Source organism: Mesorhizobium erdmanii, assembly GCF_013170725.1.
In the GTDB taxonomy this organism is placed as follows: domain Bacteria; phylum Pseudomonadota; class Alphaproteobacteria; order Rhizobiales; family Rhizobiaceae; genus Mesorhizobium; species Mesorhizobium erdmanii.
In genome coordinates this window covers 803783-1029090 of record NZ_CP033361.1, presented here as the reverse complement: position 1 = coordinate 1029090, position 225308 = coordinate 803783, and the positions used below count along the sequence as shown (strand labels likewise).

Genomic DNA, 225308 nt, shown 5'->3' with positions numbered 1-225308 from the left:
TGATAGTGCAGCGACAGCTCGCCGCGCTCGATCGCCAGGCGAAGGTCGGTGGCCAGCGCCCGGCGCGCTCGTGCCGTCTCGTCCATGGCCGATTCGTAGAAGCAGACGGCCCGCGTCACGTCGTTTTTGGCCCGGTACATGGCCAGATCCGCATTGCTGACCAGCCTTTCCCGGTCGGCCCCGTCTCGCGGATGGACGGCGACGCCGATGCTGGCGCCGGTGACGGTTTCGAAATCGTCGATGCGCAACGGCTCGAACAATGATTTCTCCAGCCGCGACACCAGGCCGAGCAGGTCGTTCTGGTCCTTGAAGCGCTTGATGGCGGCGAATTCGTCGCCGCCGAGCCGGGCGACGAACTCGCCGTCGCCGGTAAGCTTCGCCAGCCTGCGCGCAATGATCTTGAGCGCCTGGTCGCCGGCGGCGTGGCCCCTGAGGTCGTTGATCTCCTTGAAGCGGTCGAGATCGATGACGATGACGGCCGTCATCGTGTCCTGATCCTCGCCAGCCTGCGCGATTTCGTGGTCGAGGCGGTCGTTGAAGGAGACCCGGTTGGCAAGGCCGGTGAGCGCGTCGTTGAGGGCAAGGTGCTGCAGCCGCTCGAAGCTCTCGAGCCGCCCGCGCTCGTCGATCAGGTAGCTGGCGAAACCGGTGGCCGCGACGATCAGGCCGACCACGGCGACCGCGACGGCCATTGCCTCGAGGATATCGGGATTGGTGCCGGTGGTGATGAAGGAGAGCGGCGTCACGGCCACCGCCGCCATCGCCGTGAAATGCAGGCCGACGATCGCCAGCACCAGAAGCCCGATGCCGAGATAGTGCGACCAGCGCTGCGGCCGGCGCACCGCCTGGCCGATCGCCACGGCGGCAAAGACCATCGAGATCAGTACCGAGGCGGCGACATAGTGGCCGTCCCACTCGACGATGCCGGCCACATGATAGGCCATCATGCCGGTATAGTGCATGGCCGAGATCGCCAGCCCGACGGCGCACCCGCCCCATTCCGGCGCCAGGCCGCGGCCTTTGTCCAGGGCAAGGCCGAAGCCCGCGCCTGTTCCGACCATGGCGATGACCAGGGATATCATGGTGAGCGCCGGATCGAAGGTGATCGGCGCGCCGGGCTGATAGGCCAGCATGGCGATGAAATGGGTGCACCAGATCGAGGAACCGGCCGCGACCGCGGTCAGGAACAGCCATCCCCGCATCTGCACGCCGACGGTTTTCCTGGCGCGGTCGAGGAGACCGATCGTCACCCAGCAGCCGGTGACGCACATCAGTGCCGCCAGCAGAACGAGCCACAGATTATGCTCCGTGACGATGCATGATATGACGCGCATCAACAAATGCCCAAGCCCGAGGATGCCCGCAACGGGCGGCAAAAGCCGCTTCGGCCCGATTGCGCGGCCAATGCAGCTCAGGGCTGTTTGTTTAGCGGCAGAGCATGAAAACTTGCTTAAATCCTGGGCGTAAATGCAGCCCATGATTGTAGCGGGTTGTTTCCCCAGTGGCATGATCTCCGGACAACGGGCTTCCATTTGCCCGGAGGTCATGCCGCGATAAGCCGGTTGCAAAGGCCCGACGCGCGCTGGATCAGCGGTCTGGCGCCGCGCATGCTTGCTCGCTTTGCCGTTCCTGCTAAAAGGCGCTCCGACAATCCGTGACGCCCGGCTTCCAAGCGTCCGCCATCGACGGAGCAGAAATGTCCAAGACCAAAGACGTCAAGAAAGTCGTGCTCGCCTATTCCGGCGGTCTCGACACATCCATCATCCTGAAATGGCTGCAGACCGAACTCGGCGCCGAAGTCGTCACCTTCACCGCCGATCTCGGCCAGGGCGGCGAATTGGAGCCGGCGCGCCAGAAAGCCGAGATGATGGGCATCAAGGACATACGCATCGTCGACGTGCGCGAGGAATTCGTCGCCGACTTCGTCTTCCCGATGTTCCGCGCCAACACCGTCTATGAGGGCACCTACCTCTTGGGGACCTCGATCGCGCGGCCGCTGATCTCCAAGCACCTCGTCGAGATCGCCAGGGAGACCGGCGCCGACGCGATCGCGCATGGCGCCACCGGCAAGGGCAACGACCAGGTCCGCTTCGAGCTTTCGGCTTACGCCCTCAACCCCGACATCAAGGTCATCGCGCCCTGGCGCGACTGGTCGTTCAAGTCGCGCACCGACCTGATCAATTTCGCCGAGCAGCACCAGATCCCGGTCGCGAAGGACAAAAGGGGCGAGGCGCCGTTCTCGGTCGACGCCAACCTTCTGCACTCCTCTTCCGAGGGCAAGGTGCTGGAGGATCCGTGGGTGGAGCCGCCGGAATTCGTCCACCAGCGCACGGTCTCGCCGATGGATGCGCCGGACGCGGTCACCGAGATCGAGATCGAATTCCTGAAGGGCGATCCGATCGCGCTCAACGGCAAGAAGCTGTCGCCGGCGACGATGCTGGCCGCGCTCAACGATCTCGGCCGCGACAACGGCATCGGCCGGCTCGATCTGGTCGAGAACCGCTTCGTCGGCATGAAATCGCGCGGCGTCTACGAGACACCTGGCGGCGCCATCCTGATCGTGGCCCACCGCGCCATCGAATCGATCACGCTCGACCGCGGTGCGGCGCATCTCAAGGACGAGTTCATGCCGCGCTACGCCGAACTCATCTACAACGGCTTCTGGTTCGCGCCCGAGCGTCTGATGCTGCAGGCGATGATCGACAAGAGCCAGGAAGACGTCGAAGGCACGGTGCGCCTCAAGCTCTACAAGGGCAACGTCATGGTCACCGGCCGCAAGTCGAAGAAGACGCTCTATTCCGACGCGCTGGTCACCTTCGAGGACGACCGCGGCGCCTACGACCAGAAGGACGCCGCCGGCTTCATCCGCCTGAACGCGCTAAGGCTGCGCACGCTCGCCGCGCGCAGCCGCAAGGGCTGATACTCAACGGCAGCAAAGCACTACCAATCATGCCTAACAAACCCGGCGGAGACGTCGGGTTTTATTTTGTCCCGCTAATATAAACAGAATGAAGCCGACTGCGGTCGGTTCTTGTTTGACCTTCTGGCAGCTTCATTTAAGTTCATTTGTGGGTTCAGGGGTTTTGACAGTGAAAAATAGCATTTCCTTTCTGCTTGCAGCGGTTGTCGTCTTGTCGATGTGCCAGTCTTCACAAGCAGGCGCCAAGCGCGATCCCAAGACAGATATGAACGAGTGCATCGCTTTTGCCCGCACGGCGAACCTTACGTTCAAGCATGACATCGCTTCGTTCATGGGCGTCTCTGAGGAACGCATGCCGGCCTTGTTCTGCCAGCGCCTCGCCGATGGGATACGCAGCGGCCGCATCAGTTATTCCGACATAAACAGGCTGCAGCTCGATCAGTCGACCGAAATCTGGATGGTTCTCAAGGGGAAGTCAAAGCCCGCCAAGGTTACGCAAGCGCCGGCGCCGCGGTCGCCCAACTTCCGTAACTGCAGCGGTATTGACGGCGCCTTCCAGGTTCCCGTTTCCCAGAAATGCCCGGCGAGCGGCTGGGCGCATTCCGACCAGCCGACAGAGATGGACATCAAGGGCAGGCCAAAGGCGGCTCCTACAGAACGGCGAAATGCCAAATTCCGTACCTGCTCAAATGTTTACGCCGGCACCTTCGAGGTTCCCGCTTCCAAGACATGCCCCTCGGGCGGCGGCGGCTAATAGCAGGCTACCGGAGTTCCGACGGTGGTCGAGGGCACGCCAAAGGCGGCGGCTCCAACGCCGAGGAACTCAGCACTCCCGGTTCCCGGAAATGCCCGTTGAGCGGTTACGCGCATTGTTGAGGGAGATTTGACGGGATCGAACTTGGTCATTCGAGCGATTGGGTTTTAATCCTGGTCCATGACCAAGAGCCCGGCGCATGGCCGGGCTCTTGCCGTCGAACAGAGGGTCAATCAGTTGGCGTCGATCGCGTCGGCGATGCGGGCGATGGCCTGCTGGTAGACGCTCGCGGAATTCCAGCCGGCAATCGCGCCCATGTTCGCGCTCGCGCTCGCGCCGGCCCGCCAGCCATGCCCCTTGAGGTAGTTGGCGGTGGATGCCAAAGCCGTCGCCTTGTCGCGCAAATTGCCGTTGCCGACCGCATACTTCAAGACATTGCCCGGCAGGAACTGCGTGTGGCCAACCTCGCCATGCATGGCGCCGACCGACGAGGCGGTCAACGCTCCGCGATCGACCAGCTTCAAGGCCGCGATGGCATGCGGATGGAAATAGGCCGGACGGCGGCAATCATAGGTCAGCGTCAGGATGGCGGAGACCGTATTCTGGTTGCCCATGGAGGCACCGAAGCCGGTCTCCATGCCCCAGATGGCGAGCAGCACACCCGGCGACACGCCGTAGTTGCTCTCGATCTGGCTGAACAGCGCCGCGTTCGACTTCTTCAGCGCACGGCCCTTGGAAATGATCGCGGCCCCGCCACGGCGCTTCATGAAATCGTCCACCGAGCCGCTGAAAGCCTTGTGGATGGCGCGGTCGGCCGAGATCGTCCTTGTTGCATAAGTCGCGCCAGCCAGGGCGGCCAGACCCTTCGAGCCGACGCCTTCGGACTTGGCGTCCGCGGCAAAATCCTGTTTCCAGGCATCGAAGCCGGCGCCCGTCTTGCCACAGCTGGGCGCCGCCTGCGCGCCTGCCGCCAGCCCAAGCACCGCCACCGCCGCGGCCGCTAAAATCCTACCCTTGGCAAGAAATGCCATGTTGTTCTCCTGGTTGCCTGATTCACGTCCCGGCGCGAATTTGCCAGCGAAACCCGCATTTGTCACCGTCTGTGGCACGATGCTGGCGCATGCCGGGGAATTTACCTACGATCAAGTGAATATTGTGACAGGCGCGGCCGAAGCCTCGCTTATCCTCCACGATGTTGCTGAATGGTGTCACGGCCAGGGAACGGCGCTCGACGATCGGCGTTTGAACGATGCCCTTCCCCAAACGGTTTGAGATCAAGATGAAACTCTTCGACTGCCCGCATTGCGGCCATCGTCTCTACTTCGAGAACGCGCAATGCCTGAACTGTGGGAGCCTCGTGCTCTACGATGCCGAGCATGCCCGTTTTGCCCTGTCGGGTACGGACGGCGTCTTCCAGTGCACGAACGCCGATGAGTGCGCCTGCAACTGGATGGCCGAACCAGGGCAGGTCTTTTGCCGCGCCTGCGTGCTCAACCAGATGATCCCCGATCTCTCCGTCGACGGCAACCGCCGCCGCTGGATCCGGGTCGAGGCCGCGAAGAAGCGCGCCATCTATTCGCTGCTTGCCTTCGGCCTGCCTGTCGCGCCCAAGCAGAACCCCACGGACGAGGTGGGCCTCGCCTTCGACTTCCTTGCCGATCCGATCGGTGGCGGCCCCGGCGGCGAGCGCATCCTGACCGGCCATGACAATGGGCTGATCACGCTCAACGTCGCCGAGGCCGATTCAGCCGAACGCGAGAAGCGCCGCGTCGAGATGGGGGAGAACTATCGAACCCTGCTCGGCCATTTCCGCCACGAACTCGGCCATTATTACTGGGACCGCCTGATCCGCGACGATCGGCAAAGGCTGGACGCTTTCCGCGCTCTGTTCGGGGACGACCGCGCCGATTACGAAGAGGCGCTGAAGATCTACTACGCAAACGGTGCCGCGCCCGACTGGCAGCAAAACCACATCACGGCCTATGCCACCTCGCATCCCTGGGAGGACTGGGCCGAAACCTGGGCCCACCATCTGCACATCACCGACACGCTGGAGATGGTCCACGCGCTGAACTTCCCACTTGGCCAGCTGGAGACGGTGGAAGCCAATGACCTGCCGCGAGGCGACACTGGCGGCGAACCGCAGGCCGCGGCTTCGGAGCCCGCCAACACGCCCGAGCCGTTCGAAAAAATCCTGGCCCGCTGGCTGGTGCTGTCGGAAGCCTCCAACTCGATCAACCGTTGCATGGGTCTACCCGACCTCTATCCCTTCGTCATTTCGGATGTGACGGGGCGGAAACTGGCCTTCGTTCACGACCTCTTGACCGGTCTGCCGAAAGAAGCGGGAACAAATCGTGAGGTCGCGCGGGCGCTTTAGCCGGAACGCATGCGCCATTGCCCCGTTTTCACCGCCGAGGGACCATGAAAACGGAGAGAAGCCATGAAATCCGTCTTGTTTCCCGCAATCGCCGGGATGATGACCGTGATGTCGGGTGTCGCGTTTGCCGACACCGCCGTATCAGCGGTCACCGATCTCAACGTGCGCGCCGGCCCCGGCCCGCAATATCCGGTCATCGGCGTGCTCGCCGCCGGCCAGTCGGCGACGCTCAATGGCTGCATCGAAAACAGCAAATGGTGCACCATCGCCGAAGCCGGCGGCCAGGGCTGGGTCTATTCCGACTATGTGACGGCCGATTTCAGCGGCAGCCGGGTGATCCTGACGCAACGCCCGCACGGCTCCAGCATCGCTGTCGTCTCGCCGCCAAAAGACATCGGCAATTACTCGACCGACTATACCGGAGCCATCATCGCCAGTGATCCGGTCGAGGGTGACTTTCCCCCGCCGCCCGCTGAAGTCCGTACCTATGTCGACACGCATCGCCTCGACCCGGTCTATCTCGACGGCGAAGTGGTGACCGGCGCGACCTTGCCCGACACTGTCGAGCTGCGCGAAATTCCCGACTACAACTACCGCTACGTCTATGTGAACGGTCAGCCGGCGCTGATCGATCCGCAGACGCGGCGCATCATGTACGTGGTGCGTTGACGAAAACTTGCTCAAGCGACGGTCGCTACGGCGCCGCCGCTTGAGCGTGCAAGCCAGTCGATGCTCTGGCGCCGCGTTTCGGTCGGAAGCGCGGCCAGCGTTATCCTTTGCGAAATCGATTCCGATTTTCGGGACCATCAGCTAGAGCAATTCCAGGAAAAGTGTGAAACGGTTTTCCCGGGAGAAGCGCATAGCGCGTCCCCCTTGGGAATTGCGTCGCAACAAAGAGCAGATCCGCAGCTGATGGATTCGTCAAAAGGACCCCGCGTGACGATCGACCCGGCCGCGTTTGAGACCTACCGGCATTCGCCAAACCACAAGACGACCTTGTGGCGGCTGTTTTCCGGCACGGCAATCGTCGTCCTGTTCTGGGCCATATCCACCGCGATCGTGCTGTTCGGCGGTACCTATGCCTACTTCGCCTGGCAGGCTTCAATCGGTGGGACGGCACCCGTCGGCGGGATGCAGGGTTTCCTTGCATCGCCCATCGGCATCCTCAGCGCGCTTGGCTCCTTTGCCGGCATCTGGATCGGCCTGTGGATCGCCATGCGCTGGGTACATGGCGAACCGCTGTCGGCGCTGCTTGGCGCCAGTCGCCGTGTATCGTGGCCGGACTTCTTCAAGGGGCTGGTCGCGGTGCTGATCACCTCGGCTCTGTCAGAAATCCTGCTCTATCTACTGCAGCCGGGGATAGCGCGCGGCACGATCAGCCTGTCATCCTGGCTGCTGTTCGCGATCCCGATCGTCGCGCTCACCTTTCTGCAGACGTCGTCGGAAGAAGTGCTGTTTCGCGGTTACCTGCTGCGTGGCTTGGCCAACCGGTTCAGAAGTCCGCTGATCTGGGCGTTGCTGCCCGGCCTGCTGTTCACCGCGCTGCACTGGAGCAGCGCCTCGTCGGCCGCCATCAACGCCTGCGTGCTCGTCTCGATCGCGGCTTTCGCGCTGCTTTTGACACTGGTGGTCTACGCCACTGGCAATCTCGGTGCGGCGCTGGGCGCCCATCTCGGCAACAACCTGACCGGTTTCCTGCTGATCTCGCACCAGGAGAGCTACAATTCCTTCGCCTTGTTCACCGCCAAGCCGCTCGAAGGGCCGGACTGGACGACGGCGGATGCAATTGTCATCGCCGTCATCGGCATCGTCTGCAGCCTGTTGACGATCGTGCTGCTGCTGCATTCGCGCTCGCCGCTCAGGGTTGGCGCTGGGCTTTCGGGCGCAATGATGGCAGCCTGATTGCTGCTCGAAGAGCCGCACCGATTGGTCCCTGCCTTGACTCCGCAGCCGTTTTCCTGTCTACACGCCCCGAATTCCGCGACGAGTATCCCTCCGAGCAAGCCGACCAGGACGCCGAAGCCTCTTTGAGGCCGAGTGCTGTAAACAGATCCTGGAGGCCAACACCCGGCAGCGCTGTGCGCCCCCGGGTGCTTTTTGGTTTTGGGCTTTTGCTTGGCGACTTGGCGCGAACGCATTACTTCTCGGATCGAACCCCGAACCGAGATCGAAGGACGATAGATGTTTGAATCGCTGCAGGAGCGCACAAGAGGCGTGGAGGGCCACCGGCCCGACAGGGATCCCTATGACTCCAAGGCGCTCTCGCGCGGCGGGTTGACCAATGTTTGAGTCCCTACAAGAGCGCCTTGGCTCCATCCTGAACGGCCTGACCGGCCGTGGCGCGCTGTCGGAGGCTGATGTCTCGGCGGCGCTGCGCGAGGTGCGCCGTGCGCTGCTCGAGGCCGACGTGGCGCTGGAAGTGGTGCGGTCGTTCACCGACAAGGTCCGTGAAAAGGCCGTCGGCGCCGCGGTCCTGAAGTCGATCAAGCCCGGCCAGATGGTCGTCAAGATCGTTCATGACGAGCTGGTCGACATGCTGGGCGCCGAGGGTGTCGCCATCGACCTCAATGCGCCGGCGCCCGTCGTCGTCATGATGGTCGGCCTGCAGGGCTCCGGCAAGACGACGACCTCGGCCAAGATCGCCAAGCGGCTGACCGATCGCCAGAACAAGAAGGTCCTGATGGCCTCGCTCGACACGCGGCGTCCCGCTGCGCAGGAGCAGTTGCGCCAGCTCGGCGAGCAGGTCAAGGTCGCCACGCTGCCGATCATTGCCGGCCAGAACCCGGTCGACATCGCCAAGCGCGCCGTGCAGGCGGCCAAGCTCGGCGGCCATGACGTCGTCATCCTCGATACCGCCGGCCGCACTCATATCGACGAGCCGCTGATGGTCGAGATGGCCGACATCAAGAAGGTGTCGAGCCCGCATGAGATCCTGCTGGTCGCGGATTCGCTGACCGGCCAGGACGCCGTGAACCTTGCCAAGAGCTTCGACGAGCGCGTCGGCATCACCGGCCTGGTGCTGACCCGCATGGACGGCGATGGCCGTGGTGGTGCTGCTCTTTCCATGCGCGCCGTCACCGGCAAGCCGATCAAGCTGATCGGCACTGGCGAAAAGATGGACGGGCTGGAGGAATTCCACCCCAAGCGCATCGCCGACCGCATCCTCGGCATGGGCGACATCGTCAGCCTGGTCGAGAAGGCCGCCGAGAACATCGACGCCGAGCAGGCGGCGGCGATGGCCAAGAAGATGCAGTCGGGCAAGTTCGACCTGAACGACCTCGCCCAGCAGCTTCAGCAGATGTCGAAAATGGGCGGCATGGGCGGCATCATGGGCATGATGCCCGGCATGGGCAAGATGAAGGACCAGATGGCCGCCGCCGGTCTCGACGACAAGATGTTCGGCCGCCAGCTCGCCATCATCTCCTCGATGACCAAGGCCGAGCGCGCCAACCCCGACATGCTGAAGCACTCGCGCAAGAAGCGCATCGCCGCCGGCTCCGGCACCGACGCGGCCGAGATCAACAAGCTGTTGAAGATGCATCGCGGCATGGCCGACATGATGAAGGCGATGGGCGGCAAGGGCAAAGGCGGCGGTCTCATGCGCGGCATGATGGGCGGCCTTGCTTCCAAGATGGGGCTTGGTGGTTTGGGGGGCGGCATGATGCCCGGCATGGGCGGCATGCCTGACCTCTCCAAGATGGATCCCAAGCAGCTCGAGGCCTTGCAGAAACAGGCACAGGCCGCCGGCCTCGGTGGCATGAAGGGCCTCCCTGGTGGTCTTCCCGGCGGCGGCGGTTTGCCCGGCCTGCCCGGCGGCATGAAACTTCCGGGCCTTCCCGGCCTCGGCGGTGGTGGGCTGCCCGGCCTCGGCAAGAAGAAGTGAGGACGCTATGAACGAGGAAAAAGACATGGCCGACGCACGCATCATCCTGGCCGGCTACCGCGCCTCGATCGACAACATCGATGCCGCCCTCATTCACATGCTGGCCGAGCGCTTCCGCTGCACCAAGGCGGTCGGCGTGCTCAAGGCCGAGCATGGCCTGCCGCCGGCCGACCCGGCGCGCGAGCAGCAGCAGATCGCCCGTCTCCGCCAGCTGGCGCATGACGCGCATCTCGACCCCGATTTCGCGGAGAAATTCCTCAACTTCGTCGTCCGCGAAGTGATCCGCCACCACGAACAGATCGCCGCTGCCAACGGCGTGACGAAAACGGGTTGAGGTCGACCCAACTCATCAACGAAATCAGAGCTTTTAGGAGATAAAGAAATGGCACTGAAGATCAGACTGGCCCGTGCGGGCTCGAAGAAGCGTCCTTACTACCACGTCGTCGTTGCCGACGCCCGTTCGCCGCGCGACGGCCGGTTCATCGAGTCGCTCGGCTCGTGGAACCCGCTGCTGCCGAAGGACGGCGAGCGCGTCAAGGTCGACGCCGACCGCGTCAAGCACTGGCTGTCGCACGGCGCCCAGCCGACCGACCGCGTGCTGCGCTTCCTCGACGAGGCCGGCCTTGCCAAGCGCGACGCCCGCTCCAACCCGAAGAAGGCCGAACCGGGCAAGAAGGCGCAGGAACGCGCCGCCCTGCTGAAGAAGGCGCAGGAAGATGCCGCGGCCGCCGTTGCGGCCGCTGCCGCCGCGCCGGCCGAGGAAGCCGCCACGGCGGAGTAATCGCTTCCCATTCCTTGCGGAAACAAAACGGCGGGCCTGTGCCCGCCGTTTTGCTATTGTCGAGCAATGCCATGGCGGCATTCGAGCCGAGCGGATGAGCGAACGGGAAATTACCCAAGAAATCCTGTCCGGTGGCGTTGCCGGAGCGCTGTTGCGATGCGCCGAGGCCACGACGGGCGTCGTGGTGTTGAGCGGATCGAGCGGCCGCGTCGACGTCGCCCGCGCCCGGCTGTTTGCCAACCAGGGTGTGTCCGCGCTCGCTCTTCAGTGGTTTGGCGGCGAGGGGCAGGTTCCCGGCATATGCGAAATCCCGCTGGAAACATTTTTCGCCGCGACCGACTGCCTCGTCGGGTTGGGATGCCGGCGCATCGTTTATGTCGGCACGTCCAAAGGCGCCGAGGCGGCCTTGCTCGCGGCGGTTCATGACCCGCGCATCGATGGCGTGGCGGCGATCAGCCCGACATCGGTGGTTTGGGGCAATATCGGCCCCGGCCGCGACGGCATCAGCTGGCCTGAACGATCGTCATGGACACTGAAGGGCGTTCCGCTGCCATTCGTTCCGACCGACCCGAACTGGAAGGTAAGCCATGTCGATGGCCTTGTGTCTTACAGAGGACTTTTCGAGCACTGCCTGGCGAGCTTCAAGCAGGATGCGGACCGAGCCGCCATTCCCGTCGAAGTAATTTCAGCGAAGATCGTGTTGGTCGCGGGTGGCGACGACGCGCTGTGGCCATCGCTGGATTTTGCCCGCTCGATTGTCCGGCGTCGAGAAGATGTCGGCAAGCTCACACGACTTGTCTCAGATCCCGACGCCGGCCACCGCCTTCTCCTGCCCGGAGAAACCACGCCACGTTCGGCATCGCACGCCCATGGCGGCAATGATGATGCCGATGCGCGTCTCGGCCGCGAGGCTTGGGAAGCCATCAAGGAGCTGCTGTAGGGTGTTCAGACGCGAAACGGCGGGCGATCGCCCGCCGTTTGCTGCTTTTCAGTGCTGAGCGCCGATCAATAGCCGTCGGGGCAGCGGTCGACATAGACCCGCCCGTGGCGGTCGCGGTACCGGCATCGGCCGCTTTCGCTGGCATGGCCGATCAGCGCGCCGGCCACCGCACCGACGGCGCCGCCTACCACGGCGCCTTGAACCGGATCACCGGCAACGGCCGCGCCGACCGCCGCACCGCCAAGGCCGCCGATCGCCGCGCCTTTTTCTGTTTGCGAACATGCGCCGAGCGCCGTCGTCAGTACCAAGATAGTCAGGATTTTCTTCATTTTCGTTCCTCTCTCACGCGGATCGCCGTCTCGCCGCCAAGCCCTTAACTCTCAGACGGCTAATTTGATCCCGAGGATAATGAAGATCGCTATGTCCTTCGCTCGAACACGCAGTGGCGTCCCCAGAGCAATCCCGTCAGACGCTGAACCGCTCTAACCGGTCATGCCTCGGTGTTGCGCTTCAGATTGGCGAGGCCGACTTCGAAATCCCGGCCGATCAGCGTGTCGAAATTCATGAACAGGCCCATCAGCTTGGCGATGAACGGCCGGCTGCCGCGCATAGCCCAGGAGACGGCGGTGGTGTCGCCCGACGTCGTCAAGGTGAAATCGACACTGTTGTTGGCACGGAACGGTTTTTCGAAATCGAGCTCGAGAGCGACCAGCGAGGACGGCATCGAATTGACGATCTCCATGCGTCCCTTGCCGGCCTTGCCATTGCCTTCCCAGGCATAGACGGCGCCCTTGCCGCTTTGCGCGCCGGAGAGCGTGCGCTTCATGTCGGGGTCGAGCTTTTCGTAGGGCGACCACTCTGGCCAGCGGCTGAAATCGTTGATCAGTGGGAAGATCGCTTCCGGCGCCGCCTTGATGGTAGCCGTGCGTGTGGTGACGAAGTCATTGGGCCGTGTGGCGGCATAGATGAGGACGGCGGCGATGACGACGACCAGGACAATGAGGATGGTGCTGAACATTTTTCTCTCCCCCTTACAGCAATTCCAGGAAAAGCGCGTGGCGCTTTCCCTTAGCAATTGCGTCAGAAACTACCGGCTGAATGGGATCAGCGCGCGCACCCGGGGGTCGCGCAGATACAGGCCGCCCCACAGCATGATGCCGAGATAGACACCGAACAGCTCGTGCGAGAACAGCGGGCTGTCGACGCGCACCTTGGTGGCGATGGCGCCGCCCATATAGGCGGTGAGCAGTATGGCGCCGAGAACCGAGGTGCGCGGCAGTGCATAGAGCGCCGTCGAGACGAGGCCGATGACGCCGAGCATGCGCGCCACATTCGGATCCGCCGGCCAGCCCAGCGGCACCATCGTCTGGGTGACGATGTCGAGCGGCGGCAGTTTGATGACGCCGTCGAAGATCATGAACAGGATGATGAGGCCGCTCAACGCGCGGCCGGTCCACAGGGCGCCGGACGGAACGGGCGCGGTTTGAGAAATGCTCATTGGTGCTCCTTCGGATGTTTCGGGTTCAAGCGCCGGCCTTCTTGTTGAAGGTCGATCCAAGGACGCGCAGCGGGACGACGACCCGACACGCCACGGGATTCTTTTTGCACTCCGGTACTGCGACCTTCGCAGAACACCGGGCCGTGATTGGTTCAAAGCGTCTTGAGATAGGCCTCCAGGCGCGCATAGCTCGCCATGACCATCTGGCCGAAGCCCATCTTTACCGCCATGTCCCGGGCGGCGATCGAATTGGCGCGGACGGTCGCCACGATCCGCGTCTTGCCGCCGGCATCCTCGAACAGGATGGTCGTCACCATCTGCGCCGGCGGCAAGCTGTCCTGCCACTGGCTGCGGTCGAGAGGCGCATCGCGATAGATGATCCGCTCCGGCGGCGTGATCTCCAGATAGACGCTGTTGGTCGGATATTCGCTGCCGTCGGCAAAACGCATGGTCAGCCGCCATTCGCCACCCGGCCGCACATCCATCTCGCAGACCGGGTAGGTCGAGCCCTCCGGTCCCCAGAAGCGAACCAGATGGTATGGATCGGTGAACAGCCTGAACATAAGCGCGCGCGGTGCATCGAAAGTCCTGGCGATGATGATGACCGGGTCATCGGATGGAAGTTCTATCGATTGATCCGCCACTTTCCTGCCTCTCCTTGATTGACCATGCCGGCTTCAATTGTGGCTGCCGTCGGGATCTCCCTTCTGCAGGGCCTGCAGATAGGTTTCGATCCGATCGAACCGCGCGTTCCACAGCACACGATAGGATTCCAGCCACGCGTCGACCTCGCGCAACGGCTCCGGCTGCAGGCGGCGCGGCCGGAATTGCGCGTCGCGGCCGCGCGCCACCAGGCCGGCGCGCTCCAGCACCTTGAGATGCTTGGACACGGCGGGACCGCTCATGGCGAAGGGCTCGGCCAGCTCCGTCACCGAGGCCTCGCCGAGCGACAGCCGCGCCAGGATGGCACGCCGCGTCGGATCGGCCAGTGCGGCCAGTGTCAGGCTGAGTGCGTCGGTTGCCATATATAGAAAACCAATTAGTTATCTAACCGATTGGTTATATACTGCACAATAACCCGGCGGTCAAGTGGCATGGCAGGAGGATTGTGTCTCAATGCGGAGTTGGTGTCCGGCGAGACTTCGGATCGAGCCTCAGCCCTTCGGCCAGCCAGGAAACAGACTTCTGCGCCGCGGTATACACGAGCTCAGCCGTGTCGTAATGCACGCCGGAATAGCATTCCGTTGGCGTCCAGGCGCCCGACGGCCGTTGTCAGGAAAAATAGAACTTCTCGGCCGGCAGCATTTTCGGCGGCGTTTCGCCCAACGCCTCGAACACTGAAATCTCGCAGACGCGGCAGAGACCGTCCAGGGCGAGGTCGTTGGCTTCGGTGCCGAACGGATCCTCGAGTTCCTCCGAAAGCGCGTCGAGGCCGAAGAAGGTGTAGGCGATGAGCGCCGTGAACAATGGCGTCGCCCAGCCGGTGGTCGAGATCAGGCCGATGGGCAGCAGCAGGCAGACGATATAGGCGGTGCGATGCACCAGCAGCGTGTAGGCGAAGGGCAAGGGCGTGCCGGCAATGCGCTCGCAGCCGGCCTGGATGGCTGTGATCGAGGCCAGCCTTTCATCCAGGATGCGGAAGCCGATCGTGTCGACCTCGCCGGCCTGGCGCTGCGCATTGGCGCGCCGGCCCATACGCCTGACCATCTCGTCGGCCGGGTTGGCGAAGCGTACTGCCGCATCCGCTTCGGCGTCTATGAAGGCGCGGGCGTCCTTGACGCTGTCGGTCTTGCGCAACTGTCCGCGCAGGAAATGGCAGAAGGCCAGCGCCTCCATGAGCAGGCCGCGCTGCTCGGCAGGGTCGGCGATCAGGCTTGTCGTGGCGCGAGACAGGTTGCGGATTTCGAAGACCAGCGCGCCCCACAGTTTGCGGGCCTCCCACCAGCGGTCGTAGGCGGCGTTGTTGCGGAACGAGAGGTAGATCGACAAGGTTACGCCGACCAGCCCGAACGGCGTGATGTTGAAGACGCCGAGGTCCAGCACGAACCAGCGCGCCAGGGCGACGATGACCGCCGAGTAGATGGCGAAACCAAAAATCTGCGGCAGGATGCGCGGCACGACGGAGCCGCGCATGATGAAGAACAGCTGCAGGAAGGTCGGGCGCGGGCGAACGATCATTCGGGCAAGCCTTTTTCGCGGACCGGAGGGGGCCGACGACCTCTCTATTGTGCGACGCGGCAAGCAGGCAAGCCCGGCCGCCAGCGACATCGCCATGTCGTGAGTGCGCGCATGGACTATCGGCTTGCGGCGGTGGCGGATATTGAGGAGCGGACGGCCCGTTTCATCAGGCGAGAGAACGAAGAAAATGACCGGCGAGACCGATCTTAAGACCCTGTTGGCATCCATGAGACCGGAGTTGCTCGACAGTATCTACGTCTTCGCCACGCTGGCGCCTGGGGTTGCCCAACCGGACGGCCTCGAACCGGTGATGGTTTTTCGCGAGCGCGAGGGCACCACGCTGATCGTGACCGAGGCGGCGGCAAGGGCAGCAGGACTGACCGCCTCGTTCCGTTGCCGGATGATCACCCTTGATATCCATTCATCGCTGGAGGCGGTCGGCTTCCTCGCCGCCATCACCACGCGCCTCACCACCGCCGGCATGGGCGTCAACCCGGTCTCGGCCTTCTATCACGACCATCTGTTCGTGCCGGCGGAGCGGGCGCAGGAGGCGTTGAGGTTGCTGAAAAAGCTGGCCACCGACAGCGCCGGCTGAAATCAACGCCGGCGGACATACAAAATATCCGGCAGGCCTTCCTCATTTGTGTTGCCGTCGCCGAAGGCCTCGGCACGAAAGCCGTGGCGCTCGTAGAAGCGTCGGGCGCCGGTGTTGGCCTGGAAACAATGCAGTTTCACCACCGGCAGCGCCGCTGTCATTTTCATCAGCAATCGGCTGCCGAGACCTTGGCCCGTCCAGGCCGGGTCGAGATAGAGCTGTTCCACCCAATCGCCGTTCACGGCGATGAAGCCGACAATCTCTTCGCCAGCCTCGGCGACCGTCACCTGCTGCCGTGGCAGCACGATGTCGCGGATGAATAAAAGATCTTCCTCTGGCGTATGCAGCACCGGCATCCAGTCGAAAGCGTTGAGCGACGCGCGCATCATGGTCGCGATGGCGACGGCATCCGAACCGATGGCCGGACGCACGGTGATTTTGGTGCGATCGCTCATAGGTCGGCGCTGCCCCTCATCCGCCTGCCGGCACCTTCTCCCCGTAGAACGGGGAGAAGGAAGAGTGCCTTCGGCCGAAGGCCGAGCCCGCGACAGCGGGCCGCCGGTCGTCCGGCGCCCCCGCGGAGGGCCAGCCGCGGCAGCGGCGGTGCGGCCCGTGAGCGCTAATCAAACAGCCGTCAGGCCGCCTTCTTCTTTGGCTGGATCAGGCCGCGCTCGACCAGAAGCTCGGCGATCTGCACGGCGTTGAGCGCCGCGCCCTTGCGCAGATTGTCGGAAACGATCCACATCGACAGGCCGTTGTCGATGGTCGAATCCTCGCGGATGCGCGAGATGAAGGTGGCGTCCTCGCCGGCTGACTCCAGCGGCGTGATGTAGCCGCCGTCCTCGCGCTTGTCCAAAACCTGGCAGCCGGGAGCATCGCGCAGGATATCGCGCGCCTCGTCGGCGGTGATCGGCTTCTCGAACTCGATGTTGACCGCTTCCGAATGGCCGATGAACACCGGCACGCGCACGCAGGTTGCCGTCAGCTTGATCTTGGGGTCGAGCATCTTCTTGGTTTCGGCGACCATCTTCCACTCTTCCTTGGTGGAGCCGTCGTCGAGGAAGACGTCGATATGCGGGATGACGTTGAAGGCGATGCGCTTGGTGAACTTCTTGACGTCGACCTGGTCGGCGACGAAGACCGCACGGGTCTGGGTAAAGAGCTCGTCCATGCCTTCCTTGCCGGCGCCCGACACCGACTGGTAGGTGGCGACAACGACGCGCTTGATGGTGGCGGCATCGTGCAGCGGCTTCAGCGCCACCACCAGCTGCGCGGTCGAGCAGTTCGGGTTGGCGATGATGTTCTTGCGGGTGAACAGCGAGATCGCGTCCGGGTTCACTTCCGGCACGATCAGCGGCACGTCCTGGTCGTAGCGGAAGGCCGACGAATTATCGATGACGACGCAGCCCTGCTTGCCGATCTTCGGCGACCATTCCTTGGAGACATTGCCGCCGGCCGACATGATGCAGATGTCGGTGTCGGAAAAATCATACTGGTCGAGCGGCCTGACCTTCAGCGTGCGATCGCCGAACGACACTTCCGTGCCCATGCTGCGCCGCGAGGCCAGCGCCACCACTTCGCTCACTGGAAAGCCGCGCTCTTCCAGTATGTTGAGCATTTCCCGGCCCACATTGCCCGTGGCGCCGACGACTGCAACCTTGAAACTCATCTGAGATCTCCTGTCCCTCTCCGCTTGGTTTTTGGAGAAAACCCGCTGGCCGAAGCGGGTTCCGTCCCCCGGGCCGGACCCGGGAGAGGGTGGTTAGGCCAAGGGAATCACACCGTTTTGGCGGTGGTTTTTTTGGCCATGGTTTTGCTGGAACGGACGGACGCGTCCAAGCGCCCGGCCCAATGCTTTACATTGTGGCTGGGGGCGTCGAATGCAAGAAGAGCCATCAAAAGGCCGCGCATCGAAGACAATCCCGTTCGAAGCGGGCTTTTACGCGGTTTGCGGCAGGAGTCAATTGCGGCGCCTGTTCTTCCTTTTCCCCTTGTGGGAGAAGGCAAGGCGGGCGGCGTGCTTTGACTGTACAATCGCCACTGCAGGAAGTACGAACGGCCAAGATTGTTGGCTGGCGTTGCGCCAGCCCCGGCCTGCGCTCCATGATCGGCGCAGAACCCTGAATTCCGAAAGAGTAAGATGTCCAACTTCGAAGCACTTGTTCCCGCGCTGGCAAAGGCGCTGGAAAAACGCGGCTATGCCGAGCTGACGCCGGTGCAGAAGGCCGTGCTGGAGCTCGGGCAGGCCGACGCATTGGTGTCGGCGCAGACCGGGTCCGGCAAGACCGTGGCCTTCGGCCTCGCTCTGGCGCCGACGCTTCTCGAAGGCGCCGAGCGCTTTGGCCAAGCCGCCGCACCGCTGGCATTGGCGGTGGCGCCGACGCGGGAGCTGGCGCTGCAGGTGACGCGCGAGCTGGAATGGCTTTACGAAATGACCGGCGCCACGGTGGCCTCCTGCGTCGGCGGCATGGACATGCGCACCGAGCGGCGCGCGCTGGAGCGCGGCGCCCACATCGTCGTCGGCACGCCCGGGCGGTTGCGCGATCACATCACCCGAAACTCGCTCGACATGTCGGCGCTGAAAGCCGTGGTGCTCGACGAGGCCGACGAGATGCTCGATCTCGGTTTTCGCGAGGATCTCGAATTCATCCTCGATGCAGCACCCAACGAACGCCGCACGCTGATGTTCTCGGCCACCGTGCCGCGCTCGATCGCAACGCTGGCGCAGGGCTATCAGCGCGATGCCGTGCGCATTTCGGCCGCCGGTGAGGAGAAGCAGCATCTCGACATCGAGTATCGCGCGCTGAATGTCGCCCAGGCCGACCGCGAGAACGCCATCATCAACGTGCTGCGTTTCTACGAGGCGAAGAACGCACTGGTGTTCTGCAACACCCGCGCCGCCGTCAACCATCTGACCGCGCGTTTCAACAACCGCAATTTCTCCGTTGTCGCGCTCTCGGGCGAACTCAGCCAGAACGAGCGCAGCCATGCATTACAGGCAATGCGCGACGGACGCGCCAAGGTCTGTATCGCCACCGACGTCGCCGCGCGCGGCATCGACCTGCCCAATCTCGAACTGGTCATCCACGCCGACCTGCCGACCAATCCGGAAACGCTGCTGCACCGCAGCGGTCGCACCGGGCGTGCCGGCCGCAAGGGCGTCAGCGCACTGATCGTGCCGGGCAGCGCCCGCAGGCGCACCGAGCGGCTGCTGCAGAACGCCGGGCTGAAGGCGACATGGGCAAGCCCGCCTTCCGCCGACGACGTGATCCGGCGTGACGACGAGCGCATCCTTGCCGATCCGGCCTTCGACGAGCCGGTGAAGCATGACGAGCGCGCTTTCATCGACGCGCTGCTCGCCAAACATGGTGCCGAACAGGTGGCGGCAGCCTTCGTGCGCCAATGCCGCGCCAGCCGCTCGGCGCCCGAGGATCTCATGGACGTCGCACCGTTCGCACCTTCGGGCACGCCTTCACGGGAAAGACCGGGGGGCGAGAAATTCGCGCACCGCGACGAGGCGCCCAGCCGCCGCGAGGATTTCGGCGCCAGCGTCTGGTTCTCGCTGTCGGTCGGCCGCCGGCAGAATGCCGAGCCGCGCTGGCTGATCCCGATGCTGTGCCGCACCGGCAGCATCTCGAAGCGCGAGATCGGCGCCATCAAGATGCAGCCGGAGGAAACCTTCGTGCAGATCGCCGCGGACTGGGCCGACCGTTTTCTGGCCGCCATCGGTCCCGATCGCAAATTGCAGGGCAACATCGTGGTCAAGCGGCTGGAGGGCACGCCGGATTTGTCGCGGGCCGGCTACCAGCCGCCGAGCCCGGACAAGAAACCGCATCGCGGCAAGGCGCCGTTCGACCCGAACGCGCCGAAGCGCAAGTTCGAGAAGCGCGCACCCGCATCCGCCGACCAGCGCCCGGCCGCCGCGCATGAGGCAAAGCCGTGGGCGAAGAAGGCGGGCAAGCCGAAATTCGACAATGCCGGCCCGCCAAAACACAAGAAGGCCAAGAAGCGGCCTTCGTAAGATCTACCAGGATCGGAGGCCTCGTGACCTGCCCATCCTGGCTCGCGGCGCTGGCATCGGAATGCTCGACGGTCAATGTCTGCTTGGGCAAAGAGGCTGCACGTGAAGCCTTATGCTTGATTTGCCGCTAATGGTAGCCGCGCCGCTTGGCCTTGCCGGCGGGGTCGGGCCTGTGCCACACCTTGGCAGGGACGCGGCGACAGGGGGTGTCAAATGCGCGGCGAGGTGCTTCACTATGATGCGGACCAGGGCTTCGGTTTCATCACCGGAGCCGATGGCAACCGCTACACTTTCACGCGAGAGAACCTTCGCCGGCAAACCGCGATGCCCAAAGGCGCGGCGGTCGAGTTCCAGCCGGGCGGCGGCCAGGCGCGTGACGTTTTCTTGATAGAGGCCGCAAGCCCGGCCGCCGGTGCAAGCCCCGCACCGACTCAAGCCAATCCCGCGCCCACGGCCGTCGTATCACCGGCGCAGCATTTCGGTCGGACGGCAGAGCCGGCAGAGCCCACCGATCTCTGGTCCTATTTCTGGGGAGGCCTGACCCGGAACTACTTCAATTTTGCCGGCCGCGCCCGCCGCAAGGAATATTGGGGCTATTGCCTGTTCTGGACGATCGCGTTGCTGGTGATCGTCGGCATCGGCGTTTTCACCGATGCCGAGATAGGCAATTTCGACAACGCCGAGGTGCCGGCGATGACGGTGGGGCTTTTCGGCCTTTTCCTGCTGGCCACCTTCCTGCCCAGCCTCGGCATGATCGTGCGCCGCCTACACGACCTCGGCCTGACCGGCTGGCTCTGCCTGCTCATCCTGGTCCCGACCTTCGGCGGCCTGATCATCCTCGTCTTCGCGCTGATCCCGACACAGGGACGCGAAAACCAGTGGGGGCCGGTGCCGGCGGGGGTCCGCGTCTAACCTAAACGTGCACATTGCAATCAACTTTTAGTAGTATTGGCGCATCGCAGCACGGTGAGGGGCAAGGTATGCGGGGCGCGGTCTATCACTACGACCAGGATCAGGATTTCGGTTACATCAATGGGGTCGACGGCAAGCGCTATATGTTTGCTCGTAATGATCTGAACGATGGTGTGGCCCTCGTGAGGGGCACTCTCGTCGAGTTCGAGCCGGATGACGGCGCGGCCCACAATGTAGTCGCCGTCGCCTCGGCCACGCCGTCGTCAGTTACCGGTCAACCACTTAAGCCTGGCCAAAACCAGCCAGCCGGTTCAACAGGGCTGTGGAGCTATTTCGGGCGCGCGGTGAGCGTGGACTATTTCAATTTCAGCGGACGCGCCCGCCGCAAGGAATTCTGGGCCTTTTGGCTAGGCTATACCCTTGCGATGGTTGCGCTTCTTGGCTTCGGGATACTCGTCAATCTGGCCATTAACGGCTTCGGCATCAACGCGGGCAGGAGCTCGATAGGCTTCGTACCTGCCCTTATCTTCGCCTTGGCAGCTACCCTGCCGTGGATCGCACTTGTCGTGCGGCGTCTTCACGACATCGGCCTGAGTGGCTGGTTTATTTTGTCCTGCTTCGTCCCGGCCATTGGCGGCGTGGCATTGCTGGTTTTCGGGCTGATGCCATCCCAGGTGGGCGAAAACCCCTGGGGGCAGGTGCCGGCAGGGGTCAAGGTTTAGAGATCAGTCCCAAGAATGTTCTTTTAGCTATATAAAACAACTGGTTAAGTGTTCGGAACATACCTCCCTCAGTCGAATTTCGCCACGGCTAAAGATTCTTCTTGCAATTTACTCCGCGCACAGATAATCTGTGTGCAGATCAAATCATCGATCGAACGGGATGGACGGAGCAAGACGATGTGGACCAACGAATACACCGCGATTTCCCCGCTGCCGGCGCAAGCCATCTGGAACGCATTGAAGGCGTTGCATGAAGGCCGCCTGACCTATGAAGGGTCAGACACCTTCGTGCTGCACGGGCCTTTCGCCAGGGGCACACGTGTCTCGGTGACCCCGGTCGGACAGGATACGTTCGAATCGACGATTGTCGATCTCGTCGACAACGTCACCTATGCCGACGAAACTTCTTTCGGCGACACCAGGCTCTTGTTCAGGCATACGCTGAAGCCGGTCGAAGGCGGCACGCAGGTGACGCACCGGCTTGAAATATCAGGCCCTTCGGCCGCCGAGGTCGGACCGGAGCTTGGACCGCAGATCAGCGGCGATTTCGACACCTCGATGGCTAAATTGTTCGAGCAGGCGGCGGAGTTGGCGAGCCATGGGTGATGGGCAGGATTTGAAGACGCGCTTCGGCGGACCTGCGGAGAGCCCCGGCTTGTTGCTCTGGCGAACCACCATGCGCTGGCAGCGCGTCATGACGGCGGCGCTAGCGCCACTGGACCTGACTCATGTTCAGTTCGTGTTGCTGGCCTCGGCCATGTGGCTCGGCCGCAATGGCGAGCCGCCCAACCAGGTGCAGCTCGCCGCCCAGGCCGGCACCGAAGTGAAGATGACGTCTGATGTCGTTGCCCGGCTCGAGGCAAAAGGATTGATCGCACGCGAGGCCGACCCCAGGGATTCCCGTGCCAAGGTGATCCGCATCACCCCAGCCGGGGCGGCATCCGCGCAGCAAGCCATCGTTGCCGTCGAGGCCGCCGACGCGGCCTTTTTCGAGCCGGTGGACGAAGCGCAACTCGTCGGCATGCTGCGTCAGCTTGCCGGCGAGATACGCTGAGACTGGTTAAGCCAGGAACCTGGCGATGATGGCGTCGCCCATCTGGACCGTGCCGACCTCGGTCATGCCTTCGGACATGATGTCCTTCGTCCGCAGGCCCTGGTCGAGCACGGCGGCGATCGCAGCCTCCACACGGTCGGCTTCCTCGACCATGCCGAAGGAATAGCGCAGGCACATGGCGAAGGAAGCGATCATGGCGATCGGATTGGCGATGCCCTTGCCAGCGATGTCGGGCGCCGAGCCGTGCACCGGCTCGTAGAGCGCCTTGCGCTTCTTGGTTTTCGCGTCAGGCGCGCCGAGCGAGGCCGACGGCAGCATGCCGATCGAGCCGGTCAGCATGGCGGCGATGTCGGACAGCATGTCGCCGAACAGATTGTCGGTGACGATGACGTCGAACTGTTTCGGCCAGCGCACCAGTTGCATGCCGCCGGCATCGGCCAGCATGTGGTCGAGCTTGACGTCGGAATAGCGTGCCTTGTGGGTCTGGGTGACGACCTCGTTCCACAGCACGCCCGACTTCATGACGTTGCGCTTTTCCATCGAGGTGACGTGGTTCTTGCGGGTCCGCGCCAGTTCGAAGGCGACGCCCGAAATGCGCTCGATCTCGAACGTATCGTAGACCTGCGTGTCGATGCCGCGCTTCTGGCCGTTGCCGAGATCGATGATCTGCTTGGGCTCGCCGAAATAGACGCCGCCGGTCAGTTCGCGCACGATGAGGATGTCGAGGCCTTCGACCACCTCCTGCTTGAGCGAGGAGGATGCGGCCAGCGCCGGGTAACAGATGGCGGGGCGCAGATTGGCGAACAGCTCCATGTCCTTGCGCAGCCGCAGCAGGCCGGCTTCGGGACGCACTTCGTAAGGCACCGCATCCCATTTCGGCCCGCCGACGGCGCCGAACAGCACTGCGTCCGCCGCCATCGCCTTTGCCATGTCGGCATCGGAAATGGCCGCGCCATGCGCGTCGTAGGCGCAGCCGCCCACCAAGCCTTCATCGGTAACGAAGCCGCTACCGAGCTTTTCGTTCATGGCCGCGATCAGTTTCTTGACCTCGGCCATGGCCTCAGGGCCGATGCCGTCGCCGGGGAGCAGGAAAAGATGTTTCGTTGCCATGGAGAAAACCGTCCCAGAAAAAGAATGCGTTTTGACTTTGCACAGCGTCCTTTACGCGCCAAGAGGCGCGCGGCGCTGTGCTACCGCGGCCTTGCTAAACGCCAAGCGCTTGCGGCGCAAGCCTGCGCTTGAGAAGCGCATTCACCGATGCGAGAGAATGTTAACCAGCCGGCCCAGCGGATCGCGCACATAGAAGCGCCGTACGCCCCAGGGCTCGTCGGCCGGTCCGTATTCGATGGCGAAGCCGGCGGCCTTCATGGCGGCCAGCGCCTCGTCGACATCATCGACCTCGATCGACAAATCGGGCACTGGCGTGCCGGAGCCGCCCTGTTCGGCGAAGCTGATCTGTACCGCCATCGTTCCGGACGAACCGTAGGTGGCGATCCAGCCATGATCCATCAGCAGTTCGAGGCCGAGAACGTCCTGGTAAAAACGCCTGGCCGCCGCGACATCGGGCGTGGCGATGTTGGCGATGATGCGTAGGACCGTCATGCGGACCGCCGCAGCGCCGTGACCTCGATCTCGATCTTCATTTCCGGCTTGTTGAGCTGGCAGACGATCATCGTCGCCGCCGGCCGGATGTCGCCGAACGTCTCGCCGAGGATCGGGAAGACCAGATCCACGAAGGCCTGGTCGGTGATGTAGTAATGCGCCCGCACCACGTCGGCCATGTCAAAGCCGCCGTCGGCAAGCGCTTTGGAAATCGTCGCCAGGCAGTTGCGCGTCTGCGCCTCGACGCCGTCCGGCATCGTCATGGTGGCATAGTCATAGCCGGTGGTCCCGGAGACGAAGCACCAGTCGCCCTGCACCACCGCGCGCGAATAGCCGGCGGTCTTTTCGAACGGCGAGCCGGTGGAGATGAGTTTGCGCATGGGAGGCCTCGCGGTTGGTTTGGTCATTCTGAACCGCGCGAGCGATCCAGTCGTGAGCCAGGGAGCGTAGACTGGCGGTGCAAAACTTTGATGGCGGCGGGACAGCGCCCCCCTCTGGCCTGCCGGCCATCTCCCCCACTTGGGGGAGATCAGACATCACGCCGGCTTTCGCCAATCTCATATGTTGAGGAATGGGCGGAGCGCCCGAAATAGCCGATCTCCCCCCTTGTGGGGGAGATGTCCGGCAGGAAAGAGGGGGGCGCGAAGGATCGCGGCATCACAGAAGGGCTTCGGCTAATTCGCCGACCCCTGCGCGTCGTCGAGCGCCTTCTTGATGTCGGCCGGCCAGGTCGTGACCGCCGGCCATGCCTGAGGCTCGCCATTGTCGCCACGGCGGGCGAAGTAGAGCGTGTGCTTGGCCGGATCGACCGCCATGAATCCGTCATTGCCGCCGCAGTCGTGCGGCACGCAGCCGGTGGCGTAGAAAGCGCCGGAGGCCGTCTTTTCCGTGCCGCCGCCGACCAGCAGGCTGGTCGCCATGTCGGGCATGTCCTTGCCGAGTAGTTTCACGGCCTCCTTGTAGACGGCCTCGTTGTGGAAGGCGTCGATGATGTTGTCGTATTTCGACGGATCGATGTCCTTCCAGTCGGTGCCGGGTTCCGGCGTGTAGGTGAGATTGCCCGAGATCGTCAGCCCCTCCGTGGGTGACCACTGCAGCGCCGGCTTGGTATCGCCGGGTAACAAATAAGGCACGAAATAGATGGCGCTGTCGGAGATCGCGGCCGGTGGCGCGCCGCATTCGTCCTGCTCGACCGTCGTCGTCCTTATCTCACCGTCCTTCGGCTTCCAGACGATGACCTTGGCCGGTCCGCACTGATTGCCGCCGTCGCCGACATCGACCAGCGCTACGTTGACGTCGCCGATCTTCACGACCTTGTCGAAGAAGACATCGTAGTTGCTGGCCAGCTGCTTGCCGTCATAGGCCAGCACCTTGTCGCCGTCCTGCTCCGGCTGCGTGATGGTCAACTGGCCGCCCTCGAACGGTATCGGCGCTTGCTTGTCATCGTCGGCGGGCGCCGCATCGCTGGTGCTCGACCCGCTTTGGTCGGTCGCCGGCTGGTCGGCCGGCTTCTGGGCTGTCGAGGGCGCCAGTTGCGCGGCGGGTGTCTGTGTCTGCGCAACCGCGCTCGTGGCGGGCACCACCAAAATGGCCAGCCCGCAAACGCCGGCAAGAAGTGAACGTGCCATGACTGTCCCTCCCTTCAGTCGCCAAGACCCCGGCCTCGAAAGGCCGGGCCTGTCGTCGGACGGCGCCGCTCAGGCCCAGGGGCGCTGTTCGGCGTTCTTCTTCTCGAACGAGGCGATGGCGCCGGCCTTCTCCATGGTCAGCCCGATGTCGTCGAGCCCGTTGAGCAGGCAGTGCCGCTTGAAGTCGTCGAGGTCGAAGGTGACCACGCCGCCATCGGGGCCACGGATTTCCTTGGCTTCGAGGTCGATCGACAAAGTGGCGTTGGAGCCGCGCGAGGCGTCGTCCATCAGCTTCTCCAGATCCTCGGGGCTGACGGTGATCGGCAGCACGCCGTTCTTGAAGCAGTTGTTGTAGAAGATGTCGGCGAACGAGGTCGAGATGACGCAACGTATGCCGAAATCGAGCAGCGCCCACGGCGCGTGCTCACGGCTCGAACCACAGCCGAAATTGTCGCCGGCGACCAGGATCTGCGCCTTGCGGTAGGCTGGCTTGTTGAGCACGAAATCCGGATTTTCCGAACCGTCGTCGTTGTAGCGCATTTCTGCGAACAGCCCGGTGCCAAGCCCGGTGCGCTTGATCGTCTTGAGATAATCCTTCGGGATGATCATGTCGGTGTCGACATTGACGATGGGCATCGGAGCGGCGACGCCGGTGAGTTTGGTGAATTTTTCCATTGCCTTTGGCCCGTGTTTTCGTTGCGGGGATTTGCCGAGGCACGGTTTACACAAAGCCGCGGGCAAATAAAAGGCAACTGTTCGTGCTGCCCAAGCCAGACCGCATATCGCCCGAAAGTGGCCTCGGCGCGAAACTAGCTTCGAATTCGCCGACCTATGGTGCAGTCTGGCGGTCATGGCCGAGAACTCCCGGATTCTCTACGCACATGAACCCGCGCTCGACGTCGCCGAATTCCGCCGCGTGCTGGTGGAATCCGGCCTCGGCGAGACGCGCCCCGTCGATGACGAAGCGCGACTGCGAGCGATGCTGTCAGGCGCCAATCTGGTGCTGACGGCACGTCTCGATGTGGCGGGCAAGCCGGTGGTCGGCGTTATCAGGGCAATGACCGACTTTTCCTGGGTCTGCTACATCTCCGAACTCGCCGTTTCCCAGTCGGCGCAGGGGCTTGGCATCGGCAAGGGCCTGATGGCCGAGGCCCGGCGCCGGCTCGGGCCGTCCGTCGCCATCAGCCTGATCTCCATGCCCGACGCCGTCGGCTTCTACGAGCGCATCGGCATGAAGCGCATGGCCGACGCATTCTGGTTCTCCCGCAAGCGCTGACGCTTTCCACTCACGATCGCCTTGCCTGATGGGCAGGCAAACTTTTCGTGATTCGCCAGCCACTTGACATGCAACCAAATGGTTGCATATTAAAGCCATGAGCATGGATGCCGTCTTTCGCGCACTGGCCGACCCGACACGCCGGCAATTGCTGGACAGCCTCCATGCCAGGAACGGGCAGACGCTGAATGCGCTGTGCGCGGAAATGGACATGACGCGCCAGGCGGTGACCAAGCACCTGGCGATCCTGGAGGAAGCCAACCTCGTCACCACGCTTCGGCGGGGCCGGGAGAAGGAGCACTACCTCAACCCCGTTCCCATCAACGAGATCGCCGAGCGCTGGATCGGCAAATTCGAACGGGGGCGTCTCGACGCCCTCAGCAATTTGAAGAAACGCCTCGAAAGGGAAGAGCCGTGAGCAACAACACCTTCGTCTACGTGACCTACATCCGCACCACGCCCGAAGAACTTTGGGAGGCGCTGACCGACGCGGAATTCAACCGGCAGTTCTTCCTCTGCTCCTATCAGGAGAGCGAGTGGAAGGTCGGCTCCAGCTGGAAGCTCATCTTCCCTGACGGCAGCATTGCCGACTCGGGCGAAATCCTCGAGATCGACCCGCCGCGACGCCTGGTCATCAAATGGCGCAATGAATGGATGCCGGAGATCAAGGAAGACGGCTACACGCGCTGCACCTTCGCCATCGAGCAGGACGGCGATCTGATGAAGCTTGCCGTCACCCACGAAGCGGACGGGCCGCACAGGCTGATCGGCAACGTCGCCAAGGGTTGGCCGCTGGTGCTCGCCAGCCTCAAGAGCCTGCTCGAGACCGGCAAGGGCTTCGAACGTCCGCCGTCAAAGGGATGAAAGCCTCGTTCGATAGCGGAACAATTTCTGAGGAGAGAGTCATGATGCATTTCTCCAGTGTGCGGAGCATGACCAATGGCGAGACGATCATGGCTTCGGCCACCATCGAGGCGCCTCCCGAGCGGATCTTCCCTGCGCTGGTCGGCAAGGACGTGGAGCAGTGGTGGGGGTCCACAGACACCTGCCGGATGGTCGACTGGTCGACCGACCTTCGTGTCGGCGGCCGCTGGAGCATTATCGTCCAGACGGCCGATGGCAGGGAGCTGCCGGCCGCCGGCGAATTCCTGGAGATCGAAGCGTCGCGCCGGATCGTGCAGACGCGGGCCTATCATTGGGACCATCCGACACTCGGCCGGCGGCAAACCACGGTCGCCTGGTTGCTGCAGCCGATCGCCGAGGGCACACGCCTCACCATCTGCCATGGCGGTTTTGCCGGGCTGAGCGACGCAGCGGCCGAGCATGCCGAGGGTTGGGGGCGGGTTCTGATCTGGCTGCAGGCTGATGCCGCGGCCGGGAGACTGGCGGCGGCCTGAGCAGCGGTCGCAGCTTGTCTTGACCGGCGCCTCATCTGGTCCACATCCCATGCATGGAAAAGCAGGTATGTTTCATAGGCACGGCCGGCTGGGGAATTCCAAGCCGATACAAGGAAGAATTCCCGCAGCCCGGCTCACATCTGGAACGCTATTCCAGGCACTTTCCGATCGTCGAGATCGACACCTCCTTCTACAAGCCGCATCGCCGCGAGACCTATGAACGTTGGGCGGGTTCCGTGCCGGCGCACTTCCGCTTTGCCGTCAAGATGCCGAAAGCCATGACCCATGAGCATCGTCTCGCGGATTGCGAAGCTCTTGCCGACGCGTTTCTCCGGCAGGTCGAGGGCCTCGGCGGCAAGCTGAGCGTGCTTCTGGTGCAGTTGCCGCCGAGCTTGCCCTACGAGCCGGACATCGCAGGCGGCTTCTTCGATATGCTCAGCAAGCGAACAAAGGCAAGACTGGCATGCGAGCCGCGCCACGCGAGCTGGTTCGAAGCGGAGGCGGAAGCCCTTCTGGCCGGCCGGCGGATCGCGCGCGTTGCCGCCGATCCCGCTCCGGTCCCTGCGGCAGCGGTGCCGGGCGGTTGGGCCGGCCTCGCCTATTTCCGCTGGCATGGCATGCCGCGCGTCTATTATTCGGACTACGACGCCGAAAGCCTCGCCCGGATCAGGCAACAGGTGCAAACAGCGGCCGCGTCGGGCGCCGAGGTCTGGGGCATTTTCGACAACACGGCTGCCGGACATGCGCTTGGCAACGCTCTTGCTGTCGATGCCGTGGTTGCCCAGACTCCTCTTCCTTCTCCCCTTGTGGGAGAAGGGAAGAAACCCGCCTCTAGATCACATTCAGTTCCCGGAACGCCCTGCCCTCCGCTACCCGCTCATACCCGAACGCCGAGCAGTCGATCGTCCGATACCCGCCATGCACCAGAAACTCCGCCAGCGCCTTGCCCACCGCCGGCGCCTGCTGCAGGCCGTGGCCGGAAAATCCGTTGGCGAAGATGAAATTGCCGACCTCTGGATGCGGCCCGATCACCGCATTCTGGTCGAGCGTGTTGTAGTCATAGTGCCCGGCCCAGGCGCGCGTCGCCTTGATCGCCTCGAAGGCGGGAATGCGGGTCGCCAGCACCGGCCAGATAGCCTCTTCGAACAGCGGCCAGTCGACCTCAAAATCGGCAGGGTCGGCGGGGCCGTCGCCCTCTTCCGGTTCGGCGCCGCCAGTAAGGTAGACCGAGCCTTCCGGGCGCACATAAATGCCGGAGGGATCGACCAACAGCGGCATGTCGGCATATTTCTCGCGCGCCTCGAAAACGAAAACGTTGCGCTTGCGCGGCTCGACCGGCAGCGCCAGCCCGGCAAGAGCCGCGACCTTGCCGGCATTCGGCCCGGCGGCGTTGACGACGATGCCGGCCTCAAGCGTCTGGCCATTGTCGAGGGAGACGCTGGTGACGCGGTTGCCGTCGCGCACGATGCCGGTGACCGAAGCGGTGATGAAATCGATCTGCTTGTCGCGCAGCGCCTTGCGGAACAGCGTTAGCATGGCGTGCGCGTCGAACCAGCCTTCGCCGCTGCGGCCATAGGCGCCGGCGGAAATGCCTTCGCTCGACAGCCAGGGGAAGCGCCGCGTCAACTGGCCGGCGTCCTCGAGCACGATGTCGGCGCCCTCGGCCACCTGCGCGTCGTGATTGGCCTTTAGGATCGGCAGGCCGGTCTCGCCGGCCAGAATGAGATAGCCGCCTTCGCGAAAACCGATATCGGCATCGGTGCCGAAGGTCTCCTTCAGCCGCCGGAACAGTTTCAGCGTGAACTGCGACAGCCGGATGTTTTCAGGGATCGAGAATTGCTGCCGGATCGAGGCCATGGACAGTGTCGTCGCCGCATGGGCGAATTGCGGATCGCGTTCGATCAGCGCGATGGAGCCGGAAAACCCTTCCTCGCGCAGATAATAGGCAATGGAGGACCCGACGATGGCTCCGCCGATGATGACGATGTCGTAGCGCATTTTTTCTCCGATCCGGCCGCCGGCCTCTCTACGCCGCCGGCAGAATGATCTCGAAGCGCGTGCCGCGTTCGGAGTCAACCAGCCCGATCGAGCCATCATGCGCTTTCAGGAGGGCCAGCACGATGCCGAGGCCCATGCCGGTGCCGCCCGAATCGCGCCGGGTGGTGAAGAACGGTTCGAAAATACGCGCCCGGTTGCTTGGCGAAATGCCGTCGCCATCGTCGCTCACCAGCACCGTTGCCTTGCCACCATCGCTTGTCGTGGCGATCGAAACCAGCGTCGCGCCGTGCCTAGCGGAATTGTCGATGAGATTGGCGAGCACGATAGCCGCGTTCTCGGCCGAGATGCGCAAGGCTCGATCACCGCCCGCCTCGACGCGAACCGTCAGCCTGGTGTCCACGGGCAGCAGCGCCAGCGCGGCATTGATCGAGGTGCTTTCGCCGCTGGGCGCAAGATTTTCGGCCTTCGCCAGATCGAGCAGGCGCCGGACCAGCAGGTTGAGCCGCCCGGCGTCGGTGACGATATTATTGGAGAAACGCCGCCGGTCGTCATCGTCCATGGCGCTGCCGGAATCGCGCAGCAATTCCGCCGCCCCCTGGATCGCCGTCAGCGGCGATTTGAGTTCGTGCGAGACATGGGTGGCAAACGTCTGGATCGAGTCCGATCGCGCCTGCAGTTTTTCCGCCATGTCGAGGAAGGCGGCCGAAAGCTCCGCCATTTCATAGGTGCCGTGATGGTCGAGCGGGCGGATTGCGTCGCGCTCGCCGGCGGCGATGCGTTGCGTGCGGTCGATCAGCGCATAGATCGGCCGGCTGACGGTGCGCAGGAAGACGAGGCCGATGAGCAGCGTGCCGCCGAGGATGGCGATCGCCGCCAGGGTCACCTTGCCGCGTTCGCCATAGAGATGCTTTATGATGTTGTTGGGCGTGCGCGAGACATAGACCACGCCGGCGACCCGGCCGTCGACGGCCACCGGCAAGGCGACGAAGACCCGCACCTTGGTACCGCGGCTGACCGAATAAAGCGGTGGCGCGGGCTGGTCGGGAATGCGCAGCCGCAGCGCGCTGGCATAGCGGCCGGCCAGCGCGTCGCGCACCTCCTCGACCTCGCCAAGCGACTGCCCGACCTCGCCACGCCCAGCGATGACGACACCTCTTGGATCGAGCAGGCGAAAGCCGGCCAGCGTGGTCTTCTGCGTCGCGTCGAGAATGCCCGACAGGCGCACGCCGATCGCGGCGAAGGCGGGATCGGCGGTGGCGGGCTCTGCGGCCGGCCGGATCGGCAGCACATAATCCGAAGCGAGATCGAGGCGTGGCTCGACCGGCCGGTACGGGCCGTCCGGATCGGCACTTCGGCCAGCGCTGCCATCGGCCTGCGGCATCGGCGCGCCGAGCTTTTCCGGTGGAATGCCGGCGTCGCGGACATCCCGCGCATAGATGGCGGCGATGGCCGCCCCTTGCGCGATCAGCTCCGCTTCGGTCTGGCGGATCAGTTGGTTCTCGTAGAGGCGGAAGAAGAACAGGCCGACCAGCGGCAAGGCCATGACAAGGATCAGGATGGCGACGACGACCGTGGCAAGCCGTGGCCGCCATTTGCGGCCGATCCATTTGCGCGAGGCCCTCAGCCGCATCGGCCGAGCCGGAAGCCGACGCCATGCACGGTTTCGATGGCATCGAGGCACCCCACCACCGCCAGCTTGGCGCGGATGTTGCGGATGTGGCTGTCGACCGTGCGGTCGGCGACATGGATCTTGCCGGCATAGGCATTGGCCATTACCGCCTCGCGGTCGAGCACATGCGCCGGCCGCGCCAGAAACCCCTTCAGGATCGCGAACTCGATGCCCGTCAGGGCAAGCGGCTTGCCGTCGAAGGCGGCCGCGTGGCTGGCCGGCGCCAGCGTCAGCTTGCCATGCGCGAACTGCCTGTCGTCTACCGGTTCGGGCGCCGGCGGGCGGGCACGGCGCAGGATGACGTTGACGCGGGCGACCAGCTCGCGCGGGGAAAACGGTTTCGTCACATAGTCGTCGCCGCCCATTTCCAGCCCGAGGATGCGGTCGATCTCCTCGTCGCGCGCCGACAGGAACAGCACCGGCACATCGGATGTGTTCCTGAGCCGCCGGCAGACCTCGAGCCCGTCCATCTCCGGCATGCCGATGTCGAGCACGACGAGATCCGGCGCCCGGCGTGCGATTTCCTGCAAGGCGGCGGCGCCGTCGGCCACGCCAAGCGTTGTCATGCCGGCCTTTTCCAGCGCGAAGCAGATCACTTCGCGGATATGCGGATCATCGTCGGCGACGAGAATGTGATGCGGCATCGGTCAGCGGCCCGGCAAGGAAGGTTGCGCAGGCTGAGGAAGCACGGGCGACCCCTTGCTGTCGAGATATCGAAGCAGCCGCCAGTCGCGAAAGCTCCAGGCGCGCCAGTCCCGCTGGACGCCGCGATACCAGTCTTCGTCGCTGTCCCGCAATCCCTCGAGTTCGCGCACAGTGCCGGCGGCAGCCGTCTTGTCCTGGTGATCGAAGAAACGGTCGAGCGCCGGAAACGCGCCCGGCCCGAGCGAGCGCAGATACCAGGCGTCGAGGGGAATGCCCTGGCCGGTCATCTCGAGGGAATGGTCGACATTGTAATTGGCGATCATGGCGGCAAAATTGATGAAGCAGCAGCCATAAAGCGTCAGCGATAACGTCAGAAGATTGGCGGAGGATAGCCATTCGTTGGATTTTCCGAGCGCGATGCGGGCGATGATCAGCGCCAGCCCCGCCGCCACCAGCCCCATCCAGACGAAGGCGGCGATACGCCAGTAGGTCAGCGCATAGATGCCGATATAGAGGTCGAGCCGCAGGATCGACGAGACGACCAGCATGATGTTTTGCGCCACCCAGGCATAGACCAGCCGGCGGATGAGCGGATCGGCCGAAGTCTCGCTTCCAGGCCTGAGCGCCGCCAGCACGAAACCGGCGGCAAGCAGGGCGGTGACGATCAGGGGATAGGCGCCGCGATGCGCATAGGCGGCGTAGCTCAACCCGTCGGGAAGGGCTGCCCCGCCCCACAGATAGGTGGCGTCGAGCCCGGTCTGCAACGCGAACAGAATGTTGAAGACGAGCAAGGCACGCAGGATGGCTGCCTTGCCGAACAGGATGTCTTCGATGACATGCCTTTGCGGATTGATCGCCGGTTGAGCGGCAAGGGCGGGATTTTGCCGGGAGACGCGCTTCGAGAAACGCGGCAGGCGCGGCCGCAGAAAAGCCCAGACGACGGCAAGCACGAACAGCCAGAAGGCAATCCGCGCCAGCTGGATGAGATCGAGCAGTTTCATCAGGTCGATTAGCGACAGCCAGTAGTCGATGACCGGGTTGGCGGCGCCGAACAGCGCCAGGAACACAGCGCCGAGCGTCAGCGGCATCACCCACACCGCGACCGCCGCCAGCCGGACGCGGCGCCGGCCGAACCGGCGCGCCGTCCTGCGCCAGCGAATGAAGTCCCTGATGAAGCGGAACGGCACCGCCAGCCAGAACAGCGCGACCTGGCCGGCAATGCGCGCCATGCCGTGGCGCAGGCGTCCGCTCGACGAAAGCGCGAAGACGACCAGCGCCGCAAGCGCGATCGACACCGACAAGGCGCTGACATTCTCAGTGAGCGGCAGCAGCGCGACGAGCAAGGCGGCGGGCTTGAGCCAGACCCTGCCGTCGCTGAAGGCCGCTGGATGCACGGCCACCACAGCAGCCGCAATGAGGGTGGCGAAAAGGAAGACGGTGATACCGGCGGGCTGGCCGTAGAAGAGGAAATCCGCCAGCACGACCAGCAGCGCGGCAACACCGAAGCGGCGGCAATAGCTTGGTGCTGCTGAGAGAAATAATGTCATGAGCTGACCTTCCTGATGGTGTCCAATCGCCGCCTTGGCGGCGGGCTCTTGCGGGCGAAAGGGATGAGGGTCGCCATGGGAACCGCGCGTGGCGGATCGACCAGCCACCAGCCTTCGCTGCGCAGGCGCTGTGGCAGGGACCAACGGGGTTTTGCTCGTTTGTGCATGCCGCCGGTCTCGCAGGCGGGCGGGGAATTGGCAGGGCGGATCCGAGGAGCTTTTCCGCAGGCCTGTGCAGTTTTCGTGCAGGGACCGCGCTTCCACCGTTGGAGTGCTGCCCGCTATCCCTTGCCAGACCCTGGCGCTGCCAACTTCGACGACTGGCTCATCTCAGGCACGGCCCTCTGCGCTTGCCTCACCTGTCCACACGCGGCATAGATCGGCCATGACAGCCGAACCCTACCGCCCGCGCCGCTCGGTGCTCTATGTCCCGGCCTCCAACGACAAGGCGCTGGCCAAGATCGCGCAGCTGTCCTGCGATGCCGTCATCATCGACCTCGAGGATGCCGTCGCGCCGGCCGACAAGGTTGCCGCCCGCGAAAAACTGCCGGCGATCTTCGCCAACCGCCCTGGTGCCAACCACCTTGGCCACCGCTGCGAGATGGTGGTGCGCGTCAATGCGCTGGCCAGCGAATGGGGCGCCGACGACCTGCTGGCCGCGGCAAAATTCGAGCCCGACGGCATCCTCTTGTCCAAGGTCGCGACACCGCGCGATATCCTCGAGGTCGGCGACGTGCTCGATGACAATTCTGCCCCCGACAGCGTGAAGCTGTGGGCGATGATCGAGACGCCCAGGGCGCTGCTCAACATCGGCGCCATTGCCGAACTGGGTCGCGATCCGGCCTCACGGCTCGATTGTTTCGTTGCCGGAACGAATGACCTGGCCAAGGACACCGGTGTGCTGGCGACGCCGGACCGGCGCTACCTCGTGCCATGGCTGCTGCAGATGGTGCTGGCCGCGCGCGCCGGTGGCCTCGACATGCTCGACGGCGTTGCCAATGATTTTCGCGACCTCGACGCCTTTGCCCGCGAATGCGCGGACGCGACGGCCATGGGCTTCGATGGCAAGACCCTCATCCATCCGGCCCAGATCGACGCGGCAAACCGCGCCTTTGCGCCGTCCACGGCAGCGCTGACCGAGGCGCGCCTGATAAAGGACGCGTTTTCACGTGCCGAGAATGCCGGCAAAGGCGTGATCGCGCTGAACGGCAGGATGGTCGAGCGGCTGCACCTGGCGCAGGCCGAAAAACTGCTGGCGAAAGCCGCCGCCATCGGCGCATGATGCCGGCCCTATGCTCGCGGGCTACTCACGACAGGACTGAAAAATGAAACTTTACCGCTTTCTGACCGCCCCCGACGATGCCAGCTTCTGCCACAAGGTGACGGCGGCCCTGAACAAAGGCTGGCACCTGTTCGGCTCGCCGACCTACGCCTACGACAAGAAAACCAAGACCATGCGCTGCGGCCAGGCCGTGGTGAAGGATGTCGACGGCCAGGAATACGGGCCGGACACCAAGCTGAGTGATTGGTAGATTTTACAAGCGCCGACGCAGGCTGTGTCGAGATTCAGGTCAGGCCGAGTCGGAGTCGAAGACGGGCGCGCAGCGACCAAACTGGGTGGTACCCGAGAACCGGCCTTCGCCGGCCGAAGCCCTCATAAGGGTCTCCGCTCTATGAAGGCTACGGCCGGCGTAGGCCGGAGCGGAGCGTACTTTTGGTTACGTGAGCACAGTTCTACTGCGACGCAGTAGAACGGGGAAGCGCAGGGGACCGCCGTTTGCAGACCGGCCTCACCTGAATATCGGCATAGCCTACTCGGCCGCTTCCTCGATCCGCTCCATATCATCATCCGACAGGCCGAAATGATGGCCGATCTCGTGGATAAGCACGTGGGTGACGATGTCGCCCAGCGTCTCCTCGTTCTCGGCCCAGTAGTCGAGCATGGCGCGGCGATAGAGCGTGATGCGGTTCGGGCCTTCGCCGGTCTGCGGGTTCCAGCGTTCGGCGATGCCGCGGCCCTCGAACAGGCCGAGCAGGTCGAAGGGCGTCTCCAGCGACAGATCGTCCATGATCTCGTCGGTCGGGAACTCGGCGATCTGGATGACGATCTCGCCGGTCAGCTTGCGAAAATCCTCCGGCAGATGGGCGTACGCCTCCAGCGCCAGGAACTCCAGCTCCTCCATCGAGGGCGCGAGTTCGCCATGCCAGGTGCGGGTTTTGTAGATGCGAGCCATGCTTTGTCCTTTGATCCCGGCATATAGGCTTTCGAACCGGTCGAGGCAAATGACGGGACCGATGCCGTCGGTGACGGGCAAGCCATGCAGGAATAAATTCCTTGTGACTCTGCTTGACTCTTCCGTCACCCTCTGGAATCTATAGGAACATAACAGGAACAATTGTGAGTGGACACTGACCGTCATGGCGATATCAGCCGTGGCGCGGGAGACTGTTTTTGCCCTGCGCCGCCAGATCGCGAAGATCGAGGGAACGCTGCCCGAACGCCTGCAGGCGCCGGCTGGCGCGCCGCTTGACGCCGGCGCCGATGCCGATGCCACACCCGGCGCCGATCTCACGATCGTCCGGCGCGGTCTTGCCGCGGCCTTGCCGGATGGCTTCCTGCCGATCGGCGTCGAGCGTCTCGATGCCGCCCTGGGCGGCGGCCTGCCGAAAGCGGCGCTCAGTGAGATCCATGGCCTCGAAACCCGCGAGGCCGGAGCCGTCGCCGGCTTTGCCCTGTCGCTCACCAGCCTGATCCTCAAGCAGGCGCATGGCCTGCCGGTGTTGTGGATCGGCACTACGGAAATCTTCCGCGAAGCCGGCTTTCCCTATGCCAGGGGGCTGCAGGCCTCGTTCGGCATCGCGCCCGAGCAATTGCTGTTTTCCGAGGCGCCGAAGCTCGTCGATGCGCTGTGGGTCGCCGAGGAAGCCGCCCGGATGACGGCGCTCGCCGCTGTCATCCTCGAAATCCGCGGCAATCCGCAGCGGCTGGACCTGACCGCGACGCGCCGGCTGCATGCGAGGGCGGCAAGCGCCGGCCGCCCGGTATTCCTGCTGCGGCAGGCGGCCGAACCCGAACCGACGGCGGCACCCGTCCGCCTCATCGTCTCGTCGGCGCCGGCGGTGCCGCGCGTCACCGTCGCCGGACCGCTCGCCGGCTCGATCGGCCGCCCCGCCTTCACCATCGCCATCGGCAAGAGCCGCACGGCCCTGCCTGGACAATTCACACTGGAGTGGAACCCCGATGAACGCGCATTCGACGAAAGAAGGGGCCAACGGACAGAGAATTCTGTCCCTGTGGTTTCCCTACCTCGCGGCCGAAAGGATCCTGCGGCAGCGTCTGGGGCGGTCCTGGCGTTCCCGGCCCCAAGATCATCCGATGTCGGATCATCCGCCACTGGTGGTCAGCCACCGCCAGGGCAACGCGCAGCGCATTTCGGCCCTCGACGAGCGGGCTGAGGCGCTGCATTTGAAGCGCGACATGGGCATCGCCGATGCGCGCGCCATGCATCCCTGTATCGACATTGTCGAGGCCGATCCGGAAGCCGACCGGCGCCTGCTCGAAGGCCTGGCCGACTGGTGCGACCGCTACACACCGCTGGTGGCGCTGGACGGAGTGGACGGCCTGTTTCTCGACGTCACCGGCTGCACCCATCTGTTCGGCGGCGAACGCGCCATGCTGGACGATATCCTGTCGCGCTTCTTCCATCAGGGTTTCGATGTCCGCGCCGGCCTTGCCCCGACGCCGGGCGCGGCCTGGGCGGCGGCACGCTTTTGCGGCGACCGCATCGTTGGGTCAGGCGAGGAGGAGGCGCTGCTCGCCCCCTTGCCGCTGGCCGCATTGCGCATCGCGCCGGAAACCCGCGCCAGCCTGGAAAGTGTGGGTCTGCGCACGGCGGGCGCCGTCATGGCGGCGCCGCGCGCGCCGCTCGCCCGCCGCTTCGGCGCCTCGCTGCTGTTGCGCCTCGACCAGGCGCTTGGCCACCTCGACGAGGCGATTTCGCCCCGCCTTCCCGTGGCGCCGCTCTCGGTCGAGCGGCATCTGGCCGAACCCGTCACCCTGACCGAGGACATCGAACGGCTGGTTGGCCTGCTGGCAACGACCCTGAAGACCGATCTCGAGCGCCGTGGCGAGGGCGCAAGGAGCCTGGCGCTGCTGCTCTTCCGCGTCGACGGCGCCGTCAGCCGCATAGCGCTCGGCACCTCGCGGCCGATGCGCGATCCCCGGCTGATCCAGAAACTGTTCCATGAAAGGCTGGCCGCCCTCGAGCAGGACATCGATGCCGGCTACGGCTTCGATCTTGTCCGGCTCTCGGTGCTGGCGGCGGCCGCCTTCGACATGGCGCAGGCCGATTTGACCGGTGAGGTCGCCGACGACGGCGCCGACATCGCACTGTTCGCCGACCGCATCCGCGCCCGGCTCGGCGAGGGCGCGGTTCTGCGGCCGGTAGCCGTCGAAAGCCATCTGCCGGAACGGGCCGTCGCCAACATCCCGTTCACCGAGGCGCCGCGCCGGACCACGCCGCCGAGAACGCCAGGCAAGGTGCAGGCGCCAAAAACCATCTTCCCGCCGGAACGCCCGATCCGGCTGTTCCGCGCGCCCGAACCGATCGAGGTGCCGGCGACTGAAATGCCCGAGGGGCCGCCGCGCAATTTCCGCTGGCGGCGCGCGCTCTACCGGGTCACCCGTGCCGAGGGGCCGGAACGCATCGCCGCCGAATGGTGGCGTGAGGCGCCGGGCGACCCGGCGGCATCGACCCGCGACTATTTCCGCATCGAGGATGCCGACGGCCGCCGCTACTGGCTCTACCGGCAAGGCCTTTACGGCGGCTCTCAAGCCGCGCCGCGCTGGTTCATGCACGGGGTCTTCGCATGAACGCGCTTACCGTCATTCCCTATGCCGAGTTCGGCATCCAGTCGAATTTCTCCTTCCTGCGCGGCGCCTCCAAGCCGGAGGAGCTGGTGGTCGCGGCCAAGCTCCTGGGTTTTTCGGCGATCGGCCTTGCCGACCGCAACACGGTGGCCGGCGTGGTCCGCGCCTGGCAGCAGGCCAAGGTCGAAAAGCTCTCCTATCACCCCGGCTGCCGCCTGGTTTTCGGTGACGGCACCCCGGATATTCTCGCCTATCCCAGGGACCGTGCGGGCTGGGGGCATCTGTGCCGCATGCTCACCCAAGCCAATCTGCGCGACGAAAACGAAAAGGGCGCCACCCTTCTCCAGCGCGGCGACCTGCTCGAATGGGGAGATCTGATCTCGCTGGCGGTCCTGCCCGATCCGACGGCGGACGCCGAGGACAGTCTTGCCCGGCTTCACCAGCTCAAGCACCGCTTCGGCACGGCCCTGCGGCTCGGCGTCTCGCCCTGTTATGCCGGCAATGACCGTTTTCGCATCGAGCAGGCGGCAGCACTTGCCGAGGTTGCCGGCATTCCGCTGATGGCGACCAACGATGTCCTCTACCACACCGCCGAACGCCGCCCGCTGCAGGACGTGCTGACCGCGATCCGCCTCAATACGCCTGTTGCCGAGGTCGGGCTGGAACTCACCGCCAATGCCGAACGCCATTTGAAGCCGCCGCTGGAAATGGCCCGCCTGTTCCGCAGGCATCCGCAAGCGCTGGCCGAGACTTTGCGGTTTGCGCAAGAGCTGACCTTCTCGCTCAGCGACCTCCAGTACAATTACCCCGACGAGCCGACGGAATCGGGCCTCGGACCGCAGGCCGAGCTGGAAAGACTGGCGCGGGAAGGGGCGGCCAGGCGCTTTCCAGGCGGTGTCCCGGCCAGCGTCATAAAACGCATCGAGGAAGAACTCGCTCTGATCGAGCGCCTGAACTACGCCCGCTACTTCCTGACCGTCCACGACATCATCAAATTCGCCCGCGACCAGAACATCCTCTGCCAGGGTCGCGGCTCCGCCGCCAATTCGATCATCTGCTTCTGCATCGGCATCACCGAGGTCGGGCCCGACAGGATCGATACGCTGTTCGAGCGCTTCATTTCCGAGGAGCGGAACGAGCCGCCCGATATCGACGTCGATTTCGAACATGAGCGGCGCGAAGAGGTGATGCAGTACATCTATTCGAAATACAGCTCCAAGCGTACCGCACTTGCCGCCGCCGTCATCAGCTATCGCGGCCGCTCGGCGCTACGCGAAGTGTCGAAGGCGATGGGCCTTTCAGAGGATGTCCGGGCGTCGCTGTCGGGCTCGATCTGGGGCTGGTCGACCTCGGAGCTCGGCGAGAAGGAAGCCCGCGCCGGCGGTCTTGACCGGAGTGACCCGATATCGCGGCATGTGATGGAACGGGCCAATGAGATCATGGGCTTTCCTCGTCACCTCTCCCAGCATGTCGGCGGCTTTGTCATCACCAGGGACCGGCTCGACGAGATCGTGCCCATCGTCAAGACGGCGATGGACGAACGCAAGATGGTCGAATGGGACAAGGACGATCTCGACTCGGTGAAGATCCTCAAGGTGGACATCCTGGCGCTCGGCATGCTGACCTGCCTGCAACGCGCCTTCACCTTGCTTACCGCCCATTATCCGAAGGCACGGGACCCATATGGGCAACCCTATGTGCTGGCCACGCTGCCGGCGGAAGACCAACGTGTCTATGACATGATCTGCCGCGCCGATACGCTCGGCGTCTTCCAGATCGAGTCTCGCGCGCAAATGTCGATGCTGCCGCGGCTCCAGCCGCGCGATTTTTATGACCTTGTCATCGAGGTGGCGATCGTTCGGCCGGGCCCGATCCAGGGCGACATGGTCCATCCCTATCTGCGCCGCCGGCAAGGCAAGGAGAAGGCCGAATATCAGAAGGCGGAATTGAAGGAGATTCTCGGCAAGACGCTGGGCGTGCCGCTGTTCCAGGAACAGGCTATGAAGATCGCCATCGTCGCCGGCGGCTTCAAGCCGGGCGAGGCCGACGAATTGCGGCGCGCCATGGCCACCTTCAAACGCACCGGCACCATCGGCAATTACCGCCAGCGCATGATCGATGGCATGGTCGGCAAGGGCTACACCAAGGACTTCGCCGAGCGTTGCTTCAAGCAGATCGAGGGGTTTGGCGAATATGGCTTTCCCGAAAGCCATGCCGCCTCCTTCGCCCTGCTCGTCTATGCCTCGTGCTGGTTCAAGACCTTCTATCCCGACGTGTTCTGCGCCGCGATCCTGAATTCGCAGCCGATGGGGTTCTACCAGCCGGCGCAGCTGGTGCGCGACGCGCGCGACCATGGCGTCGACATCCGCGACGTCGACGTCAATTTCTCCGCCTGGGACTGCACCCTGGAAAAAGCGCCTTTCGACCCGGCCCGCATCCTCCCGCGCCATGCCGAAATGCGCGGCGTCATCGAGACGGCCCATGCGCTGCGGCTCGGCTTCCGCCAGATCAAGGGACTTTCCAAGGACCGCATGGAGCAATTCGTCGCGCGCCGCGGCTCCGGCTACTCGACCGTCCGGGATGTCTGGCTGCGTTCCGGCCTCGATGTCGGCGAGATCGAGCGGCTGGCGCAGGCCGATGCCTTCCGTTCGATCGGCCTCGACCGCCGAGCCGCGCTTTGGGACGTGCGTGCGCTGGGCGCCAGGAGTGCCGCCGAAAAGCTGCCGCTGTTCGACCAGCCGGCGCTCGGCCTGCGCGAACTGGAGCCGCAGACGAAGCTGCCTAAAATGCCGCTCGGCGAGCATGTCATCCACGACTACCGCTCGCTCGGCCTGTCACTGAAGGCGCACCCGGTCGCCTTCCTGCGCGAGCGGCTCGACCGGTCCGGCGTCACGCCAAATGCCAACCTGCCTGCCGTGCGAGACGGCAGGCGGGTTTCCGTCGCCGGCCTCGTGCTGGTGCGCCAGCGCCCCGGCAAGGGCAACGCGATCTTTCTCACCCTGGAAGACGACAAGGCCGTCGCCAACGTCATCTTCTGGGAGCGGACCTTTACCCGCTTCCGCCCCATCGTCATGGGCGCGCGGTTCGTCAAGGTCACCGGCAAGTTGCAATCGGAGTCCGGTGTGATCCATATCGTCGCGGAAAAGGTCGAGGATCTGACGCCTTGGCTGACCGTGCTGCTGGAGAAAGTCAGCGGGGCAGGGCTGCCGGGTGCCGGCCCTCAGGAACCCACCTCCAGGAAAGACCCGGATCGCTCTCGCCATCCCGCGCCACGCGACGCGCCGGTCGGCCAGGATCTCGCAACGCTGTCGGAAGAAGCGGAAAGCGTCATGCCCAAGGGCCGCAATTTTCAGTAAGCGCTGCCACGCACGCCTTCGTCATCCACGGCCGGAGCAGGAATGGTTTCGCCAATTACGAAGGCCCGCCCAGCCGCGGCGGTGACAGCACATCCTCCGCCGAGATGGTACGCGCCTCGGAGGGCAGCATGATCGGGATGCCGTCGCGCACCGGATAGGCGAGCTTGGCGACCCGCGAGATCAGCTCGCCGCGCTCGGGATCCCAAGCCAGCGGCCCCTTGGTCAGCGGACAGGCCAGGAGCTCCAGCAGCTTGGGATCTACATTGATCTTCTTTCCGTCCCGTCCGTCCGCCGCCACCGTGTTGTCTCCTGACCAACGATCGCAAGATGTACCGAGATCCAGGTCAGGCCGAGTCGAAATGGTGGCTTCCGAGACCCGGAGCGGAGCGTACTTTTCGTACGTGAGCACCGGAAGCGCAGGAAGCCGCCATTTGCAGGCCGGCCTCACCTGAATATCGGCACATCTTATTGCAAGCTCGAGCCAAAGTCCTCATTCTCGCGCGCCAGCGCCATTTCGGTGATGGCGATCAGCGTTTCGGCCCGCGTCTTCAGGTCGGCGGCTTCGAGCAGCGCCTGTTTCTCGGCCGGCCCATAGGGCGCCATCATCGACAGCGCGTTGACCAGCATGGTATTTTCGGCGCGGCTGACGCTTTCCCAGTCGGCTTCCAGATCGTTGGCCTGCAGATAGGCGCGAAAGGCCCTGAGCAGCGCCGGCCGGTCGACTTCGTTTGCCGCCGGATCGTCATCGAGATCGGCGAGGAAGGGCGCCGGCTTGGCCTGGCGAAACGGCGTCTTGACCGTCAGCTCATGGGCGATGCGGAAGCGGCACACGCCTTGCAACGAAATCAGGTAGCGCCCATCGCCGGTCTCGGAAAAGGCGATGATGCGGCCGGCGCAGCCGACATTGCACAGCTGCGGCTCGCCATCCTCGCGCAGCGCGCCGTCGAGGCTGGGCTGGATGACGCCGATCAGCCGCGAGCCGGCGACCGCCTCGTCCACCATCTGCAGATAGCGCGGCTCGAAGATGTTCAGCGGCATGCGGCCACCCGGCAGCAGCAGCGCCCCTTCGAGCGGAAAGAGCGGGATCGTCGACGGCAAATCCTTGGCCATCCGATAATGCGCGTTTCCCGCTTGCACCTCATTCCTCCGATCGACTTCGCTGCCGCCCGCCGGGATCATCGGCTTGCCGAAGTTCAGCTCCTAATCTGGCGCGGCCACCAGCGACGCCAAGCCCATGCGACGAAACGGCCGCCGGCTCAGGAAAACAGCAACGCCGACAATTTGCGCCGCGCCGCCAGCGTCGCCTCGTCGGTCATGCCCCAGGCCTCGAAGAATTGCAGCAATTGCGTCCTGGCGCCATCCTCGTTCCATGCACGGTCGGCCTTGATGATCGCCAGCAGATTGTCGGCGGCCGCCGTGCGCTCGCCCCTTGCGTTCTGGATCATGGCCAGATCGAAGCGCGCCTGATGGTCCTTGGGGTTTTCAGCCAGCCGGCGCTCGAACTCGGCCGGATTGCCGAGGCTCGCCGCCTGCGCGGCCAGCGCCATCTTGGCGCGCAGCGCCGCAAGCACGGGTGCATCCTTCTTGGCCTCGGGCGCCGTTGCCAGCAACGCCTCGGCGCCTTCCGTGTCGCCGGCCTCGAACAGCAGGTCGCCCAGCCCGGCGATCGCTTCGACCGTTTCCGGCGCCTGCGCCAGGACGGCGTCGAAGATGTCGGCCGCGGTCTGCATGTCGCCGGCCTCGCGCGCTTCGGCCGCCGCCGCCAGCGCATCGGCCACGGCCGGGGCGCCATTCCCCTTGCCGCCGACCTTGGTGATGAATTCGGCGATCTGGCTCTCCGGGATGGCGCCCATGAAGCCGTCGACCGGCTGGCCGTCCTTGAAGGCGATGACGGCGGGAATCGACTGGATCCCGAGCTGGCCGGCGATAGAGGGATGATCGTCGATGTTCATCTTGACCAGCTTGACCTTGCCGGCGGCGGCCTTGACCGCCTTTTCCAGCTGTGGCGTCAGCTGCTTGCAGGGCCCGCACCATGGTGCCCAGAAATCGACCAGCACCGGCTGGCGGCGCGATTCCTGGATGACGTCGGCGGCGAAGGCCGCGGTCGTTGTGTCCTTGATGACATCGCCGGCGGCAGGTGCGGCAGGCGCATCGCCAAGCGAGACCTTTGCTGGCGCGGGTGCCGTTCCGCCATACTGTACGGTGGTGGCATACTGGCCGCCATTGCTGCCGAATGACCCGCCAAACGGCTTGTTGTCGCTCATCTCGTCACCCTTTCGGTCGCGCCGCCGGCCCGCGGGTCGGCGCCATGTCAGTGGAAGTCGGTTTCGCCATGCATGTGGCGATCACGCCGAGACTTTCAAGATAGCAGCATCATGCCCGGTTGCCTCGACGAATCTGAGGAGATCGCCAGCAGCGATCGACGTCGTCGCCTCATTGGTCAGCGGATGGCCGTTGATGACGGCATGCTCCATCAGATCCTTGTCGAGTACCAGCTTGACCCGGTTTTGACTGTCGTTGATGACGCCGAAGACGGTGACGGCGCCCGGCGAAACGCCCAGAAGCTCCATCAGCATTTCCGGCTTGCCGAAAGACACACGGCTGGCGGCGCCGATCAGCTGGTGGATCTGCTTGAGATCGACGACTGCGTCCTCGCCGACGGTGACCAGGAAGAAATTGTCCTTCTTGTCCTTCAGGAACAGGTTCTTCGTGTGCCCACCGGCGATTTCACCGCGCAGCGCCTGCGAATCGGCAACGGTGTAGAGCGGCGGATGGCGTATCGTCGAGACGGCAATGCCGAGCTCGGCAAGAAAGGCCATCAATTCAGCTTCGGTCTTCGGCATCGCTTGTCATCTTCGTCGCTTGTCTTCTTCGTCGTTTTTCCGTCTTGCCGTTTACGGCCAATGCGGTGACCGACACAAGACCATGGCGCAAGCGGGCGACGAAATCCGCCTCGCGCAGGCGGTTTGCCGGCATCGCTCGAAAGGTTGCAAAAGCCTGCGATTTCCCTGTTGCAATCGCCGCGCTCTTCAGCCATATAGGCCCGGCTTGCGGCCGAGACGCCGTGTGAGCGGGTGTAGCTCAGGGGTAGAGCACAACCTTGCCAAGGTTGGGGTCGAGCGTTCGAATCGCTTCACCCGCTCCAATTTCCTCAAGGGAATCAAGCATCGAAAAGCCGCGGTCCGCCGCGGCTTTTTCGCATTTGGGCGGGCGGAACCTCGACCGCCAAAGTGCCGGTCGTCACTTATGGGACTGCTGGAAGCCGGCAACGTCGTACTGAGATACGCTCTTCGGATTCTTTGAGTTCTGCGGCTGGGTGCCTGCGTAATGTGTCCCCGCGTTGCCATCCGGGTTGAAGGCTGAACCCGGGGCGGTGCTGGCATTGCCAGGCGTAACATTTCCTGTCTGGGCGGTGCCAATCGTTTGATTGGGCTGACCTTTCGTCCCCGTTACAGAATGGACGTTGGCGGCCAGGGCCAGGCCGGTGGAAGTCATTATGAGCGAGCCCAGCACTATGGGAATAAGGCGATGTTTCATCGTTGTTCTCCCAAAAGCAGTTTGATCTAGGGCGCTCGCGGTCTTAGGAGCACCCGGCGAACTAGGACTGGAACGTTTTTCGGGCCACCATTCATCCCAAGCATCGCGAATCTGTGATGCCGGGCGACACTGATATGGCCTGTTACATGGGTCAAACCGCGCCTCCGGGCGGGTGCGCGAAACATCCGCAATTCCTGACACGCCTTGAAAACCGCCCTTGCCAACCCCGACGCGCAAACCAGATTTCAGGCTGCGTGGCGTTGTTTTGGCCTGTCGCAAGCGAACCGGATTGGTCGCGCTGACATCTCACCGCCCCGGTTTTCTCCAGGCTTCGAAAGGCGCGGGTTCCGCGGGTTTTTCCTTTTCAGGCGCTCTTCACCCCATCCGCCTTGCGCAGCGACGCCTGGTGCACCAGCGATGTCCAGCTGTTGGTCGAGGCGAGGTGGCAGTAGAGCAGGCCGAGCGCACCGGATTTCCTGAGGTCGAGAAAAGCCGTGTCGCTCAGCTTGTTGAAGGCCGCCTCGTCGATCACCTGAAAATCGGTGAGGTTGAGCACTTCGCCGCCTTCCAGCGTCACCTTGCTCTGGCGCGGTGCGAACAGGCCATGTGCGTCGATCTTGTCGACCATTTCGCGGGTGGCCCTGAAATCGATCTGGAACTGGTCGCAGAAGGCGAGCGCCTGTTTCGTCGCTTCGGTCGGTTCGGCGCCGTTGAAGAACGGCGCGATCTTGTCTTCGCGGAACGGCGCCATGAGCTGGTCGATGACACGGTCGCTTGCCCGGTCGACACACAGCGTCAGCCGGCCGGCCGAGGTCGGGTCCTCGGCCAGGATGAAGGGATAGCGGCGGACATAGGCGGGGATGTAGTGCGGCGCGGTCCACCGACCCTCGGCATCGACGAACAGGTTCTCGTTCTGGCGCACGCCGGTGATGATCACCGGCGCCTTGGCGGGGCCGATGAAGACGATCGGATAAGAACGCATCGCCGCCGGCATTTCCGACGCCACGACCGGGATGGCATGCGCGGCGCGCGCGAAGGAAAAATCGCTGCGCGCCGTCAAGCCAAGCGAGGCGTGCCGGGTCGGGTTGAGCGCTTCGGGCTTCGAGTAGAACAGCGGCATTGCTTCGGCCGCCGGCGCCGCTCCCGTCCTAGCCCCGTTGTCAGCCATGGTCCGTCCCTTTCTCCCGCCAGCGACCGGGCCGGCTGCTTCGCCTCAGACCCAAGACTGGACTCTGCACTTGTTGCGCTGATCTTGGCCGGGCCAAGAATCCGCCGCAGGAACAAAGTACTACAGTGTCCAAGGCACGCATAAAAGGACAGGCGCTGCTGTATTTTGCGGTTTGCCCCGGCGAATTGCCTCACGCACCACCCAGGTACGCCGCCGGCCTATGGACAGCTTGCCGCGAAGCGGCGACAGTGCCGCCGTTGTAAAGAGATCGAGGCGGACAGCATGGTTTCGGTAGCGGAATTCGAGCAGGCGGCGGGGTCGGTTTTCACCATTTCGGCTGGTGGAAGGCAACTCTCCCTCGAGCTGACCCAGGTTCGCCGCATCGAGGCCAGCCCTCGCGATGGCGGTGGCTTCACGCTGCTCTTCAAGGGACCGCGCGACATAAGGCTGCCGCAGGCCATCTATCATTTCGCCGGCGACACGATCGCCGATGACATTTTTATCGTGCCGGTTTCGGTTGATGCGACAGGCTATCATTACGAGGCCGTGTTCAACTGAGCCTGGCCATGGTCGACCATCTCGTTATCCCTGAAGTGCTGGACAAAGCGGCGTGCGACGCGCTGTGCGGCGAAATTCGCGCCGCGGCCGGCCATGACGCAGGGCTGCTCGGCCGCTCCGACCAGAAGCCCGCGTGGCCGCGGGTGCGCCGGACCAGGCGCGCCGAGGTTTCGCCTGCGACCGAGGCGCTGATCGAGCGTCTGCTGGCGCGGCAAAAACCTGATCTGGAACGGCATTTTGGCGTCGCGCTGGGTGCGTTCGAGAAATCGCAGTTCCTGCACTACCGGGAGGGCGATTTCTTCGTGCCGCATCAGGACGGCAACACGCCGCTCATTCACGACGAGTCGCGCTTCCGCAAAATCTCGGCGGTTATCTTCCTCAACGCCCAATCGGACGATCCTTCGCCGCAAAACTACGCCGGCGGCTCGCTGGTCTTGCACGGGCCCTACACTGGCCCGGATCTGCGCATCGCCGTGCCGGCATTGCCGGGCTCGCTCGTCGCCTTCCGGTCGGAAACCACTCACGAAGTCACCCCGGTCACGCGCGGCGAACGGTTCACCATCGTCTCTTGGTATCGCGGCGCGGGACCAGTTTCAGGGGAAGGTGACGCAGCTTCGCAATTTGCATCACAATGAGGATGCGGCCCGCAGCATCAGGTCGTAGACGCCCTTGTCCTCGGCGACGGCGAAGCCCAGCCGCAGATAGAGACGCATGGCCGGGTTGTGCTTTTCGACATGGATCGAGACACCCTTGCCAACAGCGTCTGCTTCGTCGATCAGGTCGCTGAGCAGCACTGAGCCCAGCCCCTTGCGACGAAACGCCGGCAGGAAGGTGATATCGATGATCCGGTGCTCGCGCGGCCAGCGCTCGATATAGAGACGGCCGATGTCGCTGCCTTCATGCGTCATCACCAGCCAATCGGCATTGGGATAGTACTTCTGGTAATGCGCGTGCTGCGCCTGGAATTGCATGTCGAGGAACGCCGTCTTCTGCGCGGCGCTCCAGGACGTCGCGGCCAGCTCCTCAGCACGAGCCGAGGCGTAAACCGCGGACAAGAAGGGCAGATCGGCGTCCGTGGCCATGCGGAATGCGAGCCCGGCACCAGCCGCGCGCACCCAGCCGGCCGCCCGGGGAAAATCGGTCATCGACAAATCAAGGACGCGGCGGGAAGACACCCTGCATCGCGATGCAAAAATTCAAGGTGATATAGGGCATCATGTTGTTGTGCGGCTGGTTGCCGCCGGCCGGAGCAAGGGTCTGGCCCGACAATGCCACCATGTTGGCCGCGGGCGTGTAGGCATTTCCTTGCGCCGACTTCCCGAATGCGGTGTTTGTGGGAACGTTCGAGTTGGCGGAGAAATTGCCGGGCACGCTCTCCACGGTATGTGGATGCAAGGGCATTTCGCTCTGCAGCAGGGTGACGGTCTCGGAACCGCCGGTTTCGCCGAGATCGTGCAGCGAAAGGCCAGGGCCTTGGCCGGGGTGCATGGGCGCGTTGCCCTGCATGTTGGGCAGGGCAAAATTCGACTTGCCATCACCGCCGTAGGTGGTGCCAAGCAACGAAAAAAGAGCGGTGTTCTGCGAGAGCGGCAGGAGTTGCCCGTCGCAGAACGCCCAGCCCTTGGGCGCGAAATTGAAAGGGAAAATCCGGATTTCGGCGACGAACGGATCAGCCATGACGTCCTCTTAAGTCTGTGACGGGAAAATACCGAATAGCGAGATGATGAAGTCCACGCACAGATAAGGTTGGAAATTGGTGTGCGGCTGATTTCCACCGACGCCGTTGATGAATTGCGGGGCCATCGGGATCGAAGGAACCGCGTTGATGAACACTTTGACCTGAGGCGACCTGCCTATAACGCTGTTGCCCGGATTCGGCGAATTCGCGGTATCGTTCGACGCCATGAAAAGGTGGCTGTGCATTGGCATCTGGTTCACGTTCAAAGTGACTTCCTCGACGCCGCCGGTTTCCGCCAGGGTAAAGCCATTGCCTTGATGAATTGGAAGGCGGCCACGCAGATCCGGCAGCGCGAAAGTCTCCTGACCATCGCCGCCATAGGTTGTACCAATCAGATTGAATAGCGTTTCATTTTCGGAAATGGGCAGAAGCTGCCCATCGCAGAACATCCATCCCGCCGGCGGGAAATTGCCGGCAAACATGCGGATCTCACCAACATAGGGCTGTGCCATGGCGCGTCTCCGTCAATTCTGCGATGGGAAGATGCCCTGCAAGGCGATGCAGAAGCTCAATGTCAGGAAGGGCTGCATGTTGAGATGCGCCTGGCTGCCGCCGACATTGCTCACGGTATCCGGCCGCATATTGGTAAGATTCTGCGTCGGGCCATAGAGCAAATTGGGCGCGGAACCGCCCAGGAGATCGCCGGCCGGTATCAGGTCCGATCCCGCATTGCTGGATGCGTTCGCCTGATGCGTGTGGGACGGCATCTCGGCAATGGTAAGCGTATGCGCCTGTTCGCCGCCGCGCTCACCGAGGACATGGCCCATGCCTCCTGTGTGGTTGGGCGTACGACCGCGCATGTCCGGAAGAGCGAAGTTCACACGCCCGTCGCCACCATACGTGGTGCCGAGCAGCGAAAACAGCGCCTGATTCTGGTTAATGGGCAAGAGCTGCCCATCGCAAAGCGCCCACCCCTTCGGCGGGAAGCCGAAAGACATAATTCGGATTTCCGAGAGAAAAGGCTCGGCCATCTGCGCCCCTCCAAAATCAATTTGCGTAGGACAAGAAGTATCCTTCCCCAAGGGAACTGTCCAGCAATTTTCAGATTGTTTCGTTAACAAGAAATAGTGATCTTCCCTTCTCGGGAAGTTTTACACGAATCTGCAACTATACATTGCATTGCTACTGATTGGGGTTGGTGGGCGTTTTCGTGTGGCCGCCATTATGACCAACCGGGATCGCGGATGGCAGAGGCGCGATGTTGTCCAGCTCGATCACGGAACCTACAGGCGTATTGCCGGCATTGTTCCAGGTCGTTGTCGGATCCGTGGTGAATCCTTCCATGTAAAGGTGGGAATTGACGCCACCAGTATTCTCAATGGCAAGCCCCACGTTTCCGGTGGTGCCATTGATCGAAGCAGGTGCAATAACATTGTTTTGCAGATTTACAGTTAGAATGGTTGCGTCATTGTCGGACGCCCCAGAGGAAAGCAGGATGGCATTGTTGAAGCTATTCGCGTTCAGGTTCCTGCCTGCAAGGGTAATGTTGTTGTTCTGGATGGTGAGGTCCAGTGATGCATTGAACTTGGATATTCCGTCGCCTTCTACATTCGCCGAAATCGCCGCATCCTGGCCATTGTTGATGATCGTATTGCCGATCACCTCTACCACGCCGGTGGCATTATCCTGCGGATGGATATAGATCGGGCTGCCTGCAAAATTCGTCCCTGTGGCGTTGTTTTCAATATCGGCGTTGTTGTTGATCCGGCCCTGGATGCTCGCATTGTCCTGGGCATAGATGTTGATGACCGGGCCGCCAAAACCATAGATTTTCTTGTTGCGGTTGATGTTGAAATTGAGCTGCGCGGTATCCTCGGCGTTGAGCCCTATGGCCCGCCCCGTGAAGGCCTCGGTCGTCCCGCCCGTCGTGAAGGTGTTGCCGTTGCCGGCGGTGCCGCCGTCGGTGATGTTGACATTCAGGGTTGACGTATCGCGCGCGAAAGCCTCGACACCCGAGGTTTTGAGATTCGTAAAAGTGCTGTTCGACACGTTGACCGTGGCCACCGCGGATCCGACGGTGGTTATGGCGAAGCCACCGGACCCGCTGGTCGAATCCCTTGTGTTCTGGAATGTGCTGCCGCTGATGTTCAGTGTCAGCGTGCCCGTGTTGTTACGGACCTCTACCAAATTCTCGCCGCCGGTTGTGTCGCCTGGCACAAAGCCGAAGGTGGAATTGGTGATCGCCGAGGTGCCGGAGAGGTTCCAGAGCTTGACATTGCCTTCACCGGCCGCGTCGCCGAAGCCGGTGACGGTGCTGTTGGCGAGCGTTAGGTTCGAGACGTTCTGGCCATTGATGCCGACTTGCGCGCCACCGGCGCCGCCATTTCCGACGACATTGAGGTTCGTGAAGGTCGCGGTCGCAACGCCACTCATATTGATGGCCGCCTGGGCGGCACTGTTGAACGTCGGATCGTCGATGTTGTTCACGGTGCCGTTGCCGCTGTTGGCGTTGGTGAAGTTCATATTCGACAGCGACAGATTCTTGGTCGACGTGAACAGCGCGCCCTGCACCGCGTTCTGAATGGTGCCGCCGGAGCCTGACGTTGTACCCGTGCCGGTGACCGTCAGGCCACCATTGCCGGCGGCGAGACCGGTGTTGTTGAGCACGATGCCGTTGGTCGCGCCATTTGTCGAAATGCTCTGGAAGACCAAATTACCGCTGCCGATGGATGTGTTGGCGACATTGAGCGCTGTCGCGGTGCCGGAGCTGATGACGCTGCCGGTGCCGGTGGCGCTGATCGTGCCGCCGCCCGTAGCGCTGAAGCCAATGGTGTTGCTGCCCGTCAGCGTCAAGGTGTTGCTGAAATTGATCGTCGCGCCGGTGTTGCCCGAAAGCGCTATGCCGCCGCTAGATCCGGTTGCCGAAATGGTGCCACTGAACGCCGTCGTGCCGCCGGTGTGGCTCTGGATACTGACGATATTGCTCGAATTGTTCGACTTCGAGATGGTGCCGGCATAAGTGATGTTTCCCGTGCCGCCGTTCACATTGAAGCCAACGCCGGTCGGATTGGTGATCGAGGTGCCAGCGCCAAAACCGAAGTTGCCGGCCGAGCCGTTGACGATATCGACGCCGGCGTCGCCGCCGTTGAGCGTCGTCGTCCCGTTGAAATTATAGGTACCGTCGGCGTTGTCGAATTGCAGCCCGGTGCCGTTGGTGGCCGACAGGGTGCCGCTGTTGAAGGTCAGTGTTCCGGTGTGGCCGCCAACGACCGACAGCAAAGCCTGGGCGGCGGTCGCCTGGCTGATATTCCCGGCATAGGTCAGGTTGACGCTGCCACCGCTGATGCTGATCGCCGCCGCACTACCGCCAACCAACGTGCCTGTGCCGAGATTGACCGTTCCCGCGCCGGTGACATTGGTGAGCACGACGCCGCTGGTGCCGCCCGCGCCATTGCTGGTGGAGGCGAAATTGACACCGCCGGCCGCGACGGCAACGCCATTCATGTTGACCGGCACGCCGGTGCCGGTCGAGATCGTGTTGGCATTGGCACCTGTGCCGACACTCACCGTGCCGCCGCCGGTGGCGCTGAAGCCGGCGCCCGACGTCGTTGTGATGGCAAGCCCGCCGCCAGTGAAGTTGATAGCGGCGCCGGTGTTGGTCGCCAGATTGACCGCCGTGTTGGCGCCGGTAGTCAGCGTCTTGGTGGCGCCGGTGAAATTGAAGGTGCCGCCGGTATTGCTCTGGACATTGATGCCGTTGTCGAAGCCGCCGGTGGCGCTGAGATTGCCCGACAGCGTGACCGTGCCGCCGGTGGCGCCGGAGATGTCGACGATCTTGCCGGCGCTGGTCTTGGTCACGGAAGCGGCGACATTCAAGGTCGCTGCCCCGCCTGAAACTTCGACGCCGATGCCGGCCGGATCGTCGGTCGCGCCGATCGAGCCGCCATTGATGTTGACGGAGCCCGACGTGTTCAGCAGGCGCACGCCGGACGCGCCGGTGTTGTCGATCGTCACCGTGCCGAAGGTGACCGTGCCGGTCACGCCGGTGTTGATGTCGATGCCGTTGAAGGTGGCGTTGCTGACAACGGCGCTGTTGAAGTTGACGGTCGATGACGTGCCGTTCTGGACGGTGATGGCGTTGTTGCTCGAACCCGCGATGGAAACATCGCCGCCGTTGAAGACGCCGCCGCTGACATTCGAGAGCTGGATGCCCGCGCCGCTGCTTACGGTTCCGGTTGATTTCAGCGTCTGGAAGGTGACGCCGCCCGCGCCGATGGTCGCGGTCTGCATCGAGACGACACGGCCGGTGGCCGTCGTCACGGTGTTGGCAGAACCGGTCACGGTCACTGCGCCGCCAGTGCTGACGAAGAAGCCGTCGCCGCTTGACGTGTCGACCGTCAGGCCACCGGTGAAGGCGGTGGTGCCAGCGGTTTGCGAGAGCCCGGCGCCGCTGGTGGTATCGATATTGGCGAGACCGGAGACATTTAGCGTGCCGCTGGCCCAACCGATACCGCCGCCGGCCGTCGCGGCGTTGTTCACCGTCAGCGTGTTGAAGTTGAAGGTGCCGGTGTTGGTGTTGATCGCGCTGACACCCGCGCCGGACGTACCGGTGATGGTGGTCGTGCCCGTGACGGTAAACGTGCCGGCGACGCCGTCGAAGATGATGCCGCTGGCGCCGCCTGTGGCGGTGACGGTGCCGAAGGTCATGTCGACGGTCAGCGGATCGAGATTGAACGCCGCGCCGTTGGTGGTGTCGACCGTGCCGCCACTGTTGTTCAGCGTGAAAGTGGTGTTCGCGCCCTTGGTATCGACCAGCACGCCGGTGCCGCCATTGTTGGCGAGGTTGAGCGTGCCGAGATCGAGCGTGCCGCTGGTGTTGATGAAGCTGAGGCCGTCGACCTGGACCCGCGCGCCGGGGTTGCCGACGGTGAGCGTGCCGGCGCTGACGGTGCCGCCAACCCCGTCGGCGTCGAAGCGGACATTGGTGAAGTTGATGCCGCCGCCGGTGCCGCCGATCACCGTATTGCCGGCGAAGGAGCGGATCGCGATCGAATTGTCGGTCGCGCTGATGTTCTGGCCGGCAAAGGACGCGGCGAGCGCCGATCCCGTCGACTGCAGCGTGTTGGCGTCGATCGACAGCAGCAGCGTGTTGGCCGGCGCGCCTGTCGTGGAGAAGTCGAGCGCCCTGCCGCCGGCCGCGATGTCGTTGTTGCTGAGGAAGAAGCTGGAGGCGGCGGCCGCGTTGACGGCAACGCCTGTGCCAGTGCCTGTGTTGCGGATGATCAGGTTGGCCATGCCACCGGTGAGCGTGCCAGTACCGGTCGTCGCCAGATCGACCACCGAGCCAGCGGTGTTGCTCTGCAGGATGGGCCGCAGCGTGTCGATACCACCCGGCGCCGAGACGATCGGCGTGTTCTGCACCGTGGTGAAATGGAACGCCGCCGAAGCACCGCTGCTGGAATCGATACCAAGCTGCGAAACATCGACCGCCGCATCGCCGCTCTTGAAGGCGAGCAGCACCTGGCCGTCATCGAGCTGGAACGACGTGCCGCCGAGGTCGATGGTTTCCTGGGCACCGTTGACGTTCTGGTCGATCAGCACCACGACATTCGCGGTGGAAGCCTGGGCGCCGGCATAGCTGCCCGGGTTGGCGAGGCTGCCGTCGCCGGTGCCGCCTGACGTGACATAATAGACACTGATCGAGGACAGGTTCGACGTGTCGCCGGTGAAATTGACGTCGTTGAAATTGTAGTCGCCGTTGGTCGGCAAACTATCAGTGGCGTGGATGACCTGGCCGCCGGTGGTCGCGATCGACGATTCGGCCGGGCCAGCGCCGTCACCGAACACCAGCTTGGCATTGGTGGTGCTGGAGAACTGGACGCCATAGCCGACATTCTTGATGGTCGAGGTCTGGCCGGCCGGATTGTTGTTGACCGCATCGCCGAGCTGGATGGTGCCGGTGCCGGTCGTTCCGGCCATGTCGATGCCGAGCGTGCCGGCGAAGCTGCCGCCATCGACATCGAAATCGCCCGCCGTGATGGTGCTGGCGCCGAGCAGAGCGCCGTTGAGATCGAGGCCGACCGCGTTGGTGGCATTGAGCCCTATGTCGATGCTGGTGGCGCTGATGGAGGAGCCGAGCGTGCCGGAGATATCGATGCCATGCGCAGTGATGCCTTGCAGATCGACCACGCCGAGGCCGATCCCGCCGCCGCTGATGTTATTGAGCGAAACGCCGGTCGCCGCGCCATTGGCCGAGATCGAATCGAAGGTAATGCCGCCGGCGCCGACCGACGCGCCGTCGAGGTTGAGCGCGGTGCCGGTCGTCGTGGTGATTGTGTTGCCGGTGCCGCTGACGCTGACCGAGCCGGCGCCGAAGGTGCTGGCTTTGAAGCCGGTGCCGCTGGCGGTGGTGATCTCGAGGTTGCCGCCGGTGAAATTGAGCGTGCCCGTGCCCTGGGTTGGGCCGATGCTCGGAGCCTTGACGATGGCGTCGTTGGCGCCGCTGCTGGTGTTGAAGATCTTCGACGTGCCGGAGAAGGCGACCGTTCCCTCGGACGATCCGTCAAACAGGACGCCGACCGCCGTGCCGGTATGATCGATCGTGCTCGAAATATTGTACACGCCCTCGGCGTTGCCGCTGAAGATGAAAGCGGCTGCCCCCAGCCCGGATATTGCGGTAGTCGAAACGACCGAACCGCTCAGGTTCAGATGGGTCCAGTCGCCGCCGCCGGCTTGCAGCACCGAGCCCGTATCGACCTTGATCGAGCCGTTGTAGTTCAGCGTGGCGTGGACGAGGTCGTTGCCGCCGGAGAGGGCTATGGCCGAGCCGATGGTGCTTGTCGTCGCGCCGATGCTGGCGATGCCGCCATTGCCGCCGACATTGACGGTCCCGGTCTGCAAGTCGAACTGCGTAATGCCGACCTGGCCGCCATCGATGGTCAGGGTGGATCCAGCGACATTGGCGATGTTTATGGTGCCAACCTGGCCGCTGATCTGGAACCCATTGTTGCTGACGTCGAGATCGGTGGTGCCGGTGAAATTGACAACGCCAGCGCCGGACAGGCCGGACAGTGAGGCGCCGGTGTAGCCTGTGTCCTTCAGGCCGCCAATATTGACGTCGCCCGCGAGGGTCATGGCTGACAGGAGCACGCCAGCTCCGCCGCCCAAGGCGCTTGTGGATACGGCCGAGATGCTGTCGAAGGTGACACCGCCAGCGCCGACAACGGCGCCGACCGCCAGCAGGCCGTCGCCGCCAGAATTGATCTTGTTACCGCTGCCGGTAACGGTAAAGCTCGAGGAGCCTAGGTCCCCGATGGCTATGAAGCCTGCGCCCGACGTTGTGGTTATGTCGAGGCCGCCATTGGTGAAATTGATTGCGGAGTTCGTGCTGGGGGTCGGCGTGCCAGAGGGCCAACCGCCGGGGAGGCCGAGATTGACACCGTCGGCCGCGCCCGAGCTGATTTGCTTGGTCGTGCCCGAGAAGGTGACAGTGGTGAAATCGTTGCCCGCAACGAAAATGTTGCCGCCGGCCGCCGCGAGGCTGTCGGTGAGATTGCCCGACAGCGTCACCGAGCCGCCGATCATGCTTTGGATCGATACGGCAGCGCCGGTGCCGTTGCTGGCGATGGTGCCGCCATAGGAAATGGTCGCGTTGCCGCCGCCGCCCGCGGACGTCGAGCCGACATTGAACGCCATGCCGGAACCGGTGTTGCTCAACATGCCGGTGCCGAATGCGGCCGTGCCGGCCAGATTCTGCAGGTCTATGCCGGTGCCGGCGCTGAATGTCGCGTTCGTCGACGCGAAGTTGATGCCGGCCGTGATGCCGTCGAGCGCCACCGCTTGCCCGTTCGTGTTCGCGATCGTCCCTGTCGTGACATTGACCGTGCCGCCGCCGGTGGCGGTGAAGGCCGTCGCGCCTGATGTGGAAACGTCCAGATCGGCAAAAGTGATCGTTGCGCCTGTATTGTTGGTCAGCGAAACGCCGTTGCCGTTGACCGTCACCTTGTCGGTGAAGTCGACCGTGCCGCCAGTGCGGTTGGCAATCGAGATGCCACCGCCGGTCAGCGTGCCGGCCGGTCCGCTGTTGGGCAGGTTGCCGCGCGTCAGCGTGATGTCGCCAGCGCCGCCATTGGCGTCGAGCAGCGTGCCGGCGACGTTGATGTTGTTATTGGTGATCGACACATTGGTGTCGACGCCGATGATCTTGATCGCCGTCTGGCCGGCGGCGACATTGCTGACCGTCACGCCGTCGATGAAGATGCCGCCGGCATTGTTGAAGCCGCCCGCGCTCTGGTCGACGGTGAAGACAGAGCCGCTGCCGCCGGTGAAATCGAAGGCGGTGTTGCGAACCTGGTTGCTGCCGAGCAGATGGAGCGTGTCGCTGCCCGTGCTCTTGACCACGCCCTCGTCGCCGGTGACGTTACCGCCGGTGGCGCCGAGATTGCCCTGCACGTTGACCGGCTGGACGGTGCCGGAGGTGAGGATGGAGTTGCCGTTGCCGAAGCCGGTGATCGACTGGCCGCTATCCAGCGTGAACGGCGTGCCGCTGAGATCGACGGTGCCGACGAAGGCGAAGGTCTGCGTGCCGAGCAAGGCATCGGCCTGGGCGACCGAAATGGTCGTCACCGCGGCGCTGAGTCCGTCCGTGCCGGCAGCGATGACGCCGCCCGACTGCGAGACCATGATGACGCCGCCGGCTGCACTCGCCAGATGCGCGCTGCCGGTGAAGAACACGTCGTTGAAATTGTAGTTGCCGAGCGTCGGATCGAGGCCGATCGTGTTGACCGTGTAGCCGCCGGCCGCCGCGCTGATGGACGATTGCAGCCCGTCTGCCGACGTGCCGTCGCCGAAGGTGAAATTGGCGTTGGCCGATGTCGCCGTGGTACCGCCGGACGACAGGTCGACGCCGACGCCGACATTGGTGATACTGGAGCCACGCAGGAAGGTGATGGTCTTGTTGCCAGTCGTCGACGACAGGTCGATGCCGCGCGAGGTCAGGTCGCCATTGCCGGTGATGGTGGTCAGCCCGAAAGCCGCCGCCGTCGACGAGCCGCTGAAGTCGATGCCGGTCTGGTTGGCGCCGGCGCCGAGCGTCACATTGGTCGTGCCGAAGCTGACATTGGCGTTTGTGCCGCTGAAGTTGATGCCGGCCGTGTTGGCAGCCGCGCCCATGGTCACGGTCGTGGCGCCGAAAGTCACCGGACCGGCATTGCTGCCGATGTCGATGCCATTGCCCGTGGCGCCTGTCACGGTGACCGCGCCGAAGGTGGCGCTGGCGCCGCTGGCGACGTTGGAGACCGAGAGCCCATTCCCGGTCGCGTTGGTGATGGACACCGGCGCGGTCACGTTCAGGGTCGCGGTCCCGGCAAGCCCGGCGGTCACACCGCCGCCGCCGGTCGCCGTCAGGGCCGAGCCGGTGAAGCTGATCGTTCCGCCCGTCGGCGCCGTGGTCGAGCCTATGTTGAAGAGATTGCCTGTGCCGGTCGCGGTGACGCTGCCAGTGAAGGCCGCCGAACCGCCGGTGATGCCGTCGACCTTGACTGCCGTGCCCGCGGTCGCCGAACTGGATATGTTTGCCGAGACCGTGATCGCCGCGCTACCGCCGGAAACGACGACGCCATCGCCGCTGCCGGAATTGGTGATGGTGCCGCCAATGCCGATGGTGCCGGTGTTGTTGGTCAGGCTGACATCCGCGCCGGAAACACCGGTCGTGACGAGGTTGTTGACGCTGACGGTCGCGGCGCTGTTCTGGACGACGAAGCCCGGACCCGGACCGCCGACTGTGTCGATGGTCGTCGTGCCGTTGAACGTATAGGTGCCGCTGGCAATGTTGCTGAGCCGGATGGCATCGCCATTGACCCGGCTGACATTGACGGCACCGAAAGTGACGTTGCCGCCGCTGGTGTTCTCGATGAGGATGCCGGTCGGCACCGCGCCGCCGGACCCATCGACCGTGACGCTGGCGAAGGTGACGCCGCTGGCGCCGATGGTAAGCCCACCTGCGCCGCCGAGCTGGATACCCTTCTCGGTCGAACCAGCACCCGTGGCTATGGTGTTGGTGCCGATGACATTGAGCGTGCCGCCATTGATGGCGCTGAAGCCGAAGCCGCCATCCGTGGTCAGATCGAGCCCGCCGGTAAAGTTGATCGTGCCGCCGGTGTTGCCGGTCAGGTCGATGGCATTGGCAGCACCCGTGCTGGCGGTGATCTTGCCGCCGAAGGTGGCGCTGCCGCCGGTCATGTTGGAAATCTTCACCGCGCTGGCAGCGGTCTGGTTGATGGTGCCGTTATAGGTGAAGTTGGGCGTCGAGTTGGTGATCGAGACAGCGTTGCTGGTCGTGCCGGCGATGGAACTCCCGCTGCCGAAGGTCAAGGTCCCGCTCGAGCCGCCAACGACGCCGACGCCTATGCCGCCGCCGGTGATATCGAGATCGTCGAAGGTGGCGGTGCCATCGAAGTTGTTGGCGAACAGCGCGACATTGGTGGCGCCGGCAATCGTCGTGTTGCCGGTGAAATTGACGGTCGCGCTCGAACCGACCAACGCGATGCCGGTCTGGCTCGGGTTCTGGATGTCGAGGTCCTTGACCGACACAGTGCCGGCCACGTCGTCGAGCAACAGGCCTATCGTGCCACCGCTGACCGTCACGCCCTGGATGGTCAGGCCGGTGATGCCGGTCGCATTGATCCCCTCCGCCGACCCGCCCGAAATGTCGAAGTCGAGCAGCGAATTGCCGTTGGCAGCCGTCACCACGGCGCCGGCGCCGGAATTGGTCAGCGTCGCCGCGCCACCGCCCGGATCCGAGACGACCTGGTCGTGCTCGATATTGGCGCCGGTGACATTGACCGGCACGCCGCCGAGGGAGAACGAGCGGCCATTGCCGAACGAGGCCAGCGTCTGGCCGTCGCTGAGCGAGAAGCCGCCGTTGGCATCGATGGCGGAACCTTCGTTGACCAGCACGAAGATCGCGTCGCTGGCGGTGTTGGCGTCGGCCAGATTGATGGCAAGCAGGCTCGACGTCGAAGAACCGTCGCCCGATGATCCGACGCCGCCGACGAAGATGACATTCTGCTGGTCGAACAGCTGCGGGCCGCTGAAGGTGGTCGAGCCGAACGCATAGTGGCCGAGCGTCTGGTTGAGCCCGCGCGCGTCGAGCGAGGCGGTAACGCCCGCGATCGAACCGCCACCGAAGGTGAACTCGGCATTGGCCGAATGGGCAAGCGACCCCGAAATGCCGAGCCGCACGCCGGTGTCGACGCCGGAAATCGAACCGCCATTGGTGATGGTGATCGCGGCGTCGCCGGTGGTGTCGGCGAGGTCGATGCCGATCGAGCCGGCGCCGGCACCGCTGATGTTGGCCGACAGCGCGGTGAATGTCGTCTGGCTGCCGGAGAAGTCGAGACCGGTATGGCCAAGGCCAAGTCCGGAGATGACGATGTTGCCGGCCACCACCGCTGCATTGACGCCGCTGAACGACATGCCGTCGGCGCCGGGGTTGGTGATGGCGATGTCGCCGAAGCGGATCGCCGCCGGCGAATCGGAAATGGCGATCGCCGGTCCCGTCGTGTTGGAAATCGTCGTCGCGCCGTTGACGGTGAAGCTGCCCGAGACATGGTCGAGCACCACACCGGATGTGCCTCCGGTCTGCGTGATCGAATCCAGCACCACATGCGCGGTGATCGGGTCGATATAGACGCCAACGCCGCCATTACCCGACACCGTGCCGCCGGTGGTAGTGAAGCTGCCGCCGCTCGACGTACCCTGTACGGTTATGCCGCGGTCGATGTTGTTGAGCGCATTGACGGTGGCGAAGCTGTAGGTGCCCTGGCCGGTGATATCCAGGCCATCGTCGAGATTGCCCGACAGCAATGTCGTGCCTGTGAAATTGTAGGTGCCGTTGTCTTCTATATGCAGGCCGTCGAGGCCATTGCCGGTGGCGGTGAAACCGGATGCCTTGACGTTGGTCGAATTGCCGGTGAACTCGGCGCCATTGCCGCCGGCGCCCGTCACCGTGACATTGGTGAGCGTCGTGCCCGTGACATTGTTGCCGAAGATGCCGTCGGCGCCGCCGGTGATGGTGATGGTGATGCCGTTGAGCGTGTTGCCGTTGCCCAGCGTGATGACGTTGTTGGCGACATTCGTGCCCTGGATCGTGCCGTCGCTGCCGCCGAGGTTGAAGGTCGCGGTACCGCCGCCTGACAGTTTCGCGGTGACGCTCTCGCCGCCGCCGATCAATGTCTGGCCGCTGGCAAGCGTTGTTCCGGCCGTCTGGATGTTGCCGTTGCCGCCAAGCGCCACCACGAAACCGCCATTGCCGGCCTTGGTAACGGCGTCGTCCAGCGTTGTCGGGTCGGCCTGCGTGCCGGCGCCAGCCAGGCCGCCATCGGCGAAGTAGAATTTGCCGAACGCCGCATTGGTGGCGGCGTTGATGGCGACGCGTGTCGTCGAGCCGCCGATCTTGTCCTGCGACTGGACCCTGACGCCGATATCGCCGCGCACGCGTTCGTTGACGCGCTTGCGCAGGCCTTCGCTCACCGGATAGACCGGTTCCGTCCCGATGGCCGCGGTCGTGTCCGAGCTGTGGCCGGGATTGAACGGGATGTTCAGCCGCACACTGCCGGCGAACTGGGTGTCGTCGCGATTGTCGTTGCGGACCTCGCCGGCGAAGACCAGTTCGGTGCCGCTGCCGAAGACGTCGCCGATCGTATATTCGAACCCGGCCTTGGCACCGGTGACGCTGCCGTCGTCGCCATGCGGGTCCTCGAAATGGTAGCCGCCAATGTCGAGCCGCAGCGAGTGCTTGTCGGGCAGGTTGATCGGCACCTGGGCGCCGACCTCGCCCTCGATGCCCCAGGCCGCGTAGTCGCGGTGGTCGAGCACCGATATCTGCTCGATCAGCTGGTTCGACACCATCGACAGGCTCGAAGAGACCGAATGATCGGTGCTGTCGCCCTTGATCGGCACGAAGACGTTCACATGCGCGTCGAAGTTCGGCGTGATCGCCTCGACGCCCAGCGTGGCCGCGGTGAACTGGGTGCTGTTGTAGTTCTCGAGGTTGATATAGGCGTAGCCGCCGAGCATCAGGTCGGGATTGACGATGCGGCGAATGCCAAGGCCGATGTCCTGGCCGGAAGCGTCCTTGAAGTCGTGCTTGGCCCGCACATCCAGGAACAGTACCGATTCAGCGCTCTGCTTGATCGGGATGAAGCCTTCGAGCGCGGCGTTGCCGCCATTGTTGTCGGCGCCGACGATGGCGCGGATCTGCGGCTGCCAGAGCCCGGCGTCGTCGCCATAGGCGGCCACGCCCGAAAGGCCAAGCGCCAGCGTCGTCAGCGCCGTCGTCTTCCAGAGTTGTTTTGCGATTCGCGAACGCCGATAGACGGCGCGCATGTGGAACCCCTCCCCACGCGCCGCCATCTCACCAACTTGCCGAGAGCTCTCGGTAGTTTCCATCCCAGGCGAGTCCTTATGGGACTGCACGTCCCGCGTGTTAAGTTCTACGCGAATTCTATTGTATAGCGAGTCCGGAAAGTTCCGTGCGTTGTTGTTGGTCCTCAAAGTTCTGTCCTGTGGCCTTGCTGCCACAGTAAATTTGCCGGCTTGCTTGGCCTGCAAGCGCACTTTCGGAGCAGTCCCCATTGTTGTATCAGGCCTTTTCCAGGGAAATACCTGTTGGTCCAAGGAAAACTGCGGGGCGTGAAGAACATGACAACTACTTTAGCGAAAGCTAATCTTCTCGATCTGGTCGCGGCTGCGGCCGCCTTGTGGCTGCTATCGGCCTCGGTCGGCCCGGCACGCGCCGAGGACGCGGCCAAACCGGCGCCAGCCAAGGAGGCCAAACCGGCGGCAGACGCCAATCCCTGGGCGGTGAACTGTTCCAGCGGCTCGGCCAATTCCGAGCTTCAGTGCCAGGTGTCGCAGAACCTGACCGAAGCCAAGACCGGGCAGCGCGTGCTCACCGTCACCGTGCGCCGCGACAACGGCAATGGCAGCCTGGCCATGTTGCTGGCTTTGCCGCACGGCCTGTTCCTGCCGTCGGGCGTCAGCTATCAGATCGACCAGGGCCAGAAGACCACCATCGCCATCCAGACCAGCGACCAGAACGGCGCCTATGCCGCCACCCCGCTGTCGCCGGAACTGGTCAAGGCGATGAAGTCGGGAACCAATCTGAACATCGGCATGGAATCGGTCACCCGCAAGCCCGTGACCATCCCGGTGTCGCTCGCCGGCTTCACCTTGGCGATCGCCAAGCTGGAGACGATCAAGTAGTCGCCGCGCGTTTGGATGGGCTGGCTGCGCCCATGGATCCAGTGGCCCTGAGATTGATGGGCGCCACCCATAACTTCGTCATCCACGGGCGGAGCAAAGAGCGCAGCGACCCGGCGCAGACCCGAGGATGACGAAGTTGAGAGGTGCCCGCAGACCGTCATCAGCAAGCAACGCACTTGATTGTCCGCGGCCGCAATGCTCCGTTGCCGCTTCGGACATCCGGAGAAACCCATGACGGGCTTTGTCGACCGCCAGCGCGCCGCGCAACTGATGGAACGCGCCGGCATCGGCGCGCTGGTGCTTTGCGCACCCGAGGCCTTCCACTATGCGACCGGTGCGTGGATGGGGCCGGCGGGCCTGTTCCGGCGTGCCGGCGGCGGCTTCGTCGTCATCCCGGCCCGGCAGGATTTGCCGATCGGCATTGTCGTCGCCGATTTCAACGCGGCGCAGACGCGGCTCGCCATGCCTGAAGCGGTCGTGCGTTCGCATCCCATCTGGATCGAATCCGCGCCGCTCGACCCGGGAGCCCAGGGCCTGCCCCTGGCCGGGCGCATCGAGGCCGGCCTCGCCTCGCTTGGCCGCACACCGGATTTCTCGCGGCCCGCGACCTTCGACCTCGCCGGCTCGGTGCGCCAGTTGCAGGCCTTGCTGGACGATTTCGGCCTGGCGCGCGCGACACTCGGCATCGACCTCGATTTTGTTCCCGCTGCCGACTTCTCCGCCATCCAGGCGCTGATGCCGCGCTGTACCATGGTGGACGGCTCACCGGTCCTGGACAGGCTGCGGGCCGTCAAATCGCAGCGCGAGATCGATTTGCTGCAGCAAGGCATTCTTCTGTCGGAAGCCGGGCTGGAGCGCCTGCAGGTGGATGCCATGGCCGGCATGCGCCAGGCCGATCTCGTCGCGCTCTACCGCAAGGGCGTCGCAGACGCGGCGGCCGGGCTGTCGTATCCGGTGGTGACGGCGGAATATGTGACGCTCGGCGCCCGGGCCAAGGGCGCCGACGCCAGGGCCGTGGCCGGCGATCCCTTGAAATGCGACATGGTGTGCACGGTCGGCGGCTACGCTTCCGACATGTCACGCAATTTCACCTTCGGGCCGCCTTCCGCCGACCAGGCAGAACTGCACGCGATCGCCGAGCGCGCTTTCGAGGACGGGCTGGCAGCACTGATCCCCGGAAACACGCTCGCCCATGTCCACCGCGTCGCCTCCGACAGCCTGGCGCGGCAAGGCCTGGGCTCTTACCGCCGTGGGCATTTCGGCCACGGCGTCGGGCAATCGGTATTTTCCGAGCAATGGCCGTTCATCGCCGAAGACAGCGATATCGTCATCGAGGCCGGCATGGTGCTGGCCTTCGAAATCCCGCTCTACATCGATGGCCTCGCCAGCTTCAATCTCGAGGACCAGTTCCTGATCGCGGCCGATGGACCCAAGCCGATGAACCGGCTGCCGAGACGGCTGGAGGCGATTGGGTAGGCGAGGCCTGATCCCCGCCGCCGTCAGCACTCTACGGCGCCCCCCTCTGCCCTGCCGGGCATCTCCCCCACGAGGGGGGAGATTGCTGATCACGACCGCTTTCGCCAATCTTTACCGTGCAAGAAGAGGAGCCGGCGCCCAAGCCGCCAATCTCCCCCCTTATGGGGGAGATGTCCGGCAGGACAGAGGGGGGCGCCAGAACTCGACCGAGATAGCCTGGCGCCAACTAACCACTCACCGGCGGCCGCCGATCCCTCCACGGCATCTCCTGCTCCAGCTGCGCCGACGCGGCCAGCACCGTCGCCTCGTCACCATAGCGGCCGACCAATTGCACGCCGATCGGCACGCCGTCTTTCGACCATCCGAGCGGCAGCGAGATTGCCGGCTGGCCGGAAATATTGAAGGGAAATGCAAACACGGAGTCCGCCCATTTGGCGTTGTAGCTGTCGATGTCGGTTTCCGACATGTCGTAATAGCCGAGCGGGCGCGGCAGTTGCGTCAAGGTGGGCGTGATGAAGAGATCGTAGCCCGCGAGATCGCCGACGATGTCGCGGCCGACCTGCCTGAGTTGCTCGACATCGGATATGTGCCTGGTGCCGCTCGTCGCGCGGCCGCGCTCGATGATCGCCCAAGTCACCGCCTCGACATCGCCAGGCGTGACCGGCCGGCCGATCACTGTTTCGAGATAGTCGAATGTCGCCGCCGTCTGCACGCAGGTCATGTTGGTGTAGGTTACCCACACGGCATTGGCCTCGAGCGGCATGTCGTGCTCCTCGACGTGATGTCCCAGGCGCTCGAGCACCGCCACCGTCGCCAGCACCGCCGCTTTCACCTCCGGATCGATGGCCGTGCCGTTGGGTGGCTTCACGCTGAAGCCGATCCGCAACGCCTTGGGGGCCTGCGCCGACAGCTTGAGCCATGAGGCGTCCGGCACCGGTGGCGTATAGGGATCGCCCAGCAGGGCGCCGGCCACCGCGTCGAGATAGGCCGCGGTGTCGCGCACCGTGCGCGAGCAGCACAGAAAATAGGCGCCGCCATACCAGTAGTCGCCGAATGGCGCGAGGCTGACGCGGCCGCGCGACGGTTTCAGGCCGACAATCCCGCAGCACGAGGCCGGAACGCGGATCGAGCCGGCGCCATCGCTGGCTTCGGCGATCGGCACCATGCGCGAGGCGATGGCCGCGGCGGCACCGCCGCTCGAACCGCCGGGGGTGATGCCTGCCTTCCACGGGTTCTTCGTCACGCCGTAGAGTCTTGGCTCGGTCGTGATCGACCAGCCGTTTTCCGGCGCGTTCGACTTGCCGACCAGCACCAGCCCCGCCGCCTTCATGCGGCGCACCACTTCGGTGTCGAAGTCGGCGACGACGTCTTTCAGGTAGAAGCAGGAATTGGTGTTCGGCGCGCCGGTCCAGGACGAGGCCAGTTCCTTGAGCAGGAACGGCACGCCGGCGAAGGGAGCCGATTTGTCGACCGTCTGCGCCTGTGCGCGCGCCATGTCGTAGAGGCGGTGGATGACCGCGTTGAGCCCCGGATTGAGCCGCTCGACCAAAGTGATTGCCGCCTCGACCAGTTCGGCCGGCGAAACCTGGCCGCTACGCACCAGCCCGGCCAGATCGAGCGCATCGGACTCGACATAGGTTCTCAACAGACTGTCGGTGACGGCGGCCATGTCTCTCTCCTAATTTCCACCTCGGGCATCGCGGCGGCCGTAGTGAGCCACATCGCAAAGTTGGCGCTGCCATTCATCCGCCCGCCGGTACCTTCCCTTGGTGAACGGGCGGAAGAGGAAGCTCCTGCCCCGGCGCTTCCTGCAGCACCGCAGCCGGATTGCGTCAGGCCAGTTCGACAGTTCGCCCCAGTTCGATGCTCTGTTCGGCGGCGAGCACGATGCGCAGGCTGTTGACCGCCGCATCCATCTGCTCGGTCAGATCGAGGTCCTCGCGAATGGCGCGCAGGAAGAAGGCCTGCTCGCGGTCGCACAGTTCCTGGTGGCCCGGTTCGTCCTCCATGCTGACGATCTCGTCGGGCTTGGAGAAGTTCTTGTCGCCGTCGACTTGGGCGTAGTGGATCTTCAGCGCATCGGTCTTGGTGTGACGATCGATGTCGGCCGAATTGGAAACCTCGGCGTCCGAGGCGGTGCTCGCAGCCTGGCCGGCGACGATCGACACAGCGCCTTTCGGGCCGACCACGTCCTTCACGAAATAGGCCGTCTCGCTCATCATCGGCCCCCAGCCGGCCTCGTACCAGCCGACCGAGCCGTCATCGAAGGTGACGTGCAGATGGCCGTAATTCTGCTTGTCCGCCTCGGCCCACAGCTTGGCGCCGATGCCATGCACTCGCACCGGCCTGGCGCCGGTCAGCTGGCACATGACGTCGACATAGTGCACCCCGCAATCGACGATCGGGATCAGCGAATCGATCAGGTTCTTGTGCCAGTGCCAGGCGCTGCCGCTGCTCTGCTGGTTGAGGTTGAGGCGCATCACCAGCGGCTTGCCGAGCGTCTTGCCGACCTCGATGAACTTGATCCAGGAGGGATGGACACGCAGGATATAACCCAGCACCAGCTTGCGGTTCTTGGCCCGCGCCGCCGCGACAACCTTCTCGGCGTCCTCGATGTTGGTGGCGAGCGGCTTTTCCATGAACACATGGCAATTGGCCGCGATCGCCTTCAGCGCGTATTCGGCGTGGGTGTTCGGCCAGCTGTTGATGGAGACGGCGTCCGGCCTTGTCTCCTTCAGCGCCAGGTCGAAATCCTCATAAAGTGGATAGCCGGCTAACTCCGCCGGGATCTTGGTGTTGCTCTTGATCGAGCGGCTCATGATGCCGACGATCTGAAAACCCTCGGAGCGGTGGTAGGCGCTGGCGTGCGACGCGCCCATATTGCCGAGACCCACCACCAGCACTTTTACCTTGTCGGCCATTTCCGCCTCCCACGCTCTTCAATGGATGCGGGCGGCAACCCTGTCGCCGCCCGGTGTTGCTGCCAGCAGGTTTACTTCACCGCCGAATCAAAGAGATGCGCCTTTATCTTCTCGACATCGAGCGCGGCGAAGCCTTCCGACAGTTTGACGCCGTCGGCGTCGGCCTTGACCTTGGCCTTGTCGAAAGTATTGGCCGCCGGGATCAGGTCGTTGGTGCAGACATCCTCCGCCTTCACCGGATTGGTGATCTGGCCGATCTTGTGGATCTCGTCGAAGAAGCCCTGCCAGCTCGCCATGTCGTGCGAGCCCCAGCCGCCGCGCTTGTCCATGTCGCCACGGAAGACGTTGATCTGCTGCAGGATCGAGGTCGTGCCGAGCTCCGGCCCGAGATTCTTGGCCAGTGTCGGGAACTGCTCGAACACCGCTTCGACGGCCGCTCGCGGGTTCTGGTAACCGAATTCGAGGCCCATTGCCCAGCCGCGCAGGTATTTTTCCAGGAACGCCTTCTTGTCGGGATCCTCGAGATCGGCGCTCCGCACGACGAAGGTGTTGGCTGGAAGCTTGGAGTTCTTCACGCCGAGCCAGTATTCGAAGTCGAGGCCCTTGGCGATCCATTCGGCGCGCAGCCCTTCCCAGGACAGGGCCGCATCACCCTGGCCGCCGGCAAGGGCGGTACCCCAGGTCGGCCAGCCGGCTTCGACATATTTGACTTTCTTGATGTCGACGCCTTGCGCGGCGAGCAGCGGATCGGTGATCGACTGCCAGGCGGCGGAGCCGAGCAGGATGGTCTTGCCTTCGAGCTTCTTCAGATCGTTCGATCCCTCGCCCTTGCGGAAGGCGATGCTGAACGTGTCGCGCGCGCCCATGTGGAATACCGACTTCAGCTTCATGCCGTTCTGGATGGCGAAGGAGAACACGCCGGGCGATGGGAAGCCCATATCGGCCTGGCCGACATCGACGAACTTCACCGTCGCCGTACCGTCCGACGGACCCGGCTGCATGTCGGTATCGAGCCCGTCGAAATAGCCGGCTTTCTTTGCCGCCCAATAGGGATAGTCGTCGAGCACTTCGAGCGTGCCGCGCGGCGAGATCCAGGTGAATTTGCCGTAAGCCTCGGCTCGCGCCTTGAGTCCCGTGACGCCGAGCGCCGTTGCCGTCACCAGGCCGGCGCCGGTCACTTGCAGGAAATAGCGGCGGCTGATCCCCGCCTGTCGGACGAAATTGTCTGTGGTCATCGCTTTCCCCTTTTTGTTGATTTTCAGTCTGTTGCCCGCCTCCCGGGCGTCTTGCCTTCAGATCCTTGTCTTCAAGCCTCCCAGCTCGCCCATTTCTTGCCGATCAGGAAGAACAGCACGTAGATGAGGATGCCGAGCGTCGACAGGATCAGCACCACGGCAAAGAATTGCGGCATCTGGATCATCGACGAATAGGTGGTCAGCCGGTTGCCGAGGCCGAAGCCGCCGCCGACCATTTCGGCGCCGACGGCCGTCAACAGGCCGAAGATGGCGCCGATCATCAACCCGACCAGGATCATCGGCAGCGCCATCGGCGCGCGGATCTTCCAGAAGATCTGCAAGGTGCTGGCGCCGTAGGAGCGCGCCAGCGCGATCTTGGCGCTGTCGACGCGGCGGAAGCCGGTGGCGGCGTTGATCATCACCATCGGCCCGGCGGCCAGCGCCACCGCGATGATGCGCGGCGTGTAGCCGAAGCCGAAGCGCAGGATGAGCAGCGGCACCAGCGCCAGCATCGGCGTGGTCACCAGCAGCAGGATATAGGGCGCGACGATTTTTTCGGCGAAGGGGAACTGAGTGATGACGGCGGCCAGCACCAGGCCGACGACGGCGCCGATGGCAAAGCCCGACACCAGCTCGACCAGCGTGTAGCCGAGATGCGGCGCGATCAGCGGAAACTCGTCGAACAGCGCATAGGCGATCGAGCTTGGCGGCGGCATGATGTAGAGCGGCACATGGAACAGCCGCAGCGCCAGTTCGATGCCGCCGATGATGACCACCGCGACAGCGATGATCGCCGCCACCTCCTTGCCCGACTTGATGCCGGGGCCGCTGGCGAAGGCCGAAAGATTGGTCAGGCTGACGTCCTTGCCGTCACTCGATTTGGATTTGGAGAATTCGGGGATGGCGTCGCTCATGGCCTGATCCTCACGATCTCGGCGCTGGTGCGCTCCGGCGGCTTCGCCCTGGCGCGCTCGCCGACAATATCCATCTTGATCCGGTTGGTGAGGTCGAAGACTTCTTTCGTCGCCATGATCTCCAGCGAACGCGGCCGCGCGAACGGCACGCGATATTCCTTGGCAACCTTGCCCGGCCGGGCGCTCAGCACCACCACGCGGTCGGAGAGAAAAATCGCTTCCTCGATCGAGTGGGTGATGAAGACGATGGTGGTCTTGGTGTCGAGCCAGATCTCCTCGACCAGCCGGTTCATTTCCTCGCGCGTAAAGGAGTCGAGCGCACCGAACGGCTCGTCCATCAACAGCACCGAGGGCTTCAGCGCCAGCGCCCGAACGATCGCCGCGCGCTGCTGCATGCCGCCCGACAGCTCGCGCGGGAACTTGCCGCCAAAGCCGTCGAGGCCGACGCGGTTCAAGAGATGCGCGATCCAGGCGCGATCCGGTTTCTCGCCCTTGATCTCGAAGGGAAAGCGGATGTTGGCATCGAGGTTGCGCCAGGGCAGGAGATTGGCTTCCTGGAAGACGATACCGATATCGGGATGCGGCCCGGTTATGGCCTTGCCGTCCAGCCGGATCTCGCCGCTGGTCAGGCTGTGCAAGCCCGACATCGACCACAAAAGCGTGGTCTTGCCGCAACCGGACGGGCCGACGATCGATACGATTTCATTGGCTCTGACATCGAGGCTGCAGCGGTCCAGGGCCAGCAGGTCGCCGGACGCCGTGTGATAAATCTTGGTCGCTGCCTGCACGCCAAGCTTCGGCGTTGTTGTCTCGCCCGCGTTCATCCGCCCCTCGGAGATTGCGCGATGACCCAGTAGGTCATCAGACTGCCAGAAATCAGTCTGTAACTATCCTACTTTGCTGTCAAGCGATGACCGTCGATCTTCGGCTATCGATGCGTCTGATTTTATCCATCTATTTGTTTCTGTTACATTTTCTATATCTTGAAATGCGTGTTGCTTTCTTACATACTTCGCAAACAGATACGCAAGCATGCCCAGTAGCACGCAGCGGTTGCAGCGCATGGAACGACAGCGTGCAAACATGATAAGAGGTGGGGCCGACAAGGGCAGGGACGACCGATTTTCATCGGCGAGGGAAGACCGATGTTCATCGGCGAGGGAAGACCGACTTCATGACTGAATCTGACAGCAGGCAAGGCAGCGCCTCGAATGGGGAGCCGGACGGACGCGACCTCGGGCGCATCCCCGACATCATCTCGCTGGTCAAGGATTCCTACGCGGAATTGCGACCGGCCGAACGCCGGGTCGCCGATGTCGTGCTCGACGATGTCAGATACGCCGTCGATGCCTCCAATGCGGCGATTGCCGAGCGCGCCGGGGTGAGCGAACCGACGGTGACCCGCTTCTGCCGTGCCATCGGCTGCGAGGGCGTGCGCGATTTCAAACTGAAGCTGGCGCAGAGCCTCGTCGTCGGCGCGCTCTATCTGGACACCTCGCCTAGCAGGGACAGCGATACCGGCATGCCGTTCTGGAACGCCGTGTTCGGCGAGGCGCGCCGGGCGCTGCAGGAGGCCGAACGGCAGCTCGATCCCGGTGAGCTGCACAAGGCCGCCGAACTGATCGCCAAGGCGCGCCAGGTCACCGTCTTCGGCCTCGGCGGCAGTTCCTCGGCGCTGGCGCAGGAGACGCAGTACCGGCTGTTTCGCTACGGCATCACCGTCAGCGCCCAGTGCGATCCCTATCTGATGCGCATGACGGCCTCGACGCTGAAACCCGGCGATTTGGTCGTCGCCATTTCCGCGACCGGCCGCACGCGCGAGGTGATCGAGGCGGTCGAACTCGCCAAGCACTATCGCGCCAACGCCATTGCGGTGACGGCGCCCGACACCGATCTGGCGCGTGCCTGCGATGTCAGGCTCACGGTGGCGGTGCCGGAATATCCCGACACGCTGAAGCCGACGGCGTCGCGCTATGCCTTCCTGGCGGCGATCGACCTGTTGGCGGTGGCCTCGGCCTACAAGCTCGACGGCTCCGCCCGCGAAACGGTCCGCCGCATCAAATACAACGCCCAGATCCACCGCACCGGCAAGGAGATGGAGCCGCTCGGGGATTAGCAGGCGGATGAGGGGCGGCGCCGAGTTCAACAATTGAAGATCCGCATGCAGCAAGAGGGACAAAATGCTCGAAATGGCACCGACGAAACAGGCCGCCGCATGGCTCGAATCCCTAGCTCAGACACTCGCAGCCGGCGACGAGACAGCCGCCGCCAACCTCTTCGTCGACGACTGCTACTGGCGCGATCTTCTGACCTTCACCTGGAACGTCACCACCATGGAAGGCCGCGAGGCCATCGCCGCCATGCTCGAGGCAACGCTGGCGACGACAAAGCCCACCGCATGGCAGATCACCGGCGAGGCGACCTCGGACGAAGGCACGATCGAGGCCTGGTTCACATTCGAGACGGCAGTGGCCTCAGGCCAAGGCATACTGCGGCTGCGCGACGGCCGTTGCCGCACCTTGTTCACGGCGATGACCGACCTGAAGGGGTTTGAGGAGAGCAAAGGCTCGGATCGGCCGCTCGGCGTGCGCCACAAGGCCGACCCCGAACGCGAGACCTGGTCGGAGGCACGAGCGCGCGAGACGCGCGAGCTCGGCGCTTCGGAACAACCCTATTGCCTGGTCATCGGCGGCGGCCAGGGCGGCATCATGCTGGGCGCGCGGCTGCGGCAGCTCGGCGTGCCGACCATCGTCATCGAGAAGAACGCAAGGCCGGGTGATTCCTGGCGCAACCGCTACCGCACGCTCGTGCTGCACGACCCGGTCTGGTACGACCATCTGCCCTACATTCCCTTTCCGGAGAACTGGCCCGTCTTCACGCCCAAGGACAAGATGGGCGACTGGCTGGAAATGTATACGCGCGTCATGGAGCTCAACTACTGGGTCGCCACCAAATGCCTCAGCGCGTCCTATGACGAGACGCAGAAGGAGTGGACCGTGGTGGTCGACCGCGTCGGCCGGCAGGTCACGCTGAAGCCGAAACACATCGTCTTCGCCACCGGCGCCTACGGCCCGCCGCGAAAGATCGACCTGGCCGGCGCGGAGCAGTTCAAGGGCGAGCTGCTGCATTCGAGCCACTATGCCAGCGGCGAAAAATTCCGCGGCAGGAAGGTAGCAGTCATCGGCGCCGCAAGCTCGGGGCACGACGTCTGCGTCGATCTCTGGGAGAGCGGCGCCGACGTCACCATGATCCAGCGTTCGCCGACCACCGTGGTCAAGTCGGACACGCTGATGGAGGTCGGCTTCGAGATCTTCTCGGAGAGCGCGCTGGAGCGCGGCATCACCACCGAGAAGGCCGACATGATCGTCGCCTCGACGCCATTCGCCCTGGTGCCCAAGGGCCAGCGCGCGCTCTACGAGGTGATCAAGGCGCGCGACGCCGGCTTCTATGATCGCCTGCGCGCCTCCGGCTTCGCCATCGATTTCGGCGACGACGAGACCGGCCTGCTGATGAAGGCCTACCGCACCGGCTCCGGCTATTACATCGACGTCGGTGCCTCGGATCTGATCATCGACGGCAAGATCGGCATCCGCAGCGGCGTCGCCATCAAGTCGCTGACGAAAAATGGCATCCTGTTCGAGGATGGCAGCGAGCTCGAGGCCGACGCCATCATCGCCTGCACCGGCTACCAGTCGATGAACGAGAATGTCGCCGCGCTCGTCTCGCGCGAGGTCGCCGACAAGGTCGGTCCGTGCTGGGGCCTCGGCTCCGGCGTCAAGGGCGACCCCGGCCCTTGGCAGGGCGAATTGCGCAACATGTGGAAACCGACGGCGCAGGAAGCGCTGTGGTTCCACGGCGGCAATCTGGCGCTGTCGCGTTTTTACTCGAAATATGTCGCGCTGCAGATCAAGGCACGGATGGAGGGTGTCCAGACGCCGGTCTACGGGAAGCCGAGCAATTCCTGACCAGTTAAGGCAAGCGGTGGGCGGCCCTCGAAATTGCTTGCGAACTTTTCAGATAGGGTGAGTAGTGCCCCAGTATTGCCTGGCAATTCGGGGAGGAAGCCAGTGGGACTGCTGAGAGGGCTTCGCATAAAGCTGGGTTTGAAGAAGGATCCGCTGCCGCCGCTGCCCGGCGTCGAGATCGGTCGCCATACCTATGGTCTTAGCAAGAAATCGTTCTTCGTTCCGCGCGAAAACGTGCCGGTGCGCATAGGATCCTTCTGTTCGATTGGCCCGGATGTTCTCTTTATCTGCGCGGCCGAGCACCGCATCGACACCGCGACCACCTTTCCGATCGCGTTTGTGAACGGCAAGATCCGCAACGGAAATGGAACCGCCGGCAAGGGACCGATCACAGTCGGCCATGACGTCTGGATTGGTGCACGCTGTATCGTCCTGAGCGGTGTCACGATCGGCAATGGAGCGGTCCTTGGCGCTGGCAGCATCGTCACCCGGGACATTCCGCCCTACGCTATCGCGGTTGGCAATCCGGCTCGCACCATCCGTTACCGGTTCGCGCCCGATGTCATCCAACGCCTGCAGTCGCTGGAGTGGTGGAACTGGAGCGACGACCTTATCCGTGAACGCATCGAGCTTCTGACAGCGACAGGTATCGAGCGTTTCCTGAGCGTGGTGGGGGCGGCGTAACCTCGCCGACGCTCCGCGCCGCGCACGACCTCACTCGTGCCGATGCCCGAAATGCCGGGCGGCAACCTCGACATGCGTGTGGTTGGAACGCGGCTCGAAACGCTCGGTTTCGCTGACATCGTTCACCCCCTCGTTCGGCCACCAGGCGCCGCCGATGACGATGCCTTCCGACACCAGCCGCTGATCGGCTACCAGCGCCGCGCCGACCGCGTCGACGAAGGTGAAGCGGCCCGATCGTTGGCGAAGGACAGTGACGTCGCCGACGGTGCCGACCGCCAGCGTGCCGAGGTCCGGCCTTGCGATCGCCCGCGCCGGTCCTTGCGTCGCGGCGCGCAGCACCTCGACCAGCGGCATGCCGAGCGCCATCAGCTTCGACATGCAGACCAGTATGTCGAAGGCCGGCCCGTCGACGCAGTAAAGGTGCACGTCGCTCGAGATGACATCGGGCGCCAGCCCCTCGGCGAGCATGGCGCGGGCGACCTCGAAATCGAACGAACCCATGCCATGGCCGAGATCGAAGATCACGCCGCGCTCGCGCGCCAGCCGCATGTCGGGCCGCACCGCGCCCGAGGCGAAGACCGGCGCGTTGGGGAACGGCCGGAAGCAATGGGTGAGGATGTCGCCCCGGCGCAGGCGCGGCAGCACTTCCGAGCGGCCGGGCGGCGGCTCGTCAATATGCGCCATCAGCGGCAGGCCGGCCTTGTCGGCGGCTTCGAGCGCCAGATCCACCGGCGCGATGCCGCTGGCGCCGCCGGCATGCTTGCCGGAGCGGACTTTCACGCCGACCACGACATCCGCGTGCTCGCGCGCCGCCGCCACCACCTCGCGCGGTTCGCAGAGCCTGAGATCGCTGCATTCGCCGACCGAGACCGTCTGCGAAAAGCCGAAAATGCCGGCAAAGGAAATGTTGACATAGGCCAGGATGCGCACCTTCGAGCGCTCCATGACATGGCGGCGGAAGCCGAGGAAATTGCCGGCGCCGGCGCTGCCCGCATCGATGAAGGTGGTGGTGCCGCTCTTGGCCGCCAGCCGGTCGGCGTCGACGCCGAGCGAGGTGCCGCCCCAGTAGACGTGGCTGTGCAGATCGACCAGGCCGGGCGCGACGATGCAGCCCGTCGCGTCGACCACCTGGCTGGCGCGATCCGGCGGGATAGCGGCGTCGACGGCCGCGACGCGGCCATTGGCAATGGCGACATCGCGCGGCGCATCGATGCCGGACGCCGGATCGATCAGCCGTCCGCCCTTCAGCAGGAGGTCGAATTGCATGGGGGAAACCTCCGCTTCGTTGCCTTGTCGTCTCAGACCGGCCGGTAGGCGACCGCCTCGACCTCGATCTTGATGTCGATCATCAGCCGCGATTCGACGGTGGTGCGGGCCGGCGGATTCTGCGGAAAATGCCGGCCATAGACGGCATTGAAGGCGCCGAAATCGCGCGCATCTTCGAGCCAGACCGTGGTCTTCACCACGTCGTCCAGCGTACAGCCGGCCAACGCCAGCGCCGCTCTCACATTGGCAAGCACCTGCTCGGTCTGTTCGGTGATGCCACCCTTGACCACGATGCCGTCGCTGCCGACCGGAACCTGGCCCGATATATAGACGAAGTCGCCGGCCCGCACGGCGGGCGACAGCGGCACATGAGACGTTCCAAAAGTCTGCTTGGGCAAGGAATTGCCTCCTTTGATCGTGACGGAGTTCCGGCGCAGATTTACCGCGATAAGGGCTGTCCCGATAGGGCCGTTGTTGGAAAGCAACATTCTTCGAAATCCGTGTTGCTTTATTACAAGAGCGCTTGCATCGTGCGCGCCTGACGGACGGCTTTCAAGCCGCCGCGAACCAATGCCTGCGCGAGACCGGAGAAACCGAGAATGACCTTCGACAAGAACCCGTTCCCTTCGGGCGACGCCGACCGCCACGCGCTTTGGGAGATGCTGGTGCGGCGCGACATCGACGCCTTCATTGGCCAGGACTGGTCCATGGTCGAGGACGATTTCATCGCCGAGAGCTTCTTTGGCATGCATGCGCATTTTCTCGCCAATGCCGATGCATGGCGGCTGCAATTTCCCAGGCTGGAAATCTATCGCGACGAGTGGCTGCGCCAGGCCAGGGAAACGGCGGCGACCAAATTCGCCGAACCGCTGCGCGAGGCGATTTTTCGCGTCACCAACCTGCGCGACATCGATGTCGACGGCGACCGCGCCGTGCTGCACAAGAAGTTCGACGGCTCCATCGCCAAGGCCGATGGCAGCGTCGACCGGCTGAAATGGCAGACTCTGTATTTCTGCAGGAAGGTCGCCGGCAGCTGGAAGATCGCCGGCTTCGTCGGCTACATGCCTTATCCGCTGGGAGCCTAGGGTTCTATCGTTCGGGTCAGGTATCATTATCGACGTTCGGGATTGGCGGAGGCAACTAGACTTCGTCATCCGCATCTGAACTTCGATGGAAAGCGGCCGCCAATCCCCGAGCCCTATCGCTCCACCAGCACCGCGGCGCGAAAGGCCGGATTGCCGTACCAGGCCATTCGGTCGAGTTCCGCCGCCCTGACTCAAAGTCGACCACGGCCGTTGCGGTCAAAGCCGGTGACAACGACGGCAGACCTCAAGCGCACGGCGATTGACCTCTCTGGCCTCACGATGATGCGCTGGCGCAGATTGGCCTAAGCCGGACAATCAGTAGAGGGTGATGAAGGCCGGGAACAGCACGCCGGTCTGCCGGAGATATTCGATCAGCTCGATGGCCGGGAAGATGGCGAGGAAATAGAGCCCGTCATAGAAGGTGCGCTTGAGCGCCCGCGTCGAGAACTGCAGCTCGTCATTGTCGCGGTAGAGCAGCGGGTTCGGCCAGAACCGCGGCGTTCTCGTGATGTAGGCCAGATAGGCTGGGCCGAACTTACCCAAGAGAAATTCGGCTTCCTTGCGCGCCGTGACACGGAAGATGAGGAAGCTGGCGAGGCCCAGCGCCAAGGCGACCAAAACCGAGCCGTAGAGCAATCCGATGCCGACCGCGCCGACCGTCGAGAAGAAATAGAGCGGGTTCTGGCTGATCGAAAACGGTCCCGTCGAAACCAGCTCCTCGTTCTTCTTGCCGCCGACATAGAGGATGCTCCACAGCCGCCCGGCGACGCAGGCGAGCACCAGACAGAAGCCGACAAATTCGAGCGTTTCGTGCCCGTCCGAACCTTCGCTGAGCGCCGGCTTGGTGAGAAACAGCAGCAGCACCGCCAGCGCCGCCGCGACGCGCACGAAGATCAGCCGCTTGCGTTGGACGAACGCCTTCGAAACCGGCTTGAGCGACGCATAGGTCATTTCGTGGTTTTCCTGGGGCACGGATTGCAGGTTCGGGCACTGGGGCACGCCATTGATGGCGGATGCAAGGCGGTGGCTTCTATCAGCGCGCGCGCGCGGTTCGTAAAGACCTTTTGTGCGGCCGGCGTCCATTCTTACGAAATTGTATGCCGCCGGACAGGCTGGAGTGAAGTCGCTTCCCTATCGTTGGGATGCCCACCCGCCGTTTAGGGTCGGGTTCAGTTATGGCACCCGGACGGGCATCAGACAGGGAACGGTTTCATGCGAAAATTTGCACTTGCCATCGCAGCGGGCGCCGTCGCCGTCGCCGGCTCGATTTCCAGCGCTTCCGCCGCCGCCACCGCGCCTTGCGAGGAGACGTTGAAGACCCTTCGTGCCGCGGAAGCAGCGGCCACGCTCGGCGACGCCGACAAGTCGAAGGTCTCGGAACTGGAGACCAAGGGCATCGAACGCTGCAATGCCGACGACGACAAGCGCGCCGATGACTTCTTCGCCCAGGCGATGAAGGTCATGGGCAAGTAGTCCCGCGAACCATCAGCCTCAGGAGGTCCGCCATGCTCTCTCCCAACCCGCAACACCCTGACGGCCACAACAGGGTTCCGGACGTCACCCTCGATTTCTGGCTGATCAAGCTGATGGCGGTGACCATGGGCGAGACGGCGGCGGACTATCTCGCCGTCAATCTCGGGCTCGGGCTGACCGTTACCTCGCTGATCATGACCGGCGTGCTGATCGTCGCCCTTGTCCTGCAGTTCGCGCAGAAACGCTACGTACCCTGGGCCTACTGGCTGGCGGTGGTGCTGATCAGCGTCGTCGGCACGCTGATCACCGACAACCTCGTCGACAATTTCGGCGTGCGCCTGCAGACGACGACGATCGCCTTCTCGGTCGCGCTCGTGGCGATATTCGCGGTCTGGTACGCCAGCGAAAGAACACTGTCGATCCACACCATCTTCACCACCCGCCGCGAAATTTTCTACTGGCTGGCGATCCTGTTCACCTTCTCGCTCGGCACCGCCGCCGGCGATCTCGTCGCCGAGAGCTTCGACATGGGCTATCTGACGTCCGGCCTGATGTTCGGCGGCGTCATCGCGCTCATCGCGCTCGCCTATTATCTCGTCAAGCTGGACGCCATCCTGGCCTTCTGGCTCGCCTACATCCTTACCCGGCCGCTCGGCGCCTCCTTCGGCGATCTCCTGTCGCAGCCGGTCGAGTATGGCGGCTTCGGTTTCGGCACCACCTTCACCAGCCTGATCTTCCTTGGCTGCATCTTTGCCCTGGTTCTCTACATGACGCTGAAGAAAGCCGCCGACGATACCGACGAAATTCTGCTGGAATCGGATTGAACCTTGATTTGGTCATCCACGGCTGGAGCATGAGCGTGGCGACGCGGACCCGAGGATGACGAAGGTAAGGAGAGTGCCACACGGTCAAAGCCGCCCTGCCCTCCTAGGAACAGGCCCGAGCCGGTGATAGCCTGTTGCCCAAATTGGCAATCAACCGGAACAGCGATGCGACTTCTTCTTGTCGAGGACGACCAAAGGACGGCGGACTACATCGTCAAGGGCCTGACCGAGGCCGGCCATGTCTGCGACCTCCTGCGCAACGGCCACGACGCACTTTTCGCCGCGACCAGCGGTGGCTATGACGTGATCGTCGCCGACCGCATGATCCCGGGTCTCGACGGCCTGTCTATGGTCAAGGCGGTGCGCGCGGCGGGCGTGCGCACGCCGGCGATATTCCTCACTTCCGTCGGCGGCATCGATGATCGCGTCGAGGGCCTGGAGGCCGGCGGCGACGACTATCTGGTCAAGCCCTTCGCCTTTTCCGAGCTGCTCGCCCGCATCAATGCGCTCGGCCGGCGGCCCGCGGCGCAGGAGCAGAAGACGGTCCTGCGGGTCGGCGACCTCGAAATGGACCTGATCATGCGGCGCGTTGTCAGGCAGGGCCAGCCGATCGACCTGCAGCCGCGCGAATTCAGCCTGCTCGAGGTGCTGATGCGCGGCGAAGGCCGTGTCATCACCCGCACCATGCTCCTGGAGCGCGTTTGGGATTTTCATTTCGATCCCAAGACCAGCGTCGTCGAGACCCATATCAGCCGGCTGCGGGCCAAGGTCGACAAGCCGTTCGACGTCCAGCTCATCCACACGATCCGCAACACCGGCTACAGCCTGCACGCTCCGCTCGCATCATGACCGGTACCTGGTCTCGCCTGCTGCGCAGCACGCCGTTCCGGCTCGCGCTGACATTCGGCTTTCTGTTCATGCTGGCCTTCGTACTGTCGGGCGCCATCGTCTATGAGATGATGAGCGCCGATCTTGCCGAGCGGCTCGACGAGACCATCAAGGAAACCTATTCGGTTGTCGCCGCCACCTATACCGAGAACGACCTGGAAGACCTTGTCACCACGATCGAAAGCCACGCCAAGCTCAGCCCGACGAAGGAACAGCTGTTTTCGCTGACCGACCCGGCCGGTAACCACCTGGCCGGCAACTTCACCGCCGCCGGGCTTCCCGAGGGGTTCTCGGCGTTCGACGCCGTATTGCCAGGCGTCCCTCCCGATACGGAGTACCGTGCCTTTTCCGGCTCGATCGGCCACTACAGCCTCACTGTCGCCTTCAGCCTTTCCGACACGGAGGAGCTGGAAACGGTGGCGATGATGAGCTTTGGCTGGGCAACCCTGATCATCACGGGCCTGGCTGTCGCCGGCGGCGCGCTGCTTGCCTCGCGTGTCCAGCGCCGCCTTGATGGCATCGCCGCGACCATGGTCGACGTCTCGCATGGCCGGCTCGATACCCGCATCCCGCTGACCGGCACCGGCGACGATATCGACATCGTTTCCAGTCAGGTCAATGCGGCGCTCGACCGCCTGTCGGGCCTGGTCGAAGGCATGAAGCAGGTCAGCACCAACATCGCGCATGATCTGAAGACACCGCTCAACCGCCTGCAGATGATCCTGGAAGGTGCCGCCGACAAGTCCACGCGAAATGAGGATGTCTCCGACGACCTGGCCGATGCCCGCGTGGAAGGGTATCAGATCAACGAGACCTTCGACGCGCTGTTGAGAATCGCGCAGATCGAGGCCGGCGCGCGCAAGGCGCGGTTCACCGATGTCGATCTGGGCGAGATCCTGCAAACCATCGCCGATATCTACTCCGACGTGGCCGAGGATGACGGCAAGTTGCTGTCACCGCCGATTCTGGACGGAACGGCGGACCGCATCCACGGCGATCGCGAGCTTTTGACGCAGATGTTCGCCAATCTGGTCGAAAACGCACTGCGCCACTGCCCTCCCGGAACCACGATCACGCTGTCGGTGACGCACCAGGGCGCGCGCATCCTTGCCGGCGTCGCCGACAATGGACCGGGCATTCCCGCGGACGAGCGCGAAAAAGTGTTTCAGCGTCTTTACCGGCTGGACCACAGCCGCTCGACGCCGGGCAGCGGCCTCGGGCTCAGCCTTGTCAGGGCCATCGCCGACCTGCACGGGGCCTCCATTACGCTGGAGGACTGCCGGCCAGGCCTCGCCGTGGAGGTGAGCTTTCCACTGTTGAGATCGCCGGGGTCATAGAGCTGAAGCGAGAGCCGGAAGCTTACCAAAACGTATGAGGCTGGCGACCCGCCAGTAAACTTGCGGCGGCATACTGAGGGACCTCAGCTTGCTTCGAAAGGCCGCGGAAATGAAAACCCCTTCTCGGAAAACCAACAGCGTGTTGCCGGTTCTTGCCGTCGCGGCGTGCCTTGGCACGATAGTCACCCTGGTCCCAACGCTTTGCAGCCTGCCAGCTTCGGCCGCTGAGAAGGCTGTCCAACCCGAGAAGAACCCCCCGGGGGACATTCCCGATACGCAAGTGTTCATCGACTATACCTCGCCGGAAGGATTCAGCCTGAAGGTGCCTGAGGGCTGGGCACGGTCTGATCGCGCCGACGGCGCCAGCTTCGTCGACAAGCTGGACGGCGTCGTGGTCTCGATTTCCAAGGCGGACGCCGCGCCGACCGTCGACAGCGCCAAGGCGGACTATGTCGCCAAGCTCGAAGCCGCCGGACGCGCTGTGCAAGTGAGCGCCGTCAAGCAGGTCAAGCTGCCGGCTGGCGCCGCGATCCGCATCGTTTATACCTCGAACTCCGAACCGAACGCGGTGACCAACCGGCAGGTTCGCCTCGAGAACGAGCGCTACCTCTATTTCAGGGACGGCAAGCTCGTGGCGCTGGAACTATATGCGCCCAAGGGCGCCGACAATGTCGACCAGTGGCAGCTGATGTCCAAATCGTTCCGGTGGAAATGAGATGCACGCGTTGGACGCGCATGAAATCTATCGCTTTTTCCATATCGGCGACGACGAGACCGCCGCGTTGCGAGGCGTCAGTTTCCACGTTGGCGCCAGCGAGATCGTCGCCCTGGTCGGGCCTTCCGGCAGTGGTAAATCCACCTTGCTGGCCTGCGTCACGGGCCTCGATGAACCTGATGGCGGCCATGTCGAGGTGGCTGGCGTCCGGCTGACCAGGCGACCGGAGGCCTACCGCTCGCGCGTTCGCGCCGCCAGCTTCGGCATTCTGCCGCAATCGGGAAACCTGTTTGGCCACTTGACCGTCGCGCAGAACCTTCGATTGCAGATGCTGCTGGCGAAGAAACCGGATGACCAACGAATAGCCGGCCTGCTGGACAGTGTCGGCCTCTCGCATCGTGCGCGCGCTTTTCCGACCGAGCTGTCCGGCGGCGAGACGGCGCGCGCAGGCCTTGCCGTGGCGCTGGCCGCCGATCCGCCGGTCTTGATCGCGGACGAGCCGACCGCGGAGGTTGATAGGGATACCGAATCCCGGCTTATCGCCCATTTCGAGGCCAGGCGCGACGCCGGATTGGCAACGCTGCTGGCGACCCACAGCAGGGCGCTGGCGCGGAGGGCCGATCGCATCGTCCGGCTAAAGGACGGGAGGATCGACCGTGGGTGAGACGCTCGTCGTCGCCAAAGGCCTCGGACGGGACTTCCGGGATGGCAACACCGGTCGGATTGCAGTGCTGCGCGATGTCGACTGCGAGATCGCTTCGGGCGCGCGTATCGCGCTCGTCGGACCTTCGGGCAGCGGCAAGACAACCCTGCTGCATATTCTCGGCGGGCTCGACCGGCCATCGGCCGGTACCGTCGAATGGCCTGGGCTTGGCGCGTTCGAGGCCTTGAGGCCGCGCCAGATCGGCTTCGTATTCCAGTCGCCCAGCCTGTTCCCCGCCCTCACCGCCGTCCAGAATGTCGGCCTGCCCATGCTGCTCGCCGGCGAGAATACCGACACTGACCACGCCGGGGCATCGCTTCTGCAATCGTTCGGCCTCGGCGAGCTCGGCGACAAGCTGCCGGAGGAGCTGTCCGGCGGTCAAGCCCAGCGCATTGCCATGGCCCGTGCTCTGGTCATGGGTCCGAAACTCGTGCTGGCCGACGAGCCTACCGGACAGTTGGACAGCCGAACGGCGCTGCGTTTCTTCGACGCCGTGTTCGACCGCCTGGAAGGCACCGACGTCGCCCTGGTCTTGGCCACGCATGACGAAACCGTGGCCAACCGCATGGCGACGCGCTGGACGATGGAACACGGCCGGCTGACCACCGGGCATAGGCCAGGGGCCGCCGCGGCATGATGGTCCTGCTGTGGATCCGTGGCGTCCTCGCCCGCCGTTTCCTGCGCGTGGCCGGCGCCGCTGCCGGCATCGCGCTGGCCGTCGCCTTGCTTGCGGCAATGTCGCTCTTCCTCGCCGACGCCGGTGCATCGATGACCGCCCGCGCCGTGTCGGCGGTTTCAATCGACTGGCAGGTGCAGATTATTCCCGGCGCTGATCCGGATCTCATCGGCAAGGCCTTGACGCAAGCTGCTCCGGTCAAGGCGGCGCATCAAGTCCGCTATGCCGACGTCGCCGGCCTTGAAGCCCAGACCAGCGGTACGACCCAAACCACGGGGCCTGGCCAGGCGGTTGCTTTCGATAGCCGGTATCCCACCGATTTCCCGGCGGAAATCCGCTCGCTTTCCGGCACCCTGGACGGCGTGCTGATTGCCCAGCAGACAGCCGCCAACCTGCATGTCGGCCCCGGCGACACGGTCTCGATCCAGCGTATAGGTCTGCCGCCGGCGGAGGTCAGGATTGCCGGCGTTGTCGATCTCCCCGACGCCGACGCCCTGTTCCAGGCTGTCGGCCTGCCGCCCCAGGCCGCGCCGCAGGCGCCGCCCGACAACGTCCTCATCCTGCCGCGGGAAACCTGGCGGCAAGTGTTCGATCCGCAGCAGCAGGTCCGTCCCGACACCACCCGGCTGCAATTGCATGTGCGGCTTGACCGCGAGACGCTGCCACCGGATCCCGTCGTGGCCTATACCTCTGTCGCCGCCGCCCAGCGCAATCTCGAAGCGCGGGTCGCCGGCCAGGCCCTGGTGGCCGACAATCTCGGCTCGCGGCTTGGGGCGGTCCGCGAGGATGCGTTGTACGCCTCGGTGCTGTTCCTGTTCCTCGGGCTGCCTGGCATAGCACTGGCGGTTGCGCTCACCTTTGCCGTCACTGCGTCCGGTGCGGCACGCCGGCGCACGGAGCAGGCGTTGCTTCGCGTCCGCGGCGCGACCACCAAGGACATCCTGCTCCTGTCCGCCACGGAAGCTGCCGTGGCGGCAATCGCTGGAACCGCAGTCGGTATGGCCGCGGCATCGCTCCTTGCCATCGTCGCGCCAGGCCTCAACCCGGCGCTTGGCCTTGACGGACCGACACTGCTTGTTGTCGCCATCTTCGGGCTGCTGGTCGGGTTCATCGCCTTTCTCTACCCCGCCTGGCTGGACGCGCGCTGGACGACCGTGACCGCGGCGCGGCGCACCGTGAGCCGGCCGAGCGCACCGCTCTGGCAGCGCCTGTGGCTGGACTGCCTGCTGCTCGCAGCGGCGGGATTGCTCTTCTGGCAATCGGCGAGCACCGGATACCAGATCGTGCTTGCGCCCGAAGGCGTGGCGGCGACGGCGGTGGACTACAAGGCGTTCATCGCGCCGGCCTTGTTCTGGCTTGGGATCGGGCTGCTGACGATCAGGCTGTCGGCGAGGATCATCGCCAGCAATGGTACGCTCCTGCGGATGATCGTTGCGCCGGTGTCGGGAGCGCTGGCGCCCGTCGTATCGGCCGCCCTGTCGCGGCAATCGGGACGGCTGACCATCGGCATTGCGATGACCGCGCTGGCCATTTCCTTTGCGACATCGACGGCCATCTTCAACACCACTTACAATGCCCAGGCGCGCATCGACGCCGAGCTGACCAACGGTTCCGACGCCACAGTCTTCGGCACGGCGGACAAACCGGCCGGAGCCCACCTTGCAGCGCTCGCCTCGCTGCCCGAAGTGGCAACGGCGGAACCCATGCAGCACCGTTTCGCCTATGTCGGCGCCGACCTGCAGGACCTTTATGGCATCGATCCCAACCGCATCGGGCGCGCCACCAGCCTGTCCGATGCCTATTTCAGCGGCGCCAGCGCGGCCGGCACGCTCGCCTTGCTCGCCGCGACACCAGACGGTGTTCTGGTCTCGGAAGAGACCGTACAGGATTTCCAGCTCCAGCAGGGCGATACGATCAACCTGCGGCTCATCGATGCCAGGGATCACCAGTATCATCCTGTGGCCTTCAAGTTCATCGGCGTCGCCCGCGAATTTCCGACCGCGCCAAAGGATTCTTTCCTTGTCGCCAATTCGGCCTATGTCGCTCGCATGTCCGGCTCCGACGCGTCGGAATACGTGCTCATGCGGGCCAAGGCGGATCCAGCCGAACTGGCGCGACAGGCTTCTTCGGTGCTCGATTTCGATCCCTCGCTGAAGGTGGCCGACATCGGCCAGGCGGCACATCTCATCGGCTCGAGTCTGACCGCGGTCGATCTTGGCGGTCTAACGACAATCGAATTGAGCTTCGCGGTCGTCATGGCCGCGGCTGCCGCCGGGCTGATGCTGGCACTGGGGTTCTTCGAGCGTCGCCGGCCTTTTGCCATTCTCGCGGCGATCGGCGCCAGACCGCGCCAGCTCGCCGCCTTCCTCTGGAGCGAAGGTCTGCTGATCCTCGTTGGCGGCATTGTGTTCGGCCTTCTTTCAGGCCTGCTGACGGCATGGATGCTGGTCAAGCTGCTGACCGGCGTGTTCGATCCGCCGCCGGAAGCACTGTCGATTCCCTGGCTTTACCTAGCGGTCATGCTCGGCCTTGTGGCCGCTTCGGTGGCTGTCGCCGTTTGGTCGGCCCGGCCATCGGCGGGACAGGCAGCGGAACAGTTGCGCGACCTCTAAAGCAATTCCAGGAAAAGTGTATAACGGTTTTCCCGGGAGAAGCGCATAGCACTTCCCCTAGGGAATTGCGTAAAAACAAAGAGTTAGGCCGGAGGTCGATTACCTATTTGTAAACTCGCGGCCAGCCAGCCGAAAACTCCACGGTCTAGGCTTACTTAGCCGCTTCGAGGCCAATGGCCGGCGGCTCCACAACCAAGCCAAACGGGAAAAAGACCATGAAGAAATCAGCTATCGCAGCCGCGATTGTACTCGCCGTCATATCCTCGACCGGCGCCTTCGCCAAGGCGGCCAGCGGCACAATCGCCAGCATCGACAAGAAGGGCGATTCGATCACGCTTTCCGACGGCAAGACCTTCATCTTGCCGGAAGGCATCGAAGCCGAGACACTGAAAGTCGGCGAGAAGGTGGTTGTGACCTATTCGACCAAGGCCGGCAAGATGGCGGCATCAAGCATCCAGCCGGCTAAATAAACCAGCACCAGCTGGAGCAATTCCGGGAATAGGTCGGAGGCCCGCCGGCAGCGAACTAAACGGCTGTCGGCGGACTTCTTCAAAGTATTCCGGTGACCAACCGATCGAGACGGGGTGTCGGGAACCACTCTACTGGCGGCGCCAGGTGATGGCGGAGTTGGTGATGTAGTTCCACGCCGAACCGACGATGGCGCCGGCAAGGCCGGCGACCCACCAGCGTGAGTGGCCGCTGTAGAGAAGCGTCGATACCCCGACACCTGCCACGACGCCGAAGCTGCATAGGGCCGCGAACATGAGCAAGCCGGTCAGGAACCGCCAGCCGCGCCGACGTTGGTCGCGATAGGTGAACGCGTTGTTCAGCGTGTAGTTGAAGGCCATCGCCGCGAACATGGCAGCTGTCTGGGCGACGGCAAACGACAATCCGTGCGGCAGCAATGCATGCAGGACGGAGAGATGGACGACGACGCCGGCGGATCCGACTAGGCCAAATGCAAGGAAACGCGTCGAGATCAGATCCCCCGACATTTTCGAAACCAGCAGACCGGCGTATTCAAGCGCGACCAGGGAGTCGAGTTTGCTCTGTCCATGCAGGCGCGGGGCGAACACGTAAGGGATTTCCCTGATCCTGATGGTGGTAGGCGAAGACGCGACGATGTCGAGCAGGATTTTGAAGCCTTGCCGCGACAGCCGGGGGGCCACCGCCTCGACGATCTCCCTGCGCAACATGAAGAAGCCGCTCATCGGATCGTCGATCTGCGTCCTCAGAAGGACGCGGGCAAGATGCGTCGCCAGCCGGCTGGCATTCGATCGCAACTTGGTAAATCCGCCATCGGCACCGCCATTGTCCTGGTAACGACTGGCAATCACCAGGTCGGCCTCGCCCCGCTGCAGGACCGCGAACATGGTGGACAGGCAGGTTTCGTCGTGCTGCAGATCACCGTCCATCACGGCGACGATCGGTGCCGAACTCGACAGGATGCCCTCGAGGCAGGCTCCGGCGAGGCCGCGGCGGGCGATACGCCGGATGCCGCGAACCCGGTGGTCGCTGGCCGCAATGTCGCGGACCGCCAGCATCGTGCCATCCTTCGAGTCGTCGTCGACGAACACCACCTCCCATTCAAGAAGCGGAAGCGATTGCCGCAGCCGGTCCACCAGCAGACTGATGTTGGCGCGCTCGTTCAGCGTCGGAACGACGATCGTCAATTCCGCCCCGCCCCGCCCGGTCATTATGGGAAGCACGTTGTCCGCCAACACACCGCCGCCCTGTTGGGCCACCTTGTTCATGGCAGTCCCGCCGCCGGCTGCATATTGACCTTGGGAGGTTGCGCCTGCGCGCGCTTCACCGGCAGGACGAGCATGTCAAACACCGGAAATCCGTACACTTGCTGCACCACATGCCGGGCATCTCCGTTGACGGCAAATAGGCCGCCGAGACTGTCGCGAGCGTCCTTTTCGTGAGCGGCCTCGTCGCTGAAGTTCAAGGCGGCGATGAAAAACCCGGTGTTTCGGCCAGCAAGAGGGCTCTTGTCCATGAACTGGAAGTGGCGCGGGTCGCCAGGAAGCACCTCGATCGGAATGTCCGGGCCAAGTTCGTAGGCCAGCTTTGCCGCCTGCATCCAGTTCGAAGCGACGACGTATCCGTTGGCGTGCCTGATCTCGTCGGCGATCTTGCTGTCCGTCAGCGCGGACCAGTCGACGAGTTGCCAGTTGACGTCGAACTTCGACGCCCTCTGGAAGAACGGCCTGGTCAGCGCGCCGGTTGTCGTCTGCACCGCAAATCCGACGGCCAGAAGCGATACGACACCGGCGGCAATGACGAAGGATGCGAAAAGCCGGGTTGGCCGTCGCGTCGAATAGACGCTGCACCATTGGCCGACGAGGGGAAAGGCAAACAGGAAGCCGCTCATCGACCAGTGCGGCAGGGAGTGGGCACTGAACAGCGCGATCACATCGAAGAATACGATGGGAAGCGCCGAGAACAGCACGAAGAAGCGATCGATTGGCGTGCCGACCCGGGCGCCTCGCCACAGGCACGCCATGGCGACCAGCCAGATCGGCGGCCACAGATAGGCGGCCTGGCCGAGCAACGTGGTGGCGAGGTTGCCGGGATGCAGGAGGTGGCCCTCATTGGCGGTGCCGCGGCCGGACTGGAATGCCAGTGAAATCCAGCCGTGGTCCATGTTCCATAGAACGACCGGCAACAGACCAAGTGCCGCGACGGCCCCGGCCACCCATGGCCCGGCAGTCCGCAGCTGGCCCCTGCCGGGTTTCGTCAACAGCAGCACCAGCAGGGCGGAGATGCAAAATATGCCGGCCTGATATTTCGACATCAGCGCCAGCCCAAGGGCGACACCGGCCGCGCACCAGCGCAGGAACGCAAAGCGCGGCTCTGAACCGAGTAGCATTGGCGCGGCCAGGCAAGCGGCGGCCAACAGAAAGAAATCAAGCGGCCCGTCTGGAACGACGAAATGGCCGGCCGAGATGAGAAAGAACGGCGCGATCGTATACCAGGCCACTGCCCAGAACGCCGCGACGGCACCATAAGCGTATCGGGTCAGCGCAAACAGCAGCAGCGCTGACGCAGAGCCGAGCAGCACGTAGGGAAGCCGCACCACGAGCCGGCATTCGCAACCGGACATATCCGCCATGAACCGGGCGAGCGCGAAGCCGAGCGGAGGATGATCGAAGTAGGAAAGCGAATGGCTGCGCGACACCACCACCGCATAGGCCTCATCGATCGACAGTGGGATGACCGACGCAAGTCCTATCCTGAAGATCAGGAAGGCGGCGACGAGAAGAACCATCTGGGAATCGGGAGACGCGGGAAAAGAGCGCGCCACGCCGGATGATGGCCACGTGGCGACACCGCCTCCCCGCCAAGTTTCCTCGGACTGCATCCGGGCGCTACCAGAACCAGAGCTGATGGGCGCCGTAATCTTGCATCGGCCCGTTTTCGGACATTGGGAGCGACAGCAAAGCGATAGTCAGCAACACGGCGGTGGTTGCGATGCATATCCACCGACTTTGCCAGACGGAAACATTACGCGGTACGTTCAAAGCCACCTCTCGGAACGCGACAGGTTTTCGGCTTCGGTTTGGCCGCATCGGTTCGAGCGTGACACTACCTTGTCAATCATACCGGCGTTTTGCCGGGTTCTTACAAATCGGTAAGAGGGCGGGAATCGCCCATGAACGGCCCGACACTCAGCGATCGATGCGCGTCGACAGGATGATCGACGACGATGTCCGCTCGACTCCTTCCATGGCGCCGATCCGGTCGAGCAACGCGTCGAGGTCGCGGATCGACGGCGCGTCGACGATGACGATCATGTCGAAATTGCCGCTGACGGAGTGCAGCGTCCGCACCGGCGGCAGCGCCTGCAAGGCACGCACCACCTTGTCGGCAAGCTTGGGCGTGACGGTGAGCAGCACATGCGCCCTGACCAGGCCCTGCTCATAGTCGGCGGAGAGCCTGACGCCGTAGCCCGATATGATGCCACGCTGCTCCAGCCGTTCGATCCGGCTTTGCACGGTTGTCCGCGACACGCCGAGCTGCCTCGCCAGTTCGGCGGTCGAGGCGCGCGCGTTGGCGCGCAGCAGGGAAAGCAGGGCCTGTTCGGCTTCACTGAGCATTTCAACGAATTCCTTCGGCGAATTGTGTAATTAGAGGTTTCATTTTGCACAATTCCACGCTTCCTTTCGACGGGCAAGCTGCGATCCTGTTCCCTTGATTTGGCTTTTTGCATGAGGGATTGGGTCATGAAGAAAATTGTTGTCGTCGGCGCCGGCAAGATCGGCTCCACCATCGCCGGGATGCTCGCCGCCACCGGCGACTTTTCCGTCACCGTCGTCGATCGCGCGGCGGCACAGCTTGCCGCGGCCGAACTGCCCGCCGGCGTCGAGGCGCTGGAGCTCGACATCGCCGCGCCGGGCGCGCTCGAAGCAGCACTCGCCGGCAAGTTCGCGGTGCTGAGCGCCGCCCCCTTTCACCTGACCACGCGCATCGCCGAGGCGGCGGCCAGCGCCGGCGTGCATTATCTCGACCTCACCGAGGATGTCGTCTCTACCCGCCGCGTCAAGGAACTGGCGCGCGACGCCAGGAGCGCCTTCATCCCGCAATGCGGGCTGGCGCCGGGCTTCATCTCGATCGTCGCCAACGATCTGGCCAACCGTTTCGACACGCTGGAAAGCGTCCGCATGCGCGTTGGCGCGCTGCCGCAATACCCGTCCAACGCGCTCAACTACAACCTCACCTGGAGCACCGACGGTGTCATCAACGAATATTGCGAGCCCTGCGAGGCGATCGTCGAAGGGGAGCTGATCGAGGTCCCGCCGTTGGAAGAGCGCGAAGAATTCTCGCTCGACGGCGTCACCTACGAGGCCTTCAACACCTCCGGCGGCCTCGGCACGCTGGCCGAGACGCTAAAGGGCAAGGTGCGCACGCTGAACTACCGCACCATCCGCTATCCCGGCCACGCCGCGATCATGAAGGCGCTGCTCAACGACCTTGGCCTGCGCCATCGCCGCGACGTGCTGAAGGATATCTTTGAAAGTTCCCTGCCCTCGACGCTGCAGGACGTGGTCATCGTCTTCGTCACCGTCTCCGGCCGCCGCAACGGCCGCCTGCTGCAGGAGACCTACGCCAACAAGATCTATTCGCAGCGCATCGGCCAGACGGTCCGCAGCGCCATCCAGATCACCACCGCGTCCGGCATCTGCGCCGTGCTCGACATGCTGGCCGACGGCAGCCTGCCGGCGACCGGCTTCGTCAAGCAGGAAGACATCGCGCTCGACGCATTTCTGGCCAACCGTTTCGGACGGGCCTATGCGCAACATGAGATGGTAAGCCGGCTGGCGGGATGAGGCTGTGTAGTCTCCCCCCCCTCGAGGGGGAGATGTCGCCGAAGGCGACAGAGGGGGTCGCCTCGCGCAGAGCGCCAACCTCCTTCTGTCGCAAGGAAGGCCGCGTCCAGTCGGACCGACCCCCTCTGGCCTGCCGGCCATCTCCCCCTCAAGGGGGGAGATCAGCTGCCCTCAAATATGCAGCGCGTGCCCGAGTGCCTTGAGCGCCGCTTCCTGGAACCCTTCCCCCTGCGTCGGATGCGCATGGATGGTCCCTGCGATGTCTTCCAGCCGCGCCCCCATCTCCAGCGCCAGCCCGAAAGCCGCCGACAGTTCCGACACGCCTTGCCCGACAGCCTGGATGCCGAGCACCAGATGGTTGTCGGCGCGGGCGACAACCCGCACGAAACCATCCTCGCCCTGCTTCGTCATCGCCCGCCCGTTGGCGGCGAACGGGAACAGCCCGATTTTGACCTCGCCCTGGGCCTTGGCTTCTTCGGGCGACAGCCCTGATGTGACCAGCTCGGGATCGGTGAAGCACACGGCGGGGATCGAGCGCTTGTCCCAGCTGCGCTTGTGGCCGGCGACGATCTCGGCGACCATTTCGCCTTGCGCCATGGCGCGATGCGCCAGCATCGGCTCGCCGGTGACATCGCCAATGGCGAAGACGCCGCGCATCGAGGTGCGGCACTGGTCGTCGATCCTGATGAACTTGCCTGACATGTCGAGGTCGATCTGCTCGAGCCCCCAGCCTTCGGTCACCGGCTTGCGCCCGACCGTCACCAAGACCTTGTCCGCCGCGACCTCCACGCTCTTGCCGTCGCCAGTCTTGCCGTCCCCAGTCTTGCCGTCCGAACTCTCGACCAGCAGCGCGTCGCCTTTTTTCGACAGCCCCTTGGCCTTGGCGCCCAGCATCACCTCGACGCCGAGCGCAGCAAGCCGCTTGCTCACCGGCCGGGTCAGCTCCGCGTCATACTGCGCCAGCACGCGCGGCAAGGCCTCGACCACCGTGACCCTGGCGCCCATTCTGGCGAAAGCCATGCCGAGCTCCAGCCCGATATAACCGCCGCCGACGACCGCTAGCCTCTTCGGCACCTCGCTCAAGGCCAGCGCGTCGGTGGACGATATCACCGGCCCGCCAAAGGGAAGGAAGGGCAGTTCGACCGGCGCCGAGCCGGTGGCGATGACGATCGCCTCGGCGCGGATCACCTGGCTTCCGGTCTCGGTCTCGACCTCGACGGTCTTGCCGTCGCGGAACGTCGCCCAGCCATGCACGGTCTTCACGCCCGCCTTCTTAAGCAGGCCGGCGACGCCGCTGTTGAGCCGGCTTACGATGCCGTCCTTCCAGGCGACGGTTTTGCTAAGGTCGAGCACGGGTGCCGAGACCGAAATGCCGAGCGGGCTCTTGCCGCCGGCCATATGCGACACCTTCTCGAACTCCTCCGCCGCATGGATCAGCGCCTTGGACGGGATGCAACCGACATTGAGGCAGGTGCCGCCGGGCTTGCCGGCCTCGACGATCACCGTATCGACGCCAAGCTGGCCCGCCCGGATGGCGCAGATATAGCCGCCGGGACCGGCGCCGATGACGAGCAGCTTGCAGGAGATTTCTTTCATGGCGTGATACTTCGATCCGAGGAAATGTTCCGTCGCGTTCCTTCGCGCCCGCCTCTTTCCTGCCGGACATCTCCCCCACCAGGGGGGAGATTGGCAACGTCGTCGCTTCGCTCATTCCGGCAACGATGGAGATTTGCGAAACCCAGCGTGACATCCAATCTCCCCCCTTGTGGGGGAGATGCCTGGCAAGGCAGAGGGGGGCGCTGTCCCGCCGTCATCTCGGTCATTCCCCGCCCCTCAATCCACGAAAATCAGAGCCGGTGTTTCCAGCAGCGCCTTGATGCGCTGGATGAAAACCGCCGCTTCCCAGCCGTCGATCACCCTATGGTCGAAGCTCGACGACAGGTTCATCATCTTGCGCGGGATGAACTGCGTGCCGTCCCACACCGGCCGCACCATCATCTTGTTGACGCCGATGATCGCCACCTCCGGGTGGTTGATGACCGGTGTCGTCGCCACGCCGCCCATGGCGCCGAGCGAGGTGATGGTGATGGTCGAGCCGGACAGCTCGTCACGCGTCGCCGTGCCGGACTTGGCCGCCTCGGCCAGCCTGGCGACCTCGGCGCCGCAATCCCAGATGTCGCGCGCCTCGGCATGCTTGACCACCGGCACCACCAGCCCGGACGGCGTCTGCGCGGCGATGCCGATATGGATGCCGCCATGCTGATGAATGATGCCGGCCTCGTCGTCGAACAGCGAATTGAGCTGCGGCTGATCCGCGATCGCCTTGACCATCGCCCGCATCAGGAATGGCAGCAGCGTCAGCTTCGGCCTCTCGCCGCCGCCGCTGGCCTGGCGCTTTTCCTTGTTGAGCACGGCGCGCAATTCCTCCAGCGCGGTGACGTCGATCTCCTCGACATAGGTGATGTGCGGGATGCGCGATTTGGACAGCGTCATCTTCTCGGCGATCTTGCGCCGGAGACCGATCACCTTGATGTCTTCGACCGCGTCATTGCGGGTGAGGCCCGACGCCTTGGCGACCTGCGGCCCGCGTGCCAGGAACGCCTCGATATCCTCATGGCCGATACGGCCGGCCGGGCCGCTTCCCGCGACCTGCCTGAGATCGATGCCGGCCTCTTTCGCCCGCAGGCGCACGGCCGGCGACGCCAGCGGCTTTTCACCTTCCGGACGCGGCGCGCCGGAGACGGAAACGCCGGTGCTTTTCGAAGCGGGAGGGGCGGGCTTCACCTCCGCTGCCGCCGCCGCGGCCGCCGGCGGGATCTTTGCGGCCGGCGCGGCAGTCTCGGGCTTCGGCGTCGGAAGTTTCACCGGAGGCTCCGATGCCACCGCGCCGCCCTGCTGCCTGACATTGCCCTCGCCCGCCACTTTCAGCCGCACGATCGGCGACCCGATCGCCACGGTGTCGCCGATCTCGGCGCCCAGCCACAGGATCTCGCCATCGACCGGTGACGGGATTTCGACCGTCGCCTTGTCGGTCATCACGGCCGCAAGCACCATGTCCTCGCGCACGATGTCGCCGATCTTGACGTGCCATTCGACGAGTTCGGCCTCGGCGACGCCCTCGCCGACATCGGGGAGCTTGATGATGTGTTCGCCCATCTCAGGCTCCCCAATCTACGCTTGCATGGTTTCTAGGAGGGCACGGCCGACACGGGCGGGCCCCGGAAAATAGTCCCATTCCTGCGCATGCGGATAGGGTGTGTCCCAGCCGGCAACCCGCGCCACCGGCGCTTCGAGGTGATAGAAGCAATTCTCCTGCACCAGCGCCGACAGCTCGGCGCCGAAGCCGGAGGTCAGCGTCGCCTCATGCACGACGACACAGCGCCCGGTCTTCTTGACCGACGCCACGATCGTATCCAGGTCGAGCGGCAGCAGCGTCCTCAGATCGATGATCTCGGCATCGATGCCGGTTTCCTCGGCCGCGGCTTCAGCCACATAGACCATGGTGCCATAGGCGAGCACGGTCACATCGCAGCCGGTCCTGCGGATCGCCGCCTTGCCGAGCGGCACGGTATAATGGCCGTCGGCAACCTCGCCGAGCTCGTGCTTCGACCATGGCGTCACCGGCCGGTCGTGATGGCCGTCGAACGGGCCGTTGTAGAGCCGTTTCGGCTCGAGGAAGATCACCGGATCGGGATCCTCGATCGCCGCGATCAACAACCCCTTGGCGTCATGCGGGTTGGACGGCACCACCGTCTTCAGGCCCGACACATGGGTGAACAGGGCTTCGGGTGACTGGCTGTGCGTCTGGCCGCCAAAGATGCCGCCGCCGGTCGGCATGCGGACCACGATCGGACAGGTGAAATCGCCGTTCGAGCGGTAGCGCAGCCGCGCCGCCTCCTGTGTCAGCTGGTCGTAGGCCGGATACATGTAGTCGGCAAACTGAATTTCCACACAGGGTTTCAGGCCGTAGGCCGCCATGCCGATGGCCGAGCCGACAATGCCGGATTCGTTGATCGGCGCGTCGAAGCAGCGGCTCTTGCCGTATTTGGCCTGCAGGCCCTGCGTGCAGCGGAAGACGCCGCCGAAAAAGCCGACATCCTCGCCGAACACGACGACCTTGTCGTCGCGCCCCATCGACACGTCCATGGCGTCACGAATGGCCTCGATCATGGTCCGTCTTGGCATGGCTCAGACTCCCGCCTGCTGCCGCTGGCGCCTGAGATGCGGCGGCATCTCGGCGTAGAGGCCCTCGAACATGTCGCGCGTCGACGGCTTGCCGCCGGCATGCAGCGTGCCGTGGCTTTCGGCCTCCTTCTGCGCCGCGATCACCGTGTCGAGGATCTCGGCCTCGGCCTGCGCGTGCCGCTCGTCCGACCAGACACCGAGCCCGATCAGATGGTTCTTCAGCCGCACGATCGGGTCGCCGAGCGGCCAGGCGTCGGATTCGGTCTTCGGCCGGTAGGCCGACGGATCGTCCGAACTCGAATGGGCGCCGGCGCGGTAGGTGACATATTCGACCAGCGTCGGCCCAAGGTTGCCGCGCGCCCGCTCCGCCGCCCATTTGGCCACCGCATGCACGGCGAGATAGTCGTTGCCGTCGACGCGCAGCGACGGGATGCCGAAGCCGAGGCCACGCGCCGCGAATGTGCCGGAGCCGCCGCGTGCGATGCCCTGAAACGTCGAGATCGCCCACTGGTTGTTGACGACATTGAGCACGACCGGCGCCTTGTAGGTGGAGGCGAACACTAGCGCCGAATGGAAATCCGATTCCGCCGTCGATCCGTCGCCGATCCAGGCCGCGGCGATTTTCGAATCGTTCGATATCGCCGAGGCCATCGCCCAGCCGACCGCCTGGATATACTGCGTCGCCAGATTGCCGGAGATCGAGAAGAAGCCGTGCTCCTTCGAGGAATACATGATCGGCAGCTGCCGGCCCTTCAGCGGATCGGCCTCGTTGGAATAGATCTGGTTCATCATGGTGACCATCGGATAGCCGTCGGCGATGAGCAGGCCTGCCTGGCGATAGGTCGGGAAATTCATGTCGCCGGGCGCGAGCGCCTTGCGGAATGCGCAGCTCACCGCCTCTTCGCCGAGATGCTGCATGTAGAACGAGGTCTTGCCCTGGCGCTGCGCCATCTGCATGCGTGCATCGAAGGTCCTGAGCGTCATCATGTGGCGTAGGCCTTCCAGCAATTCGTCGCTGGACAGCAGCCCGGCCCACGGCCCGACCGCTTCGCCGTTGCGGTTCAGCACCCGGATGATGGAGAACGCCATGTCGCGGATGGTGCGCGGATCGACCGATATTTCCGGGCGCGGCACCGACCCGGCCTCGGCGATGGTCACATTGGAAAAATCAGGTGCGCCGCCTGGCCGCACTTCCGGCTCCGGAACATGGAAACGCAACATCCCAGCATCGGCCATGACCTTTGTCCTCCAATGTTGCCTGATGTGGATATTCGCATATCGCCCCACCAGTGCCAATTCTTCGGCCAAGCCTTCGGCCGCCCGCCGGCCGGATCCGGCCTCCCGCGCCCAAGATGAAGCTATGTCCGCGAAATTTCTTGTCGATGTTTCGAGGCGCCGCGCAATTTGGCGAATGGTGGGAGGTAGATTGCCGCCAGATAAGGCGATTGGCGGCAAACCTCGCGCCTTTCCTCTCCCCCGTCGATCGGGGGAGAGGTGTCGAGCGAAGCTCGACGGAGTGGGGGTCGACCTGGCTCGGCCGTTGTTATTTCAAGACCGTTTATGCCTGCCCTGATTTGGGCTCTGTGCTGAGTTGTCAGCGGCCGCGCATTTGAGCACCGCCTTCCCCCACTCCGTCCCGGCTTCGCCGGGCCACCTCTCCCCCCTCCGGAGGGAGAGGAAGGGCGCCAAGGTCAGCGAACCCGCGTTTCTCCTCTCCCGACCTGACACCCTCGTTAGGGCTAGGAACCCAAGCTGGAAGCCGCCTCCGCATCATGCTAACCAGCCTCCATGGCACAAAAGAAAGCTTTCGAGGTCGACGGGTGGCTGGCGCGGCCTGATCCGCGCATCTCCATTGTCCTGCTTTACGGCCCCGATCGCGGGCTGGTTTCCGAGCGGGCGAAGGCCTTCGCCGCCAAGACCGGGCTGCCGCTGGACGATCCTTTCTCGGTGGTCCGGCTCGAGGGTTCGGAGGTCGACCGCGACGAGGGCCGGCTGCTCGACGAAGCCCGTACCGTGCCGATGTTTTCCGACCGGCGGCTGCTCTGGGTGCGCAATGCCACGGGCCAGAAGGCGCTGGCCGACGATGTCAAGGCGCTGACGGCCGAACCCGCGCGCGATGCCATCATCCTCATCGAGGCCGGCGATCTCAAGAAGGGCGTCGGCCTGCGCGCCGTGGTCGAGGGCGCGGACAACGCCATGGCGCTGCCTTGCTATGCCGATGAGGCCCGCGACATCGACACGGTCATCGACGACGAACTGCGCAAGGCCGGCATGTCGATGACGCTCGAGGCCAGGCAAGCGCTGCGCCGCAATCTCGGCGGCGACCGGCTGGCCTCGCGCGGCGAAATCGAAAAACTCATTATTTACGCCCATGGCCAGAGGGAGATCGGGCTCGAAGAGGTGAGGGCCTTATCGGGCGATGTGTCCGGCGCCTCCTTCGACGACGCCGTCGACGCGCTGCTCGAAGGCAAGGTCGGCGATTTCGACACTGCCTTCACCCGCCACTGCCAGTCCGGCGGCCCGCCTTTCCTGGTGCTGTCCTCGGCGATGCGCCAGTTGCAGCAGATCCAGATCATGCGTGGCCAGATGGACTCCGCCGGCCGCAACGCCGCTTCGGTGGTGGCCGGCGCCCGCCCGCCGGTTTTCTTCTCCCGGCGCAAGCTGGTGGAGAAGGCGCTGGAACGCTGGAGCAGCGACGCGCTCTCGCGCGCCTTGACCCGGCTGCAAACCGCGGTGCTGCAGACGCGGCGTCGGCCGGATCTGTCGGTGGCACTGGCACGGCAGGCGTTGCTCGGCATCGCGGTGGAGAGCGCCAGGCTTGGGCAGCAGCGGTAGGCGATTGGTCGATCTCCCCCCTTGTGGGGGAGATTGACGGCTTCGCCGATTTCGCCAGTCATCAGCGCCGTAAAAGAAAGGGCCGGCTTAATAGCCAGCCCTCGTTTTTCTGCGTCAAACCGAGCGTCCGCTCGACGTTATTCGCCGGCTAACTATCGCTCCTGCTTCAGTCTCCGGCACAGCTCATCCAGCTGCTCCAGCGACCGATACGACACCCGCAGCTCGCCGCCCTTGCCCTTGTGGTCGATGGCGACGATCATGCCCAACGTGTCGGTCATCAGCTTCTCCAGGGCCAGCGTGTCGGCATCCTTTTCCGGCGCGGCCTGTGGCTGCTTCGGCTTTGCTGGAGCGAGGCCGGCCGGCATCTGCGCCAGCGCTTCGGCCTGGCGCACGGAAAGTCCTTCCTCGACGATGCGCTTGGCGAGCCCGGCCGGATCCTCCGCCGTCACCAGCGTGCGGGCATGGCCAGCCGACAAGGCACCGTCGACCAGCATGTCGCGGATGACGTCCGGCAGCTTCAGCAGCCTGAGCGTGTTGGCGACATGACTGCGGCTCTTGCCGATGACATTGCCGAGATCGGCCTGGGTGTAGCCGTGCTCGTCGATCAGCTGCTGGTAGCCCAGCGCCTCCTCGACCGCGTTGAGGTCGGTGCGCTGGACGTTCTCGATGATCGCCAGTTCGAGCGCGGTGCGATCGTTGACCTCGCGGAGGATGACCGGGATCTCGGTCAGGCCGGCGCGCTGAGCCGCCCGCCAGCGCCGTTCGCCGGCGATGATCTCGTAGCGGCCGGCCTGGGTCGGCGACGGCCGCGCCACCACCGGCTGCACGACGCCATGCTCGCGGATCGACTGGGCGAGATCGGTCAGCTCGGCGTCGCCGAAATGCCGGCGTGGATTTTTCGGATTGGGGCTGAGGAACTCGATCGGCACCTTGCCGTCGGCGCTCATGCCGGGCTTCTCCGGTGCCGCCGGGCGATCGATCTCGCCGATCAGGGCTGCCAGTCCACGGCCCAGTCTTTTCCTCGAAAGGTCTTCGCTCATCTTTATTCCAAGTCTATTTCAGAATCGTTTCGGTATCGAATCGGCCGTTAATTCTGCATCCAGTCTGTTCAAGCGGCGCGTAATTTGCGCTCGCGGCGGATCACTTCCGAGGCCAGTTGCAGATAGGCCTGGCTGCCCGAGCATTTCAAATCGTAGAGGATTGCCGGCTTGCCGTACGACGGCGCCTCGGACACCCGCACATTGCGCGGAATGACGGTCTCGTAGACCTTGTCGCCCATATGCTCGCGCACATCCTGCACCACCTGGTTGGCGAGATTGTTGCGGCCGTCATACATGGTCAGAACGATGCCCTGGATGGTGAGATCCGGATTGATCGAGCGGCGCACCTGCTCGACGGTTTCGAGTAGCTGGCTGAGGCCTTCGAGCGCGAAGAACTCGCATTGCAGCGGCACCAGCACCGAATCGGCGGCCGCCATCGAATTCAAGGTCAGAAGATTGAGCGAAGGAGGACAATCGATCAGCACATAGCCGAAGGGCGCCCCGCGCTCGGTCGCGGCGCGCAGCGCATTGCGCAGCTTGAGCACGCGATCCGGCGCCGAGGCGATCTCCATTTCGATGCCGAGCAGGTCGAGCGTCGACGGCACGATCGACAGGCCGGGGACGGCGGTCGGAATGGCCGCGGCTTCCAGCTCCAGCTCGCCGGTCAGCACATCGTAAGAAGAAACGGTGCGATCCTTGCGGTCGATACCGAGGCCGGTGCTCGCATTGCCTTGCGGATCGAGATCGACGATCAGCACCTTTTCGCCGATCGCGGCCAAAGCCGTAGCCAGATTGATGGCGGTGGTGGTCTTGCCGACACCGCCTTTCTGGTTGGCTACAGTGATGATTCGGGGGCCGTTTTTCATCATGGGTTTATGCCAGAAATTCATTTTGGGTCGCCAAATAGCCCGACAAGTCGAAGGTCAGACAGGTCGCAGGTCAGACAGTTCCAGGATGACGCCTTGTGGGTCCGTCACACTGGGATGTTCTACCAGATCGAAGGCCCATCGGTTAACGCTTTCTTGCACCTCCGCGCGATAATCCCGGCCTTTGTGGAACAGTCCGCGCGCGCCTGATATCAGCCAGGGCGACGTCAGCTCGAGCAAGGTCGAAAGCGCGGCGAGGGCGCGTGCGGTGACGATTTGCGGTTGCGAAACAAGCGCATGGCTGTCCTCGATCCGCCGCGCCACGACCCGCGCCGGCAGGCTGAACTGGCCGATGACGGTCTGCAGGAACGATGCCTTCTTGCGGTTGCTTTCGACCAGATCGATGCTGGCCCCCGGCCGCTCTGCCAGCAGAAAAGCCATGACCAGCCCGGGAAATCCACCGCCCGAACCGATGTCGACCCAGTGCACGGCATTGGGCTCAATGCGCGCCAGCTGCGCGCTGTCCAATATGTGGCGCTGCCAGACATCGCCGGCTGTGGATTGCGCCACAAGATTAATGCTGCGGTTCCATTTCTGGAACATCGCTTCGAACGCCACCAGGCGATCGAATGTTTCACGTGAAACGGGGCCGGCTGCGTCCTGCAGGCTTTTCCAGGAGACAGGGCTCACGCAACGTCTCTTTGCGAAGCCTGCGGCCCCTGCCCGCTTTCATGGTGCCGGACATGCGCGACGATGATCGCCAGCGCCGCCGGCGTCATGCCTTCCATGCGCTGCGCGTCGGCGATGGAACGCGGCCGCCGCGCCTGCATCTTCTGCTTCAATTCATTGGACAGGCCCGGCACGCCGGCAAAATCGACCGTATCGGGGATCAGACGGCTCTCTTCGTTGCGGATTTGCGCGACGTCGCTCTTCTGCCGCTCGAGATAGACCGAATATTTCGCTTCCGTTTCGAGCCGCTCCGCGGTCTTGGCATCGATCGCACCGAACCTCGGCTCGACCCTGGTCAGCCAGGCAACATCGACGTCGGGATAGGCCAGCAACTCGTAGCCGGAGCGGCGCACGCCGTCGCGGTTGATCTCCAGCCCGTGTCGCGCCGCCTCGTTGGGCGTCATTGTCAGCGCGTTCGCCAACTGCCGGGCCTCATCGAGACGCTGCATGACGTCGCCATAACGCTGCATCCGCGCCGCCGAGGCAATTCCGAGCCTTGCCGCCAGCGGCGTTAGCCGCTCATCGGCATTGTCGGCGCGCAGCGACAGCCGGAACTCGGCACGCGAGGTAAACATCCGATAGGGCTCGCTGATGCCGCGGCTGGTGAGATCGTCGACCATCACGCCGATATAAGCCTCGGTACGGCTGAGCACGATCTGTTCGCCGCCTGAGGCGCACCGCGCAGCGTTGAGGCCGGCGAGCAGGCCTTGACCAGCCGCTTCTTCATATCCGGTCGTGCCATTGATCTGTCCCGCCAGAAAGAGGCCGCCGACGCGCTTGGTCTCAAGCGTCTGATGCAATTCGCGCGGATCGACATGATCATATTCAATGGCATAGCCGGGCTGCAGCATCACCGCACGCTCCAGTCCAGGGATGGTCTTCAGTATATCGAGCTGGACATCCTGCGGCAGCGACGTCGAAATACCATTCGGGTAGACGGTGTCGTCGTCGAGCCCTTCCGGCTCCAGGAAGATCTGGTGGCCGTCACGATCGCCGAACTTGACGATCTTGTCCTCGATCGACGGGCAATAACGCGGCCCAATGCCTTCGATCGAGCCGGAATACATGGCGGAACGGCCGAGATTGGCGCGGATCAGCTCATGCGTCGCGGTGGTCGTGCGTGTGATGCCGCACTCGATCTGCCGCGTTTCTATGCGATCGGTCATCAGCGAGAACGGCACCGGATTCTCATCCGCCGCCTGGCTTTCCAGAGAAGCCCAGTCGATGGTCTTTCCATCCAGCCTTGGCGGCGTGCCGGTCTTCAGGCGTCCGAGCCTGAAGCCCGCACGGTCCATTGTCGCCGACAGACCGAGGCTCGCCTGCTCATTCATGCGGCCGGCGACAATCTTCTTCTCGCCGATATGAATGAGACCGCGTAGAAAAGTACCGGTCGTCAAAACCACGGCGCCGCAGGCAAACCTGCGGCCGTCGGCCAAAATAACCGCGGCGATCCGTCCTTCGGCGATCTCGAAATCCAGGACTTCGGCCTCGACCACATCGAGATCGTTCTGGGCCCGAATCGCTTCCTGCATCGCCAGGCGATACAGCTTCCTGTCGGCCTGCGTGCGTGGTCCGCGAACAGCCGGTCCCTTGCGGCGGTTGAGCAAGCGGAACTGAATGCCCGCCGCATCCGCCACCCGACCCATCAGGCCGTCCATGGCGTCGATCTCACGGACAAGATGGCCTTTGCCGAGCCCGCCGATCGCCGGATTGCATGACATCACGCCGATCGTGTCGAAGCGCAAGGTCACCAGCGCGGTCCGAGCACCGGCGCGAGCGGCGGCACTGGCCGCCTCGCAACCTGCATGGCCGCCGCCCACCACAACCACATCATAGTGATCGGTCATTTCCAGATCCCGGACTCGAAGAAAAGAGAGGGACACATGTCCCCGCAAGGCAAGACTGTCAAGGAAACTTCGCTATAAGTTTCACGTGAAACAGGCTGGAGGCCGTACCAGGCCATGTTTCAGCCGTACCAGGCCATGTTTCACGTGAGTCACCGCCGCTGCAAGTGTTTCACGTGAGTCACGGCAAGGGATCGCCGAAGCGTCCCAAGTTCGTCATCCACGGGCGGAGCAGCCGCGCAGCGGCGTCGCGGAGACCCGAGGATCCATGCCGCGACCGCAGTCGTGAGGTGCGGCCGAGCGAGATTCTGCACCGTGGTGACAACTTCGGAGTCCCGGCATGGATCCTATGGTCTGCGCCGCATCGCCTCGCTCCTTGCTTCGCCATCGGATGACGAAATGGTTGATGTCTCCGTTTGCAGGACAAGGCACGCGTCAAGCACCGCATGCGACCCCTGTCCGACCAAGTACTTGTTTCACGTGAATCATTTCCCGATGCAGAACTGCGCGAAGATCACGTCGAGCATATCCTCGACATCAATGGCGCCGACGATCCGGCCCAGGCGATCCGCCGCCAGCCGCAATTCCTCGGCGCGCAATTCCTGACCCGCGGCGCCATTGTCCGTGGCGCGAAGCAGATGGCGGACTGTTTCTCCGAGCAATTCGACATGGCGCAGCCGGGACGGCAAAATATCACCAATATTACCAGCCGCGGCAGCGGCGCGACGACCAATTTCTGCCAGCAGCGCCTCCACCCCTGTGCCGTCCACGATTGAAATAACGAGGTCATACCTATCGGGCGCACTGCCGGCCGCCTGCCCCTCCAACAAGTCGAGCTTCGTGCCGACGCGCAACAGGGGTGCCGCTGCCGATACCTGTCCGATATCCCGGGGCACCAAAACGTCTTCCAGCAGCAACAGAAGATCGGCGCGATCGGCCTTGGCCTTCGCCTTCTCGATGCCGATCGCTTCGACCTTGCCGGGCGCTTCGCGCAAGCCGGCCGTATCCGTCAGCCTGACGCGCAATCCATTGAGGTCCAGCACCACTTCCAGCAGATCCCGCGTCGTGCCGGGCTCATCCGTTACAATAGCTGCATCGCGCCGCGCCAAGGTGTTGAACAGGCTCGACTTGCCGGCATTCGGCGCGCCAAGAATCACCACCTCGAAACCGTCACGGATGATCTCAGCGGCGTAAAATCCGGCAATGTGGCGATCGATTTCGCCCGTCAACGCCTTAACGTCGGACCAAACCGTATCCGAAACGGAACCGGGCACGTCGTCCTCGTCGGCAAAGTCGATCTCCGCCTCGATCATCGCCCGGGCGTGGATCAGCCGGCGACGCCAGCCTGTGTAGAGATTACTCTGTACGCCGTCGGCATTCTGAATGGCGAAGCGGCGCTGCGCCTCGGTCTCGGCATTGACCAGGTCGGCGAGTGCCTCGGTCTCGACCAGGTCGAGCTTGCCGTTGAGAAAGGCGCGGCGGGTGAATTCACCGGGTTCCGCATGCCTGACGCCTTCGAAACCAGTGATCGTCTCCAGCATCCTGGCCACCACGGCGCGGCCGCCATGGACATGGAATTCGCCGACATCCTCACCGGTAAAGCTAGCTGGGCCGGGAAAGAAGACGACGAGGCCGCTGTCCAGCACGCTGCCATCCGGCGCCCGGAACTTGCGCAGCACCGCCGCGCGCTCCTTAACCATCCCGCCGGCAATCGTTTCGATAACGAATCGAGTCTGGGGGCCGGAGATGCGCAGGACGGCAACGCCGGCAGGAAGCCGGCCGCTCGACAACGCAACGATCGAATCGCCTGAAATCATTTGCCCGCTCTGTTGAACCGCCCTAGCTTCGCGCCTTCGAGACAACCCGAGTTTCCTCATCGTGACATTGCCCGCGCAGAACCTGCTTGCCGACGAAGCCAGCCCCTATCTGCAGCAGCACAGCGGCAATCCCGTTCATTGGCGGGCGTGGTCCCCGGCTTCGCTGGAAGAGGCAAGGACGCTCGATCGCCCGATCCTGCTCTCCGTCGGCTATGCCGCCTGCCACTGGTGCCATGTCATGGCGCATGAAAGCTTCGAGAATGATGACGTCGCCGCCGTCATGAACCGTCTGTTCGTCAATATCAAGGTCGACCGCGAGGAGCGCCCCGACATCGACCAGATCTATATGGCAGCGCTCTCCTCGATGGGCGAGCAAGGCGGCTGGCCGCTGACCATGTTCCTGACACCGGATGGCAAGCCATTCTGGGGCGGCACCTATTTTCCACGCGAGCCGCGCTATGGCCGCCCGGGCTTCATCCAGGTGATGGAAGCGGTCGACAAGGCATGGCGCGAGAAGCGGGCAAGCCTCGATCAAAGCGCCGACGGCCTGACATCCCATGTCGAGGCGCGGCTGTCGGGTACGCATGCCAAGGCGCTTCTCGATCGCGGCACGCTCACCGATCTCGCCGGCCGCGTCGGCGGCATGGTCGACCTTGACCTTGGCGGCCTGCGCGGCGCTCCGAAATTCCCCAACGCGCCGTTCATGCTCACCCTCTGGCTGTCCTGGCTGCGCGACGGCAACGCATCGCACCGCGACGCGGTGCTTGTCAGCCTCGAACAGATGCTGAGCGGCGGCATCTACGACCATATAGGCGGCGGGCTCAGCCGCTATTCGACCGACGCGGAATGGCTGGTGCCGCATTTTGAAAAGATGCTCTACGACAATGCGGAGCTGATCCGTTTCTGCAGCTGGGCCTTTTCGGCGAGCGGCAACGATTTGTTCCGGGTACGAATCGAAGACACCGTCGCATGGCTGTTGCGTGAAATGCGCGTCGACGACGGTGCCTTCGCCGCCAGCCTCGACGCCGACAGCGATGGCGAGGAAGGGCTTTTCTACACCTGGAACCGGCAAGAGATCGAGGCCGTCTTAGGTGACGATTCTGCATTGTTTTTCAAATACTTCACGCTCTCCAGCCCGCATGGGTGGGAAGGCAAGCCGGTGATCCATCAAACCCGGTCCCAGCAAGCCCAAAGCGTGCTTGATCACGAGAAACTCATTCCACTCAAGGCCAGTCTTCTCGCTGCCCGGGAAGCACGGGTGAGACCTGGCCTGGATGCAAAGACCCTCACCGACTGGAACGGCCAGATGATTGCGGCCCTTGCCGAAGCCGGCCGCTCGCTGGCCCGGCCCGACTGGATCGACGCTGCCGCCAAGGCGTTTGCCCATATCAGCTCCGCCAGCCGCGACAACCGCTTGCCGCATTCCATGCTCGGCGTCAGGAAACTCTTTCCCGCTCTGTCCAGCGACTATGCCGCGATGGCCAATGCGGCGATCTCGCTGTTCGAGGCGTCGGGCAAGTGGAGCTATGTCGATCAAGCCAGCCGCTTCATTGAACAGCTCGACCATTGGCACACCGACGCCGCCGGCACTGGCTATTATCTCACCGCTTCGGACAGCACGGATGTGCCGATCCGTATCCGGGGCGATGTCGACGAAGCGATTTCTTCAGCCACCAGCCAGATTATTGGGGCGCTGGTGCGGCTCGCTTCCGTTACCGGCGATCTCGACCTCGGGGAAAGGGCCTGGAAGATCGCCGAACACGCAGCCGGCCGCGCGGCGCACCAGGCCTATGGCCAGGCCGGAATCGTCAACGCCTGCGCCCTGGCCATCGAGCCGCTGAAACTGGTCATCGTGGATAGCGCGGAGAATCCAAAGCTTGTTCCGGTTGCGAATCGATGCCCTGATCCGCGCCGTGTCGACATTTTCGTCGCGATTGGTTCGGAGGCGAATCGACCTTCGTTGCCAGGGGGCATCCTGCCGCCAACCGACAAGGCGGGCGCCTGGCTTTGTACAGGTCAGGTCTGCCTCCCCGTCGTCACAGATCCGCAAGAGCTCGACCGCCTCCTGCGCCGTCAATAACGTCATGACGCGTCTGCCTGCGACCTCGGGACAAGCGTCGTTTCAGCCGCCGCTGCCGCTTGCCTTGGCCTGAACAGCAGATCCTTGGCGGCGGTCACGGCGCCAATGGTGATCAGAACGCAAGCAAGCGCGACCGACCAGTGGAAGACACCGAAGCCGGCCGCCAACAGCACGATGACCGAAAACAGCGGCGCGGCGTAGGAGAGCGCGCCGAGGATCATGATGTCCCCATGCTTGCAGCCATAGTCCCAGGCATAGAAGCCAGCACCGAGAGGGATCGCACCGAGAATCAGGATCGCGCTCCATTGTGTCGCCGTCTGCGGCCACACCGTGGTCTCGAGTGTCAAATGCAGCGTCATGGCGACCACTGCCGTGATGAAGCAATAGCCGGCCACCACATCGGTGGGCACCTGGCCGAAACGACGCGAAAGCACCGAATAGCCGGCCCAGACGAAGGCACAGAACAGCGCGATGACATGGCCCTTCATCACGCCATTGGCAAGGCCGATCGTGCCGCCTTTGGTGATGACGACGATGGCGCCGCCGAGACCGAGAACAACACCGACGACGTGATGAAGCTTCAGTCTTTCGCCCGGCAGGAAGGCGGCGAAGACAACGATCAGCAACGGCCAGAGATACGCGATCAGACTGACCTCGACCGGCGGCGCCGACTGAATCGCGAAGAAATACGCGCAATGATAGATGCACAGCCCTGCAACGCCAGTCGCCCAGACCTTCCACGGCTGCCGCAGCGATTGGATCGCGCCCGGTCGGAAAGTCCAGCTGCCCGCGCCAACCAGGGATCCCAGCAGAAACGTCATCGCGGCCAATTGAAAGGGCGGTATCGGGCCGGCGGCCGTCGAAAGCAACGCCAGAAAAGACCAGGTCAGGATCGCCGAAAAGCCGATCAAGGTCGGGATGGTCTTTTCCAAGTCGCTGTTTCCTGCATTCGCAAGTGCGAGTTCTCCCATAAAGAGGACACTGCCGCTTCGGCATACGGCCTCCCGATATCGGGAATGCGACTCGGCGTCCCATGCAATGAAAAACCCCATCCCGGTTTCCCGGAATGGGGCTCCAATGCGGCCGGAAGGTTCGGGCAGACCTACGTATTCATCGAATCGAAGAAATCGCCGTTGGTCTTGGTCTGCTTCAGCTTGTCGATCAGGAACTCGATCGCGTCGGTGGTTCCCATCGGCGCCAGGATGCGGCGCAGCACGAAGATCTTCTGCAGGTCCGCGCGGGGCACGAGCAGGTCTTCCTTGCGGGTGCCGGACTTCAAGATGTCGATGGCCGGATAGATGCGCTTGTCGGCGACCTTGCGGTCGAGCTGGATTTCGCAGTTGCCGGTGCCCTTGAACTCTTCGAAGATGACTTCGTCCATGCGGCTGCCGGTGTCGATCAGCGCGGTGGCGATGATGGTCAGCGAACCGCCTTCCTCGATGTTGCGGGCGGCGCCGAAGAAGCGCTTCGGCCGCTGCAGCGCGTTGGCGTCGACACCGCCGGTCAACACCTTGCCGGATGACGGCACCACGGTGTTGTAGGCGCGGCCGAGGCGGGTGATGGAATCGAGCAGGATGACGACGTCGCGGCCATGCTCGACCAGGCGCTTGGCCTTTTCGATGACCATTTCGGCGACCTGCACGTGGCGCACCGCCGGCTCGTCGAAGGTCGAGGAGATCACCTCGCCCTTCACCGAGCGCTGCATGTCGGTCACTTCCTCGGGCCGCTCGTCGATCAAAAGCACGATCAGATAGCATTCGGGGTGATTGGCGGTGATCGAGTGTGCGATGTTCTGCAGCAGAACCGTCTTACCGGTGCGCGGCTGCGCGTTGATCAGCGCGCGCTGGCCCTTGCCGATCGGCGCCACCAGGTCGATGACGCGGGACGATATGTCCTTGGTCGTCGGGCTGTCGACCTCCATCTTCAGCCGCGAGGTCGGATAGAGCGGCGTCAGATTGTCGAAATGGATCTTGTGGCGGATCTTTTCGGGATCGTCGAAATTGATGGTGTTGACCTTGAGCAGTGCGAAATAGCGCTCGCCCTCTTTCGGGCTGCGGATCGGCCCTTCGACCGTATCGCCGGTCTTCAGCGAAAAGCGCCGGATCTGCGACGGCGAGATATAGATGTCATCGGGACCTGGCAGATAGTTGGCATTGGCCGAGCGCAGGAAGCCGAAACCGTCCTGGAGCACTTCGACCACGCCGTCGCCGATGATCTCGATGTCCTGGGCGGCCAGCTTCTTCAGGATCGCGAACATCAGCTCCTGCTTGCGCATGACGCTGGCGTTCTCCACCTCGAGCGATTCGGCATAAGCGATCAGCTCTGGCGGCTTCTTGTTCTTGAATTCGGTAAGTTTCATTTCTTGCATAGACGGACTCTGGGTGAGCTTTGGGAAAAAATATCGGCGGGATGCGACAAATGCCGGGCGCGGCCGAAAACAATGAGGGGCGGCGCATGACGGGAAGGAAGACCCGTCTTTTATCGTCCGCCGGGTGAAAGAGCAAGCCGCGTTTTGCTCGGCGCAAAAGCCTTGAAATACTTGCGCATGTTGTTGTCCGAAACCGGGACCACTTTTGGGGCGTCATGCCTCAGAACGGCTTGACGACAACCAGGATCACGATTGCGATCATCAGCAATGTGGGGATCTCGTTGACGATCCGCCAGTGCCGGGCCGGCTTTTCGTTGTCATCCCTGGCGAATTTGCGCACCGCGCCGGCGAGATAGCCGTGAACGGCCGATAACAGCAGCACCAGGGCAATCTTGGTGTGCAGCCAGCCGCCCTGGAAACCGAAGCCTTTCCAGGCGAGCCACAGGCCGAACACCCAGGTGCCGATCATCGCCGGGTTGATGATGCCGCGCAGCAGGCGCCGCTCCATCACCTTGAAGGTTTCCGACTGCACCGAGCCCTTCTCGGCGTCGACATGATAGACGAACAGCCGCGGCAGATAGAGCATGCCCGCCATCCAGGAGATGACGGCAAGGATATGGATTGCCTTTGCCCAGGGATAGAAGCTGTCGGGCGCGAAGAAGAACAGAAGCGCCGTCAGCACGATCAGGACGCCGACGCTGATGACCATGCGCATCATCGCCTGGCCGGTGCTGTTGGTGTCGTTCATCTCAGCCATCAGCGTACCGCGCTCCTCACCTGTTTCACCATTGCCTCGACATTCGCGATCGGCGTCTCCGGCGTGATACCGTGGCCGAGATTGAAGATCAGCGGCCCCTCTCCCAATGCCTTCAGGATGGAATCGACGCCATCCGACAGCGCCTTGCCGCCAGCCACGAGACGCAAGGGATCGAGATTGCCCTGAACGGCACCCGAGCGCTGCAAGTCCTTTGCTGCCGCCAGCGGCACCGTCCAGTCTATCCCCAGCCCCGTCACGCCGGTCTTCTGGCGATAGGTGCGATAGCGGGCGCCGGCGCCCTTGGGAAAGCCGATGATCGGCACATCGGGATGGGCCGCCCGAACCTGCCTGACGATCTCGGCCACCGGCCAGACGCAAAACTGGTCGAACGTCGCATCGTCCAGCACCCCGGACCAGGAATCGAAAATCTGCACGACGTCGGCGCCGGCCTCGATCTGCCGGATCAGATATGCGGCCGAATGGTCGGCCAACACCTTCAGCAGCTGTTGGAACGCCTCGGGCTCGCGATAGGCAAACAGCCGCGCCGGCGCTTGGTCGGGCGTTCCATGGCCGGCAATCATGTAAGTCGCCACCGTCCATGGCGCGCCGCAGAAGCCGATCAGCGTGGTCTCGTCAGGCAGCTTCGCCCGCAACCGGCGAACCGTCTCGTAGACCGGTTCGAGATTCACGTGAAACACATCACCTTGCAGAGCCGCGATCTCGGCCGCGGAAATCGGCGTCAGCAGCGGTCCTCTTCCCTCTTCGAAGCGAACGTCACGGCCAAGCGCATGCGGAACGACAAGAATATCGGAGAACAGGATCGATGCGTCGAAGCCGAAGCGCTCGATCGGCTGCAACGTCACTTCAACGGCAAGGTCGGGATCATAACAGAGATCGAGGAACGAACCGGCGCGCCTGCGTGTTTCACGATACTCCGGCAGATAGCGCCCAGCCTGGCGCATCATCCAGAGCGGAGGCGGAAAATGAGCCTCGCCCTTCAGGACGTCCAGCATGATCCGGCTTTTGGGCATCGAATGCTCGCCTCTCCCAGCCTTCCTATATCTAAAGATTCTTATATCTAAGATTCTTCTGATTCTAAGAGTCTGTTGGTTGTGGTGGTTGTCACCTGTCCCGCTTCGCCAGCCAAAAAGCCAGCCAGCATATTGTCGCGCGCATCGTTCTCCCGGAAGCAGGGCTTTGGGGATAGTCCCGAATCCGTCATCGGAGTCAAAGGGTTAGATCGCCATGGAAAAAGCCTGCCCTGTGGATGGCTGAAAGGCAAAGCAAGCCGTCCCCAGATTTGTCCCCAGCCGCCTGGCGAAGCTGACAGAGGACCGAATTGTGGACAAACCGGCATCTGATACAGTCGCTTGCCGTCGCCTCGACTTGCCGTCCCGTCTTATCCACACAAGCCCACAGCGCCAGGTGATTCCTGTGAACAAACCTCAAAGCTTCTTTCACCTGCACCTGATTTCCGACGCGACCGGCGAAACGCTGCTCGCCGCCGGGCGCGCGGCCTCGGCGCAATACAAGGATGCCCGCGCCATCGAGCACATCTATCCACTCATCCGCACTGAAAAGCAGGTGGCCAAGGTGTTCGAGGACATCGAGGAGGAGCCGGGCATCATTCTCTATACGGTCGTCGATCAGAAGCTGGCGCGCGGCATCGACGAGCGCTGCGCGGCCATGGGCCTGCCTTGCGTCTCCGTGCTGGAGCCGGTGCTGACCGTCTTCCAGTCCTATCTCGGCACGCCCGCCGGCCGCCGCGTCGGCGCGCAGCATGTCCTCGACGCCGAATATTTCCGCCGCATTGATGCGTTGAACTTCACCATGGAGCATGATGACGGCCAGCTGCCGGCCAATATGGACGATGCCGATATCGTGCTGATCGGCATATCGCGGACCTCGAAGACGCCGACAAGCATCTATCTCGCCAACCGAGGCATCAAGACCGCCAACATTCCGATCGTGCTCGGCGTGCCGGTGCCCGAAAGCCTGGTCAGCGCCTCCAAGCCGCTGATCGTCGGGCTGATCGCCACCGCCGAGCGCATTTCGCATGTTCGCCAGAACCGCGTCCTCGGCAACAGCAGTTCTTTTGAGGCGACCGATTATGTCGACCGTGCCGCCATCAGCGAAGAGCTCGCCTATGCCCGCCAGATCTGCACGCGCCACGGCTGGCCGATGATCGACGTCAGCCGCCGCTCGATCGAGGAAACGGCGGCGGCCATCGTTGCCCTGCGGGGGAAGACGCGGTAGACGAGCGAGAGTGTATTTTCCGAGACTTCTTAGCGGAAACTCGGCACCGCCCCTCACCTGCCTGCCAGCATCCTCTCCCCGTATAGTGACGGGGAGAGGGGCGCTGCGATCGACGTTTTCGCCAATCGCCGGCGCTGAAGCTGCTTTTTCTCCCCGTCTCTATACGGGGAGAAATGTCCGGCAGGACAATGAGGGGCGGCGCTGACTTCGCAAATCAAAGCCCATACCCCAACCGCGCCTGTGTCTGCGCCCGAGTGCTAAAATGACCGAAAAAATCATCCTCGCTTCCGGCAGCCCGTTCCGCAAGGCGATGCTCGTCAATGCCGGGCTCGACATTGAGGCGGTTCCGGCCGACGTCGATGAGCGCTCGCTCGAGGCGCCGTTGCAGGACAGCGGCGTTTCACCCGAGGACGTCGCGCTGGTGCTGGCCGAGGCCAAGGCCACGGAGGTCAGCGAACGCCGGCCCGGCGCACTGGTGCTTGGCTGCGACCAGACCTTGTCGCTCGGCGACGAAGTGTTCCACAAGCCGGCAGACATGGAAGGCGCGCGGCGCCATCTGCTGGCGCTGTCGGGCAAGACCCATCAGCTCAACAGCGCGGCTGTTCTGGTGCGTGACGGCAAGGTGTTGTGGCGGCATGTCGGCATCGCCTCGATGACCATGCGCAAGCTCGACCCCGGCTTCATCGGCCGGCACCTCGCCCGCGTTGGCACCAAGGCGCTGGCCAGCGTCGGCGCCTACCAGATCGAAGGCGAGGGCATACAGCTCTTCGCTGAGATCGAGGGCGACCATTTCACCATTGTCGGCCTGCCGCTTTTGCCGCTGCTCGCCGAACTGCGCACACTAGGAGCCATCGATGGCTGAGGCGACCAGGAAGGCTTTCGTCATCGGGCATCCGATCAAGCACTCGCGCTCGCCCAAGATCCATGGCCACTGGCTGGCCAGGCATGGCATCGACGGCAGCTATGAGGCGATCGATGTCGCGCCCCAGGATTTTGCCGAGTTCATCGCGACATTGCAGGCAAATGGCTTTTGCGGCGGCAATGTCACCATTCCGCACAAGGAAGCAGCCTTCGCTCTTGCCCACCGCCGCGACCAGGCGGCGGAAGAGATCGGCGCCGTCAATACGCTGTGGTTCGAGGACGGCGTGCTGTGGGGCGGCAACACCGACGGCCACGGCTTTGCCGCCAATCTCGACGATTACGCGCCGGGCTGGGCGGAGACGGGACCCGCGGTGGTACTCGGCGCCGGCGGCGCGTCGCGCGCCGTCATCCAGGCGCTGAAGAAACGTGGTTTCAGCGACATCAGAATCGTCAACCGCACGCTCGCCCGGGCGCAGGAATTGCGCGACCGTTTCGGCGCCGGTGTTTCGGCGCATGGCACGGCGGCGACCAGCGAATTGCTTGCCGACGCCGGCCTGCTGGTCAACACCACCGCGCTCGGCATGGTCGGCAATGAAGGCCTCGCCGCCGATCCTACCTTGCTGCCGGACCACGCCATCGTCACCGACCTTGTCTATGTGCCGCTCGAAACGCCGCTGCTCGCCGCCGCCCGCGCCCGGGGGCTGAAGGCCGTCGACGGTCTCGGCATGCTGCTCAACCAGGCGGTGCCGGGTTTCGAACACTGGTTCGGCGTCAGGCCACAGGTGACGCCTGAATTGCGCGCCATCATCGTCGCTGATCTAGTACCCCAGTCTTCGGTCGCCAAACCATGATCGTGCTCGGCCTCACCGGCTCGATCGGCATGGGCAAGTCGACGACGGCCAGGATGTTCGCCGATGCCGGCGTGCCGGTCCATGATTCCGACGAGACGGTGCATCGCCTCTATGCCGGCAAGGCAGCGCCCTTGGTCGAGGCGGCGTTTCCCGGAACGACCGTTGGTGGCGTGGTCGATCGCGTGAAGCTCGGCGCGCGCGTGCTTGGCGATGCCGCCGCCCTGAAGGCGCTGGAGGCCATCGTCCATCCACTGGTACGCGCCGATGCCGATGCCTTTCTGGCCAGGCATCGTACCGCAGGCGAATCGATCGTTGTGCTCGACATTCCGCTGCTGTTCGAAACCGGCGGCCGTGACCGCGTCGACAAGGTCGTGGTCGTCACGGCACCGGCTGAAATCCAGCGCCAGCGTGTGCTGGCGCGGCCGGGCATGACGGAAGAAAAGCTGGCGTCGATCCTGGCCAAGCAGGTGCCGGATTCCGAGAAGCGCAGGCTGGCGGATTTCGTCATCGACACCGGCCAGGGTCTGGACGCCGCGCGTGCCCAGGTCGACGCGATCATTGTCGAACTGGTCGGATAGCAAAGCCTGGCCCTTACAACGGCTATCGCCGTGACCAGCTGACCGTCAGCGCAAACCTGTAGTGATTGCCTCGGGCAGCCGCGTTTTCCATTGCCATTTTGTTCCGGTCTCGTGATTCTGCTCCCCAAGGAGCAAACTGATTCGATGCGCGAGATCATCTTCGACACGGAAACCACCGGCCTTGATGCGCGCGACGACCGCGTGATCGAGCTGGGCGGCGTCGAGTTGGTCAACCGTTTCCCGACCGGCAGGACGTTCCACCACTACATCAACCCGCAAGGCCGTGCGATCCATGCCGAGGCGCAGGCCGTGCACGGCATCAGCGCGGCGGACCTTCAGGGCAAGCCGACCTTTGCCGACATCGCGCAGGAATGGCTCGACTTCATCGACGGCGCCAAGCTGGTTGCCCACAACGCCACCTTCGATATCGGTTTCCTCAATGTCGAATTCGGCCGGCTTGGCCATCCGAACGTCGATCCCGGACTTGTCGTCGACACGCTGGCGCTGGCGCGACGCAAACACCCGATGGGCCCCAATTCGCTCGACGCGCTCTGCCGGCGCTACGGCATCGACAACGCCAAGCGCACCAAGCACGGCGCGCTGCTCGATTCCGAATTGCTGGCCGAGGTCTATATCGAGCTGATCGGCGGCAAGCAGGCGGCGCTTATCCTCGACAGCACCGGGCCGGCGCAGGGCGGCGAAAATGTCCGCCACATCGAAATCATTGCCGCCGAGCGGCCGGCGCCATTGCCGCCGCGCCTGACCGAAGCCGAGCGTGCCGCTCACGCCGCCATGGTCGCCACGCTCGGCGAAAAGGCGCTCTGGCTGAAAGCCTCCGAAGCAAGCGCGGCCACGGCGTCGTAGCTCTCAATACGGCCACTCGCCTCGGCCAAGCGCTGCAAGTGATTCAATGATCCGCGCGAAGGCCTCAGCGGCAGCGGGAACCGTGGTGCGGGCGCGCAAGAAACTATGCACGAGACGGGGTTCTTCGTGCCACCAGGCCTTGCCGCCGGCCGCGACAATGCGGTCGCGATAGGTTTCGCCGTCGGATGACAGCGGGTCGCATTCGGCCGTGAGGATCACCGTCGGCGGCAGGCCGGAAAAGTCGCTGTCGCGCAACGGCGAGAATGTGGGGTCGTCAGGGGACTGCCGCTTGCCCGAGCGGACATCGCGGTAGAAGGCGATGTCACCGAGCGACAGCAGCGGCGCCTCGGCATGCTCGACATAGGAACCCTTGCTCTCGTCGCCGCCGAGGCCGGGATAGATCAGCACCTGGCCGACCGCCGCCCTGACATACCGGCGCGCCGCTTGCGCCACCGCGGCCGCGAGATTGCCGCCGGCGCTCTCACCGCAGAGCACGATCGGCAGGCTGCTCGTGCCAGCCACCCAGCTGAAGGCGGCCAGCGCGTCGTCGAACGCGGCGGGATGCGGGTGCTCCGGCGCCAACCGGTAATCGACCGACAGCACCTCGAAACCGGTGCCGGCACAAAGCTCGGCACAGATGTCGTCATGGCTGTCGAGCCCGCCGAGGATGAAGCCGCCGCCGTGATAGTAGACAACCGACGCGCGCGGGGCCTTGCCGTGGAGTTGGTAGCGCCTGACCGGAACAGCGAAGCCGCCGCCGCCGATCACGTGGTCTATGGCAGTGACCTTTGGCGGATAGGCCCGATGGAAGGCCCGGCACATCCGGTCGTAGACGTCGCGCTGCCTGCCGATCGGCAGACCGGCGACCTCGGGCGGATACCAGGCGTTGACGCTGTCGATATACGCCCACAGCGCCGGATCGAGCCGGTCTTCGTATTTGCCGCGTTTGCTCATGCCCCCAATCGTCATGGATTCGCGCGTCATAGATCCGCGTAGAGCCGGGCCGCATCGTCGAAGCTGAAGCGCAGCGGCACCGAACCTTCGACCTGCCAGACCGTGACCGTCTCGCCGGCCAGCAGCCGGCAGGCGCCCTCCGTGTCGGTGACGGCGCCGCCATAGAGCCGGTTGGCGAGGTTGAGGATGCCGGTCTGGTGCATGGCCGCACTGCCGCTGCCGCAGGCATCCTTGACCAGAAGCACGCGAAAGCCCTTTGCCACGGCATCCTTGACCGAGGCATCGATGCAGGCCTCTGTCCACACGCCTGATATGACCAGCCATTCGATGCCGGAAGCCTTGAGTTGGTCGGCCGCCGAACCGTTGCGAAAAGCGCTGGCCTCGGCCTTGATCAGCAGCGCCTCGCCCTCGGCCGGCGCTACTTCATGGCAGATTTCGGTCAGCGGATCGCTCTTGTCGGAGAAGGCGGACTTGCCGTCGGCGCCGACGGGATGAAAGGGCCGGTCCTGGCTGTCGAGATCGACGATATAGGCCCAGTGCTGGAGCGGCACGTGGTGGGCGCGCGCCGCCGCCTGCAGGCGCTGGACGTTGGCGAGAATCTTTCCATAGCCCTCGACGAGGTAGCGCGGGTCCTGCCGGTGCTCTTCCTGCAGGTCGATGAAGATCGCGGCCACGGTACCGCGCTTGATGGCGATGGGAGACTTCATGCGGAGGCGCCTGGATTGCAGGCTGAATCGGTCTGACGGTTGGCAGGCTGGTCAAAAGCCGACATCGTTGCTTTCAGCGGGTTGGCGCAAGCGGTGACGATTGGCCGGGGCCTCCCCAACGTCGTCATCCACGGGCGAAGCAGCCGCGAAGCGGCGTCGCGGAGACCCGAGGATCCATTCCGTGACGTCAATCGAATGGCGCAACGGAGCAGAATCTGCGCCGTGGTAGCGCGTTGGAGTCCCGGCATGGATCCTAGGGTCTGCGCCGCGTCGCTGCGCTCCTTGCTCCGCCCTAGGATGACGAAATGAGGGGCGGTCGTGCTAATCGCAGTGAGACTCAAGCCCGCCCCTCCAGAAACTCATCCTCATAGGGAAAGCGCGACAGAAGCTCCGTGCCCGTCTCGGTGATCAGGATTTCGTCCTCCAGCTTGACGCCCTCGCGGCCGCCCTTCTCGCCGATATAGCTTTCCACGCTCACCACCATGCCTGGCACGATATGGCCGTCGCGGCCATAGGTCTCGTAATCCATGGCATGGGCGATGAACGGTGTCTCGCCATGCATGCCGACGCCATGCATGACCGATGTGTAGCGCTGGTCGACAAAGCGGTCGGGAATCTTCCACGCCTTCTCGGCGATCTCGCGGAACGCCATGCCGGGCTTGACGATCGAAATATTGTGCTGAACCTGGTCATGCGCCATCTGGTAGAGCGACTTCTGGTAAGGCGTCGGCTTGCCTGGTCCGCAGCGGAAGGTGCGCGAGAAATCCGAGTAATAGCCGTAGCAGCCGATCGTGTCGGTATCGAGCGCCAGCAGCTCGCCCGGCCGGATTTTTCGCCCGCTGGCTTCGTTGAACCACGGATTGGTGCGTTGGCCCGAGGTCAACAGCCGTGTCTCGATGAACTCTCCGCCCTGGCGGATGACCTCGCCATACATGATGGCGAACAGCTCGTTTTCGGAGACGCCCGGCTTGATCGCCTCGCGCACCGCATAGACGGCGGCCTCGGCGCCGGCCATCGACACCTGCAGGCATTTCACTTCCTCCGGCGTCTTCACCGCGCGCACCGCCAGGATTTCGCCCTGGCAATCCTTGACCTCGCAGCCGCGCTTTTCCAAGGCGAGGGCCTGCAGATGGCTGCAGCGGTCGAGCCCGAGCTTCATCGAGCCGCCGCCAAGTTTTTTCAGAAGCTCGGCGATCTCGTCGGCGAACGGCCCGGCGGTTTCGTCGTCGCGGCCGGAGACCGACGACCAGACCAGCTTGGAAGGCCGCGCCTCGTCGATCGTGTCGAGCACCATCGAGACATGGTAGCTCTGCGGGTATTCGAACAGCACGATCGGCCCATCGGTCGGGATGAAGAAATAGCGCGTCGAGTTGCGCAGGAAATAGCCGAACATGTTGCGCGAGCCGGTGGCGTAGCGCTGGTTGTAGGGGTCGAGCAGCACGACCGCGCCATAGCCGGCGTCGCGCATCCAGCCGCGCAGTTTGGCCAGCCGGCCTTTGCGCAAGGCATCCGCGTCGATGAAGGACGGCTCGGTGTCCGACAGCCACATGCCGCCCGCCGCATCGGCCGCCGCGGGGTGGCGCATGCGGTCCTTGAAGTCGACGTCCTCGGTGCTGTCGGGGTCGAATACGACGATGCTCATGGGTGCCTGGCCTTGGGTCTGTTGGGAAGGCTGAGCATGGCGCAGCAGCGTCGGCGGCATTGTGCGAAAAACCGCGTTTGTTGTGCGGGATGCCGCTGACCAATCGGCCACGTCGCGATCATTCACGCCCCCCTCTGCCCTGCCGGGCATCTCCCCCACGAGGGGGGAGATTGGCAGCTTCGTCTGCCGCGCCTTGGTCTTCAGGGGGATATTGGCGAAGGCGGCGGTGCCAGCTGATCTCCCCCCTTGTGGGTCCCTTGTGGGGGAGATGTCCGGCAGGACAGAGGGGGGCGCTGTCCCGCCAACGTCTCCCAGTGTCAGCGACCGCCGCCTAATGCCGCCGCGCCAACTTCGGCGGATGGCCATGCTCCTCGCGAAAGGCCCGCGCAAAGCTCGACATCGAGGCAAAGCCGCAGGCCAGCGCCACGTCGCGCACGGCAAGCGTCGAATGCGCCAAAAGATCGGCGGCGCGTTTCAGCCTGAGCCGCCGGTAGTAGCCGTTGGGCGAGATGGCGAGTTCGGAGCGGAAGGAGCGTTCGAGCTTGTCGGAGGACACGCCGAGCCGCGCGGTCAGTTCCGCCATGCCGAGCCGCTCCTCCACCGCGTCCTCCATGATCGCGATCGCCGACAGCACCAGCTCGTTCTGCACGCCGGTGCGGAGCCTGAGCGGCATCAGCTTGCGATCGACGCTGGAGCGCAACTGGCTGTGCACGAACCATTCGGCGACGCCGGCGGCAAGCTCGGCGCCGTAATCCCGGGTGATGATCTCCAGCATCATGTCGAGGCTGCCGACGCCGCCCGCCGAGGTGAAGCGCTTGCGGTCGATGACGTAAAGGTCGCGCCGCAGTTCGATGTCGGGGAAGGCCTCGGCGAAAGCGGCCTGGCTGGTCCAGTGCAAGGTGCAGGCATGGCTATCGAGCAGGCCTGCGCGGGCAAGGAAGAACGCCGCATCGGCCACCGCGCCGATATGGGCGCCATTGCGCAGGCTGCGGCGGATCCAACTCGCCGCATCCTCGGCGACGAGATGATCGGCATCGCCGCCCGAGCAGACGACGATGCGGTCGACCTTCGGCGCCTCCTCCGCGTAAAAACCCGGCTGGATGACGACGCCGTTCGAAGCCTCGACCGCGCCTTTCGTGCCGCCGACGATGATCCAGCGATAGCATTCCTTCTTCGCCAATATGTTGGCGGCGCGCAGCGGCTCGATGACGGAACTGAACGCCATCATCGGAAAGCCGGCAAACACCAGCACCGCGAAGGTGAGAGGCTCGGTGGGTTTTGGGGGTTCGCGCGTGGCCATCGACGCTAGATTCGGGCCGATGGGACGCGAGGTCAACCGGGGTGATGACTGGGCCGTTCATCGTGAGACGTCGGCGCCGCCCCTCAATGCCCTGCCGGGCATTTCTCCCCGTAAACGGGGCGAAAGGGGCCAACCGTTGCCGCCGGCGATTGGCGAAACCGGCGACGACAGTTCCCTCGCCCCGTTTACGGGGAGAGGATGCCGGCAGGCAGGTGAGGGGCAGCGCCAGCTTTGGCGATTGGCTCGTGCGCAGAAGTAGCGCCCATTCATCCCCCCAGAGCCTGCTCCAGGTCCGCGATCAAATCATCGCCGTCCTCGATCCCCGCCGACAACCGCACCAGCGAATCCGAGATCCCGATCTCCGCCCGCTTCTCGGCGGGGATAGAGCCATGCGTCATCAGCGCCGGGTGTTCGATCAGGCTTTCCACGCCGCCGAGGCTTTCGGCCAGCGTGAACAGCTGCGTGCGTTCGAGGAAGCGTTTTGTGCCAGCGAGGTCGCGGTCGAGCACCGCGGTAATCATGCCGCCGAAGGCATGCATCTGCTGCACCGCTATGCGGTGCTGCGGGTGGCTCGCGAGGCCGGGATAGAGGACGCGCCGTACATCCTTTCGGGCTTCCAGCCACTGCGCGATCTTGAGGCCGTTGGCCGAATGACGCTCCATACGCAATGCCAGCGTCTTCAGGCCACGTAGGGCCAAAAAGCTGTCGAACGGACCCGAAATGGCGCCGATGGCGTTCTGCAGGAATTTCAGCTGGGCGGCGAGCTCCTTGTTGTCGCCGACGACAGCCACGCCGCCGACCATGTCGGAGTGGCCGTTGAGATATTTGGTCGTCGAGTGGACGACGATGTCGATGCCGAGCTCCAGCGGCCGCTGGATATAGGGGCTGCAGAACGTGTTGTCGGCGACGGACAGGATACCCCGGCGTTTGGCCAGCGCGGCGACGCCTTCCAGGTCGACGATGCGCAGCAGCGGGTTGGTCGGCGTCTCGACCCACAGCAGTTTCGTCTCCGGGCGGATCGCCGCTTCGACGGCCGCAAGGTCGGTGAAGTCGACGAAGGAGACTTGCAAATTGGCCGAGCGCTTGCGCACCCGTTCCATCAGCCGGAACGAGCCGCCATAGATGTCGTCGGTGGCGACGATATGCGCGCCGCTATCGAGCAGTTCCAGCACGGTCGAGATCGCCGCCAGGCCGGAAGCGAAGGCGAAGGCCGCCGTGCCGCTTTCGAGGTCGGCCACCGCGCGCTCGAAGGCAAAGCGGGTCGGGTTCTGGCTGCGCGCGTATTCGAACCCCTTGTGCACGCCGGGCGACTGCTGGCCGTAAGTCGAGGTGGCATAGATCGGGACCATGACCGCACCGGTCAGCGGGTCGTGGCTCTGGCCGCCATGGATGGTGCGCGTCGAAAAGGCCAGGCGGTTCTTGCCGGATACGTTGCTGCTCATCGTGCGCGCCTCAGATGGTTGATCAGGTCGATGCGGGTGACCAGGCCGACGAACTCGTCGCCGTCGAAGATGATGGCGACCTCGTTGCGGTCGAACACCGGCAGCAAGGCATCCAGCGTCTGGCTGGCCTGCAGCGTGTGCAGATTGGAAGTCATCGCCGTGCGCACCGGACCGTTGAAGCGCTCCCAGCGGCCGTCATAGGGACCATCGACATGAGCAAGAATATCGCTTTCGTCGACGATGCCGACCAGCCTGCCCTTGTCCAGCACCGGCAGCTGCGAGACATCGGAGCGGCGCATGCGGCCATAGGCATTGAGCAGGCTCTCGTCCGGGCCGACGAAAACGGTGTCGCCGGTGCGGTGCGAGCGCATGACGAGGTCGCGCAGGTCGCCATGCTGCTCGTGCTCGGCCAAGCCCTGCTCGGCCAGCCAGAAATCGTCGAACACCTTTGACAGGTATTTGTTGCCGCTGTCGCAGACGAAGGTGACGACGCGCTTGGCCGAAGTCTGCTCGCGGCAATAGCGCAACGCGGCCGACAAAAGCGTGCCCGACGACGAGCCGGCAAGTATGCCTTCGCGCGATAAGAGGTCGCGCACCGCCAGCATGCTCTGCTTGTCTGATATGGAATACGCCTTTTTCACCAGCGACAGATCGGCATTGGGCGGCACGAAATCCTCGCCGATCCCTTCCACCGTCCAACTGCCGGCCTCTTCCATCTTGCCGGTCTTGATCAGCGGCGCCAGCACCGAGCCGACCGGATCTGCCAGCACCATTTCCGTCTTCGGCGACACTTTCGAAAAGTAGCGGCCGAGCCCGGTCAGCGTACCGCCGGAGCCGACGCCGACCACCACCGCGTCGACATGCCCGTCTAGCTGCGAAAAGATTTCCGGCCCGGTGGTCGTCTCATGCGCCAGCGGGTTGGCCGGATTGGCGAACTGGTTGGCATAGAAGGCGCCGGGCACCTCGGCCGCGATCTTCTCGGCCATGTCCTGGTAATATTCGGGATGCCCCTTGCCGACATCGGAACGGGTCATGCGCACTTCCGCGCCCAGCGCGCGCAGATGCTGGATCTTTTCGCGCGACATCTTGTCGGGCACCACCAGCACGATGCGGTAGCGCTTGGGAATGCCGACCTGGGCGAGGCCGAGGCCGGTATTGCCGGCGGTCGCCTCGACGATGGTGCCGCCACGCTTCAGCCGGCCCTCTTTCTCGGCCGCGGCGATCATCGACAGCGCGATGCGGTCCTTGATCGAGCCGCCCGGATTCTGGCTTTCGAGCTTGATGAACAGCCGGCATTTGCCGGTGTCGAATTTGCTCAGCTCGACCACCGGCGTCTGGCCGATCAGGTCGAGCACCGAGGCATAGGGCGGACGCAGGCGGGATGTTGCGCTGTCCGAGGGACCGTTGTCAGGCGCGGCGATCTTCTGCTCGCTCATTCGGATGCTCCATGATCAAGCGGCCGCCTAACGCATGATGCCGAAAAGTGTGAAGTAATTTTCGGATGACATCTTGCGCTGTTTTTTGAGTTGGTGGGCAGAGCGGCAGCGTAGTCTCTTTTCCAGCCGTTTGTCGCGCGATAGAAGATAGATCATGCCAATCGACCGGCCAGATGCGGAATGAAATTCCGGTTTGGATACAGCGCGGAAGGCCGCGGGGACGCCGAGGGTTCTTATCCGTTCGGCTCGGCGCGCGCCCATGCGAGGCATCGGGCGGCGGAACATGCTCTTTGGTTTGAAGCAATTCCCAAGGGAAGGCATCGCGCTTTCTCCTGCCCAGGCTTTCCTCGGCGGCAGGGACTTCAGTCTTAGTTGAGTGATAGCTAATGTATCTATAGCTTGGTCGGTGCGGAGGACGATCCCAATCGAAGCCTATCCCGCAATGGCCGGTGCAGCCCGCTTCCAATCCAAGCATCCCCTGCTCCGGCCATTCCTTTCCTTGTCGCTGGGTGCCTATAGCCGGCTTGGCCGATGGCGGTGGATGTCCCACCACGCCTTGGTGTGTTCGACGAAGCGGCGCTTGGCGGAAGCCGGCCAGTTCTGCCAGATCTTCTGGTTGAACGGGCGCAGGCCGTCGACCACGTCGCGCCAGTCGATGCCGGCCTCCTGGTTCTCACGGATCAGGTCGCGGAACCAGCCGACGAAATAGGACAGCTGGGTGCCAAGCGGAATGTCGGCGACGTCGAGCTTGATCGGATTGCCCTTGCGGTGCGGCGACGGCAGCAGCCCGCGTCGCGACACGGCGACGATCTTGCCCTTGTGGCCGCGCTGTTCGAGCGCCAGGAACGCGTCGACCATGCTGAGGCCGGTGCCCAGCACCATGACTGGGCTGTCCGCATCGAGTGCCGTATCGGCCTCCGAGCCCATGCGGACCGCATGACCTTGCGTCGGCTGCTCGTCATGGCCTGTGGCGAGTATGGCCAGATGGCCGACGACGCTGGTGCCGTTGGCAAGCGCCACTTCGACGCCGGAGGTGGTCGGCGTGATCGACAGGCTCTCTTCGTGGATGAGGCGCAGCCGGCCGGTCGGCTGTTCGCGGGCTTCGAGGTCGTCGAGCAATTCGCCGAGGTAGCGGGCATAGATGCTGCGGGGCGCGTAAAAGGGTGTCCGTGGCGTCTGCTCCGGGTCCACCAGGCCATGCCCCTGCAGCCAGCGCCAGAAATTGCCGGGATCGTCGGCATAGGCGCTCATGCCGGCGGCGCTGACATTGAGCACATGCGCCGACAGCAGCGTCGAATAGGCGATGCCCTGGCCGAAATGCGGCCGCCTCTCGATCAGCGTGACGCGCAGATCCGGATTGGGCGATTTCAACAGATGCGCGGCCAACACGACACCCGAGGCGCCACCGCCGACGATGATGATGGAACTGGGGATGATGGAATTGACGCGTCCGCTCATGCGCGCTCCCGCCCTGTGAGATGCGTCAGGCCTGGACCTTCACCGTGACCGGGAGGTCGTCGAGGCCGATATCGCGCATCTCGGCGAGACTGCGCTGATCGAGCACCTCGGCGATCGCCTGCCGGACCTCGAGCATCAGATGTCGGACTTGGCATGTCGCCTCGTTGCAGTCTTCACAGCGCTGGTAAAGGGTGCGGCTGGCGCAAGGGATCGGCGCCAGCGGCCCGTCGAGGACGCGCACGACGTGGCCGACCTTGATCTCGTCGGCCGGCCGGGCGAGGCGGTAGCCGCCATCCTTGCCCTTGCGGCTCTGGACGAAGCCGGCATTGCGCAGCTCGCCCAGGATGGCGTCGAGGAATTTCTTCGGAATGGTGTTGCCAGTCGCGATGTCGTTGACGAAAGCGAGCTGCCCGGCCGGCATCCGCGCGAGGTGGACGAGCGCCTTGAGGCCGTACTTCCCCTTTTTTGTGAGCATGAAATCAAAATTTCCCTGTCATGCGACGGTGTGAGATCCTCAGCGCCAAAAACACTTGGCACTCCGGGAATGCGCGACCGAACTGTCAACATGGATAAATTCCAGTGACATTCGCTACAAGCCAAGTGGCCTTGATTCTGTTTCTTTTCTAGCCGCCGCGGGCCCGAGACGACCCGGAATATGCCGAGACATCGTAGCCCGAGGGCGGATCGGGGTGCCGCCCGTCAGGTGGTTCATCGCCCCCTTATTTCGATAATAATACTATACTTAGGACCGAGCACATGGAAGCCTGTTCCAATTCGTAGGCTGACGACGCACGAATTCACCGAATTTCTGCGGTAATGGAGAAAGTCGTATGGGGCGGCTCGCGGTCGCCTATCCAGCGCTCTCTGCCACGCTACCAGTTGCGGAGATCGTCCCTTCCAGTCGTCAAATCCGGTTTGCAGGCCTCACGAACGCGACCTTTCCAGCAAACGGTTTCGGCCGGAAGGGATCGGCTCCGTGTCAGAGATGGGGGTTTTCGCCGCCCGCGATCATCAGGTGGTGCTGCTGATGATGCATTCCCTGCGCCATGAGCCCAAAGAACCCAAGGCCGCGCAGTTTGGCGGCATCTTTCGCCGGCGGCCACACGGTCAGGGATGCGCCACCGTCGATTTCGGAAGCCTCGAAACGCCAACCGTCGATCTCGTTCATCGCCGCCGCATGGGCCTTCACCATCCGGCGCACGGAATCCCGAACGGCTCCCGAACCCGTGACCAGGAAGCGGGTTCCGCCCGCGACCGGCTCGCTCTTCACATCGGCGGCCAAGGTAACCGCGCTCATGTCGACGAGATGCGCGCGCAGGGCGTCGATGTCCACTCTGGACCAGTCTGTATGTGGATCAGCCTCGAGGATGGCTACGATCTCCTGGATCGCCGCGAACGCGCCTTGGCCCGTTTCCGTCGGGACCGAGACACCAGCGGCTTGCGCGCCCATCATCTGCATGTGCTGCATCATCGTCTTGTGGTCCACTCCGTTTGTCTGGGCTTGCTGGGCGCAGGCCAGGGAGGGGATCAGGCAGGCGGCGAGGACGAGTGCGCGTATCATGACAATTGCTCCGTTGGCGGGGCATGCTTGCCATAGCGTAGAGCAACGCTACATGATTGGAATCATGTCGCCCCCGCTAATTGCCCTGCTCGACCGTCTGGAAGGCCGCGAGATCGAGTTCGCGGCGGGAGCACCGGTGTTTCATCTGGGTGATCCCGTCCGGTGCGTTCACGTCGTGCGTTCGGGCGTTGTTCATCTGGTCAGGCATCAGGACAACGGGTCGGCCCTGATCCTTCAACGCGCGGGTCCAAATTCCATCCTGGCCGAAGCCTCGTTGTATTCAGCCTCCTACCATTGCGCGGCCCAAGCGGAGATTGCTGCCGTGACCTGGGCCATTCCACGCACCGGGCTGCTCGCCCGGATCGAGAACGATACCGAGTTGGCGATCGCTTGGGCGCGCCATCTCGCACACGAGGTCCAGCAGGCGCGGCTGCAGTCGGAGATCCTGTCACTCAAGACAGTCGCGGCCCGCCTCGATGCGTGGGTTTCCTGGCATGGGAGCCTTCCCGCCAGAGGACATTGGTCGACGCTGGCCCATGAAATAGGCGTCAGTCCCGAGGCGCTCTACCGTGAGATCGCACTGCGCCGGAGGCAGCACGTGGTGACGAATATTTGATCGCCATCGGTGAGATGCGGTTCATTGCGTCGATCGCGCCATTGAACGGCATGCTGCTTTCTTCCTGGCTCGTGGAGGACTGGCGCGGCAACGGCAGACAGGTCGAGGTCGAGCGAACGGCTCCCTCTACATCCGAGGACGGTTCGCCCACACCAGCCCGGCCAGGCCGACCAGCATGGCGGCAAGCCCGATATAGAGCCATTGCGACTGGCCGGTCATGAAGCTGCCGCCGACCACGCCGATGCCTTGCAACGACCACACCGCTCCGACAGCCAGCACAATCAAGGCCAGCAGATTTTTGGTCAGTCTCATTGACGGATCCCGCTTTCCAAGTCGATCGTTTGCGGCGCCATGGCCGCGATGAAAGAGCCGAAGGAAGTCATCAGATTGGCGCAACTTCTACTTGAAAATCTAAGCCAAATCTTGTCATGAAAGTCCTCGGCGCGATTACGAATATCATCAAAAACTGATCTTCGCGCGCCGGAAAATCCCTGACAGACTGTTACCCGGTGACTCCAAACGTGTGATCTCGCCACGGAACGGACAGATCACTGCCGCATTTCCTGCCTTATTCTCGACCTAACGGCTGGGGTCTGTCAAAAACGGAGCCACCCCTTAAAGATGAAGACCCTAAATCAAACCGCGCTTGTCGCGGTAACGATCGCTGCTGGCCTGATGGTCGGCGCCTCCGCCACTTCGGCGACCGCCGCCGCCGGCCAGTGCGGCCGCGCTTCCTGGTACGCGCTGCACTCGAAGACCGCATCGGGCGAGCGCATGAACCCCTCGGCGATGACCGCCGCCCACCGCACCTTGCCTTTCGGCACCAAATTGCGGGTCACCAACCAGCACAATGGCAAAAGCGTCATCGTGCGCATCAATGATCGCGGCCCGTTCATCAGGGGTCGCATGCTCGACCTGTCGAAGAGCGCCGCCGGACAGCTCGGCTTCATCAGCTCGGGCCAGACCGCTGTCTGCGTCGCGCGCGTCTGAGCCTATTCCTGTGTCCGGCAACAGGGCCGGACATATTTCCTACACATTTCGGCACTGCACATTGAGCCGGCTCGCCCGTTCAAGGCCGATTTCCAGCGCTTTGGACGAAAGAACCATTGCTCACGCGACGTGACGTATTGCATCGCAACAATTAGTTGTTAACCTCGCCGCGAGACATCTAGGGCTCGGCGCTGCTCGTCGTTCCTTCGATTGCAGGCCGCAGCGGGGTTGTCGATGTTCTACCAGCTCTATGAGATGAACCATGCGGCACTGCAGCCCGCCCGGCTCTATGCCGACGCGGTGCGGCTGTTCTATTCCAACCCGCTCAATCCGATCTCGCACACGCCCTGGGGCCGTTCGATCGCTGCAAGCGCCGAACTGTTCGAACGCACCACGCGCCGCTACGGCAAGCCGGCCTTCGGCCTCGACAAGACCGTCGTCGACTGGAAGAGCGTCGCGGTCACCGAAAGAACCGTCTGGTCGAAGCCGTTCTGCAATCTCGTCCGCTTCGAGCGCGCCGTGCCGGCCGCGCGCAAGCCCGACCCGAAGCTGCTGATCGTGGCGCCGATGTCGGGCCACTATGCGACGCTGCTGCGCGGCACGGTGGAAGCCATGTTGCCCTATGCCGATGTCCATATCACCGACTGGGTCGACGCCCGCATGGTGCCGCTGGCCGACGGCAGTTTCGATCTCGACGACTATATCGACTATGTCATTGAGATGTTCCACGCGCTCGGGCCCGACACCCATGTGATGGCGGTGTGCCAGCCTTCCGTGCCGGTTCTGGCCGCGGTGGCGCTGATGGAAACCAGGGGCGACCCGTTCGTGCCGTCGACGATGACCCTGATGGGCGGCCCGATCGACACCCGCCGCAACCCGACCGCGGTCAATCTGCTGGCCGAGGAAAAGGGCATCGACTGGTTCCGCGACAATGTCGTCATGCGCGCGCCCTGGCCGGTGCCCGGCTTCGGCCGCGAGGTCTATCCGGGCTTCCTGCAGCTGTCCGGCTTCATGAGCATGAACCTCGACCGCCACATCATCGCCCACAAGGACTTCTTCATGCACCTCGTGAAGCATGATGGCGACAATGCCGAGAAGCACCGCGATTTTTATGACGAATATCTAGCGGTCATGGACCTGACGGCGGAGTTCTACCTGCAAACCGTCGACACCGTGTTCGTGCGCCATGCCTTGCCCAAGGGCGAGATGACGCATCGCGGCACCCGCATCGACACGTCGGCCATCCGCAATGTCGCCCTGTTCACGGTCGAGGGCGAGAACGACGACATATCGGGCCTTGGCCAGACGAAGGCGGCGCAGGATCTATGCGTCAACATTCCGGCCGACAAGAAGGCGCACTACATACAGCCGGCGGTCGGCCATTACGGCGTCTTCAACGGCTCGCGCTTCCGTTCCGAGATCGTGCCGCGCATCGTCGACTTCATTACGAGCTATGGCCGCCAGAACCGCGTCGCGGTGAAGCCGAAGCTGGTCCGCACCGCCAAGCGGTAGGCAATTCCGCGCAGAATCGACTGCCCGTCCGGTTCTGTTGCGCAAGCGTCGCTGTCCCTCCCCGCGGGTAACCATGCTGCAAATCAGCCCGTCGTCGGAATTGACACGGACCGCCAATCGCCCTTAACGTTTCGTTAATAACAGGGTGAGCGGGGACAATGAATTCCTCAACAATGGCGAGAAGGCTGCGCCTGTGCGTGGCCATGGCCGGCCTGGCAGCCACGGCGGGCTGGATGGCACCGGCCTTGGCTGCCGGAGCGATGGCGACCGGGGGCATCACCTCGCAGCCGATCGGCCACTATGATTTCTGCAAGCTGCACCCCGGCGAATGCTCGATCCGTCCAAGCAATCTGGCGCCGGCCAGGATGACCCATGGGCTGATGACCAAGCTCGCCAGCGTTACCGCCAGGGTAAACGCCGCCGTCAAGCCGATGAGCGACATGGACATTTACGGCAAGGACGAGGTCTGGGCCTATCCCGACAAGGGCGTCGGCGATTGCGAGGACTATGTGCTGGAGAAGCGCCGCCGGCTGTCCCACATGGGCATCTCGCTTGCCGATCTTCTCATCACCGTGGTGCGCAAGTCCGACGGCGAAGGCCATTCCGTGCTGACCGTGCGCACCGACAAGGGCGACTACGTGCTCGACAATCTGACCGACAAGGTCAAGGCCTGGGACCAGACTGGCTACCGCTTCCTCAAGCGGCAGGCGATCGACAACACCGGCCGCTGGGTCTCCATCCGCGGCGGCCAGCAGGTTCTGGTCGGCTCGGTGGAGTAAGCGACCGGGCGACGGCTTGCGAGCACCACCATGCATCCATCGTCGGTTGTTCCAGACGATGAGGGGCGGCGCCAACTTGGCCAGCCGCGCCCTCTCGCGCATCCCCCAAGGAATCTTCGCATCTCCGTGAACCATTTCCGTTCGCCCGGCGACACACAGCCGTGAACGATAGAAACCCAACCATGGAGACTTCAAATGACTGCTTTCCTGCGTAATGCCCTTCTCGCCGCCGTCGCGGTATCGGCCTTGGGTGGATCCGCTCTGGCTGGTCAAACCGACACGAGCTGCGTCAAGACGACGCTCAATGACCTTTGGGCCGGCCGTTGTTGCGGCACCGCCGGCGCGTCGGACTGTCTGGGCGGTGGCAACGGCGGCCGTGGCGACCATGACCACCCGGGCACGAATGGCGGCAATCCCAATGGCGGGCCGGCCGGTAAGCCCTGATCCCACCACAGCTGCCCGCTGGCGTTTCGCCGGCGGGCACTGTTTTGCGATCAGGCGGACGCCCGTCGCAAAATCCGGTTGAAACAGATCACACCCGTCGGCCCAGCGCCGCACGGATCGATGCGGTGATGCGGCGCAGTTCCGCCTCGTCGAGCTTCTCGATGTTCTCGGCCAGCAGATTGGCCAGTTCGGTGGCGGCGGGTGAAAGACCCGACGTATCGAGCCTGACGCGTGGATGCGAGGCTTCGGCCAGCCGTGCCAGTTCCTCGGCATCGTCCCAGATGACGTTGAAATAGCCGATGATCTTCTGGATCAGCGTCCAGGTCGGCGCGCCGCGCCTGCCATGCTCGAGCGCCGACAGATAGGCGGCGCTGACGCCGATCGCCGCCGCCATGTCCTTCTGGCTGACGCCGCGCTCGTTGCGGAGCGCCCGCAGCCTCTCGCCGAACGGCGTCATGCGCCCGGCCTCACAACCTTCATGAGCGCGCCCGCCGCAGCCTGATATAGAGCGCGCCCGCGCCGCCATGGTTGCGGGCGGCATGGTCGTGGCTGGAGACCAGCGGCCGGAACGCCGGCGTCGACAGCCAGGCCGGCACCGCACGCCGCAGCACGCCGTCGCCGCCGGAGGAAGTCCCCTTGCCGGTGATGACCAGCACATAGCGGATGCCGCCGGCATGCGCCCGGTGCAGGAACGAGAACAGCAGCGAATAGGCTTCGTCCTGCGTCATCCCATGCAGGTCGACACGGCCTTCGATCGGCAGCCGGCCCTTCGACAATTTGTCCAGCGTCGGTTCGTCGAGCCGGTGCGTGACATGCTGTGCCTTTGGCTTGGCAACGGCCGCCGTATTGGCGGTGGGCTGGGCCGGTTGCGCCGGCGTTGGCTTGGCCTCGATGGCCAGGTCGGGAATGTCGACCGACGTCCTGCCCTTGAGCGGTTTGGCCGTGCGCGCCACCAGGTTCCACAACACCCGGTCGTCTTCGCTCAGCCTGTCCGGGCGCTTGCTCACCGGCCGCTCCCGGCCAGCGCGCGCGGCACCAGCGCATAAAAATCGGCGGCGTTGCGCACCACGCCGGCAATCTCGCCGGCGGCATCGCCCGAGCCGGCGAACAGATCGCCGCGCGCCGGCCCGGTGATGGCCGAGCCGGTATCCTGCGCGATCATCAGCCGCCGGAACGGTTTTTTGTCGAAGGCGGTCAGCGTCGGCGCGTCGATGTAGAAGGGCGTGCCGAACGTGTGCAGCAGCCGGTCGACGGCGACCGAGCGCCCCGGCGTCAGCGGCACCTTGGCGGCGGCGATCGGGCCGAGGGTCGCGTCCTCCACCTCGGCCTCGCGGAAGAAGATGTAGGAGCGGTTCTGCCACAGGATCTCGTCGACGCGCCCGGGATGCGCCTTGAACCAGGCGCGGATCGACTGCATCGTCACTTGCGACAGCGGGATTTCGCCCAGTTCGCTCAGCACCTTGCCCGGGCCGGTGAAGCGCTGGCCCGACTTGGCGGCGTAGGTGACGCGGCAAAGCCGGCCGTCGGTCATGGCGAGCCGCGCCGCCCCTTGCACATGGACGAAGAAGGCATCGACCTTGTCGGCCAGCCAGGCGATCTCAAGCCCCTGGCCCGTGAGCGCGCCGCGCTCGATCGCGCCACGGTCGAAATACTCGACCGGTCCGTCCGCTGTCCGGCGTGCGAAGGCGAGATAGGCATCCATCCCCTGCGGCCGGTTGGCGTCGTCGACATCGACGAGATCGGCCGGCCGCGACAGAAGCGGCACGGTGAAACGGTCGGTGCGCACCGGCGATGCCTCGACCTGCGGCTCGTAGAAGCCGGTGACGAGGCCGGCGCCGGTCTCGGCCCCGACCGGCATCGGGACAACCAGCATGGGGATGAAATGCCGCTCGAAGAAGGCTCGCGCCTGCGCTCCATCCGGCGAGGCGACGCCGCGCGCCTCCGCATAAGCCTCGGCGAAGGCGCCGAAATCGACGCCGAGCGCGCCGCTGCGATAGGATTTTACCAGAACATGGAAAGCGGAGCGGCGAAACGCCTCGAAGGCCGGCAGGTGGTCGTCGTCGCCCCAGCCGGGGAGACCCGCGAAGGACTTCTCGACAAAAAGCGGCGATAGCGCCTCGCCAACCCTGTTCTCATGCATGTCGTTATCCCAAAACCGCTTCGCACTTTTAGGCGGCATGCATCGGGGCTCAGTCTTCTTCTTCGGTGGCGACGAGCTTCCAGTTCGGATCGCGCGAGCGCGTGTCGCGGGCGAAGGTCCAGACATCCTTGACCTCGGCCACGGTTTCCGGATCGCCGTCGATGACAGCGCCCGCCTTGTCGCGCGTCGCCGAAATCAGTTCGCTGATGATGCGCAGCGTCACATGCGCCTCGCCGCCCTTCATCTCGGCCGAGACGATGTCGGCCTTGTTGATGCCGACGAAGGACGACTGGATCTTCTCCGACTTGGCCTCGCGCTCGCCGATCGCGGCGACGAAACCGTCGAAAACCTCGCGCGACAGAAGGTTCTTCAGCGTTTTGCGGTCGCCGTCGGCATAGGCCATGACGATCATCTCATAGGCCATCTTGGCGCCGTCGACGAAGCCCTTCGGATCGAAGGATGGATCATTGTCCTTGATCGCGCGCAGGCCCTTGTTGAGATCGGTGTCGGGCTTGGCGAAGGCATCGATCGCCGTATAGGCGTCGGCCGGGGCCGGGTCGCCGGGCGCGCGCTTGCGCGGCAGCGAAACGACATTCTCGGGCTTCTGCGTTGCATCCTTGTCGGTGCGCGCCGCCGTATAGGGATCGAAGGGCGGCCGCTCGCTCCCGGTGCGACGGCCCAGCACGTTGCGCAGCTGGAAGAAGATCACCACCGCCGCGATCAGGAAGAAAATCGTGCCGAAGTCGAAGAATCCCATATCTTCCGCCAATCAATCCCTGCCTCTAGGCCGGACCGTCCAGCCGAAAGGCCGCGGTCGCATAGCGTTCAACATTCAAAGCATATAGAACGCAAGGCGCAATCATTCAAATCAATGGCAGGCATACCTATCTAACAGCCTCGGTGCCAGCGGTGATTGGCCGCCAGGGGCAAAACAAACGAAACGACCATCGAAAAAAGATCGGCAAGACTTGCGCATTTCGCTGCTTCCCCTTTTCCTTCTCGCGCTTCCGCTGCTGGAAATCGCCGGTTTCGTCATCGTTGGCCGCGAGGTCGGCGCGCTGGCGACGGTCGGCCTCGTGCTGGCCTCGAGCATCGCCGGCGTGTTGTTGCTCAGGCACCAGGGTTTCGGCGTCATGGCGCGGGTGCGCGCCGAGATGGATGCCGGCCATGACCCCAGCCGCCATCTTGCCCACGGCGCCATGATCGTGGTCGCCGCGATCCTGCTCATCATCCCTGGTTTCATCACGGACATTATCGGCCTGCTCCTGTTCCTGCCGCCGGTGCGCGACCTTGCCTGGCGCCGGTTCAAGGGCCGCATCGTCGTCGCCACCGATTTCAGCGCCGGCGGCTTTCGCGGCCGGAGCCGCGACAAGGTCATCGACCTCGACGACGGCGATTACTCGCGCGAGGACGATCTCAAGCGCGGCCCGGACCACAATTCGCCGTGGCGGCGGCTGAAGGACGATTAGGTCGCAGCTTGTTCCCCGACGTTAGCGCTGCCCCTCATTGCCCTGCCGGGCATTTCTCCCCGTAAACGGGGCGAAAGAAGCTGGCCGCAACGCCGGCCGCATCTTTCCAACGCTGGCGCTTGGCGAAGCGGCGAGGACAGCGTCCTTCTCCCCGTTCACGGGGAGAAGATGGCGGCAGCCAGATGAGGGGCGGCACCGACCTCGACGATGATCTCTCCACACCCGGCCGCGGCCGACGCAGCCTCTGGCAAATGCCCCGAGCCCGAAGGCGGCAAACCTTGTCTTGTCATGCCGGCCATGGTAGCGAACGCCCGATTTCAATTCGGTCAGCAACGCTGCCCAGGGGAAAAGGAAAAGGCTCATGGCCAGCAATGATGACGCGCCGACCGGCGCTGCCAACGGAAACGGCAATGCGGCGGCGCAGCCGTCGCTCAACGTGCTCGCTCAGTATGTGAAGGACCTGTCCTTCGAAAGCCCCGGCGCGCCGAATTCGCTGCGCGGCCGCGACAAGGCCCCCGGCATCGCCATCAACGTCAACGTCAACGCCAACCCGCTTTCCGACAAGCAGTTCGACGTCAATCTGACGCTGAATGCCAAGGCCTCCTTCGACCAGGAAGTGCTGTTCAACGTCGAGCTGGTCTATGGCGGCGTCTTCGCCATCTCCGGCTTCCCGCAGGAGCACATGCTGCCGATCCTGTTCATCGAATGCCCGCGCCTTTTGTTCCCCTTCGCGCGCCAGATCATCGCCGAGGCGACCCGCAATGGCGGCTTCCCGCCGCTGATGCTCGACCCGATCGACTTCGCCCAGATGTTCCAGCAGAAGCTGGCCGAGGACCAGGCCGCGTCCTCGAAGGTCCAGGTGAGCTGAGGCTCGGCTTGATCGGATGTTTCGAAAAACCCGGCTTCGGCCGGGTTTTTTGTTGGGCGCCACCCTCGCGCTTTCGTCATCCACGGTCTCCGCGACGCCGCTGCGCGGCTGCTCCACCCGTGGTTGACGACGTTGGGAGGCCTGCGCGCCTTCCTTGCCAATCGCTTCCCGCCCCTGCGGAGCGCCGCACAACTCCTGCGGATTTCAGAACACTCCCCAACGTCACCCAGTCCTATCATCGGCCTCTCAGGCAAAGGCGCCCCGGCGGTAGCAGCCGCCCCCGCGCTGGCGATCGCTCGGGGCGCACTGTTTTCTGTGCATGCCGTTGTCCCAAAACCGCCTCGCACTTTTGGGCGGCATGCACCAACAAAAGAGGGAACGACGATGAAATTCATGCTGACCGACCGCGAACTGCATCCCCAGGCCAAACCCGTCGCCGACGATTTCAGGAAGGGCGGCATCAGCCGCCGCGAATATCTGGCGCTGATGGCCGGCCTCGGCGTCAGCGCCGCCGGCGCGCTGGCGCTCGGCGGCCTCGCCGCCACCCCTGCCCGCGCCGCCGAGCCCAAGAAAGGCGGCACTTTGCGCGTCGCCATGAACGTCAAGGGTTTCAAGGACCCGCGCACCTTCGACGGCGTCGAAATGTCGAACGTCGCCCGCCACTGCAACGAATATCTGGTGCGCTGGAACACCGATTTCTCGTTCGAGCCCTGGCTGCTCGAAAAATGGGAGATGAGCGATGACGCCAAGACGCTCACCCTGCATGTCCGCAAGGGCATCACCTGGTCGAACGGCGATGCCTTCAACGCCGACGATGTCGTCCACAACCTTACCCGCTGGTGCGAGGCCGGCGTCGCCGGCAATTCGGTCGCCGCGCGCATGGGCGCGCTGGTCAATGCGGATACCAAGAAGGTGGTCGATGGCGGCATCGAGAAGGTCGACGACCACACCATAAAGCTCAATCTGCCGAAGCCCGACATCTCGCTGATCGCCGGCATGGCCGACTATCCCGCCTTGATCATGCACCGCTCCTATGCCGGCGACGGCGATCCGATGAAGGCGCTCGCCATCACCACCGGTCCCTGCGAACTGGTGAAGTGGGACGCCGAGACCGGCGCCGAGGTGAAGCGCAAGGACAAGCCGTGGTGGAAGGGCGAATTCTACCTCGATGGCATCCAGTGGATCGACTACGGCTCCGACCCCAACGCCATGCTGTCGGCGTTCGAATCCGGCGAGATCGACACCGACCACGAGACCGCCTCGGACGCCGTCTCGCAGACCGACAAGATGGGGCTGAAGAATTCCGAGATCGCCACCGGCTCGACCATCGTCGCCCGCTTCAATGTCGGCAACGCACCCTATGACGACGTCAAGCTGCGCCGCGCCGCCCAGCGCGCCGTCGACAATTCCGCCGTGCTGAAGCTCGGCCTCGATGGCCGCGGCAAGCCCGCCGACAACCACCATGTCGGCCCCATGCATCCCGAATATGCCGATATCGGCCCGGCCAAACGCGACGTCGAGGAGGCGAAGAAATTGCTCGCCGCCTCCGGCAAGGCGGACCATGAATACGAACTGATCTCGGTCGACGTCGAATGGCAGAAGACCACAGCCGACGCCATCGCCGCGCAGATGCGCGAGGCCGGCCTGAAGATCAAGCGCACCGTGCTGCCCGCCGCCACCTTCTGGAACGACTGGAGCAAATACCCCTTCTCCTGCACCGAATGGCTCGGCCGCCCGCTCGGCGTCCAGGTGCTGGCGCTTGCCTACAAGTCCGGCGCCGCCTGGAACGAGAGCGCCTACGCCAACAAGGAGTTCGACGCGCTGCTCGACAAGGCGCTCGCCATGCCCGACGCCGCCAAGCGCAAGGAGATCATGGCCGAGATCGAGAAGAATTTGCGCGATAGCGGCATCATCATCCAGCCCTATTGGCGCTCGGTCTACCGGACCTACCGCAAGGGGGTGGAAGGGTGTGAGCAGCACCAGGCGCTGGAGCAGCATTTCGAGAAGGTTTGGCTGGAAAGCTGAGGCGAGCGTCGGTCTTGGGTTCCTCTCCCTCCGGAGGGGGCAGAGGTGGCGCTGCGAAGCAGCGACGGAGTGGGGGAAGCCCTAAGTGAAGTCAAAGCCCGTTGAGAACCTAGGACCCAGCTAGCGCGCGACTATCGCAGGTCGGCGCCGCCCCTCATTGCCCTGCCGGGCATTTCTCCCCGTAAAAACGGGGCGAAAGAGGCTGTCGCAACGCCGGCGCCTTCTTTGCGACGCCGGCAATTGGCGAAAGCAGCGGCAAGAGCGTCCTTAGCCCCGTTTACGGGGAGTTGAGGAGTGGTCCGCGCAGCGGACGAAAAGCCAACTGCTTGGCTTTTCGAACGACGAGTGGCGGCAGCCAGATGAGGGGCGGCGCGAACGCTCGTCTTCCAGTCGCGGATATCGACGGAAGGCGGCTCTAAACCACCAGCTACCGCTCCGCCCGCACCAGCGTCCAGATCCACCCGACAAAAGTCAGCACCAGGAACGGATAGCCTGCCGCCGGCAGCGGCGACGAGGTCGGCAGCAAGGGTGCGCCCCATAGGATCATGCAAGCCGAGACGACAAACAGCACGGCGGCGACGAGCGCGGTGAGCCGCATCCACAAGGCGAAGGTTTTTGGCGCACTGATCAGCACCAGCCCCGCCGCCCACAGCGAGATGCCGCCGGCATAGGAAGGCACGCTGGCCTGCAAGCCCGCCGCATTGCCGGCCAGCAGCAGGCTTTCGCCGGCAAGGAAGGTCAGGAAGCCGGCCGCGACGCAATCATTGCCCAGCCGCTGGTACTTCATCGTCAGCAGCGCCGTCGCCACCACCAGCGCCACGCCGTCGATCGCCCACAGCGTTTCGCGCAATGGCGCGCTGGCCACGAAAGTGCCGGCAAGCCCGAAAGCGCCGCCGACAGCCAGGCCGGTCGCGGCGACGATGTCCAGAGAATTGGAACGCATTTGGAATTCCCCCCAAGCCGTGCAGGATACTCCCCGGTGGGGCGTTCTCAAAGCGGGTATCGAAAGGGTGCGCGAGGCGGCAAGCGGCAGTGCCTTGGGGCAAACCACCCCCGGGGCCGATCCGGCAACCGAAGGCTGCGGGAATGGCCGGCGCGAATGCCGGTGAGGCAGTTGCCTGAGCCCGCGCCGGCCACTGGCGAACTGATTAAGGTCCGCCGCACGGCTTCTCTACTGCTGCGAGCCAGCGCGAGCAACCAACTCAGGGTTGGTATGGATTGTGCCGGCCCGTTCCATCACGTCGGTGAAGAAGTCCCGGCAGGTCGGGCCTGAAGCGGAAACTAGCCGCAGGGCTGCGAAACCGGGCAGGCGATTGCCGTCACGGCCGAAAGCTTCTCGCGCCTGTTCAGCGTCGGCTTTGCATAGATCTTTTTCATGGATAGTCCCCCTGGCCCCCAATGGCGTCCAATGACGACGGTATTCGGGTGATGTCAATGTGGGACGGATATGCTCGGGGCGCGGACGACTGCCGAAGTCAGCGCTGCCCCTCATCTGGCTGCCGCCACTCGTCGTTCGAAAAGCCAAGCAGTTGGCTTTCGTCCGCTGCGCGGACCACTCCTCAACTCCCCGTAAACGGGGCGAAGGACGCCGCCGTCGCTGGTTCGCCAATCCCAACGTTGCAAAAAGGGGGCACGGCGAAGCGGCCAGCTTCTTTCGCCCCGTTTACGGGGAGAAATGCCCGGCAGGGCAATGAGGGGCGGCGCCGACGCTCGTCTTCCTGCCGCGGATTTCGACAGCAGCGGCGCCTCTCCGCCCATCCCGCAGCAGCGTCCAGATCCACCCAATAAAAGTCAGCACCAGGAACGGATAGAAGGCGGCGGGCAGCGGCGACGAGGTCGGCAGCAAGGGCGCGCCCCACAGGATCATGCCGACGGAGACGACAAACAGCACGGCGGCGACGAGCGCGGTGAGCCGCATCCACAGAGCAAAAGTCCTCGGCGCGCTGATCAGCACCAGCCCCGCCGCCCACAGCGTGATGCCACCGGCATAGGAAGGAACGCTGGCCTGCAAGCCGGCTGCATTGCCGGCCAGCAACAAGGTATCGCCGGCAAGGAAAGTCAGGAAGCCGGCGGCGACGCAGTCATTGCCCAGCCGCTGGTCTTCATGGTCAGAAGTGCTGCGGCCGCCACCAGCGCTACGCCGTCGATCGCCCACAGCGTTTCGCGCAGCGGCGCGCTGGCGACGAAGGTGTCGGCGAGGCCAAAGGCGCCACCGATGGCGAGGCCGAGAGAGGCGACGGTGTCTGAGGGGGTGCGCATTTGGTGTCCCCGCAAGCGGGGAGGATACTGCAGGGTGGAGCGGTTTCAAATGGGGGCGTCCTTTGTGGGAACTCGGCTAAGAGATCGCATCGAGCAATATCCTGGCAGCTCAAAAGGCAGCCGCCCGCAACCAATCGGTGTGAGTACCGGGTTGCGCGTATCGGGCGAACGCTCTTTTAACGCCACCTCGCCTCCACCAGTAAATATTGTTCTTATCTAGAACGACAATTAGATGTAAGCCTAGAGCTAATGCTTGGGAGGGCTCAGTATGGTCGATACGTTTGATTTCGGAGGTTTGGAAAAGCCAAAGGCTGGAGCCAAACTCACAAATCCGAGAGATATATTTAGGGCGCGGCCATCGGGGAAATCTAAAATAAAGGAGCTATGGCAGGGTCAGGCGAAGGCCTTGGATGACTGGTTTGCCAAGCCTGATCGTAACACCTTAATATCGATGTACACCGGAGCAGGAAAAACGCTCGTCGGTTGCCTCATTGCGCAAAGCTTACTTAACCAAGGTCGAAGGAATGTCGTCTACGCCTGTCCCACCATCGATCTAATAAGGCAAACTGAGAAAGAGGCGAATGCCATCGGGTTAAACACAACCACATATTTCGAACAGAATTTTTCAAATGATGGATTTGATCAAGGTAAATCATTTTGCATAACGACATACCAAGCCCTGTTAATAACAAGGACTAAATTCAGGGGTCAGCGTCGACCTGGGGCAATTATATTTGACGACGCCCACGTTGGCGAGCGGCTGGTTCGAGATGTCTTTACGGTCAGGATTTCGAAAATCGACCACAAGGATCTGTTCGTCTCTCTCCTGCCTGACATCGAGGAGGCGTTTACAGAGATAGGGCAGAAACATAACTTTGACGCCGTGATGGCTGACACGTCAGCCGGTTCAGTCGCCCTTTGCCCGCCCAATGGGATTTACGCAAGGAGTGATCGTATTCAAGCGACCCTTCAAAGATTTGCCGGAAGCTCGTTCGAAATCGAATTGCCCTTAGATTACCTCAAAGGACACATCGGTTGCTGCGCGGTGACGATTAGCAAGAATATTATAGAGTTTACCCCGGCTTTCTTGCCGTCAATGAATATTCTGGCGCTAGAGGACAACGCCGTCCCAAAGGTATTCCTCTCTGCGACCGTCCAATCGCGAGGCGACATAATTCGAGCCTTCGGAAAATCGCCTTTCGTAATTGAACCTGACGTAGACGCTGGCCGTGGAGAGCGAGTACTTCTTTTTGGCTCTGCGATACCTAGCTTTGTATCTGATAAGCAGCATATCAACAAACTAAGTCAGAAGCATAAGGTCTTGATTTCGGTACCCAGCGAACGCTCTTCCAACAATTGGGCTCCCATAGTTACGGCACCGTCAGACGCCAAAGCGTTCAGTGCGCAGTTGGATCAGTTTCGAGCGGCTAATACCGGTAAGTTTCTCCTTGTGGGACGGTATGATGGGATAGACCTACCAGACGACGACTGCCGCATAATGGTTGTGGATGGTCTGCCTATCGGCACTTCGCAGTTGGAGCGATATTCGTTCGACCGCTTACATCTCGACCAAGCCTTTTTTGCTCGCATTGCAAATCGAATTACTCAACTTTTCGGCAGGATCAATCGAGGAAAGAACGACTATGGCGTCTACATAATTGCCTCCCGGGACTTCGAGAACTGGATACGTAATGTGTCGAATCAAGCTTTCTTTCCCAAGATATTACAAGAGCAGGTCCGTCTTTCGGAAGATTTCTGTGACCAGATAAAAGCCAGTATCACAGACGAACGAGTTTATTCTATTATAGACCAGATAATAGACCGTGATCCGAAGTGGGTGGAGTATTACAATGCCCATATTGGGTTGAATCCGCTCGACGACAAAAAGATCGAGCAGAGGGATCAATATACAAAGGTTGATGATCAGTTTGCGAAGAGAGAGGCCAATTTTATAGTCAAACTCTGGCAAGGTGACATTCAGGGCGCCATAGCAGAATTCGAAGAAGAGTTCGAGACGATTCGCTCAAATAACCCGCGCCTTGCAGGCTGGTATAGCGTTTGGATCGGCACCGCCTACAACATGCTTGGCAATCAAAGCGCGATGTTTGACTGGTTCGATGAAGCTCGGAATAGGCTCGGCGGGAAGTTGCCTTTGCCACGAAGACAGCTCGACGAAATTGGGACGATTCACCCTGAGAAAACGGTTATTGAGGAAGGGCTACGACGGTTTTGTATCGGCTCGCTGCCTGAGGTTATGAAGAGGGGGCTCAAGGCAAGGGAGCAAGCCAAACTTGCCTTTGGGGATACTCCTCATAATATCGCTGAAGAAGCCGTTCGCCAAATTGGCGCCAATCTTGGTTTTGATGCGAGGCGGCCATGTAACGACGTTCACGATGGCCCAGATGATCTGTGGCTTGATCATCACACGAAAATCGCGATACCTATCGAACTGAAGAATGAGAAGAAAGGTACTGCAATAAATAGCGAAGAGGTTGGAGAGATATTCCAGCACCTTGAGTGGACTAGAACCAATTATAAAGGTTATAGCGTTCCCGGTATATTGGTATATACGGAATCAAGTTCTGTTACCGATAGCAGTAACCCATCATTGGATATGTTTTTTACTAACAGGGAGCGGTTGGAATCACTGTGGGATGATTTCACTCAGATAGTGGCTCAGATGGCAAAGACAACACCTGTCGAACGGTATGCGATAGCTAGCCAAGTCGGAGAAAGTGACAAATGGACCAGCGAAGCGATATTCAACCGCCTCGCTTTAAAATCACTAAAACAAGTGAATTAATTCGGTCAGCCGGACCGCTCAATCGCCCATCTTCAGCGCCTGAATAAACGCCTCTTGCGGGATATCCACCTTGCCGAACTGGCGCATCCGCTTCTTGCCCTCTTTCTGCTTGTCCAGGAGCTTGCGTTTGCGCGACACGTCGCCGCCGTAGCACTTGGCGGTGACATCCTTGCGCAGGGCGGAAATGGTTTCGCGGGCGATCACCTTTCCGCCGATCGCGGCCTGGATCGGGATCTTGAAGAGGTGGTGCGGGATCAGCTCCTTCAGCTTCTCGCACATCTGCCTTCCGCGCTTTTCCGCCGCCGTGCGGTGGACCAACATGGAGAGCGCGTCGACCGGCTCCTCATTGACCAGGATCGACATCTTCACCAGGTCGCCCTCGCGATAGTCGGTCAGGTGGTAGTCGAACGAGGCGTAGCCCTTGGAGATCGATTTCAGCCGGTCATAGAAATCGAAGACGACTTCGTTGAGCGGCAGGTCGTAGGTCAGCATGGCGCGCTTGCCGACATAGGAGAGATCGGCCTGGATGCCGCGCCGGTCCTGGCAGAGTTTCAGGATGCCGCCGAGATAATCGTCGGGGGTCAGGATGGTGGCACGGATCCACGGTTCTTCGATGGCGGAAATTTTCACCACGTCGGGCATGTCGGCCGGGTTGTGCAGTTCCTTCACCGAGCCGTCGGTAAGCAACAGCCGGTAGACGACGCTCGGCGCGGTGGCGATCAGGTCGAGGTTGAACTCGCGCTCCAGCCGCTCCTGGATGATTTCCAGATGCAGCAGGCCGAGGAAGCCGCAGCGATAGCCGAAGCCGAGCGCCGCACTGGTTTCCATTTCATAAGAGAAAGAAGCGTCGTTGAGGCGCAATTTGCCGACGGCGGCGCGCAGATCCTCGAAATCGGCGGCGTCGACCGGGAACAGGCCGCAGAACACCACCGGCTGCGCCGGCTTGAAGCCGGGCAAGGCGTGCGCGGTCTGGCGCTTGTCCTCGGTGATGGTGTCGCCGACGCGGGTGTCGGCCACTTCCTTGATCGAGCCGGTGAAGAAGCCGAACTCGCCGGGGCCGAGCTCGTCGACATTGATGCGGGCGGGGGTGAACACGCCGGTGCGCTCGACCAGGTATTTGGCGCCGGTGCCCATCATGCGGATGGTCTGGCCCTTTTTCAGCACGCCGTCGATGATGCGCACCAGCACGATGACGCCGAGATAGGCGTCGTACCAGCTGTCGACCAGCATGGCTTTCAAGGGCGCGGTCGCGTCGCCCTCGCGCGGCGGCGGCAATTGGTGGACGATCGCTTCCAGCACGTCGGGTATGCCGAGCCCTGTCTTGGCCGAGATCAGCACGGCGTTGGAGGCGTCGATGCCGATCACCTCTTCCACCTGCTCGCGGATGCGCTCCGGCTCGGCGGCCGGCAGGTCGACCTTGTTCAGCACCACGACGATCTCGTGGTTGTTGTCGATCGCCTGGTAGACATTGGCCAGCGTCTGCGCCTCGACGCCCTGGCTGGCGTCGACGACCAGCAGCGAGCCCTCGCAGGCGGCCAGCGACCGCGACACTTCATAGGCGAAGTCGACATGGCCGGGCGTGTCGATGAGGTTGAGGATATAGTCCTCGCCATTGTTGGCGCGATATTTCAGCCGCACCGTCTGCGCCTTGATGGTGATGCCGCGCTCGCGCTCGATATCCATCGAGTCCAGCACCTGCTCCTTCATGTCACGCGCCTCCAGCCCGCCGGTCAGCTGGATCAGGCGGTCGGCAAGCGTGGATTTGCCATGGTCGATATGGGCGACGATGGAGAAATTGCGGATGTGGTCGAGGGGCGTGCTCATCCGCGCGCTTTAGCAGGGGGCGCTTGCCCGGGCAAGGCTTGGCGCCCAAGGGCGGCGCCTGCGATCACAATACGGTGAGTGGCGCCAAAAAGTCGAGAATCGCGGCCTTGCGGCCCGGATGCATAAACTTTGACCAATCCTGTTAGACCTTGATTTGCCGGCTGCGTGGTATTTGCGCGTTTGCTAATGTTCTTGGGGGTAGAGAAATGTTGAAAATTGCAGGCGGGTTCGCCCGTTCGCGCAGTGGCTCCATGATGCCGCTGTTCTTCCTGACGCTGGTGCCGTTGATCACCGTCGTCGGCTTCTCGGTCGACTATACCGATGCGGTCCAGACCAGGTCCAACATGCAGGAAGCGCTCGATGCCGCGACGCTGGCCATCACCACGCTGCCGACGACCACGACGACGGCCGCGCGCCAACAGGCGCTGCAGGATAATTTTGTCGCCAACAATGGCCAGGGCACGGCGACGCTGGCGAGCTTCAACGTCGCCGCCGACGGCACCGTTACCGCGCAGACCTCGGCGAGCTATGCCATGCCGACCGATTTCATGACGATCGCCAGGATCAACACCGTACCGGTCGCCGTCGCCTCGGGCGTCAACAAGGCGCCGGCCCTTGTGCAGGCGACCTTCAAGATCGACAAGGTGTCGGGCTACTGGAACAAGACGATGATTCTCTACGGCACGGGCTTCACCGCGACGACGGCGCAAAAACTCCTGACGGCCAGCTACGTCTACTCGCCCTACACCTATTCATACAAGGTGAGCAGCAAGTCCTATTCCTTGACGGAAGCAAAGGGTTACGGCACGACGACGATATCGCTTGTCAATGGTTCGACATCGACGGTGGTCCAGACGCAGACGTGCACCACCACCGGCTCGACGTCCGCCTTCACCAATCCGCCGTCGGGCGCGATCGTGAGCGGGCAGTACGACAGCAAGAGCGGCAAGACGATCTATTTCCAGACGACATGCGCCACCGCCAACGTGCCGGCCACAGGTGCCGGCGCCGTTGTCGACGTCAGCCAGATGGGCCAGCTCTATCTTGAGATGGATGTGCCCTCGGGCAACCCGACCGTGCTGAAGTCGAACGACCCGGTCACCTCGAACCGGTTGTATATCGGCACGAGCCCAACGGTCATGCCCGAGGTCGCGACCGGCCAGATCGTCGACATCTTCGCCGCCGTGCCTTGCGGCGCGACCGGGTACCAGGCTTGGGAAGACGGCGGTAATGCCGTGCCGGCCGATGTCAGCAACGCCGACTTCTTCTACAATGTGACCGGCAAATGCAACTTCGACCAACGCCCATCGCTGACGGCACTGACGCAGTAAAGGCGAGCAGACGTTGGGAAGCCGTGCAATGCCGTTCGAGCGCGGCGTGTCACATATATCGGCCGGCGGCTAGAGGTGCTTAAACTTTGAGCGATAGTCTTAGACCTTGGTTTGCCGGCGCGTGGTATCGCGACAGTTGCAGATATTGCGGGGGTAAGACAAATGATCAGGCTTGCAGGCAGGTTCGTCCGCTCCAGAAGCGGTTCGATGATGCCGCTGTTCCTTCTCGCGCTGGCGCCTATTATAAGCGCTGTCGGCTTCTCGGTCGACTACACGGCCGCCGTACAGACCCGGTCGAACCAGCAGCAGGCGCTGGACTCCGCGATCCTGGCAATCACCACCATGGACACCACCTCGACGCTGACGCAGCGGCAGGCAGTGCTGCAGAATACCTTCGTCGCCAACGGTGGCCTGGGCACCGCGACGCTGAACAGTTTCGTGGCTGGTACCACGAGCACCGCCAGCACCGCGCAGGCGCTCGCGACTTACGCCATGCCGACATCTTTCATGCAGATAGCCAGGATCAACACCGTGCCGATTGCCGTCTCGGCGGCGGTCAGCAAGCCGCCGGCGCTGGTCAATGCGACCTTCAAGGTCACCGGGGTGTCGGGTTACTGGAACAAGACGATGACGCTCTACGGCACGGCGTTCGCCGCGACGACGGCCAAGCCGCTGATGACGATCAACTATACTTATGGCGGCACCGGAGACCCGAAAGGCTACGGCACCACCATCGCCAACGTCATCACCGTCGATTCAACCGGCAAGACCGTCACCACGATGGCCCAGAAACAGGTTTGCAAGCTCGTAGACTCCAACACGCCCTCCGGAGCTGTGATCCAGACCGACGGGTTCAAGACGAAATATTACTGCGTCGATACGATGTACCCCGCCAATGGCACCGGCGCGCAGATCGATGTCAGCCAGATGGGCGGACTCTATCTGCAGATGGACGTCCCGTCGGGCAACCCGAAGAAACTCGTGTCGAACGATCCGCTCACGTCCAACCGGCTCTATAGCGGGACCAAGGCGGATACGCAGTCGCCTATCGTTTATAACGAGATCCCGACTGGCCAGATCGTCGATATCTTCGGCCTCGTGCCTTGCGGCGCGACCGGCTACCAGGCCTGGGAAGACGGTGGCAGTCCGGTTCCGGCGCCGGTCAGCAACGCCGACTTTTTCTACAACGTCACCGGCAAGTGCGACTTCAATAAGCGGCCCTCCGACACTGCGCTGACGCAGTAGAAACAGCCGATCTCCCCCACGAGGAGGGAGATCAGCTGTTATGGCGGTCCTCGCCAATCTTCGGCGCTCTCGACGTACCTCCGATCACGAACCGGTGAGCGCTGTAACGAAGCCCGTGGCGGCGACGAAGTGGGGGAATGACCGGCGCATATCGGCGCCATCACCCACGGAGCCAGCCAATGTCCAACCGCAGCAAGCTCGCCGTACTGTCCAGCCTAGGAGCCGTCGCTCTCGCGGCCTCGCTCGGTGCCGCCGCCGCGCAGCCGCTCACAGTGGTCGAGCTGTTCACCAGCCAGGGCTGTTCGTCCTGCCCGCCGGCCAATGCCAATCTCATCAAGGTCAAGGACCAGCCCGGCGTCTTGGCGCTGTCGTTCAACGTCACCTACTGGGACTATCTCGGCTGGAAGGACACGTTCGGCAAACAGGAATTCACCCAGCGCCAGGTTTCCTACGAGCCGCCGCTTGGCCATGACGGGCCGTTCACGCCGCAAGTGGTGGTCAACGGCCATGCCGACGTCGTCGGCGCGGCACCCGGCGAGATCGAGCACCTGATCAAGGCGACGGCCAAGACCGGCGGCCCCGCACTGTCGCTCGCGGGCGGCAAGGTCGCGATCGGCGCCGGCGCCGCACCGGGCGGCAAGGCCGATGTCTGGCTGGTGCGCTATGCCAAGGGCGTGGTGCAGGTGCCGGTGGCGCGTGGCGAAAACACTGGCCGCACGCTGCCGCATGCCAATGTCGTGCATGCGCTGACAAAACTCGGCAGTTGGACCGGCGGCGCCACCGCCTATCCGTTGCCCGCCACGCAAGGTGGCCTGAGCACCGCCGTGCTGGTGCAGTCGCCCGGCGGTGGGCCGATCCTGGCCGCCGCGACCAACTAGAAATCACCCTTCACCAAGAGATTGCGCAACGCCGCATGAGCGGCGCCGCACAGACCGACGGCAGAGCCGTCACCCAACCCACCACCCAAGGAGACCACCATGACCATTCTGTCCCGCCTGACGCTGCCGGCCCTCGCGCTCGCTCTGTGCTCGACGGCGCTGCTGGCCGGCGGCATCGCCCGCGCCGATGACGCCACCAACGCCATGAAGCCCGCGGTCGACGCGATGAAACCCGCAACCGATGCGATGAAGCCGGCGACGGACGCGATGAAGCCGGCGGACCCGATGGCCACCAACGCCATGAAGCCAGCCGATAACGCCATGAAGCCTGCGGACAATGCGATGAAACCGGCGGCTGACGCCATGAAACCCGCCGCCGATGCGATGAAGCCCGCGGCCGACGCCATGGCTCCGGCCAATTAATTTTGGTCCGTGGCCGGCTGTCCCTGGTGGGCTCCCTGTCCGGCCGGGGACAGCTTCTTCAAAGGGAACGCGAAAGTGAGCCCTCCCCGCAACTCCGGCATCGTGCCATCGTAGCTCATCCAATAGACTGACCCAAATGGAAGCCAGAGGAGTGCAACCATGACCGACAACAAGATTTCGAATCGCAACCGTTCGATCGGCTTTGCCAAGGGTGCGCTCGCCGCGCTTGCCCTGGCCACCGCCGGCGCCGCCTTCTGGCTGACGCCGGCTGTCTCGGCGGAAGACGCGGTGGTCATCCCGCCGCCGGCGCTGGACGAAAAGGCGGCAGCGGGCAGCGAGAAGGCTGTTTTCGCCGGCGGCTGTTTCTGGGGCGTGCAGGGCGTGTTCCAGCACGTCAAGGGCGTCAGCGAGGCCGTCTCCGGCTACACTGGCGGCGCCAAGGACGACGCCGTCTACGAGACCGTCGGCACCGGCCGCACCGGCCACGCCGAATCCGTCGAGATCACCTACGACCCTTCGAAAGTCACCTACGGCCAACTGCTGCAGGTCTATTTCTCGGTCGCCCACAATCCGACGCAGTTGAACTACCAGGGGCCGGATAGCGGTACCCAGTACCGCTCGACGATCTTCGCCGAAAACGACGCCCAGAAGAAGATCGCGCAGAGCTACATCGCCCAGCTCGGCAAGGCCAAGGTGTTTTCGGAACCGATCGTCACCACGATCGAGACCGGCAAGACCTTCTACCCGGCCGAGAACTACCACCAGGACTTCCTGACGCTGAACCCGACCTATCCCTACATCGTCTACAACGACCTGCCCAAGGTGGCGAACCTGAAGCAGCTGTTCCCGGCGCTGTACAGCGAGAAGCCGGTGCTGGTGCTGGCGGCGATCAACTGACGAGGGTGGTTATCTCCCCCCTCTGAGGGAGGAGATTTGCGCCTACATGGCCTTCATCGCTTCGCACGACACGTCGGGATTCATGTCGGCGAAGGTGCCGGTCGGGTTTTTCTTCCAGGCCCAGACATGCAGCTCGTAGAAAGCGCCGAGGCCGTAACGGTTGGGGGCACTGTTGAAGTTGAACAGCTGCCCTTCCAGCGAGGCCGGACCTTTCGAGGTGATGTATTCGACGGCCACCAGCTTGAGCTTGCCGTCAGCCATCGGCTCGTACATGACGGCCTCCGGCTTTGCCAGATCGACGGCGTCATCCTTCAGGTAGGCCGCGTTGACGTAATGGATGCCCATGGCGCCGCCGGCGATGCCGCTGGCGCAAGGGATCGGCGCATAGCCTTCCTTGGTGGCCATCGCCACATTCTCGAAACGGCTATTGGCTGTCCGCACCTTCTCATCCAGCCTGCCCGTATCGGCGTTCGCCGCCGTGGCCGCGATCGACAGGATCGACAGGTTGATGAGGTGCTTGGTCCATAGATGGATGTTCATTTTCTCTCCTCGTTGTTGATGGTGCCCGCGAGCGGCCGCCCCCGCCGCCGCGAAGTCGATGGCCGCGTGTCACGCGTGTCAGTCGTATCGGGTGAAGTCCCAGTATTGCGGCAGCTCTTCGAGATCCGGCAGGCCGATGTCGCGCCTCAGATAGTCGTCCTGCGGAGGCAACCGGCGCCGGCTCTTGCGCAATGGTGCGAACTGCAGCGAGGCAATCCGCCGGAGAACCCAGCCCAGTAACGGGCCTCTTCCGACTGGTCTCGAAGCCGCCAGCACCTCGCTGGCCGGGTCGTCAGACAAGTCGCCATCGCCGCCAGGGACCGTTTGATGTTCATGGAGGGGATCAACGATAAAAGTAAGGGTCAAGGACCCGCACCTCCGTGATCTTGTCGACCGGCAGCGAATTCTTCTGCGCCGTGCTGCGGATCGCCTCGGGCGAAGGCGCATCATAGATGCAGAATGAGTGCTTCTTGTCGGGTGAGACGAAGGACTGCACCCAGGTGACGCCCTTCTCGGCGTTGCGCATGATGACGCCGCCCAGCGCGTCGGCCCCGACATCGTTCATCGGTACGCTGAGACCGTCAGGAAATGTGCGTTGTACCACATAGCGAGGCATATCAAGTTTCCCTTTTCCATTGATTCACGCTCGATTTGAGCGCGGCTGGACAATGATCATGCTCGCCAAGGACGCGCATCGGAGCCTTTCCCTATTTTTTGTTGGAAGATTACCTATAATGGCGGCGTTGTGTGGTAGATGGCACCGAAATGTGGAGAGGGGCACATTGCCGGTCATCATCCCGGACGCTCGTGGCGGACGTCCAGGGATGCGCCCAGACACTATCCCTGTTGAGCGAATGACGATGCTTCTGGAACGGCAGGCCCAGCTGGAGCAGCTGGATGGACTTCTCGCGGCGGCCACGCGTGGCTGCGGCCATGTGGCGGCGCTATCTGGCGAGGCGGGCGCCGGCAAGTCGGCGCTTGTCGAGGCTTTCGTCGGCGTGGCCAGCGACGGCGTGCGCATATTCCGCAGCGCCTGCGAGGATCTGGCGATTCCCGATCCGCTCGGCCCGCTCTACGATCTCGCCCGCGAGGCGCAGTGGGCGATGCCGCAGGCAATTGATGCCCGGCAGGGACAGCGGCTGCCCTTGTTTTCCGACGCGCTCGAAGTCTTCGAGGCAAGGACGCAGCCGACGCTTCTGATCATCGAGGACCTGCATTGGGCGGATGACGCGACGCTCGATTTCGTCCGCTTTCTCGGCCGCCGCATCGCCAACACCCACATCCTGCTCGTGCTGACGGCGCGCACCGACCGCAGCGAAGGTCAGATGCGTGTGCGCCGCGCACTCGGCGAAATTCCCGTCGGCAACATCGTGCGGATCGACGTGCCGCTGCTGAGCGAGGCCGCGGTGTTGTCGCTCGCCATTGCCGCCGGCCGCGATGGTGATGCCATCTATCGGGCGACGGCCGGCAATGCTTTCTTCGTCACCGAGCTTTTGTGCGCCGACAATGAGATGACGCCACCCGCCAGCGTGCGCGACGCCGTCGTTGCGCGGGCCGAACGGCTGTCGGCCGGCGCCCGCTCGATGCTCGACGCGGTGTCGGTGTTCCCCAGGCGTGCCGATGCCTGGGCGTTGCAGGGCCTGTGTGGCGTGGCGGCCGCCGGTCAGCTCGCGGAATGTGTTTCGAACGGGCTGCTTGACGATCTGGGCGACGGCTACGCCTTCCGGCACGAGATCGCGCGCCGCGCCATCGAGATGATGCTGACGACGAGTTCCAGGCGAATGTTCAACCAGCGCGCGCTGTCGGCGCTGCTCGAAAACAGCGGTGTCGCCACCGCGCGCCTCGTCCATCACGCGGTGGAAGCGCATAATCTGGAGGCGGTACGCGAGTTCGCGCCGATCGCGGCGCGGGAGGCCTCGCGTGTCGGCGCCCATCGCGACGCCGCCGGCTACTATGAGGTTGCCTTGCGCCAGGCCGATACCTTGCCTGAGGAAGAGCGCGCCGGCCTATACGAGCACTATGCGTTCGAGTGCCACCTGATCGCGCGCATCGACGAGGCCGTCAAGGCGCAGCAACAGGCGCGTGTCCTGCGACAGGCGCTGGGCAACACGCTGAAGGAAGGTGACAGCCTCAGATGCCTGTCGCGCTTCGCCTATCTGCTGGGCGACCGGCGGGACGCCGACATGTTCGGCGCCCAGGCGGTCACGTTGCTGGAGACTGTCCCGGCCAGTGCCGAGCTTGCCATGGCCTATTCCAACCTTTCGCAACTGGCGATGCTGGCCGAAAGGCTTGACGAGACCCTGTCGCTGGGCGCCAGGGCGATCGAGCTCGCCGAACGGTTGAACAGGCCGGAAGTCGTCTGCCATGCTCTCAACAATGTCGGCGCCGCCGAGCAGTGGCTGGACCTGGACTCAAGCCGGCTGCATCTTGCCCGCAGCCTGGAAATCGCGCTCGAGCAGAATTTCCAGGAGCATGCGGCCCGCGCCTTCACCAATTGCGCCTGTGGTGAAATGAACCAGCTTGGCTACAGCCAGGCGCAATCTTTTCTCGATCGCGGCATCGACTATTGCGTCGAGAACGACCTGGCGACGTGGCGCGATTACATGCGCGGTGTGCGGGCGCAGTTGTTGCTGCGTCAGGGATGCTGGGATGAGGCGGCCGCTGAAGCGCTGGATGTGATTGCCAACGACGGGGCGACCGCCCTGGTGCGCTATCCTGCCCTGGTGGCTCTGTCGCGGCTGCGGGTGCGTCGTGGCGATCCCTCCGCCGAGCCGCTTCTGCAGGAGATGAAGCAATTTCTGGAAAGGGGAGCCGAGCTGCAGCGCCTGTTGCCCTATGCTTCGGTAGTTGCCGAGCGGGCCTGGCTCGGGGAGGCGGACGAGGACGAGGCGCTGCGGCTGATCGCACTTGCCGAAAGCCTGTCGCCGACACGCGCGGTCTTTGCCGAACTGGCCGTCTGGCGCCGGCTGCTGGCGCCCGGCATCGACCCGGGCGACACATCGGGCATGGCCGCGCCCTATCGGCTGCTGCTGGCTGGAGACTGGCGGGGGGCGGCTACCGCCTGGGCTGAACTCGACGCCCCTTACGAACGCGCGCTGGCGCTCGCCCAGGGCGACGAGGCCGCGCAGCGCATGGCGCTGGAGATCCTCGAGGCGCTCGGCGCCCGGCCGGTCGCCGGCCATGTGCGCGACATCATGCGGCAGAACGGCGTCATCCGCATTGCCCGGGGACCGCGCCGCACCACCCGCGCCAACAGTGCCGGCCTCACCCAGCGCCAGATGGAAGTGCTGCAGCTGATCGAGCGCGGCCTGTCCAACAAGCGCATCGCCGAGCATCTCGCCATTTCGCCCAAGACGGTCGATCACCATGTCTCGGCGGTGCTGGGCAAGCTCGACGCCGTTTCGCGCGGCGAGGCTACGGCTGCCGCACGTGACTCGGGGCTGATCTGAACGACCGGCCTCGCATCAGTCGTAGGTGAGATCCGTCGCCTTGCCGCCGAACACCCGGTAGGCATAGAACGAATAGAAGATGATGATCGGCAGCACCACCACGGTGCCGGCCAGGATGATGGCGAGGCTCTCCGTCGCCGAGGCTGCCTGCCAGATGGTCAGCTTGTCGGGCACCACATAGGGGTAGAACGACCAGGCGAGGCCGGCAAAGCCTAGCGCGAAGATGGCGGCCAGCGTCAGGAACGGCATCAGCGAATGGCGGTCATCGGGCTTGGGCAGATGGAAGGTCTGCCGCCACAGCCACAGGAACAACAGCGCCGACAGGATCGGCAGCGGCGAGAGATACAGCATTTCCGGCCAGACGAACCATCTCTCGAAGATGCGCGGGCTGGCGAAGGGCGTTGCCAGCGATACCGCCGCCATGCCGAGCGCGGTCAGCACCAGTGCCGTGCGCAGCCAGCGCACGGCTTTCTTCTGCAACTCGCCCTCGGTCTTGTAGATCACCCAGGCGGCACCCATCGCCGCATAGGCCGCTGCCAGGCAGAGCGCCACCAGCGCACCGAACGCCATGCCGCCCAGGCCGACATCCAGGCCGAGCACATAGACGCCGAGCATATAGCCTTGCGCCAGCGAGGCGATGACCGAACCCAGGAAGAAAATGCGGTTCCAGCGATGCTTCTTGCCGGCCGGCACCTTGGCGCGGAAATCGAAGGCTACGCCGCGCAGGATCAACCCGACCAGAAGCACGAAGGCCGGCAGGTAGAGCGCGGTGAGAATGACGCCATGCGCCAGGGGAAAGGCGACCAGCAGCAGGCCGACGGCCAGCACCAGCCAGGTCTCGTTGGCATCCCAGAACGGGCCGATCGCCGCGATCATCGTGTCCTGCTCGGTATCTTCCGCCATGGCGAACAGGATGCCGATGCCGAGGTCGAAACCGTCGAGAATGACGTAGATCAGGATGGCTAGGCCCATCAGGCCGGCAAAGATCAGCGGCATGGCCGTTGGCCAGTCTAAGCTCATGTCACTCTCCTGCCGCCGGCTGTGAAAGCGCCGCCTTCATCACCCCCGGCAGCGGTGAGGTGTCGCCATCCTTCGCCGCCTTCAGCGCCAGATGCACCAGCACGCCGAGATAGGCGATCAGCAACAGCACGTAGAGGATGAGGTAGATGGCGAGCGTCAGCGCGACATGGCTGCCCGCCACCGGGCCGACGGCGTCGGCGGTCTTCAGCACGCCCGTCACCAGCCAGGGCTGGCGGCCGATCTCGGTCGTGTACCAGCCGGCCAGTGTCGCCAGCCAGCCCGACAGCGCCATCGGCACCATCAGCATGGCGAGGGGCTTGGGCAGCGCATGCCGGCGCTTGAGGAAGAAGGCCGCCGACCACGAGACGGCGAGCATCAGCAGGCCGGTGCCGACCATGATCCGGAAGCTCCAGAAGAGCGGAAAGACCGGCGGATGGTTGCCCGGATAGTCGTTCAGGCCGGGCACCACGCCGTCGGTACTGTGTCGCAAGATAAGGCTTGCCCCATCGGGGATCGCGACCTCGAATCTGTTTTCCTTGGCCGCCTCGTCGGGTAGCGCGAACAGCACCAGCGGCACGTTGGGGCCGGTGTTCCAGTTGGCCTCCATGGCGGCGATCTTCTGCGGCTGGTGTTCCAGCGTGTTCAGTCCGTGCTGGTCGCCGGCCAGGATCTGGATCGGGATCAGGATCGCGGCGGTGAAGACGCCGGTGCGAAGCGCCTTCCACATCGATTCCGAACGGTCGCCCTTGAGGTAGCGCAGCGCAGACAGGCCGGCGATCAGGAACGATACGGTGAGGCCCGAGGCAAGCAGCATGTGAACGAGCCGGTAGGGCATGGACGGGTTGAAGACGATTGCCCACCAGTCGACGGCGTGTGCGACGCCGTCACGCATCTCGAAGCCGGCCGGCGTCTGCATCCAGGAATTGAGCGCGATGATCCAGAACGCCGATACCGTCGTGCCGCCGGCCACCAGCACCGTCGCCAGCGTGTGGACGCGGTTGGAGACGCGGCGGAAGCCGAACAGCATGATGCCGAGAAAGGCCGCTTCGAGGAAGAAGGCGGTGAGGATCTCGTAAGCGAGCAGCGGTCCGGCGATGTTGCCGACATGCTCCATGTAGCCCGGCCAGTTGGTGCCGAACTGGAAGCTCATGGTGACGCCTGAAACCACGCCCATGGCAAATGACAGCGCGAACACCTTCACCCAGGTGAAATAGGCGCGCATCCAGGCGGAATCGTTGGTCGCGTTGTAGCGTAGCTTGAAGAACAGCAGCACCCAGCCCAGGGCGATGGTGATCGTCGGAAAAAGGATATGAAACGAGATATTCGCGCCGAACTGCATGCGCGACAGTATGAGCGGGTCCATGGCGGGCTCCGGCTGCTGCTAATGGCCCACCGTATGCTCGTTGGGCAAGATGGTCAAAGCGGCGTCCCGCCGCGAGGCTGAACGCCACAAGGACAATTTTGTCGCTTGCCAGGTCCTTACCGCTTCAAAGTCCGGCATACCAGCCGATGACCTCGGCGACTGTCTAGAACTGTCAGCAGCACCAATGACTTCTGGTTGCACGCGACGACAACAGGCCTATATGAGGGGACCTCTTTCAGGCAGCCGTTTTCAGCCATGCCCTCCATTCTGTCCATTTCCGGGGTCTCCAAGACCTACGCCACCGGCTTCACCGCGCTCAAGGAAGTCAATCTCGACATCGACCGCGGCGAGATCTTTGCGCTGCTCGGGCCGAACGGGGCCGGCAAGACGACGCTGATCTCGATCGTCTGCGGCATCGTCAACCGCTCGACCGGTACCGTCACTGTCGACGGCCACGACATCAACAAGGATTACCGCGCCGCGCGCAGCCTGATCGGGCTGGTGCCGCAGGAACTGACCATCGACGCCTTCGAGAGCGTCTGGGCGACCGTCTCCTACAGCCGCGGCCTGTTCGGCAAGCCGGCCAACCCCGCCTTCGTCGAGAAGGTGCTGCGCGATCTGTCGCTGTGGGAGAAGAAGGATGCCAAGGCGATCACCCTGTCGGGCGGCATGAAGCGGCGGCTGATGATCGCCAAGGCGCTGTCGCACGAGCCGCGCATCCTGTTCCTCGACGAGCCGACCGCCGGCGTCGACGTCGAATTGCGCCAGGACATGTGGGAGATGGTGCGCCGGCTGCGCGAGGATGGGGTCACCATCATCCTCACCACGCACTATATCGAGGAGGCCGAGGCAATGGCCGACCGCGTCGGCGTCATCAACCGAGGCGAGATCATCCTGGTCGAGAACAAGGCCGAACTGATGCGCAAGCTCGGCCGCAAGCGGCTGGTGCTGGAGCTGCGCAATCCGCTGACCGCCATTCCGGAAGCCTTTTCACGCTATGCGCTGGAGCTGTCGCCCGACGGCGGGCAGTTGACCTACACCTATGACAACCAGGCCGAGCGGCCGGGCGTCGCCTCGCTGATCCGCGACCTCGAGGCATCAGGCATCCAGTTCCGCGACATCGACACGCAAAACAGTTCGCTCGAGGAGATCTTCGTCAATCTGGTGAGGAGAGAGCCATGAACCTGCGTGCAGTCTGGGCGATCTACCGGGTCGAGATGGCGCGTGCCTTCCGCACCGTGCTGCAGAGCATCATCTCGCCAGTTATCTCGACATCGCTGTATTTCGTCGTCTTCGGCTCGGCCATCGGGTCGCGCATCACCGAGATCGACGGCATCAGCTATGGCGCCTTCATCGTGCCGGGGCTGATCATGCTGTCGCTGTTGACGCAGTCGATCTCCAACGCCTCCTTCGCCATCTATTTCCCGAAATTCGTCGGCTCGATCTACGAACTTTTGTCGGCGCCGGTCTCTTATCTGGAGATCGTCATCGCCTATGTCGGCGGTGCGGCCACCAAGTCGATCATTCTTGGCTTGATCATCCTGGCCACCGCCTCGCTGTTCGTGCCGTTGCATATCGAACATCCGTTCTGGATGCTCTCCTTCCTGGTCTTGACGGCGGTGACCTTCAGCCTGTTCGGGTTCATCATCGGCATCTGGGCGAAGAGTTTCGAGCAATTGCAGCTGGTTCCGCTCTTGATCGTCACGCCACTCACCTTCCTCGGCGGCAGCTTCTATTCGATCCACATGCTGCCCGGCGTCTGGAAGACGATCACGCTGTTCAACCCGGTCGTGTACTTGATCAGCGGCTTCCGCTGGAGTTTTTACGGCAAGGCCGATGTCTCGGTCGGCGTCAGCCTCGGCATGACGCTGGTTTTCCTGGCCGTCTGCATCGCCATCGTCGCCTGGATCTTCAAGACCGGATATCGGCTGCGGAACTGACGCGGCGAAGGCGCTCGGAAACGCGGCCGAGATCTGTTGAGATTCAGGTCAGGCCGAGTCGAAAATGGCGGCTTCCGAGAACCGGAGCGGAGCGTACCTTTTGTACGTGAGCACCGGAAGCGCAGGAAGCTGCCATTTGCAGGCCGGCCTCACCTGAATATCGGCAGACCTAGATCGCCTTGACCAGCCTCAGCAACCCCAGCATCTCGATATAGCTTCCCTGGCGGAAGGCGATATAGACCGGCTCTTCCGCGCCGTGGAAGCGGCGCTTGAACGCCGCCTGGCCCTGCAGGTTGAACCGGCGGCGGTTGACCCAGGGTGAATCGTAGGCGCGCTGGAAAGTGTTGCGCCAGAACGCGCTTTCGGCAAATCCGCTCGGGCCGACATCGACCAGCGGCGACAGGCCGAGCGTCACCACCGAAATGCCCTCCTCGCGAAACCGGTCGACGGCGAATTTGGTCAGGCCGATCTCGGCATGCGGCGAGGCATCGACATGCTTGCGCTTGAAGGCGGTGGTGTAGCCGGTCACCTTGCCGTCGGCGAACATCGGATCGAAGTCGAGCAGGGCGACAAGGTCGCCATCGGGACCGTGCAGGACGAAACGGCGCATGTCGCTGCCGAGCTGGTCGTAAAACGGACGGTTGAGGAAACCCATCTCCCAGCGCTTGACGATGCGGTCGCCGCGCCAGTTTTGCGAGAGGCGGGCAATCTCGTCGAGGTGGATCGTGCGTTTGTCCTCCTCGAACGAAAAGCCTTTCTTCAGCAGCCAGCGCTCGGAATAACGCACCGTTTCGTTGCGCTTGCCGGAAAAATCATGCTCGGGCAGCTGCAGGCGGGTGTCGATACCCAGCCGGTTGACCTTGTAGCCGAGCCCGGCCAGCACATGTGCGGTTTCCGCGCCGACCTGCACGAACCACGGATTGCCCGCCGCCTCGACGAAGCGCCTGATCATGTCGGTCCGGCGGGCCGGAGCCGCCACCGGGTCGCCAAGGGCGAAATGATGCTTCATCTTGGTGCCGAAGGCGATGTAGCCGTCGCCGTCGCCGAAATAGGAAAGCTTGGGCTGCACGGCGGTGGAATAGGCGAGCGAGAAGTCGCCATGGCGGCGAACCAGCGCCAGCCGTTCGACATGCGTCAGCGCCAGCCGCTCGACCTTGGGCGAGACGCCCTCGAGGATTTTGTCGAAATAGATCCGCAAGGAGGGCATGGTCGAGGATTCCGCGTGCCGTCTGCGGCGTCGCATGCCTTGAATGGCAAGCAAGACCGCCGTGGCGCCTTGATTTCTGGCGGGAAGCCGAATGGGTTACGGGTTCGAATTCCGCCGTCGGAAGAGGTCCGCCACTCCCCGGACCTCGAATCAATCACATTGCCGCGACCTGATTATCGCCGAAGCCGCTGATATGCCATATAGGGCTGGACGTATTCGGACAGAAGCGGGCAACTGTTTCATGTCGGTGTTTTTGGCCGCTGTTGCGCGACCGGGCTGTTCTGCCAGGCGGTGGAGCGCTCTCGGGCGAGACCGCGGCTTGGTGCAGACCCGGAAAATCCGCGTCGATTAGCGTTCGGGGCCTGCGCGCGATCAAACTGTTACAGCGGCCTGCGAGCCTTTGGGGCTTGCCGCAGGAGCAAATGGGATTCGAAAGTGAATGACTGATACGACATCCGGGACCGTGATGGAGCAGCTGTCGACGGTCGAGCCTGCAATCGTCATTGGCGCCGGCGCCGCCGGACTGGCCGTCGCGCAGGCATTGATGAAGGCCGGCGTGGCGACGGCGATCCTGGAGAAGGAAAGCCGGCTGGCCGAGCCCTGGCGCCGGCGCCACGTGCAGCTGCACCTCAACACCCACCGCGATCTCTCGGCGCTGCCCGGCCTTGTCTATCCCAAGGGCACCCCCGCTTTTCCGCATCGGGATGTCGTCATCCGCCATATGAGCGATTTCCATGAGGCGAACCGTTTGCCGGTGGAGTTTGGCGTTTCCGTCGAGGCCATCGTGTCCGGGGGCGACCACTGGATCGTGCGCACCAGCGCCGGCACGCGCCTGGCGCGTCATGTCGTCGTTGCCACCGGCCGCGACCGGGAGCCCTACACGCCGCAATGGAAGGGCATGCAGGCGTTCGCGGGCCGGATCATCCATTCGGCTGATTTTGGCGATGCCCAGGCCTATGCCGGCAAGAAGGTGCTGGTCGTCGGCGCCGGCAATTCGGGCTTCGACGCCCTCAATCATCTGGCGGGAATCGATACCGCCGCTGTCTGGCTGTCGGCCCGCAACGGCCCAGCCCTTCTCCCCAAGCGCGTCGGCAAGATCGCCGTGCACCGGCTCTCGCCATTCATGGCGCGACTGCCGTTGCGCCTCGCCGATGCGGTGATGGCCGTGACACAGCGCCTGGTTTTCGGCGATCTCACCAAATTCGGCATGCCGCCCGCGCCGTCTGGCGGCGCCAGCCGCCTGACCTCGGACTATACCGCGATCGCCGCCGATGACGGCGCCGTCAATGCCATCAAATCGGGCAAGATCACCGTGGTGCCGATGGTCCGGGAATTCACCGCCGAAGGCGTGATCCTGGCCAATGGCAGCCAGATCGATCCCGATATCGTCATTGCGGCGACGGGCTACCGCACCGGGCTGGAGCGCATGGTCGGCAATCTCGGCGTACTCGACGCGAAAGGCGTTCCGCTCTTCAACGGTAGCGACGCCGACCCGAAACTGCCCGGCCTGTGGTTTACCGGCATGCGGCCGAGCATTCGCGGCTGCTTCGCCAATGCCGCCATATTGGGCAAGGCGATTGCCGGGCGGATCGCCGGCTCCCTATCCGGCGCGCCGGGCTGAGTCAGAATCCTGGAAATCGACCCGGCGGCAGGCGTGGCTTGACCATTCGCATGCCATGTTATATAACATGTTACAGTTTTAGGCGGAATGGATTCAAGAATGGAAGACGTCCTGCGGTCTCTTGGCTATCTCTGCCTGGGCAGCCGGCTGAAGCGCATAGGCGAGCAATTGCAGGCCGATACGCAGCGCCTGCTCGAAGGTCTGGAGGTTCGGGTCCAGTCGAGCCAGTACCCACTGCTCGCCGCGCTCGACAGGTTGGGACCCTTGCCGGTGGGCGAACTGGCGCAATCGCTTGGCGTCACGCAGCCGGGGGTGACGCGGAGCGTGTCGCTGCTGGCCGATATCGGTCTGGTCGAGGTCATCCGGGCGAATGACGACCAGCGGCGCCGGGTAGTTTCCCTTACAAGCGGCGGCCAACAGCTGGTCGATGCCGCCAAGCGCGATGCCTGGCCCCGCATCGAGCGCGCCGTCGCGGATTTGTGCTCAGGCCTTTCCGGGCCGCTTCTCGAGCAACTGGCGGCAATCGAGGACGGTCTTGCCGCCGCGCCGCTTGCCCGTCGGGTGGAAAAGGCCGCGGCGCGATGAAACACATACTCGACCGTCCCGTCTGGAGCGCGCTCGACACGTGCCATCGCGCCTTCGCCGAGGGCGGCAGTCTCGCCAGGCGCTATCCCGCCTCGATCGTTCCTTTCGCGTCCACCGCTGCCGACGACGCCGAAAGCCTTCGGGCGTTCGGGGCGCTGGTCGCCCCGGGCGAAAGCGTCATCATGGCTCAGGCGGACGAGGTTCTTCTCCCGGCGGGTCTGTCGGTCGTCTCGAAAGCCGACGCCGTGCAGATGGTCGCCGAGGCGCCATTGCCGGCCGTGTCGGACGCGCGCATCCAGCGCCTGGACGAGAACGACGCGGGCGAGATGCTGGCGCTCGCGTCGCTCACTAGGCCCGGCCCGTTTTCGCTCAAGGCGCGGAGCCTTGGCGATTTCTGGGGCGTGAAGGTCGAAGGCCGGCTGGTGGCGATGGCCGGCGAGCGCATGAAGCAGCCTGGTTACACCGAACTCAGCGGCGTCTGCTCCCACCCGGACTTCCGCGGCGGCGGCCTTGGCCGGCTGCTGTCCCAGTTCGTGTCCAACCAGATTCTCGCGCGCGGGGAGCTGCCATACCTCCACGCTTACGCCAGCAATGCCGCTGCGATAAAGCTGTACGAATCCATCGGCTTCAGGCTGCGCAGCACAATCAACGTGGCTGTGGTTCAGCGTCCTGGATAGCGGCTTGAGCGGCTCCCGGCATCAGGCCGATTTCGGTTCGAGCCGGCGGAAACCGACGGCTTCCATCAGCATGTCCTCGTCGACCATGCCGGCATTGTGGAGCGCAAGCAGGGTGAGCGCGAGTTCGCGCGCCTCGGCCGATTCGGGATGCGCTTCGCGTCGTCGGCAGGCCCCGTCGAAAACGCGTTGCAATTTGGCGACGTCGTCGGGCTTGAGCAAGCCACGGTCATAGATGGACTTCGGCATGGCGGTCTCCTGAAGGAGGAGTTAGGGCGCCATGTGTAAATTGCCAATCTTTCCCGAGGCTTGAAGGTTCCGCGCAAGAACGAGGGACCTTGGATTGCCAAGGCCCCTTATGCAGAGAGCCCTCGCTGGCGTCAGACCGCGATCTTGCCGCCGCCCTGCCTGGTGATGGCGACGACGGACGGCCGCACCGGCATGTCGGGCTTGAAGTCGGGCCAGCGGGTCGACGGGTCTTCATAATAGGACGGGCGGCCAAAACCGTCCCAGTCCTCGCCGCCATCGCCCGGATGCTGGACGGCGACGAAGGCGGTCTGGTCGTCGGGTGCAAACAGCGGGCCGCACATTTCGGCGCCGATCGGCACGCGGAAGAACAGCTTCGAGGTCGCCCGCGCGGCACCCTCCGTGTCGACCGCCCACAGGCCGTCGGTGCGGCCGGTGGCCTTCGGGCCCTGGCCGTCGGTGGCGACCCACAGGCGACCCGCCGAATCGACCGCGCAATTATCGGGCATGCCGAACCACCCATTGGCTGTCGTCGCCGTCGAGAAGGTGGCGCCGACATCGGCAACCGAGGGATCGCCGCATTTCAGCAGCACTTCCCACTTGCCCTTGGCGGCAGTGAAATCGCCATCGGCCTCGGTGATCTCGATAATGTGGCCGAAGGCATTTTCGGCGCGCGGGTTGGCGGCATCGACCTGATCGGCCTTGCGCTTCGAATTGTTGGTCAGCATGACATAGACCTTGCCGTTGACGGCGTTGGGCTGGATGTCCTCGGGCCGGTCCATCTTGGTGGCACCGAGCAGATCGGCGGCGCGCCGCGTCTCGATCAGCACGTCGGCCTGGCCGGCAAAGCCGTTTCCTGCCGTCAGCGGCCCCTGGCCGAAGACGATCGGCAGCCATTCGACCGTGCCGTCCTCGGCGAATTTGGCGACATGCAGCGTGCCCTCGTCGAGCAGGTCCTTGTTGGCCGCGCGGTCGCTGGCATTGAAGCTGCCCTTGGTGACGAATTTGTAGACATAGTCGAAACGCTCGTCGTCGCCCAGGTAGAAGACGACGCGGCCATCCTTGGCGACGATCGATTCGGCGCCCTCATGCTTGAAGCGGCCCATGGCGGTGCGCTTCCTGGGCGTCGAGGTCGGATCGTTGACGTCGACCTCGACGATCCAGCCGAAACGATTGGGTTCGTTGGGTTCCTTGGCGAGGTTGAAGCGGTCGTAATGCGCGCCCCACTCATAGGCGCCTTCCGGAATGCCGAGGCGCTTGTAGTTGGCGGCTTCCTCGTGGCCTTCCGGCAGCTCGCCGGAGAAATAGCCGTGGATGTTCTCCTCGGCCATCACATAAGTGCCCCACGGCGTGACGCCGCCGGCGCAATTGTTGAAAGTGCCGAACACCTTCGTGCCGGACGGATCGGCTTTGGTCTTGACGCGGTCATGGCCGGCGACCGGGCCCGACAACATCATTTCGGTGGAGGAGGTGATGCGGCGGTTGAGCTTGCCGTCACGCACCACTTGCCATTTGCCACCATCCTTGCGGATCTCGACGATGGTGCCGCCATGCGCCGCCATCTCCACATCGACCTGCTCCTTCGACAGCGGCGCGACCTCGGCCTTCTTCTTCCCGTCCTTCTCGACGATCGAAACGATGCCGGGGAACATCAAATGCGGGTTGGTGTATTCATGGTTGACCACCAGCAGGCCGTGCTCGGCCGAGCCGTCGATCGCGATATAGCCGACATAGTCGTTGTTGTAGCCGAATTGCCTGGCCTGCGCTTCGGCCGACTGCTTGGTCGGGTCGAAGTCAGGCGAATCGGCGAACAGTGGATCGCCCCAGCGCAACAGCACATCGGCGTCGTAGCCCGGCGCGACATGGTGCTTGTCGTCGATGCCGGCCTGAAGTTCGTCGAACTGGAAGGCAGAGCCTTCCGCGGCGCGGGCATCGTCTGCGGCGATCATGGCCAGCGGGCTGACGGTCGCGGCGATCGCCGAGACGGCGAGCGATCCCTTCAGAAAACCCCGGCGTGAGAACCGCGCCGCGATGATTTCGCCCATGGTTCGGTTGTCGGTGGGGTTGATGGCCGGTCCTTCATTTTCCTCGAGCTGGCTGGTGCGGAAGCGGGCGTCGGGGGAGCGATGATCGGTCATGAGGGCCTCTGGCTTTGGAGTGGCTGGAGCGTGTTGCCTGTGGACCCTTACGGCAGGTCGATCACATTTTCGTGACATCTTACAAGCTCCAATGTTCTGGGCGAGGCCGCCCGTCACCCATGACATCGGACTTTAGTCCAAGCTTGTGCTTCCAAAGGTCCTGGAGGACAAACGCAACGGTCGGAGGTCGCTTCCGGTCACTACAGCTTTCGGCGATGTTGCTGGTTGCAACGTTGGGGTGGGCGCGCCGGCTCAATCGACGGAGATTCATGATGCACGGATCGATCACGGCCCGTTGGGGCCGGCTGACGCTTGTTTCGGCGGCTGCCCTGGCGCTGGCCATCGCCCCCTATCGAATTTCCCTGCACGGCTCCGCCCCCGGAATCGACGCTCTCGCCGCACAGGCCGCCAAGGGCGGCAATGGCGGTGGCAACAACGGCAACGGCAACGGCAACGGCGGCAGTAACGGCGGCGGTAGTAACGGCAACAGCAGCAGCAGCGGTAGCGGTAGCGGTGGCAACAGCGGTAGCAGCGGTAGCGGCGGCAACAGCGGCAGCGGCGGTAGCGGTGGCAACAGCGGCAGCGGCGGTAGCGGTGGCAACAGCGGCAGCGGCGGTAACAACGGCAATGGAGACGGCGGCAACAGCGGTGGCGGCAACGGCAACGGCAATGGCAGCGGCGGCAATTCCGGAACGGACGGCGGTGACGGCAGTGGCACCGACTCTGGATCTGGCACCGGCGAGGGCGGCGCCAGCACCAGCCATGTCAATGCCGCGACCGGTGATAAGGTCAGCTTGGACGGCGGCAAGATCACCGTCACGCATCCCAATGGCATGACCGAAAAGATCGAGAACGGCCGTTTCAGGATGAAGGATGCGCTGGGTCGCACGATCATCGACCGCCGGGTCACGCCGGCCGATTTCAGCCGTCTCAAGGCCTTGTGAGGTTGGTCAACAGGCAATGACCAGCTTCACACGTCACCTCCGCCGCCCCCGGCGGAGGTGACCTCGTTTTGTCCGGCCCACGCGCGGGCCTGACTTTCCCTGGAGCAATTCCAGGAACAGTGTGAGCGGTTTTCCGTCCGGATTGCCTGAGAACATGGAGTAGAGCGGATCGCCGTTTCCGCGAAACGGTGAAACGCTCTACGAGCGGTTCCTGTCCCGGTCGCGCAACTCGCGCATCATGAGCGCCGCTTCGGTGCGGTTTCGCACATTGAGTTTCGACAGCACCCCGGTCATGTGGTGCTTGACTGTCTTCTCCTGCAGCTCCAGGCGCAAGGCAACCTCCTTGTTGCTGAGCCCCTCCGCCACCAGCCGCAGGATTTCCGTCTGTCGTTCGGTCAGTTGCCGCAGCCGGTCCGCCACGCCGTCGGCAGGCTGCGGAGATTGGAGATCGGAAAGCAGCCGCGCCGACAGCATGGGCGAAAGATAGCTCTCGCCCGCCGCCACGTTGTGCAGGATGTCGGAAAGCGCGCGCGATCCGACACCCTTGAGGATATAGCCTTGCACCCCTGCGTTAAGGGCTTTGGTTACATCGGCATTGGCCTCGGAAACGGTCAGCATCACGATCTTCTGGGCGGGATGGTCGGCAAGGATGCTTGTGACCGCGGCCAGGCCGCCGCCCGGCATGGAGATGTCGAGCAGAAGTATGTCGGGCTGCATCGTCGAGGCGATGCGTTCGGCATCCTGCGCTGTCGCACCTTCGCCGACGATCTCGAAGCCGCCGAGTTCCGACAGGCTGCGCGTGACGCCTTCGCGAAACAGCGGATGATCGTCGACAATAGCGATGCGAATGACACCAATCATGCTTGTTCCTCAACCGACAGACGGATCACCAATCGCGTGCCTTGCGCTCCGGTCAAGGTCTCGAACTGGCCGCCAATGCTTTCGACCCGCTCCCTGAGGCCGGCGAGCCCCAGCCCCTCGACCCGTGCCGGATCGAAGCCCGGCCCGCCGTCCGACACTTCGACAAAAAGCCTGCCATTCTTCATCCCGGCCCGCACCGCCTGATCCTTGGCCCGTCCGTGGCGATAGGCATTGTTCAGCCCTTCCTGCACGAATCGATAGATGCTGATCTTCTCGGAAGGGCCGGTTTCGGGCAATTGCCTGGGCAGGGTGAGCGCCACCGACGTCCCCGTCCGGCGCTCGTGTTCGTCGACGGCCAGCCGCAATATGTCCGTTGCGGCGGCCGCCTCTATCTGCGGCAGCACGAGGCCGGTGCAGATGCCGCGTATTTCGCGCATCGCATCCTCAAGCGTCTTGCGGATCATCGCAACCTCGGTCGTGCGGCTTTCGCCCCATTGGCCGTCGCCGGAAAACACTGGGCTGTCCATGCGCAGCGCCGCCAGGGCCACGAGCTGCGCCGGTCCGTCATGCAGGTCGGCACCGATCCGGCGCAAATATCTTTCGTTGAGCGCGGTGGCGCGGCGGGACGCCCGCTGCACACGCTGCCGCAAGGCGCTGTTTTGTGTCACCAGGCCCTGCAGCTCCGACACCTGGCGGCGCAATGCTCCGCGCTGATCGTCGATGGTGCGGCTGGCGCGCAGCACGAGGCCCGACAAGAGCAGAAAAGCCGCCAAGGTGGTGCCGGCCACGACCAGCCAGCTCGACAGCAGGGCGGATGCCAGCGTGGCTTTGAAATCGGTGGCTACCTCGAAGAATTCGGTGACGGCCACCACCTCGCCGGACCAGGGTTCGCGCACGGGATTGTAGATCTCCAGCAGCGGCTCGCCGAGAGCCCGCTCCTTGTCCTCATCTTCGTCGAACGTATCGAGTTGAGCGGTGACGTTGCCCTGGAAGGCCGACCGCAGGTTGGCGGTCAGGCCGAAGCGGCGGCCGATCAGGTCAGCCTCCTTCGCATAGAGCACGGTGCCGTCGCGGCGCCAGAGCTTGAACGAGACCAGGCGCTTGCCGAGCGCGCCCTGGCCGAGCGTCTCGTCGAGCGCCTGCTTGACGGACTCGCTGAGTTGCTCGTTCTTGCGCAGGTCGGGCAGCAGCGGCGCGATCACGCTGTCGACATAGAGCGCCGTCGTGGCGGCCGAATTGCGGATGACGCCATCGCGGATCTGCGACGTCACCCAGGAACCCACCACGAGCATCACTGCCAGAAGGCCGAAGCCGCCGGCAACGAGGAATTGCAGGGCAAGCGAAAGCTCGCTCCAGCGCCGCGCCAAGTTCTGCAGAATACGTTTCATAAGCCCCTGACCGCCCCCTCCCATAACAGCTGGGCGACACCCTGTACATTGAGCCTCAGTCTCGTCATTGCCAAGGCCTTCGTTGAAACGACGTCGCTTGACGTCTTGGCGTGCTTCGGAAACAAGGTCCGCGGCACATGCGGCGACAGCCGCCTTGAAAGGGACGGACATTGAGTTTTTCGGGATTGCTGCAGCTTGGCTTTTCGACGCTGATCTTCGTTCTGGCGGCGACCGCCGCCAAGCAATGGGGACTGGCACCGAGCCTGGGCAAGATCCTGTTGACGCTGGCGCTCTATTCGCTGGGCAATCTGATCATGCTGCGGCTGATCCGCGAATTCGGCATGTCCGTTTCCTTCAGCCTGTCGGCGGTCATCCAGCTGGTTTCGGTCAACGTCGTGGCGCTGGTCTTCTTCGGCGAGCGTGTCAATGCGCTGCAGGCCAGCGGTATCGTGCTGGCGATCGCCGCCGTGGCGCTGATCACGCTCGGGCCCTATATGCAAGGCCGTTAATCGAGATGAGGATCGCGGCATAAACCCGATGAAAGACATCGCAAGCACCTTGCTCAACCGGATCGAATTTCCGGTGCTGCTGGCCGGCTTGGTCATCGCCGGCGGGCTGTGGGGCTTCGAGGAGTTAATGGAAGTGGCGCGGGCAACCGCGCCACACGCCTTCGACACCGAAATCCTGCTTGCCTTCCGCCAGACGGGCCAACCCGGTATCCCGATCGGCCCGCTATGGCTGGAAGGGGCGATACGCGACATCACCAGCCTTGGCAGCCCAAGCGTGTTGGTGCTGATCACGGCGGCGACGATCATCTATCTCATGCTGATCCGCAGGCCTTGGACCGCTCTTCTCATCTTCGTCGCCGTGGCGGGTGGCCAGGTGTTGTCGAGCCTGCTGAAGGTCGGCGTCGACCGGCCGCGGCCCGAACTCGTCTCGCATCTGGTCTCCGAGACGTCGCTTTCCTTCCCGAGCGGCCACGCCATGCTGTCGGCGGTGACCTATCTCACGCTCGGTTCGCTCGCGGCGCGCTTTCTGCCTGGCCGGGCAACGAAGATCTACGTCTTGTCGCTCGCCGTGCTGACGACGGTGCTGGTCGGCGTCAGCCGCATCTATCTCGGCGTCCACTGGCCCTCGGATGTGCTGGCAGGCTGGTGCGCGGGCTTCGCCTGGGCGATGCTATGCTGGCTGGTGGCGCGGGTCCTGCAGCGGCGCAAAATGGTTGGTGAAAGTGAGTGATCCCGCATGTTTCATCTCAGCCAAATGATACTTGAAACATCACAATAATGGCCGTGCCTCCGATTCGACGGCGGCCAATGTCATCGAAAGCGCGCCCTGCTTTCCCAGGGGATTGTGGGAGCTCCGTCGCTCAGCGGTTGAGCGATCTTGGACCGCTCACGAATGGGCTGTCCCTGACATAGAAGCGCAGCAGACGGTCGGCATCCTTGGAAATGCCGATTCTGATGCCCTGGCCGATTTCACCAGGTTCAACGTCATCGCCCGCGAGCCATAGCGGCCCTTTCCGGCAGAGGTCGATCCCGTCGAGCGAACGATCGATCCGCAATGCCGCGGCCAGCCGTCCCGGTCCGCGCGCCAGGTCGCGCAACCGCTCGACGCCGCGGTTCCCCCGCATGATTTCAATGCCTTCGAGCGGCTCGAGCGCCCGGATCAGCACACCGGTGCCGGTGCCTTGCGCCTGGCTCGAGACATTCAGCATCATCGAAGTGCCATAGGCGAGATAGACATAGGCGTGACCGGCTTCGAGAAACAGCGACCGGTTGCGCGGCGTCATCCCCCTGAAGCCATGTCCGGCGGCGTCGCCGACGACATAGGCCTCGGTCTCGACGATGCGGCCGCTGACCATGCCCTCAGGCAAGTCGCGCACCACCAGTCTGCCGATGAGGAAGCGGGCGAGAGCGGTCGTATCATCGGGCAACTCCGAGCGGGCGAGCGGCTGATGATCCTGCCCGTCACTCACGGCGTCCGCTCGACCCAGTGCGCCCGCGACGGCCCCGGCTCGAACGGATCGCCGAAGTACTGCGTCTCGCGCGCGACCTTGCCATCGAGGAACTCCATGATGCTCACCGTATAGGAGGGCCGACCGTCATAAGTCAGCACATATTCCGTGATCCAGAGATCATCAGCGCCGACGATCCGTCGTACGGCGAAACGCTTGCGGTTCGGCTGCGCGGCGCGCGACAACTGGATGTTGCGGCGCCCGCGGATGCGCTCGCCCGATTGCGGATAGTCGAGCACCGCATCCTCCCGGTAGATCTCATGTTCGACCTCGAAGTTATTGGCATCGGAGGCGGCCCAGTGGCGATCCAGGGCCGCCCTGATTTCCCGGTCGTCCATGGTAATCCTCCTTGACCATTACCGTGGGATCAACCGTCGTAGCACGGTCCATCCCACGGCTGTTAGCGGGTCGCACGGATCGACCCCGAGGCGTCGGTACTCAGTCGAGCTTCAACGCCGCGACCTCGCCTTCGTTCATCAGCGGCACATAGAGGATCGACTTGCCGTCGGTGCCGATGTCGGCGCTGCCCGGCTTGAAATGCGCCACCGCTTCCGGGGTTCCGCCGGCATGATAGCGGTAGAGCGTGCCGGTCATGTAGGCGGTGGCGTAGATGCTGTCGCCAATGGCGATGACGCCGTCGAGATCGGCGAATTTCTGCGCGCCGGGCAGCGGCGAGATCGCCTTGCTGGCGAGATCGATGGCCAGCAGCCCGCCCGGCTCCGCCGTGCTGAAGTCGGCCTTGATGCCCTTGCCCCACGAGGCGACGATCAGCCTGTCGCCATCGGCGAAGACGCCGTTGGGCGAGGCCAGCAACGCGTCCCTGACGAACAGGTCCGGCCGGTCGCCGTCGATGCGGTAGATCGTGTCGGCCAGCATGTCGCTGACATAGACCTTGCCTGTCCGGTCCGAGGTCATGTCGTTGAGGAACACCGCGTTCGGCACCGCGATGCTGGCGATCAACTTTCCACTGGCCAGGTCGACGACGCGGACTTTGGTGATGTCGGCGACGTAGAGCTTGCCGCCCGCTATCGCCATGCCCTTGGGCGCGTCCATGCCGTCGGTCCAGTGCTGGGTGATCGTCTTGCCGTCCAGGGACAGCACACTGAGGTAGCCGTTGCCGTCGGCTTCGCCCGGATTGCCGACGATGTTGGAAACGATGATGCGGTTGTTGTCGGCGTCGAACAGCGCCGATTCCGGTTGTTCGAGGCCGGTGGCGCGCCAGATTTCGCCAGCCCGGGCGGCGGGTGCGGCGGCGATGCCGATGATGGCGGCAAAGGCTGAGAGGATGAAACGGTTCATGGCTGGTCTCCTGTAATGACAGACGGCTAGCTAGGATTTTCGATACTTTTCTGGAAGATCGATTACCGCTAGTATCGAATATCGATACGAAACTGCCTTGCGGAGGCGCATCCCATGAACGGTCTGATCTTCGAGGCGGTGAAGCGGACGCTTAAGGCGAAGGGTGTCACCTATCGCGATCTCGCCGAACGCATGGGCGTTTCCGAGCCGACCGTGAAGCGCATCTTCCATGAGAAGAACTGCAAGCTCGACCGGCTGGTCGAGATCTGCACCGCCGCCGGCGTCGAGCTGGAAAACGTGCTCGGCTCGATGAACCGGGGCCCCGGGCCGGCCAACCACATCGCGCCGGAGATCGAGCGTCGGCTCGCCGGCCGGCCGGCGCTGTTGTTCATCTTCGTCATGCTGTCGGAAAAGTTCACGCCTGAAGGCATCATGCGCTCGCAAGGCCTGAGCGAAGCCTCGATGTTCCTCTACCTGCGCGACCTCGAGGAGCTCGGACTGATCGCGCTCGGTCGGGGTCTGTCGGCAAGATTGCTGGTCGAAACGCCGATCCAGTGGAATTTCGAAGGGCCGCTCAGGCCGCTTTTCGAGATGACCAACAAGAACTTCATCGGTTGGGCCATCAGCCATATCGAGAAGGAGGCGACGTTCGTCAGCTTCTCCAGGCGGATGCGGCCACAGACGGCGCAGATGGTGCGGCGCGAGGCGGAAGAGCTGGCCGAGCGGGTCAAACTGCTCGCCCATCACGACCAGCATACGACGCCCGAGGACGGGCTCACCGGCTACAAATTTACGTTCGCTTTCGGGGCGACGCCATTTCCCGCGATCATGCCGATCGGTCCACATCCCCGCGATGCCGGGGCACGGACGCCGGGGCAGTCCGCCGCGAAAGGACGGCGCCCGCTTCCGGCTTGAAGGGCTGCTACCCGCCGGCCCTCGTCGTGGCGTCGGCGGCCTTGTCGTCCCAGACCATCTGCCGGTAGTCGAAACCATATTCCAGCGTCGGTTTGACGATGCGGAAAAACGGCGACAGGCCGAAATCGCGCGGCGTGTAGAGCGAATGGTGGCGGATGTGCAGGATTTCCTTGCGCGAATAGTTCGACTGCGCCGAGGCACGGCCGGGCGCGCGGGTGATCTCGGGCAGGATCGGATAGCGGATTTGGCCATAAGCCTCGGCAATCAGCGTCGAGCAGATGGCGCGTGTCGGGTCGCCGGAACCAAAGGCCAGCATGCGGCGGCGCCAGCGCACCGGCACCGGCGGCGTCGGCAGGAAATAGCGCAGCATGTCAAAGATGTTCTTGAGGTCGTATTTGAGGCCGAGCTTGCCGATCATGAATGCCACGATTTTGTCGCGGTCCTCGGGCGCCAGCCCGCTCGCGCGGCAAATGCGGGTGTTGTAGGTGCGATAGCGTGACAACGGTACGGCGACACAGCCGTCGCCCATCGTGACCTCGATCAGCCGCGGTCGCTCCGCGCCGTCTTCCGGCTCGGGCAAGCTGTCGCCGACATAAAAGGCCGCGTGCGACCAGGTCGACTGGGTAAGATACTTGATCGCCGCCGATATCTTCTGGTTGCCCTCGATCAGCAGGATGTCGCCGGGTTCGAGCGTGCGGCGCAGCGTTTCAGGATCCGACGGCGTGTAGGGTTCATAGCCGGAGGACTCCTCCTGCAGCCGGCCGGCGAGCCAGCGGCCAAGTCGGTCCAGGAGCGTGTCGCCGGGCTCGGTCATGCCTTACGGCGATTACCATACACAGGCGCCCGGGCGCCAGCAGCGGTCAATTGGCGGTGGCGCCCAGATCCTCCGTGGACGAAGTGCCGGCGAGATCGTCACGCGCCTTGCGAGCCAGCTTCTTCGTCTGATGCTTGGGGCTGTCGCCGAACAGCTCGGCGGCTTCGGCAAGACAGGATTTCCTCAGGCTCTTTTCCGAACGCTTCAAAAGTTTGCCGAGAAGCTTCGTGTCCTCGCGTGGCCCAAGCGGCTCGTCGGCCGCCTCCAGCAGCGCGCGCATGACGAACAGATCATGCAATTCGCCGAGCCGCTCGCCCAGTCTATCGACGGCCTTGCGCCGCGCCTTGATCGGCGTCGGCCAAAGCCTGCCCAGCAGCGACAGGTGCATGCCATGCGTCTTGGCCGCCTTGCGCAAATCGTGGAAATCATCGGCCTCGCCACGCGTGCCGGCTCTGTCGAGCGCCCTCCTGGCGCGGCGCAAGGTGACACGGGCGCCTTCGGCAAGCACGTCGGCGGCCTGTTCCGGCTGGTCGGGCAAGGCAAGGCTTTCGATCCGCTTCATGCCGTCTTCGCAAGCGGCCTTCGCGGCGCTGATCGCCGCTTCGAGGCCGGCGCCTTCATGCAGATCGTGCTGGCGGGCGATCAGCCTGTCACGCACCGCATCGAGCCCGCCATCGGCGCTCTCCTTGGGAAACCCTGCCGCGAGCCGGTCGAGGGTCTCGATCAGCGCCGTCGCCTCGCGCGGGCCGGCAAGCAGCTCCGCCACGTTGCGATACCATTGATTTTCTGTCGCGCAGAATGTTTCGTCGCCGGAATGAACCAAACGCAGCAAGGCACGCGCGCTCTTCAGCCGCTTACGGCATTTGTGCAGCGCCTGTTCCGGCCGGCTGCGCGCCGCATCCAGATGCTGGAGCGCCTTGCGGATTTCCTCGGCCAGGATGCGCCTGACCTCGCCGGTCAGCGGCAGGCGCGGGTCGATGCGAAAGCTCATGCGGCGATCTCCGGTATCCCCCCGAGGGCGAGCGACGCGTTGTAGAATTTCTGCTCGCCGGTCACTTCACGGTCGAGCCAGTCAGGCAGCATTTCGTCCGGCACGTCTTCCGGCGTCTCGAGTTCGGCCACCACCAGTCCCGCCAGTGCGCCGTCAAAGACGTCGACTTCATAGAGATAGCCGCGGTGCCTAACATGGTGGCGTGTCTTCTCGATGACACGTCCGATGGCGAAGTCCAGCATCTCCATCGCATCGGCAAGCGGGATCGGATATTCGAATTCGTCGCGCTCGCGCGCGCCGCTGCCGAACTTGAGCGTCAGCTTGGCGGAAGCGCCGTCGCTGATGCGAATGCGCACTGTCCGCCCGGGCGCGGCGGCTAGATAGAACTGGAGAATGCGGATATCCGCCTCGACCAGATCCCGCCATGCGGGGCTGGAGACCAGAAACTTGCGCTCGACTTCCTTGGCCATGGCCGCGACTAAAGCGTTTGCTGCGGGCGATAGCAAGACAACTCCGAACACAAGTTGACTTTAATCAATCGATTGATTAAAGAGGCGGTATGATCAAATCGCCTGACGCCCAAAATACTCGTCGCGAGACCTCTCCGGCGGATCTGACGCGCGCCGCGCTGGTGCGGGCGGCGCTGAAACTGTTCGGCCGGCAGGGTTTCGATGGCACGTCGACCCGCGAGATCGCGGCGGAGGCGCAGGCCAATATCGGTTCGATCGCCTATCATTTCGGCGGCAAGGAAGGCCTTCGCACTGCTGCCGCCGACTATATCGTCGAGACCATCCAGACGGTTGCCGGCCAGGCGCTGGGCAATGGCCCGGCCGCGGCGGCGAGCGATCCGGAGGCGGCACGCTTGCAGCTCTTCGCCGCGCTGGAGCGAATGGTCGGCTTCATCGTGGCGCAGCCGCAGGCCGGCGAGATCGTCCAGTTCGTGCTGCGCGAACTGTCGCATCCCACCGCGGCCCTCGACCGCATCTATGACGGCGTGTTCGAGCCGACGCATCGCCGGCTGTGCATGATCTGGGAGCAGGCGACCGGCGAACCGGCCGAAAGCGAGCGGACCCGGCTCACCGTGTTCACGCTGATCGGCCAGGTCATCTATTTCCGCATCGGCCGCGAGGCGGTGATGCGCCGCATGGGCTGGCACGACATCGGCGCCGCCGAGGCGGTCAAGGTGGTGTCCGCCGTATCAGACAACCTCAATGCCATACTGGCCTCCCGGATGGGATCAAAACGATGAGTCTCCTCTGCTCCTTGCCGCTTGCCGCGCAACTCCTCGGCGCCTGCGCCCCCGCCGCTCCACTCGCGGTCGGCTATGTCGAAGGCGACTATGTGCTCCTGGCGCCCATCGAGGTGGCACAGGTCGATACGGTTACCGTGAAGCGCGGCGATCGCGTCACCCCCGGCACGACGGTAGTGACGCTGGAAAGCGCCGACGCCAAGATCGCGGTGGCGCAGGCCGAGGCAAGCCTCGCCCAGGCGCAGGCGCAGCTTGCCGACCTGCAGGTCGGCAAGCGGCCGGAAGAAATCGCGGCCCTCAAGGCGCAGGTCGACATGGCCAAGGCGCAGGCCGACGACGCCAAGCGCAAATACGACCGCGCCGCCGATCTGTTCAAGCGTGGCACCGGCACGCAGGCCGATTACGACACCGCCTCGGCGACGCTCGAGACGGCAAACGCCCAGGTCGGCCAGGCCGAGGCCAATCTCGCCGTCGGCGGCCTGCCGGCGCGGCCCGAGACGATCAAAGCCGCCGACAATCAGGTCAAGCAGGCCCAGGCAGCGCTGGAGCAGGCTCGGTGGCGGCTGTCCAAGCGCACGCTCGCGGCGCCCTCGCCCGGCCGCGTCAACGACGTCATCCGCAATCCCGGCGACACGGCCGGCCCGACCGCGCCGGTCGTCTCGATGCTGCCCGACGGCGCTGTAAAGCTCAGCGTCTACATGCCGGAGGCCGCCTTCTCCTCGGTCAAGATCGGCAGTCTGCTCAATGTCCATTGCGACGGCTGCGGCGAGGGCATGAAGGCGCGCGTCAGCTATGTCTCGCCCGATCCCGAATTCACCCCTCCGGTGATCTATTCCTTGGAGAACCGGCAGAAGCTGGTCTATCTCGTCGAGGCCCGCCCGGAGGGTGATGCCGGCCCGCTGCAACCCGGCCAGATCGTCGACGTCGATCTCGCGGAAACGGCCAGATGAACGCCATCGACGTTCACGGCCTGGTCAAGCGGTTCGGCGACAAGACCGTCGTCGATCATGTGACGATGTCGGTCGCCGAAGGCGAGATCGTCGGTTTCCTCGGCCCCAACGGTTCCGGCAAGACCACCACCATCCGCATCATGTGCGGCCTGCTGACGCCGGACGAGGGCGAAGGCACGGTGCTGGGTTTCAACATCCGCACCGAGTCGCTCAGGATCAAGCGCGAAGTCGGCTACATGACGCAGAAATTCTCGTTTTACGAGGATCTGACCATTGGCGAGAACCTCGAATTCGTGGCGCGGCTCTACCGGCTGAAACCGGTCGAGGACTATGTCGCGAAGACACTGGAAGAACTCGGCCTCACCTCGCGCCGCAACCAATTGGCCGGCACGCTATCCGGCGGCTGGAAGCAGCGGCTGGCGCTCGCCGCCTGCATCATGCACAAGCCTAAACTGCTTCTGCTCGACGAGCCGACGGCCGGCGTCGACCCGAAGGCACGGCGCGAATTCTGGGACGAGATACATCGCCTTGCCGGCGGCGGGCTGACCGTGTTGGTCTCCACCCATTACATGGACGAAGCCGAGCGCTGCCACCGCATCAGCTACATCTCCTACGGCAAGATGCTGGCCACCGGCACCGTCGCCGAAGTGGTGAAAAATGCTGGGCTGACCACCTTCGTGGTGCAGGGCCCGCAACTCGCCAAGCTGGCGCAAGAGCTGCACGACCGCCCCGGTGTCGACCAGGTGGCGCCGTTCGGCGCCACGCTGCATGTCGTCGGTTCCGACAGGAAGAAGCTCGAAGCAGCGCTTGCCGGTGTCGAGAAGGAGCACAAGGGCGTGACGGTGGCGCCGGGCGAAACCAGCCTGGAGGACGTTTTCATCCAGTTCATGTCGGGTTCGAAGGACAATATGGCATGAACGGTGTCTTTTCCTTCGCCCGACTTGGCGCGCTGCTGATCAAGGAATTCATCCAGATGCGGCGCGACCGCATCACCTTCGCCATGATGCTCGGCGTGCCGCTGCTGCAGCTGGTTCTGTTCGGCTTTGCCATCAACAGCGATCCGAAAGGCTTGCCGACGGCGCTGGTGGCGATGAGCAACGACCAGTATACGCGCGCCATGGTTTCCGCGCTGCAGGTGACGGGCTACTATCGTTTCGACCATGTCACCGCGAGCGCCGAAGAGGCGGAATTCCTGATGGCGCGGGGCGACGTTTCGTTCGTCGTCACCATCCCGGCCGACTTCGGCCGCCGGGTCGAGCGCGGCGACAATCCGCAGATCCTGATCGAGGCGGATGCAACCGATCCGTCGGCGGCGAGCGGTGCCGTCTCAACCTTGAGCACGGTGGCGAGCCAGGCGCTGCTGCGCGCGCAGGGCATGCAGGCTGCGGCAGCCGAAAACGCCAAGGAGCAGCTGCAGGTGGTGGTACACCGGCGCTACAATCCCGAAGGCATTTCGCAATACAACATCGTGCCCGGCCTGCTCGGCGTCATCCTTCAGATGACCATGGTGATGATGACGGCCATGGCACTGACCCGTGAAACCGAGCGTGGTACGATGGAAAACCTGCTCGCCATGCCGTCCAGCCCGGCCGAGATCATGCTGGGCAAGGTGCTGCCCTTCCTTGTCGTCGGCGCGGTGCAGGTTGCGGTGGTGCTGGTGGCGGCGAAGCTGCTCTTCGATATCCCGTTCGTCGGCAGCCTGACGCTGCTGTTGTCGTCGGTGCTTGTCTTCGTGCTGTCGCTCGTGCTGCTCGGCTACACGATCTCGACCATGGCCCGCTCGCAGATGCAGGCGATGCAGCTGACCTTCTTCTTCTTCCTGCCGTCGCTGCTCCTGTCGGGCTTCATGTTCCCCTATCGCGGCATGCCGGGCTGGGCTCAGGCGCTGGGCGAAATCTTCCCGCTGACGCATTTCCTGCGCATCACCCGCGCGGTCATGCTGAAGGGCGCCGACTTCCATGCCATCGCCGCCGAGATCGGCTGGCTGGTGGTGTTCGTGCTGGTCTTCGCGGGCACCGCGCTGTTGCGCTTCAGGCGCACGCTGGATTGACCGGCGCTCGCGCGCCGGCCGGTCATTGGAGGGCAATCCGCGGGCCGCGCGGCGATGCGCAGAGGACAGGGCGATCAGGCGGCCGCCATGATCTCGGCATAGGTGCCGAAATCGACATTGCCGCCGGACAGCACCACGGCGACACTTTTGCCCGACAGTTCGATCTCGCCCGAAGACAGCGCCGCCAGCGCGACGCAGCCGCCCGGCTCGACCACCAGCTTCAGATAGGCCATGGCATCGCGCATCGCCTGCGCCGTCGCCATGTCGGAGACGGCAATGGCGCCGGCGAGGTTTTTGCGGTTGATCGCGAAGGTGATGGCGCCCGGCTCTGCCGTCAGGATCGCGTCGCAGATCGAGCTATGGCCCGGATCGTTCGAAACCCGGGCGCCGGCGGCAAGCGAGCGCCGCGTGTCGTCGAAATGCTCGGGCTCCACCGCCCAGACCGCGGTGCCTGGCGATGCATCCTTGACCGCGACCGAAATGCCGCTCGACAAGCCGCCGCCACCACAGGGAATGACGACGGCGTCGAGGCTGACACCGAGCGCCCTGGCCTGGCGTATCAGTTCGAGGCCGATCGTGCCTTGCCCGGCAATGATGGCCGGATCATCGAAGGGCGGCACCAGCACCATGCCTCTGTCGATGTAGGGACGGACCACGGTCATGCGGTCGTCGCGAAAACGGTCGAACGGCACCACCTCCGCGCCCATCTTGCGGACATTGCCGATCTTCATCGCCGGCGCGTCGGCCGGCATGGCGATGACTGCCTTGACGCCGAACATGGCGGCCGACGCCGCGACCCCTTGTGCATGATTGCCCGAGGAAAAGGCGACGACGCCCCGGGAGCGCTCGTCCTCGCTCAGCGAGGACAGCTTGTTGTAGGCGCCGCGGAATTTGAACGATCCGGTGCGTTGCAGCGTCTCCGGCTTGAACAGGATGCGGCCGCCGAAGCGCTTGTTCAACTCGGCCGATTCGATCAGCGGGGTTTCGACGATCAGGCCGGAGAGGCGGGCGGCTGCGGCGTGGATGTCAGCGATGCCGGGGAGGCTGGTCATGGCGGGTCCTGTGGCGATGCAATCGCGCCATGGTGCACGCAAAGGGCCGCGCGATGCCAACGAAAAGATGTGACCGATACAAAGTCGGGCGTCATGGTCGCCAACGTCACGGCTGCAGCCGTGGCGTCCATCCAATTTAGCCAAGCAACGTCCGTTGCCTCTTGTTCCCACCGAGCTTGCGCCAATTGTTGAAGCGATGCGTGGCGGCGGCGAAAGAAATCCTCATCTGCTGTGAAACGGAATAGCGCGACTTGCCCTCGTCGAACATGCGGTAGCAGCACTCCACCCCCTCTTCGGTCAGCTTGCCGTCCGGAGCCTTGTTGTGTGGATTGGCCGGGTCGAATTTTTCGATCTGCTGCTCGACCAGACCCTTCAGCCGCTGCAGATCGGCTTCGATGCTGGCAATGAGGTCGAGAACGGGTTTTGGGTCGAAATGCCCTGCGTGCGGCTTCGTCATGCGTTGGTCCTCGTTCTTGTCTTAGGTTCAGCTATATAGGGTAACCTTTGCCAATAATGAAGAGCTCGGACTGGAGGAATGCATCAACAATTCTTGACTCCGCGACCTCCAGTGCGGTTGACCAGGCGCACGCCAAACCCTAGTTTAGAACTATTCTAAACTAGGGTGATTTCCTCATGCTTTCCCGCGTTTTCGGCTTCGGCCGCCGCTCCTTCGACTCGCTTTCCGAACAGGAGATCCTGGCGCTTGCCATTTCGTCCGAGGAAGATGACGGGCGCATCTACCGCGCCTATGCCGATGGGCTGTCGGAAAACTTCCCGCAGTCGGCGAAAGTGTTCGAGGAGATGGCCGAGGAGGAGGACGGCCATCGCGACGTGCTGATCGAGCTCTTCCGCAAGCGGTTCGGCGAGCGCATCCCGCTGATCCGGCGCGAGCATGTGAAGGGTTATTATGAGCGCAAGCCCGATTGGCTGGTACGGCCGCTCGGCATCGAGCATGTGCGCAGCCAGGCCGAGGCGATGGAGCGGCAGGCCTATCTGTTCTACGTCGAGGCAGCAAAGCGCACCACCGATGCCTCGACGCGGAAACTTCTCGACGACCTCGCCATAGCCGAACAGGGTCACGAGACCCTGGCGCAGCGGCTGGAGCAGAAGCATGTGCCCGGCGACGTGAAGGATGAAGAGGCCGCCGCCGAGCAGCGCCAGTTCATCCTGACTTATGTGCAGCCGGGCCTGGCCGGCCTGATGGACGGTTCGGTGTCGACGCTGGCGCCGATCTTCGCCGCGGCCTTTGCCACGCATGACACCTGGCAGACCTTCCTGGTCGGGCTTGCCGCATCGATCGGCGCCGGCATCTCCATGGGTTTTACTGAAGTCGCTTCCGATGACGGCAAGCTCTCGGGCCGCGGCTCGCCGATAAAACGCGGCATCACCACCGGCGTCATGACATCAGCCGGCGGTCTGGGCCACGCATTGCCCTATCTCATTCCGCATTTCTGGACCGCGACAGCCGTTGCCGCTGTGGTGGTGTTCTTCGAATTGTGGGCCATCGCCTTCGTCCAGAACCGCTACATGCAGACGCCATTCCTGCGCGCCGCCTTCCAGGTGGTGCTGGGCGGTGCGCTGGTGTTCGCGGCCGGCGTGCTGATCGGGAATGCTTGAGCGCTGCCGCGCCAAGCCACTCACCCATTCACGGCCCGGCTGTCCGCTGGCGCCTCGTCCCGTTCCGTCAGCCCATAATCCCGCACCACATGGGCGATGCGAAGTCGATAGCCGGCAAAGATACCGCCGCGGCCGGCCTGTTGCGCCTGCCGATGGTCTTCGGTGTTGCGCCAGGCCTTCACCGCGTCCTCGTCGCGCCAGAACGACAGTGACAAGACGCGTTTCGGGTCGGCCAGGCTCTGAAAGCGTTCGATCGAGATGAAGCCGTCAATGCCGTCGAGCAAGGGACGCAGATTGGCGGCGATGCCGAGATAGGCATCGCGCTTGCCTGCCGCCGGTTCGACCTCGAAGATAACGGCGATCATAGCTTCACCAATGGCGCGTGCGGTCCAGAGACGTTCTTGAGAAACATGCGATCCTCCTTGACGATGAACCTTTCACGGCGGGCGAACTCATAGTTTGCCTTGCCGGCGGGGTCCGCGGCAAGCCGCGCCCGATAGGCTTCATAGGCGGCCAGGCTGTCGATGTTGTAGGCGGCGTAGGCCGTCGTCGCCGAGCCCTCATGGGGCGCGAAATAGCCGATCAGGTCGGCGCCGCAGCGCGGAATGGCCTGGCCCCAGTTGCGGGCATACTCCTCGAAGGCGGCCTTGCCGAACGGGTCGATCTCATAGCGGATGAAGCAGGTTATGGTCATGGTCGTCTCCTTGGGTTCTTGCATCGACGCTTCGAGCACGGTCGAAACGTCCTTCACTTCGATGTGCTAAGCAGTCTGGTGTCACGAGCCGTCGTCGCTTGCGTCGCCGGCTGCTTGAGCTGAAGCCAGAATAGTGGTTACCTGGCGAGAATGCTTCGATAAGGACCGAACTATGCGTGAAGGACCAGACATTGCCCGGATCGCCAGCCTGGTTGGCGATCCAGCCCGCGCCAACATGCTGAACGCGCTGATGGGCGGCACGGCCCTGACTGCGAGCGAACTGGCGCTGGAGGCCGGCGTCTCCTTGCCGACCGCTTCCTCGCATCTGTCGAAACTGATGGAGGGCGGGTTGCTGACCTTGGCCAGCCAGGGAAGGCATCGCTATTACGGTCTCGCCGGCCCGCAGGTCGCAGGCATGATCGAAGCCATCACCGGTGTCGCTGAAGCCGTTGGTCCCAAGCGCGTGCGGCCGGGCCCGCGCGATGGCGCGATGCGCGTGGCACGCGTTTGCTACGATCATCTCGCCGGCGAACAGGCGGTGGCGATGCTCGACCGCCTCGTCGATAAAAACATATTGGTCCGCAACGACAACGAGATCAGGCTCGGACCATCGGCGGCGTCGCATTTCGCGGCGATCGGCATCGATGTCTACACCAGGCCACGCCGGCCGGTGTGCCGCGCCTGCCTCGACTGGAGCGTGCGCCGCTCGCACCTCGCCGGCACGCTGGGCGCCGCCATCCTCGACAAGATTCTCCTGGAAAAATGGGCGCGCCGCGAAAAGGACAGCCGCGCGGTGGTGTTTTCGCCGCCGGGCAAGCAGGCGTTCGAAAGGGTATTTTTGAGCTGAGGTGCGGGCCTGACAGCTTCGTCATCCCAGGGCGGAGCAGCCGCGAAGCGGCGTCGCGGAGACCCTGGGATCCTGTGTGTTTGTTCAGTGTTATGGTCGAAGTGGGAAGGAAACCGAAGGGATCCTGGTCGCCCATTTCTGGACAGGCCGTGGCATGGCTCGGTTCCTTCCCACCGGTGAACCATCAACCTGAACAGTTGCACGGGGCTGTTAGCTGCAGACCCCGCACCACAGGAAGAGGCGTGGACATGATAATGCAGAACTATGTCGGCTGCGACATCTCCAAGCAGTGGCTCGATTTTTTTGATGAGGCAAGCGGTCGTTGTCAGCGCATAGACAACCATGCCGATGCGATAGCTGCTCATGTGGCAGGCCTTCACCCCGGCCAGGATTTTGTGGTCATGGAAGCGACAGGCGTCCATGACCGGCTGCTGCGCCATGCCCTGGCCAAGGCAGGTGTGGCGTTCTCGCGGCACAACCCGACACACACCCACAATTATGCGAAGTCGACGGCGCGACGCGCCAAGACCGATCCTCTCGACGCCAGGATGCTGAGCGGCTATGGCCGCCGCTATCACCCTGAAGCCGAGCCGGCGCCGCGTGAGGAAGACGAACATCTTCAATCGCTTGCCCGCTACCGCGATCAGCTGGTCGATACCAGGGCAAACTTGAAGAAGCAGCTCAGTGAGGCTTTTGATGAGATCGTCATCGCCGGGTTCGAAGAGATGATCACTGACTTCAACACACGCATCAAGGCGCTCGAGGCCCGGATCGCACAAGTCATTCGTCAGAACGAGGGCACTGCCCGCGACAACGCTCTGATGGTCTCCGTGCCCGGGGTCTCCAAGGTCACCGCGCTCTCGCTCCTGGCGCTCCTGCCCGAGCTCGGCCAGCGCTCACCCAAGTCGATCGCCGCACTCGTCGGCCTTGCCCCGTTCGACAACAAGAGCGGCAAGCTCAGGCGCAGGAGCCAAATCCAGGGTGGCCGAGCACGCGTGCGCCGCGCCCTCTACATGGCAGCTCTCGGCGCTATTCGAGCCTGTGACCGGTTCAAAGCGTTCTACAGCACCATCGCTGCACGATCCGGCTCCAAGAAACTCGCCATCATCGCCGTCGCCAGGAAGCTTCTCGTCGTCCTCAACGCTATCATCCGAGATCAAAAAGCTTTCGCTTGAACACAGTTGCCACGCCGCGACCTCCGAGGACGAAGTCGATTAGGCTCACCCCCGCTTCAACACCTTCCCCGCCTCGAAAAACCCCTTCCACGGATCGGCTTCCGACAGCTTGGCCAGCGTCGTCTTGTCCCCGATCGGAAATGCGTTCGGTGCCAGGCCGGCCTCGATCTCGGTCCAGGTCACTGGCATCGATACCGTCGCCCCCTTCTTGGCCCGCGACGAATAGGGCGCGACCGTGGTCGAGCCCCGGCCATTGCGCAGATAGTCGACGAAGATCTTTCCGGTGCGCGCCTTTTTCGACAACGTCGCCGTGTAGCGGTCGGGGGCACCCTGCTCCAGCGCCTTGGCAAAATCATGGGCGAAGGTCTTTACCGCCTCCCAATCCGCCGACGGCTTCAGCGGCACCAGCACGTGATAGCCCTTTCCGCCTGATGTCTTGACGAAGTTAGGCAGCGACAATTCGTCGAGCTTGCCCCTGATGTCGAGCGCCGCTTCGCGCACCGCTTTCACATCGACGCCTTCATCGGGGTCGAGGTCGAAGATGATCTGGTCCGGCTGTTCGAGCTTGTCTATCATGCAGCCCCAGATGTGGATCTCGACCACGCCATATTGAACGAGCGCCGCGACACCGTCGAAATCCCGGATGAACAGGATCTCCTCGCCGTCCGTCGGGTCCTTCATCCGGGCAATCTTGTCGCTCATGCCGGCCGAGGCGTGTTTCTGGAAGAAACGCGGGCCACCGACGCCGTCCGGCGCGCGCACCAGGCTGAGCGGCCGGTTGACGACGAACTGCTCCATGCGCGGCCAGACCCGCGCGTAATGGTCGAGCAGGCCCTGCTTGGAAATCTTTTCCTCGGGCCACAGCAGCTTGTCGGGATGGGAGAGTTTGACGCTGGTCGTCATCGTCCCGGCGGATGTACCGGTGTCGCTTGAGGCCGGCCTTGCCTTGGCTGTCGCTGCCTTGGGCTTTTCCTGCACAACGTCCTCCGCCGGCTTGTCCTCGCGCAGCCCCTGGAACGAGGCATGGCGTATTATACGGTCCGATGTCCAGCTGCGGAACTCCACTTCGCCGACAAGCTGCGGCTTCACCCAGACCAGCCCCTTTCCCTTGGGCACGGCCGCGTCGAAGGGCGAAGCCGCCGCCTTCAGCGCATCGAGCCTCTTCTTGAGTTCGTTGGCGCCCTTGGCTGAGAAGCCGGTGCCGACTCGCCCGGCATAGTGAAGTTTGCCGGCTTCGTAATAGCCGACAAGCAGCGAGCGCAGGCCACGCCCGGTCTTGTCAGATGGCAGATAGCCGCCGATGACGAATTCCTGCCGCGCCGTGCATTTCGACTTGACCCATGTTGGGCCGCGCCCGCTGCGATAAGGCGCATCGGCGCGTTTGGAGACGACGCCTTCCAGCCCCATGCGGCAGGCATGCTCCAGCATAATCTTGCCGGGGTCAAAGAAGTGGTCGGAGAAACGCACCGCCGCATTCTCCGGCTGTTTGCCCAGCAGATCCTGCAAGGCCTGCTTGCGCTCCACCAGGGGTTCGCGGCGCAGATCCTTGCCGTCAAGGCGCATGAGGTCAAAGACATAGTAGATGAATCGGTTGGTGCGGTTGGCAGACAGGTCCTGCTGCAGCAGGGAGAAAGACGAAACGCCGCTGTCGGCCAGCACGACGATCTCGCCGTCGACGATGGCATCGCTGCATTTCAACGCTGCCAGTTCCGCGACGATCTCGCCGCCGAATTTCTCCGTCCAGTCGAGGCCGGTGCGGGTCAAAAGCCGCACATCGGTGCCTGCTATCTGCGCCTGCATGCGATAGCCGTCGAACTTCACCTCGTGTAGCCAGTCCTCGCCCGAGGGCGCATCCCGCTCCAGCGTCGCGAGCTGCGGTTCTATGAAGTCGAGGCGCTTGCCGGGCTTCGCCTTGCCGGCCGCCGGCTTGTTGGAGTGCCAGACATCAGGCTTGTGGCCCTTGGCCGCCTTGCCCTCGCCGACCTCTTCGATGGTCAGCCCGGACTTCACCGATTGCGGCGCCTCCTTGAGAATATCCTCGCCAGGGCGCGCCGCCGCATCGTCCGACTTGATCAGCAGCCAGTTGTCGCGCTTTTCGCCCGGGCGGGGTTTCAGCCGCACCAGATGCCACAGCCCGTGCAGCTTGTGGCCCTTGAGCTCGAAGCTGATATGGCCCTTCTTCATCGCCTTGGCCGGGTCGGTTTCAGGAACCCACGTGCCCTCGTCCCAGACGATGACCGAGCCGCCGCCATATTCGCCCTTCGGAATCGTGCCCTCGAACGGCGCGTAGTCGATCGGATGATCCTCGACATGGACGGCCAGCCGCTTTTCATGCGGATCGAGGCTGGGCCCTCGCGTCACCGCCCAGCTCCACAGCACGCCGCCATGCTCGAGGCGGAGGTCGTAATGCAGCCTTGTCGCCGCGTGTTTGTGGATGACGAAGATGCCGCCCGCGTCGCTTTTCCCGGTCCGCGAAACCTTGCCGGCCGGCTCGGACGTCTTCTTGAAATCGCGCTTGGCGTGATATTGTTCGAGGCCGGCCATTGCTTGGGTGTCCTCAGGCGGATTTGCGTTTCGGCGCGGCGGCTTTCGGCTTGGTGCGTTTGGTCGCCGTTTTGGATTTCGCTGACGACGACTTCGTCGGCTTCGCATCCGACGACAGGCTCTTCTTCAGCGCGTCGAACAGATTGACGACGTTGGAAGGCTTGGGCGGCGCCTTGGCTTTCGGCGCATTGTGCCCCGCCTTCTTCGCCCGGATCAGCTCCAGCAGCGCGTCTTCATATTTGTCGTCGAACTTCGACGGATCGAATTTCGCTTTCTTCTTGTCGATGATCAGCTCGGCCAGATCGGTCATTTCCTGGTCGGTCTTCACCGCCTTGATCTCACCGAAGACGCTGTCCGGCTGGCGCACCGTGTTGTCGTAGCGCAGCGTCGTCAGCACCATGCCCTTGCCAAGCGGCTCGATCACCACGGGCCGTTCTCGATTGTAGAGCACGATGCGCGCCAGCCCGGCCATCTTCTTGCCCGCCATCGCATCGCGGATGACGGCGAAAGCCTCCTCCGAAACCTTGTCGGCCGGCGCGACATAATAGGGCGTATCAAGATAGATCTGCTGGATCGAGGCTTTGTCGACGAAACCGTCGAGGCTCATCGTGTGCGAGGATTCGATCTGCACCGCCTCGATCTCGTCCTCCTCGATACGGACGAAATCGCCGTCGTCGAGCTCATAGCCCTTGATCTCGTCGCCATCGCCCAACGGCTTGCCGGTCTCGGCGTCGACATAGATGCGCTTCACCGTGTTGCCGGTCTTGCGGTTCAGCACCCGGAACGAAACCTTTTCGGTATGGGTGACGACATTGGTCAACTCGACCGCGCAAGTGACCAGCGACAGCTTCAGATAACCCTTCCAGGCTGGGCGCGGCGCCATGGCAATTTTCCTTCGGCAATCAGAATGAAGATGAGAACGGCCAGGGCCAGCTCCAGTTCCGCCTGCGCCGAACAATAGGCAAGTCTTGGCGCGCCTGTCTTGGCGCGCCCGAGCCATTTGGCGGTCGGAACGGAAATTCGCTCGCTGGCCATAAATTGAAACAGAAGCGCGCGCGGGCGACGTTCAAACGAAACATATGTGATGCAAAAGTCACACTGGATGGAATGGCGACAAAAGGCTTGGAAAGACCCCGAATCAGCCGCATTCCGGCCACGAAGCAACGGGTTTTCGACCAAAAATTAACATCGCGTTCACCGACTATTCACGCCTCGTTGCTATCATTCTCGCAATTCGGAAGGGACATCCGAAAATCGGGACAGGGACAGGGTAAATGAACTTCCTTACGCACCTCATCGGCTATGCCGCCGCCATCCGCGAATTCGTCGCGCCGACCTATCGGCCCGAGCGCTATTACATGCGCGGCCCCGGCCCGGCCTGCGCCCGTCGCGGCACCTCGCTGGGCGCGCACTGACCATGACATTCGAAAGCCGCCACAACAGCCGCATCTGCAGGCCGGGCGCCAACACCCGTGCCACGACTTATCGTTCCGAGCGTCCGGCTCTGGGCGACAGGCGGCGTGCGACAACGCCACGTCTTTGATCCTGCCTCCGGCTGGCCTAGTGTCCCAGGACACGAGCAGCCGAGGCCCGCGTGACCGACCTTTCCCAGTCTAGTCTGTCCCACGCAGGTCCGACCAAGCTCAGTCCTCCCGCTGAAACGTCCCTCGATGCGAGCCATCCGCTGATCGTCTTCGACGGCGTCTGCGTGCTGTGCTCCGGTTTCGTGCGCATGGTGGTAAGGCTCGACCGCCACCGCCGTTTCCGCTTCGCCACCGCGCAATCGCCCTTCGGCGAGGCGCTGTTCAGGAAGCATGGGCTGCGCACGGATGCTTACGAAACCAATTTGGTCTTGATCGATGGCGTCGCCTTCACGATGCTCGACAGCCTTGTCGCCGTCATGTCGGAACTTGGCTGGCCGTGGCGCGCGGTGAAGGCGCTGTTGCTTCTGCCGCGCCCGCTGCGCGACTGGCTGTATCATCGCATCGCCAGAAACCGCTACGCCTTGTTCGGCAGGAAGGACAGCTGCGGGATTCCATCGGCCGCGCTAAGAGGACGCTTCCTTGGCTAGGTATTCCGTCCCGGCATTTGATGGGTTGGGTCGAACCGGAGGCGCTTAGGCTCTTTTGCGGGCAGCCGACGTGCATGCGCTGAAGGGCTTCCGCGATTGGCGCAGCGGCCGCGTCTTCCGGGCATGTCGATGGTGGCGAAGGCTTGCACCTTGCCCGATGAGGGCCGAAAGATTTCTCGCAGCACATGTCGAAATCGGTCGCCGCCGCGCGACATACGTCTGGCCCCGCAAGGACGCGGCCCTCGAAACCACGGGAGAAGACCCATGCGATACATGCTTTTGATCAACGGTGACGAAGCCGCGCTGGCGAAAACGCCGGTCGAGAAAACCCAGCAGATGAGCGCCGCCTATGCCGCCTATACCGAGGCGTTGAAAAAGTCCGGCGCGTGGCTGGCCGGTGAAAGGCTGCGCCCGACCCAGGCGACCACCTCGGTGCGGATCGCCGACGGCAAGACCAACGTGATCGACGGCCCCTATGCAGACACCAAGGAGCAGCTTGCCGGCTTCTACATGATCGAGGCGGCCGACATCGATACCGCCATCGAATGGGCGGCGCGCTGTCCGGCGGCCAGCACTGGCACGGTCGAGTTGCGGCCGATCTGGGAAATGGCCGACTACATGCCCAAGAAATGAGCTTGTGATGGACAGTCGTCCGGAGATCGCGCGGGCGGCCGCCGAGGCCGCTGCCCGGCAGAGCTACGGCAAGCTGGTCGCCTGGCTGGCGGCGCGCACGCGCGACGTCGCCGCCGCCGAGGACGCGCTGGCCGACGCCTTTGCCGCGGCGCTCGAGCGCTGGCCGAAGTCGGGCGTGCCGGAAAAGCCGGAAGCCTGGTTGCTGGCCGTGGCGCGGCGACGACGCGTCGACGCGGTGCGGCGCCGGCTCACCCGGGAGGCCGCCCGCGATCATCTCCAGTTGATCGCCGAAGAGGTGGAGGCGCGCATGACGGACCAGGACCTGCCCGACGAACGCTTGCGGTTGATGTTTGCCTGCGCGCATCCAGCGATCGAGCCGGGTGTGCGCGCACCGTTGATCCTGCAGACCATCCTCGGCTTCGATGCCGCCACGATCGCTTCCGCCTTCCTGGTTTCACCGGCAACGATGGGCCAGAGGCTGGTGCGCGCCAAGGCCCGGATCCGCGAAACCGGCATCCCATTCCGCGTGCCGGAGCGGGCCGAACTGGGCGACCGGCTCGATGCCGTGCTTGAGGCGATCTACGCCGCTTTCGCCGAAGGCTGGTCGGACCCGGCCGGCACCGAGACCAGGGCGCGCAACCTTGCCACCGAAGGCATCTGGCTTGGCCGCCTGGTGGTGACGCTGATGCCGCAAGAGCCGGAAGCGCTTGGCCTGCTGGCACTGATGCTGTTCGCCGAAGCGCGCCGGGCCGCGCGGCGCAGCGCCGAAGGCGAGTTCGTGCCGCTGGCCGAACAGGATTGCGACCTGTGGGACCGCGCCCTCATCGATGAGGCGGAGGCGCTTCTGTCCCATGCGGCGGTGAGCGGCGTCGTCGGCCGCTACCAGCTCGAGGCGGCCGTCCAGTCGGCGCATGCGGCGCGACGGCTGACCGGCCGTACCGACTGGGTGGCGATCCGCGCGCTCTACGACGCATTGTTTTCGATCGCCGGATCGCCGGTGGTGGCGATCAACCGTGCCGTGGCGCTGGCAGAAATGGAGGGCGCCATGGCCGGGCTGGCGGCGCTTTACGTGCTGGGCGACGACAAGCGGCTCGATGAGTATCAGCCCTATTGGGCGGCGCGCGCCGGTCTCCTGGGCAGGCTCGGCCAGGTGCCGCAGGCAAGCGAGGCCTATGATCGCGCCATCGGCCTCGAGCGCGATCCGGCGGTGCGCCGGTTCCTGCAGGGAAAAAGGGCAGCGCTGCGCAACTGACCTTCAGGGCAACGAGCCCGGCCACATCTCGTGGGAAGTGTTGAGCGTCTTCATCAACGGATGGCCGCGCAGCTTGGCCCAGAGCCGTTCAATGTTTGGCCATGCTGTCCGCGCGTGTTCGATGTCGGGATGCCAGGCCACCAGCATGACGAGATAGATGTCGGCCAGCGACATTGCTTCGCCAACCAGCCAGTCACGGCCTTTGAGAGCGGCGTCGACGACGGCGAAGCCACGGTCCATCTCGGCGACTGCCGCCTGCTTGACGGCCTTCGTGCCGTCGGCGTCGGCCGTGTAGCGATGGGCGTAGTAGAGCCGCAGGATCGCCGGGTAGAGCACCGACGACATAAAGGCCATCCAGCGCAGGAACTCCGCGCGGGCCGGCGCGCCAACCGCCGGCGCAAGGCCGGCGTCGGGATGGCGCTCGGCAAGCAGGATGCAGATCGCCGCCGATTCGGTGATCGAGCGTCCGTCCGGCAAGGTCAGCACCGGCACCTGGTTCAGCGGGCTGATGTCGAGGAAGGCCGGATCGGGCCGATCGGTCTTCGGCACGTCGATCTGCTCGAACGGCACATTCGCCAGCGCCAGGGCGGCCTCGACAACGAAGCCGCCGCTGCCGGGACGGGTATAGAGCTTGTACATCGAATTTTCCCCCGGCCCGGACTAAGAGGGCCGGAAGCGATATGAACCGGAAGCAGTCCGCTGCTCAAGCCGGTGGCGGGCGCCACCGGCGGTTTTTCAGCGGGCCAGCAAGAAGCGGCCGCTTACGCGCCGAGCCCTTCGAACAGGATCGTCGACAGATAGCGTTCGGCAAAGGACGGGATGACCACGACCAGGGTCTTGCCCTTGTTCTCCGGCCGCGAGCCGACGACGATTGCCGCCTGCAGGGCCGCACCCGACGAGATGCCGACCGGCACGCCTTCGAGCCGGGCGACGAGGCGGGCATTGGCGACCGAATCCTCGTTGGAAACCTTGACGATCTCGTCATAGATCGTGGTGTCGAGGATCTTTGGCGCGAACCCGGCGCCAATGCCCTGGATCTTGTGCGGGCCGGGCTGGCCACCCGACAGCACCGGCGAAGCCTCCGGCTCGACCGCGACGACCTGCACGGAGGGCTTGCGCTTCTTCAGCACCTGGCCGACGCCGGTAATGGTGCCGCCGGTGCCGATGCCGGCAACGAAGATGTCGACTTCGCCCTGCGTGTCGTTCCAGATCTCCTCGGCCGTCGTCGTACGGTGGATTTCCGGATTGGCGGGGTTTTCGAATTGCTGCGGGATGATGGCGTTGGGGATCGTCGCGGCCAGTTCGTCGGCCTTGGCGATGGCGCCCTTCATGCCTTTCGGCCCTTCGGTCAGCACCAGCTCGGCGCCGAGCAGCGCCAGCATCTTTCTGCGCTCGACCGACATCGTCTCCGGCATGGTCAGGATCAGCTTGTAGCCTTTGGCGGCGGCGGCGAAGGCCAGCGCGATGCCGGTATTGCCCGAGGTCGGTTCGACCAGCGTCGTCTTGCCGGGCGAAATCTTGCCGGCGGCCTCCAGCGCCTCGATCATCGCCACGCCGATGCGGTCCTTGACCGAGGCGATCGGGTTGAAGAATTCGAGCTTGGCCACGAGATTGGCGACAATGCCTTTCTCCTTGGCGAACTTGTCGAGCCGTACCAGGGGCGTGTCGCCGATCGTGTCGGTGATGGAATTGTAGATACGGCCGCGGCCGGGGACGCGGGCGGAGGTGACGGGCTTGTTCATTGGCTTCGCTCCCAGAATTTCAGGCAAGTGAGAATTTCAGGCAAGTGGAGGATTTCAGGCAACTGGCATTCCTGCCGGCAAGATAGGGCTTTCAGCGGCGCAACATAAGCTGTCGTTCGAAAATATCCGAGTGAGGCCCGTGTCATAAACAGCCTTGCCCCGGAAAGGCATTTCACTGGAACGCAAATATCAGGAATGTTTTGGCGAGAGGGGCGTTATTGCCGGGCGGCAATCGCCGCCGCCGCGCCAACCATGAACGTGGCCGCCGTGCGGTTCAGCAGCTTCAGCGCGCGTGGCGATTTCAGGAACCAGCGCGCCTTGGCGGCGAGCGCCAGGTAAGGCACCAGCACGACGAACAGCACGACCACCGTCAGCGCGGCGAGAATGCCGTAGTCGGCCAGCGTGATGGTCTTCAGGTCGACGATGGTCGGCGTGATGGCGAGGTAGAAGATCATCGTCTTCGGATTGCCGAGCGTGACGGTCAGGCCGGCGAGGAAACTCGATGCCAGCCCGCCCTTGCCCTTCCGCGCTTCGACGGTCTCCGGCGTGATGCCAGCGGTCCAGAAACGCCAGCCGAGGAAAGCGAGATAGGCAACGCCCAGCCATTTTATGGCGAGGAAAACCATGCCGAAGGTCTGCGCGACGAAGGCGAGGCCGAGCACCACGGCGGTCAGGTAGGTGAGGTCGCCCAGCATCAGGCCGAAGGACATAGCCAGCGACGAGCGAAAGCCCGAGCCGAGCGCCCGCGCGACAAGCGCGGTGACGCCCGGGCCGGGAATGGCGGCGGCGATGCCAAGGGCGGCACTGTAGGCGAGAAAGCCGGTGAGGGTCATGATCGAACCTTGCGTCCGTTGAACGCCATTGTGACGGCGGCTTGTCGCACAATGGCAGGCTCGCGGATATTCCCTGTAACCGGAATTCGATTGCACCACGCCGAAATGCGGTCAGGACCGCCCGCCGTCATAGGTCACCCGCCAGATGGTGCCGTTGCCATCCTCGGTCACGATCAGCGCGCCGTCGGCCGCCATCGTGACACCCACCGGGCGGCCCCACACCTCGCCATTGGAGACGACGAAGCCGGTCATGAAATCCTCGTATTCGCCGGTCGGCTTGCCATCCTTGAACTTGAGCCGGACGACCTTGTACCCAGTCCTGTTGCCGCGATTCCACGAACCGTGCAGGCCACGAAAGCATCGCCTTGGTATTGCTTGGGAAAACTGCTGTCGGCGGGCAAATCCTTACCGTCGTAGAAGGCGATGTTGAGCGGCGCCGAATGCGCCTGCATCAGCACATCGGGGATGGTTGCCTTGCCGGCGAGATCGGGGCGCGCGTCCTTGTGGCGCGGGTCCTCATTGTTGCCGATATAATACCAGGGCCAGCCGTAGAAGGCGCCTTCCTTGACTGAGGTGGCGTATTCGAAGGGCACATTGTCGCCGAGCGCGTCGCGCTCGTTGACGACGCACCATAGCGCCCCGGTCGCCGGCTGGATGGTCATGCCCGAACAGTTGCGCAGGCCGGTGGCGACGATGCGGCCGTTCTTGCCGTCCGGGTCGAAGGCCTGCACGTCGGCGCGGCCGTTCTCGGAGCCCCAAGCAGCACCCAGCGGCTTCGCCTTCACCCATGCTTCGAGGCCGCCCTTCGGCGCCTTGCCCATGTCCTCGGCGGCATTCGAGCCGGAGCCGACGGACAGATAGAGCGTCTTGCCGTCAGGCGAAAAGACGATGTCGCGCGTCCAGTGATGGTTCGAGGGAATGTTGTCGACGATGGTTTGGGGTTCGCCCGATGCCTTCAACGCGCCATTGCGGTAGGCGAAGCGCACGATGCTGTCGCTGTTGGCGACATAGACCCATTGCGGGTCGTTGCCTGGGGGATAGAAGGCAATGCCATAGGGCTGGTTGAGATTGCCGGCGAAAATACCTTGCTCGCTAGGCTTGGCGCTGCCCTTGGCCAGGCGGTAGACGCGGATCTGGTTGGCTTCGCTATCGGCGACGAACAGGTCGCCGTTGGGTGCTACGCGCACGACGCGCGGATTGTCGATGCCGGACGCGACCAGCTCGGCCGAAAAGCCAGGCGGCAATTGCGGCTTCGCGTCTGCCGGCATGTCGGCAACGCCGGCGCTGTTCGAGGCCGATTTGGTGACAAAAGGCCTTGGCAGGTCTTCCGGCCTGATCAGCCGGCGCACCCCAGGTTTGTCGGCGCGCCAGTCGCCGAAAGCGGCCGCGCCCTTCAGCACCGGCTGGTCCGCCTGCTGGGCGAATGCCGCCGAGGTGACAAAGAGTGCGGGAAGCACCAGCCCGGCCAATCGGATCATCTAGTCCTCCATCTGGTCGCGAAGGAAACCAACGGCCGGCTCGTCCCCTGGTTCCGCCACGCACGATGAGCTGGAAGCGAAGTCCGGTCCCGGCCTATGTTCCGGCGGCGTAGAAATCGTCGTCGAGGCGTTTTTCCAGTGCGACGAGATCGGCCGGCAACGGCAGGCCCATGGCGCGCATTTCCCGCAGCTTTTCGCGCAGCTGTTCCTGAATCTCGTGCTGGTCTTCCGGCTGGTTGACCATCTCCTCGAGCAGCAGGCTGATCCGGGCCTTGAATTCTTCGAGCGCCATTCTTTTTCTCCTCGGTAGCCTGTTCTTCGGAAGCGCAGTAGGCCGCCGTTTGCAGGCAGCATCGCCTGAATATCAATACACCTAGCGAAGCATGCGCGATATCAGCTGCGCGGTGTAGTCGACCATCGGCACGATGCGGGCGTAGTTGAGCCGGGTCGGGCCGATGACGCCGAGCGCGCCGACGACGCGGGCATCCTTGTCGCGATAGGGCGCCACCACCAGCGACGAGCCCGACAGCGAAAACAGCTTGTTTTCCGAGCCGATGAAGATGCGCACGCCCGACCCCTGCTCGGCGAGGTCAAGCAGCTGGATCAGCCCGTCCTGCGTTTCCATGTCCTCGAACAGATGCCGCAGCAGTTCGATGTCGGCCTGGGCGGTGACGTTTTCGAGCAGGTTGGCGCGGCCGCGCACGATCAGCCGCGCCGGCAGGCCGCTTTCGGCACCCGCCCACACGGCCAGTCCCTTCTCGACGAGGTCCTGCGACAGCGTGTCCAGCGCCGCTCTCGTCTCTTCCTTGATGCGCGCGATCTCGGTGCGCGCCTCGGCCAGCGTGCGGCCGCGAATATGGGCGTTGAGGAAATTCGAGGCCTCGTGCAGTTGCGACACGGTGATGCCGGCGGGCAGCTCGACGACGCGGTTCTCGACGTCGCCATTCTGCGACACCAGCACGGCCAGCGCCTTTGTCGGCTCAAGCTGGATGAATTCGATATGCTTCAGCGCCACCTCGTTCTTGGCGGCCAGCACCAGGCCGGCGCCGCGCGACATACCCGATAGCATCTGGCTGGCCTCGGTCAGCATGTGCTCCAGCGTCGCGCCCGAGCCGGAGGCCCGCACCTGCGCCTCGATGGTGCGGCGCTCTTCATCCGAGAGATCGCCGAGTTCCATGAAGGCATCGACGAAGAAGCGCAGCCCGGCCTGCGTCGGCAGCCGGCCGGCCGAGATGTGCGGCGCGTAGATCAGCCCGAGGTGCTCGAGGTCGCTCATCACATTGCGGATGGTGGCCGGCGACAGCGAGGAAGGCAGGATGCGCGACAGGCTGCGAGACCCCACCGGCTCGCCATCCCTGAGATAGGAATCGACGATGCGCCGGAAGATGTCGCGTGAGCGCATATCCAGCGATTGAAGAGCGGGCGACAACAAACTGGGTTCGGCGACTGCTTTGGTCATGCGGCCAAAAACCTCCAGCCCAAGGATATAGACACACACTAGGCCCGCGCAACCCGGTGCCGCGCTTGCGGTCACCGGTGCCGCGTCGCGGCCGTCAGGCCATTTTCCTTTGCGCCATGCGCTTCGTGGGGCTACAAGCCGGCCACGATTCCGAAAAATGACTGGAAAGAAGCCTGAATGCGCCCCTCCAAACGCCAATTCGACGAAATGCGTGCCATCTCCTTCGAGCGCGGCGTCTCCAAGCATGCCGAAGGCTCGTGCCTGGTGAAGTTCGGCGACACCCATGTCCTGTGCACCGCGAGCCTGGAGGAGAAGGTGCCCGGCTGGATGCGCAATTCCGGCAAGGGCTGGGTGACGGCCGAATATGGCATGCTGCCGCGCTCGACCGGCGAGCGCATGCGCCGCGAGGCCTCCGCCGGCAAGCAGGGCGGCCGCACGCTGGAAATCCAGCGCCTCATCGGCCGCTCGCTGCGTGCCGTGGTCGACCTGCAGGCGCTGGGCGAGCAGCAGATCACCGTCGATTGCGATGTCATCCAGGCCGATGGCGGCACCCGTACCGCCTCGATCACCGGCGGCTGGGTGGCGCTGCATGACTGCCTGCGCTGGATGGAAGCGCGGCAGATGGCCAGTGTTTCGAAAGTGCTGAAGGACCATGTCGCGGCGATTTCCTGCGGCATCCATGATGGCCAGCCGGTCATCGACCTCGATTATCTCGAGGATTCCTCGGCCGGCACCGACGCCAATTTCGTCATGACCGGCAAGGGCGGCATCGTCGAGATCCAGGGCACCGCCGAGGGCGAGCCTTTTTCAGAAGCGCAGTTCGCGGAATTGATGGGCCTCGCCAAGAAAGGCATTTCGCGGCTGGTCAGCCTGCAGCAGATGGCGGTGGCGTAATTTCGAAATGCCGAGCTTGAGCGCCCCCCTCTGTCCTGCCGGACATCTCCCCCACAAGGGGGGAGATTGGCAGTTTTGGCGCCCCGCTCAATCCCGCAACGCAAATGATTGGCGAAAGCCTCGATGGCCGCTGATCTCCCCCCTTGTGGGGGAGATGCCCGGCAGGGCAGAGGGGGGCGCCTCGTGATACCCTCCGCTATTCTGGAATCCGCTCTCTACGTCACCGATCTGGTGGTCGCCGAAGCCTTCTACACCGACATCCTCGGCCTCACCCTCCTCGGCAAGGTCGAAGGCCGCCACCTGTTCTTCCGCTGCGGGCAGGGCGTGCTGCTCATCTTCAACGCCGAGGCAACCAAAATACCACCGGCGCCCGATGCCCGGCTGAAAGTGCCGCCGCATGGCACGGTCGGCGAGGGGCATCTCTGCTTTGCGGCGACCGCCGACGAGCTCGCCGGCTGGAAGGCGCATCTCGTAGCGAAGAAGATCGCCATCGAAAGCGAATTCGAATGGCCGCAAGGCGGCCGTTCGCTCTATATACGCGACCCCTCGGGCAATTCGATCGAGTTCGCCGAGCCGAGAATCTGGGGCCTTTGATGCATACTCTCGATGGCAAGAAGATCGTCGTCGCCAGCCACAATGCTGGCAAGCTGCGCGAATTCGCGGATTTGATGGGACCGTTCGGCTTTGAGGCGAAATCGGCCAAGGACTATGGCCTGTCCGAGCCGGACGAAACCGGCACCACTTTCGAGGAAAACGCCTACATCAAGGCATTTGCCGCTGCCACGGCCACCGGCCTGCCGGCGCTGTCGGACGATTCCGGTCTCTGCGTCGATGCGCTCGACGGCGCGCCGGGCGTCTACACCGCCAACTGGGCCGAAACCCCAGATGGATCACGCGATTTCGCCATGGCCATGCAGCGAACCGAAGTGGCACTGCAGGAGGTCAACGCCGCCACGCCAGAGCAGCGCAAGGGCCGCTTTGTCGCCGTCATCTGCCTCGCCTTCCCCGACGGCGAGGCGGAATATTATCGCGGCGAGGCCGAAGGCACGCTGGTGTGGCCGCCGCGCGGCGAGCTCGGCTTCGGCTATGATCCGGTGTTCTTGCCGGACGGTTTCGAAAAGACCTTCGGCGAGATGAGCGCCGAGGAAAAGCACGGCTGGAAGCCTGGACAGCCGACCGCGCTGTCGCACCGCGCCCGCGCCTTCCAGAAATTCGCCAAAGCGAGATTGGGCTCGCCATGACTGGACCTGGCATGACCATGCCACTGGACCGCAGCCCCGGCTTCGGCGTCTACGTCCATTGGCCGTTCTGCGCGGCCAAATGCCCCTATTGCGACTTCAACAGCCATGTCCGCCACCAACCGGTCGACCAGGAGCGCTTTGCCGCCGCCTTCGAGGCGGAACTGGCGACCATGCGCCAGCGCACCGGGCCGCGCGAGGTGACCAGCATTTTTCTCGGCGGCGGCACGCCGTCGCTGATGAAGCCGGAAACCGTGGCCACGGTTCTGGACGCCGTGGCGAAGAACTGGACCGTGCCCGACGGCATCGAGGTGACGCTGGAGGCCAACCCGTCCTCGGTCGAGGCCGAACGCTTTCGCGGCTATCGGGCGGCGGGTGTCAACCGCGTCTCGCTTGGCGTGCAGGCACTGAACGACAAGGATTTGCGCTTCCTCGGCCGCCTGCACAATGTCGACGAAGCGCTGCACGCCATCGGTCTGGCCCGGGAAATCTTTCCGCGCCTGTCCTTCGACCTGATCTATGCGCGGCCCGGCCAGACGCCGGAGGCTTGGGCAGCGGAACTCGAACAGGCGATCGGCCATGCCGCCGACCATCTGTCGCTCTACCAGCTGACCATCGAGGAAGGCACGCCCTTCCACGCGCTGCACGCGGCGAAGAAGTTCGTCATTCCCGACAATGATCACGCCGCCGATCTCTATGCGTTGACGCAGGAGATCACCGCGTCGCATGGCCTGCCGGCCTACGAGATTTCCAACCACGCCAAGCCAGGCGCCGAGAGCCGTCACAATCTGACCTACTGGCGCTATGGGGAATATGTCGGCGTCGGCCCCGGCGCGCATGGCCGCTTCGTCGAGCATGGCCGCCGCACGGTCACCATCGCCGAAAGGATGCCGGAAACCTGGGCCAATCTCGTCGAGGCCAAGGGCCATGGCGTCACCGGCGGCGAGATCCTGACCCGCTCGGAAGAGGCAGACGAATTCCTGCTGATGGGGTTGCGGCTCGCCGAAGGCATCGACCTCCAGCGCTACGAGGCGTATTCCGGCCGCGGCCTGTCGAGCGCGCGGCTGTCGGTGCTACAGGGCGAGGGGCTGGTGGCGCCGATCGGCAATGCGCGGCTGCGCGCCACGCCTGCAGGCATGATCGTGCTCGACGCCGTGGTGGCGGACCTGGCGCGGTAACCTTGAAAAACATCCTCTTCGTCTGCAGCCAGAACCGCTTGCGCAGCCCGACCGCCGAGCAGGTGTTTTCAACGCGCCGGGATATCGAGGTCGCATCGGCGGGAACCAACCACGATGCCGACACGCCGCTGACGCATCAGCTGGTCGCCTGGGCCGACATCATCTTCGTCATGGAAAAGGTGCACCGCACCAAATTGCAGAAGAAATTCAAGACGAGCTTGAACAAAGCCCGGATCATCTGCCTCGATATACCGGATAGCTACGAATTCATGGATTTGGAGCTGATTGAGCGCCTGAAGGCGAGCGTTTCGCGCTATCTCGGGTGACAGATGGCTTGTCGCGCGCGCTTCGCAATGAAGCGTCGGCCACCGCGCAATCTGGACCCGAGTCGACTTCAAAGAAGAAATCCTGATGGTGAAAATCGCCGCCGTCCTCCCAGGATTGTTGGGTGAGGCCACAGCCTGCGTAGGAAAACGCGTCGATCTTTGTGGCCCGCGGCGCCTGGATCCATCGTTCGCCGACTTTATGGAACATGTAGTGCGATGTGGCTGGATCGTCTGAACGCATATGCAAGTGGATGCCTGTCATCGCGAATTGCGGATCAATGTCCAGTTGCAGATAGGCAGCGGAGAGACCTTGGACGGTTATCCAGTCCCGGCTGGAAACAGGCTGGTTGATCGCCGGGTAGCGAATTCTCGCGAATTCCCGTTCCTCGGTTTCGCCGACCCGCACCCCTCGAAGCGAAAGCGTCTTGCCAAAGAGGCCACTGGCCGCCGTCGCCCTGAACTTGAGGGCTTGAGGAGGCTGATAAAGAGCCAGCCTGTGTGTTGTTCCTTGTATCGGCCGCGGACGTGAAGGCGACGAGGCCGACCGCAAGGGCCAACACTCGCGGACTAATCAGCTCGTCAGTCGCGATGCGCTTCAATTTTGGGCGATCTCGTCAGGCGTCGTGCTTGAAACGGCGCTTGCCGCGATCCTTCTCGGCATGTGCCTGTCCGTTCCGGGCCGTTTTGGCGTCGGCCTTTTCGCGGCGAACGCTGTGCTGGTCGTTCATCGGATGCGGCGGCACGCCTTCCCTGGCGCTTTTCGTTTCAAGACGGGTGATGAAGATATCGAAGCGATTGGGCATCGTCCGGTCAGTGCTCCGTCGTGCTTTGTGGTTCGTTGTCGCAAAGCCTGACATTCGTCGGCAGGGCGGTCGTCGCCCGCTCGGTCAGGCTGGTGTCGGTCTTGGCGGTCAAGCGCTTGTCCCTAGGGGCGGCAACGCGCTTGCGGCCGGCACAGTAAGGTTCGAAAGCGTCCTGTATCTTGAGACTGTCCATCCTGCCTCCCGGGGGAATCAGGGGCTAAATCTGCCAATGACGGTTTCGTTCCCCACTGTGGCAAAGGAATGGCGGGTTTTTCACATCGTGACCGGGGGCGGGAGGACCGATCGTAAGGTTGCCGATGAGCTGGGCCGAAGTCCCGCCATGCATCGAAGCTCTGCTCGACAAACAAAAAGCCCGCCGGACGGACCCAGCGGGCTTCGGTATCACCAAACCGACCTCAGATCAGAGCGTCTTGGACATAGTAGCGGCGGCGACAGCCGACAGCCGCTCTCTCTTAACCAGCACAGGCTTCTCGTAGATTTTCTTCATGGCATATATTCCCGCTTTCCCTCAATGATAGAAAATGACGTGCGTCGTCTCATCTTGTCAAGTCGCAGCGACACCCGGAGCGCGCGGCGGCGGATATTTCCGGCGAAACCGAGAGCTTTTTGGTTGCGGGCCAAGGACAACCGCCGCACTGCTGTTTCTTTGCTTCGTGCAATGATGGCGAAGGGCTCGATAGGATGGAGCAGCCTCCCTCTACATCGACTGGAATTGGTGATGTCGGCCAGAATGAACCGATCACGGCAGTTTTCCTGCTGAACATCGATAGGCATACCGGCCCGCTGCTTGCCGGATGGGTGGAATCCGGCAACCGGATCGGCGCCATCGTCGTGCCGGGCTTCCGGCGCCGGCCGACGAGCTTCAGCGTTGGCAACGTCCGACGAAGGCTGCAGCGCAAGCGTCTGCTCAAACGATACCTGGGTAATTCCGAGGTCAGGCTGATCGAATTCGGCAAGCCGTATGACTGGGACGCACTTCGGCGCCAATTGTCCGGCATCGACGCCGACGTGCTGATCTCATACGCGTTCCCTATCCTGCTTCCGCAAGACGTGCTTGCCGGGTTTCGCAAGGGCGGGCTCAATCTTCATCCGGCGCTGCTTCCCAATTACCGTGGTCCGCACCCTGTCCATCGCCTGGTCGTCGACGGCCAGCATGCGGTTCATGGCGGGGTGACGTTGCACAGGATGTCGGCAGGCTACGACGAGGGTGACATTCTGGCCCAGGTGGCCTTTTCGGAAGCGGACTGGGTGTCGAGACAGAGCCTGGCTCATAGCACCGCAACCGCTTTCAGCATGCTTGTGAGCGGTGCGGTGCCGGCCTATTGCCGAGGCGCCGTGTCGGGGATGCCGCAACCGGCGGGTGAATTCATCTGGGCCGAACTTGAGCCAGCCCATATGATAGTACTTCCGACAATGCCGATCGAGCACGTTGCACGGCTATGGCGCCTATTGGGGACGGTGCCCGGCATCTATCTTTCGATGGCCGGCGGCAACGTCAGGCTCGGTTTCCAGATACGAAGGTTGGGGCCCCCGACAGGACAGGCTCCGATCAGGCGATGGGCCCGGGTCGAGTTTGACCTCGCCGACGGCCGGGTTGTCCATTGGAAGTACAGCCGGCTGCTGAAACGACTGGCCAAGGTGCGCGGCCTGCTCGCACCCGCCAGGGTCGCGGAACCGCATCTTGAAATGCGGCTCTTCGGCCGATCGGAGTGAGCTTTTGCAAGGCAGCGCCAGCCATGCCAAACAAGGGTTTGGCAGGCCAAACAGGGTTTGGCAGACCGGACAGGCTGAATGGAGACGGCATCAGTGACGGATGAGACGGGCAAGCGCAGCTATGTGGTCGGGCAGACCGAGATTTCGGCCCGCCCACTGGAGCCGGCGCTCTATCTGGTGGCCACCCCGATCGGCAATCTCGCCGACATCACGCTGCGCGCGTTGGAAACGCTGGCCGCCGCCGACATCGTCGCCTGCGAGGACACGCGGGTGTCGCGTGTGCTGCTCGACCGCTACGGCATCCGTCGCCGCACCACGGCCTATCACGAGCACAATGCCGGCGAGGCCGGGCCGAAGCTGATCGCAGCGCTTCAGGCCGGACAAAGCGTGGCGCTGATCTCCGATGCTGGCACGCCACTGGTCTCCGATCCCGGCTACCGGCTGGTCGGCGAGGCGCTCGACCAGGGCATTCGCGTCGTGCCGATCCCCGGCCCATCGGCGCCGCTTGCCGCGCTGACCGCATCTGGCCTGCCATCGGACGCCTTCCTGTTCGCCGGGTTCCTGCCGGTGAAGGTTGGCCAGCGGCTGACGCGGCTGGAAGCGCTGAAAGCCGTGCCGGCAACGCTGATCTTCTTCGAATCGCCGCGCCGGCTGGCCGAATCCCTTGCCGCCATGGTCGAGGCGCTCGGCGGCGAGCGAAAGGCCGCGATCGGCCGGGAGTTGACCAAGACCTTCGAGGAGATGCGCACCGGCACGCTGCAGGCGCTCGCCGACCATTATGCGGCGGCCGATACGCCGAAGGGCGAGATCGTCGTCTGCGTCGGCCCCGCCGAGGCTAGGGCAGACGAGCCGGAAGACATCGACCGGCTGCTCTTGTCGCTCGCCGCCGAAATGCCGGCCTCCAAGGCGGCGGCGGAAGCCGCGAAAATGACTGGCGGGCAGAAGCAGGCGCTCTACCGGCGATTGCTGGTGCTCAAGGACGGACCATGATCCCGAAAAGTGGAAACCAGTTTTCTCGGACAAATGGTTCCGTTTGTCCAAAGATCATGGTCAAACAAGGAAAAGTCGGTGGCTGAGCGCCCGAGCGCCAGCCGCCAGAAGGCCTACCGGCGCGGCCATCGCGGCGAATGGCTGGCCGCGATGGCGCTGATGCTGAAGGGTTACCGCATCCTGGCGCGCCGCCATCGCACCCGTTTCGGCGAAATCGACCTGATCGCGCGGCGCGGCGATCTGGTGCTGTTCGTCGAGGTCAAGGCGCGGCGCACGCTGATGGAAGCGATGGAGGCGATCGGCCACGAATCGGAGCGCCGCATCGAGGCGGCCGCCGACATCTGGCTGTCGCGCCAGCCGGATTATGGGAAGTTGTCGATGCGTTTCGACATGGTCGCCGTGCTGCCGTGGCACTGGCCGGTGCATGTCGAGAACGCGTTTTATGGGCGGAATTAAGCTCGTTGCCGGAGGCAATCCATTTGTCGAGGTTAGCGCTGCCCCTCATCTCCCTGCCGGGCACTTCTCCCCGTGTAGTGACGGGGAGAAGGAGGCTGCCGCACCCTTGGCGCCTATCCTGCAACGTTGGTGGTTGGCGAAACCGGCGGTGACGGCGCCCCTCTCCCCGTCACTATACGGGGAGAGGGTGCCAGCAGGCAGGTGAGGGGCGGCGCTGACGTTCGGGGAAACCGAACCGGTCGATGCGCTCACCCCCAGACCATCAGCGCCACCAGACCGACAATTCCCACCACCAGCCGCCACCAGCCGAACAGCGAGTAGCCGTTGCGCGAGACGTAATCGAGCAGGTAGCGCACCACGACCAGTGCCGTGATGAAGGCGGCGACGAAGCCGATGGCGATGATCGGCAGGTCGGCCGTGGTCAGCACGTTGCGGTTCTTGAACAGGTCGAAGGCGAAGGCGCCGACCATGGTCGGGATGGCGAGGAAGAAGGAAAATTCCGCCGCGGCCCGCTTGTCGACGCCCAGAAGCAGCGCGCCGACGATGGTCGAGCCGGAGCGCGACGTGCCGGGGATCAGCGACAGGCACTGGAACAGGCCGATCTGCAGGTAAAGCCTGGTCGGGAAGCGCTCGACGTCGCGATAGACCGGCTTGAGGTTCATGCGGTCGACCGCCAAGAGCACGACGCCGCCGATGATCAGCATGATGCAGATCAGCCTTGGCGATTCGAACAGCACCGTCTTGATGAAATCATGCGCCAGCGCGCCGATGATCGCCGCCGGCAGGAAGGCGATCAGGATGCCGATGACGAAATGCCGCGTCAGCCGGTCATGCGGCAGGTCGAGCAGCATCTGCCACAGGCGCCGGAAATAGACGCTCAAGATCGCCAGGATGGCGCCGAGCTGGATCAGGATCTCGAAGGCCTTGCCGGTCGAATGGAAGCCGAGGAAATGGCCGGCGAGCAGGATATGGCCGGTCGACGACACCGGTATGAACTCGGTCAGCCCCTCCAGCAGGCCGAGTAGCAGGGCTTCGACGATGGTCTGGCTTTCCATGGCTACCTCGGCTTTGCGCGACGGCTAACAGAACGGCTTGCTTGTCATGGCGTTGAAGTCCCCCTATAGGTCGCAACACCCTGACGGCCCGCTAACCGGGCGGCCAAGACTTACCGGTGCGCCCGGCGATTCGCCAGTCCACACTCGTGCGCTTTATCATCGCGGAACCATGCTGACGCTTTTCCACCATCCCATGTTCGCCACCTGCCGCTTCGTCCGCCTTGCCTTTGGCGAGTATGGCGAGGAACTGGCGCTGATCGAGGAAAAGCCGTGGACACGGCGCAAGGAGTTTCTGGCGCTCAACCCGGCCGGCACGCTGCCGATCCTGCTCGCCGAAGGCGACGTGCCGATCGTCGGTGCGACCGTCATTGCCGAATATCTCGACGAGACGCGCGGCGTCTTGAAGCGCGACAAACGTCTCTTCGCCGAGGATCCGATGCAGCGCGCCGAAATCCGCCGGCTGACCGACTGGTACCTCAACAAGGCCGAGAGCGAAGTTACCCGCCACCTGGTGCGCGAACGCGTGCTGAAGCCGGTCATGCCGGAGACGGCGGGCGGCGGTTCACCCGATTCGGGCGCGATCCGCGCCGCGCGCGCCAACATCCGCCAGCATATGAAATACACCAACTGGCTGGCCGGCACCCGCCACTGGCTGGCCGGCGGCAGGGTCACCTATGCCGATCTGGCGGCCGCCGCGACGCTGTCGGTGCTCGACTATCTCGGCGAGATCGACTGGCGCGAACACGCCGCGGCGCGCGAATGGTACACAAGGGTCAAGTCGCGGCCCTCCTTCCGGCCGCTCCTGACCGACCGCGTACGCGGCCTGTCGCCGGTGTCGCATTATGCGGACCTCGACTTCTAAAGCATGATCCGGAAAAGTGGCCCCGGTTTTCCGAAAAGATCATGCTGAAATAGAAAGAGCCGCGAAGCTGCGCGCGCTGATCGACGCGGAGGCGCATCGCGCCGGCTTCGACGCCATAGCGGTCACCGCTCCCGATGCGATCCCGCTGGCGCCGGCGCGCCTGGCCGAATTCGTCGCCGACGGGTTTCACGGCTCGATGGACTGGATCGCCGAGACGATTGCGCGACGTAGCGCGCCCTCCACGCTCTGGCCCGACGTGCACTCGATCATCGTGCTGGCGATGAATTACGGCCCCGACCATGATCCGCGCGATCTGCTGGCCAAGCGGGATCGCGGCGCCATCTCGGTCTACGCGAAAAACCGCGACTATCACGAGGTGATGAAGGGTCGGCTGAAGGAAATCGCCGGCAAGATCGTCGCGCGGGCGGGCGGCGACGTGAAAGTCTTCGTCGACACGGCGCCGGTGATGGAAAAGCCTTTGGCCGAGGCCGCCGGGCTCGGCTGGCAGGGCAAGCACACCAATCTGGTCAGTCGCGACCACGGCTCCTGGCTGTTCCTCGGCACCATCTTCACCACGGCAGAACTTGCGCCCGATCGCGCCGAGATCGACCATTGCGGCTCCTGCCGCGCCTGCCTCGATGCCTGTCCGACCGACGCCTTCCCGGCGCCCTACAGGCTGGATGCGCGGCGCTGCATTTCTTACCTGACCATCGAGAACAAAGGGCCGATTCCGCATGAATTCCGCGAAAAGATCGGCAACCGCATCTACGGCTGCGACGATTGCCTGGCCGCTTGCCCCTGGAACAAGTTCGCCCGGGCCGCATCCGAGGCAAAACTCGCCGCGCGCGACGATTTGCGCGAGCCGGCGCTCGCCGATCTCTTGCGTCTGGACGACGCGGCCTTCCGCGCCTTGTTTTCCGGTTCGCCGATAAAGCGCATCGGCCGCGACCGCTTCGTCCGCAACGTGCTGATCGCCGCCGGCAATTCCGGCGAGCCGGCGTTGGCCGACACGGTGCGTTCCTTGCTCGGCGACGCCTCGCCGCTGGTGCGGGGCGCGGCAATATGGGCGCTGGCGCGGCTGGTGCCGGATGCCGAATATTCCGAGCGGGCCGAAATCGGCCTGAAGACCGAGAGAGATGCGGCGGTGCGTGACGAATGGCGTCTGGCACAGCCAGACAGGGCACATGCATGAGCGAAAAGCACATCGTCATCTTCGGCGCGGGCTATTCAGGCAAGGCCTTTTCCCGCGCCAGCAAGGGTGCCGCTGAAATCCTTGGCACGACGCGTTCCGAGCAAAAATTCGCATCGCTGCGCCAGGCCGGCATCGCCCCGCTGCTGTTCGATGGCGCGTTGACGGACGAAATCGGCGAGGCGCTGCGAAAGGCCACGCATCTGGTGATGTCTGTCGCCCCGGAAGAGGCCGGCGATCCCGTGCTGAATGCCGCCCGGGAGGCCATCACGGGGATGCCGGCGCTCGAATGGATCGGCTATCTTTCGACCGTCGGCGTTTATGGCGACTATCAGGGTGCCTGGGTCGACGAAACGGCGGCGTGCCGGCCGGTGTCGAAACGCTCCGTCATGCGGGTCGAGGCGGAGCAGGCGTGGCTGAAGCTCGGCGAACAGATCGACCGGCCGGTGGCGATCCTGCGCCTGTCCGGCATCTATGGCCCGGGCCGCAACGCCTTGGTCAATCTGGAAAACGGCACGGCAAGGCGGCTGGTCAAGGCCGGCCAGGTGTTCAACCGCATCCATTGCGACGATATTGCCGGCGCTCTCTGGCAGCTTGTCGAAGCCAGCAAAGGCGGCATTTTCAACGTCACCGACGATGAGCCGGCGCCGCCGCAGGATGTCGTCGCCTATGCCGCGTCGCTGATGGGCGTCGAGCCGCCGCCGGAAATTCCTTTCGACACCGCCCAACTTTCGCCCATGGCGCGGTCCTTCTATGGCGAGAACAAGCGTGTCGCCAATGCGGCGATCAAGGCGACGGGCTATCGTTTTCGCTTCCCGGACTACCGCGCCGCCTTTGATAAGATGTGGGCAAGCGGCGACTGGCGCGACGGCGAGGCGCGCAGCCCGATGAGGGGCTAAGGCAATTCCAGGAAAAGTGCGACACGGTTTTCCCTCAGGAATTGCATCAAAAAATGAGCTGGAGCGGTCACTGTTTCACCAGAACGGGGACCGCTCTGGCGATCGAAGCGTGGTATGATTCGGGCGGTTGGAGGCGCGGGGGTGCGGTTCATGAAATCATCGGCGCGATCACTTTCCGGCAGAAATGCGTTGCTGGCGGCAGCACTTGGGCTTTTCGCCCTGGCCGGCCTGACGGCCCAGCCGGCAACGGCCGAGGAACGCGCGAAAGACCTGTTCGGCGCTGAAAAACTGCCGACCGCGACCGCCCCGCAATCCTTCGGCTTCTATTCCAAGGGCTGCTTTGCCGGCGGTGTCGCCATCCCCATGGACGGCCCGACCTGGCAGGTCATGCGGCCATCGCGCAACCGCCGCTGGGGCCATCCGGCGCTGATCGCGCTGATCGAAAGGCTGTCGCGCGATGCGGTCGCCGACGGCTGGCCGGGCCTCCTGATCGGCGACATCGCCCAGCCACGCGGCGGCCCGATGCTGACCGGCCACGCCTCGCACCAGATCGGCCTCGATGCCGACATCTGGCTGACGCCGATGCCTGACCGCACCATGACCAGGGCGCAGCGCGAATCGATGAGCGCCACCTTGATGGTCGACGAGAAGACGCATCTGGTGAAGGACGCGCTGTGGACGCCGCAGCATACGGCGCTGCTGAAGCGCGCCGCGAGCTACCCGCAAGTCGAGCGCATCCTGGTCAATCCCGGCATCAAGAAAAAGCTCTGCGACACCGTCAAGGGCGACCGCACCTGGCTGCGCAAGATCCGGCCGTTCTGGGGTCACGACTATCATTTCCACATGCGCATCGGCTGCCAGCCGGGCTCGCCCGACTGCAAGGGGCAGGAAGCGACGCCGGATGATGACGGCTGCGGCAAGCCGCTGGCCTGGTGGTTCACCGAGGAGCCCTGGCGGCCCAACAAGAACCCGGATGCGCCGAAGGCCCGCGACGTGATGACGATGGCCAACCTGCCCAAGGAATGCCGCGCCGTGCTCGACGCGCCGGGGCCGCCCTCGGCCGAGGCCGCGACCTATCGCGGCGGCGCCGTGCCGGTCGCGGTGGCAGGGCCCGAACCGGAAACGCCGTCGCAGCCTGCCCCCACGGCCAGTGACGGTGATCTGCCAGGCGCGGCAAATGCTTTCGCGGCAACGCCCAGAATGGGCGCGCCCGTTCCCCGGCCACGGCCGCCGGTGAACTGATTGCCAGCGGGTCATTTCCTGCGTCCAAAGATTGCCGCAGACGAGCCGATCGCCGAAGCCGGCGCGGCGCCTGCGCTTGAAAACTGGCACTGAAGCGGCTTTCCCTTTGTAGGGCCATGCGCTAGTCAACGACCGGGCGGTGAGAGGCTGCCGAAAACAAGGCGGACGAAGAGCATGGCAGGCGAAGACGAGACGTCCTTGCGGTTTCCGATCCTGATCGGCGACATTGGCGGCACCAATGCGCGCTTCTCGATCGTGCTCGACGCCAATTCCGAACCGACCGAGCCGCAGATCGTCCAGACCGCCAATTTCAACACCATCGACGAGGCGATCCAGGCGGCGGTGCTCGACCGCTCGTCGGTGCGCCCCAATTCGGCGGTGCTGGCGGTGGCCGGTCCGGTGGACGGCGACGAGATCGAACTCACCAACTGCCCGTGGGTGGTCAAGCCTAGGCAGATGTTTGCGAGCCTCGGCCTGCGCGACATCGTCGTGCTCAACGATTTCGAGGCGCAGGCGCTGGCCGTCGTAGCGCTCGGCGAAGAGCATATGGAAAAGATCGGCGGCGGCACGCCGGAACCCAATGCCGGGCGCGTGGTGCTCGGGCCCGGCACCGGTCTCGGCGTCGCCGGTCTGGTCCATGCGCTGCGCCGCTGGATTCCGGTGCCCGGTGAGGGCGGCCATATGGACATCGGCCCGCGTACGCCACGCGATTTCGAGGTTTTCCCGCATATCGAGAAGCTCGAGGGCCGCATTTCCGGCGAGCAGATCCTGTGCGGGCGCGGCCTCGTCAACGTCTACAGGGCGGTGGCGCGGGCGGACGGCAAGCCGTCGCCCTTCACCACGCCGGCCGAGATCACCGGCGCGGCATTGGCCAAGACCGATCCGGTGGCTGAGGAAGCGCTCGAAATCTTCGTCACCTGCCTTGGGCGCACCGCCGGCGACCTGGCCCTGGTGTTCATGAGCCGTGGTGGCGTGTTCTTGACCGGCGGCATCGCGCAGAAGATCGTACCGGCGCTGAAGGAGGGCAATTTCCGCGCCGCCTTCGAGGACAAGGCGCCGCACAGCGCGCTGATGCGCACCATGCCGGTCTATGTCATCACCCATCCGCTGGCCGCGCTTCTCGGCCTTGCCGCCTATGCGAGGAACCCGTCGCTGTTCGGCGTCCAGACGGCGGGCCGGCGCTGGCAGGCCTAGCTCTTCGTCTGGAAGCGCCTATATGCGCTCCAGGCCGGCGCGCCTGAGCCCCCGTGACGAAGTTAATCAGCCATGGGCATAGGCAATGCGGCTGCATGACGTTAAGAGGGGTGCCGAATTTACAGCCCGGTCCCACGAGGCGGAAACCACAAAGCGCTCCCGATTTGACACTTCAAGCTCCAAACAAACAAAAAGCCCGGCCCGGCGAGGTCACAGCGGTGCTCCGCCGCATCCTCGCTGAAAACGGCAATGAGTATCGCTGGACCTATGTCGTTGCCGTCTCTTGCCTGCTGATCGTTTCCGGCACCACTGCCTTCACGGCGTGGATCATGGCCCCGATGATCAACCAGATCTTCTACGAACGGCGCGGCGATATGCTCTGGTTGATCTGCGCCGGTTTCATGGGAGCCTCCCTGCTGCGCGGCTTCGCCGGTTACGGCCAGGCAGTCGCGTTGGCCAGTATCGGCAACAATTTGGTCGCGCGCTACCAGAAGCGCAGCTTCGACCATCTGATGAAGCTCGGTGTCGATTTCTTCAACGATACACGTTCCGGCCGGCTGGCGGCACAGGTCAGCGAGAATGTCGGCGGCGTTCGCGATCTGCTGTCGCTGACACTGACCTCGATCAGCCGCGACGCGGTCACGCTGGTCGCCCTCGTCGGCGTCATGATCTACCAGGATCCGGTGTTGTCGCTCAGCTCGCTGTTGATCGGCCCTCCGCTGATCTGGGCCGTCGTCTACATCACCCGCCGACTGCGGCGTATCAACCGGGATTCCGTGCTGATCAATTCGCGGCTGAACGGGTCCGTGCAGGAGGCCACGCAAGGCATCGCTATCGTCAAGGCCTTCACCCTGGAGGCCGAGCTGGCCCGCCGCATCGGCATCATGGCGGATACGGCCGAGCAGCGTAACAACAAGATTGCCCGCGTCTCGGAGCGGCTGTCGCCGATTTCCGAGATACTTGGCGGTCTCGCCGTTACCTCTGTGCTTGCCTATTCCGGCTACCGGGCGCTGTATCTTGGGCAGCCCCCTGGTGCGGTCTTTTCCTTCATCACCGCGCTGATCATGGCCTATGACCCGGCAAGACGCCTGGCGCGCACACAGGTGGGCATGGAACGTGCGCTGGTCAACGCCCGCATGATCTACGAGTTGCTCGACCTGGAGCCGAAACAGGGCGACGCGCCCGATGCCGTCGAGGCCAGGATCACCACCGGCGAGGTGCGCTTCGACAATGTGACGTTCGGCTATAGCGCCGACATGCCGGTGCTGAGGGATCTGAGCTTTACCGCCGCCGCCGGCAAGGTGACGGCGATCGTCGGTGCGTCGGGCGCCGGCAAGTCGACGCTGGTGGCGCTCTTGCAGCGCTTCTACGACGTCGACCAGGGCAGCATCGCGGTCGATGGCCAGGACATCTCGAAGGTGACCAAGCATTCGCTGCGGCAGTCGATCGCCTATGTGGCGCAGGCGCCTTATCTGTTCGAGGGCACGATCCGCGACAACATCCGCTACGGCCGCCTGTCGGCAACGGACGCCGAAATCGAGCAGGCGGCGAAACAGGCGGCAGCAGACGAGTTCATCCGCCAGCAGCCGCAAGGTTACGATACGCCGGTCGGCGAAGGCGGCTCGACCCTTTCCGGCGGCCAGCGCCAGCGCGTCTCGATCGCCCGCGCCATCGTGCGCCAGGCGCCGATCCTGCTGCTCGACGAGGCGACATCGGCGCTCGACAACGAGGCGGAGGCCCGCGTCCAGGAAGCGCTGACCCATGTCATGCAAGGCCGCACCACCATCGTCATAGCGCATCGGTTGTCGACGGTGGTCAATGCCGACCACATCATCGTGCTGGAAGAGGGACGTTTGGTCGAGCAAGGCACGCATGCCGCGCTGATGGCCAACCCACATAGCGTTTATGCCCGCTTCCATCGCATCCAGGGCAAGAAGGGGCTGGGGCTTGTCGATGACAGCAAGCCGATCCAAACTCCGGTCCGGACCACGCGCGCGAAGAAGACTGCGGTGAGGAGCACATGAGCGAAACAGGCGATATGGGCTTGGTGGTGGTGGGTGCGGCCGGCCGCATGGGCCAGACGCTGATCCGCGCCATCCACACCATCCCGGGCGCCCGCGTCATCGGCGCGGTCGAGCGCGCGGATTCGCCCCATCTGGGCAGGGATGCAGGAGAACTCGCCGGCGTCGGCCGCATCGACGTGGCGATATCGGATGATCCGCTGCCGGTCTTCGCCAAGGCCGACGGCGTGCTCGATTTCACCACGCCGGCCTCGACGGTCGAATTCGCCGGCTACGCGGCGCAGGCGCGCATCGTCCATGTCATCGGCACGACCGGCTGTTCGGCTGACGACAACGCCAGGATCGCCGCCGCCGCGCGCCACGCGACCATCGTCAAGTCGGGCAATATGAGCCTCGGCGTCAATCTGCTGGCGGTGCTGGTCGAACAGGCGGCGCGCGCGCTCGACGCCGGTGATTTCGACATCGAGATCCTCGAAATGCACCACAAGCACAAGGTCGACGCGCCGTCGGGCACTGCACTTCTGCTCGGCGAGGCCGCCGCCACCGGGCGCGGTATCGCGCTGGCCGGCAACGACGTGCGTTCACGCGACGGCCATACGGGCGTACGAAGAGAAGGCTCGATCGGCTTTGCCACGCTGCGCGGCGGCTCGGTGGTCGGCGATCACAGCATCATCCTGGCCGGCACCGGCGAACGCATCACGCTGTCCCACCATGCCGAGGACCGCGCCATCTTCGCCCGCGGCGCCGTCAAGGCGGCGCTTTGGGGGCGTGGCAGGAAGCCCGGCCTTTACTCAATGCGGGACGTGCTCGGCCTGAGCTGAGGCCGCCAACCCGCCAATTACCAATCTGCCAACCTGATGGGAGCAAAAATGTCGAGAACTCTCGTGCTCGTGCGCCACGGCCAGAGCGAATGGAACCTGAAGAACCTGTTCACCGGCTGGCGCGATGTCGACCTGACGGAGCAGGGCCACGCCGAGGCCAAGGCCGCCGGCCAAAAGCTCAAGGCGCGCGGGCTGAAGTTCGACATCGCCTTCACTTCGGCGTTGATCCGGGCGCAGAAAACCTGCCAGCACATTCTCGACGCGGTCGGCCAGAGCGACCTGAAGACCATCCGCGATCAGGCGCTCAACGAGCGCGACTATGGCGACCTCTCGGGCCTCAACAAGGACGACGCCCGCAAGAAATGGGGCGAGGAGCAGGTGCATGTCTGGCGCCGCTCCTACGACGTGCCGCCGCCCGGCGGCGAGAGCCTGAAGGACACCGGCGCTCGCGTCTGGCCCTATTATCTGCATGACATGCAGTCGCACGTGCTGCGCGGCGGCACCGTGCTGGTCGCCGCCCACGGCAATTCGCTGCGCGCGCTGATCATGGCGCTGGACGGCAAGTCGGGCGAGGAGATCGTCAAGCTGGAACTCGGCACCGGCGTGCCGGTCATCTACCAGCTCAACGCCGATTCGACCGTGGCGTCGAAGGAAGTGCTGGAGGGTTGAGAGCGTTCCTCTCCCCGTCACTATACGGGTAGAGAATGCCGGCAGGCAGGTGAGGGACGGCGCCAACGCCCGAAACTGAGCCGACGAGCGGCAGCCCCGAAAAAAAGCGCGTTGACAGCCATCGCTTGCCCGCTTATTGAGCCCGCACCAGCCCAGATGGCGGAATTGGTAGACGCGCACGGTTCAGGTCCGTGTTCCGCAAGGAGTGGAGGTTCGAGTCCTCTTCTGGGCACCATTTTTTCCCGACTACCAACGGGATTGGCGAGTTCCTTCTTATAAAAGCTGACCACGGATTTCGTCATCCCAGGGCGAAGCAGGAGCGAAGCTCCGTCGCGGAGAACCTGCGATCCATTCCGTGACTTTGCAGCGCTGCCACGGTGCAGAATTCTGCTCGCTGCATTCGTTGGCTAACGTCGCGGCATGGATTCGAGCGTCAAGCCCGGGGATGGCGACCTCGAGGAACGCGTCCACAACCTCCCCTCCTGGCCAGTCCCCTCACAAATCGCTTCAAACCGGCCGCCCACTTCGCTACGCTCCACTCATGTCTCAATCCGCCACAGCAATCTTCGGCGCTCGTCGCGACCAGGCCTTTCCCACGCTGGGCGAGGCGGACATCGAGCGCATGCGCCGGTTCGGCGAAGCCAGCGCCTACGGGGCCGGCGAGCACATCATCAAGGCCGGCGATGTCGCGCCCGGCCTGATCGTCGTCCTGTCGGGCAAGGTCGATATTACCCAAGACGGGCTCGGCCGGCGCGAGACGATCGTCAGCCATGGCCCCGGCAGCTTCGTCGGCGAGCTGGCGCAGCTTTCGGCACGGCCCTCACTGGTCAATGCCGAGGCCGCCGAGCCGGTCGGGGCCTTCGTCATCCCCTCGCGGCGGGTGCGCGACCTGATGGTGCAGGAGGCCAATCTCGGCGAACGCATCATGCGGGCGCTGATCCTGCGCCGTGTCGGGCTGCTCGAAAGCGCCACCAGCGGGCCGATCATCATCGGGCCATCCGGCAATGCCGACGTGCTGCGGCTGCAAGGCTTCCTGGCCCGCAGCGGCCAGCCGCACCGCGTGCTCGATTCCGGCAGCGACCCCTGCGCCAAAACCCTGGTCGAGCGTTTCGATGTCGACCCGCACCATCTGCCGGTCGTGCTGTGCCCGAACGGCAGGCTGCTGCTCAATCCAGGCGAGAAGGACCTCGCCCGCTGCATCGGCCTGCTCAGGCCGATCGATGCCGATACGCTGTATGACGTCGCCATTGTCGGCGCCGGCCCGGCGGGGTTGGCGGCGGCGGTCTATGCGGCGTCCGAAGGGCTGTCGACCATCGTGCTCGATTGCCGGGCCTTCGGCGGCCAGGCCGGCGCCTCCTCGCGCATCGAGAACTATCTCGGTTTCCCCACCGGCATCACCGGCATGGCGCTGATGGCGCGCGCCTACAACCAGGCGCAGAAATTCGGCGTCGAAATGGTAATCCCGGACGAGGCGAAGCTTTTGAGCGCGGCGACCGACAATTCAGGCGCGCGCTATCTGCTCGATGTCGGCGATGGCGAGACGGTGCGCACGCGCAGCGTGGTGATCGCCAGCGGCGCGCGCTACCGCCGCCTCGACGTCGCCAACCTGTCGCGGTTCGAGGGAACCTCGGTGCATTATTGGGCCTCCCCCATCGAAGGCCGGCTTTGCGCGAGCCAAGAAGTGGCGCTGGTCGGCGCCGGCAATTCGGCCGGGCAAGCGGCGGTCTATCTCGCCAGCCAGGCGCGCAAGGTGGCGCTGCTGGCTCGCGGCGGCAGCCTCGATGCCTCGATGTCGCGCTATCTGGTCGAGCGCATCAAGGCGCAGCCGAACATCGAGGTGCTGACCGAGACCGAAATCGAGGCGCTGGACGGCGAAGAGGGTAATCTCGCCACTGTCCGCTGGCGCAACCGCATCAGCGGCGAAGAAACGACACGGCCAATCCGCCATCTTTTCCTATTTATCGGCGCCGATCCGAACACCGACTGGCTGGCGCACTGCAACGTGGCGCTGGATGCCAAGGGGTTCGTCCGCACCGGATCGGAGCTGGGGCCGGACCGCGGTTTCATGGAGACCAGCCGCAGCGGCGTGTTCGCCATCGGCGACGTGCGTTGCGGCTCAGTGAAGCGCGTCGCCGCGGCGGTCGGCGAGGGCGCCCAGGTGGTCGCGGCCTTGCATGCTTATCTGGCGCAAGACGGCGGCCAGACCGCCGCGCTTCAAAGCATGATCCCGAAAAGTGGGGACCGGTTTTCGGAAAAAGATCATGCTTCAACAGAGAGATAGTTTCAGGAGAGTGTGATGGCGGACGAATGCGAGCATGCGGCTGGGATCAAGGACGTCACGCCGAGCGCGCTCGGCTGCGAGGAGTGCCTGAAGAGCGGCTCGTGGTGGGTGCATCTGCGGCTCTACCGCACCTGCGGCCATGTCGGCTGCCGCGACGACTCGCCCAACCGCCACGCCACCAAGCACTTTCATGCCACCAGCCATCCCGTCATCGAGGGCTATGACCCGCCGGAAGGCTGGGGCTGGTGTTATGTCGACGAGGTCTTTCTCGACCTCGGTGACCGCACGACACCGCAGAACGGTCCGATCCCAAGGTTTGTTTGAGACGACGCGAACTCCAGTCGGAAACACGCTTCCATGCCGTGACCTGACGGCCCTACTCCAACGGTTGAGAATGACCACTGCTGTCGAGAGCGCATCGAGCAGCGTAACATATTGATGTGCAGCACTTTTTGACCGGCGTCACCGCGACGGAGCCTCGCTCCTGCTCCGCCCTAGGAGTTGGGTACGCTTCGGTCAATCGCGAACCACATCCGCGGTCAGTCCCGCTTTGGCGTCACCGGCGCGGTTGTCGGATTGTCGACGCTGTTCTCGTTCACCTGGAAGGCCTTACCCTCGACCTTCTTTTTCCTGAGGTTGTCACCGGTCTCAGGCTTCGGCGGGCGCCTGGGATTTTCCTCGGTGTTCTCGTTGATGTCGAAAGCGCGGGTCATCATGTCCTCCAGGTTCGGCCCTGGAAGACAATGTTCGACGGTACGTGGGGTTCCGCCGCAAGGCAGGACGATCATTGCAGTCAGGCGGTTGTGACGGCGTTCGGCAAACGGGGGACGAGGCCGGCAACTCAACCATCATGCCGGCCATCATGCCGGCTTGTGCTGTCGCACGATCCTCCATTCATGCCAGATCAACACCATGACAATCGCATCGAAGACGGTCAGGACCAGCAGGCCGAATGATTGGGTGTATGAGTAACGATAGACTTGATAGACCATGAACAAGCCCAAAGCCGCGAGCGAGGCAGGGTAAGACCAGAGCTTGCCTCTCAAAAGTCCAGCCACCAAGGCAAGCTTTATCAAGCCGTGGCTAAGCAGGTAGAAGGCATAAAACTCCTTGCTGGCGATCGAAAAATGGCTTGCCATCTGCGACAGATGGCCAGCTATGAAATCGTTTGGATCTTCGGTCAATTCATCGGCGGTGAGGGCATTGACCCAGGAGGCAATGGTATCGGTGGTGACGACATAGAGCAGAATCCCGCCAATGCATTCGATCAGGGCATGCGCGCCCTTCAGCCAGAGGCTGACTTCGAAGACTTGGTGGATGCGGCGTTCATCGACAAATTTCAAGAATCCACCTCACAACCAATAACGGAATCCGATGCCAATGGATGTAGCTTTAACACACTGGATAAATGGCGCGGCCGGGATCAGCCCCTTTCTTGATAGGACGATGATCGGAGTCTCGCAAATCGGCGTTCCTCTCATGGTTCTGGCTGTGGCCCTGCAATGGTGGGCGAAGGTTGACCGCTACCATGTTCGTCACGCGGCCGTGTCGGCCGGTCTGGCGTTCTTGCTCGGTCTGGCGGTCAACCAGTTCATTCTTCTATTCGTGCATCGGATACGGCCCTACGATGCCGGCGTGACGCACCTGTTGATTGCGCCGAGCGCCGACTGGTCGTTTCCATCCGATCACGCGACAGCGAGCATTGCGATTGTTGCGGCCTTTGCGATGCAAGGCCTCCCGCGCCGGACGATTGCGCTCTTCATCATGGCATTCCTGATCTGCGGGTCGAGAATCTTCATCGGTACGCACTACCTGACCGACGTTGTCGGCGGGGCCATCACCGGCATCATGGGTGCTATGGTGGTGCGACTGGCTTACTGCGAGAACTCCCGTCTGGACAAGCTGGTGACCAAGATCCTTTAGCCAGGCGCTGATCACCGCCGCGCTGCGGCTCACGGGCTTGTCAACGGCGGGAGGCGGCCTTCCTTTGTTCGGCCATAGCCTCGGGCGGTATCATCTTGACCACGGCAAGAATTCCCACGGGGACCAGGATCGCGTCATCGAGGTGATGGCGCGCCCAAATAGCGCACACCGGCAGGCCTTCGCGGCTGTTGTGCCGTCTATCGCACCGACCCGGTAATCGTCCGGTCGACATCGGGAACGGATTTGCGTTCGTTGCCGGCAAGAGCGGCGATGATCAGCAGGCTGGCCACCACCGGAACGAACAGGACGGCGACGCGGGCCTGTACATGAAGAATGGCGCGCCATTCGTTGCGCTTGTCAGGTCTGTCGCTCATCATACTCACTTTGCCATGGGAGCCCCCGCGAGGTCAGATAGAGGTGAACGGTTAAGCAACTCCTTCCGAATTCGTTAACGGGTAGAGTTCAGGCGCGAAATCAGCTGAGCCCTATCCGCCTTGCGCCTTGCCGGAACAGCGCCTCGGCATCGGGCTCGAAGCGGAAGGTGCCGATGAAATCGTCGGCGCGGTAATCAGGCAATGTCTTGCGGATGGCGGCGGCGAAGCCGCGCGCCTCGTCGAGCCGGCCGGCCAGCGCCAGGCAGTGCGCGGCGATCGCCAGGATGATGGTATGGGCATTGGGCCGCGCCGCCGCCTTCAGCGCCCAGTTGGCCGCCTCCTCGAACTGGCCAAGCCGCACATGCGACATGGCGCGCGACCCCAGCATGCCGAACAGCAGCGGGTCGAAGGGGCTCAAATGACGCGAATGGTCCGACGAGTCTATCGCCGCGCGCGGGTCGCCCGACTGCGAGTGGACGAAGGACAGCGCGTAGTGGCCGAGCGCGAAATTCGGGCTGAGATCGACCGCTCGTTCCAATTCGCGGAGTGATCCGTCCTGCTCGCCGCGCAGCCAAAGCGCCCGGCCCATCGCCCAGTGTGCGGCCGGATTGTGGTCGTCGACCAGCAGGCTGTGGCCGGCGCTCTCATAGGCCAGCGCGCTTTCGCGGTCGCGGTCGCCCCAGCGCTGGAAGGCATTCTGCCAATGGGTGAAGGACAGGCCGGCATAGGCGCGGGCAAAGGTCGGGTCGAGCTGCAAGGCCTTGTCGAAAAAATGCCGCGCCTGCTCGTTCTCGGCCCGAGTGAAGCGATACATGTGCCAGAGACCGCGATGGTAGGCCTCCCAGGCATTGAGCGAGTTAGGTGCCTTCAGCATAGCGCGGTTGCGCTCGACCGTTTCGATCTCCGCCGATATCGATGAGACGATACTGTCGCCGATATCGTCGAGCACGGCAAAGAGGTCGTCGGGCCTGCGCTCGAAGGTCTCGGCCCAGACGATCCTCGCCGTGCGCACCTCGATGAGCTCGACGCTGACGATCAGACGGCCGGGCTGGTTGCGCACTGTGCCCGTGGCGACATAATCGACGCCAAGTTTTCTGCCGGCTTCCTCCGGCGCTGTGGTCGTTTCCGCCAGCGCGAAGACCGATCCGCGCGCGATGACGAAGAAATCCCGAAGCTTGGCGAGACGGGTGATGATGTCGTGGGTGAAGCCGTCGGCAAGTCCGCCGCGCCCGCCACTTTCCTCGACGAACGGCATTACCGCCAGCGAGGCCTGGCTTGGCTCGATCGCACCGGCATCATCCGGCGTGGCGACCAGCTGCGGTCGTGTGGACAGGCTGGCCAGCTGCGCCTTGAGCGGGCTGCCCGACTGTTGGTCGCGGATTGCCTGCCAGGCGACGCGCAGCGGGGCGAAATCCAGCTTTTCCGACTGAAACAGGCGGGCCGCGGAGGCCAGATGCGCCTCTGCCGCGCCGATGGCGCCGCGCTCCGCCAGATTGGACAGCAAGGCCAGATGCGCGCGGGTATCGAAGGGCGCCAGCTCGACCCATTTGTCGAGATGGCCGGACATTTCGGCCGAGCCCGCCGGATGGTTTGCGGCAAGCCGTTCCAGCACGGCGGCGTGGCAAGCGTGAAAACGCCGGCGCTGGGCGACCAGCCAGCTGTCGAAGAGCGGGCTGCGCTCCAGCTCCAGCCCGTCGAGCAGATCGCCGGCAAACAGGTTTGCCAGCGCCTGCAACCGCGCAGTCTCGAGCGTGCCGATCCCGAGGCCGGCGGCGTGGGCGATCTCCAGCGCATCGACAAGGCAGCCGTCGAGATCGAGCGCGACCGCATCGCCTTGTGTGATGACCCGGCGCCGATCCGGCGTGTCGAGCGCGCCGCGCAGCTTGCTCAGGCACCAGCGCAACTCGCCGCGGGGATCGTTGGGCACATCCCACAGCAGTTCGCACAGGCGGCCGCGGCCCACGGCATGCGGCGCCAGCGCCAGATAAGCGAACAGCGCGCGCAGCTTGCGCGACGCCGGCAGTGCAACGGGCACGCCGTCACGCGCGATTTCCAGCGGTCCGAGCAGGCGCACGGACAGGCTGGGGATGCCGCCGTCCTGCCTTGCTTGTGCGGATTCCACGTCCGTTTCCACGCCTGCTCCCACGCTGGCCTGTCGGCCCTTGCTGTATCACCAAACACGAAATGGCGCATCCGGCGGCGAATTTCGCGCCGGGCATCGCCATTGCCGCATCGTCGGCATGTCAGTCCTAGCGCGGCAAGGTCTCGAAACCTCGCCGCCCGATCCGCCGGTTTGTAACCGGCCCTGTGAAGTGAAGACGAACACGATCAAGGAGATCAACGATGTTGAACAAACAAAAAATCCGGACCACGAACGGGCGCGGCCGCCTGTTCGACAGCATTCTGGACACGGTCGGCGATACGCCGGTGATCCGCATCAACAACATCGGGCCGGCCCATGCGACGATCTATGTCAAGGCCGAGTTCTTCAACCCCGCCGCCTCGGTGAAGGACCGGCTGGCGCTCAACATCATCGAGGAAGGCGAGCGCAGCGGTGCGCTGAAGCCCGGCCAGACAGTGGTCGAGGCGACCAGCGGCAACACCGGCATCGGCCTGGCCATGGTCTGCGCGCAAAAAGGCTATCCGCTGGTCGTCACCATGGCCGACAGTTTTTCGGTCGAGCGCCGCAAGCTGATGCGCATGCTGGGCGCCAGGGTCGTGCTGACGCCGCGCGCCGAAAAAGGCTTTGGCATGTACAAGAAGGCGGTTGAGTTGGCCGAAGCCAATGGCTGGTTCCTCGCCCGCCAGTTCGAGACGTCAGCCAACGCCGCCATCCACGAGGCGACGACGGCACGTGAGATCGTCAATGATTTCAGGGGGGCGCGGCTCGATTGCTTCGTCACCGGCTATGGCACCGGCGGCACCGTCGTCGGCGTGGCGCGCGTGCTGCGCCGCGAACGGCCGGACACCCGCATAGTGCTGTGCGAACCGGCCAATGCGCAACTGGTCGGCAGCGGCAAGGCGCAGCAGCGCGGTGCCCACGGCGCCCCTGCCGCCAGCCACCCGGCCTTCGAGCCGCACCCGGTCCAGGGCTGGACACCGGACTTCATCCCCAACGTGCTGCAGGAGGCGATCGACGCCAGCCTCTATGACGAGGTGATGCCGATCGCCGGACCCGAAGGCATCAAATGGGCCAAGGCCTTGGCGCAGAAGGAAGGCATCTTCACCGGCATTTCCGGCGGCGCCACCTTCGCCGTGGCGCGCCAGGTGGCGGAGAAGTCGGCGGCCGGATCGGTGATCCTGTGCATGCTGCCCGACACCGGCGAGCGCTACATGTCGACGCCGCTATTCGACGGCATCGAGGCCGAGATGGATGCCGACGAGATGGCGCTGTCGCGCTCGACGCCCGGCTGCCAGTTCCCGACGGCTTGACGGGAGACCGGTGATGGACATCGCGCAGGAAACCCTTGGGCTTTTGGCCGAGGAGACGCTCGACCCCGCGGACTGGGCCACCGTCCAAGCCCTGTCGCACCAGGTCATCGACGATGCCGTCGATTACCTCAGCGACGTCAGGGACCGTCCGGTGTGGCGGGAGATGCCGGCGGATGTGCGGGAAGCCTTCGCCGCACCCCTGCCGCGATCGCCGGCGCCGCTGGCCGATGTCTACAGCGAGGTCTCGCGCACGGTGATGTCCTATCCGATGGGCAACATCCATCCGCGCTTCTGGGCCTGGTATATGGGGTCGAGCAACTTCACCGGCGCGCTCGGCGACTTCCTCGCGGCAATCCAGGGCTCCAATCTCGGCGGCGGCAACCACGCCGCCGGGCTGATGGACAACCAGGTGGTGAACTGGTGCAAGGAGATGCTAGGCTTTCCTGCCTCCGCCTCCGGCACGCTGGTCAGCGGCGGCTCGATGGCCAACATCATCGGCCTGACCGTGGCGCGCAACGCCAAGGCCGGCATCGACGTGCGTGAGCACGGCGTTGCCGCGATCGACAAGCCGCTGCGCTTCTATGGCTCGGACCAGCTCCATTCCTGCCACCGCAAGGCGATGGAGGCGCTCGGCCTCGGCAACCGGGCGCTGCGCCGCATCCCGACCGATGCCGGCCTGCGCATCGACATAACGGCCTTGCGCGCCGCTATAGCCGAGGATCGGGCGGCGGGTTGCAAGCCGGCCTGCGTCATCGGCAATGCCGGCACGGTCAACACCGGCGCGATCGACGATCTCAAGGCGCTTGCCAAGCTCGCGCATGAGGAAGACCTGTGGTTCCATGTCGATGGCTGCATCGGCGCCCTGATCGCGATTGCACCCGACAATGCGCATCGCGTCGCCGGCATAGAATGGGCGGATTCGGTCGCGCTCGATCCGCATAAATGGCTGCACGCGCCGTTCGAGGTCGGTTGTGCCCTGGTCAGGGATGCCGTCGCGCATCGCCGCACCTTCGCCGTGACGCCCGAATATCTGGAATCGACGCCGCGCGGCCTTGCCTCCGGCGACTGGCTGCACGATTACGGCCTGCAGACCTCGCGCGGCTTTCGCGCGCTCAAGGTCTGGATGGCGCTGAAGGAACATGGCGTCGACAAATTCGGCCGCCTGATCGACCAGAATATCGCGCAGGCCGCGTATCTCGCCGGGCTGGTCGAAGCCGAGCCATCGCTGGAGCTGGCGACGCCGCCGACCATCAACATCGTCTGCTTCCGCTACCAGCCGGGGCTTGCCGGCGAAGCGCTGAAGGCACTCAACACCGAAATCATGCTGCGGCTGCAGGAATGCGGCATTGCCGTCCTCTCCGACACCACCGTGCATGGCCAACACTGGCTGCGCGTGGCGATCGCCAACCATCGCACAAGGCGCGAGGATCTCGATCTTCTGGTCGTCGAGACGCTGCGGCTGGGGCGGGAGATCGCTGGCGCCGCGTCTTCCTAGTTCCCGGCAGGCATGCGATTCTGCCGGGATGATTCGGGAGGGTCCGGTGGTGACGTTGTTTCGCATTGTTGCGCTGGCAGCATTGGTCTTCGCCACGTCGGCCGAGGCCGCCGACATGGCCCTGTTCGTCAAGAACATGCGCAGGGAAGGCGTTGCGGTAGAGCTGTTCAGCCGTGACCGCGAAACGGTCTGGCCGGGCAACGACAAGGTATTCCTGATCGATCCGAGCTCGCAGAAATCGGTGCCGATCTCGTGCAATCAGGGCGAACGCATCTGCTACGGCGCCTGGGTCAACGGCAATGACCAGATTTCCGCCGGCGTCGGGCCTGACAACGACCAGCCTTGCGACACCTGCTGCTTCATCTGCGTGGAGCACTCGACCGAGACAATCGACCTGGTGCCGTGATCGGCCGGCGTATCACGAGAGCAATTCCAGGAGAACCGTTTCACACTTTTCCTGGAATTTGCTTAGGGCAGACCGGCCTTGCGGAAGCCATCGACGAAATGCTCCATCATCGCGGTGTCGCGGAAAGGCTCCGTCCAGACCCAGTGGCGGGTCGTGAAATGCGGGTTGCCGACGAGGAACAATTCGACCTCTGCGCGCGCCTCGTCGAGCCTGCCAAGTTGCGCCAGGCTTGCCGCCAGGAAACGGCGTGAGCTCGTCCGGTAGGTCTCGTCGCGGCGCAGCGTCTCGACGGCGGCCTCGTAGTCGCGCGCCGCATATTGTGCCTGGCCGAGTGTCAGATAGTACCAGCTTGCCGGAAACGGGTTGAGCCGAAACGCCTTGCGGATCTGCTCGAGGGCCTCTTCGACGCGCCCGGCCAAGGTCGTGATGTCGGACAATGTCGCCCAGGCGTCGGCCTCGTTCGGGTCGAGCTCGAACGCCCTGGCGAATTCGGCATCCGCCTCTTCGAAGTCTCGTTCATAGGCGAGCAGGTTGCCGAGCACCCAACGGCAGCCGGCGTCGTTGGCATCGATCGCCACGGCCTTGCGCGCCAGCTCCAGGGCGATGCCGCGGTTCGGTTCGACCGGCTCGCCCCAATGCACCCATCCCATCCAGTGGTTCATGGCAAGCCAGCGATAGGCCTCGGCGTAGTCCGGATCGAGAGCGACAGCGCGCGTCAGCATCAGATGCGCTTCCCGTGCGGACTGCGGCGAGTCGTCGATCAGCTTGCGCGCCCGTACGCACAGATCGTAGGCCTCGAGATTTGTCGGCCGATTGCGCGGCGTTGGCGCCCGCAGCCGGCCGAGCAGCGCCTCCACGATCTTGGCCGTCACCTCGTCCTGAACGGCGAAGATATCGTCAAGGCCGCGATCGAAGCGCTCCGCCCACAGATGTTCGCCGCTCACCGCGTCGACCAGCTGCGCATTGATCCGCACCCGCCCGGCGGCGCGTCTGGCGCTGCCTTCCAGGAGGTAGCGCACGCCCAACTCCTCGGCGATCTCGCGCACGTCCATCGCCTTGCCCTTGTAGGCAAAGGTCGAGTTGCGGGCGATGACGAACAGGCCCGGTGCCCTGGAGAGGTCGGTGATCAGGTCTTCGGTCAGGCCGTCGGCGAACGCCTCCTGTTCGGGGTCGTTGCCGAGATTGACGAAAGGCAGCACCGCGATCGACGGCTTGTCGGGCAGCGGCAAATGTCTGCGCTTGGCGTGGTCGAGCTGCTCGATTGCGCCGGTGAAGCGATAGCCGACGCGGGGGACCGTCGATATCCATTCGCCGCCATTGGCGGGTGGACCAAGCAGCTTGCGCAACTGCGCGATCTGCACGGTGAGGTTGCCTTCCTCCACCGCCGTACCCGGCCACGCCGCGTCCATCAACTCCGCCTTGTCAAGGATTTCGCCGGGCCGTCCGACGAGCGCCGCAAGCAGCTTCAGCCCGCGGTAGCCGACGGCAACGGGATCGTCGTTCCGGAGCAGCGTTCCCGCACCCGGATCAAGCACGAACGGACCAAAGGCAAAGCGCGATCCCTGCATAGGGCGCATCTATAGATCAATTCGAGGAAAAGTGTGAGGCGGTCACGTCAACGGAAGCGCCTGGATTTTTCCACGGGGAATTGCGCCAAAAACAAGGAGTTAGAGCCTGTTTGGAACTTTTGAGAACTATTTGGCAGGGCTTAATTACGCCGCTGTCCGTATCCGGCAGAATTCAACCTCAATCAGGTCGAGGCCCCTCGAATCGTGGGGGCTTCGGAACCCCATGGAGGTTGCCATGACCAACATTTTTGCACCAGCCCCGCATCAAGCGGTGCGGCGGGGAGTGCCAGTCGGGCAGGTGCCCAACAGGCGCTATAGCCTTGCCAGCCTGCGAAACGCGATTGCCGCCTGGCGCCAGCGGACCCGCTTTCGCTGGGACCTCAAGCGAATCTCGGAGGTCAATCCGCATCTGATCGACGATATCGGCCTGACCAGAACGCAGGTCGATGAAGAGATCGCCAAACTGCCCTTCTGGCAGCGATAAACGAGACGCGGCAATGATTATGTCAGGGATTGACGACATCATCCCTTTAGCCCCCGCCCGCCTCATGGCATGATCGTGCCATCGGCCGTGGGGGCCGATTCTTCATCGGGGGTTTCCATGTCTTTCATATCAGCGCGCCGCCTTGCCGTGGCGGTTTCGCTTGCCGTCCTGTTCGCATCCGCCGCCCATGCCGGCGACGTCACCTTCGCCATCAAGAACGGCCATCCCAACGCCATGCGCGTCGAGCTCTACAGCCAGGACCGCGACTATGTCTGGCCAGGCGACGGCAAGGACTTCTACCTCGACGATGGCGAGACCAAGTCGTTGCCGATCTCCTGCAACGAAGGCGAATCGATCTGCTACGGCGCCTGGGTCGATGGCGACGAGGGCACCTATTGGGGCGTCGGCCCCGGCAACAAGGAAAAATGCGAGGATTGCTGCTACACCTGCAGCGGCGGCGAGACCGAGGAGATCAATCTCGTCCCCTGACCGGTTTGCCAGCTTGACGGTTTTGCAACTGAAGCCATAGCCTGCGCACCTACCCAGAGCGCGCCGCGTCGATTGACGCGGCGCGCTTCAGGCAAAAGGAGTACCGCGATGGCCGGCATGGTCGAAAGCGACAAGATCGACGTCGGGTTTTCCGGCAAACGCTGCATCCATTCGCGCAACTGCGTGCTCGGCAATCCGCACGTCTTCGTGCCCAATGCGCCGGGACAGTGGATCCATCCCGAAGCGGCCACGACAGAGCAAGTGGTGGCGCTGGCGGAAAACTGCCCGTCGGGCGCCATCACCTATGTCAGGAAGGATGGCGGGCCGCAGGAACAGCCGCCGGTGGTCAACACCGTTCGCCTGCGCGAAAACGGCCCGCTCGCCGTGCACGCCGAGATCGTGCTTGGCGACGAGAGGTTCTTCCGCGCCACGCTCTGCCGCTGCGGCGCCTCGGAGAATAAACCCTTCTGCGACAACAGCCATATCAAGGCTGGCTTCACCGCAACCGGCGAACCGGCGCTGAAGGACACGCCAGCGCTCGAAGCACGCAATGGCCCGCTGAAAGTGACGCCGACCCCCAACGGCCCGCTCAAGCTCGAAGGCAATGTTGAGATCGTCACCGGCACCGGCCACACGGTGGACCGTACCACCAAGACCTTCCTCTGCCGCTGTGGCCACTCGGCCAACAAGCCGTTCTGCGATGGGACGCATAAAAAAGTCGGCTTCGTGGCATGAAAGGCGGTTCGCCAGCGTTAGT

220 protein-coding genes, 2 tRNA genes and 3 pseudogenes (1 of these 225 cut by a window edge) are annotated in these 225308 nt (G+C 63.9%); 113 read left to right on the top strand and 112 right to left on the bottom strand.

From position 1 onward, the window contains the following. Nucleotides 1-1334, bottom strand: the 5' portion of a protein-coding gene (locus EB233_RS04835) for a putative bifunctional diguanylate cyclase/phosphodiesterase (RefSeq protein WP_064991237.1). It extends 721 nt beyond the left edge of the window; only the first 1334 of its 2055 coding nucleotides appear in the window; its start codon is at nt 1332-1334; its stop codon lies beyond the left edge, outside the window. Between the two features lie 362 nt (nt 1335-1696). On the opposite strand from EB233_RS04835, the gene EB233_RS04830 reads away from it, so the two are divergent. Further along, a complete protein-coding gene (locus EB233_RS04830) occupies nt 1697-2920 on the top strand; it encodes an argininosuccinate synthase (RefSeq protein ID WP_064990990.1) in 1224 nt (407 codons plus the stop codon). Nucleotides 2921-3008: 88 nt separating this feature from the next. Further along, nucleotides 3009-3674 carry a hypothetical protein gene (locus EB233_RS04825; RefSeq protein WP_244277753.1) on the top strand — a complete coding sequence of 222 codons (666 nt, stop codon included), beginning with the start codon at nt 3009-3011 and terminating at the stop codon, nt 3672-3674. A 233-nt stretch (nt 3675-3907) separates the two neighbouring features. Here EB233_RS04825 and EB233_RS04820 read toward each other — a convergent pair whose 3' ends face one another. Continuing rightward, the gene (locus tag EB233_RS04820; protein ID WP_064991236.1) at nt 3908-4705 is read right to left on the bottom strand and encodes a lytic murein transglycosylase; all 798 of its coding nucleotides are present in this window, start codon (nt 4703-4705) and stop codon (nt 3908-3910) included. On the opposite strand from EB233_RS04820, the gene EB233_RS04815 reads away from it, so the two are divergent. From EB233_RS04815 to EB233_RS04780, 8 genes are all read left to right on the top strand, one after another. Further along, nucleotides 4704-4946, top strand: a complete 243-nt coding sequence (locus tag EB233_RS04815) for a hypothetical protein (protein WP_154674650.1) — start codon at nt 4704-4706, stop codon at nt 4944-4946. The two genes, EB233_RS04820 and EB233_RS04815, sit on opposite strands and share 2 nt — an antisense overlap. 7 nt (nt 4947-4953) lie before the next feature. Continuing rightward, entirely contained in the window at nt 4954-6051 is a 1098-nt protein-coding gene (locus EB233_RS04810; RefSeq protein WP_064990989.1) for a zinc-binding metallopeptidase family protein, read from the top strand. 63 nt (nt 6052-6114) lie between these two features. After that, a complete protein-coding gene (locus EB233_RS04805; RefSeq protein ID WP_064990988.1) occupies nt 6115-6720 on the top strand; it encodes a DUF1236 domain-containing protein in 606 nt (201 codons plus the stop codon). A 267-nt stretch (nt 6721-6987) separates the two neighbouring features. Then, nucleotides 6988-7953, top strand: coding sequence for a CPBP family intramembrane glutamic endopeptidase (locus tag EB233_RS04800; protein WP_081294244.1), 966 nt, complete (start codon nt 6988-6990; stop codon nt 7951-7953). 379 nt (nt 7954-8332) lie between these two features. Next, nucleotides 8333-9934 (top strand): signal recognition particle protein, encoded by a 1602-nt coding sequence (ffh, locus tag EB233_RS04795; RefSeq protein ID WP_064990986.1) that lies wholly within the window; start codon nt 8333-8335, stop codon nt 9932-9934. Nucleotides 9935-9941: 7 nt separating this feature from the next. Beyond that, nucleotides 9942-10268, top strand: coding sequence for a chorismate mutase (locus EB233_RS04790; protein ID WP_027055188.1), 327 nt, complete (start codon nt 9942-9944; stop codon nt 10266-10268). A 48-nt stretch (nt 10269-10316) separates the two neighbouring features. Continuing rightward, nucleotides 10317-10715 carry a 30S ribosomal protein S16 gene (gene rpsP / locus EB233_RS04785; protein ID WP_027055189.1) on the top strand — a complete coding sequence of 133 codons (399 nt, stop codon included), beginning with the start codon at nt 10317-10319 and terminating at the stop codon, nt 10713-10715. Nucleotides 10716-10809: 94 nt separating this feature from the next. Beyond that, nucleotides 10810-11655, top strand: a complete 846-nt coding sequence (locus EB233_RS04780) for an acyl-CoA thioester hydrolase/BAAT C-terminal domain-containing protein (protein WP_081294225.1) — start codon at nt 10810-10812, stop codon at nt 11653-11655. Nucleotides 11656-11720: 65 nt separating this feature from the next. Here the strand turns inward: EB233_RS04780 and EB233_RS04775 are convergent, their stop codons facing one another. The 6 genes from EB233_RS04775 to EB233_RS04750 all read right to left on the bottom strand — a co-directional run bounded on the left by EB233_RS04775 (nt 11721) and on the right by EB233_RS04750 (nt 15331). Then, complete coding sequence (locus EB233_RS04775; protein ID WP_064990985.1) at nt 11721-11984, bottom strand: YMGG-like glycine zipper-containing protein; 264 nt, start codon at nt 11982-11984, stop codon at nt 11721-11723. A 161-nt stretch (nt 11985-12145) separates the two neighbouring features. Further along, nucleotides 12146-12673 (bottom strand): SRPBCC family protein, encoded by a 528-nt coding sequence (locus EB233_RS04770; RefSeq protein WP_064990984.1) that lies wholly within the window; start codon nt 12671-12673, stop codon nt 12146-12148. A 69-nt stretch (nt 12674-12742) separates the two neighbouring features. Then, the gene (locus EB233_RS04765) at nt 12743-13153 is read right to left on the bottom strand and encodes a DoxX family protein (RefSeq protein ID WP_064990983.1); all 411 of its coding nucleotides are present in this window, start codon (nt 13151-13153) and stop codon (nt 12743-12745) included. A 152-nt stretch (nt 13154-13305) separates the two neighbouring features. Next, nucleotides 13306-13797, bottom strand: coding sequence for an SRPBCC domain-containing protein (locus EB233_RS04760; protein ID WP_064990982.1), 492 nt, complete (start codon nt 13795-13797; stop codon nt 13306-13308). Nucleotides 13798-13830: 33 nt separating this feature from the next. After that, complete coding sequence (locus EB233_RS04755; RefSeq protein ID WP_064990981.1) at nt 13831-14178, bottom strand: ArsR/SmtB family transcription factor; 348 nt, start codon at nt 14176-14178, stop codon at nt 13831-13833. Between the two features lie 247 nt (nt 14179-14425). Continuing rightward, complete coding sequence (locus EB233_RS04750; protein WP_064990980.1) at nt 14426-15331, bottom strand: bestrophin family protein; 906 nt, start codon at nt 15329-15331, stop codon at nt 14426-14428. Between the two features lie 187 nt (nt 15332-15518). Between EB233_RS04750 and EB233_RS04745 the strand changes: the two genes are divergently transcribed. Then, nucleotides 15519-15926 carry an ACT domain-containing protein gene (locus tag EB233_RS04745; protein WP_064990979.1) on the top strand — a complete coding sequence of 136 codons (408 nt, stop codon included), beginning with the start codon at nt 15519-15521 and terminating at the stop codon, nt 15924-15926. A gap of 2 nt (nt 15927-15928) precedes the next feature. Here the strand turns inward: EB233_RS04745 and EB233_RS04740 are convergent, their stop codons facing one another. Next, nucleotides 15929-16312 carry a GNAT family N-acetyltransferase gene (locus tag EB233_RS04740; RefSeq protein ID WP_246298423.1) on the bottom strand — a complete coding sequence of 128 codons (384 nt, stop codon included), beginning with the start codon at nt 16310-16312 and terminating at the stop codon, nt 15929-15931. 248 nt (nt 16313-16560) lie between these two features. After that, nucleotides 16561-17595: an aspartate-semialdehyde dehydrogenase gene (locus tag EB233_RS04735; RefSeq protein ID WP_027055195.1), complete on the bottom strand. Its 1035-nt coding sequence runs from the start codon at nt 17593-17595 to the stop codon at nt 16561-16563. 471 nt (nt 17596-18066) lie between these two features. On the opposite strand from EB233_RS04735, the gene EB233_RS04730 reads away from it, so the two are divergent. From EB233_RS04730 to EB233_RS04710, 5 genes are all read left to right on the top strand, one after another. After that, the gene (locus EB233_RS04730) at nt 18067-19947 is read left to right on the top strand and encodes a DEAD/DEAH box helicase (protein ID WP_064990977.1); all 1881 of its coding nucleotides are present in this window, start codon (nt 18067-18069) and stop codon (nt 19945-19947) included. Between the two features lie 213 nt (nt 19948-20160). Further along, complete coding sequence (locus tag EB233_RS04725) at nt 20161-20859, top strand: DUF805 domain-containing protein (protein ID WP_064990976.1); 699 nt, start codon at nt 20161-20163, stop codon at nt 20857-20859. Between the two features lie 68 nt (nt 20860-20927). Further along, nucleotides 20928-21581: a DUF805 domain-containing protein gene (locus tag EB233_RS04720; protein ID WP_064990975.1), complete on the top strand. Its 654-nt coding sequence runs from the start codon at nt 20928-20930 to the stop codon at nt 21579-21581. Between the two features lie 177 nt (nt 21582-21758). Continuing rightward, the gene (locus tag EB233_RS04715) at nt 21759-22187 is read left to right on the top strand and encodes an SRPBCC family protein (protein WP_064991234.1); all 429 of its coding nucleotides are present in this window, start codon (nt 21759-21761) and stop codon (nt 22185-22187) included. Beyond that, entirely contained in the window at nt 22180-22635 is a 456-nt protein-coding gene (locus EB233_RS04710; RefSeq protein ID WP_027055200.1) for a MarR family winged helix-turn-helix transcriptional regulator, read from the top strand. Before EB233_RS04715 ends, EB233_RS04710 begins: the two co-directional genes overlap by 8 nt. Nucleotides 22636-22641: 6 nt before the next feature. Here the strand turns inward: EB233_RS04710 and leuB are convergent, their stop codons facing one another. The 5 genes from leuB to leuD form a co-directional block, all read right to left on the bottom strand. Next, nucleotides 22642-23745, bottom strand: coding sequence for a 3-isopropylmalate dehydrogenase (gene leuB, locus EB233_RS04705; RefSeq protein WP_064990974.1), 1104 nt, complete (start codon nt 23743-23745; stop codon nt 22642-22644). Nucleotides 23746-23886: 141 nt separating this feature from the next. Next, entirely contained in the window at nt 23887-24237 is a 351-nt protein-coding gene (locus EB233_RS04700; protein ID WP_064990973.1) for a VOC family protein, read from the bottom strand. Next, on the bottom strand, nt 24234-24617 hold the full coding sequence (locus EB233_RS04695) for a RidA family protein (RefSeq protein WP_064990972.1): 384 nt from the start codon (nt 24615-24617) through the stop codon (nt 24234-24236). Before EB233_RS04695 ends, EB233_RS04700 begins: the two co-directional genes overlap by 4 nt. A gap of 294 nt (nt 24618-24911) precedes the next feature. Next, on the bottom strand, nt 24912-25865 hold the full coding sequence (locus tag EB233_RS04690) for a hypothetical protein (RefSeq protein WP_064990971.1): 954 nt from the start codon (nt 25863-25865) through the stop codon (nt 24912-24914). 69 nt (nt 25866-25934) lie between these two features. After that, nucleotides 25935-26540, bottom strand: a complete 606-nt coding sequence (leuD, locus tag EB233_RS04685) for a 3-isopropylmalate dehydratase small subunit (RefSeq protein WP_064990970.1) — start codon at nt 26538-26540, stop codon at nt 25935-25937. Between the two features lie 175 nt (nt 26541-26715). On the opposite strand from leuD, the gene EB233_RS04680 reads away from it, so the two are divergent. The 5 genes and pseudogenes from EB233_RS04680 to EB233_RS04660 form a co-directional block, all read left to right on the top strand. Next, a complete protein-coding gene (locus tag EB233_RS04680; protein WP_064990969.1) occupies nt 26716-27141 on the top strand; it encodes a GNAT family N-acetyltransferase in 426 nt (141 codons plus the stop codon). Between the two features lie 103 nt (nt 27142-27244). Next, complete coding sequence (locus tag EB233_RS04675; RefSeq protein ID WP_064991233.1) at nt 27245-27559, top strand: ArsR/SmtB family transcription factor; 315 nt, start codon at nt 27245-27247, stop codon at nt 27557-27559. Further along, nucleotides 27556-28005: an SRPBCC family protein gene (locus EB233_RS04670; RefSeq protein ID WP_064990968.1), complete on the top strand. Its 450-nt coding sequence runs from the start codon at nt 27556-27558 to the stop codon at nt 28003-28005. Before EB233_RS04675 ends, EB233_RS04670 begins: the two co-directional genes overlap by 4 nt. A 41-nt stretch (nt 28006-28046) precedes the next feature. Further along, entirely contained in the window at nt 28047-28538 is a 492-nt protein-coding gene (locus tag EB233_RS04665; RefSeq protein ID WP_064990967.1) for an SRPBCC family protein, read from the top strand. Between the two features lie 53 nt (nt 28539-28591). Further along, nucleotides 28592-29242: pseudogene (locus tag EB233_RS04660) on the top strand (DUF72 domain-containing protein); the annotation flags it as partial. A gap of 127 nt (nt 29243-29369) precedes the next feature. On the opposite strand, the gene EB233_RS04655 reads toward EB233_RS04660, so the two are convergent. The 4 genes from EB233_RS04655 to EB233_RS04640 are packed head-to-tail and all read right to left on the bottom strand — an operon-like array spanning nt 29370 to nt 34397. Beyond that, the gene (locus EB233_RS04655) at nt 29370-30536 is read right to left on the bottom strand and encodes an NAD(P)/FAD-dependent oxidoreductase (RefSeq protein ID WP_064990965.1); all 1167 of its coding nucleotides are present in this window, start codon (nt 30534-30536) and stop codon (nt 29370-29372) included. A 28-nt stretch (nt 30537-30564) separates the two neighbouring features. Then, nucleotides 30565-32166, bottom strand: coding sequence for an ATP-binding protein (locus EB233_RS04650; RefSeq protein WP_064990964.1), 1602 nt, complete (start codon nt 32164-32166; stop codon nt 30565-30567). Continuing rightward, nucleotides 32157-32849 (bottom strand): response regulator transcription factor, encoded by a 693-nt coding sequence (locus EB233_RS04645; protein ID WP_064990963.1) that lies wholly within the window; start codon nt 32847-32849, stop codon nt 32157-32159. The genes EB233_RS04650 and EB233_RS04645 overlap by 10 nt, the downstream gene beginning before the upstream one ends. 3 nt (nt 32850-32852) lie before the next feature. Next, nucleotides 32853-34397 carry a DUF4153 domain-containing protein gene (locus tag EB233_RS04640; protein ID WP_064990962.1) on the bottom strand — a complete coding sequence of 515 codons (1545 nt, stop codon included), beginning with the start codon at nt 34395-34397 and terminating at the stop codon, nt 32853-32855. A gap of 385 nt (nt 34398-34782) precedes the next feature. Between EB233_RS04640 and EB233_RS04635 the strand changes: the two genes are divergently transcribed. Both EB233_RS04635 and EB233_RS04630 read left to right on the top strand, forming a co-directional pair. Then, on the top strand, nt 34783-35679 hold the full coding sequence (locus EB233_RS04635; protein ID WP_064990961.1) for an HpcH/HpaI aldolase/citrate lyase family protein: 897 nt from the start codon (nt 34783-34785) through the stop codon (nt 35677-35679). A gap of 43 nt (nt 35680-35722) precedes the next feature. Beyond that, a complete protein-coding gene (locus EB233_RS04630) occupies nt 35723-35929 on the top strand; it encodes a DUF1737 domain-containing protein (protein ID WP_015314987.1) in 207 nt (68 codons plus the stop codon). A 279-nt stretch (nt 35930-36208) separates the two neighbouring features. Here EB233_RS04630 and EB233_RS04625 read toward each other — a convergent pair whose 3' ends face one another. Beyond that, nucleotides 36209-36631 (bottom strand): metallopeptidase family protein, encoded by a 423-nt coding sequence (locus EB233_RS04625; protein ID WP_027055474.1) that lies wholly within the window; start codon nt 36629-36631, stop codon nt 36209-36211. 184 nt (nt 36632-36815) lie between these two features. Here EB233_RS04625 and EB233_RS31735 point away from each other — a divergent pair, with 184 nt between their 5' ends. From EB233_RS31735 to EB233_RS04610, 3 genes are read left to right on the top strand one after another with little or no spacing between them, the layout of a single operon-like run. Next, nucleotides 36816-37853: an ImuA family protein gene (locus EB233_RS31735; protein WP_064990960.1), complete on the top strand. Its 1038-nt coding sequence runs from the start codon at nt 36816-36818 to the stop codon at nt 37851-37853. After that, nucleotides 37795-39270 (top strand): DUF6504 family protein, encoded by a 1476-nt coding sequence (locus EB233_RS04615; protein ID WP_064991232.1) that lies wholly within the window; start codon nt 37795-37797, stop codon nt 39268-39270. Before EB233_RS31735 ends, EB233_RS04615 begins: the two co-directional genes overlap by 59 nt. Beyond that, complete coding sequence (locus EB233_RS04610; RefSeq protein ID WP_064990959.1) at nt 39267-42623, top strand: error-prone DNA polymerase; 3357 nt, start codon at nt 39267-39269, stop codon at nt 42621-42623. Before EB233_RS04615 ends, EB233_RS04610 begins: the two co-directional genes overlap by 4 nt. 55 nt (nt 42624-42678) lie before the next feature. Here the strand turns inward: EB233_RS04610 and EB233_RS04605 are convergent, their stop codons facing one another. The 4 genes from EB233_RS04605 to EB233_RS04590 form a co-directional block, all read right to left on the bottom strand. Beyond that, complete coding sequence (locus tag EB233_RS04605; RefSeq protein WP_027055477.1) at nt 42679-42921, bottom strand: Trm112 family protein; 243 nt, start codon at nt 42919-42921, stop codon at nt 42679-42681. Between the two features lie 167 nt (nt 42922-43088). Further along, complete coding sequence (locus EB233_RS04600; RefSeq protein ID WP_064991231.1) at nt 43089-43760, bottom strand: LON peptidase substrate-binding domain-containing protein; 672 nt, start codon at nt 43758-43760, stop codon at nt 43089-43091. Between the two features lie 119 nt (nt 43761-43879). Then, nucleotides 43880-44887 carry a thioredoxin gene (trxA, locus tag EB233_RS04595; RefSeq protein ID WP_064990958.1) on the bottom strand — a complete coding sequence of 336 codons (1008 nt, stop codon included), beginning with the start codon at nt 44885-44887 and terminating at the stop codon, nt 43880-43882. Between the two features lie 81 nt (nt 44888-44968). Beyond that, nucleotides 44969-45466 (bottom strand): prolyl-tRNA synthetase associated domain-containing protein, encoded by a 498-nt coding sequence (locus tag EB233_RS04590; protein ID WP_064990957.1) that lies wholly within the window; start codon nt 45464-45466, stop codon nt 44969-44971. A gap of 227 nt (nt 45467-45693) precedes the next feature. Here EB233_RS04590 and EB233_RS04585 point away from each other — a divergent pair. Beyond that, nucleotides 45694-45768 (top strand) — tRNA-Gly (locus EB233_RS04585). Between the two features lie 95 nt (nt 45769-45863). On the opposite strand, the gene EB233_RS04580 is transcribed toward EB233_RS04585, so the two are convergent. Then, nucleotides 45864-46160, bottom strand: a complete 297-nt coding sequence (locus tag EB233_RS04580) for an adenylate cyclase (RefSeq protein ID WP_064990956.1) — start codon at nt 46158-46160, stop codon at nt 45864-45866. Nucleotides 46161-46524: 364 nt separating this feature from the next. After that, nucleotides 46525-47328, bottom strand: coding sequence for a SapC family protein (locus EB233_RS04575; protein ID WP_064990955.1), 804 nt, complete (start codon nt 47326-47328; stop codon nt 46525-46527). A 282-nt stretch (nt 47329-47610) separates the two neighbouring features. On the opposite strand from EB233_RS04575, the gene EB233_RS04570 reads away from it, so the two are divergent. Together EB233_RS04570 and EB233_RS04565 are read left to right on the top strand one after the other, a co-directional pair. Further along, entirely contained in the window at nt 47611-47886 is a 276-nt protein-coding gene (locus EB233_RS04570; protein WP_064990954.1) for a DUF6916 family protein, read from the top strand. An 8-nt stretch (nt 47887-47894) separates the two neighbouring features. Continuing rightward, on the top strand, nt 47895-48521 hold the full coding sequence (locus EB233_RS04565) for a 2OG-Fe(II) oxygenase (protein ID WP_064990953.1): 627 nt from the start codon (nt 47895-47897) through the stop codon (nt 48519-48521). Here EB233_RS04565 and EB233_RS04560 read toward each other — a convergent pair. The 5 genes from EB233_RS04560 to EB233_RS04540 form a co-directional block, all read right to left on the bottom strand. Continuing rightward, nucleotides 48513-49031, bottom strand: a complete 519-nt coding sequence (locus EB233_RS04560) for a GNAT family N-acetyltransferase (RefSeq protein ID WP_064991230.1) — start codon at nt 49029-49031, stop codon at nt 48513-48515. The genes EB233_RS04565 and EB233_RS04560 overlap by 9 nt on opposite strands. Before the next feature lie 7 nt (nt 49032-49038). Continuing rightward, the gene (locus EB233_RS04555; protein ID WP_064990952.1) at nt 49039-49563 is read right to left on the bottom strand and encodes a phage tail protein; all 525 of its coding nucleotides are present in this window, start codon (nt 49561-49563) and stop codon (nt 49039-49041) included. 9 nt (nt 49564-49572) lie between these two features. Continuing rightward, entirely contained in the window at nt 49573-50076 is a 504-nt protein-coding gene (locus EB233_RS04550) for a phage tail protein (protein WP_027055484.1), read from the bottom strand. A 12-nt stretch (nt 50077-50088) separates the two neighbouring features. Beyond that, nucleotides 50089-50595 (bottom strand): phage tail protein, encoded by a 507-nt coding sequence (locus tag EB233_RS04545; RefSeq protein WP_027055485.1) that lies wholly within the window; start codon nt 50593-50595, stop codon nt 50089-50091. Nucleotides 50596-50746: 151 nt separating this feature from the next. Then, nucleotides 50747-62950, bottom strand: coding sequence for a hypothetical protein (locus EB233_RS04540; RefSeq protein WP_064990951.1), 12204 nt, complete (start codon nt 62948-62950; stop codon nt 50747-50749). A gap of 315 nt (nt 62951-63265) precedes the next feature. Here EB233_RS04540 and EB233_RS04535 point away from each other — a divergent pair, with 315 nt between their 5' ends. After that, nucleotides 63266-63829, top strand: a complete 564-nt coding sequence (locus tag EB233_RS04535) for an invasion associated locus B family protein (protein WP_171892209.1) — start codon at nt 63266-63268, stop codon at nt 63827-63829. A gap of 231 nt (nt 63830-64060) precedes the next feature. Then, nucleotides 64061-65305 carry a M24 family metallopeptidase gene (locus tag EB233_RS04530; protein ID WP_064990950.1) on the top strand — a complete coding sequence of 415 codons (1245 nt, stop codon included), beginning with the start codon at nt 64061-64063 and terminating at the stop codon, nt 65303-65305. Between the two features lie 226 nt (nt 65306-65531). Here the strand turns inward: EB233_RS04530 and EB233_RS04525 are convergent, their stop codons facing one another. From EB233_RS04525 to EB233_RS04505, 5 genes are all read right to left on the bottom strand, one after another. After that, nucleotides 65532-66974, bottom strand: a complete 1443-nt coding sequence (locus tag EB233_RS04525; protein WP_064990949.1) for an amidase — start codon at nt 66972-66974, stop codon at nt 65532-65534. 163 nt (nt 66975-67137) lie between these two features. Further along, nucleotides 67138-68226: a Gfo/Idh/MocA family protein gene (locus tag EB233_RS04520; protein ID WP_064990948.1), complete on the bottom strand. Its 1089-nt coding sequence runs from the start codon at nt 68224-68226 to the stop codon at nt 67138-67140. Nucleotides 68227-68297: 71 nt separating this feature from the next. Then, the gene (locus EB233_RS04515; protein ID WP_064990947.1) at nt 68298-69461 is read right to left on the bottom strand and encodes an ABC transporter substrate-binding protein; all 1164 of its coding nucleotides are present in this window, start codon (nt 69459-69461) and stop codon (nt 68298-68300) included. A gap of 71 nt (nt 69462-69532) precedes the next feature. Continuing rightward, a complete protein-coding gene (locus EB233_RS04510; protein ID WP_064990946.1) occupies nt 69533-70375 on the bottom strand; it encodes an ABC transporter permease in 843 nt (280 codons plus the stop codon). Next, a complete protein-coding gene (locus EB233_RS04505) occupies nt 70372-71199 on the bottom strand; it encodes an ABC transporter ATP-binding protein (RefSeq protein ID WP_064990945.1) in 828 nt (275 codons plus the stop codon). Before EB233_RS04505 ends, EB233_RS04510 begins: the two co-directional genes overlap by 4 nt. A 350-nt stretch (nt 71200-71549) precedes the next feature. On the opposite strand from EB233_RS04505, the gene EB233_RS04500 reads away from it, so the two are divergent. From EB233_RS04500 to EB233_RS04490, 3 genes are all read left to right on the top strand, one after another. Continuing rightward, nucleotides 71550-72491 (top strand): MurR/RpiR family transcriptional regulator, encoded by a 942-nt coding sequence (locus tag EB233_RS04500; protein ID WP_064990944.1) that lies wholly within the window; start codon nt 71550-71552, stop codon nt 72489-72491. Between the two features lie 64 nt (nt 72492-72555). Beyond that, the gene (locus tag EB233_RS04495; RefSeq protein WP_064990943.1) at nt 72556-74340 is read left to right on the top strand and encodes an NAD(P)/FAD-dependent oxidoreductase; all 1785 of its coding nucleotides are present in this window, start codon (nt 72556-72558) and stop codon (nt 74338-74340) included. A 102-nt stretch (nt 74341-74442) separates the two neighbouring features. Continuing rightward, nucleotides 74443-75024 carry a CatB-related O-acetyltransferase gene (locus EB233_RS04490; protein ID WP_179948856.1) on the top strand — a complete coding sequence of 194 codons (582 nt, stop codon included), beginning with the start codon at nt 74443-74445 and terminating at the stop codon, nt 75022-75024. A 30-nt stretch (nt 75025-75054) separates the two neighbouring features. Here the strand turns inward: EB233_RS04490 and EB233_RS04485 are convergent, their stop codons facing one another. Continuing rightward, nucleotides 75055-76290: an amidohydrolase/deacetylase family metallohydrolase gene (locus tag EB233_RS04485; RefSeq protein WP_064990942.1), complete on the bottom strand. Its 1236-nt coding sequence runs from the start codon at nt 76288-76290 to the stop codon at nt 75055-75057. Between the two features lie 32 nt (nt 76291-76322). After that, complete coding sequence (locus EB233_RS04480; protein WP_027055492.1) at nt 76323-76688, bottom strand: RidA family protein; 366 nt, start codon at nt 76686-76688, stop codon at nt 76323-76325. Between the two features lie 201 nt (nt 76689-76889). Here EB233_RS04480 and EB233_RS04475 point away from each other — a divergent pair, with 201 nt between their 5' ends. Then, nucleotides 76890-77375, top strand: a complete 486-nt coding sequence (locus EB233_RS04475) for a hypothetical protein (RefSeq protein WP_064990941.1) — start codon at nt 76890-76892, stop codon at nt 77373-77375. Nucleotides 77376-77690: 315 nt separating this feature from the next. Here EB233_RS04475 and EB233_RS04470 read toward each other — a convergent pair whose 3' ends face one another. After that, entirely contained in the window at nt 77691-78326 is a 636-nt protein-coding gene (locus EB233_RS04470) for a methyltransferase family protein (protein WP_027055697.1), read from the bottom strand. A 261-nt stretch (nt 78327-78587) separates the two neighbouring features. Here EB233_RS04470 and EB233_RS04465 point away from each other — a divergent pair, with 261 nt between their 5' ends. From EB233_RS04465 to EB233_RS04425, 9 genes are all read left to right on the top strand, one after another. Continuing rightward, nucleotides 78588-78848: a hypothetical protein gene (locus EB233_RS04465; protein ID WP_064990940.1), complete on the top strand. Its 261-nt coding sequence runs from the start codon at nt 78588-78590 to the stop codon at nt 78846-78848. Between the two features lie 32 nt (nt 78849-78880). After that, nucleotides 78881-79672, top strand: a complete 792-nt coding sequence (locus EB233_RS04460) for a COG4705 family protein (RefSeq protein WP_064990939.1) — start codon at nt 78881-78883, stop codon at nt 79670-79672. A 165-nt stretch (nt 79673-79837) separates the two neighbouring features. Continuing rightward, nucleotides 79838-80521 carry a winged helix-turn-helix domain-containing protein gene (locus tag EB233_RS04455; RefSeq protein WP_064990938.1) on the top strand — a complete coding sequence of 228 codons (684 nt, stop codon included), beginning with the start codon at nt 79838-79840 and terminating at the stop codon, nt 80519-80521. Further along, a complete protein-coding gene (locus EB233_RS04450) occupies nt 80518-81897 on the top strand; it encodes a sensor histidine kinase (protein WP_064990937.1) in 1380 nt (459 codons plus the stop codon). The genes EB233_RS04455 and EB233_RS04450 overlap by 4 nt, the downstream gene beginning before the upstream one ends. A gap of 109 nt (nt 81898-82006) precedes the next feature. Next, the gene (locus EB233_RS04445; protein WP_064990936.1) at nt 82007-82612 is read left to right on the top strand and encodes a hypothetical protein; all 606 of its coding nucleotides are present in this window, start codon (nt 82007-82009) and stop codon (nt 82610-82612) included. A 1-nt stretch (nt 82613) separates the two neighbouring features. Continuing rightward, nucleotides 82614-83276, top strand: a complete 663-nt coding sequence (locus EB233_RS04440; RefSeq protein WP_064990935.1) for an ABC transporter ATP-binding protein — start codon at nt 82614-82616, stop codon at nt 83274-83276. Continuing rightward, a complete protein-coding gene (locus EB233_RS04435) occupies nt 83269-83952 on the top strand; it encodes an ABC transporter ATP-binding protein (RefSeq protein WP_064990934.1) in 684 nt (227 codons plus the stop codon). The genes EB233_RS04440 and EB233_RS04435 overlap by 8 nt, the downstream gene beginning before the upstream one ends. Continuing rightward, complete coding sequence (locus EB233_RS04430; protein ID WP_064990933.1) at nt 83949-86603, top strand: FtsX-like permease family protein; 2655 nt, start codon at nt 83949-83951, stop codon at nt 86601-86603. Before EB233_RS04435 ends, EB233_RS04430 begins: the two co-directional genes overlap by 4 nt. 215 nt (nt 86604-86818) lie before the next feature. Beyond that, nucleotides 86819-87073: a DUF1344 domain-containing protein gene (locus EB233_RS04425; protein ID WP_064991228.1), complete on the top strand. Its 255-nt coding sequence runs from the start codon at nt 86819-86821 to the stop codon at nt 87071-87073. A 129-nt stretch (nt 87074-87202) separates the two neighbouring features. Here EB233_RS04425 and EB233_RS04420 read toward each other — a convergent pair whose 3' ends face one another. The 3 genes from EB233_RS04420 to EB233_RS04410 form a co-directional block, all read right to left on the bottom strand. Next, nucleotides 87203-88357, bottom strand: a complete 1155-nt coding sequence (locus tag EB233_RS04420; protein ID WP_081294223.1) for a glycosyltransferase family 2 protein — start codon at nt 88355-88357, stop codon at nt 87203-87205. Next, the gene (locus tag EB233_RS04415) at nt 88354-89877 is read right to left on the bottom strand and encodes an ArnT family glycosyltransferase (protein ID WP_064990932.1); all 1524 of its coding nucleotides are present in this window, start codon (nt 89875-89877) and stop codon (nt 88354-88356) included. The genes EB233_RS04420 and EB233_RS04415 overlap by 4 nt, the downstream gene beginning before the upstream one ends. Nucleotides 89878-90277: 400 nt before the next feature. Next, complete coding sequence (locus EB233_RS04410; protein WP_027055691.1) at nt 90278-90706, bottom strand: Lrp/AsnC family transcriptional regulator; 429 nt, start codon at nt 90704-90706, stop codon at nt 90278-90280. Between the two features lie 126 nt (nt 90707-90832). Here EB233_RS04410 and EB233_RS04405 point away from each other — a divergent pair, with 126 nt between their 5' ends. Continuing rightward, nucleotides 90833-91936, top strand: coding sequence for a saccharopine dehydrogenase family protein (locus EB233_RS04405; protein ID WP_064990931.1), 1104 nt, complete (start codon nt 90833-90835; stop codon nt 91934-91936). Between the two features lie 171 nt (nt 91937-92107). Here the strand turns inward: EB233_RS04405 and lpdA are convergent, their stop codons facing one another. The 4 genes from lpdA to EB233_RS04385 all read right to left on the bottom strand — a co-directional run bounded on the left by lpdA (nt 92108) and on the right by EB233_RS04385 (nt 97357). Continuing rightward, entirely contained in the window at nt 92108-93532 is a 1425-nt protein-coding gene (gene lpdA / locus EB233_RS04400; protein WP_064990930.1) for a dihydrolipoyl dehydrogenase, read from the bottom strand. A 237-nt stretch (nt 93533-93769) separates the two neighbouring features. After that, nucleotides 93770-95092: a dihydrolipoamide acetyltransferase family protein gene (locus tag EB233_RS04395; protein WP_064990929.1), complete on the bottom strand. Its 1323-nt coding sequence runs from the start codon at nt 95090-95092 to the stop codon at nt 93770-93772. A 15-nt stretch (nt 95093-95107) separates the two neighbouring features. Continuing rightward, entirely contained in the window at nt 95108-96121 is a 1014-nt protein-coding gene (locus EB233_RS04390; RefSeq protein ID WP_064990928.1) for an alpha-ketoacid dehydrogenase subunit beta, read from the bottom strand. A 3-nt stretch (nt 96122-96124) separates the two neighbouring features. Further along, the gene (locus tag EB233_RS04385; protein ID WP_064990927.1) at nt 96125-97357 is read right to left on the bottom strand and encodes a thiamine pyrophosphate-dependent enzyme; all 1233 of its coding nucleotides are present in this window, start codon (nt 97355-97357) and stop codon (nt 96125-96127) included. A 552-nt stretch (nt 97358-97909) separates the two neighbouring features. On the opposite strand from EB233_RS04385, the gene holA reads away from it, so the two are divergent. Continuing rightward, a complete protein-coding gene (gene holA / locus EB233_RS04380; RefSeq protein WP_064990926.1) occupies nt 97910-98956 on the top strand; it encodes a DNA polymerase III subunit delta in 1047 nt (348 codons plus the stop codon). Nucleotides 98957-99108: 152 nt separating this feature from the next. Here holA and EB233_RS04375 read toward each other — a convergent pair whose 3' ends face one another. The 5 genes from EB233_RS04375 to mnmE form a co-directional block, all read right to left on the bottom strand. Next, a complete protein-coding gene (locus EB233_RS04375; protein ID WP_064990925.1) occupies nt 99109-99996 on the bottom strand; it encodes a ParB/RepB/Spo0J family partition protein in 888 nt (295 codons plus the stop codon). Nucleotides 99997-100064: 68 nt separating this feature from the next. Then, on the bottom strand, nt 100065-100865 hold the full coding sequence (locus EB233_RS04370; protein WP_081294221.1) for a ParA family protein: 801 nt from the start codon (nt 100863-100865) through the stop codon (nt 100065-100067). Between the two features lie 54 nt (nt 100866-100919). Continuing rightward, nucleotides 100920-101552 carry a 16S rRNA (guanine(527)-N(7))-methyltransferase RsmG gene (rsmG, locus tag EB233_RS04365; RefSeq protein ID WP_064990924.1) on the bottom strand — a complete coding sequence of 211 codons (633 nt, stop codon included), beginning with the start codon at nt 101550-101552 and terminating at the stop codon, nt 100920-100922. Continuing rightward, nucleotides 101549-103438, bottom strand: a complete 1890-nt coding sequence (mnmG, locus tag EB233_RS04360) for a tRNA uridine-5-carboxymethylaminomethyl(34) synthesis enzyme MnmG (RefSeq protein WP_064990923.1) — start codon at nt 103436-103438, stop codon at nt 101549-101551. Before mnmG ends, rsmG begins: the two co-directional genes overlap by 4 nt. Nucleotides 103439-103920: 482 nt before the next feature. After that, nucleotides 103921-105252 carry a tRNA uridine-5-carboxymethylaminomethyl(34) synthesis GTPase MnmE gene (mnmE, locus tag EB233_RS04355; protein WP_064990922.1) on the bottom strand — a complete coding sequence of 444 codons (1332 nt, stop codon included), beginning with the start codon at nt 105250-105252 and terminating at the stop codon, nt 103921-103923. 61 nt (nt 105253-105313) lie between these two features. Between mnmE and EB233_RS04350 the strand changes: the two genes are divergently transcribed. Beyond that, nucleotides 105314-107332: a thioredoxin domain-containing protein gene (locus EB233_RS04350; protein ID WP_064990921.1), complete on the top strand. Its 2019-nt coding sequence runs from the start codon at nt 105314-105316 to the stop codon at nt 107330-107332. A 2-nt stretch (nt 107333-107334) separates the two neighbouring features. Here EB233_RS04350 and yddG read toward each other — a convergent pair whose 3' ends face one another. The 4 genes from yddG to hemE all read right to left on the bottom strand — a co-directional run bounded on the left by yddG (nt 107335) and on the right by hemE (nt 111488). Continuing rightward, nucleotides 107335-108264 (bottom strand): aromatic amino acid exporter YddG, encoded by a 930-nt coding sequence (gene yddG / locus EB233_RS04345; protein ID WP_081294220.1) that lies wholly within the window; start codon nt 108262-108264, stop codon nt 107335-107337. 170 nt (nt 108265-108434) lie between these two features. Continuing rightward, a complete protein-coding gene (rho, locus tag EB233_RS04340) occupies nt 108435-109700 on the bottom strand; it encodes a transcription termination factor Rho (protein ID WP_081294219.1) in 1266 nt (421 codons plus the stop codon). A gap of 220 nt (nt 109701-109920) precedes the next feature. Further along, the gene (gene hemJ, locus EB233_RS04335) at nt 109921-110457 is read right to left on the bottom strand and encodes a protoporphyrinogen oxidase HemJ (RefSeq protein WP_064990919.1); all 537 of its coding nucleotides are present in this window, start codon (nt 110455-110457) and stop codon (nt 109921-109923) included. Next, nucleotides 110457-111488 carry a uroporphyrinogen decarboxylase gene (gene hemE / locus EB233_RS04330; RefSeq protein WP_064990918.1) on the bottom strand — a complete coding sequence of 344 codons (1032 nt, stop codon included), beginning with the start codon at nt 111486-111488 and terminating at the stop codon, nt 110457-110459. The genes hemJ and hemE overlap by 1 nt, the downstream gene beginning before the upstream one ends. Nucleotides 111489-111891: 403 nt before the next feature. Between hemE and EB233_RS04325 the strand changes: the two genes are divergently transcribed. The 5 genes from EB233_RS04325 (at nt 111892) to dnaQ (ending at nt 115867) form a co-directional block, all read left to right on the top strand. After that, nucleotides 111892-112713 (top strand): pyruvate, water dikinase regulatory protein, encoded by an 822-nt coding sequence (locus EB233_RS04325; protein WP_064990917.1) that lies wholly within the window; start codon nt 111892-111894, stop codon nt 112711-112713. Nucleotides 112714-112975: 262 nt separating this feature from the next. Further along, the gene (locus tag EB233_RS04320; protein WP_064990916.1) at nt 112976-113575 is read left to right on the top strand and encodes a Maf-like protein; all 600 of its coding nucleotides are present in this window, start codon (nt 112976-112978) and stop codon (nt 113573-113575) included. Then, nucleotides 113568-114425, top strand: coding sequence for a shikimate dehydrogenase (locus EB233_RS04315; protein WP_064990915.1), 858 nt, complete (start codon nt 113568-113570; stop codon nt 114423-114425). Before EB233_RS04320 ends, EB233_RS04315 begins: the two co-directional genes overlap by 8 nt. Then, nucleotides 114422-115003, top strand: coding sequence for a dephospho-CoA kinase (gene coaE / locus EB233_RS04310; RefSeq protein ID WP_064990914.1), 582 nt, complete (start codon nt 114422-114424; stop codon nt 115001-115003). The genes EB233_RS04315 and coaE overlap by 4 nt, the downstream gene beginning before the upstream one ends. Before the next feature lie 144 nt (nt 115004-115147). Next, nucleotides 115148-115867 carry a DNA polymerase III subunit epsilon gene (gene dnaQ, locus EB233_RS04305; RefSeq protein ID WP_064990913.1) on the top strand — a complete coding sequence of 240 codons (720 nt, stop codon included), beginning with the start codon at nt 115148-115150 and terminating at the stop codon, nt 115865-115867. A 3-nt stretch (nt 115868-115870) separates the two neighbouring features. Here dnaQ and EB233_RS04300 read toward each other — a convergent pair whose 3' ends face one another. The 10 genes and pseudogenes from EB233_RS04300 to EB233_RS04255 all read right to left on the bottom strand — a co-directional run bounded on the left by EB233_RS04300 (nt 115871) and on the right by EB233_RS04255 (nt 126367). After that, nucleotides 115871-116821: an alpha/beta hydrolase gene (locus tag EB233_RS04300; RefSeq protein ID WP_064991224.1), complete on the bottom strand. Its 951-nt coding sequence runs from the start codon at nt 116819-116821 to the stop codon at nt 115871-115873. Nucleotides 116822-116847: 26 nt separating this feature from the next. Next, nucleotides 116848-117528: an isochorismatase family protein gene (locus tag EB233_RS04295; RefSeq protein WP_064990912.1), complete on the bottom strand. Its 681-nt coding sequence runs from the start codon at nt 117526-117528 to the stop codon at nt 116848-116850. A 337-nt stretch (nt 117529-117865) separates the two neighbouring features. Beyond that, a complete protein-coding gene (locus tag EB233_RS04290) occupies nt 117866-119170 on the bottom strand; it encodes a M24 family metallopeptidase (RefSeq protein ID WP_064991223.1) in 1305 nt (434 codons plus the stop codon). Between the two features lie 331 nt (nt 119171-119501). Next, entirely contained in the window at nt 119502-120470 is a 969-nt protein-coding gene (locus tag EB233_RS04285; protein ID WP_064990911.1) for a GlxA family transcriptional regulator, read from the bottom strand. A gap of 266 nt (nt 120471-120736) precedes the next feature. Beyond that, on the bottom strand, nt 120737-121912 hold the full coding sequence (locus EB233_RS04280; RefSeq protein ID WP_064990910.1) for a trans-sulfuration enzyme family protein: 1176 nt from the start codon (nt 121910-121912) through the stop codon (nt 120737-120739). Continuing rightward, nucleotides 121909-123348, bottom strand: coding sequence for a pyridoxal-phosphate dependent enzyme (locus EB233_RS04275; RefSeq protein ID WP_064990909.1), 1440 nt, complete (start codon nt 123346-123348; stop codon nt 121909-121911). Before EB233_RS04275 ends, EB233_RS04280 begins: the two co-directional genes overlap by 4 nt. Then, entirely contained in the window at nt 123320-123823 is a 504-nt protein-coding gene (locus EB233_RS04270) for a hypothetical protein (RefSeq protein ID WP_155765417.1), read from the bottom strand. Before EB233_RS04270 ends, EB233_RS04275 begins: the two co-directional genes overlap by 29 nt. 53 nt (nt 123824-123876) lie before the next feature. Next, a pseudogene (locus tag EB233_RS04265) lies at nt 123877-124806 on the bottom strand (FAD/NAD(P)-binding protein); the annotation flags it as partial. Between the two features lie 25 nt (nt 124807-124831). Beyond that, nucleotides 124832-125281 (bottom strand): RrF2 family transcriptional regulator, encoded by a 450-nt coding sequence (locus tag EB233_RS04260; RefSeq protein WP_027054860.1) that lies wholly within the window; start codon nt 125279-125281, stop codon nt 124832-124834. Nucleotides 125282-125785: 504 nt separating this feature from the next. Further along, entirely contained in the window at nt 125786-126367 is a 582-nt protein-coding gene (locus EB233_RS04255) for a hypothetical protein (RefSeq protein WP_081294218.1), read from the bottom strand. Here EB233_RS04255 and EB233_RS04250 point away from each other — a divergent pair. After that, on the top strand, nt 126366-126983 hold the full coding sequence (locus EB233_RS04250; RefSeq protein ID WP_171892208.1) for a Crp/Fnr family transcriptional regulator: 618 nt from the start codon (nt 126366-126368) through the stop codon (nt 126981-126983). The genes EB233_RS04255 and EB233_RS04250 overlap by 2 nt on opposite strands. 126 nt (nt 126984-127109) lie before the next feature. On the opposite strand, the gene EB233_RS04245 is transcribed toward EB233_RS04250, so the two are convergent. Further along, the gene (locus tag EB233_RS04245; RefSeq protein WP_064990908.1) at nt 127110-127295 is read right to left on the bottom strand and encodes a hypothetical protein; all 186 of its coding nucleotides are present in this window, start codon (nt 127293-127295) and stop codon (nt 127110-127112) included. Between the two features lie 309 nt (nt 127296-127604). Here EB233_RS04245 and EB233_RS04240 point away from each other — a divergent pair, with 309 nt between their 5' ends. From EB233_RS04240 to EB233_RS04225, 4 genes are all read left to right on the top strand, one after another. Continuing rightward, nucleotides 127605-127973, top strand: coding sequence for a septal ring lytic transglycosylase RlpA family protein (locus EB233_RS04240; RefSeq protein ID WP_064990907.1), 369 nt, complete (start codon nt 127605-127607; stop codon nt 127971-127973). 234 nt (nt 127974-128207) lie between these two features. Beyond that, nucleotides 128208-129485, top strand: a complete 1278-nt coding sequence (locus EB233_RS04235; protein ID WP_064990906.1) for a polyhydroxyalkanoate depolymerase — start codon at nt 128208-128210, stop codon at nt 129483-129485. Nucleotides 129486-129643: 158 nt separating this feature from the next. Then, the gene (locus EB233_RS04230; RefSeq protein WP_064990905.1) at nt 129644-130264 is read left to right on the top strand and encodes a transglutaminase-like cysteine peptidase; all 621 of its coding nucleotides are present in this window, start codon (nt 129644-129646) and stop codon (nt 130262-130264) included. Nucleotides 130265-130459: 195 nt separating this feature from the next. Further along, on the top strand, nt 130460-130708 hold the full coding sequence (locus EB233_RS04225; RefSeq protein WP_064990904.1) for a hypothetical protein: 249 nt from the start codon (nt 130460-130462) through the stop codon (nt 130706-130708). An 88-nt stretch (nt 130709-130796) separates the two neighbouring features. On the opposite strand, the gene EB233_RS04220 is transcribed toward EB233_RS04225, so the two are convergent. The 4 genes from EB233_RS04220 to EB233_RS04205 are packed head-to-tail and all read right to left on the bottom strand — an operon-like array spanning nt 130797 to nt 133605. After that, complete coding sequence (locus EB233_RS04220; protein WP_064990903.1) at nt 130797-131165, bottom strand: helix-turn-helix domain-containing protein; 369 nt, start codon at nt 131163-131165, stop codon at nt 130797-130799. Between the two features lie 19 nt (nt 131166-131184). Beyond that, nucleotides 131185-131715, bottom strand: coding sequence for a Smr/MutS family protein (locus tag EB233_RS04215; RefSeq protein ID WP_064990902.1), 531 nt, complete (start codon nt 131713-131715; stop codon nt 131185-131187). Then, nucleotides 131712-132848 (bottom strand): murein transglycosylase A, encoded by a 1137-nt coding sequence (gene mltA / locus EB233_RS04210; RefSeq protein ID WP_064990901.1) that lies wholly within the window; start codon nt 132846-132848, stop codon nt 131712-131714. Before mltA ends, EB233_RS04215 begins: the two co-directional genes overlap by 4 nt. 49 nt (nt 132849-132897) lie before the next feature. Continuing rightward, nucleotides 132898-133605, bottom strand: coding sequence for a Tim44/TimA family putative adaptor protein (locus EB233_RS04205; RefSeq protein ID WP_064990900.1), 708 nt, complete (start codon nt 133603-133605; stop codon nt 132898-132900). A 211-nt stretch (nt 133606-133816) separates the two neighbouring features. Between EB233_RS04205 and EB233_RS04200 the strand changes: the two genes are divergently transcribed. From EB233_RS04200 to EB233_RS04190, 3 genes are all read left to right on the top strand, one after another. After that, nucleotides 133817-134317 carry an FxsA family protein gene (locus EB233_RS04200; RefSeq protein ID WP_064990899.1) on the top strand — a complete coding sequence of 167 codons (501 nt, stop codon included), beginning with the start codon at nt 133817-133819 and terminating at the stop codon, nt 134315-134317. A gap of 361 nt (nt 134318-134678) precedes the next feature. Continuing rightward, entirely contained in the window at nt 134679-135185 is a 507-nt protein-coding gene (gene secB, locus EB233_RS04195; protein WP_027054872.1) for a protein-export chaperone SecB, read from the top strand. Nucleotides 135186-135569: 384 nt separating this feature from the next. Continuing rightward, nucleotides 135570-137210 carry an ABC transporter substrate-binding protein gene (locus EB233_RS04190; protein WP_064990898.1) on the top strand — a complete coding sequence of 547 codons (1641 nt, stop codon included), beginning with the start codon at nt 135570-135572 and terminating at the stop codon, nt 137208-137210. 427 nt (nt 137211-137637) lie between these two features. Here EB233_RS04190 and EB233_RS04185 read toward each other — a convergent pair whose 3' ends face one another. The 3 genes from EB233_RS04185 to EB233_RS31725 form a co-directional block, all read right to left on the bottom strand. Then, complete coding sequence (locus EB233_RS04185; protein ID WP_064990897.1) at nt 137638-138153, bottom strand: hypothetical protein; 516 nt, start codon at nt 138151-138153, stop codon at nt 137638-137640. A 720-nt stretch (nt 138154-138873) separates the two neighbouring features. Then, complete coding sequence (locus tag EB233_RS31730) at nt 138874-139248, bottom strand: hypothetical protein (protein WP_244277751.1); 375 nt, start codon at nt 139246-139248, stop codon at nt 138874-138876. 20 nt (nt 139249-139268) lie between these two features. Then, nucleotides 139269-139469 carry a hypothetical protein gene (locus EB233_RS31725; protein WP_081294217.1) on the bottom strand — a complete coding sequence of 67 codons (201 nt, stop codon included), beginning with the start codon at nt 139467-139469 and terminating at the stop codon, nt 139269-139271. Nucleotides 139470-139737: 268 nt separating this feature from the next. Here EB233_RS31725 and EB233_RS04175 point away from each other — a divergent pair, with 268 nt between their 5' ends. Further along, nucleotides 139738-142272 carry a DEAD/DEAH box helicase family protein gene (locus EB233_RS04175; RefSeq protein WP_064990896.1) on the top strand — a complete coding sequence of 845 codons (2535 nt, stop codon included), beginning with the start codon at nt 139738-139740 and terminating at the stop codon, nt 142270-142272. 18 nt (nt 142273-142290) lie between these two features. Here the strand turns inward: EB233_RS04175 and lepA are convergent, their stop codons facing one another. Continuing rightward, nucleotides 142291-144096: a translation elongation factor 4 gene (lepA, locus tag EB233_RS04170; RefSeq protein ID WP_064990895.1), complete on the bottom strand. Its 1806-nt coding sequence runs from the start codon at nt 144094-144096 to the stop codon at nt 142291-142293. 206 nt (nt 144097-144302) lie between these two features. Between lepA and EB233_RS04165 the strand changes: the two genes are divergently transcribed. The 5 genes from EB233_RS04165 to msrA all read left to right on the top strand — a co-directional run bounded on the left by EB233_RS04165 (nt 144303) and on the right by msrA (nt 148870). Next, nucleotides 144303-145427 carry a TadE/TadG family type IV pilus assembly protein gene (locus EB233_RS04165; RefSeq protein WP_064990894.1) on the top strand — a complete coding sequence of 375 codons (1125 nt, stop codon included), beginning with the start codon at nt 144303-144305 and terminating at the stop codon, nt 145425-145427. A gap of 162 nt (nt 145428-145589) precedes the next feature. Then, complete coding sequence (locus tag EB233_RS04160; RefSeq protein WP_064990893.1) at nt 145590-146672, top strand: TadE/TadG family type IV pilus assembly protein; 1083 nt, start codon at nt 145590-145592, stop codon at nt 146670-146672. 179 nt (nt 146673-146851) lie between these two features. Next, nucleotides 146852-147550, top strand: a complete 699-nt coding sequence (locus EB233_RS04155) for a DUF1223 domain-containing protein (protein WP_064990892.1) — start codon at nt 146852-146854, stop codon at nt 147548-147550. 99 nt (nt 147551-147649) lie between these two features. Beyond that, the gene (locus EB233_RS04150; protein WP_027054881.1) at nt 147650-147973 is read left to right on the top strand and encodes a hypothetical protein; all 324 of its coding nucleotides are present in this window, start codon (nt 147650-147652) and stop codon (nt 147971-147973) included. Nucleotides 147974-148132: 159 nt separating this feature from the next. Further along, nucleotides 148133-148870, top strand: coding sequence for a peptide-methionine (S)-S-oxide reductase MsrA (msrA, locus tag EB233_RS04145; RefSeq protein ID WP_064990891.1), 738 nt, complete (start codon nt 148133-148135; stop codon nt 148868-148870). Between the two features lie 42 nt (nt 148871-148912). Here the strand turns inward: msrA and EB233_RS04140 are convergent, their stop codons facing one another. The 3 genes from EB233_RS04140 to EB233_RS04130 form a co-directional block, all read right to left on the bottom strand. After that, entirely contained in the window at nt 148913-149410 is a 498-nt protein-coding gene (locus tag EB233_RS04140) for a hypothetical protein (protein ID WP_064990890.1), read from the bottom strand. Nucleotides 149411-149488: 78 nt separating this feature from the next. Continuing rightward, nucleotides 149489-149776: a hypothetical protein gene (locus tag EB233_RS04135; protein ID WP_027054884.1), complete on the bottom strand. Its 288-nt coding sequence runs from the start codon at nt 149774-149776 to the stop codon at nt 149489-149491. Then, entirely contained in the window at nt 149754-150026 is a 273-nt protein-coding gene (locus EB233_RS04130) for a DUF4242 domain-containing protein (RefSeq protein WP_027054885.1), read from the bottom strand. Before EB233_RS04130 ends, EB233_RS04135 begins: the two co-directional genes overlap by 23 nt. Before the next feature lie 238 nt (nt 150027-150264). Here EB233_RS04130 and EB233_RS04125 point away from each other — a divergent pair, with 238 nt between their 5' ends. Next, entirely contained in the window at nt 150265-152859 is a 2595-nt protein-coding gene (locus tag EB233_RS04125; RefSeq protein ID WP_244277750.1) for an ATP-binding protein, read from the top strand. Nucleotides 152860-152874: 15 nt separating this feature from the next. On the opposite strand, the gene EB233_RS04120 is transcribed toward EB233_RS04125, so the two are convergent. Next, complete coding sequence (locus EB233_RS04120) at nt 152875-153879, bottom strand: cytochrome d ubiquinol oxidase subunit II (RefSeq protein WP_064990889.1); 1005 nt, start codon at nt 153877-153879, stop codon at nt 152875-152877. Nucleotide 153880: 1 nt separating this feature from the next. Continuing rightward, nucleotides 153881-155242 (bottom strand): cytochrome ubiquinol oxidase subunit I, encoded by a 1362-nt coding sequence (locus tag EB233_RS04115; RefSeq protein ID WP_027054888.1) that lies wholly within the window; start codon nt 155240-155242, stop codon nt 153881-153883. 255 nt (nt 155243-155497) lie between these two features. On the opposite strand from EB233_RS04115, the gene EB233_RS04110 reads away from it, so the two are divergent. Together EB233_RS04110 and EB233_RS04105 are read left to right on the top strand one after the other, a co-directional pair. Next, entirely contained in the window at nt 155498-156424 is a 927-nt protein-coding gene (locus EB233_RS04110; RefSeq protein WP_027054889.1) for an ABC transporter ATP-binding protein, read from the top strand. Continuing rightward, nucleotides 156421-157182 carry an ABC transporter permease gene (locus tag EB233_RS04105; RefSeq protein WP_064990888.1) on the top strand — a complete coding sequence of 254 codons (762 nt, stop codon included), beginning with the start codon at nt 156421-156423 and terminating at the stop codon, nt 157180-157182. Before EB233_RS04110 ends, EB233_RS04105 begins: the two co-directional genes overlap by 4 nt. A gap of 169 nt (nt 157183-157351) precedes the next feature. On the opposite strand, the gene EB233_RS04100 is transcribed toward EB233_RS04105, so the two are convergent. Next, nucleotides 157352-158389 (bottom strand): phosphatidylglycerol lysyltransferase domain-containing protein, encoded by a 1038-nt coding sequence (locus EB233_RS04100; protein WP_064991219.1) that lies wholly within the window; start codon nt 158387-158389, stop codon nt 157352-157354. A 439-nt stretch (nt 158390-158828) separates the two neighbouring features. Here EB233_RS04100 and EB233_RS04095 point away from each other — a divergent pair, with 439 nt between their 5' ends. The 3 genes from EB233_RS04095 (at nt 158829) to EB233_RS04085 (ending at nt 161272) form a co-directional block, all read left to right on the top strand. Then, the gene (locus EB233_RS04095) at nt 158829-160010 is read left to right on the top strand and encodes a flavin-containing monooxygenase (protein WP_064990887.1); all 1182 of its coding nucleotides are present in this window, start codon (nt 158829-158831) and stop codon (nt 160008-160010) included. A gap of 99 nt (nt 160011-160109) precedes the next feature. Further along, complete coding sequence (locus tag EB233_RS04090; protein ID WP_064990886.1) at nt 160110-160595, top strand: MarR family winged helix-turn-helix transcriptional regulator; 486 nt, start codon at nt 160110-160112, stop codon at nt 160593-160595. After that, the gene (locus EB233_RS04085) at nt 160592-161272 is read left to right on the top strand and encodes a GNAT family N-acetyltransferase (protein ID WP_064990885.1); all 681 of its coding nucleotides are present in this window, start codon (nt 160592-160594) and stop codon (nt 161270-161272) included. Before EB233_RS04090 ends, EB233_RS04085 begins: the two co-directional genes overlap by 4 nt. Before the next feature lie 21 nt (nt 161273-161293). Here EB233_RS04085 and EB233_RS04080 read toward each other — a convergent pair whose 3' ends face one another. Together EB233_RS04080 and EB233_RS04075 are read right to left on the bottom strand one after the other, a co-directional pair. Beyond that, a complete protein-coding gene (locus EB233_RS04080; RefSeq protein ID WP_027054895.1) occupies nt 161294-161518 on the bottom strand; it encodes a hypothetical protein in 225 nt (74 codons plus the stop codon). Between the two features lie 131 nt (nt 161519-161649). Further along, nucleotides 161650-163653, bottom strand: a complete 2004-nt coding sequence (locus EB233_RS04075) for a PhoX family protein (protein ID WP_064990884.1) — start codon at nt 163651-163653, stop codon at nt 161650-161652. A gap of 272 nt (nt 163654-163925) precedes the next feature. On the opposite strand from EB233_RS04075, the gene EB233_RS04070 reads away from it, so the two are divergent. Continuing rightward, nucleotides 163926-164597 carry a hypothetical protein gene (locus EB233_RS04070; protein WP_064991218.1) on the top strand — a complete coding sequence of 224 codons (672 nt, stop codon included), beginning with the start codon at nt 163926-163928 and terminating at the stop codon, nt 164595-164597. A gap of 198 nt (nt 164598-164795) precedes the next feature. Here EB233_RS04070 and EB233_RS04065 read toward each other — a convergent pair whose 3' ends face one another. Both EB233_RS04065 and EB233_RS04060 read right to left on the bottom strand, forming a co-directional pair. Next, complete coding sequence (locus tag EB233_RS04065) at nt 164796-165458, bottom strand: response regulator (RefSeq protein WP_064990883.1); 663 nt, start codon at nt 165456-165458, stop codon at nt 164796-164798. Then, complete coding sequence (locus EB233_RS04060) at nt 165455-166846, bottom strand: sensor histidine kinase (protein WP_064990882.1); 1392 nt, start codon at nt 166844-166846, stop codon at nt 165455-165457. The genes EB233_RS04065 and EB233_RS04060 overlap by 4 nt, the downstream gene beginning before the upstream one ends. 170 nt (nt 166847-167016) lie before the next feature. On the opposite strand from EB233_RS04060, the gene EB233_RS04055 reads away from it, so the two are divergent. Both EB233_RS04055 and EB233_RS04050 read left to right on the top strand, forming a co-directional pair. Next, nucleotides 167017-167355, top strand: a complete 339-nt coding sequence (locus tag EB233_RS04055; RefSeq protein WP_064990881.1) for a hypothetical protein — start codon at nt 167017-167019, stop codon at nt 167353-167355. Between the two features lie 28 nt (nt 167356-167383). After that, the gene (locus EB233_RS04050; protein WP_064990880.1) at nt 167384-168085 is read left to right on the top strand and encodes a phosphatase PAP2 family protein; all 702 of its coding nucleotides are present in this window, start codon (nt 167384-167386) and stop codon (nt 168083-168085) included. Nucleotides 168086-168215: 130 nt separating this feature from the next. On the opposite strand, the gene EB233_RS04045 is transcribed toward EB233_RS04050, so the two are convergent. The 3 genes from EB233_RS04045 to EB233_RS04035 all read right to left on the bottom strand — a co-directional run bounded on the left by EB233_RS04045 (nt 168216) and on the right by EB233_RS04035 (nt 170162). Further along, complete coding sequence (locus EB233_RS04045) at nt 168216-168842, bottom strand: DNA-3-methyladenine glycosylase (protein ID WP_064990879.1); 627 nt, start codon at nt 168840-168842, stop codon at nt 168216-168218. After that, nucleotides 168821-169201 (bottom strand): nuclear transport factor 2-like protein, encoded by a 381-nt coding sequence (locus EB233_RS04040; RefSeq protein ID WP_064990878.1) that lies wholly within the window; start codon nt 169199-169201, stop codon nt 168821-168823. Before EB233_RS04040 ends, EB233_RS04045 begins: the two co-directional genes overlap by 22 nt. A 100-nt stretch (nt 169202-169301) precedes the next feature. Beyond that, nucleotides 169302-170162: an SMP-30/gluconolactonase/LRE family protein gene (locus EB233_RS04035; protein ID WP_064990877.1), complete on the bottom strand. Its 861-nt coding sequence runs from the start codon at nt 170160-170162 to the stop codon at nt 169302-169304. 114 nt (nt 170163-170276) lie between these two features. Between EB233_RS04035 and EB233_RS04030 the strand changes: the two genes are divergently transcribed. Continuing rightward, nucleotides 170277-171077, top strand: a complete 801-nt coding sequence (locus EB233_RS04030) for a helix-turn-helix domain-containing protein (RefSeq protein WP_064990876.1) — start codon at nt 170277-170279, stop codon at nt 171075-171077. Nucleotides 171078-171084: 7 nt separating this feature from the next. Here the strand turns inward: EB233_RS04030 and EB233_RS04025 are convergent, their stop codons facing one another. From EB233_RS04025 to EB233_RS04015, 3 genes are read right to left on the bottom strand one after another with little or no spacing between them, the layout of a single operon-like run. Continuing rightward, nucleotides 171085-171891, bottom strand: a complete 807-nt coding sequence (locus tag EB233_RS04025; RefSeq protein WP_064990875.1) for a C40 family peptidase — start codon at nt 171889-171891, stop codon at nt 171085-171087. A 46-nt stretch (nt 171892-171937) separates the two neighbouring features. Continuing rightward, on the bottom strand, nt 171938-172882 hold the full coding sequence (locus tag EB233_RS04020) for a CHAD domain-containing protein (protein ID WP_064990874.1): 945 nt from the start codon (nt 172880-172882) through the stop codon (nt 171938-171940). Further along, nucleotides 172879-173352, bottom strand: coding sequence for a CYTH domain-containing protein (locus EB233_RS04015; protein ID WP_064990873.1), 474 nt, complete (start codon nt 173350-173352; stop codon nt 172879-172881). Before EB233_RS04015 ends, EB233_RS04020 begins: the two co-directional genes overlap by 4 nt. Before the next feature lie 89 nt (nt 173353-173441). Between EB233_RS04015 and EB233_RS04010 the strand changes: the two genes are divergently transcribed. From EB233_RS04010 to EB233_RS03995, 4 genes are read left to right on the top strand one after another with little or no spacing between them, the layout of a single operon-like run. Beyond that, a complete protein-coding gene (locus EB233_RS04010) occupies nt 173442-174131 on the top strand; it encodes a CerR family C-terminal domain-containing protein (protein WP_064990872.1) in 690 nt (229 codons plus the stop codon). Beyond that, nucleotides 174128-175081: an HlyD family secretion protein gene (locus EB233_RS04005; protein WP_064990871.1), complete on the top strand. Its 954-nt coding sequence runs from the start codon at nt 174128-174130 to the stop codon at nt 175079-175081. Before EB233_RS04010 ends, EB233_RS04005 begins: the two co-directional genes overlap by 4 nt. After that, nucleotides 175078-175998 (top strand): ABC transporter ATP-binding protein, encoded by a 921-nt coding sequence (locus tag EB233_RS04000; protein ID WP_064990870.1) that lies wholly within the window; start codon nt 175078-175080, stop codon nt 175996-175998. The genes EB233_RS04005 and EB233_RS04000 overlap by 4 nt, the downstream gene beginning before the upstream one ends. Beyond that, entirely contained in the window at nt 175995-177131 is a 1137-nt protein-coding gene (locus tag EB233_RS03995; protein ID WP_027054912.1) for an ABC transporter permease, read from the top strand. Before EB233_RS04000 ends, EB233_RS03995 begins: the two co-directional genes overlap by 4 nt. A 74-nt stretch (nt 177132-177205) precedes the next feature. Here the strand turns inward: EB233_RS03995 and EB233_RS03990 are convergent, their stop codons facing one another. Further along, nucleotides 177206-178183, bottom strand: coding sequence for a threonine/serine dehydratase family protein (locus EB233_RS03990; protein ID WP_064990869.1), 978 nt, complete (start codon nt 178181-178183; stop codon nt 177206-177208). A gap of 136 nt (nt 178184-178319) precedes the next feature. Further along, entirely contained in the window at nt 178320-178640 is a 321-nt protein-coding gene (locus EB233_RS03985; protein ID WP_064990868.1) for a hypothetical protein, read from the bottom strand. Between the two features lie 176 nt (nt 178641-178816). Here EB233_RS03985 and mbfA point away from each other — a divergent pair, with 176 nt between their 5' ends. Continuing rightward, complete coding sequence (gene mbfA, locus EB233_RS03980; protein ID WP_064990867.1) at nt 178817-179800, top strand: iron exporter MbfA; 984 nt, start codon at nt 178817-178819, stop codon at nt 179798-179800. A gap of 20 nt (nt 179801-179820) precedes the next feature. Here the strand turns inward: mbfA and EB233_RS03975 are convergent, their stop codons facing one another. Together EB233_RS03975 and EB233_RS03970 are read right to left on the bottom strand one after the other, a co-directional pair. Then, complete coding sequence (locus EB233_RS03975; protein WP_027054916.1) at nt 179821-180165, bottom strand: antibiotic biosynthesis monooxygenase family protein; 345 nt, start codon at nt 180163-180165, stop codon at nt 179821-179823. Continuing rightward, entirely contained in the window at nt 180162-180494 is a 333-nt protein-coding gene (locus EB233_RS03970; RefSeq protein WP_027054917.1) for an NIPSNAP family protein, read from the bottom strand. Before EB233_RS03970 ends, EB233_RS03975 begins: the two co-directional genes overlap by 4 nt. Nucleotides 180495-180666: 172 nt before the next feature. On the opposite strand from EB233_RS03970, the gene EB233_RS03965 reads away from it, so the two are divergent. Next, a complete protein-coding gene (locus EB233_RS03965; protein WP_064990866.1) occupies nt 180667-181341 on the top strand; it encodes an ArsR/SmtB family transcription factor in 675 nt (224 codons plus the stop codon). A 248-nt stretch (nt 181342-181589) separates the two neighbouring features. After that, nucleotides 181590-182516: an IS110 family RNA-guided transposase gene (locus EB233_RS03960; RefSeq protein ID WP_064988762.1), complete on the top strand. Its 927-nt coding sequence runs from the start codon at nt 181590-181592 to the stop codon at nt 182514-182516. A 45-nt stretch (nt 182517-182561) separates the two neighbouring features. Here the strand turns inward: EB233_RS03960 and ligD are convergent, their stop codons facing one another. The 3 genes from ligD to EB233_RS03945 are packed head-to-tail and all read right to left on the bottom strand — an operon-like array spanning nt 182562 to nt 186239. Then, nucleotides 182562-185060 (bottom strand): DNA ligase D, encoded by a 2499-nt coding sequence (ligD, locus tag EB233_RS03955; protein WP_064990005.1) that lies wholly within the window; start codon nt 185058-185060, stop codon nt 182562-182564. A gap of 13 nt (nt 185061-185073) precedes the next feature. Further along, entirely contained in the window at nt 185074-185943 is an 870-nt protein-coding gene (gene ku, locus EB233_RS03950; protein WP_064990006.1) for a non-homologous end joining protein Ku, read from the bottom strand. Then, on the bottom strand, nt 185910-186239 hold the full coding sequence (locus EB233_RS03945; RefSeq protein ID WP_155765364.1) for a hypothetical protein: 330 nt from the start codon (nt 186237-186239) through the stop codon (nt 185910-185912). The genes ku and EB233_RS03945 overlap by 34 nt, the downstream gene beginning before the upstream one ends. A gap of 95 nt (nt 186240-186334) precedes the next feature. Between EB233_RS03945 and EB233_RS03940 the strand changes: the two genes are divergently transcribed. The 4 genes from EB233_RS03940 (at nt 186335) to EB233_RS03925 (ending at nt 189016) form a co-directional block, all read left to right on the top strand. Beyond that, nucleotides 186335-186475 (top strand): hypothetical protein, encoded by a 141-nt coding sequence (locus EB233_RS03940; protein ID WP_013892047.1) that lies wholly within the window; start codon nt 186335-186337, stop codon nt 186473-186475. Nucleotides 186476-186678: 203 nt separating this feature from the next. Further along, nucleotides 186679-187131, top strand: coding sequence for a thiol-disulfide oxidoreductase DCC family protein (locus EB233_RS03935; RefSeq protein ID WP_064990671.1), 453 nt, complete (start codon nt 186679-186681; stop codon nt 187129-187131). Between the two features lie 264 nt (nt 187132-187395). Continuing rightward, a complete protein-coding gene (locus EB233_RS03930; RefSeq protein ID WP_064990008.1) occupies nt 187396-187764 on the top strand; it encodes a YciI family protein in 369 nt (122 codons plus the stop codon). Nucleotides 187765-187771: 7 nt separating this feature from the next. After that, a complete protein-coding gene (locus EB233_RS03925) occupies nt 187772-189016 on the top strand; it encodes an RNA polymerase sigma factor (protein ID WP_064990009.1) in 1245 nt (414 codons plus the stop codon). Nucleotides 189017-189019: 3 nt separating this feature from the next. On the opposite strand, the gene EB233_RS03920 is transcribed toward EB233_RS03925, so the two are convergent. From EB233_RS03920 to hrcA, 6 genes and pseudogenes are all read right to left on the bottom strand, one after another. Further along, complete coding sequence (locus tag EB233_RS03920; protein WP_027055566.1) at nt 189020-189655, bottom strand: glutathione S-transferase family protein; 636 nt, start codon at nt 189653-189655, stop codon at nt 189020-189022. A 122-nt stretch (nt 189656-189777) separates the two neighbouring features. Then, entirely contained in the window at nt 189778-190758 is a 981-nt protein-coding gene (cysK, locus tag EB233_RS03915) for a cysteine synthase A (protein ID WP_027055567.1), read from the bottom strand. A 215-nt stretch (nt 190759-190973) separates the two neighbouring features. After that, nucleotides 190974-191591 (bottom strand): LysE family translocator, encoded by a 618-nt coding sequence (locus EB233_RS03910; RefSeq protein ID WP_064990010.1) that lies wholly within the window; start codon nt 191589-191591, stop codon nt 190974-190976. A gap of 111 nt (nt 191592-191702) precedes the next feature. Continuing rightward, nucleotides 191703-193069 (bottom strand): annotated as a pseudogene (locus tag EB233_RS03905) (PQQ-dependent sugar dehydrogenase). A 94-nt stretch (nt 193070-193163) separates the two neighbouring features. After that, nucleotides 193164-193361: a hypothetical protein gene (locus tag EB233_RS03900; protein ID WP_013892036.1), complete on the bottom strand. Its 198-nt coding sequence runs from the start codon at nt 193359-193361 to the stop codon at nt 193164-193166. Between the two features lie 81 nt (nt 193362-193442). Next, nucleotides 193443-194528 (bottom strand): heat-inducible transcriptional repressor HrcA, encoded by a 1086-nt coding sequence (hrcA, locus tag EB233_RS03895; RefSeq protein ID WP_027055570.1) that lies wholly within the window; start codon nt 194526-194528, stop codon nt 193443-193445. 177 nt (nt 194529-194705) lie between these two features. Between hrcA and rph the strand changes: the two genes are divergently transcribed. From rph to EB233_RS03870, 5 genes are all read left to right on the top strand, one after another. Then, entirely contained in the window at nt 194706-195422 is a 717-nt protein-coding gene (gene rph / locus EB233_RS03890; protein WP_064990011.1) for a ribonuclease PH, read from the top strand. Nucleotides 195423-195605: 183 nt separating this feature from the next. Further along, nucleotides 195606-196016, top strand: a complete 411-nt coding sequence (locus EB233_RS03885) for a VOC family protein (protein ID WP_064990012.1) — start codon at nt 195606-195608, stop codon at nt 196014-196016. Then, nucleotides 196016-196663, top strand: a complete 648-nt coding sequence (gene rdgB, locus EB233_RS03880) for an RdgB/HAM1 family non-canonical purine NTP pyrophosphatase (protein ID WP_064990013.1) — start codon at nt 196016-196018, stop codon at nt 196661-196663. The genes EB233_RS03885 and rdgB overlap by 1 nt, the downstream gene beginning before the upstream one ends. Nucleotides 196664-196674: 11 nt before the next feature. Further along, nucleotides 196675-197838, top strand: a complete 1164-nt coding sequence (hemW, locus tag EB233_RS03875; protein ID WP_081294122.1) for a radical SAM family heme chaperone HemW — start codon at nt 196675-196677, stop codon at nt 197836-197838. Nucleotides 197839-197840: 2 nt separating this feature from the next. Next, a complete protein-coding gene (locus EB233_RS03870) occupies nt 197841-198164 on the top strand; it encodes a low molecular weight protein tyrosine phosphatase family protein (RefSeq protein WP_064990015.1) in 324 nt (107 codons plus the stop codon). On the opposite strand, the gene EB233_RS03865 is transcribed toward EB233_RS03870, so the two are convergent. From EB233_RS03865 to EB233_RS03855, 3 genes are all read right to left on the bottom strand, one after another. Next, nucleotides 198106-198714 carry a hypothetical protein gene (locus EB233_RS03865; protein ID WP_155765365.1) on the bottom strand — a complete coding sequence of 203 codons (609 nt, stop codon included), beginning with the start codon at nt 198712-198714 and terminating at the stop codon, nt 198106-198108. The two genes, EB233_RS03870 and EB233_RS03865, sit on opposite strands and share 59 nt — an antisense overlap. Nucleotides 198715-198778: 64 nt before the next feature. Then, complete coding sequence (locus tag EB233_RS03860) at nt 198779-198967, bottom strand: hypothetical protein (RefSeq protein WP_027055576.1); 189 nt, start codon at nt 198965-198967, stop codon at nt 198779-198781. A 7-nt stretch (nt 198968-198974) separates the two neighbouring features. Beyond that, nucleotides 198975-199160, bottom strand: coding sequence for a hypothetical protein (locus EB233_RS03855; RefSeq protein WP_064990016.1), 186 nt, complete (start codon nt 199158-199160; stop codon nt 198975-198977). Between the two features lie 509 nt (nt 199161-199669). Here EB233_RS03855 and EB233_RS03850 point away from each other — a divergent pair. The 3 genes from EB233_RS03850 to EB233_RS03840 all read left to right on the top strand — a co-directional run bounded on the left by EB233_RS03850 (nt 199670) and on the right by EB233_RS03840 (nt 202147). Beyond that, nucleotides 199670-200701 (top strand): formyltransferase family protein, encoded by a 1032-nt coding sequence (locus EB233_RS03850; RefSeq protein ID WP_064990017.1) that lies wholly within the window; start codon nt 199670-199672, stop codon nt 200699-200701. Nucleotides 200702-200779: 78 nt separating this feature from the next. Next, on the top strand, nt 200780-201691 hold the full coding sequence (rsmI, locus tag EB233_RS03845) for a 16S rRNA (cytidine(1402)-2'-O)-methyltransferase (RefSeq protein WP_064990018.1): 912 nt from the start codon (nt 200780-200782) through the stop codon (nt 201689-201691). Between the two features lie 78 nt (nt 201692-201769). Then, on the top strand, nt 201770-202147 hold the full coding sequence (locus tag EB233_RS03840) for a YraN family protein (RefSeq protein ID WP_064990672.1): 378 nt from the start codon (nt 201770-201772) through the stop codon (nt 202145-202147). A gap of 248 nt (nt 202148-202395) precedes the next feature. Here EB233_RS03840 and EB233_RS03835 read toward each other — a convergent pair whose 3' ends face one another. Further along, nucleotides 202396-203202: an undecaprenyl-diphosphate phosphatase gene (locus EB233_RS03835; protein ID WP_064990019.1), complete on the bottom strand. Its 807-nt coding sequence runs from the start codon at nt 203200-203202 to the stop codon at nt 202396-202398. A gap of 169 nt (nt 203203-203371) precedes the next feature. Here EB233_RS03835 and EB233_RS03830 point away from each other — a divergent pair, with 169 nt between their 5' ends. The 11 genes from EB233_RS03830 to EB233_RS03780 all read left to right on the top strand — a co-directional run bounded on the left by EB233_RS03830 (nt 203372) and on the right by EB233_RS03780 (nt 214704). After that, nucleotides 203372-204064, top strand: a complete 693-nt coding sequence (locus EB233_RS03830; protein WP_027055582.1) for a glutathione S-transferase family protein — start codon at nt 203372-203374, stop codon at nt 204062-204064. 16 nt (nt 204065-204080) lie between these two features. Further along, nucleotides 204081-205256 carry a tRNA epoxyqueuosine(34) reductase QueG gene (gene queG, locus EB233_RS03825; protein ID WP_244277697.1) on the top strand — a complete coding sequence of 392 codons (1176 nt, stop codon included), beginning with the start codon at nt 204081-204083 and terminating at the stop codon, nt 205254-205256. Next, the gene (locus EB233_RS03820; protein WP_064990020.1) at nt 205253-206152 is read left to right on the top strand and encodes an SDR family oxidoreductase; all 900 of its coding nucleotides are present in this window, start codon (nt 205253-205255) and stop codon (nt 206150-206152) included. The genes queG and EB233_RS03820 overlap by 4 nt, the downstream gene beginning before the upstream one ends. Nucleotides 206153-206302: 150 nt before the next feature. Next, nucleotides 206303-207394: a penicillin-insensitive murein endopeptidase gene (gene mepA / locus EB233_RS03815; RefSeq protein WP_064990021.1), complete on the top strand. Its 1092-nt coding sequence runs from the start codon at nt 206303-206305 to the stop codon at nt 207392-207394. Between the two features lie 174 nt (nt 207395-207568). Further along, nucleotides 207569-208588 (top strand): glucokinase, encoded by a 1020-nt coding sequence (locus EB233_RS03810; protein ID WP_064990022.1) that lies wholly within the window; start codon nt 207569-207571, stop codon nt 208586-208588. Nucleotides 208589-208752: 164 nt separating this feature from the next. Continuing rightward, nucleotides 208753-210612, top strand: a complete 1860-nt coding sequence (locus EB233_RS03805) for an ABC transporter ATP-binding protein (protein ID WP_081294124.1) — start codon at nt 208753-208755, stop codon at nt 210610-210612. Further along, nucleotides 210609-211430 (top strand): 4-hydroxy-tetrahydrodipicolinate reductase, encoded by an 822-nt coding sequence (dapB, locus tag EB233_RS03800; protein ID WP_064990024.1) that lies wholly within the window; start codon nt 210609-210611, stop codon nt 211428-211430. The genes EB233_RS03805 and dapB overlap by 4 nt, the downstream gene beginning before the upstream one ends. A 48-nt stretch (nt 211431-211478) precedes the next feature. Next, on the top strand, nt 211479-212099 hold the full coding sequence (locus EB233_RS03795) for a 2,3-bisphosphoglycerate-dependent phosphoglycerate mutase (protein ID WP_056573951.1): 621 nt from the start codon (nt 211479-211481) through the stop codon (nt 212097-212099). Between the two features lie 150 nt (nt 212100-212249). Next, a tRNA-Leu gene (locus EB233_RS03790) sits at nt 212250-212334 on the top strand. A 306-nt stretch (nt 212335-212640) separates the two neighbouring features. Continuing rightward, complete coding sequence (locus EB233_RS03785) at nt 212641-214380, top strand: FAD-dependent oxidoreductase (protein ID WP_064990025.1); 1740 nt, start codon at nt 212641-212643, stop codon at nt 214378-214380. A 15-nt stretch (nt 214381-214395) separates the two neighbouring features. Further along, a complete protein-coding gene (locus EB233_RS03780; protein WP_064990026.1) occupies nt 214396-214704 on the top strand; it encodes a UBP-type zinc finger domain-containing protein in 309 nt (102 codons plus the stop codon). Between the two features lie 215 nt (nt 214705-214919). Here the strand turns inward: EB233_RS03780 and EB233_RS03775 are convergent, their stop codons facing one another. Then, entirely contained in the window at nt 214920-215093 is a 174-nt protein-coding gene (locus EB233_RS03775) for a hypothetical protein (protein ID WP_171892205.1), read from the bottom strand. A 147-nt stretch (nt 215094-215240) separates the two neighbouring features. Further along, complete coding sequence (locus EB233_RS03770; RefSeq protein ID WP_064990027.1) at nt 215241-215723, bottom strand: DUF2127 domain-containing protein; 483 nt, start codon at nt 215721-215723, stop codon at nt 215241-215243. A 103-nt stretch (nt 215724-215826) separates the two neighbouring features. On the opposite strand from EB233_RS03770, the gene EB233_RS03765 reads away from it, so the two are divergent. Beyond that, nucleotides 215827-216303, top strand: coding sequence for a phosphatase PAP2 family protein (locus tag EB233_RS03765; RefSeq protein ID WP_343064836.1), 477 nt, complete (start codon nt 215827-215829; stop codon nt 216301-216303). Between the two features lie 197 nt (nt 216304-216500). On the opposite strand, the gene EB233_RS03760 is transcribed toward EB233_RS03765, so the two are convergent. Both EB233_RS03760 and EB233_RS03755 read right to left on the bottom strand, forming a co-directional pair. Continuing rightward, entirely contained in the window at nt 216501-216677 is a 177-nt protein-coding gene (locus tag EB233_RS03760; protein ID WP_171892204.1) for a hypothetical protein, read from the bottom strand. 100 nt (nt 216678-216777) lie between these two features. Further along, nucleotides 216778-218799, bottom strand: coding sequence for a transcriptional regulator (locus tag EB233_RS03755; protein ID WP_064990675.1), 2022 nt, complete (start codon nt 218797-218799; stop codon nt 216778-216780). 221 nt (nt 218800-219020) lie between these two features. Between EB233_RS03755 and EB233_RS03750 the strand changes: the two genes are divergently transcribed. Genes EB233_RS03750 through EB233_RS03740 form a run of 3 tightly spaced genes read left to right on the top strand, consistent with a single transcriptional unit; the run spans nt 219021 to nt 222010 of the window. Beyond that, nucleotides 219021-220109 (top strand): PLP-dependent cysteine synthase family protein, encoded by a 1089-nt coding sequence (locus EB233_RS03750; RefSeq protein WP_081294125.1) that lies wholly within the window; start codon nt 219021-219023, stop codon nt 220107-220109. 13 nt (nt 220110-220122) lie between these two features. After that, nucleotides 220123-221604 (top strand): pyridoxal phosphate-dependent decarboxylase family protein, encoded by a 1482-nt coding sequence (locus EB233_RS03745; RefSeq protein ID WP_064990029.1) that lies wholly within the window; start codon nt 220123-220125, stop codon nt 221602-221604. A gap of 46 nt (nt 221605-221650) precedes the next feature. Then, entirely contained in the window at nt 221651-222010 is a 360-nt protein-coding gene (locus EB233_RS03740; protein WP_244277698.1) for a hypothetical protein, read from the top strand. A gap of 62 nt (nt 222011-222072) precedes the next feature. Here EB233_RS03740 and EB233_RS03735 read toward each other — a convergent pair whose 3' ends face one another. Further along, entirely contained in the window at nt 222073-223578 is a 1506-nt protein-coding gene (locus EB233_RS03735) for a winged helix-turn-helix domain-containing tetratricopeptide repeat protein (RefSeq protein WP_064990030.1), read from the bottom strand. 235 nt (nt 223579-223813) lie between these two features. Between EB233_RS03735 and EB233_RS03730 the strand changes: the two genes are divergently transcribed. The 3 genes from EB233_RS03730 (at nt 223814) to EB233_RS03720 (ending at nt 225286) form a co-directional block, all read left to right on the top strand. Further along, nucleotides 223814-224062, top strand: coding sequence for a DUF1127 domain-containing protein (locus tag EB233_RS03730; protein ID WP_064990678.1), 249 nt, complete (start codon nt 223814-223816; stop codon nt 224060-224062). 117 nt (nt 224063-224179) lie between these two features. Next, a complete protein-coding gene (locus EB233_RS03725; RefSeq protein ID WP_064990679.1) occupies nt 224180-224551 on the top strand; it encodes a hypothetical protein in 372 nt (123 codons plus the stop codon). A 108-nt stretch (nt 224552-224659) separates the two neighbouring features. Further along, a complete protein-coding gene (locus tag EB233_RS03720; protein WP_064990031.1) occupies nt 224660-225286 on the top strand; it encodes a CDGSH iron-sulfur domain-containing protein in 627 nt (208 codons plus the stop codon). Nucleotides 225287-225308: the final 22 nt, after the last annotated feature.

Bases quoted from the DNA above. Each gene is read 5' to 3' on its own strand.
- EB233_RS04830 (WP_064990990.1), top strand. From the start codon at position 1,697: ATGTCCAAGACCAAAGACGTCAAGAAAGTCGTGCTCGCCTATTCCGGC.
- EB233_RS04825 (WP_244277753.1), top strand. From the start codon at position 3,009: ATGAAGCCGACTGCGGTCGGTTCTTGTTTGACCTTCTGGCAGCTTCAT.
- EB233_RS04815 (WP_154674650.1), top strand. From the start codon at position 4,704: ATGTTGTTCTCCTGGTTGCCTGATTCACGTCCCGGCGCGAATTTGCCA.
- EB233_RS04820 (WP_064991236.1), bottom strand. From the start codon at position 4,705: ATGGCATTTCTTGCCAAGGGTAGGATTTTAGCGGCCGCGGCGGTGGCG.
- EB233_RS04810 (WP_064990989.1), top strand. From the start codon at position 4,954: ATGAAACTCTTCGACTGCCCGCATTGCGGCCATCGTCTCTACTTCGAG.
- EB233_RS04805 (WP_064990988.1), top strand. From the start codon at position 6,115: ATGAAATCCGTCTTGTTTCCCGCAATCGCCGGGATGATGACCGTGATG.
- ffh (WP_064990986.1), top strand. From the start codon at position 8,333: ATGTTTGAGTCCCTACAAGAGCGCCTTGGCTCCATCCTGAACGGCCTG.
- EB233_RS04790 (WP_027055188.1), top strand. From the start codon at position 9,942: ATGAACGAGGAAAAAGACATGGCCGACGCACGCATCATCCTGGCCGGC.
- rpsP (WP_027055189.1), top strand. From the start codon at position 10,317: ATGGCACTGAAGATCAGACTGGCCCGTGCGGGCTCGAAGAAGCGTCCT.
- EB233_RS04780 (WP_081294225.1), top strand. From the start codon at position 10,810: ATGAGCGAACGGGAAATTACCCAAGAAATCCTGTCCGGTGGCGTTGCC.
- EB233_RS04775 (WP_064990985.1), bottom strand. From the start codon at position 11,984: ATGAAGAAAATCCTGACTATCTTGGTACTGACGACGGCGCTCGGCGCA.
- EB233_RS04770 (WP_064990984.1), bottom strand. From the start codon at position 12,673: ATGTTCAGCACCATCCTCATTGTCCTGGTCGTCGTCATCGCCGCCGTC.
- EB233_RS04765 (WP_064990983.1), bottom strand. From the start codon at position 13,153: ATGAGCATTTCTCAAACCGCGCCCGTTCCGTCCGGCGCCCTGTGGACC.
- EB233_RS04755 (WP_064990981.1), bottom strand. From the start codon at position 14,178: ATGGCAACCGACGCACTCAGCCTGACACTGGCCGCACTGGCCGATCCG.
- EB233_RS04750 (WP_064990980.1), bottom strand. From the start codon at position 15,331: ATGATCGTTCGCCCGCGCCCGACCTTCCTGCAGCTGTTCTTCATCATG.
- EB233_RS04745 (WP_064990979.1), top strand. From the start codon at position 15,519: ATGACCGGCGAGACCGATCTTAAGACCCTGTTGGCATCCATGAGACCG.
- EB233_RS04740 (WP_246298423.1), bottom strand. From the start codon at position 16,312: ATGCGCGCGTCGCTCAACGCTTTCGACTGGATGCCGGTGCTGCATACG.
- EB233_RS04735 (WP_027055195.1), bottom strand. From the start codon at position 17,595: ATGAGTTTCAAGGTTGCAGTCGTCGGCGCCACGGGCAATGTGGGCCGG.
- EB233_RS04730 (WP_064990977.1), top strand. From the start codon at position 18,067: ATGTCCAACTTCGAAGCACTTGTTCCCGCGCTGGCAAAGGCGCTGGAA.
- EB233_RS04725 (WP_064990976.1), top strand. From the start codon at position 20,161: ATGCGCGGCGAGGTGCTTCACTATGATGCGGACCAGGGCTTCGGTTTC.
- EB233_RS04720 (WP_064990975.1), top strand. From the start codon at position 20,928: ATGCGGGGCGCGGTCTATCACTACGACCAGGATCAGGATTTCGGTTAC.
- EB233_RS04715 (WP_064991234.1), top strand. From the start codon at position 21,759: ATGTGGACCAACGAATACACCGCGATTTCCCCGCTGCCGGCGCAAGCC.
- EB233_RS04710 (WP_027055200.1), top strand. From the start codon at position 22,180: ATGGGTGATGGGCAGGATTTGAAGACGCGCTTCGGCGGACCTGCGGAG.
- leuB (WP_064990974.1), bottom strand. From the start codon at position 23,745: ATGGCAACGAAACATCTTTTCCTGCTCCCCGGCGACGGCATCGGCCCT.
- EB233_RS04700 (WP_064990973.1), bottom strand. From the start codon at position 24,237: ATGACGGTCCTACGCATCATCGCCAACATCGCCACGCCCGATGTCGCG.
- EB233_RS04695 (WP_064990972.1), bottom strand. From the start codon at position 24,617: ATGCGCAAACTCATCTCCACCGGCTCGCCGTTCGAAAAGACCGCCGGC.
- EB233_RS04690 (WP_064990971.1), bottom strand. From the start codon at position 25,865: ATGGCACGTTCACTTCTTGCCGGCGTTTGCGGGCTGGCCATTTTGGTG.
- leuD (WP_064990970.1), bottom strand. From the start codon at position 26,540: ATGGAAAAATTCACCAAACTCACCGGCGTCGCCGCTCCGATGCCCATC.
- EB233_RS04680 (WP_064990969.1), top strand. From the start codon at position 26,716: ATGGCCGAGAACTCCCGGATTCTCTACGCACATGAACCCGCGCTCGAC.
- EB233_RS04675 (WP_064991233.1), top strand. From the start codon at position 27,245: ATGGATGCCGTCTTTCGCGCACTGGCCGACCCGACACGCCGGCAATTG.
- EB233_RS04665 (WP_064990967.1), top strand. From the start codon at position 28,047: ATGATGCATTTCTCCAGTGTGCGGAGCATGACCAATGGCGAGACGATC.
- EB233_RS04655 (WP_064990965.1), bottom strand. From the start codon at position 30,536: ATGCGCTACGACATCGTCATCATCGGCGGAGCCATCGTCGGGTCCTCC.
- EB233_RS04650 (WP_064990964.1), bottom strand. From the start codon at position 32,166: ATGCGGCTGAGGGCCTCGCGCAAATGGATCGGCCGCAAATGGCGGCCA.
- EB233_RS04645 (WP_064990963.1), bottom strand. From the start codon at position 32,849: ATGCCGCATCACATTCTCGTCGCCGACGATGATCCGCATATCCGCGAA.
- EB233_RS04640 (WP_064990962.1), bottom strand. From the start codon at position 34,397: ATGACATTATTTCTCTCAGCAGCACCAAGCTATTGCCGCCGCTTCGGT.
- EB233_RS04635 (WP_064990961.1), top strand. From the start codon at position 34,783: ATGACAGCCGAACCCTACCGCCCGCGCCGCTCGGTGCTCTATGTCCCG.
- EB233_RS04630 (WP_015314987.1), top strand. From the start codon at position 35,723: ATGAAACTTTACCGCTTTCTGACCGCCCCCGACGATGCCAGCTTCTGC.
- EB233_RS04625 (WP_027055474.1), bottom strand. From the start codon at position 36,631: ATGGCTCGCATCTACAAAACCCGCACCTGGCATGGCGAACTCGCGCCC.
- EB233_RS31735 (WP_064990960.1), top strand. From the start codon at position 36,816: ATGGCGATATCAGCCGTGGCGCGGGAGACTGTTTTTGCCCTGCGCCGC.
- EB233_RS04610 (WP_064990959.1), top strand. From the start codon at position 39,267: ATGAACGCGCTTACCGTCATTCCCTATGCCGAGTTCGGCATCCAGTCG.
- trxA (WP_064990958.1), bottom strand. From the start codon at position 44,887: ATGAGCGACAACAAGCCGTTTGGCGGGTCATTCGGCAGCAATGGCGGC.
- EB233_RS04590 (WP_064990957.1), bottom strand. From the start codon at position 45,466: ATGCCGAAGACCGAAGCTGAATTGATGGCCTTTCTTGCCGAGCTCGGC.
- EB233_RS04580 (WP_064990956.1), bottom strand. From the start codon at position 46,160: ATGAAACATCGCCTTATTCCCATAGTGCTGGGCTCGCTCATAATGACT.
- EB233_RS04575 (WP_064990955.1), bottom strand. From the start codon at position 47,328: ATGGCTGACAACGGGGCTAGGACGGGAGCGGCGCCGGCGGCCGAAGCA.
- EB233_RS04570 (WP_064990954.1), top strand. From the start codon at position 47,611: ATGGTTTCGGTAGCGGAATTCGAGCAGGCGGCGGGGTCGGTTTTCACC.
- EB233_RS04565 (WP_064990953.1), top strand. From the start codon at position 47,895: ATGGTCGACCATCTCGTTATCCCTGAAGTGCTGGACAAAGCGGCGTGC.
- EB233_RS04560 (WP_064991230.1), bottom strand. From the start codon at position 49,031: ATGACCGATTTTCCCCGGGCGGCCGGCTGGGTGCGCGCGGCTGGTGCC.
- EB233_RS04555 (WP_064990952.1), bottom strand. From the start codon at position 49,563: ATGGCTGATCCGTTCGTCGCCGAAATCCGGATTTTCCCTTTCAATTTC.
- EB233_RS04550 (WP_027055484.1), bottom strand. From the start codon at position 50,076: ATGGCACAGCCCTATGTTGGTGAGATCCGCATGTTTGCCGGCAATTTC.
- EB233_RS04545 (WP_027055485.1), bottom strand. From the start codon at position 50,595: ATGGCCGAGCCTTTTCTCTCGGAAATCCGAATTATGTCTTTCGGCTTC.
- EB233_RS04540 (WP_064990951.1), bottom strand. From the start codon at position 62,950: ATGCGCGCCGTCTATCGGCGTTCGCGAATCGCAAAACAACTCTGGAAG.
- EB233_RS04535 (WP_171892209.1), top strand. From the start codon at position 63,266: ATGACAACTACTTTAGCGAAAGCTAATCTTCTCGATCTGGTCGCGGCT.
- EB233_RS04530 (WP_064990950.1), top strand. From the start codon at position 64,061: ATGACGGGCTTTGTCGACCGCCAGCGCGCCGCGCAACTGATGGAACGC.
- EB233_RS04525 (WP_064990949.1), bottom strand. From the start codon at position 66,974: ATGGCCGCCGTCACCGACAGTCTGTTGAGAACCTATGTCGAGTCCGAT.
- EB233_RS04520 (WP_064990948.1), bottom strand. From the start codon at position 68,226: ATGGCCGACAAGGTAAAAGTGCTGGTGGTGGGTCTCGGCAATATGGGC.
- EB233_RS04515 (WP_064990947.1), bottom strand. From the start codon at position 69,461: ATGACCACAGACAATTTCGTCCGACAGGCGGGGATCAGCCGCCGCTAT.
- EB233_RS04510 (WP_064990946.1), bottom strand. From the start codon at position 70,375: ATGAGCGACGCCATCCCCGAATTCTCCAAATCCAAATCGAGTGACGGC.
- EB233_RS04505 (WP_064990945.1), bottom strand. From the start codon at position 71,199: ATGAACGCGGGCGAGACAACAACGCCGAAGCTTGGCGTGCAGGCAGCG.
- EB233_RS04500 (WP_064990944.1), top strand. From the start codon at position 71,550: ATGACTGAATCTGACAGCAGGCAAGGCAGCGCCTCGAATGGGGAGCCG.
- EB233_RS04495 (WP_064990943.1), top strand. From the start codon at position 72,556: ATGCTCGAAATGGCACCGACGAAACAGGCCGCCGCATGGCTCGAATCC.
- EB233_RS04485 (WP_064990942.1), bottom strand. From the start codon at position 76,290: ATGCAATTCGACCTCCTGCTGAAGGGCGGACGGCTGATCGATCCGGCG.
- EB233_RS04475 (WP_064990941.1), top strand. From the start codon at position 76,890: ATGACCTTCGACAAGAACCCGTTCCCTTCGGGCGACGCCGACCGCCAC.
- EB233_RS04470 (WP_027055697.1), bottom strand. From the start codon at position 78,326: ATGACCTATGCGTCGCTCAAGCCGGTTTCGAAGGCGTTCGTCCAACGC.
- EB233_RS04465 (WP_064990940.1), top strand. From the start codon at position 78,588: ATGCGAAAATTTGCACTTGCCATCGCAGCGGGCGCCGTCGCCGTCGCC.
- EB233_RS04460 (WP_064990939.1), top strand. From the start codon at position 78,881: ATGCTCTCTCCCAACCCGCAACACCCTGACGGCCACAACAGGGTTCCG.
- EB233_RS04455 (WP_064990938.1), top strand. From the start codon at position 79,838: ATGCGACTTCTTCTTGTCGAGGACGACCAAAGGACGGCGGACTACATC.
- EB233_RS04450 (WP_064990937.1), top strand. From the start codon at position 80,518: ATGACCGGTACCTGGTCTCGCCTGCTGCGCAGCACGCCGTTCCGGCTC.
- EB233_RS04445 (WP_064990936.1), top strand. From the start codon at position 82,007: ATGAAAACCCCTTCTCGGAAAACCAACAGCGTGTTGCCGGTTCTTGCC.
- EB233_RS04440 (WP_064990935.1), top strand. From the start codon at position 82,614: ATGCACGCGTTGGACGCGCATGAAATCTATCGCTTTTTCCATATCGGC.
- EB233_RS04430 (WP_064990933.1), top strand. From the start codon at position 83,949: ATGATGGTCCTGCTGTGGATCCGTGGCGTCCTCGCCCGCCGTTTCCTG.
- EB233_RS04425 (WP_064991228.1), top strand. From the start codon at position 86,819: ATGAAGAAATCAGCTATCGCAGCCGCGATTGTACTCGCCGTCATATCC.
- EB233_RS04420 (WP_081294223.1), bottom strand. From the start codon at position 88,357: ATGAACAAGGTGGCCCAACAGGGCGGCGGTGTGTTGGCGGACAACGTG.
- EB233_RS04415 (WP_064990932.1), bottom strand. From the start codon at position 89,877: ATGGTTCTTCTCGTCGCCGCCTTCCTGATCTTCAGGATAGGACTTGCG.
- EB233_RS04410 (WP_027055691.1), bottom strand. From the start codon at position 90,706: ATGCTCAGTGAAGCCGAACAGGCCCTGCTTTCCCTGCTGCGCGCCAAC.
- EB233_RS04405 (WP_064990931.1), top strand. From the start codon at position 90,833: ATGAAGAAAATTGTTGTCGTCGGCGCCGGCAAGATCGGCTCCACCATC.
- lpdA (WP_064990930.1), bottom strand. From the start codon at position 93,532: ATGAAAGAAATCTCCTGCAAGCTGCTCGTCATCGGCGCCGGTCCCGGC.
- EB233_RS04395 (WP_064990929.1), bottom strand. From the start codon at position 95,092: ATGGGCGAACACATCATCAAGCTCCCCGATGTCGGCGAGGGCGTCGCC.
- EB233_RS04390 (WP_064990928.1), bottom strand. From the start codon at position 96,121: ATGCCAAGACGGACCATGATCGAGGCCATTCGTGACGCCATGGACGTG.
- EB233_RS04385 (WP_064990927.1), bottom strand. From the start codon at position 97,357: ATGGCCGATGCTGGGATGTTGCGTTTCCATGTTCCGGAGCCGGAAGTG.
- holA (WP_064990926.1), top strand. From the start codon at position 97,910: ATGGCACAAAAGAAAGCTTTCGAGGTCGACGGGTGGCTGGCGCGGCCT.
- EB233_RS04375 (WP_064990925.1), bottom strand. From the start codon at position 99,996: ATGAGCGAAGACCTTTCGAGGAAAAGACTGGGCCGTGGACTGGCAGCC.
- EB233_RS04370 (WP_081294221.1), bottom strand. From the start codon at position 100,865: ATGATGAAAAACGGCCCCCGAATCATCACTGTAGCCAACCAGAAAGGC.
- mnmG (WP_064990923.1), bottom strand. From the start codon at position 103,438: ATGACCGATCACTATGATGTGGTTGTGGTGGGCGGCGGCCATGCAGGT.
- mnmE (WP_064990922.1), bottom strand. From the start codon at position 105,252: ATGATTTCAGGCGATTCGATCGTTGCGTTGTCGAGCGGCCGGCTTCCT.
- rho (WP_081294219.1), bottom strand. From the start codon at position 109,700: ATGCAAGAAATGAAACTTACCGAATTCAAGAACAAGAAGCCGCCAGAG.
- hemJ (WP_064990919.1), bottom strand. From the start codon at position 110,457: ATGGCTGAGATGAACGACACCAACAGCACCGGCCAGGCGATGATGCGC.
- hemE (WP_064990918.1), bottom strand. From the start codon at position 111,488: ATGCCCAAAAGCCGGATCATGCTGGACGTCCTGAAGGGCGAGGCTCAT.
- EB233_RS04320 (WP_064990916.1), top strand. From the start codon at position 112,976: ATGACCGAAAAAATCATCCTCGCTTCCGGCAGCCCGTTCCGCAAGGCG.
- EB233_RS04315 (WP_064990915.1), top strand. From the start codon at position 113,568: ATGGCTGAGGCGACCAGGAAGGCTTTCGTCATCGGGCATCCGATCAAG.
- coaE (WP_064990914.1), top strand. From the start codon at position 114,422: ATGATCGTGCTCGGCCTCACCGGCTCGATCGGCATGGGCAAGTCGACG.
- dnaQ (WP_064990913.1), top strand. From the start codon at position 115,148: ATGCGCGAGATCATCTTCGACACGGAAACCACCGGCCTTGATGCGCGC.
- EB233_RS04300 (WP_064991224.1), bottom strand. From the start codon at position 116,821: ATGAGCAAACGCGGCAAATACGAAGACCGGCTCGATCCGGCGCTGTGG.
- EB233_RS04295 (WP_064990912.1), bottom strand. From the start codon at position 117,528: ATGAAGTCTCCCATCGCCATCAAGCGCGGTACCGTGGCCGCGATCTTC.
- EB233_RS04290 (WP_064991223.1), bottom strand. From the start codon at position 119,170: ATGAGCATCGTCGTATTCGACCCCGACAGCACCGAGGACGTCGACTTC.
- EB233_RS04285 (WP_064990911.1), bottom strand. From the start codon at position 120,470: ATGGCCACGCGCGAACCCCCAAAACCCACCGAGCCTCTCACCTTCGCG.
- EB233_RS04280 (WP_064990910.1), bottom strand. From the start codon at position 121,912: ATGAGCAGCAACGTATCCGGCAAGAACCGCCTGGCCTTTTCGACGCGC.
- EB233_RS04275 (WP_064990909.1), bottom strand. From the start codon at position 123,348: ATGAGCGAGCAGAAGATCGCCGCGCCTGACAACGGTCCCTCGGACAGC.
- EB233_RS04270 (WP_155765417.1), bottom strand. From the start codon at position 123,823: ATGCTTGGATTGGAAGCGGGCTGCACCGGCCATTGCGGGATAGGCTTC.
- EB233_RS04260 (WP_027054860.1), bottom strand. From the start codon at position 125,281: ATGCTCACAAAAAAGGGGAAGTACGGCCTCAAGGCGCTCGTCCACCTC.
- EB233_RS04250 (WP_171892208.1), top strand. From the start codon at position 126,366: ATGACAATTGCTCCGTTGGCGGGGCATGCTTGCCATAGCGTAGAGCAA.
- EB233_RS04255 (WP_081294218.1), bottom strand. From the start codon at position 126,367: ATGATACGCGCACTCGTCCTCGCCGCCTGCCTGATCCCCTCCCTGGCC.
- EB233_RS04245 (WP_064990908.1), bottom strand. From the start codon at position 127,295: ATGAGACTGACCAAAAATCTGCTGGCCTTGATTGTGCTGGCTGTCGGA.
- EB233_RS04240 (WP_064990907.1), top strand. From the start codon at position 127,605: ATGAAGACCCTAAATCAAACCGCGCTTGTCGCGGTAACGATCGCTGCT.
- EB233_RS04235 (WP_064990906.1), top strand. From the start codon at position 128,208: ATGTTCTACCAGCTCTATGAGATGAACCATGCGGCACTGCAGCCCGCC.
- EB233_RS04230 (WP_064990905.1), top strand. From the start codon at position 129,644: ATGAATTCCTCAACAATGGCGAGAAGGCTGCGCCTGTGCGTGGCCATG.
- EB233_RS04225 (WP_064990904.1), top strand. From the start codon at position 130,460: ATGACTGCTTTCCTGCGTAATGCCCTTCTCGCCGCCGTCGCGGTATCG.
- EB233_RS04220 (WP_064990903.1), bottom strand. From the start codon at position 131,165: ATGACGCCGTTCGGCGAGAGGCTGCGGGCGCTCCGCAACGAGCGCGGC.
- mltA (WP_064990901.1), bottom strand. From the start codon at position 132,848: ATGCATGAGAACAGGGTTGGCGAGGCGCTATCGCCGCTTTTTGTCGAG.
- EB233_RS04205 (WP_064990900.1), bottom strand. From the start codon at position 133,605: ATGGGATTCTTCGACTTCGGCACGATTTTCTTCCTGATCGCGGCGGTG.
- secB (WP_027054872.1), top strand. From the start codon at position 134,679: ATGGCCAGCAATGATGACGCGCCGACCGGCGCTGCCAACGGAAACGGC.
- EB233_RS04190 (WP_064990898.1), top strand. From the start codon at position 135,570: ATGAAATTCATGCTGACCGACCGCGAACTGCATCCCCAGGCCAAACCC.
- EB233_RS04185 (WP_064990897.1), bottom strand. From the start codon at position 138,153: ATGCGTTCCAATTCTCTGGACATCGTCGCCGCGACCGGCCTGGCTGTC.
- EB233_RS31725 (WP_081294217.1), bottom strand. From the start codon at position 139,469: ATGCGCACCCCCTCAGACACCGTCGCCTCTCTCGGCCTCGCCATCGGT.
- EB233_RS04175 (WP_064990896.1), top strand. From the start codon at position 139,738: ATGGTCGATACGTTTGATTTCGGAGGTTTGGAAAAGCCAAAGGCTGGA.
- lepA (WP_064990895.1), bottom strand. From the start codon at position 144,096: ATGAGCACGCCCCTCGACCACATCCGCAATTTCTCCATCGTCGCCCAT.
- EB233_RS04165 (WP_064990894.1), top strand. From the start codon at position 144,303: ATGTTGAAAATTGCAGGCGGGTTCGCCCGTTCGCGCAGTGGCTCCATG.
- EB233_RS04160 (WP_064990893.1), top strand. From the start codon at position 145,590: ATGATCAGGCTTGCAGGCAGGTTCGTCCGCTCCAGAAGCGGTTCGATG.
- EB233_RS04155 (WP_064990892.1), top strand. From the start codon at position 146,852: ATGTCCAACCGCAGCAAGCTCGCCGTACTGTCCAGCCTAGGAGCCGTC.
- EB233_RS04150 (WP_027054881.1), top strand. From the start codon at position 147,650: ATGACCATTCTGTCCCGCCTGACGCTGCCGGCCCTCGCGCTCGCTCTG.
- msrA (WP_064990891.1), top strand. From the start codon at position 148,133: ATGACCGACAACAAGATTTCGAATCGCAACCGTTCGATCGGCTTTGCC.
- EB233_RS04140 (WP_064990890.1), bottom strand. From the start codon at position 149,410: ATGAACATCCATCTATGGACCAAGCACCTCATCAACCTGTCGATCCTG.
- EB233_RS04130 (WP_027054885.1), bottom strand. From the start codon at position 150,026: ATGCCTCGCTATGTGGTACAACGCACATTTCCTGACGGTCTCAGCGTA.
- EB233_RS04125 (WP_244277750.1), top strand. From the start codon at position 150,265: ATGACGATGCTTCTGGAACGGCAGGCCCAGCTGGAGCAGCTGGATGGA.
- EB233_RS04120 (WP_064990889.1), bottom strand. From the start codon at position 153,879: ATGAGCTTAGACTGGCCAACGGCCATGCCGCTGATCTTTGCCGGCCTG.
- EB233_RS04115 (WP_027054888.1), bottom strand. From the start codon at position 155,242: ATGGACCCGCTCATACTGTCGCGCATGCAGTTCGGCGCGAATATCTCG.
- EB233_RS04110 (WP_027054889.1), top strand. From the start codon at position 155,498: ATGCCCTCCATTCTGTCCATTTCCGGGGTCTCCAAGACCTACGCCACC.
- EB233_RS04105 (WP_064990888.1), top strand. From the start codon at position 156,421: ATGAACCTGCGTGCAGTCTGGGCGATCTACCGGGTCGAGATGGCGCGT.
- EB233_RS04100 (WP_064991219.1), bottom strand. From the start codon at position 158,389: ATGCCCTCCTTGCGGATCTATTTCGACAAAATCCTCGAGGGCGTCTCG.
- EB233_RS04095 (WP_064990887.1), top strand. From the start codon at position 158,829: ATGACTGATACGACATCCGGGACCGTGATGGAGCAGCTGTCGACGGTC.
- EB233_RS04090 (WP_064990886.1), top strand. From the start codon at position 160,110: ATGGAAGACGTCCTGCGGTCTCTTGGCTATCTCTGCCTGGGCAGCCGG.
- EB233_RS04085 (WP_064990885.1), top strand. From the start codon at position 160,592: ATGAAACACATACTCGACCGTCCCGTCTGGAGCGCGCTCGACACGTGC.
- EB233_RS04080 (WP_027054895.1), bottom strand. From the start codon at position 161,518: ATGCCGAAGTCCATCTATGACCGTGGCTTGCTCAAGCCCGACGACGTC.
- EB233_RS04075 (WP_064990884.1), bottom strand. From the start codon at position 163,653: ATGACCGATCATCGCTCCCCCGACGCCCGCTTCCGCACCAGCCAGCTC.
- EB233_RS04070 (WP_064991218.1), top strand. From the start codon at position 163,926: ATGCACGGATCGATCACGGCCCGTTGGGGCCGGCTGACGCTTGTTTCG.
- EB233_RS04065 (WP_064990883.1), bottom strand. From the start codon at position 165,458: ATGATTGGTGTCATTCGCATCGCTATTGTCGACGATCATCCGCTGTTT.
- EB233_RS04060 (WP_064990882.1), bottom strand. From the start codon at position 166,846: ATGAAACGTATTCTGCAGAACTTGGCGCGGCGCTGGAGCGAGCTTTCG.
- EB233_RS04050 (WP_064990880.1), top strand. From the start codon at position 167,384: ATGAAAGACATCGCAAGCACCTTGCTCAACCGGATCGAATTTCCGGTG.
- EB233_RS04040 (WP_064990878.1), bottom strand. From the start codon at position 169,201: ATGGACGACCGGGAAATCAGGGCGGCCCTGGATCGCCACTGGGCCGCC.
- EB233_RS04035 (WP_064990877.1), bottom strand. From the start codon at position 170,162: ATGAACCGTTTCATCCTCTCAGCCTTTGCCGCCATCATCGGCATCGCC.
- EB233_RS04030 (WP_064990876.1), top strand. From the start codon at position 170,277: ATGAACGGTCTGATCTTCGAGGCGGTGAAGCGGACGCTTAAGGCGAAG.
- EB233_RS04025 (WP_064990875.1), bottom strand. From the start codon at position 171,891: ATGACCGAGCCCGGCGACACGCTCCTGGACCGACTTGGCCGCTGGCTC.
- EB233_RS04020 (WP_064990874.1), bottom strand. From the start codon at position 172,882: ATGAGCTTTCGCATCGACCCGCGCCTGCCGCTGACCGGCGAGGTCAGG.
- EB233_RS04015 (WP_064990873.1), bottom strand. From the start codon at position 173,352: ATGGCCAAGGAAGTCGAGCGCAAGTTTCTGGTCTCCAGCCCCGCATGG.
- EB233_RS04010 (WP_064990872.1), top strand. From the start codon at position 173,442: ATGATCAAATCGCCTGACGCCCAAAATACTCGTCGCGAGACCTCTCCG.
- EB233_RS04005 (WP_064990871.1), top strand. From the start codon at position 174,128: ATGAGTCTCCTCTGCTCCTTGCCGCTTGCCGCGCAACTCCTCGGCGCC.
- EB233_RS04000 (WP_064990870.1), top strand. From the start codon at position 175,078: ATGAACGCCATCGACGTTCACGGCCTGGTCAAGCGGTTCGGCGACAAG.
- EB233_RS03995 (WP_027054912.1), top strand. From the start codon at position 175,995: ATGAACGGTGTCTTTTCCTTCGCCCGACTTGGCGCGCTGCTGATCAAG.
- EB233_RS03990 (WP_064990869.1), bottom strand. From the start codon at position 178,183: ATGACCAGCCTCCCCGGCATCGCTGACATCCACGCCGCAGCCGCCCGC.
- EB233_RS03985 (WP_064990868.1), bottom strand. From the start codon at position 178,640: ATGACGAAGCCGCACGCAGGGCATTTCGACCCAAAACCCGTTCTCGAC.
- mbfA (WP_064990867.1), top strand. From the start codon at position 178,817: ATGCTTTCCCGCGTTTTCGGCTTCGGCCGCCGCTCCTTCGACTCGCTT.
- EB233_RS03975 (WP_027054916.1), bottom strand. From the start codon at position 180,165: ATGATCGCCGTTATCTTCGAGGTCGAACCGGCGGCAGGCAAGCGCGAT.
- EB233_RS03970 (WP_027054917.1), bottom strand. From the start codon at position 180,494: ATGACCATAACCTGCTTCATCCGCTATGAGATCGACCCGTTCGGCAAG.
- EB233_RS03965 (WP_064990866.1), top strand. From the start codon at position 180,667: ATGCGTGAAGGACCAGACATTGCCCGGATCGCCAGCCTGGTTGGCGAT.
- EB233_RS03960 (WP_064988762.1), top strand. From the start codon at position 181,590: ATGATAATGCAGAACTATGTCGGCTGCGACATCTCCAAGCAGTGGCTC.
- ligD (WP_064990005.1), bottom strand. From the start codon at position 185,060: ATGGCCGGCCTCGAACAATATCACGCCAAGCGCGATTTCAAGAAGACG.
- ku (WP_064990006.1), bottom strand. From the start codon at position 185,943: ATGGCGCCGCGCCCAGCCTGGAAGGGTTATCTGAAGCTGTCGCTGGTC.
- EB233_RS03940 (WP_013892047.1), top strand. From the start codon at position 186,335: ATGAACTTCCTTACGCACCTCATCGGCTATGCCGCCGCCATCCGCGAA.
- EB233_RS03930 (WP_064990008.1), top strand. From the start codon at position 187,396: ATGCGATACATGCTTTTGATCAACGGTGACGAAGCCGCGCTGGCGAAA.
- EB233_RS03925 (WP_064990009.1), top strand. From the start codon at position 187,772: ATGGACAGTCGTCCGGAGATCGCGCGGGCGGCCGCCGAGGCCGCTGCC.
- EB233_RS03920 (WP_027055566.1), bottom strand. From the start codon at position 189,655: ATGTACAAGCTCTATACCCGTCCCGGCAGCGGCGGCTTCGTTGTCGAG.
- cysK (WP_027055567.1), bottom strand. From the start codon at position 190,758: ATGAACAAGCCCGTCACCTCCGCCCGCGTCCCCGGCCGCGGCCGTATC.
- EB233_RS03910 (WP_064990010.1), bottom strand. From the start codon at position 191,591: ATGACCCTCACCGGCTTTCTCGCCTACAGTGCCGCCCTTGGCATCGCC.
- EB233_RS03900 (WP_013892036.1), bottom strand. From the start codon at position 193,361: ATGGCGCTCGAAGAATTCAAGGCCCGGATCAGCCTGCTGCTCGAGGAG.
- hrcA (WP_027055570.1), bottom strand. From the start codon at position 194,528: ATGACCAAAGCAGTCGCCGAACCCAGTTTGTTGTCGCCCGCTCTTCAA.
- rph (WP_064990011.1), top strand. From the start codon at position 194,706: ATGCGCCCCTCCAAACGCCAATTCGACGAAATGCGTGCCATCTCCTTC.
- rdgB (WP_064990013.1), top strand. From the start codon at position 196,016: ATGCATACTCTCGATGGCAAGAAGATCGTCGTCGCCAGCCACAATGCT.
- hemW (WP_081294122.1), top strand. From the start codon at position 196,675: ATGACCATGCCACTGGACCGCAGCCCCGGCTTCGGCGTCTACGTCCAT.
- EB233_RS03860 (WP_027055576.1), bottom strand. From the start codon at position 198,967: ATGCCCAATCGCTTCGATATCTTCATCACCCGTCTTGAAACGAAAAGC.
- EB233_RS03855 (WP_064990016.1), bottom strand. From the start codon at position 199,160: ATGGACAGTCTCAAGATACAGGACGCTTTCGAACCTTACTGTGCCGGC.
- EB233_RS03850 (WP_064990017.1), top strand. From the start codon at position 199,670: ATGGAGCAGCCTCCCTCTACATCGACTGGAATTGGTGATGTCGGCCAG.
- rsmI (WP_064990018.1), top strand. From the start codon at position 200,780: ATGGAGACGGCATCAGTGACGGATGAGACGGGCAAGCGCAGCTATGTG.
- EB233_RS03835 (WP_064990019.1), bottom strand. From the start codon at position 203,202: ATGGAAAGCCAGACCATCGTCGAAGCCCTGCTACTCGGCCTGCTGGAG.
- EB233_RS03830 (WP_027055582.1), top strand. From the start codon at position 203,372: ATGCTGACGCTTTTCCACCATCCCATGTTCGCCACCTGCCGCTTCGTC.
- EB233_RS03820 (WP_064990020.1), top strand. From the start codon at position 205,253: ATGAGCGAAAAGCACATCGTCATCTTCGGCGCGGGCTATTCAGGCAAG.
- mepA (WP_064990021.1), top strand. From the start codon at position 206,303: ATGAAATCATCGGCGCGATCACTTTCCGGCAGAAATGCGTTGCTGGCG.
- EB233_RS03810 (WP_064990022.1), top strand. From the start codon at position 207,569: ATGGCAGGCGAAGACGAGACGTCCTTGCGGTTTCCGATCCTGATCGGC.
- dapB (WP_064990024.1), top strand. From the start codon at position 210,609: ATGAGCGAAACAGGCGATATGGGCTTGGTGGTGGTGGGTGCGGCCGGC.
- EB233_RS03795 (WP_056573951.1), top strand. From the start codon at position 211,479: ATGTCGAGAACTCTCGTGCTCGTGCGCCACGGCCAGAGCGAATGGAAC.
- EB233_RS03785 (WP_064990025.1), top strand. From the start codon at position 212,641: ATGTCTCAATCCGCCACAGCAATCTTCGGCGCTCGTCGCGACCAGGCC.
- EB233_RS03780 (WP_064990026.1), top strand. From the start codon at position 214,396: ATGGCGGACGAATGCGAGCATGCGGCTGGGATCAAGGACGTCACGCCG.
- EB233_RS03775 (WP_171892205.1), bottom strand. From the start codon at position 215,093: ATGACCCGCGCTTTCGACATCAACGAGAACACCGAGGAAAATCCCAGG.
- EB233_RS03765 (WP_343064836.1), top strand. From the start codon at position 215,827: ATGATCGGAGTCTCGCAAATCGGCGTTCCTCTCATGGTTCTGGCTGTG.
- EB233_RS03760 (WP_171892204.1), bottom strand. From the start codon at position 216,677: ATGAGCGACAGACCTGACAAGCGCAACGAATGGCGCGCCATTCTTCAT.
- EB233_RS03750 (WP_081294125.1), top strand. From the start codon at position 219,021: ATGTTGAACAAACAAAAAATCCGGACCACGAACGGGCGCGGCCGCCTG.
- EB233_RS03745 (WP_064990029.1), top strand. From the start codon at position 220,123: ATGGACATCGCGCAGGAAACCCTTGGGCTTTTGGCCGAGGAGACGCTC.
- EB233_RS03735 (WP_064990030.1), bottom strand. From the start codon at position 223,578: ATGCAGGGATCGCGCTTTGCCTTTGGTCCGTTCGTGCTTGATCCGGGT.
- EB233_RS03730 (WP_064990678.1), top strand. From the start codon at position 223,814: ATGACCAACATTTTTGCACCAGCCCCGCATCAAGCGGTGCGGCGGGGA.
- EB233_RS03725 (WP_064990679.1), top strand. From the start codon at position 224,180: ATGTCTTTCATATCAGCGCGCCGCCTTGCCGTGGCGGTTTCGCTTGCC.
- EB233_RS03720 (WP_064990031.1), top strand. From the start codon at position 224,660: ATGGCCGGCATGGTCGAAAGCGACAAGATCGACGTCGGGTTTTCCGGC.